The 230,686-nt window shown below is 35.0% G+C and carries 199 protein-coding genes, 3 tRNA genes and 30 pseudogenes (1 of these 232 running past the window's edge); 138 read left to right on the top strand and 94 right to left on the bottom strand.

The genetic code is table 11. The features are described from left to right. Window positions 1–407, top strand: the final stretch of a protein-coding gene (tgt, locus tag NOX90_RS04980) for a tRNA guanosine(34) transglycosylase Tgt (RefSeq protein WP_375603765.1). Its footprint begins 811 nt before the window's first position; the window shows 407 of its 1,218 coding nt (coding positions 812–1,218); its start codon lies beyond the left edge, outside the window; it ends in the stop codon at window positions 405–407. Window positions 408–1,176: 769 nt separating this feature from the next. Further along, on the top strand, window positions 1,177–2,424 hold the full coding sequence (locus tag NOX90_RS04975) for an IscS subfamily cysteine desulfurase (RefSeq protein ID WP_250296067.1): 1,248 nt from the start codon (window positions 1,177–1,179) through the stop codon (window positions 2,422–2,424). 54 nt (window positions 2,425–2,478) lie between these two features. On the opposite strand, the pseudogene NOX90_RS04970 reads toward NOX90_RS04975, so the two are convergent. Next, window positions 2,479–2,952: pseudogene (locus NOX90_RS04970) on the bottom strand (Rpn family recombination-promoting nuclease/putative transposase); the annotation flags it as partial. A 53-nt stretch (window positions 2,953–3,005) separates the two neighbouring features. On the opposite strand from NOX90_RS04970, the gene NOX90_RS04965 reads away from it, so the two are divergent. After that, the gene (locus tag NOX90_RS04965; RefSeq protein WP_375603764.1) at window positions 3,006–3,773 is read left to right on the top strand and encodes an IS5 family transposase; all 768 of its coding nucleotides are present in this window, start codon (window positions 3,006–3,008) and stop codon (window positions 3,771–3,773) included. 14 nt (window positions 3,774–3,787) lie between these two features. Here NOX90_RS04965 and NOX90_RS04960 read toward each other — a convergent pair. Next, window positions 3,788–4,210: pseudogene (locus NOX90_RS04960) on the bottom strand (Rpn family recombination-promoting nuclease/putative transposase); the annotation flags it as partial. A gap of 456 nt (window positions 4,211–4,666) precedes the next feature. On the opposite strand from NOX90_RS04960, the gene NOX90_RS04955 reads away from it, so the two are divergent. Further along, window positions 4,667–5,089: a hypothetical protein gene (locus NOX90_RS04955; protein WP_375603763.1), complete on the top strand. Its 423-nt coding sequence runs from the start codon at window positions 4,667–4,669 to the stop codon at window positions 5,087–5,089. A 49-nt stretch (window positions 5,090–5,138) separates the two neighbouring features. Beyond that, window positions 5,139–6,308, top strand: a complete 1,170-nt coding sequence (locus tag NOX90_RS04950; RefSeq protein WP_253303197.1) for an IS4 family transposase — start codon at window positions 5,139–5,141, stop codon at window positions 6,306–6,308. 193 nt (window positions 6,309–6,501) lie between these two features. Here the strand turns inward: NOX90_RS04950 and NOX90_RS04945 are convergent, their stop codons facing one another. The 5 genes and pseudogenes from NOX90_RS04945 to NOX90_RS04925 all read right to left on the bottom strand — a co-directional run bounded on the left by NOX90_RS04945 (window position 6,502) and on the right by NOX90_RS04925 (window position 13,042). Beyond that, the gene (locus NOX90_RS04945) at window positions 6,502–8,577 is read right to left on the bottom strand and encodes an ankyrin repeat domain-containing protein (RefSeq protein WP_375603762.1); all 2,076 of its coding nucleotides are present in this window, start codon (window positions 8,575–8,577) and stop codon (window positions 6,502–6,504) included. Between the two features lie 194 nt (window positions 8,578–8,771). After that, a complete protein-coding gene (uvrB, locus tag NOX90_RS04940) occupies window positions 8,772–10,685 on the bottom strand; it encodes an excinuclease ABC subunit UvrB (protein ID WP_375603761.1) in 1,914 nt (637 codons plus the stop codon). 101 nt (window positions 10,686–10,786) lie between these two features. Then, a complete protein-coding gene (locus tag NOX90_RS04935; RefSeq protein WP_375603760.1) occupies window positions 10,787–11,551 on the bottom strand; it encodes a cytochrome c1 in 765 nt (254 codons plus the stop codon). Then, window positions 11,551–12,784 (bottom strand): annotated as a pseudogene (locus NOX90_RS04930) (cytochrome b). Before NOX90_RS04930 ends, NOX90_RS04935 begins: the two are co-directional and overlap by 1 nt. Window positions 12,785–12,871: 87 nt before the next feature. Continuing rightward, window positions 12,872–13,042, bottom strand: a complete 171-nt coding sequence (locus tag NOX90_RS04925) for a DnaJ domain-containing protein (RefSeq protein WP_375603759.1) — start codon at window positions 13,040–13,042, stop codon at window positions 12,872–12,874. A gap of 68 nt (window positions 13,043–13,110) precedes the next feature. On the opposite strand from NOX90_RS04925, the gene NOX90_RS04920 reads away from it, so the two are divergent. Then, on the top strand, window positions 13,111–14,640 hold the full coding sequence (locus NOX90_RS04920) for an N-acetylmuramoyl-L-alanine amidase (protein ID WP_375603758.1): 1,530 nt from the start codon (window positions 13,111–13,113) through the stop codon (window positions 14,638–14,640). 19 nt (window positions 14,641–14,659) lie between these two features. Here the strand turns inward: NOX90_RS04920 and NOX90_RS04915 are convergent, their stop codons facing one another. Further along, complete coding sequence (locus NOX90_RS04915; protein WP_375603757.1) at window positions 14,660–14,893, bottom strand: DnaJ domain-containing protein; 234 nt, start codon at window positions 14,891–14,893, stop codon at window positions 14,660–14,662. Between the two features lie 202 nt (window positions 14,894–15,095). Here NOX90_RS04915 and NOX90_RS04910 point away from each other — a divergent pair, with 202 nt between their 5' ends. Together NOX90_RS04910 and hisS are read left to right on the top strand one after the other, a co-directional pair. After that, window positions 15,096–15,668, top strand: coding sequence for a NifU family protein (locus NOX90_RS04910; protein ID WP_375604609.1), 573 nt, complete (start codon window positions 15,096–15,098; stop codon window positions 15,666–15,668). After that, complete coding sequence (gene hisS / locus NOX90_RS04905) at window positions 15,665–16,891, top strand: histidine--tRNA ligase (RefSeq protein WP_375603756.1); 1,227 nt, start codon at window positions 15,665–15,667, stop codon at window positions 16,889–16,891. The genes NOX90_RS04910 and hisS overlap by 4 nt, the downstream gene beginning before the upstream one ends. Before the next feature lie 20 nt (window positions 16,892–16,911). Here hisS and surE read toward each other — a convergent pair whose 3' ends face one another. The 3 genes from surE to NOX90_RS04890 all read right to left on the bottom strand — a co-directional run bounded on the left by surE (window position 16,912) and on the right by NOX90_RS04890 (window position 20,786). Then, window positions 16,912–17,664 (bottom strand): 5'/3'-nucleotidase SurE, encoded by a 753-nt coding sequence (surE, locus tag NOX90_RS04900; RefSeq protein WP_265015522.1) that lies wholly within the window; start codon window positions 17,662–17,664, stop codon window positions 16,912–16,914. A gap of 234 nt (window positions 17,665–17,898) precedes the next feature. Then, window positions 17,899–19,242 (bottom strand): signal recognition particle protein, encoded by a 1,344-nt coding sequence (gene ffh / locus NOX90_RS04895; protein WP_375603755.1) that lies wholly within the window; start codon window positions 19,240–19,242, stop codon window positions 17,899–17,901. After that, window positions 19,227–20,786: a proton-conducting transporter membrane subunit gene (locus tag NOX90_RS04890; RefSeq protein ID WP_375603754.1), complete on the bottom strand. Its 1,560-nt coding sequence runs from the start codon at window positions 20,784–20,786 to the stop codon at window positions 19,227–19,229. The genes ffh and NOX90_RS04890 overlap by 16 nt, the downstream gene beginning before the upstream one ends. Before the next feature lie 465 nt (window positions 20,787–21,251). Here NOX90_RS04890 and NOX90_RS04885 point away from each other — a divergent pair. Continuing rightward, a pseudogene (locus NOX90_RS04885) lies at window positions 21,252–21,932 on the top strand (transposase DNA-binding-containing protein); the annotation flags it as partial. Between the two features lie 673 nt (window positions 21,933–22,605). Further along, window positions 22,606–23,198 (top strand): annotated as a pseudogene (locus NOX90_RS04880) (IS110 family transposase); the annotation flags it as partial. 16 nt (window positions 23,199–23,214) lie between these two features. Here the strand turns inward: NOX90_RS04880 and NOX90_RS04875 are convergent. Next, window positions 23,215–23,976 carry a transposase family protein gene (locus NOX90_RS04875; protein WP_375603753.1) on the bottom strand — a complete coding sequence of 254 codons (762 nt, stop codon included), beginning with the start codon at window positions 23,974–23,976 and terminating at the stop codon, window positions 23,215–23,217. 68 nt (window positions 23,977–24,044) lie between these two features. Here NOX90_RS04875 and NOX90_RS04870 point away from each other — a divergent pair. The 4 genes and pseudogenes from NOX90_RS04870 to NOX90_RS04855 form a co-directional block, all read left to right on the top strand. Continuing rightward, window positions 24,045–24,191 (top strand): annotated as a pseudogene (locus NOX90_RS04870) (transposase); the annotation flags it as partial. A 152-nt stretch (window positions 24,192–24,343) separates the two neighbouring features. Continuing rightward, on the top strand, window positions 24,344–25,513 hold the full coding sequence (locus NOX90_RS04865; protein WP_253303197.1) for an IS4 family transposase: 1,170 nt from the start codon (window positions 24,344–24,346) through the stop codon (window positions 25,511–25,513). Window positions 25,514–25,537: 24 nt separating this feature from the next. Next, on the top strand, window positions 25,538–26,485 hold the full coding sequence (locus NOX90_RS04860; protein ID WP_375603752.1) for an IS5 family transposase: 948 nt from the start codon (window positions 25,538–25,540) through the stop codon (window positions 26,483–26,485). Continuing rightward, a complete protein-coding gene (locus tag NOX90_RS04855) occupies window positions 26,475–26,867 on the top strand; it encodes a hypothetical protein (RefSeq protein ID WP_375603751.1) in 393 nt (130 codons plus the stop codon). The genes NOX90_RS04860 and NOX90_RS04855 overlap by 11 nt, the downstream gene beginning before the upstream one ends. A gap of 118 nt (window positions 26,868–26,985) precedes the next feature. On the opposite strand, the gene NOX90_RS04850 is transcribed toward NOX90_RS04855, so the two are convergent. The 5 genes from NOX90_RS04850 to NOX90_RS04830 form a co-directional block, all read right to left on the bottom strand. After that, window positions 26,986–29,862: a hypothetical protein gene (locus tag NOX90_RS04850; protein WP_375603750.1), complete on the bottom strand. Its 2,877-nt coding sequence runs from the start codon at window positions 29,860–29,862 to the stop codon at window positions 26,986–26,988. Window positions 29,863–29,980: 118 nt separating this feature from the next. Then, window positions 29,981–31,315, bottom strand: coding sequence for an alanine/glycine:cation symporter family protein (locus NOX90_RS04845; protein ID WP_375603749.1), 1,335 nt, complete (start codon window positions 31,313–31,315; stop codon window positions 29,981–29,983). 295 nt (window positions 31,316–31,610) lie between these two features. After that, window positions 31,611–32,114: a protein-disulfide reductase DsbD domain-containing protein gene (locus tag NOX90_RS04840; RefSeq protein WP_375603748.1), complete on the bottom strand. Its 504-nt coding sequence runs from the start codon at window positions 32,112–32,114 to the stop codon at window positions 31,611–31,613. A gap of 416 nt (window positions 32,115–32,530) precedes the next feature. Beyond that, on the bottom strand, window positions 32,531–34,180 hold the full coding sequence (gene groL / locus NOX90_RS04835; protein WP_375603747.1) for a chaperonin GroEL: 1,650 nt from the start codon (window positions 34,178–34,180) through the stop codon (window positions 32,531–32,533). 98 nt (window positions 34,181–34,278) lie between these two features. Beyond that, window positions 34,279–34,569 (bottom strand): co-chaperone GroES, encoded by a 291-nt coding sequence (locus tag NOX90_RS04830; protein ID WP_375603746.1) that lies wholly within the window; start codon window positions 34,567–34,569, stop codon window positions 34,279–34,281. A gap of 173 nt (window positions 34,570–34,742) precedes the next feature. Here NOX90_RS04830 and NOX90_RS04825 point away from each other — a divergent pair, with 173 nt between their 5' ends. Continuing rightward, window positions 34,743–35,540, top strand: coding sequence for a YgfZ/GcvT domain-containing protein (locus tag NOX90_RS04825; RefSeq protein WP_375603745.1), 798 nt, complete (start codon window positions 34,743–34,745; stop codon window positions 35,538–35,540). Window positions 35,541–36,314: 774 nt separating this feature from the next. Here NOX90_RS04825 and NOX90_RS04820 read toward each other — a convergent pair. The 4 genes from NOX90_RS04820 to NOX90_RS04805 form a co-directional block, all read right to left on the bottom strand. Beyond that, window positions 36,315–36,734: a transposase gene (locus NOX90_RS04820; protein ID WP_375604608.1), complete on the bottom strand. Its 420-nt coding sequence runs from the start codon at window positions 36,732–36,734 to the stop codon at window positions 36,315–36,317. Between the two features lie 64 nt (window positions 36,735–36,798). Beyond that, entirely contained in the window at window positions 36,799–37,041 is a 243-nt protein-coding gene (locus NOX90_RS04815; protein WP_375603621.1) for a transposase, read from the bottom strand. Between the two features lie 556 nt (window positions 37,042–37,597). After that, window positions 37,598–38,221, bottom strand: coding sequence for a heme ABC exporter ATP-binding protein CcmA (gene ccmA / locus NOX90_RS04810; protein ID WP_375603744.1), 624 nt, complete (start codon window positions 38,219–38,221; stop codon window positions 37,598–37,600). A gap of 3 nt (window positions 38,222–38,224) precedes the next feature. Continuing rightward, window positions 38,225–38,656 (bottom strand): hypothetical protein, encoded by a 432-nt coding sequence (locus NOX90_RS04805; RefSeq protein WP_375603743.1) that lies wholly within the window; start codon window positions 38,654–38,656, stop codon window positions 38,225–38,227. A 196-nt stretch (window positions 38,657–38,852) separates the two neighbouring features. Here NOX90_RS04805 and aspS point away from each other — a divergent pair, with 196 nt between their 5' ends. Both aspS and NOX90_RS04795 read left to right on the top strand, forming a co-directional pair. Beyond that, the gene (gene aspS / locus NOX90_RS04800; protein ID WP_375603742.1) at window positions 38,853–40,655 is read left to right on the top strand and encodes an aspartate--tRNA ligase; all 1,803 of its coding nucleotides are present in this window, start codon (window positions 38,853–38,855) and stop codon (window positions 40,653–40,655) included. Between the two features lie 35 nt (window positions 40,656–40,690). Further along, entirely contained in the window at window positions 40,691–41,953 is a 1,263-nt protein-coding gene (locus NOX90_RS04795; protein ID WP_375603741.1) for an MFS transporter, read from the top strand. A gap of 7 nt (window positions 41,954–41,960) precedes the next feature. Here the strand turns inward: NOX90_RS04795 and NOX90_RS04790 are convergent, their stop codons facing one another. From NOX90_RS04790 to NOX90_RS04780, 3 genes and pseudogenes are all read right to left on the bottom strand, one after another. Beyond that, window positions 41,961–42,920 (bottom strand): RluA family pseudouridine synthase, encoded by a 960-nt coding sequence (locus tag NOX90_RS04790; protein ID WP_375603740.1) that lies wholly within the window; start codon window positions 42,918–42,920, stop codon window positions 41,961–41,963. A 128-nt stretch (window positions 42,921–43,048) separates the two neighbouring features. Next, a pseudogene (locus tag NOX90_RS04785) lies at window positions 43,049–44,597 on the bottom strand (penicillin-binding transpeptidase domain-containing protein). Then, window positions 44,552–45,385: a polysaccharide deacetylase family protein gene (locus NOX90_RS04780; protein WP_375603739.1), complete on the bottom strand. Its 834-nt coding sequence runs from the start codon at window positions 45,383–45,385 to the stop codon at window positions 44,552–44,554. Before NOX90_RS04780 ends, NOX90_RS04785 begins: the two are co-directional and overlap by 46 nt. A gap of 336 nt (window positions 45,386–45,721) precedes the next feature. Between NOX90_RS04780 and NOX90_RS04775 the strand changes: the two genes are divergently transcribed. The 3 genes from NOX90_RS04775 to NOX90_RS04765 all read left to right on the top strand — a co-directional run bounded on the left by NOX90_RS04775 (window position 45,722) and on the right by NOX90_RS04765 (window position 47,138). Next, entirely contained in the window at window positions 45,722–46,381 is a 660-nt protein-coding gene (locus NOX90_RS04775; protein WP_374699423.1) for a RadC family protein, read from the top strand. Window positions 46,382–46,482: 101 nt separating this feature from the next. Then, the gene (locus tag NOX90_RS04770) at window positions 46,483–46,818 is read left to right on the top strand and encodes a helix-turn-helix domain-containing protein (RefSeq protein WP_375603733.1); all 336 of its coding nucleotides are present in this window, start codon (window positions 46,483–46,485) and stop codon (window positions 46,816–46,818) included. A gap of 164 nt (window positions 46,819–46,982) precedes the next feature. After that, the gene (locus NOX90_RS04765) at window positions 46,983–47,138 is read left to right on the top strand and encodes a hypothetical protein (RefSeq protein ID WP_375603738.1); all 156 of its coding nucleotides are present in this window, start codon (window positions 46,983–46,985) and stop codon (window positions 47,136–47,138) included. On the opposite strand, the gene NOX90_RS04760 is transcribed toward NOX90_RS04765, so the two are convergent. Further along, window positions 47,124–47,507: a transposase gene (locus NOX90_RS04760; protein WP_375604573.1), complete on the bottom strand. Its 384-nt coding sequence runs from the start codon at window positions 47,505–47,507 to the stop codon at window positions 47,124–47,126. The genes NOX90_RS04765 and NOX90_RS04760 overlap by 15 nt on opposite strands. A gap of 17 nt (window positions 47,508–47,524) precedes the next feature. Continuing rightward, a complete protein-coding gene (locus NOX90_RS04755) occupies window positions 47,525–47,767 on the bottom strand; it encodes a transposase (protein ID WP_375603654.1) in 243 nt (80 codons plus the stop codon). 5,117 nt (window positions 47,768–52,884) lie between these two features. Between NOX90_RS04755 and NOX90_RS04750 the strand changes: the two genes are divergently transcribed. Together NOX90_RS04750 and NOX90_RS04745 are read left to right on the top strand one after the other, a co-directional pair. Then, window positions 52,885–53,037 (top strand): hypothetical protein, encoded by a 153-nt coding sequence (locus NOX90_RS04750; protein ID WP_375603737.1) that lies wholly within the window; start codon window positions 52,885–52,887, stop codon window positions 53,035–53,037. Window positions 53,038–53,049: 12 nt separating this feature from the next. Beyond that, window positions 53,050–53,925, top strand: a complete 876-nt coding sequence (locus NOX90_RS04745) for a hypothetical protein (RefSeq protein WP_375603736.1) — start codon at window positions 53,050–53,052, stop codon at window positions 53,923–53,925. A gap of 460 nt (window positions 53,926–54,385) precedes the next feature. Here NOX90_RS04745 and tnpA read toward each other — a convergent pair whose 3' ends face one another. Next, window positions 54,386–54,823: an IS200/IS605 family transposase gene (gene tnpA / locus NOX90_RS04740; protein WP_375603735.1), complete on the bottom strand. Its 438-nt coding sequence runs from the start codon at window positions 54,821–54,823 to the stop codon at window positions 54,386–54,388. Between the two features lie 217 nt (window positions 54,824–55,040). Beyond that, window positions 55,041–55,784 (bottom strand): annotated as a pseudogene (locus tag NOX90_RS04735) (IS5 family transposase); the annotation flags it as partial. A 64-nt stretch (window positions 55,785–55,848) separates the two neighbouring features. Here NOX90_RS04735 and NOX90_RS04730 point away from each other — a divergent pair. Both NOX90_RS04730 and NOX90_RS04725 read left to right on the top strand, forming a co-directional pair. Continuing rightward, complete coding sequence (locus tag NOX90_RS04730; RefSeq protein ID WP_375603639.1) at window positions 55,849–56,214, top strand: transposase; 366 nt, start codon at window positions 55,849–55,851, stop codon at window positions 56,212–56,214. After that, complete coding sequence (locus tag NOX90_RS04725) at window positions 56,157–56,615, top strand: transposase (protein ID WP_375604575.1); 459 nt, start codon at window positions 56,157–56,159, stop codon at window positions 56,613–56,615. Before NOX90_RS04730 ends, NOX90_RS04725 begins: the two co-directional genes overlap by 58 nt. Here NOX90_RS04725 and NOX90_RS04720 read toward each other — a convergent pair. The 7 genes from NOX90_RS04720 to secB form a co-directional block, all read right to left on the bottom strand. Continuing rightward, complete coding sequence (locus NOX90_RS04720) at window positions 56,601–56,921, bottom strand: helix-turn-helix domain-containing protein (RefSeq protein WP_375603734.1); 321 nt, start codon at window positions 56,919–56,921, stop codon at window positions 56,601–56,603. The two genes, NOX90_RS04725 and NOX90_RS04720, sit on opposite strands and share 15 nt — an antisense overlap. A gap of 1 nt (window position 56,922) precedes the next feature. Further along, window positions 56,923–57,258 carry a helix-turn-helix domain-containing protein gene (locus NOX90_RS04715; protein ID WP_375603733.1) on the bottom strand — a complete coding sequence of 112 codons (336 nt, stop codon included), beginning with the start codon at window positions 57,256–57,258 and terminating at the stop codon, window positions 56,923–56,925. A 101-nt stretch (window positions 57,259–57,359) separates the two neighbouring features. Then, window positions 57,360–58,019: a RadC family protein gene (locus NOX90_RS04710; RefSeq protein WP_374699423.1), complete on the bottom strand. Its 660-nt coding sequence runs from the start codon at window positions 58,017–58,019 to the stop codon at window positions 57,360–57,362. Window positions 58,020–58,519: 500 nt separating this feature from the next. Then, window positions 58,520–61,660, bottom strand: coding sequence for a bifunctional proline dehydrogenase/L-glutamate gamma-semialdehyde dehydrogenase PutA (gene putA / locus NOX90_RS04705; RefSeq protein ID WP_375603732.1), 3,141 nt, complete (start codon window positions 61,658–61,660; stop codon window positions 58,520–58,522). 119 nt (window positions 61,661–61,779) lie between these two features. Next, complete coding sequence (acnA, locus tag NOX90_RS04700) at window positions 61,780–64,371, bottom strand: aconitate hydratase AcnA (protein WP_375603731.1); 2,592 nt, start codon at window positions 64,369–64,371, stop codon at window positions 61,780–61,782. Then, entirely contained in the window at window positions 64,371–64,634 is a 264-nt protein-coding gene (locus NOX90_RS04695) for a hypothetical protein (protein WP_375603730.1), read from the bottom strand. Before NOX90_RS04695 ends, acnA begins: the two co-directional genes overlap by 1 nt. A 64-nt stretch (window positions 64,635–64,698) precedes the next feature. Then, window positions 64,699–65,202 carry a protein-export chaperone SecB gene (secB, locus tag NOX90_RS04690; RefSeq protein WP_375603729.1) on the bottom strand — a complete coding sequence of 168 codons (504 nt, stop codon included), beginning with the start codon at window positions 65,200–65,202 and terminating at the stop codon, window positions 64,699–64,701. A 164-nt stretch (window positions 65,203–65,366) separates the two neighbouring features. On the opposite strand from secB, the gene NOX90_RS04685 reads away from it, so the two are divergent. The 6 genes from NOX90_RS04685 to NOX90_RS04660 all read left to right on the top strand — a co-directional run bounded on the left by NOX90_RS04685 (window position 65,367) and on the right by NOX90_RS04660 (window position 73,801). Beyond that, a complete protein-coding gene (locus NOX90_RS04685; RefSeq protein ID WP_375603728.1) occupies window positions 65,367–66,017 on the top strand; it encodes a Tim44/TimA family putative adaptor protein in 651 nt (216 codons plus the stop codon). 17 nt (window positions 66,018–66,034) lie between these two features. Continuing rightward, a complete protein-coding gene (gene dnaQ / locus NOX90_RS04680; protein WP_375603727.1) occupies window positions 66,035–66,730 on the top strand; it encodes a DNA polymerase III subunit epsilon in 696 nt (231 codons plus the stop codon). Between the two features lie 44 nt (window positions 66,731–66,774). Continuing rightward, window positions 66,775–67,383 (top strand): SCO family protein, encoded by a 609-nt coding sequence (locus NOX90_RS04675; protein ID WP_375603726.1) that lies wholly within the window; start codon window positions 66,775–66,777, stop codon window positions 67,381–67,383. Between the two features lie 208 nt (window positions 67,384–67,591). Beyond that, window positions 67,592–69,979, top strand: a complete 2,388-nt coding sequence (gene gyrB, locus NOX90_RS04670) for a DNA topoisomerase (ATP-hydrolyzing) subunit B (protein WP_375603725.1) — start codon at window positions 67,592–67,594, stop codon at window positions 69,977–69,979. Between the two features lie 176 nt (window positions 69,980–70,155). Continuing rightward, the gene (gene gatA / locus NOX90_RS04665; protein WP_375603724.1) at window positions 70,156–71,652 is read left to right on the top strand and encodes an Asp-tRNA(Asn)/Glu-tRNA(Gln) amidotransferase subunit GatA; all 1,497 of its coding nucleotides are present in this window, start codon (window positions 70,156–70,158) and stop codon (window positions 71,650–71,652) included. Between the two features lie 703 nt (window positions 71,653–72,355). Then, window positions 72,356–73,801, top strand: a complete 1,446-nt coding sequence (locus NOX90_RS04660; RefSeq protein WP_375603723.1) for a hypothetical protein — start codon at window positions 72,356–72,358, stop codon at window positions 73,799–73,801. A gap of 130 nt (window positions 73,802–73,931) precedes the next feature. Here NOX90_RS04660 and NOX90_RS04655 read toward each other — a convergent pair whose 3' ends face one another. After that, the gene (locus NOX90_RS04655; RefSeq protein WP_375603722.1) at window positions 73,932–75,203 is read right to left on the bottom strand and encodes a M16 family metallopeptidase; all 1,272 of its coding nucleotides are present in this window, start codon (window positions 75,201–75,203) and stop codon (window positions 73,932–73,934) included. Then, window positions 75,200–75,811: a superoxide dismutase gene (locus tag NOX90_RS04650; RefSeq protein WP_375603721.1), complete on the bottom strand. Its 612-nt coding sequence runs from the start codon at window positions 75,809–75,811 to the stop codon at window positions 75,200–75,202. The genes NOX90_RS04655 and NOX90_RS04650 overlap by 4 nt, the downstream gene beginning before the upstream one ends. Before the next feature lie 183 nt (window positions 75,812–75,994). On the opposite strand from NOX90_RS04650, the gene NOX90_RS04645 reads away from it, so the two are divergent. Next, complete coding sequence (locus NOX90_RS04645) at window positions 75,995–76,360, top strand: transposase (RefSeq protein ID WP_375603639.1); 366 nt, start codon at window positions 75,995–75,997, stop codon at window positions 76,358–76,360. After that, complete coding sequence (locus NOX90_RS04640) at window positions 76,303–76,761, top strand: transposase (RefSeq protein ID WP_375604575.1); 459 nt, start codon at window positions 76,303–76,305, stop codon at window positions 76,759–76,761. The genes NOX90_RS04645 and NOX90_RS04640 overlap by 58 nt, the downstream gene beginning before the upstream one ends. Window positions 76,762–77,772: 1,011 nt before the next feature. Here the strand turns inward: NOX90_RS04640 and NOX90_RS04635 are convergent. Then, window positions 77,773–79,062, bottom strand: coding sequence for a metallophosphoesterase (locus NOX90_RS04635; protein ID WP_375603720.1), 1,290 nt, complete (start codon window positions 79,060–79,062; stop codon window positions 77,773–77,775). A gap of 175 nt (window positions 79,063–79,237) precedes the next feature. Between NOX90_RS04635 and NOX90_RS04630 the strand changes: the two genes are divergently transcribed. The 8 genes from NOX90_RS04630 (at window position 79,238) to NOX90_RS04595 (ending at window position 87,476) form a co-directional block, all read left to right on the top strand. Then, window positions 79,238–79,325, top strand: a tRNA-Leu gene (locus NOX90_RS04630). A 29-nt stretch (window positions 79,326–79,354) separates the two neighbouring features. Then, window positions 79,355–80,437 carry a GTP cyclohydrolase II gene (locus NOX90_RS04625; RefSeq protein WP_375603719.1) on the top strand — a complete coding sequence of 361 codons (1,083 nt, stop codon included), beginning with the start codon at window positions 79,355–79,357 and terminating at the stop codon, window positions 80,435–80,437. 72 nt (window positions 80,438–80,509) lie between these two features. Then, window positions 80,510–81,190: a virB8 family protein gene (locus NOX90_RS04620; RefSeq protein WP_375603718.1), complete on the top strand. Its 681-nt coding sequence runs from the start codon at window positions 80,510–80,512 to the stop codon at window positions 81,188–81,190. Further along, a complete protein-coding gene (gene virB9, locus NOX90_RS04615) occupies window positions 81,177–81,977 on the top strand; it encodes a P-type conjugative transfer protein VirB9 (RefSeq protein WP_375603717.1) in 801 nt (266 codons plus the stop codon). The genes NOX90_RS04620 and virB9 overlap by 14 nt, the downstream gene beginning before the upstream one ends. Before the next feature lie 16 nt (window positions 81,978–81,993). Further along, complete coding sequence (locus NOX90_RS04610; protein WP_375603716.1) at window positions 81,994–83,487, top strand: TrbI/VirB10 family protein; 1,494 nt, start codon at window positions 81,994–81,996, stop codon at window positions 83,485–83,487. Window position 83,488: 1 nt separating this feature from the next. Further along, a complete protein-coding gene (gene virB11, locus NOX90_RS04605) occupies window positions 83,489–84,481 on the top strand; it encodes a P-type DNA transfer ATPase VirB11 (protein ID WP_375603715.1) in 993 nt (330 codons plus the stop codon). 30 nt (window positions 84,482–84,511) lie between these two features. Then, window positions 84,512–86,506, top strand: coding sequence for a type IV secretory system conjugative DNA transfer family protein (locus tag NOX90_RS04600; protein ID WP_375603714.1), 1,995 nt, complete (start codon window positions 84,512–84,514; stop codon window positions 86,504–86,506). A gap of 121 nt (window positions 86,507–86,627) precedes the next feature. Then, window positions 86,628–87,476 carry a P44/Msp2 family outer membrane protein gene (locus NOX90_RS04595; RefSeq protein ID WP_375603713.1) on the top strand — a complete coding sequence of 283 codons (849 nt, stop codon included), beginning with the start codon at window positions 86,628–86,630 and terminating at the stop codon, window positions 87,474–87,476. 164 nt (window positions 87,477–87,640) lie between these two features. Here the strand turns inward: NOX90_RS04595 and prmC are convergent, their stop codons facing one another. Next, entirely contained in the window at window positions 87,641–88,480 is an 840-nt protein-coding gene (gene prmC, locus NOX90_RS04590; protein ID WP_375603712.1) for a peptide chain release factor N(5)-glutamine methyltransferase, read from the bottom strand. A 364-nt stretch (window positions 88,481–88,844) separates the two neighbouring features. On the opposite strand from prmC, the gene NOX90_RS04585 reads away from it, so the two are divergent. Further along, window positions 88,845–89,552: a pyridoxine 5'-phosphate synthase gene (locus NOX90_RS04585; RefSeq protein WP_375603711.1), complete on the top strand. Its 708-nt coding sequence runs from the start codon at window positions 88,845–88,847 to the stop codon at window positions 89,550–89,552. On the opposite strand, the gene NOX90_RS04580 is transcribed toward NOX90_RS04585, so the two are convergent. From NOX90_RS04580 to rplM, 3 genes are all read right to left on the bottom strand, one after another. Then, entirely contained in the window at window positions 89,545–89,856 is a 312-nt protein-coding gene (locus NOX90_RS04580) for an HU family DNA-binding protein (RefSeq protein ID WP_375603710.1), read from the bottom strand. The genes NOX90_RS04585 and NOX90_RS04580 overlap by 8 nt on opposite strands. 146 nt (window positions 89,857–90,002) lie before the next feature. Further along, the gene (gene rpsI, locus NOX90_RS04575) at window positions 90,003–90,458 is read right to left on the bottom strand and encodes a 30S ribosomal protein S9 (protein WP_375603709.1); all 456 of its coding nucleotides are present in this window, start codon (window positions 90,456–90,458) and stop codon (window positions 90,003–90,005) included. 10 nt (window positions 90,459–90,468) lie between these two features. Beyond that, window positions 90,469–90,927 carry a 50S ribosomal protein L13 gene (gene rplM / locus NOX90_RS04570; RefSeq protein WP_250295989.1) on the bottom strand — a complete coding sequence of 153 codons (459 nt, stop codon included), beginning with the start codon at window positions 90,925–90,927 and terminating at the stop codon, window positions 90,469–90,471. Window positions 90,928–91,056: 129 nt separating this feature from the next. Between rplM and NOX90_RS04565 the strand changes: the two genes are divergently transcribed. The 3 genes from NOX90_RS04565 (at window position 91,057) to NOX90_RS04555 (ending at window position 93,548) form a co-directional block, all read left to right on the top strand. Continuing rightward, window positions 91,057–92,292, top strand: a complete 1,236-nt coding sequence (locus NOX90_RS04565) for a TolC family protein (RefSeq protein ID WP_375603708.1) — start codon at window positions 91,057–91,059, stop codon at window positions 92,290–92,292. 19 nt (window positions 92,293–92,311) lie between these two features. Next, a complete protein-coding gene (locus NOX90_RS04560; RefSeq protein WP_375603707.1) occupies window positions 92,312–92,887 on the top strand; it encodes a PopZ family protein in 576 nt (191 codons plus the stop codon). Between the two features lie 85 nt (window positions 92,888–92,972). After that, window positions 92,973–93,548 carry an RlmE family RNA methyltransferase gene (locus NOX90_RS04555; RefSeq protein WP_375603706.1) on the top strand — a complete coding sequence of 192 codons (576 nt, stop codon included), beginning with the start codon at window positions 92,973–92,975 and terminating at the stop codon, window positions 93,546–93,548. Window positions 93,549–93,845: 297 nt separating this feature from the next. Here NOX90_RS04555 and NOX90_RS04550 read toward each other — a convergent pair whose 3' ends face one another. Further along, complete coding sequence (locus NOX90_RS04550; RefSeq protein WP_375603705.1) at window positions 93,846–94,709, bottom strand: rhodanese-related sulfurtransferase; 864 nt, start codon at window positions 94,707–94,709, stop codon at window positions 93,846–93,848. 129 nt (window positions 94,710–94,838) lie between these two features. Here NOX90_RS04550 and NOX90_RS04545 point away from each other — a divergent pair, with 129 nt between their 5' ends. Further along, entirely contained in the window at window positions 94,839–96,437 is a 1,599-nt protein-coding gene (locus NOX90_RS04545) for an ABC transporter permease (RefSeq protein ID WP_375603704.1), read from the top strand. Window positions 96,438–96,450: 13 nt separating this feature from the next. On the opposite strand, the gene apaG is transcribed toward NOX90_RS04545, so the two are convergent. Continuing rightward, entirely contained in the window at window positions 96,451–96,852 is a 402-nt protein-coding gene (apaG, locus tag NOX90_RS04540; protein ID WP_375603703.1) for a Co2+/Mg2+ efflux protein ApaG, read from the bottom strand. Between the two features lie 96 nt (window positions 96,853–96,948). On the opposite strand from apaG, the gene NOX90_RS04535 reads away from it, so the two are divergent. Both NOX90_RS04535 and lepB read left to right on the top strand, forming a co-directional pair. Then, a complete protein-coding gene (locus NOX90_RS04535; RefSeq protein WP_375603702.1) occupies window positions 96,949–98,013 on the top strand; it encodes a 5-(carboxyamino)imidazole ribonucleotide synthase in 1,065 nt (354 codons plus the stop codon). A 452-nt stretch (window positions 98,014–98,465) separates the two neighbouring features. Then, window positions 98,466–99,212 (top strand): signal peptidase I, encoded by a 747-nt coding sequence (lepB, locus tag NOX90_RS04530; RefSeq protein WP_375603701.1) that lies wholly within the window; start codon window positions 98,466–98,468, stop codon window positions 99,210–99,212. Window positions 99,213–99,215: 3 nt separating this feature from the next. On the opposite strand, the pseudogene hscA reads toward lepB, so the two are convergent. The 4 genes and pseudogenes from hscA to iscU all read right to left on the bottom strand — a co-directional run bounded on the left by hscA (window position 99,216) and on the right by iscU (window position 102,195). Beyond that, a pseudogene (gene hscA / locus NOX90_RS04525) lies at window positions 99,216–100,957 on the bottom strand (Fe-S protein assembly chaperone HscA). Then, entirely contained in the window at window positions 100,935–101,393 is a 459-nt protein-coding gene (locus tag NOX90_RS04520; RefSeq protein ID WP_375603700.1) for an iron-sulfur cluster co-chaperone HscB C-terminal domain-containing protein, read from the bottom strand. Before NOX90_RS04520 ends, hscA begins: the two are co-directional and overlap by 23 nt. Next, complete coding sequence (locus tag NOX90_RS04515) at window positions 101,386–101,799, bottom strand: HesB/IscA family protein (protein WP_375603699.1); 414 nt, start codon at window positions 101,797–101,799, stop codon at window positions 101,386–101,388. The genes NOX90_RS04520 and NOX90_RS04515 overlap by 8 nt, the downstream gene beginning before the upstream one ends. Window positions 101,800–101,811: 12 nt before the next feature. Further along, on the bottom strand, window positions 101,812–102,195 hold the full coding sequence (gene iscU, locus NOX90_RS04510; RefSeq protein WP_375603698.1) for a Fe-S cluster assembly scaffold IscU: 384 nt from the start codon (window positions 102,193–102,195) through the stop codon (window positions 101,812–101,814). A 205-nt stretch (window positions 102,196–102,400) separates the two neighbouring features. On the opposite strand from iscU, the gene ftsY reads away from it, so the two are divergent. Next, window positions 102,401–103,312: a signal recognition particle-docking protein FtsY gene (ftsY, locus tag NOX90_RS04505; RefSeq protein ID WP_375603697.1), complete on the top strand. Its 912-nt coding sequence runs from the start codon at window positions 102,401–102,403 to the stop codon at window positions 103,310–103,312. Here ftsY and radA read toward each other — a convergent pair. The 3 genes from radA to NOX90_RS04490 form a co-directional block, all read right to left on the bottom strand. Next, window positions 103,299–104,642, bottom strand: coding sequence for a DNA repair protein RadA (gene radA / locus NOX90_RS04500; RefSeq protein WP_375603696.1), 1,344 nt, complete (start codon window positions 104,640–104,642; stop codon window positions 103,299–103,301). The two genes, ftsY and radA, sit on opposite strands and share 14 nt — an antisense overlap. A 909-nt stretch (window positions 104,643–105,551) precedes the next feature. Next, the gene (locus NOX90_RS04495; protein ID WP_375603695.1) at window positions 105,552–106,034 is read right to left on the bottom strand and encodes a hypothetical protein; all 483 of its coding nucleotides are present in this window, start codon (window positions 106,032–106,034) and stop codon (window positions 105,552–105,554) included. A gap of 62 nt (window positions 106,035–106,096) precedes the next feature. Continuing rightward, window positions 106,097–106,181: transfer RNA gene (locus NOX90_RS04490), tRNA-Leu, on the bottom strand. Window positions 106,182–106,243: 62 nt separating this feature from the next. Here NOX90_RS04490 and tldD point away from each other — a divergent pair. Both tldD and NOX90_RS04480 read left to right on the top strand, forming a co-directional pair. Continuing rightward, the gene (tldD, locus tag NOX90_RS04485; RefSeq protein WP_375603694.1) at window positions 106,244–107,662 is read left to right on the top strand and encodes a metalloprotease TldD; all 1,419 of its coding nucleotides are present in this window, start codon (window positions 106,244–106,246) and stop codon (window positions 107,660–107,662) included. Window positions 107,663–107,735: 73 nt separating this feature from the next. Next, window positions 107,736–108,478, top strand: a pseudogene (locus tag NOX90_RS04480) (IS5 family transposase). Between the two features lie 154 nt (window positions 108,479–108,632). Here NOX90_RS04480 and dnaA read toward each other — a convergent pair. Continuing rightward, on the bottom strand, window positions 108,633–110,015 hold the full coding sequence (dnaA, locus tag NOX90_RS04475; RefSeq protein WP_375603693.1) for a chromosomal replication initiator protein DnaA: 1,383 nt from the start codon (window positions 110,013–110,015) through the stop codon (window positions 108,633–108,635). A 326-nt stretch (window positions 110,016–110,341) separates the two neighbouring features. Here dnaA and NOX90_RS04470 point away from each other — a divergent pair, with 326 nt between their 5' ends. Next, window positions 110,342–111,079 (top strand): glutamine synthetase, encoded by a 738-nt coding sequence (locus NOX90_RS04470; protein WP_375603692.1) that lies wholly within the window; start codon window positions 110,342–110,344, stop codon window positions 111,077–111,079. Window positions 111,080–111,082: 3 nt separating this feature from the next. On the opposite strand, the gene NOX90_RS04465 is transcribed toward NOX90_RS04470, so the two are convergent. Beyond that, window positions 111,083–111,844, bottom strand: coding sequence for a hypothetical protein (locus NOX90_RS04465; RefSeq protein ID WP_375603691.1), 762 nt, complete (start codon window positions 111,842–111,844; stop codon window positions 111,083–111,085). 175 nt (window positions 111,845–112,019) lie between these two features. On the opposite strand from NOX90_RS04465, the gene NOX90_RS04460 reads away from it, so the two are divergent. The 5 genes from NOX90_RS04460 to ubiA all read left to right on the top strand — a co-directional run bounded on the left by NOX90_RS04460 (window position 112,020) and on the right by ubiA (window position 120,339). Further along, window positions 112,020–115,094 carry an efflux RND transporter permease subunit gene (locus NOX90_RS04460; RefSeq protein ID WP_375603690.1) on the top strand — a complete coding sequence of 1,025 codons (3,075 nt, stop codon included), beginning with the start codon at window positions 112,020–112,022 and terminating at the stop codon, window positions 115,092–115,094. Between the two features lie 88 nt (window positions 115,095–115,182). Then, window positions 115,183–116,745 carry a transcription termination factor NusA gene (gene nusA / locus NOX90_RS04455; protein WP_375604607.1) on the top strand — a complete coding sequence of 521 codons (1,563 nt, stop codon included), beginning with the start codon at window positions 115,183–115,185 and terminating at the stop codon, window positions 116,743–116,745. 9 nt (window positions 116,746–116,754) lie between these two features. Continuing rightward, window positions 116,755–119,070, top strand: a complete 2,316-nt coding sequence (infB, locus tag NOX90_RS04450; protein WP_375603689.1) for a translation initiation factor IF-2 — start codon at window positions 116,755–116,757, stop codon at window positions 119,068–119,070. 9 nt (window positions 119,071–119,079) lie between these two features. Next, complete coding sequence (locus NOX90_RS04445; protein ID WP_375603688.1) at window positions 119,080–119,478, top strand: ribosome-binding factor A; 399 nt, start codon at window positions 119,080–119,082, stop codon at window positions 119,476–119,478. 3 nt (window positions 119,479–119,481) lie between these two features. Continuing rightward, window positions 119,482–120,339, top strand: a complete 858-nt coding sequence (gene ubiA, locus NOX90_RS04440; RefSeq protein WP_375603687.1) for a 4-hydroxybenzoate octaprenyltransferase — start codon at window positions 119,482–119,484, stop codon at window positions 120,337–120,339. Between the two features lie 641 nt (window positions 120,340–120,980). On the opposite strand, the gene NOX90_RS04435 is transcribed toward ubiA, so the two are convergent. The 3 genes from NOX90_RS04435 to def form a co-directional block, all read right to left on the bottom strand. Beyond that, on the bottom strand, window positions 120,981–122,450 hold the full coding sequence (locus tag NOX90_RS04435) for a hypothetical protein (protein ID WP_375603686.1): 1,470 nt from the start codon (window positions 122,448–122,450) through the stop codon (window positions 120,981–120,983). A gap of 681 nt (window positions 122,451–123,131) precedes the next feature. Further along, window positions 123,132–123,932 carry a uracil-DNA glycosylase family protein gene (locus tag NOX90_RS04430; protein ID WP_375603685.1) on the bottom strand — a complete coding sequence of 267 codons (801 nt, stop codon included), beginning with the start codon at window positions 123,930–123,932 and terminating at the stop codon, window positions 123,132–123,134. Further along, a complete protein-coding gene (gene def, locus NOX90_RS04425; RefSeq protein WP_375603684.1) occupies window positions 123,925–124,458 on the bottom strand; it encodes a peptide deformylase in 534 nt (177 codons plus the stop codon). Before def ends, NOX90_RS04430 begins: the two co-directional genes overlap by 8 nt. Window positions 124,459–124,603: 145 nt before the next feature. Between def and ftsA the strand changes: the two genes are divergently transcribed. Together ftsA and map are read left to right on the top strand one after the other, a co-directional pair. Then, window positions 124,604–125,842, top strand: a complete 1,239-nt coding sequence (ftsA, locus tag NOX90_RS04420; protein WP_375603683.1) for a cell division protein FtsA — start codon at window positions 124,604–124,606, stop codon at window positions 125,840–125,842. A gap of 140 nt (window positions 125,843–125,982) precedes the next feature. After that, window positions 125,983–126,765 carry a type I methionyl aminopeptidase gene (gene map, locus NOX90_RS04415; RefSeq protein WP_375604606.1) on the top strand — a complete coding sequence of 261 codons (783 nt, stop codon included), beginning with the start codon at window positions 125,983–125,985 and terminating at the stop codon, window positions 126,763–126,765. Between the two features lie 43 nt (window positions 126,766–126,808). Here the strand turns inward: map and NOX90_RS04410 are convergent, their stop codons facing one another. The 3 genes and pseudogenes from NOX90_RS04410 to NOX90_RS04400 form a co-directional block, all read right to left on the bottom strand. Then, the gene (locus NOX90_RS04410) at window positions 126,809–128,020 is read right to left on the bottom strand and encodes an MFS transporter (protein ID WP_375603682.1); all 1,212 of its coding nucleotides are present in this window, start codon (window positions 128,018–128,020) and stop codon (window positions 126,809–126,811) included. A 100-nt stretch (window positions 128,021–128,120) separates the two neighbouring features. After that, complete coding sequence (locus tag NOX90_RS04405; protein ID WP_253303197.1) at window positions 128,121–129,290, bottom strand: IS4 family transposase; 1,170 nt, start codon at window positions 129,288–129,290, stop codon at window positions 128,121–128,123. Window positions 129,291–129,342: 52 nt separating this feature from the next. Next, window positions 129,343–129,463 (bottom strand): annotated as a pseudogene (locus NOX90_RS04400) (IS481 family transposase); the annotation flags it as partial. A gap of 996 nt (window positions 129,464–130,459) precedes the next feature. Between NOX90_RS04400 and NOX90_RS04395 the strand changes: the two are divergent. From NOX90_RS04395 to NOX90_RS04385, 3 genes are all read left to right on the top strand, one after another. Continuing rightward, complete coding sequence (locus NOX90_RS04395) at window positions 130,460–130,651, top strand: hypothetical protein (protein ID WP_375603681.1); 192 nt, start codon at window positions 130,460–130,462, stop codon at window positions 130,649–130,651. Window positions 130,652–130,925: 274 nt separating this feature from the next. Then, the gene (gene rsmH, locus NOX90_RS04390; protein WP_375603680.1) at window positions 130,926–131,807 is read left to right on the top strand and encodes a 16S rRNA (cytosine(1402)-N(4))-methyltransferase RsmH; all 882 of its coding nucleotides are present in this window, start codon (window positions 130,926–130,928) and stop codon (window positions 131,805–131,807) included. After that, entirely contained in the window at window positions 131,804–132,109 is a 306-nt protein-coding gene (locus tag NOX90_RS04385) for a hypothetical protein (RefSeq protein WP_265023451.1), read from the top strand. Before rsmH ends, NOX90_RS04385 begins: the two co-directional genes overlap by 4 nt. A gap of 51 nt (window positions 132,110–132,160) precedes the next feature. On the opposite strand, the gene NOX90_RS04380 is transcribed toward NOX90_RS04385, so the two are convergent. Further along, entirely contained in the window at window positions 132,161–132,460 is a 300-nt protein-coding gene (locus tag NOX90_RS04380; protein ID WP_375603679.1) for an NADH dehydrogenase ubiquinone Fe-S protein 4, read from the bottom strand. A 145-nt stretch (window positions 132,461–132,605) separates the two neighbouring features. Here NOX90_RS04380 and NOX90_RS04375 point away from each other — a divergent pair, with 145 nt between their 5' ends. Both NOX90_RS04375 and pth read left to right on the top strand, forming a co-directional pair. Continuing rightward, a complete protein-coding gene (locus NOX90_RS04375; RefSeq protein WP_375603678.1) occupies window positions 132,606–133,217 on the top strand; it encodes a 50S ribosomal protein L25/general stress protein Ctc in 612 nt (203 codons plus the stop codon). Further along, the gene (gene pth, locus NOX90_RS04370) at window positions 133,217–133,765 is read left to right on the top strand and encodes an aminoacyl-tRNA hydrolase (protein ID WP_375603677.1); all 549 of its coding nucleotides are present in this window, start codon (window positions 133,217–133,219) and stop codon (window positions 133,763–133,765) included. The genes NOX90_RS04375 and pth overlap by 1 nt, the downstream gene beginning before the upstream one ends. A 156-nt stretch (window positions 133,766–133,921) precedes the next feature. Here pth and ispD read toward each other — a convergent pair whose 3' ends face one another. After that, entirely contained in the window at window positions 133,922–135,124 is a 1,203-nt protein-coding gene (ispD, locus tag NOX90_RS04365; RefSeq protein WP_375603676.1) for a 2-C-methyl-D-erythritol 4-phosphate cytidylyltransferase, read from the bottom strand. A gap of 497 nt (window positions 135,125–135,621) precedes the next feature. On the opposite strand from ispD, the gene NOX90_RS04360 reads away from it, so the two are divergent. From NOX90_RS04360 to NOX90_RS04335, 6 genes are all read left to right on the top strand, one after another. Then, window positions 135,622–136,686, top strand: a complete 1,065-nt coding sequence (locus NOX90_RS04360; protein ID WP_375603675.1) for an AI-2E family transporter — start codon at window positions 135,622–135,624, stop codon at window positions 136,684–136,686. 129 nt (window positions 136,687–136,815) lie between these two features. Continuing rightward, window positions 136,816–137,451 carry a DnaA ATPase domain-containing protein gene (locus NOX90_RS04355; RefSeq protein ID WP_375603674.1) on the top strand — a complete coding sequence of 212 codons (636 nt, stop codon included), beginning with the start codon at window positions 136,816–136,818 and terminating at the stop codon, window positions 137,449–137,451. 373 nt (window positions 137,452–137,824) lie between these two features. Further along, entirely contained in the window at window positions 137,825–138,811 is a 987-nt protein-coding gene (locus NOX90_RS04350) for a tyrosine recombinase (RefSeq protein WP_375603673.1), read from the top strand. A gap of 56 nt (window positions 138,812–138,867) precedes the next feature. Next, window positions 138,868–139,593 (top strand): lysophospholipid acyltransferase family protein, encoded by a 726-nt coding sequence (locus tag NOX90_RS04345; protein WP_375603672.1) that lies wholly within the window; start codon window positions 138,868–138,870, stop codon window positions 139,591–139,593. Between the two features lie 51 nt (window positions 139,594–139,644). Next, window positions 139,645–139,914, top strand: a complete 270-nt coding sequence (rpsT, locus tag NOX90_RS04340) for a 30S ribosomal protein S20 (protein WP_375603671.1) — start codon at window positions 139,645–139,647, stop codon at window positions 139,912–139,914. Window positions 139,915–139,985: 71 nt separating this feature from the next. Then, window positions 139,986–141,227 (top strand): citrate synthase, encoded by a 1,242-nt coding sequence (locus NOX90_RS04335; RefSeq protein WP_375603670.1) that lies wholly within the window; start codon window positions 139,986–139,988, stop codon window positions 141,225–141,227. A 35-nt stretch (window positions 141,228–141,262) separates the two neighbouring features. Here the strand turns inward: NOX90_RS04335 and NOX90_RS04330 are convergent, their stop codons facing one another. The 5 genes and pseudogenes from NOX90_RS04330 to rpmE form a co-directional block, all read right to left on the bottom strand. Further along, the gene (locus tag NOX90_RS04330) at window positions 141,263–141,646 is read right to left on the bottom strand and encodes a transposase (RefSeq protein WP_375604573.1); all 384 of its coding nucleotides are present in this window, start codon (window positions 141,644–141,646) and stop codon (window positions 141,263–141,265) included. 17 nt (window positions 141,647–141,663) lie between these two features. Then, window positions 141,664–142,029 carry a transposase gene (locus NOX90_RS04325; RefSeq protein WP_375603639.1) on the bottom strand — a complete coding sequence of 122 codons (366 nt, stop codon included), beginning with the start codon at window positions 142,027–142,029 and terminating at the stop codon, window positions 141,664–141,666. A gap of 223 nt (window positions 142,030–142,252) precedes the next feature. Next, the gene (locus NOX90_RS04320) at window positions 142,253–144,121 is read right to left on the bottom strand and encodes a hypothetical protein (RefSeq protein WP_375603669.1); all 1,869 of its coding nucleotides are present in this window, start codon (window positions 144,119–144,121) and stop codon (window positions 142,253–142,255) included. Window positions 144,122–144,212: 91 nt separating this feature from the next. Continuing rightward, window positions 144,213–144,999: pseudogene (locus NOX90_RS04315) on the bottom strand (NAD kinase). Window positions 145,000–145,034: 35 nt separating this feature from the next. After that, complete coding sequence (gene rpmE, locus NOX90_RS04310) at window positions 145,035–145,247, bottom strand: 50S ribosomal protein L31 (protein ID WP_375603668.1); 213 nt, start codon at window positions 145,245–145,247, stop codon at window positions 145,035–145,037. A 459-nt stretch (window positions 145,248–145,706) separates the two neighbouring features. Here rpmE and fabD point away from each other — a divergent pair, with 459 nt between their 5' ends. After that, the gene (gene fabD / locus NOX90_RS04305) at window positions 145,707–146,711 is read left to right on the top strand and encodes an ACP S-malonyltransferase (protein WP_375603667.1); all 1,005 of its coding nucleotides are present in this window, start codon (window positions 145,707–145,709) and stop codon (window positions 146,709–146,711) included. Here fabD and NOX90_RS04300 read toward each other — a convergent pair. Continuing rightward, window positions 146,650–146,802: pseudogene (locus NOX90_RS04300) on the bottom strand (terminase); the annotation flags it as partial. The gene fabD and the pseudogene NOX90_RS04300 sit on opposite strands and share 62 nt — an antisense overlap. Window positions 146,803–146,871: 69 nt before the next feature. On the opposite strand from NOX90_RS04300, the gene NOX90_RS04295 reads away from it, so the two are divergent. Then, on the top strand, window positions 146,872–147,948 hold the full coding sequence (locus NOX90_RS04295) for an alpha/beta hydrolase family protein (protein WP_375603666.1): 1,077 nt from the start codon (window positions 146,872–146,874) through the stop codon (window positions 147,946–147,948). Between the two features lie 190 nt (window positions 147,949–148,138). Further along, window positions 148,139–150,034 (top strand): molecular chaperone HtpG, encoded by a 1,896-nt coding sequence (gene htpG / locus NOX90_RS04290; protein WP_375604605.1) that lies wholly within the window; start codon window positions 148,139–148,141, stop codon window positions 150,032–150,034. Window positions 150,035–150,562: 528 nt separating this feature from the next. Here htpG and mutS read toward each other — a convergent pair. Then, the gene (mutS, locus tag NOX90_RS04285; protein ID WP_375604604.1) at window positions 150,563–153,058 is read right to left on the bottom strand and encodes a DNA mismatch repair protein MutS; all 2,496 of its coding nucleotides are present in this window, start codon (window positions 153,056–153,058) and stop codon (window positions 150,563–150,565) included. A gap of 288 nt (window positions 153,059–153,346) precedes the next feature. After that, window positions 153,347–153,676 carry a hypothetical protein gene (locus NOX90_RS04280; protein WP_375603665.1) on the bottom strand — a complete coding sequence of 110 codons (330 nt, stop codon included), beginning with the start codon at window positions 153,674–153,676 and terminating at the stop codon, window positions 153,347–153,349. Window positions 153,677–153,859: 183 nt separating this feature from the next. Between NOX90_RS04280 and NOX90_RS04275 the strand changes: the two genes are divergently transcribed. Beyond that, entirely contained in the window at window positions 153,860–154,102 is a 243-nt protein-coding gene (locus tag NOX90_RS04275; RefSeq protein ID WP_375603621.1) for a transposase, read from the top strand. Window positions 154,103–154,166: 64 nt separating this feature from the next. After that, window positions 154,167–154,625 carry a transposase gene (locus NOX90_RS04270; RefSeq protein WP_375604575.1) on the top strand — a complete coding sequence of 153 codons (459 nt, stop codon included), beginning with the start codon at window positions 154,167–154,169 and terminating at the stop codon, window positions 154,623–154,625. A 52-nt stretch (window positions 154,626–154,677) separates the two neighbouring features. Here the strand turns inward: NOX90_RS04270 and NOX90_RS04265 are convergent, their stop codons facing one another. Further along, window positions 154,678–155,526, bottom strand: coding sequence for an IS982 family transposase (locus tag NOX90_RS04265; RefSeq protein ID WP_375603664.1), 849 nt, complete (start codon window positions 155,524–155,526; stop codon window positions 154,678–154,680). A gap of 173 nt (window positions 155,527–155,699) precedes the next feature. Next, window positions 155,700–157,502, bottom strand: a pseudogene (locus NOX90_RS04260) (SurA N-terminal domain-containing protein); the annotation flags it as partial. Between the two features lie 326 nt (window positions 157,503–157,828). Between NOX90_RS04260 and NOX90_RS04255 the strand changes: the two are divergent. The 4 genes from NOX90_RS04255 (at window position 157,829) to rho (ending at window position 160,879) form a co-directional block, all read left to right on the top strand. Beyond that, window positions 157,829–158,431, top strand: coding sequence for a cell cycle transcriptional regulator TrcR (locus tag NOX90_RS04255; RefSeq protein WP_375603663.1), 603 nt, complete (start codon window positions 157,829–157,831; stop codon window positions 158,429–158,431). Between the two features lie 67 nt (window positions 158,432–158,498). Then, entirely contained in the window at window positions 158,499–158,741 is a 243-nt protein-coding gene (locus tag NOX90_RS04250) for a transposase (protein ID WP_375603621.1), read from the top strand. Between the two features lie 64 nt (window positions 158,742–158,805). Then, a complete protein-coding gene (locus tag NOX90_RS04245) occupies window positions 158,806–159,264 on the top strand; it encodes a transposase (RefSeq protein WP_375604575.1) in 459 nt (152 codons plus the stop codon). A gap of 211 nt (window positions 159,265–159,475) precedes the next feature. Continuing rightward, entirely contained in the window at window positions 159,476–160,879 is a 1,404-nt protein-coding gene (rho, locus tag NOX90_RS04240) for a transcription termination factor Rho (RefSeq protein WP_375603662.1), read from the top strand. Window positions 160,880–161,081: 202 nt separating this feature from the next. Here the strand turns inward: rho and NOX90_RS04235 are convergent, their stop codons facing one another. Next, the gene (locus NOX90_RS04235; RefSeq protein ID WP_010082601.1) at window positions 161,082–161,456 is read right to left on the bottom strand and encodes a ferredoxin family protein; all 375 of its coding nucleotides are present in this window, start codon (window positions 161,454–161,456) and stop codon (window positions 161,082–161,084) included. Window positions 161,457–161,517: 61 nt separating this feature from the next. Between NOX90_RS04235 and NOX90_RS04230 the strand changes: the two are divergent. From NOX90_RS04230 to NOX90_RS04215, 4 genes and pseudogenes are all read left to right on the top strand, one after another. Then, window positions 161,518–161,832 (top strand): annotated as a pseudogene (locus NOX90_RS04230) (DNA-protecting protein DprA); the annotation flags it as partial. 59 nt (window positions 161,833–161,891) lie between these two features. After that, window positions 161,892–162,134: a transposase gene (locus tag NOX90_RS04225; protein WP_375603621.1), complete on the top strand. Its 243-nt coding sequence runs from the start codon at window positions 161,892–161,894 to the stop codon at window positions 162,132–162,134. Between the two features lie 64 nt (window positions 162,135–162,198). Beyond that, entirely contained in the window at window positions 162,199–162,657 is a 459-nt protein-coding gene (locus NOX90_RS04220; RefSeq protein ID WP_375604575.1) for a transposase, read from the top strand. Between the two features lie 17 nt (window positions 162,658–162,674). Continuing rightward, window positions 162,675–163,160 (top strand): annotated as a pseudogene (locus tag NOX90_RS04215) (DNA-processing protein DprA); the annotation flags it as partial. A gap of 335 nt (window positions 163,161–163,495) precedes the next feature. On the opposite strand, the gene NOX90_RS04210 reads toward NOX90_RS04215, so the two are convergent. Together NOX90_RS04210 and NOX90_RS04205 are read right to left on the bottom strand one after the other, a co-directional pair. Next, window positions 163,496–164,221, bottom strand: coding sequence for a triosephosphate isomerase (locus NOX90_RS04210; protein WP_375603661.1), 726 nt, complete (start codon window positions 164,219–164,221; stop codon window positions 163,496–163,498). Between the two features lie 24 nt (window positions 164,222–164,245). After that, a tRNA-Thr gene (locus NOX90_RS04205) sits at window positions 164,246–164,318 on the bottom strand. A gap of 78 nt (window positions 164,319–164,396) precedes the next feature. Here NOX90_RS04205 and rsmA point away from each other — a divergent pair. Next, the gene (rsmA, locus tag NOX90_RS04200) at window positions 164,397–165,182 is read left to right on the top strand and encodes a 16S rRNA (adenine(1518)-N(6)/adenine(1519)-N(6))-dimethyltransferase RsmA (RefSeq protein WP_375603660.1); all 786 of its coding nucleotides are present in this window, start codon (window positions 164,397–164,399) and stop codon (window positions 165,180–165,182) included. 173 nt (window positions 165,183–165,355) lie between these two features. On the opposite strand, the gene NOX90_RS04195 is transcribed toward rsmA, so the two are convergent. From NOX90_RS04195 to NOX90_RS04185, 3 genes are read right to left on the bottom strand one after another with little or no spacing between them, the layout of a single operon-like run. Then, entirely contained in the window at window positions 165,356–165,745 is a 390-nt protein-coding gene (locus NOX90_RS04195) for a cytochrome c-type biogenesis protein CcmH (RefSeq protein WP_375603659.1), read from the bottom strand. Next, on the bottom strand, window positions 165,729–166,769 hold the full coding sequence (locus NOX90_RS04190; RefSeq protein ID WP_375603658.1) for a hypothetical protein: 1,041 nt from the start codon (window positions 166,767–166,769) through the stop codon (window positions 165,729–165,731). The genes NOX90_RS04195 and NOX90_RS04190 overlap by 17 nt, the downstream gene beginning before the upstream one ends. Beyond that, complete coding sequence (locus tag NOX90_RS04185) at window positions 166,715–167,125, bottom strand: ferredoxin family 2Fe-2S iron-sulfur cluster binding protein (RefSeq protein WP_375603657.1); 411 nt, start codon at window positions 167,123–167,125, stop codon at window positions 166,715–166,717. Before NOX90_RS04185 ends, NOX90_RS04190 begins: the two co-directional genes overlap by 55 nt. A gap of 258 nt (window positions 167,126–167,383) precedes the next feature. On the opposite strand from NOX90_RS04185, the gene NOX90_RS04180 reads away from it, so the two are divergent. Beyond that, window positions 167,384–167,599, top strand: a complete 216-nt coding sequence (locus NOX90_RS04180) for a hypothetical protein (protein ID WP_375603656.1) — start codon at window positions 167,384–167,386, stop codon at window positions 167,597–167,599. A 45-nt stretch (window positions 167,600–167,644) separates the two neighbouring features. On the opposite strand, the gene NOX90_RS04175 is transcribed toward NOX90_RS04180, so the two are convergent. Both NOX90_RS04175 and NOX90_RS04170 read right to left on the bottom strand, forming a co-directional pair. Next, on the bottom strand, window positions 167,645–168,028 hold the full coding sequence (locus tag NOX90_RS04175; protein WP_375604573.1) for a transposase: 384 nt from the start codon (window positions 168,026–168,028) through the stop codon (window positions 167,645–167,647). Window positions 168,029–168,045: 17 nt separating this feature from the next. Continuing rightward, window positions 168,046–168,411, bottom strand: coding sequence for a transposase (locus NOX90_RS04170; RefSeq protein WP_375603639.1), 366 nt, complete (start codon window positions 168,409–168,411; stop codon window positions 168,046–168,048). A gap of 67 nt (window positions 168,412–168,478) precedes the next feature. Between NOX90_RS04170 and NOX90_RS04165 the strand changes: the two are divergent. The 3 genes and pseudogenes from NOX90_RS04165 to NOX90_RS04155 all read left to right on the top strand — a co-directional run. Further along, window positions 168,479–168,648: pseudogene (locus NOX90_RS04165) on the top strand (IS5/IS1182 family transposase); the annotation flags it as partial. 26 nt (window positions 168,649–168,674) lie between these two features. Then, window positions 168,675–169,135 (top strand): annotated as a pseudogene (locus NOX90_RS04160) (transposase); the annotation flags it as partial. A 116-nt stretch (window positions 169,136–169,251) separates the two neighbouring features. Next, window positions 169,252–170,967, top strand: a complete 1,716-nt coding sequence (locus tag NOX90_RS04155) for an ABC transporter ATP-binding protein (protein ID WP_375603655.1) — start codon at window positions 169,252–169,254, stop codon at window positions 170,965–170,967. Between the two features lie 558 nt (window positions 170,968–171,525). On the opposite strand, the gene NOX90_RS04150 is transcribed toward NOX90_RS04155, so the two are convergent. Then, the gene (locus tag NOX90_RS04150) at window positions 171,526–171,909 is read right to left on the bottom strand and encodes a transposase (RefSeq protein WP_375604573.1); all 384 of its coding nucleotides are present in this window, start codon (window positions 171,907–171,909) and stop codon (window positions 171,526–171,528) included. A 17-nt stretch (window positions 171,910–171,926) separates the two neighbouring features. Then, window positions 171,927–172,169: a transposase gene (locus NOX90_RS04145; RefSeq protein WP_375603654.1), complete on the bottom strand. Its 243-nt coding sequence runs from the start codon at window positions 172,167–172,169 to the stop codon at window positions 171,927–171,929. A 356-nt stretch (window positions 172,170–172,525) separates the two neighbouring features. Here NOX90_RS04145 and NOX90_RS04140 point away from each other — a divergent pair, with 356 nt between their 5' ends. The 5 genes and pseudogenes from NOX90_RS04140 to gatB all read left to right on the top strand — a co-directional run bounded on the left by NOX90_RS04140 (window position 172,526) and on the right by gatB (window position 179,338). Continuing rightward, on the top strand, window positions 172,526–173,038 hold the full coding sequence (locus NOX90_RS04140; protein ID WP_375603653.1) for a hypothetical protein: 513 nt from the start codon (window positions 172,526–172,528) through the stop codon (window positions 173,036–173,038). 76 nt (window positions 173,039–173,114) lie between these two features. Then, window positions 173,115–174,398 (top strand): hypothetical protein, encoded by a 1,284-nt coding sequence (locus NOX90_RS04135; protein ID WP_375603652.1) that lies wholly within the window; start codon window positions 173,115–173,117, stop codon window positions 174,396–174,398. A 207-nt stretch (window positions 174,399–174,605) separates the two neighbouring features. Further along, a pseudogene (gene argS, locus NOX90_RS04130) lies at window positions 174,606–176,304 on the top strand (arginine--tRNA ligase). A gap of 54 nt (window positions 176,305–176,358) precedes the next feature. Then, complete coding sequence (locus tag NOX90_RS04125; RefSeq protein ID WP_375603651.1) at window positions 176,359–177,237, top strand: ankyrin repeat domain-containing protein; 879 nt, start codon at window positions 176,359–176,361, stop codon at window positions 177,235–177,237. Window positions 177,238–177,904: 667 nt separating this feature from the next. Continuing rightward, on the top strand, window positions 177,905–179,338 hold the full coding sequence (gene gatB, locus NOX90_RS04120) for an Asp-tRNA(Asn)/Glu-tRNA(Gln) amidotransferase subunit GatB (RefSeq protein WP_375603650.1): 1,434 nt from the start codon (window positions 177,905–177,907) through the stop codon (window positions 179,336–179,338). Here gatB and NOX90_RS04115 read toward each other — a convergent pair. From NOX90_RS04115 to NOX90_RS04105, 3 genes and pseudogenes are all read right to left on the bottom strand, one after another. After that, window positions 179,318–179,734 carry a YqaA family protein gene (locus NOX90_RS04115; RefSeq protein WP_375603649.1) on the bottom strand — a complete coding sequence of 139 codons (417 nt, stop codon included), beginning with the start codon at window positions 179,732–179,734 and terminating at the stop codon, window positions 179,318–179,320. The two genes, gatB and NOX90_RS04115, sit on opposite strands and share 21 nt — an antisense overlap. A 6-nt stretch (window positions 179,735–179,740) precedes the next feature. Continuing rightward, a pseudogene (gene cysS, locus NOX90_RS04110) lies at window positions 179,741–181,115 on the bottom strand (cysteine--tRNA ligase). Further along, window positions 181,108–181,749: an exopolysaccharide biosynthesis protein gene (locus NOX90_RS04105; protein ID WP_375603648.1), complete on the bottom strand. Its 642-nt coding sequence runs from the start codon at window positions 181,747–181,749 to the stop codon at window positions 181,108–181,110. Before NOX90_RS04105 ends, cysS begins: the two are co-directional and overlap by 8 nt. 250 nt (window positions 181,750–181,999) lie before the next feature. On the opposite strand from NOX90_RS04105, the gene NOX90_RS04100 reads away from it, so the two are divergent. The 3 genes and pseudogenes from NOX90_RS04100 (at window position 182,000) to NOX90_RS04090 (ending at window position 184,295) form a co-directional block, all read left to right on the top strand. Further along, on the top strand, window positions 182,000–182,155 hold the full coding sequence (locus tag NOX90_RS04100) for a hypothetical protein (protein ID WP_375603647.1): 156 nt from the start codon (window positions 182,000–182,002) through the stop codon (window positions 182,153–182,155). Between the two features lie 498 nt (window positions 182,156–182,653). After that, window positions 182,654–183,340, top strand: a pseudogene (locus NOX90_RS04095) (terminase gpA endonuclease subunit); the annotation flags it as partial. Window positions 183,341–183,896: 556 nt separating this feature from the next. Further along, entirely contained in the window at window positions 183,897–184,295 is a 399-nt protein-coding gene (locus tag NOX90_RS04090) for a hypothetical protein (protein WP_375603646.1), read from the top strand. 154 nt (window positions 184,296–184,449) lie between these two features. Here NOX90_RS04090 and NOX90_RS04085 read toward each other — a convergent pair. Together NOX90_RS04085 and NOX90_RS04080 are read right to left on the bottom strand one after the other, a co-directional pair. After that, window positions 184,450–184,626, bottom strand: a pseudogene (locus tag NOX90_RS04085) (IS256 family transposase); the annotation flags it as partial. Window positions 184,627–184,655: 29 nt separating this feature from the next. Beyond that, window positions 184,656–185,967: pseudogene (locus NOX90_RS04080) on the bottom strand (IS4 family transposase). A 246-nt stretch (window positions 185,968–186,213) separates the two neighbouring features. Here NOX90_RS04080 and NOX90_RS04075 point away from each other — a divergent pair. The 8 genes from NOX90_RS04075 to NOX90_RS04040 all read left to right on the top strand — a co-directional run bounded on the left by NOX90_RS04075 (window position 186,214) and on the right by NOX90_RS04040 (window position 191,535). Then, window positions 186,214–186,642, top strand: coding sequence for a hypothetical protein (locus NOX90_RS04075; RefSeq protein ID WP_375603645.1), 429 nt, complete (start codon window positions 186,214–186,216; stop codon window positions 186,640–186,642). Beyond that, the gene (gene ltrA / locus NOX90_RS04070; protein ID WP_375603644.1) at window positions 186,627–187,949 is read left to right on the top strand and encodes a group II intron reverse transcriptase/maturase; all 1,323 of its coding nucleotides are present in this window, start codon (window positions 186,627–186,629) and stop codon (window positions 187,947–187,949) included. Before NOX90_RS04075 ends, ltrA (NOX90_RS04070) begins: the two co-directional genes overlap by 16 nt. Window positions 187,950–188,036: 87 nt before the next feature. Further along, window positions 188,037–189,236 (top strand): hypothetical protein, encoded by a 1,200-nt coding sequence (locus tag NOX90_RS04065; protein ID WP_375603643.1) that lies wholly within the window; start codon window positions 188,037–188,039, stop codon window positions 189,234–189,236. Between the two features lie 68 nt (window positions 189,237–189,304). After that, a complete protein-coding gene (locus NOX90_RS04060) occupies window positions 189,305–190,267 on the top strand; it encodes a helix-turn-helix domain-containing protein (protein ID WP_375603642.1) in 963 nt (320 codons plus the stop codon). Between the two features lie 60 nt (window positions 190,268–190,327). Beyond that, window positions 190,328–190,693 carry a transposase gene (locus tag NOX90_RS04055; protein WP_375603639.1) on the top strand — a complete coding sequence of 122 codons (366 nt, stop codon included), beginning with the start codon at window positions 190,328–190,330 and terminating at the stop codon, window positions 190,691–190,693. Next, window positions 190,636–190,833 carry a transposase gene (locus NOX90_RS04050; protein WP_375604568.1) on the top strand — a complete coding sequence of 66 codons (198 nt, stop codon included), beginning with the start codon at window positions 190,636–190,638 and terminating at the stop codon, window positions 190,831–190,833. Before NOX90_RS04055 ends, NOX90_RS04050 begins: the two co-directional genes overlap by 58 nt. Next, window positions 190,739–191,095 (top strand): transposase, encoded by a 357-nt coding sequence (locus NOX90_RS04045; RefSeq protein ID WP_375603641.1) that lies wholly within the window; start codon window positions 190,739–190,741, stop codon window positions 191,093–191,095. Before NOX90_RS04050 ends, NOX90_RS04045 begins: the two co-directional genes overlap by 95 nt. A gap of 2 nt (window positions 191,096–191,097) precedes the next feature. Beyond that, window positions 191,098–191,535, top strand: a complete 438-nt coding sequence (locus NOX90_RS04040) for an AAA family ATPase (RefSeq protein WP_375603640.1) — start codon at window positions 191,098–191,100, stop codon at window positions 191,533–191,535. A gap of 11 nt (window positions 191,536–191,546) precedes the next feature. Here the strand turns inward: NOX90_RS04040 and NOX90_RS04035 are convergent, their stop codons facing one another. Both NOX90_RS04035 and NOX90_RS04030 read right to left on the bottom strand, forming a co-directional pair. Beyond that, complete coding sequence (locus NOX90_RS04035; protein ID WP_375604603.1) at window positions 191,547–191,891, bottom strand: transposase; 345 nt, start codon at window positions 191,889–191,891, stop codon at window positions 191,547–191,549. 17 nt (window positions 191,892–191,908) lie between these two features. Continuing rightward, window positions 191,909–192,274 carry a transposase gene (locus NOX90_RS04030; RefSeq protein WP_375603639.1) on the bottom strand — a complete coding sequence of 122 codons (366 nt, stop codon included), beginning with the start codon at window positions 192,272–192,274 and terminating at the stop codon, window positions 191,909–191,911. Between the two features lie 54 nt (window positions 192,275–192,328). On the opposite strand from NOX90_RS04030, the gene NOX90_RS04025 reads away from it, so the two are divergent. Continuing rightward, window positions 192,329–193,042 carry a hypothetical protein gene (locus NOX90_RS04025; RefSeq protein WP_375603638.1) on the top strand — a complete coding sequence of 238 codons (714 nt, stop codon included), beginning with the start codon at window positions 192,329–192,331 and terminating at the stop codon, window positions 193,040–193,042. 1,022 nt (window positions 193,043–194,064) lie between these two features. On the opposite strand, the gene ltrA (NOX90_RS04020) is transcribed toward NOX90_RS04025, so the two are convergent. Then, a complete protein-coding gene (gene ltrA, locus NOX90_RS04020; protein WP_375603637.1) occupies window positions 194,065–195,378 on the bottom strand; it encodes a group II intron reverse transcriptase/maturase in 1,314 nt (437 codons plus the stop codon). Between the two features lie 367 nt (window positions 195,379–195,745). Between ltrA (NOX90_RS04020) and NOX90_RS04015 the strand changes: the two genes are divergently transcribed. After that, window positions 195,746–196,915, top strand: a complete 1,170-nt coding sequence (locus NOX90_RS04015; protein ID WP_253303197.1) for an IS4 family transposase — start codon at window positions 195,746–195,748, stop codon at window positions 196,913–196,915. Between the two features lie 448 nt (window positions 196,916–197,363). On the opposite strand, the gene NOX90_RS04010 is transcribed toward NOX90_RS04015, so the two are convergent. Then, entirely contained in the window at window positions 197,364–200,900 is a 3,537-nt protein-coding gene (locus NOX90_RS04010) for an SNF2-related protein (RefSeq protein WP_375603636.1), read from the bottom strand. 673 nt (window positions 200,901–201,573) lie between these two features. Here NOX90_RS04010 and NOX90_RS04005 point away from each other — a divergent pair. From NOX90_RS04005 to NOX90_RS03855, 31 genes and pseudogenes are all read left to right on the top strand, one after another. Continuing rightward, window positions 201,574–202,044, top strand: coding sequence for a Holliday junction resolvase (locus NOX90_RS04005; protein ID WP_375604602.1), 471 nt, complete (start codon window positions 201,574–201,576; stop codon window positions 202,042–202,044). 112 nt (window positions 202,045–202,156) lie between these two features. Further along, the gene (locus NOX90_RS04000) at window positions 202,157–203,392 is read left to right on the top strand and encodes a DNA modification methylase (protein WP_375603635.1); all 1,236 of its coding nucleotides are present in this window, start codon (window positions 202,157–202,159) and stop codon (window positions 203,390–203,392) included. A gap of 35 nt (window positions 203,393–203,427) precedes the next feature. Next, window positions 203,428–203,914 (top strand): annotated as a pseudogene (locus NOX90_RS03995) (hypothetical protein). 174 nt (window positions 203,915–204,088) lie between these two features. After that, window positions 204,089–205,933, top strand: a complete 1,845-nt coding sequence (locus NOX90_RS03990) for a phage terminase large subunit family protein (protein WP_375603634.1) — start codon at window positions 204,089–204,091, stop codon at window positions 205,931–205,933. Continuing rightward, complete coding sequence (locus NOX90_RS03985) at window positions 205,923–206,150, top strand: hypothetical protein (protein ID WP_375603633.1); 228 nt, start codon at window positions 205,923–205,925, stop codon at window positions 206,148–206,150. Before NOX90_RS03990 ends, NOX90_RS03985 begins: the two co-directional genes overlap by 11 nt. Window positions 206,151–206,158: 8 nt before the next feature. Continuing rightward, entirely contained in the window at window positions 206,159–206,836 is a 678-nt protein-coding gene (locus NOX90_RS03980) for a glycoside hydrolase family 25 protein (protein ID WP_375603632.1), read from the top strand. Beyond that, window positions 206,836–208,257, top strand: coding sequence for a phage portal protein (locus NOX90_RS03975; RefSeq protein WP_375603631.1), 1,422 nt, complete (start codon window positions 206,836–206,838; stop codon window positions 208,255–208,257). The genes NOX90_RS03980 and NOX90_RS03975 overlap by 1 nt, the downstream gene beginning before the upstream one ends. Continuing rightward, window positions 208,254–209,348, top strand: coding sequence for a S49 family peptidase (locus NOX90_RS03970; RefSeq protein ID WP_375603630.1), 1,095 nt, complete (start codon window positions 208,254–208,256; stop codon window positions 209,346–209,348). Before NOX90_RS03975 ends, NOX90_RS03970 begins: the two co-directional genes overlap by 4 nt. 201 nt (window positions 209,349–209,549) lie before the next feature. Beyond that, on the top strand, window positions 209,550–209,921 hold the full coding sequence (locus NOX90_RS03965) for a head decoration protein (RefSeq protein ID WP_375603629.1): 372 nt from the start codon (window positions 209,550–209,552) through the stop codon (window positions 209,919–209,921). A gap of 46 nt (window positions 209,922–209,967) precedes the next feature. Continuing rightward, window positions 209,968–210,972 (top strand): major capsid protein, encoded by a 1,005-nt coding sequence (locus NOX90_RS03960; protein WP_375603628.1) that lies wholly within the window; start codon window positions 209,968–209,970, stop codon window positions 210,970–210,972. Further along, on the top strand, window positions 210,972–211,283 hold the full coding sequence (locus NOX90_RS03955) for a hypothetical protein (RefSeq protein ID WP_375603627.1): 312 nt from the start codon (window positions 210,972–210,974) through the stop codon (window positions 211,281–211,283). Before NOX90_RS03960 ends, NOX90_RS03955 begins: the two co-directional genes overlap by 1 nt. Beyond that, window positions 211,276–211,776: pseudogene (locus NOX90_RS03950) on the top strand (phage tail protein); the annotation flags it as partial. The gene NOX90_RS03955 and the pseudogene NOX90_RS03950, both read left to right, overlap by 8 nt. A gap of 15 nt (window positions 211,777–211,791) precedes the next feature. Beyond that, window positions 211,792–212,271 (top strand): hypothetical protein, encoded by a 480-nt coding sequence (locus tag NOX90_RS03945; RefSeq protein ID WP_375604601.1) that lies wholly within the window; start codon window positions 211,792–211,794, stop codon window positions 212,269–212,271. Then, window positions 212,258–212,724: pseudogene (locus NOX90_RS03940) on the top strand (phage baseplate assembly protein V). The gene NOX90_RS03945 and the pseudogene NOX90_RS03940 overlap by 14 nt, the downstream one beginning before the upstream one ends. After that, a pseudogene (locus NOX90_RS03935) lies at window positions 212,721–212,966 on the top strand (PAAR domain-containing protein); the annotation flags it as partial. The pseudogenes NOX90_RS03940 and NOX90_RS03935, both read left to right, overlap by 4 nt. A 12-nt stretch (window positions 212,967–212,978) precedes the next feature. After that, window positions 212,979–213,314 (top strand): GPW/gp25 family protein, encoded by a 336-nt coding sequence (locus NOX90_RS03930; protein WP_375604600.1) that lies wholly within the window; start codon window positions 212,979–212,981, stop codon window positions 213,312–213,314. Window positions 213,315–213,316: 2 nt separating this feature from the next. Continuing rightward, entirely contained in the window at window positions 213,317–214,108 is a 792-nt protein-coding gene (locus NOX90_RS03925; RefSeq protein ID WP_375603626.1) for a baseplate J/gp47 family protein, read from the top strand. After that, window positions 214,108–215,269 (top strand): annotated as a pseudogene (locus NOX90_RS03920) (phage tail protein). Before NOX90_RS03925 ends, NOX90_RS03920 begins: the two are co-directional and overlap by 1 nt. 183 nt (window positions 215,270–215,452) lie before the next feature. Beyond that, window positions 215,453–216,196, top strand: coding sequence for an ankyrin repeat domain-containing protein (locus NOX90_RS03915; protein WP_375603625.1), 744 nt, complete (start codon window positions 215,453–215,455; stop codon window positions 216,194–216,196). Between the two features lie 66 nt (window positions 216,197–216,262). Next, window positions 216,263–216,877, top strand: a complete 615-nt coding sequence (locus tag NOX90_RS03910) for an ankyrin repeat domain-containing protein (protein ID WP_375603624.1) — start codon at window positions 216,263–216,265, stop codon at window positions 216,875–216,877. Between the two features lie 218 nt (window positions 216,878–217,095). Beyond that, the gene (locus NOX90_RS03905; protein WP_375603623.1) at window positions 217,096–217,665 is read left to right on the top strand and encodes an ankyrin repeat domain-containing protein; all 570 of its coding nucleotides are present in this window, start codon (window positions 217,096–217,098) and stop codon (window positions 217,663–217,665) included. Between the two features lie 23 nt (window positions 217,666–217,688). Then, window positions 217,689–218,120, top strand: a complete 432-nt coding sequence (locus tag NOX90_RS03900; RefSeq protein WP_375603622.1) for a DUF2924 domain-containing protein — start codon at window positions 217,689–217,691, stop codon at window positions 218,118–218,120. Between the two features lie 10 nt (window positions 218,121–218,130). Next, window positions 218,131–219,626: pseudogene (locus NOX90_RS03895) on the top strand (recombinase family protein). A 59-nt stretch (window positions 219,627–219,685) separates the two neighbouring features. Then, window positions 219,686–219,928, top strand: coding sequence for a transposase (locus NOX90_RS03890; protein WP_375603621.1), 243 nt, complete (start codon window positions 219,686–219,688; stop codon window positions 219,926–219,928). Between the two features lie 64 nt (window positions 219,929–219,992). Continuing rightward, entirely contained in the window at window positions 219,993–220,451 is a 459-nt protein-coding gene (locus tag NOX90_RS03885) for a transposase (RefSeq protein ID WP_375604575.1), read from the top strand. 58 nt (window positions 220,452–220,509) lie between these two features. Further along, window positions 220,510–221,628, top strand: coding sequence for a hypothetical protein (locus NOX90_RS03880; protein ID WP_375603620.1), 1,119 nt, complete (start codon window positions 220,510–220,512; stop codon window positions 221,626–221,628). A gap of 156 nt (window positions 221,629–221,784) precedes the next feature. After that, the gene (locus NOX90_RS03875) at window positions 221,785–222,030 is read left to right on the top strand and encodes a hypothetical protein (protein WP_375603619.1); all 246 of its coding nucleotides are present in this window, start codon (window positions 221,785–221,787) and stop codon (window positions 222,028–222,030) included. 162 nt (window positions 222,031–222,192) lie between these two features. After that, window positions 222,193–222,864, top strand: coding sequence for an ankyrin repeat domain-containing protein (locus NOX90_RS03870; protein ID WP_375603618.1), 672 nt, complete (start codon window positions 222,193–222,195; stop codon window positions 222,862–222,864). After that, window positions 222,827–223,039 (top strand): ankyrin repeat domain-containing protein, encoded by a 213-nt coding sequence (locus NOX90_RS03865; RefSeq protein WP_375603617.1) that lies wholly within the window; start codon window positions 222,827–222,829, stop codon window positions 223,037–223,039. The genes NOX90_RS03870 and NOX90_RS03865 overlap by 38 nt, the downstream gene beginning before the upstream one ends. A gap of 100 nt (window positions 223,040–223,139) precedes the next feature. Beyond that, complete coding sequence (locus NOX90_RS03860) at window positions 223,140–224,030, top strand: helix-turn-helix domain-containing protein (protein WP_375603616.1); 891 nt, start codon at window positions 223,140–223,142, stop codon at window positions 224,028–224,030. 48 nt (window positions 224,031–224,078) lie between these two features. Further along, window positions 224,079–224,348, top strand: coding sequence for a hypothetical protein (locus NOX90_RS03855; RefSeq protein ID WP_375603615.1), 270 nt, complete (start codon window positions 224,079–224,081; stop codon window positions 224,346–224,348). Window positions 224,349–224,576: 228 nt separating this feature from the next. On the opposite strand, the gene NOX90_RS03850 is transcribed toward NOX90_RS03855, so the two are convergent. The 3 genes from NOX90_RS03850 to NOX90_RS03840 form a co-directional block, all read right to left on the bottom strand. After that, window positions 224,577–225,014, bottom strand: a complete 438-nt coding sequence (locus tag NOX90_RS03850; RefSeq protein WP_375603614.1) for an IS1096 element passenger TnpR family protein — start codon at window positions 225,012–225,014, stop codon at window positions 224,577–224,579. Between the two features lie 16 nt (window positions 225,015–225,030). Continuing rightward, window positions 225,031–229,152 (bottom strand): ankyrin repeat domain-containing protein, encoded by a 4,122-nt coding sequence (locus NOX90_RS03845; protein WP_375603613.1) that lies wholly within the window; start codon window positions 229,150–229,152, stop codon window positions 225,031–225,033. 65 nt (window positions 229,153–229,217) lie between these two features. Then, the gene (locus NOX90_RS03840; protein ID WP_375603612.1) at window positions 229,218–229,364 is read right to left on the bottom strand and encodes a hypothetical protein; all 147 of its coding nucleotides are present in this window, start codon (window positions 229,362–229,364) and stop codon (window positions 229,218–229,220) included. A 446-nt stretch (window positions 229,365–229,810) separates the two neighbouring features. Here NOX90_RS03840 and NOX90_RS03835 point away from each other — a divergent pair. Together NOX90_RS03835 and NOX90_RS03830 are read left to right on the top strand one after the other, a co-directional pair. Further along, window positions 229,811–229,921, top strand: a pseudogene (locus NOX90_RS03835) (IS5/IS1182 family transposase); the annotation flags it as partial. 25 nt (window positions 229,922–229,946) lie between these two features. Then, entirely contained in the window at window positions 229,947–230,084 is a 138-nt protein-coding gene (locus NOX90_RS03830; protein ID WP_375603611.1) for a hypothetical protein, read from the top strand. 27 nt (window positions 230,085–230,111) lie between these two features. On the opposite strand, the gene NOX90_RS03825 is transcribed toward NOX90_RS03830, so the two are convergent. Next, entirely contained in the window at window positions 230,112–230,546 is a 435-nt protein-coding gene (locus tag NOX90_RS03825) for an NUDIX hydrolase (protein WP_375603610.1), read from the bottom strand. Between the last annotated feature and the right edge of the window lie 140 nt (window positions 230,547–230,686).

The following is a 230,686-nucleotide window of genomic DNA, read 5'->3' as shown; positions in this document are numbered from 1 at the left end:
ACATCTTTCGCGGAGTAAGTCTTGGAATTGACACGTTTGATTGTGTGCATCCAACCCGCTTAGCAAGGCATGGTGGTGCGCTTATTAAAGTAAAAAATAGAGATTCTATTTCTTCAAAGTGCAAAGAGCATATTAATTTGCGGAATCAACAATTCGAGCTAGACGATAACCCAATTGAAAGTGACTGTTTATGTTTTACCTGCAGAAAACATTCAAGAGCTTATATACACCATTTACTGAAAGCTAAAGAGCTTCTGGCTTACACGCTCGTTACCATTCACAACATTTTTTTCATGAATAAGTTAATGGCATCAATAAGGCAGGCAATATTGGATGATAGGCTAGATCAGGAGAAAAATAATTGGATTAGTGAAATACCATTGCACTTTGATTTGGCCTCTCTTTAAGTCTTTTCTTCATTAGACTTCTTGCATAATCATATAACAAACTTTGATTGGGAATAGAAACGAAAAAACTTCCTTGACAAACTCCGCCAGCGCCCTTATCATGAAACTGAAGCTATTTATTTATCTTCTCTGTACAGGTTAAATGACAAAAAAACTCACGTATCTGGCGTCTTATTTTTAATTTTTTGCACTATGTGCACCTTATGTCTTCATCAATATTCTAGCTATATAAGCTGAAACGCGCTTATAAAGCATTTAAAACATAAAAAAACGCCAACTTAAAAAATGGATAGTGAATAACTAGCTACCCTAGGGTTTCTTTTGCCTTTTTTTCTGTTTAGTAAATTTCTTAAACATTTATGACTAAAGGTTAGTTGCATTAAAAAGCAGCTAAATCGCGGTTATTAAGCGTTTAGAATAAAAAAACGCCATACTTGAAAGTATAATGTAAGTAATTAGCCAACCACGGGGCTTCTTTTGCCTTTTTTTCCGTTTGGTAAATTTCTTAATATTTATACGGAAGGTAGTGCGTGACACTGGGATCTAGCCTTTATTATTTGGTTGTCTTCTGGATCCCAATGTCAGCTACTTTCATGACATCATCGTAAAGTGAACCAGTGTCAGCTACTTGCATGACACCGTCATAAAGGAACCAGCGTCATACACACATCCCTTTGGTGATAATGTTTGTTGATGCAAGATTATACCTTGAAAAAATTAAATTTTAGTGCTATTAAATAGTTGTAAATTTTGTCTCTGTGGTAGCTTTATGAATGTTGAAAGTAAAAAAATACATGATACTAAAATAAAATTACCAATATTTCTTGATTATCAATCTACTACTAAAGTAGATCCCCGTGTTTTAGAGGTGATGATACCTTACTTTGGTGAGTTCAGTAATGCACACTCTCGCAGCCATTCATTTGGTTGGACTGCTGAAGAAGCAGTGGAAAAAGCAAGGAAACACATCGCTGATCTGGTGAACGCAGATAGCAAAGAAATTATCTTTACCTCAGGTGCAACTGAGTCAAATAATGCGGCAATCAAGGGCGTTGCTCACTTTTATAAAAATAAAGGAAATCATATAATAACTGTCTGCACGGAGCATAAGTGTGTTCTGGATTCTTGTCGGCATCTGGAAAATGAAGGCTTTAAAGTTACATATTTGCCTGTTAAGCAAAACGGAATTATAGATTTATCAAAGCTTGAGGAAGCAATTACTGATAAAACAATCCTGGTTTCAGTGATGATGGTAAATAATGAAATCGGAGTAATTCAGCCTGTAAAGGAGATTGGTGAAATATGCAGGAAGCGTAATATATTCTTCCATACAGATGCAGCTCAAAGCTTTGGAAAAGTTCCAATTGATGTTAATGAGATGTGCATTGATCTCATGAGTCTCTCTAGCCACAAAATTTATGGACCTATGGGAATAGGTGCATTATATGTCCGTAGAAAGAATCCTCGTGTTAGGCTGATACCGCTAATTAGTGGTGGTGGACAGGAAAGAGGCATGCGCTCTGGCACAGTTCCAACTCCCCTTGCAGTCGGTTTTGGTGAAGCGGCACGTATTGCTAGAGAAGAAATGAAAAAAGAAACAACTAGAGTGGAAGAATTAAGGGATATTTTGTATAATAAGATAAAAGAAGCGTTTCCTGATATCGTTTTAAATGGTGATTATGAAAATAGAATTCCTGGCAACCTAAACTTGAGCTTTCCCTATGTTGAGGGTGAGTCTCTCATCATGGCAATCAAGGATTTAGCAGTAAGTTCTGGTTCTGCGTGCACGTCTGCGTCTCTTGAGCCTTCCTATGTCGTACGGTCGCTAAATAATGGCCATGACCTTGAGCATTCATCAATTAGATTTGGCCTAGGTCGATTTACAACTAAAGAAGAAGTTTTGTACGCAGCAGATCTTGTTGCTAAAAATGTTGGCCGACTGAGAGAAATGAGCCCACTTTGGGAGATGGTACAAGAAGGAGTAGATTTGAACACCGTGAAATGGGACTCTCATTAAATGTATCCATTCCAATTGCAAATGCACTTTGAAATTACTCTGTACCGTTCACACTTAATTCTGCAATTCTTTGATCTCACTCATGGAGAGGCCAGTAAACTTGACAATAGTGTTAACATCAACATTATTAGCCAGCATTGCTTTTGCGACTTCAATTTTCCCTTCAATTTTCCCTTCCTCTTTACCAATTTTTTTGCCTTTTTCAGTAGCAAGGTCAAGTCTGTATTCAAGAATGACTTCTTCCTTACGTAGATCCATTATTCTTTCTTCATACGCTACTAAATCTTTTTCATTCCAGCTAAACCTGTCTAATTCATCGTAGGCTAACTTTATTATTGGTGCTTTTTCTGCTATTTTCCTTAAGTCTTCTTCCGTAGTTTCATCTGCATATTTGAAGAAAAATAACCAACGATCCACTATGCTTTCTAGCTGTTCTTCCTTATTCTTAGGAAATTTAGGTAGTTCAATAAATACAAATTGAAAATCTTTTAAGTCATGCTCATTGGTTTTCTCATCTCTTAGAGCATGTCTTCAAACTAAGTAGAAAGGAGTTAAGAAGTGTGTTATAAGATATATTTTAAATGTACCCAAGCGATATAAGTGACAAAGAATGGAAGATGATAGAGCAATATTTTGAACCTAAAAAGACCGGCAGACCAAGAAAACACAGTATCAGAACGATTATCGATGCAATAAGGTATGTGATGAGAACAGGCTGTCAATGGAGACAACTACCTAAGAATTTTCCACCATGGAAAACCGTGTATAGTTGTAATTCGCGTTTAAAAAAAAGTGGAATATGGCAAGAAATTCATGATTTTCTAGTTAAAAAACTAAGAAAGATAATTGGTAAGAATGAAACTCCATCAGTAGGAATAATTGACAGTCAATCAGTAAAAACCACTCAAAAAGGGGATCCAGAGGATATGATGNCTGGCAAGAAAGTAAAGGGTAGAAAACGCCACATCGTTGTAGATACTCTAGGTCTTGTAATTGCTGCTGAAGTACACAGTGCAAGCATTCAAGATCGTGATGGTGCACTAAATCTTTTTGTTCAAGCCAAATGCAAAGCTCCAACATTACGTAAGTTTTTTGCTGATCAAGGATATACAGGTAAATTGCAAAACCGCTGTTTATTGGAAACTGGATGTTTGTTGACGATTACCAAGAAAGTAGTTGATACAGGATTTCAGGTTATTCCTAAACGTTGGATTGTTGAGAGAACCTTTGCTTGGCTCTCCAATTTTAGACGTATGAGTAAGGATTATGAGCATTCTCCTCTCACTTCAAAAAATAACATCTTTTTTAATATGATCACTATTATGCTTCACAAATTAGCTCATTCTTGAGTTTGAAGACATGCTCTTATAGTGTGGCTGGATATATAATCAAGCTTATCAGGAAATAAATTACAATTAGAGATAGCAATAAAGAAAACCTTCTTTAAATCAATGTACTTACCAGATTTATCAGCTTGCCTTGAGTAAGCATTAGCAGCATATAGTTGAGCTCGTTTTTCGAAGCCTTTATCGCGAGTGAGCTGCATTTCAATCACATACCTGGCCCCACTAGAATCCCTGCAAAGAACATCAACTATACTTTGTCTATCAGAGGCAGTTTCAGCATCCATGATAGTGCTGAGAAATTCTATTTCTTCTATTTCATCTTTGCCAGTGAAGTCCAATATATCATTGAGAAAGTGAATGAGAGTATCTTTGTTTTTTTCAGTACCAAGTGCGTCCAGAGAAGGTGAGTATTGTTCAGTAGGAGATAGACCTACCAGGATAAAAGTCGGAATCCTGTAGCTTGGGTAGCAGCATGGAGGGAAACCAAAATGTTGAAGCCTACCGACAACATTATCGTAGGATAATGGCGAATTACCAGGCCGTAGCGAAAGCGAATACACAGATTGCCTCGAAAGAAATATTCTGAAGGTCGAGCCATCTTGGTACTGGCGAAGACAGAATAGACCAGACGAAAAACGAATGAAACGATTGGTCTACTTCAGCGGGGTGTTAGTAACGGCATGGCAATGAGGACATACAAAGCAACTGGAGAAGCCCTCCTCATCCCAAGGAGAAATACCTTGGAGAGATAGGTTCTATAACTGGAAAACAGGAAGTGAACCGAAGATGAGAGGGTGGCGGATGGGTGCGTAGTAGTGAAGAAGTGAGGCAACGCTCATGGAGCAAAGGCACCCTGCTAGTAGAAATCTTTTAACAAAAGGAAGGTAAAGGTAAAAATGATAAAAATGCCAATAAAATTACAAGACCTGAGAAGAAAGATATATATCAAAGCGAAAGCAGAACCGGAATGGCGATTCTGGGGAATCTATGTTCACGTCTGCAAGATGGAGACACTGGAAGAAGCATATAAACTAACAAAGAAGAGTAATGGGGCACCAGGAATAGATGGGATGACATTCGAATCGATAGAGGCAGAAGGCTTAGAAAAGTATCTTCAACAAATAAGACACGAACTAATAACCAAGACCTATAGCCCAAATAGGAACCGGAGGAAGGAAATACCAAAATCTGGAGGAAAATTCAGAAAGTTGAACATACCCTGCATCCGGGATAGAATAGTGCAAACAGCACTGAAGCTAATACTTGAACCGATATTCGAATCAGACTTCCAAAAAGGATCATACGGATATAGACCATAAGTGTTGAAAGTAACACAAAAAAGACATAAAGAACTATTATTGCAAGAAAATGGAGGCAATAATGGATCAAATAGAAAGAGTACTAAATTTAATAAAAGATGAGGATTTAGAAAGGCTAGGAAAATTAAGTGAAGTAGATAAATGTAATACTAAATTGTTGGGCAAGATTATATTTAAAGGTCTAATGAAGTTAATATTAATGGGGCAAAAAACAAGCCTAAGAGCGCTAGAAATGGTAATAAACAGGTGTATAATGGATAAGAATAGCGATAAAAGTACAGTAACATACAGTGGTTTGTCAAAAAGGTTAAAAGTTATAAATCCAGAATATTTTAAGGGAGTATATATTGATTTGATGAGCAAGATTAAAAAGCTATTACCCCAAAAAACATCAAATAACTTACATAAGTTTGATTCGACGATCATAAATTTATCGGGATATCTCATAAAAGATGGGCTAAAAATAGGCGGTAAAAGTAACGACAGTCAAGTTAAAGTGAGTGTAGGATTAAAGGATCAATTGCCGACAAGTATAAGATTTTGTAAAGGACAAGAAGAAAGTAGTGAAGATATAGCATTAGTGAGAGCAATTAATGAAGCTAAAGTTGAAAAAGAGGATATTTTATTATTTGATAGAGGAATCAGAAAAGTTGGAACTTTTGCCGAATTTGATGAAAAGGAGTACAAATTTATCACAAGAGTTAAAGTGGGAAGAAAACATGATGTTATAAGCAGGAACAAAGTTATAAGAGAACAAAAATCGGATGGATCAGAGATTTTAGAAGATATAATAGTTAATCTTTATCGTGCACGAGGTAAAGTGGCAGAAAAGCATGATCTACGGCTAATAAAAATCAGAAATAAAATTGGAGATGAAATATGGTTTTTGACAAACTTGTTTGAAATGCCAGCTTATGAAGTAACAGAGCTATATAGGCGCAGATGGGATATAGAAGTGTTCTTTAAATTTATAAAGCAAAATCTTGGATATAAGCACTTTTTAAGCCATACTATGAATGGCATGAAGGTGTATATTTACATGATTATTATTACGGCTTTGTTATTTCTTGTTTATAAAATCAAAAATAATCTACATGGGTTCAAAATAGCATTACTGCAATTCACATTGGATCTAAATGACTCTTTTATACGTTCGATTGTTTTACTGTCGGGAGGTAATTTACATGCCGTTGATCATCTCATATCACGTTATTTTTGATACTTTCAACACTTATGGGCCAAAGTCCCTGACCCTGAAAGCACTGGTGTTAGTTTTTCTCATCCATTGTAAATATTGTACCGTACTATCCACTTGATCATCGTGGCGAGTTTCTGGGAACATTAAAATCTCATACTCAAAATCATTTAGCCATATTGCTATAACTAATTTCTTAAATCTTATCTTGAATAACTTAACCCCTAGACCTTGCCTTGCGCTGCAAACAAACTTGCGTAAGATCAGTAGATGGAACATCCTTAGTAATCTCGGTTGGCACACTACCATTTTTCTCAAAAACTTTATCTTCTATAGCGTCCAGAACACTTTTTCCTCCCAAAAGACAGTTTTCTCCTAAACTTCTCTTCTCAGCTTTTAACTTGTTAAGCCTTGCTTCGCTCTCTTTATCAATCTCTACCTCTATTTTATTACCATCTTTCTCACTAGGATGTAAATAAATACTAATCTCTCCTGCATCAGTGGTAAAAGACATTTTAATGCTACCTTTTAAGATATCTGTATAATTTCTTTTTTTACCTACGCTTTCAACTCTTACTATACTTTTCCCAATTTGAAGTATGCCGACTTTTAAATTTAACTCTTTAGCTTTTTCATTGTTTAAGATTTTTACAGGTTCAATAATACTATCTTGTGAATATTTCACATAAAAATATTGATTATCTATTTCTGCTTTAAGGTCATACTCATGAGTTTGCTTACTTTTGTTTACAATACCTTCACATGCTATACTTATTAGCTCTTCTTTCCTATCCTTATATTGCCTCTTGAGATCATCTAAATAATCAAAGTCATAATGTTTATTTGTAAGCTCGGTATCACCGAAGAGAAATTTTTTTCCCATTCCACCTTTTAACAACAAATTACTTGTGATCCTTTTTATGATGATGTCTGAAGCTTTATATTCGTCGCCATCACCTTCATCGGTATAATCATGTGTATTAAGCATTGCGGTTGAAGAACGTGGATTCACACGAAGCTGAGCAATAACTCCTTCCATTTCTTTAAATATTAAACTTGTTACAGTTTCTTTATCACCATTGTCATTATCATTACTACAACTTGAATTTAATCTTAGTCCTTTCTCCAAGTACTCATTTACTATTTTCTCAATACTTTCTAGAATACTTTCTTCAGATTCTTGTTTATTTTGTGCTGTTGTACCTATTATCTCCTCACAAAACTTACCAATTAGCTTCTGTTCATCTGTAGTTAATGGTATTTCTAGCTTCGCTAACAGTGAGTCTTCTAGAAAAAGATAATCACTTGAACTACAGCTCGAATCCTCGTCTTCTGAATAATAGTCCGAACTGTCTTCTGAGTCCCTATCACTAACTACTGGCCTTTCTGAGCTTGTCTGTTGATCTGTAGGAGTCCGGTTGTCGTTGTTAGGGCTCTTTGCCGGATTCTCTTCATTTTCATGAGAATCATCTGAATAATAGTCCGAATCGTTGTCTGAATCCGAATCACTTAATTTAGTACAAGTTGTTTTATCGTTAGAACTACAATCTAAATCCTTCAAAGCTTGACGGCACTCATGTTCAGTAACATATTCAAATGGAGTCTTTCCACTTTGATCTTGCACATTTTGATCAGTTTTTGCTTTTAAAAGAAGTTCTATAGCTTGAAGGCAGTTATTTTCAGCAGCATAATGTAACGGAGTCTTTTCACTTTGATCTTGCACATTTGGATTAGCACACGCTCCTAAAAGAAAACGTATACCGCCAGTATCGTTATGTTCAGCAACGTAATGTAACAGAGTTTTTCCATCTTGGTTTTGTACATTTGGATTAGCTCCTGCTTGTAGAAGAAACATTATACGTTGAATATAATCATTTAATATACCTCTATCGATTGCTAACCAACCTAAAATATCAGATAATCTTTCATCTAAGTAATGTGACAGAGTTTTTCCATGTCGGTTTTGTGTACCTCGATCAGCTCCTGCTCCTAGAAGAAACATTATATATTGAATACGATCAGGATTATCTAATTCATCTTTCTTCATTGCTAACTCATTTAGAATGTTAGATAATTTTTCATCTAAGTAATGTGATAAAGTTTTTCCATGTCGGTTTTTTGTATCTCGATTAGCTCTTGCTTCTAGAAGAAACATTATATGTTGAGCATAACTATTTAATACATTTCTATTGATTGCTAACTCATTTAAAATGTAAGATAATTCTTTATCTAAATCTAAAATGCATTGATTATTATTTTCATTAAATTCCTTATTTGGTATCCCACCATGCATATTCTATAACCATTACTCACTAATTCTTTAGTGTTAACATAGTACATAGATAGGTCAATAAAAAAATACACCTTTCCTTCTTCAGTTCTAAGAAATTGTCAAAAATCTCAAAAAGATGAGTTAAAATAAAAAGAAGAATAGTGGAAGTTTAGTTGTTTACACTTTCATATTATGCCCATAGCATCATATATTACTTAACCTTGCAATAATTTTTTTATTCTTGCTGCTTCTTCAAACTCTAAATTTTCAGCATGCTCTATCATTTGCTTTCTCAAATCATCCTTATTAGTATTTACTTTTGGTTCTGCTATTGCCCTCTCCTGTAAGGTGTTTGATATAGGTTTTATTATAGTCTTCGGGACAATATTGTGCAATATATTATGTTCTTCTTGTTTTTTTCTTCTTCTTTCGGTCTCTCTTAATGCACGATCTAAAGAACCAGTGATTTTATCTGCATATAAAATTACTCTACCTTCAGCATTACGTGCAGCACGACCGATCGTTTGAATGAGCGATGTTTCTGATCGCAAAAATCCTTCTTTATCAGCATCTAAAATTGCAACCAAACCACACTCTGGAATATCAAGACCTTCCCTAAGCAAGTTAATACCTACTAAAACGTCAATTTCTTTAGATCTTAATTTATATATAATCTCTATTCTTTCCAGCGCACCAATATCAGAATGCAAATAACTCACTCTCATATTTAATTCACTCATATATTCAGCTAAATTTTCAGCCATTTTTTTTGTCAGTGTAGTGATTAAAACACAAAATCCCTTTCCTATTGTCACTTGTGCCTCATGAATTACATCATCAATTTGACTCTCTATTGGTTTCACAATGCAGATTGGGTCTGTAAGCCCTGTTGGACGGATAACTTGCTCTATAAATACATTATTGGTCTTTGCCAACTCATACTTTCCGGGAGTAGCTGAAATGTAAACAGTCTGCGGCCTAACTCCCTCCCACTCTTCAAATTTTAATGGACGATTATCAAAAGCGGAAGGGAGCCTGAAGCCATAGTCGATCAATTTTTTTTTACGCGCCTCATTACCACTGTACATCGCACCAATCTGAGGAACGGTGACATGACTCTCATCAACAAATAAAATTACGTCTTTAGGTAAATATTCAAACAAAGTAGGTGGTGGATCCCCAGCTTCCATTCCATAGAGATAACGCGAATAATTTTCAATACCTTTACATATTCCTGTTGTTCTCATCATTTCGATATCAAAATTAGTGCGTTGCTCGAGGCGCTTTGCTTCAACAATCTTGTTTTGCGAGTAGTAATAATCCAAGCGTTCATGCAGCTCTTTTTTGACTAGTTCAATTGCCTGCAACAAAGCCTCACGCGGGGTTATGTAATAGCTATTTGGAAAAATGGTGATTTTATTTACGCCTTTGGTAACATTGCCCGTTATAGCATCAACTTCAGAAATTTCTTCTATTTCATCGCCAAATAACGATAAACGCCAAGCTTTATTTTCATAATGGGAAGGAAATATATCAATAATATCGCCGCGCACTCTGAAATATCCTCTCTCAAACCTGGCATCAGAGCGCTTGTATTGAAGATCAGTTAAGTTGCTCAGGAAATCATTAATACGAATTTTATTTCCAACACTAAGCGGTATGATCATGCTGCGGTAGCTCTCAGGCGAACCAAGACCATATATGCAGGAAACACTGGCAACTACGATCGTATCCTTGCGTTCCAAAAGGGAGCAGACGGTGGAATAACGAAGCATCTCAATTCTTTCGTTGATTGCAGAATCTTTTTCGATATAAGTATCAGTTTGTGGCAAATAGGTTTCAGGTTGATAATAATCATAATAAGAAATGAAGTATTCAACAGCATTATGGGGAAACAATCCTTTCATTTCCTCATAAAGCTGTGCTGCTAAAGTTTTATTGTGTGCCATAATTAATGCAGGCCTGTTTGTCCTTGCAATAACATTTGCCATAGTAAAAGTTTTCCCAGAACCAGTAACTCCAAGCAAAACCTGATCTCTTTTATTGCTATTTAGCCCTGCAATTAAGCTATCGATTGCCTGTGGTTGATCTCCAGCTGGTTGAAAATGTGTAGTGATTTGAAATTCCATGAGTTCTACCTACTATGTTTTCATAATATGTTTATTATTGCATAATAAATTCGCTAGTGTAAATAAGGTATGAAAGTGAATGTAAATAGATGTAAGAAATTCTATTTTTTCCTTTTATAGAGCTTGCTCCAAACTTTATTGTTAGTTAATACAAAAAACACTGTTAAAATTATAAAATACGCCACTACTTTAAGTCCAAGTTTATGCCTATGCTCTAATTCTGGCTCTGCTGCCCATTGTAGAAAACTTACCAAATCATATGCCATATTTTCGACTGTGGCTTGCCTAGCACCATCATATTCCACCATTCCTTCAGAAAGTGGTGGCGCCATAGCTAATCTGCCTGTTGGAAAATACGAATTAAAATATAAATCATTTTCATCGTGCTCGCCGTTTTGATAGCCTGTCAGCAGTGAATAGACATAATTTGCACCATCATGCCTTGCTTTAATAATTAACGATAAGTCTGGTGGAACAGCACCATTATTGCTTGCTGCAGCTGCTTCTTTTGTATCAAAAGGTGCAATAAAATAATCCGAAGGTATTCCAGGTCTGTCAAACATTTCACCCAAATCGTTTGGGCCATCTTTAACTTGATAAGAAGCTGCAATTTGTTTTACATCCTCTTCAGAAAAACCAACATCTTGCAAATTACGAAACGCTATTCTATTCATTGAATGGCAAGCAGCACAGACTTCTTTATACACTTTATAGCCTCGTTGAATTGACTCTCTATCGAAAGATCCGGTAATTCCATCAAATTTCCAGTCTATTTTTTTATTTGGTAATGGTTTAAACTCTTCTGCACACACAAAATTAGCAAGAAGTAATATACAAAATATAGCTAATATATTTCTAACCAGCATTATTCTATCTCCGGCACAGAACTACTTAAGNGTTTTTGGTGGTTCTTCTGGCTTTTCATACTTACTAAGCAGTGGTAAAATTATTACAAAGTATGCAAAATAATAAAGAGTAGATAGCCTACTCATAGTAATGTAAGGTTCTTTCACCTCTTGTCCACCAAGCCAGGCAAGAAGTGCAAAATTTATTGCAAAAACCCAAAAAAATTTCTTGAATACCGGGCGATAAGCACCACTTTTAACTTTTGATTTGTCAAGCCAAGGTAACAGAAACCATACTAAAATAGATCCAAACATAGTAAGCACACCAGTCAGTTTATCCGGAATTGAGCGTAGCATTGCATAAAAAGGTAAAAAATACCACTCTGGCACTATATGTACCGGAGTGACCATAGAATCAGCTTCTATATAATTGTCTGGATGTCCAAGATAATTAGGAGCATAGAAAACAAATGCGAACAAAACTACAAAAAACAGACCAAAAGTTATGCAATCTTTGACTATATAATAAGGATAGAGAGGAATGGTATCCTTATCTGATTTTACCTCCACTCCACTTGGGTTACCAGAGCCAAACCTATGCAGAGCTATCACATGAAGCATAGCTAAAGCAATAATAACAAAAGGCAGAAGATAATGCAGAGCAAAAAAACGGTTAAGTGTTGGATTATCAACGGAAAAACCACCCCATAACCATATAACTATTTTATTGCCAACTAAAGGTATAGCTGAAAATAAGTTGGTTATAACTGTTGCACCCCAGAAACTCATTTGTCCCCAAGGAAGAACATATCCCATAAAGGCAGTTGCCATCATTGCAAAAAATATAAATATACCAACAAACCACACCATCTCTCGTGGCCTCTTGTAAGATCCGTAATATAATCCACGCATTATATGAATATAAACTACCATAAAGAAGAGCGATGCTCCAACAGCGTGAGTGTAGCGTATTAACCACCCGTAATTCACATCCCGCATTATGCGCTCTACACTATTAAACGCATAATCAACATGCGGAGTGTAGTGCATAGCAAGAAATATACCTGTTATTATTTGTAAAATTAGCGCTATACCAGCCAAAGAGCCAAAGTTCCAAGCATAATTTAAGTTTTTTGGCACTTGATAAGAAGCAGTGTGTCTTAGAAAAGAAAATATAGGCAGTCTATATTCTATCCATCCTAATATGCCTTTTTCTTCTTCTATCGTTGTTTTTTTTTTAGTATCATCTTGCATAACTTAAAGCTTTCTCACCTTTAACTCGTTTTATTGTAGCAACTTATCCTTTACACACAAATAAAAAGTTTAAAGTGATATTAATTACTACCTCTTCAGCAACCTATCAAGTGCCGCATTTAATTTTTGTGCAAAATATTCCGAGCCTCCCTTATCTGGGTGAACTAATTTCATTAAATTTTGATATGCTTTATTAATTTCATTTTGACTTGCCTCAGGATTCAGCCTCAGTATCTTTAATGCTTCATCTTTGGGCATGTTACTACTACCGGACTAGTATGATTTTGTCTTGTAAATTTATTCAACAACCCTATTCTAACTATAGAATGAAAAATTATCTACAAAGTGTTTATAAAGATGGTATGAAAATCCAATTATCTAAAATTAATAAGTATCTGTTAGCTTTACTGGTTACTATTTCAGCGCTTCTGATATTTCAGCAAGTATCCTGCTCAAGCGATATTGAGAGTGATTTTCAAGATTTACAAAAAAAGTTACCATTATTGAAAGATCATGATTTGTTATTTTTAGATCCAGCTTCAGCTTTAAATTATGGTGATAGGGCAGGTGAAAAAGTGTTAATGGTTATAGTTCACCATACTGAAACATCAACACTAAAAGGTACAAAAGATACGCTGAATGCTAGAGGATTGTCAGTTCATTTCATTGTCGATAGGGACGGCAGCGTTACCTTAATGGTTCCATTAGAGAAAGAAGCATGGCATGCTGGTATTAGTTATGCAAGAGTTAAGATAAATAGCAAGCTTGAAGAGCTGCAGAAGCTTAACAAATATTCTGTAGGTATTGAAATTGTAAACACAGGACTTGAGCCTTTTCCGGAAGAGCAAATGAGGTCCGTTAAAGAGCTGATTTTATATCTTATGGAGCGTTTTAAAATTAAAAGGGATATGATATTTAGTCATTCTGAAATAGGAACTATAGTGCATTATCGAGAGCTTGGCTATACAATGCGTAAACCAGATCCACACAAATTGTTTGATTGGGAGTTATTAGAGAAAAATGGAATTGGATTGCACATAAGTGACAGAATAAGTCCTGAAAATGCTAAACAGCAACTGGATGAAGTATTGTATAAAGCAGGTGATAGAAATGAAGAGATTTTGAAATTAAAACAAAGGCTGAACAGATTTTTCTATAAGATACTACCTTGGACCGATGAGAAAGGTAATGTGATTTTTCCTGATCATAATGCTGATTACTCAGATGAATTTGATGAGAATTTTGCATGGGTTATTTATCAATTTTCAATACATAATTTACCAAGAGAAATTAGGAAAGATTTGCCACTTAAATTAGAGCAGGAAGACATATTTCCTGAATTTTTGAGTAAATATAACGATAGTATTTTATCTAGCTATACAACCTTTAGCAGTAAGGTTAAATCAACTCTAAAATCATGTTTAAGCAAAGTAGATTATGAGAATTTATTATCTTCTCTTGCACAATATGAGAATAACATTTCTCCTGATGCATCTACCACTTTAATGTATAAAATTAAGTTATACTATGATTCTTATTTAAGATATCGCATATGGTCTTCACTCTATAAACCATTTAAGCTTAATGTATTGGAAGAGTTAGACATTTTAAAGAGTGGAGTGTTATCTTTAAAATCACTAGATAGCTCTAAAGCTGCAGAAGTTTCCAGTTTGATTGATAGCTTTAAAGCAGATATTTCTTTAGAATTTCGGGATTTTGAGAAACAGTGGTTTCAAGAGTTTAAGAATACTTGGAGACAAGAATTTATACCTTCCCTGGAAGAACAAATAACATGGACTGCACTACATGAAGCAATATTGGAGTATTTAGAAAAAGCAAAGGAAGAAATTCGTTAAACGAAAACTTTTTTTGAGATCACTTTTTTAACAATTTATCACGTGCCGCATTTAGCTTTTGCGCAAAATACTCTGAGCCTCCTTTATCTGGGTGAACTAATTTCATTAAATTTTGATATGCTTTATTGATTTCATTTTGACTTGCCTCAGGATTCAGCCCCAGTATCTTTAATGCTTCATCTCTGGACATGTTATCGCCGCTTAAATTAGCATAATTTTTAGTATAGCTTTTACTATTATTAAATTCGTTCAAAAATTTATTTAATATAGAGCTCATCATGAAATTTATGTTATTTTTTTTTNNTGTTAGGAAGAGAAAAAATACAAAAACACTAGGCAGAATAAATGTAATCACTATGAATATCAAAAAAAGGAAAAAANNGATGAATGACATGTATATTTTTTTATCATTTTATGATTAAATAGTAACAATTATAATTATCATGGTAAATAACATGTTCATTCAGATTGAAGAAACACCAAATCCAAACACACTGAAATTTCTTCCTGGATTTGCAATTCTAAACGAAGGAGAAACGGCTGATTTTTCAAACGCAGATGAAATAAAAAACTCCAAGTTAGCAGCAAATCTTTTTCAAATAGAATATGTGATAAGAGTATTTTTTGGTCATGATTTTATTTCAGTAACAAAATTGGGTGGAATTAATTGGGATACATTAAAAGTAGAAATTTTAACTACAATTATGGATCACTTTACTTCTGGCGGAAAAGCATTTGATAAAGAAGGGGTAAGTGATAATAAAATGCCAGAGGAAGAATTCTTTGATGAAGATGATATAGAAATTGTAAATAGAATAAAAGAATTGATGGAAAGTTATATCAAACCTGCAGTTGCTCAAGATGGTGGTGATATCAAATTCCGTGGCTATAAAGATGGAATAGTTTATGTTGAGCTGCAAGGAGCCTGCTCTGGGTGCCCAAGTGCTGCAATTACCCTCAAGCAAGGAGTGCAGAATATGCTGAGCTACCACATACCAGAGGTTGCGGGTATAGAGACCACACTATGACTAATCAAACGGTTAGAGGAACGAAAGATCTTCTGTTTGATGAATGGTATAAGTTTAAATACATCNAGCAAACAGCAAATAGAATCTCAAATTTATACGGCTTTTTGCCCGTCCAAACTCCAATATTTGAGTACACGGAGGTTTTTACAAAAACCTTAGGTGATAGCTCAGATATCATCACTAAAGAGATGTATAGCTTCAATGATAAAGGGGGAAAGAGCATAACTTTACGTCCTGAGTTCACTGCAGCGATTGTTAGACTATTAATCGAAAAAAAATTACAAACACCGATAAAATTATTCTCAACAGGGCCTGCATTTCGCTATGAAAGACCACAAAAGGGACGACAAAGGCAATTTCATCATATAAATTTTGAAGTTTTTGGCATAGAAGATCCAAAAGCTGATATTGAATTGATATCACTCGCTCAGCACTTACTAACTGAATTTGGCATCAATAAAAATGTAAAGCTGGAAATCAACTCTTTAGGTGATGGTAAAACAATAACTAAATATAGAGAAGCTTTGATCTTATACTTTACAAAGTATCAAAATGATCTATCAGAAGATAGCAAAAATAGGTTGATCAAAAATCCACTCAGAATACTGGATTCCAAGGATGAGAAAGATAAATCAATAATTTCTGATGCGCCTAAAATCAGCAATTATTATACGCAAGAGTCCTCAGATTTCTTTGAACAAATACTAAATGGATTAACAATTCTTGATATACCTTATACTGTAAACAATAAACTAGTTCGAGGTTTGGATTATTATTGCCACACAGTGTTTGAGTTTGTTACAGAGGATTTAGGTGCACAAGGGGCGGTTTTTGCCGGTGGAAGATACGATAATTTAGTATCTTCAGTAGGTGGAAAACACACTCCAGCAATAGGATTTGCAGGAGGTATTGAACGCATAATGGAGTTAATCAATTATTCTCCGAAAGAAGAGCGACCTATTTACCTAATTCCGATCGGCAGAGAGGCTGAAGAACATGTTTTAACACTTGCGAATGAATTGCGCAGAAATGGTTTATATGTAATCTATGAATATAGCGGAGCGCTTAAAACCCGAATGAAAAAAGCAAATCAAGCAAATGCTAAAGTTGCTTTAATTTTTGGCGATGAAGAATTGAGTAGTAAAACTTTAAAGATTAAAAACATGGATACAGGTGAAGAAAAAATAATTGCTCGCGATAACACAATAGAAAACATCTATTAGGAGCAATGCAAATGTTTTTCTCAGTCAGCTATAGAAGAAAATTCGTCTGCACAAGAATTTTTCATAGCATTCAATGTATCATAATCTGTAAAATCTAATTTTACTGGTGTGATAGTAATAAATCCTTCTTTTATTTTATTTACACTACCACTGCCTGAGTGCTCTCGAGACCAATTTAAGCTAAAAGAGCCATTCGAATTTTCAGTAAAAGTTAAATCCCCATCAATGTTATATTCACCTTGTTCAGCAAATTCTACTCCTTTTACTTTTTCCGTAGCAGGAAAATTTACACTCATCACTATGTTTTTAGGCCAACCAACCTTAATTAGCTTGGCAATAACCTTTGGTGCAAAAACCTTTGTATTGTGCCAGTCTATTTTATCATGATAAACTTGGCTCAGCGCAATAGAAGGTATAGACCTTGCAGCACCTTCCATTACAGCACCAATTGTTCCTGAATAACAAATATCGTCCCCGACATTTGATCCAATATTTACTCCGGACAATATTAAGTCTGGTTTTTTATTCATAACTTTATTTAGCGCAATAATGACACAATCTGCAGGAGTACCAGACACACTAAATTCCCTTTCACTATGTTGTTTTATTCCAATAGATTGTTTCACTGGATAATCAAGAGATCTTGCAGCCCCGCTTCTATCAGTATCTGGTGCCACTATCCATATTTCTGACGCAAAATTCCGTGCAACCTCTTTGAGTAATTTTATTCCTTCACTTCCAAAACCATCATCGTTTGTTATTAATATTATCATATACAATACTCAGCTATACAGTTCCAAATTATGTAAATCACTGGCTGTAAATAAGCTCATGAGGCTTTAAGTTTCTTTGCATAACTATGAACTGTAACAAAGAACCTGCTGTTAATCAATAAGAAAAGGTTAGGAGTGCAAACAGGGAAGCTGTAAATTTTTTGCGAGACCTAAGCCGCTTTTGATACAGCTAAAGGTTTACTGACAATCTGTCTCATTCCACTACCTGCTGACTTATTTTCTGCTCAGCATATCCATCAAATCAGATTCTTTGAGTTTACTATGGTCAACTTTACTGAACTTATTTACCATAGAGCTCATTTGATTATACTGCTTAATCAGAAGATTAACGTCAGTTACACTTGTTCCGGACCCCTTAGAAATTCTAAGTCTTCTTTTGCCATTTAAAATATCTGGATTTTGCCTTTCTTTTTCGGTCATTGAGTTTATGATGGCTATATATTTTTTCACTTTATTGTCATCTGGCACACTGCTACTTAGCTTTTTTGTGAATGAACTAGGAATGAATTTCATTATGTTGCTAATGCCATCCATTTTACTCAGAGTTTTTAACATTCCCACTAAGTCGTTTAGGTCGAATTTACCCTTTTTTACTTTCTTTTGTAACTTATCAATTTCTTCCTGACCAACAATCTCAGCAGCTTTTTCAACCAATGATACAACATCACCCATGCTAAGTATCCTTTTTGCAATTCTATCGGGATAAAAATCATCGAGGTCACTTAATTTTTCACCACAAGCAATAAATTTAATTGGACAATTGGTGATCATTCTCATAGAAAGAGCAGCACCACCACGTGCATCACCATCAATACGGGTGAGAATAATACCGGTTACACCTATTATCTCATTGAATGATTTGGCAATGTTTACTGCATCTTGACCTATCATCGCATCGGTTACTAAAATAACTTCTGCAGGTGAAGCTATTTCCTTTACGGCTTTCAACTCATTCATCATATTATTGTCAATATGAAGCCTGCCTGCGGTGTCTAGTATTAATACATCATAATTATCGTTCTTTGCTGCCGCCAGTGCCCTTTTTGTAATTGCAATAGGCCCATCATTTATTACTGTAGGTAAAGTTTGTATATCTATTTGTTTACCCAGCACCTCAAGCTGTTTCTGGGCAGCTGGCCTATAAATATCTAAAGAGGCAAGCATCACTTTTTTCTTTTGCTTTTTTAGCTTGAAAGCAAGCTTTCCTGAGGTGGTTGTTTTACCTGCACCTTGTAAGCCCACCATCATAATTACAGCAGGTGGGTTAACTGCTAGATTTAAGTCACTTTTCTCTGATCCGAGAACTGCAACTAAATTATCCTGCACAATTTTAATTATCATTTGTGCTGGAGAAACACTTTTTATGACTTTTTCCCCAATTACTTTATCTTTAATGTCGTTGATGAATTTTTTTGCAACTTCAAGTGAAACGTCAGCTTCAATTAAGGCTATGCGTATTTCACGCATGGCAAGATTAAAATCATCTTCAGAAATGATCGACTTTCCCCTTAGTTTACTAAATACAGAATTTAAACTTTCGGTTAACGACTTAAACATAATAGCATTAGTAGAATACTCATTAAAAAGAGAGAAGAAGCTGAAACAAAACTCACTGAGTTATAACTCAGCACTTCTTTAAGTTTAGTAATATTATTAAAGTATAAACTAGTAAGTGAATTAGTCAAGTTTTGCAGTACATTGGCAGACATTTCTCTCACTTTAAAGACCAATTGATTGAACAGCAAGATAATATAGGGTATGAAAGCTCTAAAAATCCAATCAACATCCATTTTAAAATTTATTCTCGGGTAAAATAGCTTGCGTAAAGGAATAAACAATAAAGTGGTACATAATAACAAATTAAATTGCGATAAAATATTTTTTGTGTTGTACACAAAATTGAAAATAGAAGGTTTATTGTAAATAGGTAAGTAAGGATTGCCAGCAATTACGCATATAAATGCTAAAATAATCATAGTCATTTTGCCTCCCCTATCTGCTAAAGGTTTCGACTTACTTTTTGCAATAAATATGTAGTAAAGAAACTTGAGCCCCACGCTTAAATAAAGCAGTAAATTTAGAGTCTTGTATAAGTTTTTATACACTTCTAAATTAGCACCACTTGCTTCAATCTCGGCTGTAATGTATGATTTACTAATAAATCCAGCGGTTCCAGGAAATGCAGCCATTGTAAGTATTGCAATTATAGCACACATGCCTTCCACTGACATCAGTTTACCTACTCCATTAAAACTAATTGTTCTTGTTCGTGAAATAATCGAATTGCTGACCACAAACAATAATGATTGATAAACAAGAGAGAAGATTATATGCAGTATCAAAATTGGTATTGCCTTTTCCGAAGGGCTGAGTAAACCTCCTGCAATAATCAGTAAGCCCATTTGTCCTACAATATTATAGCATAAAAATCTACGAATATTTTGCTCAAGAGAAGCAAATACAATGCTGTAAATTGCAGTGATGGCGCCTACAAGCGCTAATATTTCAGTACAATCTTGCCATAGGTTATAAGTGTGTAAAAGCATCACTAAAAAAGAGACTTTAGTGGTAAATAAAGAGAGATATGTAGTGCCATGTAGCGATGCAGTAGGATATGCATCAACAACCCAAAACGAAAAAGGAAAACAAGCGCAATTTATCAATAAACCCAAAATTATCAGGTTAGTGCTTTGAAGTGCTAATCCTATTATCAATATAACTCCAACCAAAAAGTGTACACAAGCGTACCTTATTGCAGGTCCACTATCTCTACAGCCAGCTGCGATAGTAAAAAATGCACTGACGGTCATTAATTCACAGAATATTATAACCAATATCATATGTTCAGATAAAACTGCATAAAGTGAACTAATAGTGTAAGCAGCAAAAGATAGCATCTCTGAAAAAGTCAAATTTTGTGCTGGTAGAACAGCTAAAAATGCAATTGATAGAAAAGATATTAGTATGATACGAAAAGATAAATCAAAATCTAGAATTGGGAGAGACCAATTTACTGCAATGCTCAAATTTTCAGGTAATTTTAGAACTATAACTATTAATACAGTCAGTAGAAGTAACAGTGACGATTTATAAAGTTGCACAATAATTTAAACCAATATGTTTTATGCTATCTCAATACATAAATAAAATCAATTTGCATATTAACCACTAATTAAACTAATTATCATATAATTACATCAGGGTTTAGAGGGTTATAGAGAAATCGGTCAGATTAGGTTTTTAATCTAATCTGACCGATAGCTTTAATAGTGAGGTAAGCTTTAATATAGCATTCTTAATTCACAATACTACACTCGTGCATAATTTATTTTTAATTTGTGCACGAGCGTTAGTAAATTATTTACTTTTTGAAATAAAATTTCGGTGCACTAATTCGACTTTTATGACCTTTACAGTGTTTGAAAGAATTCTTCGTTAATCCAGTCTTTAACGCTTTTTTTCTATAGCTAGCACAGGTCTGCACGCTTACTATTACCCACAAATGTAAATGGACTTATAAATAAAGTATTACAATATTAAAGTTCGTGAATATTGAGGGTATAAAAATGGCAAACAAGGGTAATGAATGGGCTAGAAATGAATTGGGGGATGCTGCACTTGGAGATAAAAGACTGACAGATCGATTAGTAAATATTGCTGATAGTTTAATAAGTGTACCTAAAAGTTCAATCAATCAAGCATGTGGAAGTTGGTCAGAAGCAAAAGCAGCATATCGTTTTTTTCAAAATGAGAATGTAAAAGAAAGTGATANNTCGCATATTGCAAAAACTGTTGAAAGAACAAAAACTCATAAAAGGATTCTTGTGATTCAGGATACAAGTTGCATTTCATATACGGGACATGAAAAAATAAGAGGTTGTTTCAAAAAAAAAGTAAAGGTATTATGATGTTTTGCGATTAGTACAGAAGGCTTGACATNNCTAGACCAAAAGCTTTACTCGAGACCCTCTATATCTAAAGAAGACCAAGAGCGAGAAAAAAGAAGACGTTGTAGAAACGTTAATATTGAANATAAAGAAAGCATAAAGTGGCTAGAAAGTTTAAAGAAAACAAATAAAATTATAGATTCAACTCAAACAGAAACTATAACGGTATGTGATAGAGAAGCAGATATTTATGATTTTTTTGAGCTTGCTTACCGTCTTAATTCAGCGGTTTTGATAAGAGGTTGTAGAAACCGAAACGTAAACAAAACATCTAGGTATTCTCGAGAAGAAAAATTATGGGTGCGCCAAGAAAAGTGTTTAGAAAACAGTTGGTCAACCTAGGCAAAGTCTAGCCAACAGCCTAGAACAGACCATTATGCTGCGTAAGGTAACGAGCGTAGTAAAGCTAATGGAATGGACAATACAGGGTACAACGAAAGTGAAGGTATTGAGTTCCGAAATCTTCAATATCATAGAGGTCGACATTTTCCATTTGATGGAAGACAGCATGAAGGGTAGCGGAAAGGCAAGTTACCACTCACTCTATCGGAATCGGAGGCCGTATCATGTATTGAGATGGATTCTAAATGAACTTGGGAGATCCTTTGTATTCCTACTAAGGTACGTTGGAACAAGTCAACAAAGGCAAGGACTAACGAAAGATACAAAGGAAGTCGGACTGACTGATAGTACTCAGCGTCAAACAGACGAAGTCTGTAAAATCGGGAAAAGAAACTCCCTAGCTTACGTTATAGTAATTTTTGAATATAATTCTGTAGAGAAGTGCTCCTGCAGTTATAACCGACCCGCTCAATGGTGCCTTAAGTGCCCGTTACTCAGCATGGTTTTGAGAGGAACGGTCAAATCATTGATGGAGCCATATTTTATAACTACCTCGTTTAGAAGATTGTATAATCTAACCGTTCTCAAGCTGAAGCGCTTCTTCATTATAAATATAGAAGAGAGGTTTAAAATGGCAAAAATAAAAAGCAAGTTGGAAATAATTAACTCTGATGCAGCAGATTGGTTCAGCCGTACATTATGTATGTGTTCCAGAAGGAAGAGATAAACAACGTATCCAAAAATTTAGTTGCTTTACAGTGGATCTTCATAACTTAGCAAAGTGGTTAAAAAAGTGCAAAATTAGAACAATAGCTATGGAATCAACAGTGGATTCCTTTATTTCAAATACTTGAGTCATATGGATTTGAGGTTAAATTGGTAAATGCACGACATGTTAAAAATGTACCTGGAAGAAAATCTGATGTTCAGGATTGTCAGTGGCTGCAGCAATTACATAGCTATGGATTGCTTCAAGGATCATTTAGACCAGATGATCAAATGTGTGTGCTACGTAGTTATGTTAGACAACGTAAAAATCTTATTGAAGGTGCATCTACACATGTTCTGCGTATGCAAAAAGCGTTAATTCAAATGAATATTCAATTACACAAAGTTATTAGTGATACTACTGGAGTAACTGGTATGCAAATTATCAAGGCCATAATTGAAGGTGAAAGAAATCCTGAGAAGCTAGCTGAACTAAGAGATGTACGAACAAAAAATAGACCTCTTTCGAAACTCAAATAGACAGCTCAAAATTGTGAATTCCTGCTATTAAATTGAATCTCAAGCCAAAACGTTTTCTCCGATTGCGATATCTTTCTGCAATAATTTTGAATCTTTTTAACAGACCAATTATATTCTCAACCACTACTCTTTTGCTCGCTAGNTTTTCTATCTTTTTTTCCTTAATTAAGGGACTCTTTTTCATCCTTCTGTGTGGCAACTCGACATTTTTGTGAATTTTNTTACCATCGGCTAAAACTTTTATACCTTCTGATACATGCACTTTTGACTCCTTGAAAAGCCGAAAATCATCCATTCTAAAATGATGTACAAATAATCTTCTTGCTCTTNNCTTTTCTGCAATTATTTGTGTTTTTAGTGTATGTTTTTTCTTCTTTCCCGAATAGAATCGTTTCTGCTTTTTTTGTNNCCTCTCCACTGGTGTTTCCGTGGCATCAATCACTATATTCNNCATGTCGCTTTTTAGAAGCTCTTTTCGCCCTGGCAATGCAAAATCCGGGTGTTGTATCTCTACCCATTTTACAGTTTTATATGCCGTACTTTCACTTACTCCATAGCTTTGACTTATGTGAAAATATGTCCGGTATTCTCGTAAGTATTCTAATATCATAAGCAGCATGCTCTCCTCGTTCAGCTCTTCCTCCTTTGGCTTTCTTTTTTTATTTTCTTCACATAAAATCCCTACCATTTTATTAAATGTTGATTTTTTTACTCCTGTTAGCCGACGAAATTCCTCTTCATTCAGCTCCTTCATACTTCATTTCTTCTTACCTCAAAACCACTGCTTTAACAGTTTTATTCTAGTTTCGAAAGAAGTCTAGTGTATTGCCAAAGAGATGGGTCGTTGAGCGCTCTTTTGCTTGGTTGGAAAAGTGTAGGCGGTTGTGGAAAAATTGCGAACGTAAACTCAACACCAGCTTGCAAATGATTGTCCTTTCTTTCATTTCTCTCCTATTACGAAGATTTTAAACAGGTTCTAAGTGTATGGTCCCAAAGTATGATGGCATGGATTAAGTATAAACAATTCAGGAACACTGTGTACATATAAATTCATAAGGAGTCAGACCCATAAGTGTTGAAAGTAACACAAAAAAGACATAAAGAACTATTATTGCAAGAAAATGGAGGCAATAATGGATCAAATAGAAAGAGTACTAAATTTAATAAAAGATGAGGATTTAGAAAGGCTAGGAAAATTAAGTGAAGTAGATAAATGTAATACTAAATTGTTGGGCAAGATTATATTTAAAGGTCTAATGAAGTTAATATTAATGGGGCAAAAAACAAGCCTAAGAGCGCTAGAAATGGTAATAAACAGGTGTATAATGGATAAGAATAGCGATAAAAGTACAGTAACATACAGTGGTTTGTCAAAAAGGTTAAAAGTTATAAATCCAGAATATTTTAAGGGAGTATATATTGATTTGATGAGCAAGATTAAAAAGCTATTACCCCAAAAAACATCAAATAACTTACATAAGTTTGATTCGACGATCATAAATTTATCGGGATATCTCATAAAAGATGGGCTAAAAATAGGCGGTAAAAGTAACGACAGTCAAGTTAAAGTGAGTGTAGGATTAAAGGATCAATTGCCGACAAGTATAAGATTTTGTAAAGGACAAGAAGAAAGTAGTGAAGATATAGCATTAGTGAGAGCAATTAATGAAGCTAAAGTTGAAAAAGAGGATATTTTATTATTTGATAGAGGAATCAGAAAAGTTGGAACTTTTGCCGAATTTGATGAAAAGGAGTACAAATTTATCACAAGAGTTAAAGTGGGAAGAAAACATGATGTTATAAGCAGGAACAAAGTTATAAGAGAACAAAAATCGGATGGATCAGAGATTTTAGAAGATATAATAGTTAATCTTTATCGTGCACGAGGTAAAGTGGCAGAAAAGCATGATCTACGGCTAATAAAAATCAGAAATAAAATTGGAGATGAAATATGGTTTTTGACAAACTTGTTTGAAATGCCAGCTTATGAAGTAACAGAGCTATATAGGCGCAGATGGGATATAGAAGTGTTCTTTAAATTTATAAAGCAAAATCTTGGATATAAGCACTTTTTAAGCCATACTATGAATGGCATGAAGGTGTATATTTACATGATTATTATTACGGCTTTGTTATTTCTTGTTTATAAAATCAAAAATAATCTACATGGGTTCAAAATAGCATTACTGCAATTCACATTGGATCTAAATGACTCTTTTATACGTTCGATTGTTTTACTGTCGGGAGGTAATTTACATGCCGTTGATCATCTCATATCACGTTATTTTTGATACTTTCAACACTTATGGGAGTGTATGCCACAGAAAATGAAAGTCAGTAACAATAACGAGTATAATCAATTTTTAGAAAAAAGAGGAAATGTCTTTCATTTCATTGATGAAGCTATAGAAAACTGGTATGAAATTTCAGAAAAGGTTGCAGGTGGAAATAACATTTACAGCGATAAAGTTGTCATTGCAATACATATAATTGTTAATCTATTTAGAATAGGTTTAAGGCAAGCAGTTGGATTCATAAAAGGATATTTAGAAGGTATAGGGAAGAATCTGCAAGTGATGAGCTATTCACAGGCTTGTCGCCGACTAAACAAACTTAATTTGAAACTGTGTGATCACAGAACAGATAAAAATGATATGGAGAATATTGAAATTGCTATAGATAGTACAGTAATCCATATTTATAGCAACAGCACTCAACATAACAAAGATAATGCCAAGATAAGGAAATATAATGGTAGAAATCAAGCAAGAAAGCTACATGTTGCTTTAGATATAAACAGTAAAAAGGCAATAACAACTCGATATACTAATTTCCTTTCACATGATAGCGTATCAGCATCGGAAATACTAAAAGAAATAGGTGATATCTATAAGATTAAGTCTCTTCGTGCAGATGGAGCTTATGATACAGCAAATTTATATAAGTTATGCAATAAGTATAATTTAAAACCCATAATAAAGCCGAGAAAAAATGCAAAAATCTACAATGATATAGATCATTTATCGGAACGAAATAAGAACATCAATATAAGAAAAGCATACAATTTAAGTCAGTGGAAAAAGAAGACAAGGTATGGAACACGATCACGTATTGAGAGTTTTTTCTTTAGGGTTAAAAAAACATTTGGATTTAGTTTTAAGAATAAATCCGAAATAAATCGTTCTCAAGAGATGATCTTAAAATGCTACTTGATTAACAAATTTACTGATATCGGTATGCCTATTTTCGAATTTGCCTCGTAAATCCCTTACATCACACCTTCTCATTGGTAGCCATGCAACAAAGCCAGCCAAGACAAAAATTTTGTTAGAAAAAGTCAAAAATATCAATTTACAAACCAAACCTTTTGATTTGTGGACTGGGAAGTCAATATTGCACTACATTGTAAAAAATTCCTGCGGTGATTCTGAATCTGACTGGATAGAGCTTCTTGAAGAAGTCTTATCAAAGTATAGCGCTAACAATTCAATACCAGCTCATAATAGCAGTGTCGAGCTATGCTCACAACTTAACGCAATAGATGTTAATATTTGGACAGAAGATATTGGCACCCCTTTGCATATTGCATGTGAGCTAGAGAACCTTGATGTTATAAGTATGCTTCACAAATTAGCTCATTCTTGAGTTTGAAGACATGCTCTTAGATTCAAAAGGATTTCTATCTCTTCTGAAAACAGTAGGTGTAATTTCTATAACACTATCAATTATATCTTTCCTACTTATTTGAACATTTCCCCTCAATTTATATTGAAATACCTTTCTTAATATCTTTTTCTTGTTGTGACTCAGCAATACGTTTAGTCCAATCCAGTGGTCTTTTATTTCTGTTAGCTAATGCAATTCTATTGCGATCATAACCATCAGTGTGTTCTGTTACAGTATCTCCTCTTTCTTCTTCTATTACTCCAGCTTTCAGTTGTGCTTCATCTTTCTCTAGTAATTTATATAGTTCGCTATTTTTATCTACGGTTGGACTAGTGTCAGCATTTTCTCGTTCTGCCACTGTTTTTACATCTGTTGAACTATCTTTTAGCAACCCGGCTGCCAATAAATGTTCTTTGGTTTGTTCACTAATTCCTTTTTGATCCACTGGTTTTAGTGGGAACTTCTGAGTTTCTTTATCCAACTTACTGGTAAATTCCGTAAGTAGAGTATCATCTCTTTGTTCAACATTCATTAGGCTCGCTTTTAACTGTCCAGGATTTACTTGAGATTGTTCATGATTGGCATGAGTTGGAGATGAATAGCCCGAATCGTTTGCTTTTATGTCTGTTGAGCTGTCTTTTAGCAACCCAACTTCTCTCAAGCGTTTTTTAGTTTCTTCGCTAATCTGACTCTGATCAGCTGGTTTTAACCCGAGATTTTCTTGACCTAATGTATTTTTAAGTTCTTCAAATAGAGTTAGATTACTTTGTCTAATATGTTCTTCTAATTTCCTTCCTACCTGTTTTAAATCTGTTTGAGATTTACTATCACTATTAGTTGGAGATATATAGCCTGAATCACTTATACTATTTGGTGTTGAAGCAGAGACACTAACAGTTGGACCTTCTACTATTTTTACATCTGCTAAATCGTCTTTTTGCAATCCATCTTCTTTATCTTGTGACAGTTTATCAGTAGGATCAACTTGCCTTAATCCTCTATTATCCTGCTTTAATCTATCTCTGATTTCTTTAAGAAGATTTTCAAGTGGAGTTTGATCACTTTGTTCAATGTTCTCTAAGCTCTTCTTTAACTGTTCAGGATTTACTTGAGATTGTTCATGATTGGCATGAGTTGGAGATGAATAGCCCGAGTCACTTTTATTATTGAGTGCTGTAGCAGAGAGCGGCTGTTCACTTTCTTTCCACTTAGCATCACTAGCATCTTGGTTATCACTGTTATCTGGAGAAGATGAATAAGGAATTCTGTCCTTTAATGTCTCTAACGGTGATGGGTTATTTTTTCTACTTCCTGCAATTGATGCTTTTCTATCATCAACATCAATGTGCCGTAAGTTGTTTTTCTTGAAATTTCTGATGTCTTGTAACAGATCGCCTTTGCTATTTCCTTCTTGTTGCTGGGTTTTAGGTTGTTGCTGATCATTAGGTGTTTGCTCACTTCTATCTGGTTTTTGGCTTCCAGGTACAGCATGTCCAAATGTAGGATTGTCATACCGTTCATCTTCTTGCCTATTATCTTGATTGTGGCTTACAGACTTGGTGAAAGTAGAACTATCTGAAGAATCAGAAGTTGCACCTTTTTGCTGATTATTAGGTGTTTGCTCATTTTCGCGCAAGTCATCTGGTTTTTGGCTTCCAGGTATAGCATGTCCAAATGTAGGATTGTCATACCGTTCATCTTCTTGCCTATTATCTTGATTGTGGCTTACAGACTTGGTGAAAGTAGAACTATCTGAAGAATCAGAAGTTGCACCTTTTTGCTGATTATTAGGTGTTTGCTCATTTTCGCGCAAGTCATCTGGTTTTTGGCTTCCAGGTATAGCATGTCCAAATGTAGGATTGTCATAACGTTCATCTTTTTGCCTATCATCTTGATTGTGGCTTACAGACTTGGTGAAAGTAGAACTATCTGAAGAATCAGAAGTTGCACCTTTTTGCTGATTATTAGGTATTTGCTCATTTTCGCGCAAGTCATCTGGTTTTTGGCTTCCAGGTATAGCATGTCCAAATGTAGCAAATGTAGGATTGTCATAACGTTCATCTTTTTGCCTATCATCTGGTTTTTGGCTTTCAAGTTTGCTTCCCCCTTGCTCATTGACAACATTTTCTTTAGGTGTAGTTCTAAGTGGTGGCAGCGGAGGGGTCTTAGACCCAACTTCTCGATTCATATGAGCAGCTTGAACGCTAACATCTCTATTAACATCAATTCTTGTTGTAGTTTCAGATGATAGCTCGTTACTGTCTTTATTATGTTGCACCTCATTCACTTTTCCTTTTTCCCTGAATTCTATTTCATGCAAGAATAAACCACCTATTTTTACATCTTGATTCGCTTCTAACCGTTCTAGAGAAAAATCATCACCTTTAACAAGTTCTACACCGTTAGCATCAATCTTAATTTTGATCTTGCATTCTTCCCCTTTCGCATACCATTTCAGAGTCATTTCATATGAACCATCGGTTACGACATAATGTCTTATTTTTTTCCCTTCTTCCTCGGCAACAAAACCATGCATTCCGCTCTTTCCATCACTATGCAATGTTGAAAATCCCGAGATTCCATTCTTCTCACAAAAATCACTATTTAAAAATTCGCTGATTTTAAACTCTTTTTTGTTGTCTCCCAGCGTAATAATTGCGTGATTACCGTATATTGAAACTCCTGCAACATCATCAACATACTCTTTCAACCTTTCTTTAACTTCACTTTCAAGGTCTTGTCCAGCTTTCTTTGTCTTGTCGCATTCCTGAAGAATAACTCCATATGCTTTATTTTTGTTTTCTTCTTCGTCCCAATTCCAGTTGGCGTGTTTTGTTAAAAACTTTACTGTGTTAAAATCAACTCTAGCATTATAAATTGGGTCGTCTTCCTTTTTTATTTTATCAAATAAAGGAAAAATTTCTTGAATGCGCTCGTTATAAATGTGTTCTTGTTGTGTATCGTTAGTGTTCATATACCCCTCACTAATAACCCTCTGCCTTTAGTTCTAGCTAATACTAGCTAATATAATTATCACGAGCATTGGTTGAATTTTTATTAAGGAGGTTGTGTTGTTACTCAAATGGCAACTTTTAGTTGGCACCTAATTTCAAATATCTATCACTCATAGTAAACACTTCTGGATCTTGAGAAGTTAGTTTGAGTATGGCGAGTATGTTGATAAACAACAAAGCGGCGATCGAAATATCAGCAACATCCCATAGCAATTGAACTTTACCTATCGCACCAAGCGGAATAATCAAGGTAAAAATTACAATCCAGATTTTAGTGTATTTATTATCCATAGACACATAGCGTATTGTCTGTTTTGAGCAAAAAAACCAAGTAAAAATAGTAGTAAAAGCAAAACAAAACATTATGGCCATAATTAAATAGTCAATATAAGGCCAATTCATTGCCTGTCTAAAAGCAAATATGCACATGTTAGTGCTCTCTAAATCAGTCCTCCAAGAATCTGTGACAAGCAGTACCATTGTTGTAATAAACACTATAAACGCAACTATAAAAGGCGATATTATCGTAATTAGACTCTGCTCAATAATAAATTTATTATTATTTTTCTTAGGAACAATTGAAGAATGTACGATTCCTTCAAGACCAAGCCCTATATCTGTTGCAAAAATACCTCGCAAAGTTCCGACTTGAATAATAGTCAACATTTCTAAAATCAAACCTAAAGATAAACCAGAGTTAAAGCTACTAGTTGTAAAAAAATTGCTTGTTATTAGTTTTAGAGAAGGAAGAATATTTTCACTAAATTTAAATAATATGATACCGCAAAGTATGAGGTAACTTACCGTCATTATCGGTATCATAGCCGATATAAAAATTTTAATTTTTTTTAAGCTGAGAGCTGCAACAACAAAAAATATTATGGCCATTACAATGCCACCAACAACTACAGGTACATCTATCATATTAAGTGGTATTGATAGAGAATTTACCTGAACAAGGTTACCAACTGTTATTGAAACCATCATCATGATAACTAGAAAGACAATTGTGGCCTTTCTAGAGTTAAACGCATCAGCCATGTAGGCTACAGGGCCACCTATAAACCGTTCGTTCTTTTCCTTTCTGGTTTTTATACTTAGATAACAAGTGACATATTTTATCACAGAAGTGATAACAATAATTATTGCCATCCATAAAATAGAGCCCGGTCCCCCGGTTTTTAGAGCAACAGCAGTTCCTGAAATATTTCCTACTCCTAAATTTCCCCCTAAAATTGTAAACAGAGCGGCTATAGAAGAAAATTTATTTTCTCCTTTTTTAGCTCCAAGGAGTGAAAGGGCGTATGGTAATCTCAATACCTGTAGCCATTTTAGTTTAATCGATAGGTAAACACCAGCAACTAGCATGAGTAATATTGTTGGCAGTAATAAAACAAACTTTACTATATCCATTTACATACTAAAAGTGAGTGTTTTGATTTAAGTATACATACAAAAGTTGAAAATACCTAACCTATTTTCTATGTATGACTTCGTTTCCGTCATTCTAGCACCCCTTTCTGTCATTCTAGCACCCCTTTCTGTCATCCTAGCACCCCTTTCTTGTCATCCCAGTGCGTGACACTGGGATCTAAATTTTTTATGCGAAACCATTATACTTGTAGGCCCAAGTTCCTCGTATAGTGAACAAAAAAGTAAATGAGATTCCAGTGTCACGCACTGGAATGACACTTACCCCATGAGAACTCTATTTTTCATACCACTCATTTATGAGGTTACTGATATCAGAATCTATAAAATCCTTTAGTGGTTGCCTGGTTTTTATCTCAGCATTTTTAGGGATACACCTATCTTTACATATCGCATACTTTATATGAAAGTTAAGGTCAATATACCCTTGATTTAAAAATATATTCATCTTAAAGGGAAATAATACCATATCCTCATATACGTTACTTACAAACGTCTCTCTCCCTACTTTATCTTTATGCTCCTTTGGAATAGGCCAGTGAATATTTATATCTGATGCATTACCTTTGTAACTAATAGACGTGGGAAGGCCAAAATCTCCAGAATCTTTATAATATATGTGCCATCCTGGTTCTACTGTAACCTTTATTGCACCTTTAAGAGTGAGGCTTGCTTCATTTATCTCGCCAACAAGCAAATCAAATTTTGCAATTTCCTCGTCAGCATATAGTTGAGCGCAAGAAAAAAATAAAAACAATATTAAATATATATATATTTTCATTAAGGTAAATTTCTCCTTTTATAGAGAAAGTGATTTAGATTTTAATTATTATATTTAATAGTATTATATAGATTATTTATTAACATAGCATTATTCTAATATATACAACTGTAATATAAATGGGTGAAAAGAATAAGTCATTGTGGAAAACACATATAGCTAAACTGACTTAGATTTACCAACAATTTGAAAAACCGTCATTCCGCTACTAGTTAGCAGAATCTATGCCGAGATATCGCGGCGGTATGACGTTTTCTTGGGTTAGCTATAGGCAACCACAATATAAAGGAGTGAAACGGATGCGGAGAATAAGACCAGTAGTGCCTTTCTGCACCAAACGTATTACCTTTAACGAATAGTAAAATGTGAGATTTTTGGAACTACCGTGGAGCAATTGCTCCACGGTTTCACTCTACTTAGAATCCACCCATGCCACTCATTTCTCCTGCGCCCATAGGAGATGAAGCATTTTCTTTGCTTGGTACATCAACTATCATAGATTCAGTAGTAATCAGTACACTCGCAACAGATATCGCTGTTTCAAAAGCAATGCGCACCACTTTTGCTGGATCGATCACACCAGCTGTAAATGCATTAGCATAATTCATAGCCTCAACGTTGTATATAAGCTCTTTATCATTCTGCTTAATCAAATGGTCAATTATAACAGCAGACTCAAGACCAGCATTTTTAACTAACCTTCTAATTGGAGCACTGAGAACTTTCTTGATAATGTTTATGCCTATTTGCTCTTCGTCACTTGCACCTTTTAATTTGTCGAGAACAGATGAAGCATAAAGAAGTGCAACTCCACCACCTGGAACTATGCCTTCTTCAATTGCAGCTCTTGTTGCATGCAGCGCATCTTCAACTCTATCTCTACGTTCTTTAACTTCCACTTCAGTTGCTCCACCAACTTTTAGCACAGCAACACCACCTGATAATTTCGCTAAACGTTCTCTTAGCTTTTCTTTATCATAATCAGAAGTTGAAGTTTCAATTTGAGATTTGATCTGCTCGATTCTAGCTTTCACACTGTCAGAATCGCTATTTTCGCTGATAACTGTGGTATTATCTTTAGTAATTTTAACATTTTTAGCAGTACCAAGATCATCAAGTGTCAGATCTTCCATCTTGATTCCAAGTTCATCTTTTATGACGTACTTAGCACCAGTCAAAGGTGCTATGTCTTCGAGCATCTCCTTTCTTCTGTCACCAAAACCTGGAGCTTTTACTGCAGCAACTTTTAAACCACCACGCAATTTATTGATAACTAAAGTGCTTAATGCTTCACCTTCGATATCCTCTGCAATAATAACTAAAGGTTTACCAGATTTAACAACAGCTTCAAGAATAGGAAGTAAAGGTTGAATAATATTTAATTTTTTCTCTGTAATTAATAAATAAGGATTATCAAGCTCCACGATCATTTTTTCATTATTTGTAATAAAATACGGAGAGAGATAACCGCGATCAAATTGCATGCCAGTAGTCAGCTCAACTTCTAACTCTTTTGAACCTTTACTTTCTTCAACAGTTATTACACCCTCTTTTCCAACTTTTTTCACGGAATCAGCAATACTGTTACCTATATCCTTATCACCATTTGCAGAGATTATCGCAACTTGCGCTACTTCATCCATTTTCTCCAGAGAAATTGTACGAGACATTGACGTAATTTCCTTTAATATTACATCTTTTGCCTTCTGTATTCCGTTTTTAATACCAACACGATCGGTTCCAGCAACAATTGACTTTGAAGCTTCCATTATCATATTGCTAGTTAGTATTGAGCACGTTGTTGTACCATCACCAACTTTGTCGTTACATTGAGAACAACTTTGGGCAAAGATGCTTGCTATTGCAGCATTTAGTGGTTTTTCAGGCTTGATACCCTTCATTACCTTATAACCGTCTTTTGTGATTTCCGGTGCACCATAGGGTTTATTAATCCCTACTGTTTTTCCCCTAGGTCCCGCAGTTATTGCCACCGTTGAATCCACTATTGCTGCAACTTCACGAAAAGCTTCTTGCAACTGCTCACCTGATACTACTACATTAGTCATTTTTATCACCCCTTATTAATAAAAAATTTAGAAAACTACAATAAAATCACTTACAATGCACTGTATCGTGCTTTGTTTTAGTTTAGTAAAAATAAAGACTACTTAATGACAGCAAGTATATCGGACTCCTTCATCACGATAAGCTTTTCGTCATTATGTTCTATTTCTGTGCCAGCCCATTGACGATAGAACACTTTATCACCAACCTTTACAGTTAAAGCTACGCGTTCACCGTTTGAGTTGCGTGAACCTTCACCAGTTACTATAACTTCACCTTTAGTAGGTTTCTTTTCAGCACTTGATGGAAGCATAATTGCACTTTGCTTTTCCTCGCTAATAGGCTTGATCAGCACGCTATCATCTAATACATTTAAATTTACATTTGACATTTGCTTTTCCTTCCAATAAATTAACCTATAACTTTATATATATACTCGTAAGTTAGATTTCAAGAGCTGGAGTTTGTAAAATATGCACACCATATAAAATATGTACGCCAAAAGCAGTTTCTAAAAGAGCCTAATGTTATATAATAGAATTTAGATTTATTTATAGAGATTTTATGAGTTATATACCATTCTTAAGTCGTGGTGTGATAGTGCTATATGGGCCTGACACTAGAGATTTTCTGCAGGGTATTATAACCAATGATATTAATAAGTTGGATAGCCAAAAAGCCATTTACTCTTTATTACTTAGCCCTCAAGGGAAATATCTATATGATTTTTTTCTTATTGAATATGGTAAATACACCTTCTTGGAATGCGAAAACATACACTTGCAGCAAATAATGGAGAGACTAGATTTACTTAAAACTTATTTGAGGGTGAAAATTAAAGACGTTAGCGCACTGTATAAGGTTGGGGTTTTATTTAATACTAAGTTGGCGGAGTGTAGTAGTAAGTCACAAGTTATTTTTCAAGATCCAAGGCACAAGCTGCTAGGAATGAGGATCATACATAAAGATGAAATGAAAGAGCCGGTTGGGGATTTTACTCAGTATGAAAAAGTTAGAATTCAAAATCTCGTTCCAGATGGAGCGAAAGATATGGTGCAGAATTCATCATTTCCGCTGCAATTTTTAATCAACGGCATAAGCTTTAATAAGGGGTGTTATATAGGTCAGGAAGTCGTAAATCGAATGAGCAGACAAGAAATATTCAGAAGAAAACTTTACCTTGTTGAGGGAGATAACGCACTTCCAGATATTGGCACTAAAATGACAAATGAAAACAATGAGGAAATAGGGGAACTGCGCTCTAGTGTAGACAACATTGGACTTGCATTGCTTAATACTGGAAAGAGTCACGCAAATTTATATGCTGGTGGAGTCAGGTGCGTTAAGACGTTGAAGTCTTAAGGAGAAATGAAAAACTTACTTGACACATTTTGCCAGTTCCCTTATCATGAAACTGAAGCTATTTATTTATCTTCGCAATCTCTGCAGTGGATTAATGACAAAAAAACTTAATGTATTTGGCGTAAATCATGCTTAATTTTTTGCACTATGTGCACCTCATTTAGCTATACAAGCCGAAATGCGCTGTTTAAGACAGTAAAAGACAGACAAGGGAGAGCTTGAATACTAGCTACCCTGGGGTTTTTTTGTCTTTTTTTTCGCTCAGTAAATTTCTTAACGTTTATAATTTAGGTTAGTTGCATTTAAAAGCAGCTAAATTGCAGTATTTAAGACTTAAAAAACGCCAATACTGAAAATAGACAATGACTAGGGCTTCTTTTGCCTTTTTTTTTATTTGGTAAATTTCTTAAATATTTTCTTAAATTTTATAGCTAATCAGTACTGGGATGACACCATCATAAAGTGAACCAGTGTCACGCACTGGGATGACAAAAAAGGAGTACTGGGATGACAAGAGGGGCACTGCCCTCTTGGATGGAAACCAGTGTCTGGGCACTGCCGTCATAAAGGAACCAGTGTCAGTTACTTGGATGACGCCTCACCATGTCATCCCAGTGCGTGACACTGGGATCTAGTATCGTTCAGCGGAGTGGCAGAATAAGGTAGACAAGGTGATCTAAAAAGATAATCATAGAGTAAAAATGTGGTAAACCTTTTAGAGCATGTCTTCAAACTCAAGAATGAGCTAATTTGTGAAGCATAATAGTGATCATATTAAAAAAAGATGTTATTTTTTGAAGTGAGAGGAGAATGCTCATAATCCTTACTCATACGTCTAAAATTGGAGAGCCAAGCAAAGGTTCTCTCAACAATCCAACGTTTAGGAATAACCTGAAATCCTGTATCAACTACTTTCTTGGTAATCGTCAACAAACATCCAGTTTCCAATAAACAGCGGTTTTGCAATTTACCTGTATATCCTTGATCAGCAAAAAACTTACGTAATGTTGGAGCTTTGCATTTGGCTTGAACAAAAAGATTTAGTGCACCATCACGATCTTGAATGCTTGCACTGTGTACTTCAGCAGCAATTACAAGACCTAGAGTATCTACAACGATGTGGCGTTTTCTACCCTTTACTTTCTTGCCAGCATCATATCCTCTGGATCCCCTTTTTGAGTGGTTTTTACTGATTGACTGTCAATTATTCCTACTGATGGAGTTTCATTCTTACCAATTATCTTTCTTAGTTTTTTAACTAGAAAATCATGAATTTCTTGCCATATTCCACTTTTTTTAAACGCGAATTACAACTATACACGGTTTTCCATGGTGGAAAATTCTTAGGTAGTTGTCTCCATTGACAGCCTGTTCTCATCACATACCTTATTGCATCGATAATCGTTCTGATACTGTGTTTTCTTGGTCTGCCGGTCTTTTTAGGTTCAAAATATTGCTCTATCATCTTCCATTCTTTGTCACTTATATCGCTTGGGTACATTTAAAATATATCTTATAACACACTTCTTAACTCCTTTCTACTTAGTTTGAAGACATGCTCTTAGCCATAAACATTAAGAAATTTACCAAATGAAAAAAAAGGCAAAAGAAGCCCCGTTGGTGACTAGTTATTTATATGTACTTCAAAATATTGGCGTTTTTTATTCTAAACGCTACGATTCAGCCGCTTTTCAATGCAACTAACCTAAATTATAAACGTTAAGAAATTTACTGAGCGGAAAAAAAGGCAAAGAAACCCCAAGGTAGCTAGTATTCAAATTCTCCCTTGTCTATTTGACGTCTTTTACTGTCTTAAACGACTTATAAGCGCGTTTCAGCTTATATAGGTAAAAACCCGAAGATTTTATAAAGACATAGAATGCACATAGTGCAAAAATTAAGTATGATTTACGCCAAATACATTAAGTTTTTTGTCATTAATCCACTGCAGAGATTGCGAAGATAAATAAATAGCTTCAGTCTCATGATAAAGGGGCTGGCGAGGTTTGTCAAGGAAGTTTTTTCGTTTCTAACGGTTATTAACGCGCTGCCAAAAACTATACAAGAAGTCTATTGAAATCGCGTATATCAATCGTTGTAAAATCACACAATTGCTCTGTAGAGCTATGTCCTGTAATAATTACTATACCATTTTGCTCAGAGCGTATTGAGACTAGGTTCAGCACTAATTCACACGTTGCACTATCAAGATTACAAAATGGTTCATCTATCAGCCAAACACTTGCATTAGAAATCAAGAGGCGAGCAAGCGCAACTCTTCTTTTCCAGCCTGCAGAAAGTTCGCCATATCTAATATTAAGTACAGGTTGCAACTGCAAGCAACAAATAGCTGCCATAATCAATTCCCTAGTATTTCGTATTCCTGCCCAGAATTCTATGTTTTGGGCAACAGTTAAGCTATCTTTACAGGCATTCTTATGGCCTATATAGACCATAGAAGGTATATAGGATTTTGGATCATCATATATGTCTTCTCCGCAGTGCCTTATATTGCCTGATACCGGCGGTAAAAGTCCAGATAAACTTCTAATTAAGCTGGTTTTACCACTACCATTTGGACCAGTGATTAGAATCTTTGATTTTGGTTCAGCTTTAAAGCTAAGATGTTTAAATAATACTTTGTTATTACGAGCGCAGGATAAATTTTCACATTCAAGCATGGATTATCTGCCCTTCCCCTTATGTTTACCTTGAGTTGAAGCCTGAGCTTTTACAAACAGCTCCCAAAATCCTTTCTGGCCGCCTTCTCTATGTATCAATTGTGCAAAACGCTGCATTAAACCATTACCCATCATAACCATCTTTGTCCATTTACCTACCGGTTTTGCTATGTCAACTATTTCTGGATCTTCTTTATAAACTTGCACATCTTTTTGCTTCTCGCGTAGCATTTCCTGTTGTTTCATCAATTCTTTTTGCTTGTTTTTTTGATATAATTTATTGAATTTCCTGTCTTCTTCCCACTCTTCTTTAAAAACTTTTCTAGGAAATATGATTTTTCTAATGCGATTTTTGTATATATTTCTCAAAAAGAGAAATACTGCAGCTACAGCAAGTGATGTTACGCTATATGTTATGATCTGTGTAAGTGGCATTTCCTGTATCTAATTCATTAAAAATACCCTTACTATTATACCATAATTATAGAAATCGTGCAATTTTTTTGCGGGTAAAGACAGTATAAAAGCAACACTGCTCTATTTCGTAAATTGGACAAATATCTGACGAATGGGCTTGTATGTAATAAGGTTTATTTCTATACTTTTTAAAGAATTTAGAAGTGAAACAAATATGAACTGCTACAAGACTCACACGTGTGAAGAATTAAGAAAGAATGATGTAGAAAAAGAAGTTACCCTTTCTGGATGGTTATACCGTAAGCGCGATCATGGTAACCTAATCTTTGTTGATTTAAGAGACTTCTATGGAATCACTCAACTAGTATTTAATAATGATAAAGACTTTTTTGATGAGATATCAAATTTAAAATTGGAGAGTGTAATTACTGTTACAGGAATAGTTGAAGCTAGAACTGAAGATACGGTAAACACCTCTATCGCAACCGGGGAAATTGAGGTTGTAGTTAGCAATTTGCACGTTGAATCGGAAGTCGAGTTCCACCTTGATGAAGAAATAGCGAAAGAAGAAAGAAGTATATTAGCGAGCATTGCCGGCGAACAAGAATACCCAGAAAATATGAGATTTAAATATCGGTTTCTTGATTTAAGGCGTGAAAAAGCCCGTAACAATATTATTCTGCGCTCACAAATTATTGCAGAACTCAGGAGGCTCATGATAGAGCAAGGGTTTTTGGAAATTCAGACTCCAATACTTACTGCTTCATCTCCTGAAGGTGCACGTGATTATTTAGTGCCGAGCAGGCTAAATCCTGGTAAATTCTACGCATTGCCACAAGCTCCGCAAATTTTTAAACAGCTGCTCATGGTTTCAGGGTTCGATAAATATTTCCAAATTGCCCCATGTTTTCGTGACGAAGACGCAAGGGCTGATCGTTCTCCGGGAGAGTTTTATCAGCTAGATCTTGAAATGTCTTTTGTGACTCAAGAAGACATCTTTCAGATTATTGAGTCTACCTTATATAAAGTGTTTGCTAAGTTTTCTCGTAAGTCTGTTGATAAAGATTTTCCACGTATTACATATAAAGAGGCAATGCTCAAATATGGTTCTGATAAGCCAGATCTGCGTAATCCATTATTAATCAGCGATGTTACAGAAATTTTCCGTGATTCAGAGTTCAATATTTTCAAAAGCAATATTGAGCGTGGTATGGTAGTGAGAGCCATCCCTGCACCCAAAACAGCAGAGGAACCACGCAGCTTCTTTAACAAAAAAATAGAACATGCACAAAAAGAATTTGGTGCCAAAGGGCTTGGATATATAACGTTTGATAAAGATGGAACTGCGAAAGGACCGATTGCTAAATTCCTCGATGACAATAGGCTAAACTACATAAGAGAAGTAACGAATGTAGGGCCTGGAGATAGTGTGTTTTTTGCTTCTGATAAAGAGAATGAAGCAGCAACAATTGCAGGAAAAGTGCGCACTCTTTTAGGGTCAGAACTCAGTCTCATAGATGATAATATCTTCAAGTTTTGTTGGATCATTGATTTTCCATATTTTATATATGACGATAAAAGTAAAAAAATCGATTTCTTTCATAACCCATTTTCTATGCCACACGGTGGTCTGAAAGATTTAGAGGAAAAGAATCCACTCGATATCCTTGCTTACCAGTATGATCTTGTTTGCAATGGAATAGAACTATCAAGTGGGGCAATTCGTAATAATAAGCTGGATATCATGTATAAGGCCTTTGCCATTGCAGGTTATAGCCGGGGAGAAGTTGATACAAAATTCGGCGCACTTGTACGTGCATTCAGATTTGGTGTTCCCCCTCATGGTGGAATAGCACCAGGAGTTGATAGAATGGTTATGCTGCTTGCTGATGAGCCGAACATTCGTGAAGTAATCTGTTTTCCTATGAATCAGCAGAGTGAAGATGTTCTAATGGGTGCTCCTTCTAAAGTAGAGGATAAGCATTTACGTGAATTATCCTTGAAGGTTATTGAATAAAAATTTTTATAGTGGGGTGTGGTAAACCGGAAGTCATGAACAATATTCAAAAAGCAATACTATCGGGCATAATCTGCAACATGATTATATGGTATGAGTTAACTCTATTTGGAGTTTTGACGCATATAATAAGTGACGTTNTTNTTTCATCAGAAAGTGATTACTTAAGTACAATCAAATTTCTTGGTACTTTTGCAGTTGGCTTTGGATTTAGACCACTTGGTGCATTTATTTTTGGTTACATTGGAGATAAATACGGCAGAAGGAAGATTTTGCTGACTTCTGTAATATTAGCTTCGATATCGTCTACTGCAATTGCGGTTATACCAAGCTTTAAAGAAATAGGAATATTTTCTCCTATACTACTTCTGCTTTGTAGAATAACACAAGGAATGGCAGCAGGTGGAGAAACAAGTATCAACTCAGCTTTTTTAATAGAACATTCAAGCGATAAAAAAAATCTAGGTTTTTTAGGTAGCATGAAAGCTTTTAGCGGCGCGCTTGGTTCTCTTACATGCTTTGTAATGATAGCTATTTGTAAAAAACTCACAGGTGAAAATTATGAAATTTGGGGCTGGAGGCTGCCCTTCTATTTCTGCTTCATTATGGGCATAATAGGCTTTTTAACAAGATATATAATGGAAGAGAGCTTAGCATATAAAACACACGATAAAAATAAAAGCTTATCTCATTCTCCATTTTTAGAATTAATCAGGGACTATAAAAAGGCATTTGTGATAGCAATTGGAGTTGGTATTGCCCAAAATGCAATCGTTTATTCGGTAATAATGTTTTATAACATATCTGTAAAAGAGCTTACTCTGTCAGGTATTGATATTAAAAATGTAGTAAGGATTGTAGTTGAAATTACATTTGGAGCGTCTGCAGTGCTGTTTGCAATACTGTCTGATAAAGTTGGAAGAAAAAATGTAATGATTCCTACATTAGTAGCTCTAGCTTGCGCCGGTTTGCCGGCGCTTTCGCTATTATCATATGATAACCACTATATTGTAACGCTCACTTTTCTATTGATAAGCGTACCGATAGGTGCATCTTTTGGAATATACAATTCTCTCGTCTGCGAGCTATTCCCAACAAAAGTTAGGTGCACGGGCTTTAGCCTCGCACATAACATATCTGCAGGAATATTTGGTGGCCTCTCTCCATCCATATGCATGTGGCTTATAGAAAAAACCGAAACAAAACTTGCAGCAGGCATTTATCTTACTGCCTGCGCATTAATTAGCCTAATATCTGTGCTTCAAATTAAAGCCAAAGACAGAAAAGTTGATTGGTGAAATCGTTTCAGTTGAAAGATAGCGCTTCAATAGACTTTTCAATGTGCTTAGGGATAGGAGCGGTGATAGTGATTTCTTTATTATTTGGCAATTTTAAAGATAAAGAATGCGAATGAAGGTGAATTTTATTTGCCATTCCATCGACAAAAGCTTTTTTACCACCATATTTACCGTCACCAAGAATGGGACAATTTATATGAGCTAAATGTACACGTAACTGATGGGTTCTGCCGGTAATTGGTTGCAATTTTACGTGAGCAACATTGAGTTTGAATTTTGCTATAATTGAAAAATGTGTAGTGGCATTCTGAGGTGAATTTTCATCAATGACCACTTTTTCTTGACCAGAAACATATTTTTTCATCAATGGACAATCTATTATTCCACTATCTTTATTTGGTATGCCAGATGTTAATGCCAGATAAGTTTTTTTTACCCTTCGTCCTTTAAATTCCTCCATAAGATATCTGGCAACACTAGCATTGCGTGCGAATATTATCACTCCACTCGTATCTCTATCTAGTCTATGGACAATTTTAAATATTTCTCCCTCTCTTATTTGGTCAAGCAAATCACTAATGCTAATCTTTACTTTTACGCCACCTTGAACGATGACCCCTGCGGGTTTGTTTATAGCTAGTATATATTCGTCTTCATATAATATGTTCTCTCTTAGTAGATTCACTAACTTCTCATTATATTTGCGGTCAGAATTAGTGTTTTCAATATAATCTAAGTATTTTATCGTTATAGTTTGCCCAGAGTTTACTCTGTCACTAGACTTTGCTTCGCAATCATCAACTTTGATTAACCCTTTCCTTAAAGATTTTTCAATTACAGATTGCTTTAGATCAGGAAAGATTCTTCTGATGTACCTATCCAGCCTAACGTTATTATCTTCTACTGATATGGTTTTTATATTCTCCATTACTTTATTTGGGTGTATGCTAGTATCAGCTATTTGCATGACATAAAATAAAGTATAGCACAAAATATACCTTGTAAAATCACTTCTTAGAATGTCTGTAAAAGACAAGAATTAACTGACAGAAGAATTAAAACTAATATCAGGCTGTTGTTTAATGCTACTAATCTTTATCTTTCAAGCATATACTGAAATATTTCATTAGCTATAGCAACATCTTGGCGTGGGGCTTTGCCGTGTTCTATAAACACAGAGATTGCGTAGCGCGGGTTATGGTAAGGGCCATAAGCGATAAATAACTTATGACTTTCGCCCTTAGAGTTTATTTCTGGTGTACCAGTTTTACCGGCAATTTGTATACTGCTTAGCCCTTTTCTATAGTTAGAATTCACCACGTCAAACATAGCTTTTCGAACTATGCTAAGATGCTCATGATCCACCTCAATTTCAGGAAAATTTTGCATCGTTTTACTCATCTTAATGCGGGGAATTACCTCTTTTCCTGTTGCAATCCTCGCTGCAAGAACTGCAAGCTGCAGTGGTGTTGTAAGTATATACCCTTGTCCTATAACTAAGTTGATAGTGTCACCTAAATACCACTCTGAATACAGCTTTCGTGCGCGCCAATCTCTATCGGGCAACAACCCTGGAGCTTCTTCCTTAAACGTTCCAATCAGTGACCCACTGCCAATACCAAATTTTCTGGCCATTTCCACCAGAGAGTCTACACTTATTTTTTTTCCTATATTATAAAAGTAAGTGTTGCATGAGAGAGCCATTGCTTCATTTAAAGATACATATCCATGGACTTTGCTTTTCAGGCAACGAAATTTCCGCTCACCTATTTTCATATAGCCCTTACACGAGAATTTCTCTTCTGGTGTGATTATTCCGTCCTTTAAACCTGCAAGCGCAACTATTACTTTAAATATTGAACCAGGTGGAATTTGATACGACAATGCACGATTCACAAGTGGTAATGAAGGAGTATTCAAGCTTTCCCAAGTCTCATTTGATAGTCTGCTAGCAAAAAGATTATTATCGTAAGAAGGTGAATTATATAATGCTAAAATTTCTCCATTATTTACATCAATTACCACTGCGGAGCCCTGGTGATCTTTAAATACCTCTGCGATTTTCTCTTGCATATTAATATCAACTGTTAGCTGCACATCTTGTCCGTCTTGCTGTGGTATGCTTGATAATTCTTTTATGACGCGTTTTTTAGAATTTATTTCCTGCTCAGATTTTCCTGGCTTGCCTTTCAATATATGATCATATGTATATTCAATACCGCTGATTCCTACTTCGTTTATGCCTTGCTGTTTTTTTGTATATCCAAGTACATGAGAGCATATCGACCCAAACGGGTAGTAACGTTTATAAAGAGCAGTTATTTTTGTTTCCGACGATCTTGCTATATTAGATTCAATTTCTGATAATGTTTGCAAATCAACTTCCTTACCAGAACCATCAAACAAAACAACATACGAAATTTTGTTTACCGCAAGTTCAATGCTATTCCTATCTAAAACTTTGCCTCGCTGAGGCATAATAGCGGTGATTCGTACCCTATTGTTATTAGACAGCGTTTCGTACTTTTGTCTGTTTCGTATTTGTAAATTATATAACCTATAGCTAAAAATAGCGGAAATGGTAAGCTGAATACCNACCTAATATGAATGCTCTGCGGTTAAAGACTTTGTTTTTTGTCCGCATAAAATTCCTTCAAAATACACTCCTTCTTCTATTGGTATACTTCTGGCTTTTACTGCATTACAAACCTTTTTTCCCCACTCACTTAAGGTAACAAGCTTGTTACCTGATTTTTTTAGTATTTTAATAATATGAGGTAAAGCTTCAATTGTGTTTGATCTGTTATTGTGATCATGAAATAGTACAATTGCTCCATTGTGTACATTACTTAAAACTCTTTCAACTAAAGTTTCTGGCTTATCACCTTGCCAATCTAGCGAATCAACTGTCCATAATATCGAATACATATCCAATTTATTAGTATTTTCAATCAGATTATCGTCATGACATCCATATGGTGGGCGAAACCATTTTACATCTTGTTTTGTTGCATTTTTAATTGCTGTATTTGTCTTTTCTAGTTCTTGCAATTGTTCCTCACTTGAAAGCGATGTCAATTTCCTATGCGACCAAGAGTGATTGCCTAACTCATGACCTGATTCATGAATTTTCTTTACTGTTTCAGACGTTTTTTTATTTATACGTTCACCAAGCACAAAAAACGTTGCTTTTGCTTCATAGCTTTCCAGAACATTAATAATATCGTTTACTCTATTGTTGGAAGGCCCATCATCAAACGTAAGCGCAACAAACTTATCGTCGTTATTCAACAATTTTTTTATATTACTTAAATTTCTATATGATAGATCCAGATTACAACTGAGCCCACAGTATGGTAAATTAAAATTACAATCACCACAGAAAACTGCGCTTGAGTATAGCAAAAGAAAAGCGATTATCCTTATAAGCATTTTGTAATCAGTAAAGTGATAGGATATTATGCACTTTTTTGCTAAGTTAAGCCATCTTTAATTGCTAGCCTTTACCTCATCACTTCTTTAATATATTGTATTAATAATTTTATACAATATATTATGATTGCAAATATAAACACCATTGCGCTTCAGGGAATTAGCACAGTAAGTGTCAATGCGCAAATCCACATGGCAAATGGTATTCCAGCTTTTAAAGCAGCATGGACAACATTGTAAAAAATAATTTGGAGTTCAAAAGGGTTATTCCTCGAGAACTACTGCGTCAGAAAGCTGGCGTTGAGTTTGTATATAATGTTGACCTTGGAGGTTTTTATGAATAATAGTGAGAGAAAAGAAAAATTAGAAACTCGTATTCTATCAAGCAGAGGTAGGTCTTTGCTTGACCATGAGCTACTGGAACGTAATCTATCTGCATACACAGAAGGAAGAGAAGTTGCCAAAAGGCTAATGGAGCTCTTTAGTAGTCTAGGAAGGGTGATTAATGCTGACTTTCATGAGCTAAAGAATGTTACAGGAATGAACGATGGAGCAATAGCAAGTATCTTTTGTCTGAAAGAGATTTTTGATAGGATATTGAAAGGTAAGTTAAAAAAGCTGTCGATTCTTGATAATAGAGAAGAGCTATTAAAATACTTTAAAGCAGCAATAGGACAGTCAAGAAAGGAAAGCTTACGAGTGATATACTTAGATAGAAGTGGTCATTTAATATATGAGTATATTCAAGACTGTGGAACTATAGATAGAGTACCTCTGTATGTGAGGGAAATAATAAAACAGGGATTACTGATTGACGCAGCATCTGTTGCAATTTCACATAATCATCCAAGTGGAGATATAGAGCCATCAAAAGAGGATGAGGATAACACACTTACATTAGCTGCAACCTGTGAAAATGTAGGAATGAAATTGATAGATCATATAATCGTAACACAGAAGAGCCACTTTAGTTTTTATGACAGTGGTTTGTTGTAATCTGTAGATCGGAAGGAAAGTTCTCTAGCTTTCCTTCTTTTTTTACTTCATAAATTAAAAAATTCAATGTAAGCTTGAACAGCTAAAATGAGTAATGAAAGGTGGAATTAGGCAAAAAAATAAAGGAACTTAGGCTATACTGTGGTTTGACACAAACTGAACTAGGAAAAAGAATAGGTGTTTCATATAGACAGATACAAAGGTACGAAAATGGTTCAAATTACATTTTAGCCAGTAGACTATATGACTTAGCAAAAGCCTTATCGATTGATGTTGCTGATTTTTTTACTGATATACATGCCGACTCACATGAAGCTTATGATGAGGAGATATTAAAATTAGTCAAAGGATATAATGAAATTAAGAGCAAAAGGTTACGTAGTGTAGTTTATATATTGGTAAAATCTTTTTCTCAAAGTATATTATCTGATACGTAAAATGACCATACAACATCCTATTGATAAACAAATAGGGGAAAGGATAAGGAAAAGAAGGCTAATGTGTGGTTTTAGCCAAAGAGACTTAGGTTGAAATTTCATTTCAGCATATACAAGGATATGAAACTGGAGAAGTTAGACTTATAGTTGATAGGTTATATAAATTGGCAGAAGCTTTGTCAGTTGATATGTCATATTTTTTTACCAAAGCCTCTGAAGAATTGCATGATAAGGCCTTTCATAGAGATGTAGGTAGCGAAGAAATATCAAGACTAGTGAGAGAATATAAGAGCATGTCTTCAAACTCAAGAATGAGCTAATTTGTGAAGCATAATAGTGATCATATTAAAAAAGATGTTATTTTTTGAAGTGAGAGGAGAATGCTCATAATCCTTACTCATACGTCTAAAATTGGAGAGCCAAGCAAAGGTTCTCTCAACAATCCAACGTTTAGGAATAACCTGAAATCCTGTATCAACTACTTTCTTGGTAATCGTCAACAAACATCCAGTTTCCAATAAACAGCGGTTTTGCAATTTACCTGTATATCCTTGATCAGCAAAAAACTTACGTAATGTTGGAGCTTTGCATTTGGCTTGAACAAAAAGATTTAGTGCACCATCACGATCTTGAATGCTTGCACTGTGTACTTCAGCAGCAATTACAAGACCTAGAGTATCTACAACGATGTGGCGTTTTCTACCCTTTACTTTCTTGCCAGCATCATATCCTCTGGATCCCCTTTTTGAGTGGTTTTTACTGATTGACTGTCAATTATTCCTACTGATGGAGTTTCATTCTTACCAATTATCTTTCTTAGTTTTTTAACTAGAAAATCATGAATTTCTTGCCATATTCCACTTTTTTTTAAACGCGAATTACAACTATACACGGTTTTCCATGGTGGAAAATTCTTAGGTAGTTGTCTCCATTGACAGCCTGTTCTCATCACATACCTTATTGCANTCGATAATCGTTCTGATACTGTGTTTTCTTGGTCTGCCGGTCTTTTTAGGTTCAAAATATTGCTCTATCATCTTCCATTCTTTGTCACTTATATCGCTTGGGTACATTTAAAATATATCTTATAACACACTTCTTAACTCCTTTCTACTTAGTTTGAAGACATGCTCTAAGATGTGGAAAATGTAGTGAGCAAAAATCTAGAAGCGTGGACTTTTTCTTGGGTAGATAAATTAAAAGACAACAAAACGACATCTGTAGAACGTTCTTGATTGGAGGCAAATAGCTATGTTTCACATAGCTATTTAGGTTAAATAATTTAACTATTGCAAAGATTCATGTACAGTAGTTCTTGAAATTTAATTAAATTTAATAAATAATTTACTTTAATTAACATAGCTTGTAACGCTCGTTCTGGATCAAGGAAGGAAGATAGGAAATAGAAGGCTTTTTGGATTTCATGGAGTAGAAAATGAGAGAGAAAAGATATGAACCAAAAAATTAGCTGGGGATCAATATCCGTTCAGCCAATGGCGTCAACTTAAGGACACATTTTAGACTTCTTTGTTGAAATAAAACAGCAACAAAAGTGCTATTTATTGCAGCTTCTGGATAATTTAATGGTAAAAGTTTTAGAGAGAAATTCTATACACTATCGCTGATATTTTTCCTTAAGTTGACACCATTGCCTGAAAGGGTATGCATTTGTTGATAATTCCTTCTTCGATGGCAATGCCTATACCATTACTCTCCAGAGCTGTACACCTAGCTATACAAAAAACCCATCATCAACGAGAGCTACCCGCTCTTTTAGATATACTTGGCTCGTTAACATCTGGCCTAGCTACTCCTACTGTTACTTCCGATACTGATGTAGATGATTGACCACTAGGAACATTCTCTATCGAACTATGTGCAATACCGGCAACAACAAGCTTTTTACTTATTAATATTAACTCATTGCTGCTACTAGCCTTGCTATTGAAAACAACCCCAATAAATGCTACCTTATCACCTTCTGTTATTGATTTGATGTTTTTAGATTTTGCGTATCCTTCTATCTGATTATCTGCTCCTGTCAGCTCTTTACTAGCTGCCTCCATTGTTGTGTCAGAATACTTCAATTCGAATCCTATAGATACAGATTCTCTCAACTCTTCTACTTTCTTTTTTTCGTCAGGATTTTTAGTATCTACAACTTGTATCATAATATCAATTCTACCTCCCCCTCCAACTTGAAATTCTGTGAGTACAGCAATTACCCTATCTTTATCTAAATCACTTAATCCAGTAAACAATCCATCTAAAAAAGCTTTAAATCTATTTTCACTACTAAGCATTGATACAAGACTTTGTCTTGGTTTCTTATTTTTATCACACATTAATCCCTTAATCGCATCAAACAAGTTTTGATAAGCGTCTAACTCAAACTTATTGTCATTTCCTACCTCTTTCTTTTTTGATTCAATTTTCTTCTCTAATTCTTTTTGTTGATAATTTATTGCTTTTTTAAATGTATCAATTAATCCAGGCACCTGATCAACTGGCTGCACGTCTCCTTCAAACTTATTTTGAGGTGTGCTAGATCTTATTTGTCTTCCTTGAGAAGAAGCTCCTGCAAAGTATTCTCCTTTCTCTTTATTTTCAACCTTCACTAAGTTCTCACTGCCATAAAAAGTACCAGGAGATAGTGCTGATTGACTAGGTCCTGTTTCTCTATAACCCATTACATACACCTGAGTTACTTGTTCAATTTCTTCTTGTTTTAGACCAATTTTATTTAATATTTCATTAGTAAATGAATACTTATTATATTTAGGTTCCTTACTACCATCCTCCTGTATATGAAAAACAAATATCTTACTTTTATTATTGCGTTCCTTAACAACAAACATATATGTAACAAGGCGATCTTTTATATTTGTTTCTGAGTGGTTAAATGAGTACATTTTTGTACTGTTTGTTCCTTCAGGTTTGCTCACTAATGGCAATTGCCCAAGTAAGAAGCGGCTTAAGTAATCTCTTGTATATTGTTCTGAAGGAAATGTATAGTACACTTGTCCTAATAGATCTTCTATTTCACTTACTTTATCTTTATTATCTCCATTACTATGGGCTATATTAAGTAAGGACTGCATGATAGGCTCTTGATTTTTTCCTATCTTGGATGCTACTTCAGAAATTTTATATGAATCCTTTGGCTCATTAAGGTTAACACCTATGCAAATTACTTTGTCAGCATTTGTTAATAAGCGCATTTTATTACGACGCAATCCCTTAGCATAACTTTTCGCTTCTGACAATGCATTGTCCACATTACCCTCTGCTTTTAATTCCATTACTACAGGAACAGCTAACCAAGAACGATCTTTTCTTCTTACAAGCAACATGATATCGCTATAACCTCTTCCTGTTAATAATTCTAAATATAATCTTAAATTATAGCGATAACGAAAATTCATCAATATACCACTGATAAAGCCATGTTGCGCTGCTTCTTTATTACTATTTTGTATAAGATTTTTTCCNTTGAGATCAGAGTAAAGTTTTTTAGCTCCTTGAATTATCTTTTCAATATTTTCTTTACTATCTTTAAACTTACCTGTAGCTAACTTATCTATACTACCTTCTAAACTTTCATCTACTTTGCAATCTACTTTTTTAAATCCTTCGGTAATTACAGGATCCTTACCTTCTTTATGTTCTACCAAGACTTTAAACTTCCATTTCTGATCCTCTTTCTTCTTTTCTTCTTCTCCTTGAAGTATTTCTCTACCTATCAAAATCTTAATTGCGCTTGACTCCTTTAATGCACCACCCTTGCCTACATTCTTTATTTCTTCCTCAAGATTAGCAGTAGATTTCTTACCGCTACTTTCTGAGAAAATAAATAATTGCTTCTTCCGTTCTTCTCCAACCTCTGCAATAACATGTAACTCTTTTCCAACTACCTGAACCATCTGAAAATGTAAATTTTTTAATCCAAGCTTTTCAGCAAGTTTTGTGCTCTTTAAACTAGAAAACATTCCAAGCAAGAAATTCATAAAAAATCCTTCCTTTTCTGGTGCAGAAGAAGCCCCACTTGGTTTTGGTATTTGATCTAAAAATGACTGAAATCTTTTTTGAAAGTTTTTATCAATATTGCTTGCATTAAAAAGATGTTGTATTAATTCTTTTTTATCATCCGGCATATAATTCCTCCTTATTTAGATATACTTTCTCGAATAGCAACGGTAGACTTTAGATCGCTCAAAGACGATGGTACATCACCAGCCTGGTTAGCTTGTGCAAATTCATTCATTTTNTTCTCTATCGCATCACTTAACCCATCATCTGACAATAACTCTAAAATCTTTGTCATAGATTCTTTAACTCTAAATTCTCTATGTAGATCACATGCATGATCCCATTTTTGTTTATAGCTAGGATCTTGTTCTATAATTTCTTTTATGGCTCTTACAAAATTATTACTATATTTAGTATCATCAAGAATCCTATCTAACAAATCTTTCCTATCTTGAATATACAAAGCACAACAAGTCCTGTACGAATTGCGAAATGATTTAGCTACCTTCCTACACCCTGCTTCACTTGCAGAATCCAATATCCTCTCCAAAGGTTGAAATGCACCGACCATAGCAAGACTTGATAACACGCGAATGAATCCAGGATTATCTCTACTTAACTCATTGAGATAGTGCTTCCTATGTTCTGCAAACTCTTTTTTATCCCATATCCAGATTAAAAAATTACCTCCTATTTTCATCAATTCTTTATTAGGTGCAGCACCAACCTGATCTCCTACTCCATAAATAAAGTTAGTAGAATATTCTTTATGTGAGACATTCTCAGACCCCAAGCAATTAATTAACTCTTTGACATACCCAAACAAATACTTTTCTTCTAATGTGTCTAATATAGAGTAATAGCCACAAGCTTCATAATCTTTTTGCAAAAGCATCTTATACTTATCAGCGCCTAGATGAGTAAGACAAAAATCTATAACATTTGCATTGCTGTGCCTGAGATTGAAACTACCAGATGAAGTAGCATACAGCGCTGTGTTAATTAAAATTTCATCACGTTCGTTTTGTGTTATTTCCCCCTTTAACTTATTAAAAAAGAATTCAAGAGCTTCTATGCACCCTTCTTCTTTTGCACATTCAAACCCATATTTCCACAAATCAACTTGATTATGATATTCTAAGTTTTTATGATAATTCTCATTATATCTTGTTATCAACTCCTTAAGACTGTTAAGAATCCCCTGATTAGGGTTTGTGATATATGCACCATCCTCGTCTATGACGCTGATATAATGAGACCAACAAGCCATTAATTCAGAATGTCTGCTGAGTGTTTTTATGACAAACTTTTCTTCCAATTCTGAATCATCTCTGTATCCATCCAATAGCAGAAAAGCGTTACGTATGTCTTTTTCTGAGCAAAGCCAACAAAGAACCTTATATTTATAATAATCATCTAATAGATTTTCACCATCTGCTTTCTTCATGTTAAGTAGCTCCTTAACAACAACTGCTCTATTTAAGATGAAGTCACCAGATTGCCTACAAGCCCAATATCTATTGTCTGAAAAGTTATTGAGTTTTTTAGCCACATAAGGAAGATCTACACTCGGTAAGATCTTGCTGCCAAATGGCTCATACCACTCTTTAACCTGAATGCGCTTTACAGCATAACCTGAGTCACTTTCTGGAACTGAACTGATAAATTTTTTTTCACTTTCATTCATGGTTACTTACCCCTCTTAACTTATTAAATTAGACCTAATTTATACTTGATTCCAGATTAATAAAAACATATATTTATCGCAAGAATTTTTTTAAAGAAATACTAAAAGTTTGCTTATAGCGAAAATCTTCAATATAGTATTAGAATCAAATCTGTTATTGACTCACTTTATTTTTTGTTCTCAATTCTCAAACAGGTGTATACTTTTATGTAAATAAATATTACTAAAAACATACTGTAATTGTTGTTGAATAATGGAGAGACATACTCCATTATTTTAGCACGAAGTAACGAATTCAGTAGAATAAGTTCTTAAAAAATAATTTAAACTTTTACAGTAGGAGCAGTCCCATGAAATATTATAGCGGATTAGATATCTCACTCAAAGAAACTTTCATTAGTATCGTTGATGAGAAAGGAAAAATTGTTAAAGAAGAGGTTATTGCAAGCGAGAGTGATCAACAACTAAGCGCCTGCCTGACCAAGACAAAAGATATGAAGTGATAGAGATAGAAAGTGTATATAAACTTTAGTACTGTAGCACCTGAAAGGAGTAATTCTTTCAACAATGAATCTCAAGACTGTGACGATGCAGATGAAATATCAAGTAAAAGCTTGAAAATCATAAAAAAGATTGCTAGTAATTTATTATTAAAAGGTGGGAAAGTAAGACGCGATCTCTTCTATCATGGTAGGATAGGATATGCAACTACTGCATTTGTTGGTAATAATAATTCTCTTCAATTTAATGAGTATATCGTTGCACAATGTAAGGAAATTGAAAACGATCTAAAAAATGTAGCATATGAGAGTATTGTAAACAAAAATAAGCAAACCCAAAAGGATGAATTAGAAGTAGAGATAGATAATGGATATTTTTATATAGAATATCCACAAGATAGTATTATTGAAGTTATAAAAATCCTAAACGATGAAAAAGCTAAAGATTTAAATTTAAGAGTCGGCATACTCAAAATCGGAGAAAGTACAGTAAGAGTTGAAAGCATAGGGGAAAAAAGGAATTACACAGACCTTGCGGATAATAGTGATATAGCATTGACTTTCAATACCAGTGAAGGAGAATTAGAAGTTAGATTGTATCCTGATATGCGAAATAAAGACTTAATAAGGGTAGAAGTAAGATCTGCTGAAGCGATTAAAAATTGTAACGAAGAAATAGGAAAGAATTGCTTACTAGGAAGTTTATCAGTTAATGAAGCCATAGAACAAGGGTATTTTAAAAAGCCTGGAAAACTTTGTCAATCTTCTGAAACAACGAGTCCATCCAACAAGATTGTCGAGGAAGAAAAATTGCAGAGAGGTAATAATTATTGGCAAGATAAAGAAGTGCAACGCTCAATAGAAAAAGAAGAAGGTGGTAAAAGAAGGTAGATCTACCGAGTTTGAAAATAAAATCTTCTCAAGATTGTTGTTGTGCGTTGCTGAAAGTGGTTGTATTAATTAGGTTTTTATTAATATATATTAAAAGGTTAACACTAACTCATTCGGAAATAATGGGAAAATTTATGGTATCCGTTCAGCCAATGGCGTCAACTTAAGGACACATTTTAGACTTCTTTGTTGAAATAAAACAGCAACAAAAGTGCTATTTATTGCAGCTTTTGGGTAATTTAATGGTAAAAATTTTAGAGAGAAATTTTATACACTATCGCTGATATTTTTCCTTAAGTTGACGCCATTGATTGTCCTGTGTAATGGGAATTGGTATCACATAACTTTTGCAATTCACTCTTATACTTAGAACGCTAATTCTGGATTAAGGAAGGAAGAAACTCAACCACTATCGGCTGAGAGCCGAAAGGTTGGATATTGCGCTGGAAGCGCGGTAAAGCTACTCCAATCTTATACTAGATATAGAATGATGCTGATGTGCATCTGTATGTTTATTGATGTACTCATTAATAACCTCATCTGTGATATGCCCACTTGTAGCACTAAAGTAGCCTCTTCCCCAAAAATGCCTACCCCAATATATTTTCTTTAATTCGGGAAATTCTTGTTGAATTTTACGTGAAGACCTACCTTTAGCTCTCTGGACAAAATCGCTCACAGCTATATGAGGCGGTATTACCACAAATAGGTGCAAATGATCCGACGACACTACTCCATTTTCTATCTTAACCCCCATTTCTTCAGAAACTTCAACCACTACCGCTCGTACTCTTTCCTTCATTGCTTTAGTCAGTACTTTATATCGATATTTTGTGATCCACACCATATGGTATCTATGATAAAATGCCGTGTGCTTTTCTTTGTCATACCCTGTCATAATTATATTTTATAAAGTATAATTATGACTTTTACAAACTAAAGTTTTTCCACCTGGAAAGTGGAGGCTACACCATCTTATGGATAGTGTATATTTACATGATAATTATTACGGCTTTATTATTTCTTGTTTATAAGATCAGAAACAACTTACACGGATTTAAAATAGCACTATTACAGTTTACGTTAGATCTTAATGATTAGACTTCTTTCAAAATTCATGAAAGGAGCTCAAAATTGTGAATAGAGGCAATCAAATTAAATCTTAAGCCAAAACGTTTTCGTCGATTTCTATATCTGTCAGAAATGATTTTAAACCTTTTCAATAAGCCGATTACGTTTTCAACTACCACTCTTCGTATAGAGAGAGATCTATTTTCTGCTTTTTTCTCCTTTGATAAAGGATTCTTTTTTGATCTTCTATGTGGTAATTCAACATTTTTATGTATCTTTTGCATTCCTCTGTAACCAGAATCAGCTAAGATCTTAGTTTGCGGTAATATTGCTATCTTTGATTCTCTAAACATCCGAAAATCATGTTTTCTACCATTGGAGAAAGATGTACATATGACCTTTTTACTCTTCTTCTCTGTTACTATTTGTGTTTTTATAGTATGCCTTTTTTCTTTCCAGAGTAAAAGCNNGCTTTTGCTTTTTTTTGGCCTTTCTACTGCTGTTTCAGTTCCATCTATTACCAAAACTTCGTATTCTACATTACTATTTAATAGATCTTTTTTTCCTGGTAATGCAAAATCTGATNNTAATGTGTCTTCTACCCACCTTATTATTTTAAAACAGTTGCTTTCACTCATGCCATAACTTTGTCCTATATGAAAATATGTACGATATTCTCTCATATATTCCAGTGCCATAAGTAATCTGTCTTCTATACAAAGTTTGCTTTTTCTTCCACTTTTAGCTTTTTTCCTTTTATCCTCCTCATCTAGAATTTCTACCATTCTCTTAGAGCATGTCTTCAAACTAAGTAGAAAGGAGTTAAGAAGTGTGTTATAAGATATATTTTAAATGTACCCAAGCGATATAAGTGACAAAGAATGGAAGATGATAGAGCAATATTTTGAACCTAAAAAGACCGGCAGACCAAGAAAACACAGTATCAGAACGATTATCGATGCAATAAGGTATGTGATGAGAACAGGCTGTCAATGGAGACAACTACCTAAGAATTTTCCACCATGGAAAACCGTGTATAGTTGTAATTCGCGTTTAAAAAAAAGTGGAATATGGCAAGAAATTCATGATTTTCTAGTTAAAAAACTAAGAAAGATAATTGGTAAGAATGAAACTCCATCAGTAGGAATAATTGACAGTCAATCAGTAAAAACCACTCAAAAAGGGGATCCAGAGGATATGATGCTGGCAAGAAAGTAAAGGGTAGAAAACGCCACATCGTTGTAGATACTCTAGGTCTTGTAATTGCTGCTGAAGTACACAGTGCAAGCATTCAAGATCGTGATGGTGCACTAAATCTTTTTGTTCAAGCCAAATGCAAAGCTCCAACATTACGTAAGTTTTTTGCTGATCAAGGATATACAGGTAAATTGCAAAACCGCTGTTTATTGGAAACTGGATGTTTGTTGACGATTACCAAGAAAGTAGTTGATACAGGATTTCAGGTTATTCCTAAACGTTGGATTGTTGAGAGAACCTTTGCTTGGCTCTCCAATTTTAGACGTATGAGTAAGGATTATGAGCATTCTCCTCTCACTTCAAAAAATAACATCTTTTTTAATATGATCACTATTATGCTTCACAAATTAGCTCATTCTTGAGTTTGAAGACATGCTCTTATATTCTCTCACTAGTCTTGATATTTCTTCGCTACCTACATCTCTATGAAAGGCCTTATCATGCAATTCTTCAGAGGCTTTGGTAAAAAAATATGACATATCAACTGACAAAGCTTCTGCCAATTTATATAACCTATCAACTATAAGTCTAACTTCTCCAGTTTCATATCCTTGTATATGCTGAAATGAAATTTCANNACCTAAGTCTCTTTGGCTAAAACCACACATTAGCCTTCTTTTCCTTATCCTTTCCCCTATTTGTTTATCAATAGGATGTTGTATGGTCATTTTACGTATCAGATAATATACTTTGAGAAAAAGATTTTACCAATATATAAACTACACTACGTAACCTTTTGCTCTTAATTTCATTATATCCTTTGACTAATTTTAATATCTCCTCATCATAAGCTTCATGTGAGTCGGCATGTATATCAGTAAAAAAATCAGCAACATCAATCGATAAGGCTTTTGCTAAGTCATATAGTCTACTGGCTAAAATGTAATTTGAACCATTTTCGTACCTTTGTATCTGTCTATATGAAACACCTATTCTTTTTCCTAGTTCAGTTTGTGTCAAACCACAGTATAGCCTAAGTTCCTTTATTTTTTTGCCTAATTCCACCTTTCATTACTCATTTTAGCTGTTCAAGCTTACATTGAATTTTTTAATTTATGAAGTAAAAAAAGAAGGAAAGCTAGAGAACTTTCCTTCCGATCTACAGATTACAACAAACCACTGTCATAAAAACTAAAGTGGCTCTTCTGTGTTACGATTATATGATCTATCAATTTCATTCCTACATTTTCACAGGTTGCAGCTAATGTAAGTGTGTTATCCTCATCCTCTTTTGATGGCTCTATATCTCCACTTGGATGATTATGTGAAATTGCAACAGATGCTGCGTCAATCAGTAATCCCTGTTTTATTATTTCCCTCACATACAGAGGTACTCTATCTATAGTTCCACAGTCTTGAATATACTCATATATTAAATGACCACTTCTATCTAAGTATATCACTCGTAAGCTTTCCTTTCTTGACTGTCCTATTGCTGCTTTAAAGTATTTTAATAGCTCTTCTCTATTATCAAGAATCGACAGCTTTTTTAACTTACCTTTCAATATCCTATCAAAAATCTCTTTCAGACAAAAGATACTTGCTATTGCTCCATCGTTCATTCCTGTAACATTCTTTAGCTCATGAAAGTCAGCATTAATCACCCTTCCTAGACTACTAAAGAGCTCCATTAGCCTTTTGGCAACTTCTCTTCCTTCTGTGTATGCAGATAGATTACGTTCCAGTAGCTCATGGTCAAGCAAAGACCTACCTCTGCTTGATAGAATACGAGTTTCTAATTTTTCTTTTCTCTCACTATTATTCATAAAAACCTCCAAGGTCAACATTATATACAAACTCAACGCCAGCTTTCTGACGCAGTAGTTCTCGAGGAATAACCCTTTTGAACTCCAAATTATTTTTTACAATGTTGTCCATGCTGCTTGGGCACTGGGATGACATTATAGGAGCACTGGAATGACATCATAGGGGCTACTTTCATGACATCATAAAAAAGTAAAATGAGATCCCAGTGTTACGCACTGGGATGACAAGAAGAGGGTACTGGGATGACAAGAAAGAGGATACTTGGATGACAGGGGAAGGTGGCTAACCTGACAACCGTCATCCCGCTACTTGTTAGCGCCGCGGCGGTATGATGTAGGAAAACCTTTTTTGGGTTAGCTATAGCAGCTTTTTTCTTTTGTTTAAAGATAAGACTCCCTTTGGAGCCGCTTTATTTCAGTGCATAAGCTGGTCCTTTTGAATTTTAGCGCTGTCTGCACGAACGTCTAGTTTAGGGGTAAGAAAAATTAGGACCCGCAAATTAATCCAAACACATAAGTGTAGTGTTACCACCAAATGCTGTAGTGTTAACACTTACAACTTTTTCTGTAGAAAAACGCTGTAAATAATGAGGACCACCAGCTTTTGGCCCAGTGCCAGATAGTCCTCTACCACCAAATGGTTGTATCCCAACTGCTGCACCTATCTGGTTACGGTTGATGTAGACATTTCCAACTGATATTTTTTTACTTATAGTGTCGATTTGACTTTGTATACGACTCTGCAAAGAAAACGTGAGTCCATATCCAGTACTATTTATATCACTTATAACTTCATTTAATTGTGACTTGTTAAAACGTATGATATGTAAAATAGGACCAAATACTTCTTGCTTTAATTGCGAAATTTTTTGTATCTCATAAATATATGGAGGAAAGAAATAACCATTATGAGAATTTGTATCCATGGGTACTTTAAATAACAGATTTGAATCTTTATCCTCTGACATTTTTTGCGTATGTTGAGTTAGCATATCGATAGATGCTTTGTCAATTATTGGACCAATATCAGTACTAAGTTGTATTGGATCACCAATCTCTAGTTCTTGCGCCGCACCGCATATCATTTTTATCTGCTTCTCTGCTATGTCCTCTTGAATAAACAGCACTCTAAGTGCAGAACAGCGTTGGCCAGCGCTGCGAAACGCAGAAAGCAAAACATCCGTAGTCACTTGCTCTAAGAGAGCAGAGCTATCAACAATCATAGCATTTAATCCGCCAGTTTCAGCAATAAATGGTACAATAGGACCATCCCTATTTGCAAGCATTCTATTAATTATTTGAGCAGTTTGTGTTGAGCCAGTAAAAGCTACTCCGGCAATTCTATTGTCTGGAACTAATATTTTGCCTAAATATCCACCATCCCCAGGAATGAGGTGTAACACATTTTTTGGTATCCCAGCTTCATGTAGTATTTTGACAGCTTCATAAGCAATAATAGGTGTCTGCTCTGCCGGTTTTGCCAGCACTGCATTACCTGCTGCAAGTGCAGCTGAAACCTGCCCAAGAAAAATAGCAAGTGGAAAATTCCATGGTGATATGCATAAGAAAACTCCCCTGCCTTCAAAAAAGATGAAGTTATCCTCACCTGTTGGACCTGGCAATTTTTTCCAGTCGCTCAGTTCATTCTTTGCTATTATTGCATAATAACGCAGAAAGTCGATTGCCTCTCTTACTTCTGCTATTGCATCGGATAAAATTTTTCCTGCTTCCACAATCAGAATGTAAATTAACTCTTTCATCCTTTCCTCAAGCAAATCTGCAGCTTTTTCAAGGCATTTAGCGCGCTCTTCTGCTGAAACATTCTGCCACTTAGCAAAAGCACTATGTGCTATTTCAAGAGCGTTTAAAGCTTGATCGCTTGTTGCACTTGACACTTCTCCAATTACATTTTCCAAATGTGCAGGATTCACTACTTCGATAAATTCAGCACTATCAAATAGTGCCTTTCCATCGATTGTTGGCCCAACTTGCCATTTCTTTTCACTAAATTTTTTTATATCATTTGCAAGTTGCGAAACTGTAATTGAATCACTAATATCCATTCCCAAGGAATTTTTTCTTTCTTCTTTCAAAATATCTTGTGGCAGTGGAATATTTGGATGAGGTTCATACTCCAAACTTTTAGCTTTTTCTGATGGATCCGAAACTAATTCTTCAATTTTAACGTTAGGATCATTTATTTGATTGATAAACGAACTATTAGCTCCATTTTCAAGAAGACGTCTAATAAGGTATGGTAGTAAGTCACTGTGTTTACCAACTGGTGCATATATACGACAACTGATACTTGTTGCAAGTTCTGACATTGCATAATCATATAAATCCTTACCCATCCCGTGTAAGCGCTGAAACTCAAATCCAGGATGATTTTTATCAGCAAGCTCTATTATAGTAGCAAAAGTATAAGCATTATGAGTTCCAAAGCATGGGTAAAAATAACTTGCTTTGCTTAAAAGTTTCTGCGCGCAGGCAAGGTAACATACATCTGTGTAGCTTTTGCTTGTAAATACTGGATAACCGTTTAACCCTAGCTCTTGTGCGCACTTGATTTCTGAGTCCCAATATGCTCCTTTCACAAGTCTCACCATAATTTTATGTTTTGATCGAATAGCAACATCCTCAACAAAATCAAGAACAGACAAAGCACGTTTTTGATACGCTTGCACAGCCAAGCCAAGCCCTTCCCACTCAGAAAGTGACTCATCAAGACGCAATTGCTCGAATAAAACTAATGACATCTCAAGTCTTTCTGATTCTTCTGCATCTATACATAATGAAATGTTGTATTTTTTTGCTTCATGACAAAGCTCTAATAGCTTAGCTCTCAGCTCTTCAGCTATATTATCGAATTGGCTGAATTCATAACGTGGATGCAACGCAGACAATTTGATTGAAATTCCATGCGATTTAAAGCAATCATTTATGTCAGTGGATTCACCTATAGCTTTTATTGAATGCATATATGAATTAAAATACTCTTCCGCATCCTCAGCTGTGTGAGCAGCTTCACCAAGCATACCAAAAGAGCATAAAAATTTACTATGATCATCTGATTTTACATTTTCCAATGCTTTTTCTATAGTTCCCCCAATAATAAAGTGTTTGCCAAGCATTAACATTGCTTGTTTTACTGCTTTGCGAATGATCGGTTCTCCTAAGTTCTTAAGTAACTTAGAAATTGCGTAATAGAATTTCGGATCTCCTTCATTGCTTCTCAATATACTGCTTCCTATCATTAAACTCCACGTGGAAGCATTAACAAACAATGAAGAAGAATGTCCTAAATACTTACCCCATTCTTGATTGGCAATTTTATCTTTGATTAGCTCATCTATTGTATAATCATCTGGTATCCTAAGTAGTGACTCAGCAAGGCACATAAGTGCTATTCCTTCGTCGTTGGAAAGCGAGTATTGCTGCATGAAAGAATCTATGACATCTAATTTGTTGCCTTTAATTTTTTCAATAACTTGTTTTGCAATATTGTAAATTCTGTTTTTCGAATCAACCGAAAGTTCTACTTTTTCCACAAGATAACGTACATAACTTTTCTCATCAGTACGATAAAACCCTTGTAAACGTTTTCTCAACTCATTAGGTCCTTGTATAGAACTAATCATATATAATTATCTGCAAAACACTCTGTTACCATATGTAAGGTAAAATTATACCATAACTTTGTGTAGAACAAATCATTATTTAAAAGGACCAGGGCTGGAGCTAAAAGAAGTCTAGTTTACTAAGTCGAGAGAAGTATGTAGCTCAATACTCCACCATGCATTAAGTATTTAATCTCAGTTGCGGTTTGTACACAGCATTTGAGTTGAATTGATTGCTTTGAATTATCCTTTCCTTTGATGATACATTCTAGATTTCCACCTGGCACTATTTCACCTTTTATGCTTATTACCTCGCTACCATCAAATATCTTTCTAGTTACTCCATCTTGAAATACAAGCGGAAGAATACCCATGCCAATTAAGTTGGACCTATGTATGCGTTCAAAGCTTTCTGCAATTACAACTTTAATTCCCAACAATAAAGTACCCTTTGCTGCCCAATCTCTACTTGAACCTGTGCCATATTCTTTTCCTGCAACAATGATTAGAGGAACATTACTTTCTTTGTAGCGCATTGCTGCATCAAAAATCGACATAGTTTCTTGAGAAGGAATATATTTTGTATATCCACCTTCGATGCTTACCATTTCATTTTTTATTCTGATATTAGCAAAAGTCCCACGCATCATTACATTGTGGTTACCACGACGAGATCCATACGAATTAAAGTCCTGTGGCTCAATTCCAAGATTTTTTAAATATATACCTGCAGGACTACTTGAGGCAATATTTCCAGCAGGGGAAATATGATCAGTAGTTATGCTATCGCCAAACATTGCCAATATTTGCGCACCCTTTATATCGATTTTATTATTTTTAGATGATAAGTTATCAAAATAAGGTGGATTTTGTATGTAAGTGCTGTTTGCATCCCAATTATAGATTTCACTTTTTTCACACTTTATCTTTCGCCAATGTTCATCACCAGAAAAAACATCCTTATACTTTTGTATAAACATCTCACGTGTTACCACACTTTTAACGCAATCTTCGATTTCATTGTTTGTTGGCCATATATCTTTGAGATAGACATCATTTCCATTCTTATCTTTGCATATTGAATCTTTTGTCAGATCAATTTGCACAGTACCAGCAAGTGCATATGCAACAACAAGTGGCGGAGATGCCAAGTAATTAGCTTTGACTAACGGATGAATTCTTCCTTCAAAGTTACGATTGCCAGATAAAACTGCAGCAACGGTTAAGTTTTTGTTTTTAATGCCATCTTCTATATCTTTATTAAGTGGACCAGAATTCCCAATGCAAGTTGTGCAACCATATCCAACTAGATTAAAACCCAAAGCATTTAGATCTACCTGCAATCGAGACTTTTCTAAATATTCTGTTACAACTTGTGACCCTGGAGCAAGAGAAGTTTTAACCCAAGGCTTTGATTTTAATCCAAGTTTAATTGCATTACGAGCTACAAGACCTGCAGCAATCATCACACTTGGATTTGAAGTATTAGTGCAGCTTGTTATTGCTGCAATAACTACACTTCCATTTTGGAGTTTATCGCTTTCCTTTGACTCATTAACTGAAAATGATTTAGAAAAAGACTCTGCCACTTGTGAAAGAAAAACTTTATCTTGCGGTCTTTTAGGACCAGCCATTACTGGTTCCACGCTCGATAAATCAAGCTCTAGTGTGTCAAAAAATGCTAACTCATTATTGCCACGCCACAATCCTTGCTCTTTCGCATAAGCCTCAACTAACTTAATCAGCTTTTCTGGCCTTCCGGTTAAGTTTAAATAATCTAGCGTTTTTTGATCAATTGGAAAAAAACCACAAGTTGCACCATACTCTGGGGCCATGTTTGCTATAGTGGCTCTATCTGCCAAAGATAAATAATCTAAACCATCACCATAAAATTCTACAAACTTACCAACAACGCCTTTTGTTCTTAGGATATTGGTAACCGTCAGCACTAAATCAGTTGCAGTTACTCCTTCCGGCAGTCTGCCAATTAATTTAAATCCAACTACTTCTGGAATTACCATACTAATTGGTTGACCAAGCATCACAGATTCAGCTTCTATGCCTCCAACACCCCAACCAAGGACTGATAACCCGTTAATCATTGTAGTATGACTATCAGTACCAACTAAAGTGTCAGGATATATGACCCCATCATCATTACACACAACTTGCGCTAAATACTCAAGATTTACTTGGTGGCAAATCCCTGTACCTGGTGGAACTACTCTAAAATTTGCGAAGGATGATTCTCCCCACTTTAAGAATTGATATCTCTCCAAATTTCTTTTTACTTCTAGCTCAACATTCTTACTGAATGCGGAAATACTTCCATAACTATCTGCTTGAACAGAATGGTCAATCACAAGATCAACCGGTACAGACGGATTTATGCTGCTTGGATCACCTCCATTTTTCTTGACATAACTCCGCATTGAAGCTAGATCAACAACAGCAGGAACCCCTGTAAAATCTTGCATCAACACCCTTGCTGGTTTGTAGCTAATTTCATGATTAGTGTGTTTATTAACGCAGCCTGCTAGTATTCTTATGTCATCCAGCTTTATGTTCACTCCATCTTCATTACGCAATAAATTTTCAAGCAGAACCTTAAGTGAGCAGGGCAATTTAGTTACATCTGTCCCTAAAAATTTACCAGCAGTGCTAAGGCTAAAGTATTTGTATGACTTTCCGTCAATGTTTAAAGTTGTTTTTGCGTTTAAAGAATTATTCATTATGCATAACCATTATTTGAGTGAAAAACTAGCACCTCACTTTTTGATGTCATTCCAGTGCGTGACACTGGAATCCAGCCTATTTCATCATAGACATTGTTTTTGACATATGTTCCTAGGATCCCCTGCAAATTGTATGACTTGCAAACACTTCTATACCTGGATCCCAGTGTCACGCACTGGGATGACAAGGATGAAGTACATTTGGATGACAACTGGATATATAGATCACATTCAAAATTATTATGCATATTCTGCTTCATTTCAGATATTTTCTCCTTTGGTACCTCAGTAGCACAGCTATTTTCAGCTATATATTACACTATATTAGTTAAAATTGGAATTATTACCGTTACTTTTTTGTTGTTGACCTTGCTGCTCATACATAGTTTCAAAATCTATAGGATCTAGCATCAGTGGGGGAAATCCACCACTACTTGTAACTCTTGCAATTATTTCTCTTGCAAAAGGGAAAAGAAAAGTAGGTCCACCAATAAACAAAGCTTGTCTTACCTCTTCCTCACTCAACTCTTTTAAATTTTCTATTGAAAAAATGCCACAATATTTCGTCTCACAAATGAAAGCTACGCTATCGTTCATGTTCTCGTCTTTTACCGTTGCTCTGACTTCTATATGCAAAGTAATTTCATGGAAAGATTTTTCTTCATTCACTCCTTCTTTGTTTTTCGTCCCTTCTAATTTCGCTGAATTGATATTAACCATTACATTGATATCGGGAGCTTTATTTGAAGAAAGGAATGGCGAATTTGGATTCTCAAACGAAAGATCTTTGACATACTGACCATGAATTTTCATTTTGTGTTGCGACATTTCTTACGTCTCCTTTAATTAAGTTGAGATATTTAATACTTTCTTATATAATATATTCATTTACAAACGAATAGCAAACCTGATTATAAGTTGATATAAAAAACATATTTTCATTAATAATTAATAATGTTCGGATACTTTATATGCCAAGGAGTTGAGTTACTATGATAGAGCTTGTAATATATGCTTTATTAGCGGCGTTCATTTTTTCACGTTTGTATAATTCTTTAGGAAGGTCAGCCAACCTCAACCTAAAAAAGCTAACTAATGTACTGGATGTAAGTCGAAGTAGAGAAGATGTAGTAGAAAACATTGAGGGTTACATTGATAGCAGTGATAAAGATTCAATAAAAGTTACTTATGAACAAATATTAAAAAAAAACAAAGATTTTTCTATTTCCCACTTTATAGAAGGTTCAAGCATAGCTTTTGAATTAATAATAAAATATTTCAATCAAGGAAATCTGTCCCAGTTAGAATCTCTCTTGGATAAAGATTTATATAACAACTTCGCAAAAAAGATTAAACATCGTAAAGAGATGCACGAGTCTATAATTGTTTCTATCGTTTCACAAAAGATTTTAGAAATAAAGCTAATAAAAAATGTAGTGTTTATTGCAGTATATTTCCTTTCAGAGCAAATTAACTTCGTTAAGAATAATAAAGGAGATATCATATCAGGTAGTACATCCACTATTAATAAAGTTGAGGATGTATGGCAATTCAAAAAAAATGTTAATTCATCAGACTCAAGCTGGTTGCTTGTTTCTATTAACTATAAGAAGACAAATAATGATAAGACAAATGGCAAGTAAGATTAGTTTTATTTAGAATGGAAAGCAAGCTACGCGAAATAGTACTTGATACTGAAACAACAGGTCTTGACACTGGATCTGGTCATCGAATTATTGAAATAGGGTGTGTGGAATTAATTAATCGTATTCCAACAGGTAAAGTATTCCATCGGTACCTTAACCCAGAAAGAGATATACCTTATCACTCGTTTAAGATTCACGGTATTAGTGAAGAATTTTTAGAAGATAAACCATTCTTTTTAGATGTTGCACTTGAATTTCTTGATTTCATATCTAATGATATTTTGGTAATTCACAACGCTGAATTCGATGTTAAGTTCCTTAATATGGAGTTAAGCAAGTTGAATGCTGGGTTAATTTCCTCAGATAGAGTGCTAGATACATTACCTCTTGCGAGGAAAAAATTCGTAGGATCACCTGCTTCTTTGAATGCATTATGTAAGCGTTTTGATATATCGCTAGAGAATAGAGAGTTGCACGGAGCACTAGTTGATGCTCAATTGCTTGCAAAGGTATATGTTGAACTTACAGGAGGGTTACAAACCTTTCTGTTTGATAATGAATTCAATCAGGACAGTAACTCTACATTCGTTCAGCATAAAGTGCGTAATCTAACTCCCAGAAAACATTCACCAAATAGTGAAGAAATTGATGAACATAAGAAACTGTTAGACAAAATTAACAATACACTTTGGAATAAATATATTGAATAGGTCAACTAATAAAGATACAATTTGATTTTACTGAGAGCATTTTAATGGTAAGGTTTATAAGATTTTCATCTAATGTGCTAGCAGCATTAGCAGTTGTTTTTTTAGGTTATTGTTATTTTACTAAAAAAGGCATATTTGCCCCAGTAGCGATTCACAACGCAGAAGTTAAGATAGGCGGAGATTTTTCTTTAATTAATCAGGACGGACAGATCCTGCGCAGTAGTGATTTTAAAGATAAATACATGATGATTTTCTTTGGGTTTTCTTCATGCAAAAGAATTTGCCCTATGAACCTTGGGATAATTTCAGAAACACTTGCAAAGTTAGATGAGAAAACTAACAACAAGCTACAAACATTTTTTATCACAGTTGATCCTGAGCGCGATAGCACGGAAAGACTTAAAGAATTTCAGCAGCAATTTGACCACAGAATACAAATGTTAACTGGTGAAAGAGAAAAAATAGACGAAGTAGTTGCAAAATATAAAGTATATGCAAGCAAAGTAGACGGAGAAGAAGAAATCAACCATTCTTCGATAATATATCTTATTGGCCCTGGAGGAAGATATGTTACACACTTTGCAGCTGATTTAAATTCAGACGAAAGTCAATCTGATAAGATTTTGGCTGAGATAAGAAAATACGTAAACTGAATTATAGATTTTTCTGTTAATTACGCAACTGCATGAGCATTATAATTTAATCTCCACCGGGAAGACGCATTGGAATGACAATATTTGCTGTCTTCAAAAATAAACATTCATAAAGTTGTGCTTTTAACATGGGTTATCAGTTTAAAAATGTTGCTAACTAGTATATCTGAATGTAACATCAATTAACGTGTATAAATGAAGCAATACCATGGAAAATAGTTATAATGCCGATGCAATAAAAATCTTAAGGGGTCTTGATGCTGTAAGGAAACGTCCAGGTATGTACATTGGTGATACTGATGATGGATCTGGCTTACATCACATGGTATATGAGGTTATTGACAACGCAATAGATGAATCTTTAGCTGGATATTGTGATAAAATTGAAGTTAGCATAAATAAAGATGGTTCAGTATCAGTAACCGACAATGGTCGTGGCATTCCAACTGACATTCATGAAGAAGAAGGAATATCAGCAGCAGAGGTAATAATGACTCAACTCCATGCTGGTGGTAAATTTGACAGTAATACCTATAAAGTTTCTGGGGGATTACATGGTGTTGGAATCTCAGTTGTGAATGCATTATCAAGCTGGTTGGAATTAATTATTTGGCGCAATAAGAAAGAACACTTTATACGTTTTGAAGATGGTGAGTCTATTGAACCTTTAAAGGTAGTCAACGAAAATACAAACAAAAGAGGAACTAAAGTCACGTTCATGCCATCAACAGAGACTTTTAATGGCATTAATTTCAGTTACTCAACGCTTGAAAGTCGTATAAGAGAATTAGCATTTTTAAATTCAAATATCGACATTACTTTACGTGATCTGCGCAATGAACCATATACAGAATCTCATTTCAATCAGAGCAATCAATCTAAAGACAATTTTGGTACAGCGAATTTTGTACGGTACTTAGATAAGAATAAGACACATGTAACTAAAATTGCCAGTATGAAAGGAGATGCAGAAGATCTTGGCATCAGCTTGGAAATATCGATGGAATGGAATGATTCCTACTATGAACATATGTTATGCTTCACGAATAATATAAGACAACGAGATGGTGGTACGCATTTGGCAGGATTTAGATCTGCACTAACTAGATGTATCAATACCTATGCAACTAATGAAGGGTTTTTAAAGAAAGCAAAAGTAAATTTAACTGGAGAGGACGTTAGAGAAGGTTTAACTTGTGTTTTATCTCTCAAGATGCCTGATCCTAAGTTTTCTTCACAAACAAAAGATAAACTAGTTAGTTCTGAAGCACGTGCAGTTGTAGAAAGTATAGTTTCTGATAAATTGAGCACAATCCTTGAAACTGATCCCAAATTGGCGGCAAGCATAGTAGAAAGATCAATTAGGTCAGCAAAAGGAAGAGAAGCCGCAAGAAAAGCACGAGAGTTAGTTAAAAGCAAAAATAATATTGATATTGCAACTCTGCCAGGAAAGCTTGCTGATTGTCAGGAAAAAGCTCCTGAGTTATCGGAATTATTTATAGTAGAGGGTAATTCAGCAGGTGGTACTGCAAAGCAGGGGCGTAATCGTAAAACACAAGCAGTGCTTGCCTTAAGAGGAAAAATTCTAAACGTAGAACGTGTAAGTTTAGATCGTATTTTTTCATCTGCAGAAATAGGCTCTTTAATTACTGCAATTGGTGCTGGCATAGGGAGTGAACACTTCGATATTGAAAAAGCTAGATATCATAAAATTATCATCATGACAGATGCAGATGTTGATGGTTCACATATAAGAACTTTGATTCTAACTTTCTTTTTTAGACATATGCGTGAAGTTATTGAAAAAGGTTACTTATACATAGCACAGCCACCCCTCTATAAAGTTACAAAGAATGCTAAAGACACTTATATTAAAGATGACGAAACTTTTGAAGAGTATATAATAAACTCAGCAGTTAAAAGATTAACACTAAGTGGTGCAGCTACAGAATTTAACGACTTGCGCCTTATTTTGAATAAATGCGTTAACATTTCTAATATTAGCAAAAATTATGATAGAGAAATACCACAAAATCTCTTAGAGTCATTGCTAATTTTAAGCAAAAAGAATGCTCTATCATCGGCTGATGAGATATTAAAGTATTTGAAGTTAATGTACAGCGAATATACTTGGGAAGTGGAAATAAAAGATGAAGAAAAAGAAATTCACATCTCTAAATTATTTCAAGGATTGGCAGACAAATATATATTTGCACTTAGTATGCTTGAAGGCAAAGATATGCAAAACATATTAAGTTTGCTTGATGATATAAGTAATTTATTTAATGGTGATTCATTTTTAAAGTCACAAGAAACTGAAATAAGAATCACTTCTCCAAGTACGCTTACAAAAATAATAATGGACTATGGTAAAAAGGGTTTAACTCTGCAGAGATTTAAAGGTCTTGGTGAAATGAATGCTGATCAGCTATGGGATACTACGTTAAATCCTGAGGCTAGAACTTTACTAAAGGTTGAAATAAAAGATTGTGAAGAAGCTGATTCCATATTTTCAATACTAATGGGTGATATAGTTGAACCACGCCGTGATTTTATTAATAGCAATGCACTCAACGTGCATGATGTTGATATTTAAATTTAGAAGACCACATAAACTTAGCAAAATGTACGAGCGTTGTGTTTTGAAAGTGATTATAGTAAGGTGTACAATTTTGCCTCATACACAGATCTCACTTCTAGCTGCAACTATAAATGTATAGATTTTTTATTGTACTATGTTACAATTAATGTCTTACTAAAAATTAAATATCAATGAATGAATTAAGAAAGTTAAGCATTACACAAATGCATGATGGGCTTAAAAAGAGGAATTTTTCTGCTGTTGAGCTTATAGAAGCATACATCGATGCAGTTGAACATGAAGAGTTAAATGCATTTATAACAAAAACCCCAGAGATAGCAATGAAAGCTGCTAAAGCTGCAGATGAATATTTCTCTAGACAAAAAGATGATTTAATCTCGCCGCTCATGGGTATACCAGTTGGTATCAAAGATCTATTCTGTACAAAAGGAATCAAAACAACAGCATGCTCAAGAATGCTGGAAAATTTTGTTCCGACTTATGAATCTACAGTATCTGACTTGCTTTTAAAAAGTGGAGCAGCCATGCTCGGTAAGCTTAATATGGATGAATTTGCTATGGGTTCTGCGAACACAAACAGCTATTTTGGCCCTGTCGAAAATGTGTGGATTAGAAAAAGTGATGGGGAAAAAGTTGTTCCTGGTGGATCATCTGGTGGATCTGCAGCATCGGTGGCTGGATTTTTATGTGCTGGAGCACTAGGGAGTGACACCGGTGGATCTGTACGCCAACCAGCAGCTTATTGTGGAGTAGTTGGAATAAAGCCAACTTATGGAAGATGCTCGCGTTTTGGTATGATTGCATTTGCAAGTTCTCTGGATCAAGCGGGAGTAATTACCCGTTCTGTCTCTGATTCAGCATTAATGCTGGAAGCAATCTGTGGCTATGATAAAAAAGATTCAACATCGAGCGAAAGACCAGTGCCTAAGTTTTCTAGCTTTATAGATGGTGATGTTAAGGGTAAGCGTATTGGTATACCAAAAGAATATAGGATGGATGGAATTTCAGAGGAAATAGTCCATAATTGGGAGAAAGTTGCTTTCTATCTAAAAGAAAACGGTGCTGAAGTTGTTGACGTTACTCTGCCACATACTAAATATGCAATACCAGTCTATTATTTAATCTGTTCTGCTGAAACTTCATCCAATCTTGCTCGTTATGACGGTGTGCGTTATGGGTTCAGGGTTGATGCTGATACCCTTGAAGAAATGTATTCACTAACAAGAGCAGAAGGTTTCGGTAAAGAGGTGAAAAGAAGAATTTTAATTGGCGCTTATGCGCTTTCCTCAGGTCATTACAATGAATATTATGAAAAAGCACAGTGTATCAGGGCATTAATCAGAAATGATTTTATAAAAGCGTTTGAAAAAATAGATTACATACTTGTGCCGTCTGCTCCAACAGAAGCTTTCGGCTTAAATGAAAAGCCAGATCCGCTAATTATGTGCATCAATGATGTGTTTACCGTGCCGGCAAGTCTGGCAGGATTGCCTGCTATTTCTGTTCCTGTGGGACTCTCCAATGAGGGGTTACCACTTGCCTTGCAAGTAATTGGAAATTATTACGACGAAGCTGGAATATTAAATGTGGCAAGTGTGATAGAGCAAAATTGCGGCAGAACAATTAGCACTGATTTCCATCCAAAAGGGTGTCATTCCAGCGCGTGAAACTGGCATAAAAACGGAACTAGAATTAAATGCAAAAATTGTTTACAAACTCCGCCAGCGCCCTTATCATGAAACTGAAGCTATTTATTTATCTTCTCTGTACAGATTAAATGACAAAAAAACTCAATGTATTTGGCGTCCCATGTTTAATTTTTTGCACTATGTGCACCTTATTTCTTTATAAAATTTCTAGGTTTTTACCTATATAAGCTGAAACGCGCTTATAAGTCGTTTAAGACAGTATAGTACGCCAATTTGCAGGATTAGAGAGTGACAACTAGCTAACACGGGGTTTCTTTTGCCTTTTTTTCTGCTTAGTAAATTTCTTAAATATTTGCAGCATAGGTTAGTTGCAATTAAAAGCAGCTAAATTGCAGTATTTAAGACTTAAAAAACGCCAAATACTGAAAATAGACAATGACTAGGGCTTCTTTTGCCTTTTTTTCCGTTTGGTAAATTTCTTAATGTTTGTGGCTAAACGACAACCGTCATCCCTGTAAAGGTCAAGTATCCCGCTGCGTGTTAGCGGATGAGATACCGCGGCGGTATAGCTATACCTTTTTTCTACTTAGTTTGGGTTATGCAAGAAGTCTATTCTGTTAACTCTTCCTTTTATTATTTTTCCTTCAGAAGTGCTATAATAAATAATTAATCTATTAATGTTAACCTTTATCCATGATTTGTAAGGATTAGAGGTGAAGATATGGCTAAAGGAAATAATACCCTATTAATATTTGACTTTGATAACACCATCACTAATGAGCACATGCACAATGCTTTTTCTAGTTCAAGCAAAAGTGACTTTGTTTCTACTCAAAATAATGTAGTGACTGATACCGATATAAAAGATTTTCTAAAAAATACAGGTGGAATAAAAAATGAAGAGAAGTTGAAATCTACATTACGATCTGCACTTTCAGGTGGAATAGAAGTTAATATTGCATCATATACAGGATATCCAAATGCTGTGAGAAGGGTTGCAGAGAACCATTTGGGTTTATCTAAAGAACAAGCAGGCGGTATTTCTGTATTTGGTGGGTTTCCAGGAGATTATGATAATGAGCTTCCAAAAGGTCTCAAAGAACAACAAAGTAAAGTTGGAAAGAATTTGCATATCTGTAGAGCAATTGTGGAGTATAAGAACAATCACAATGGTCAGTTACCAAAAACTGTTATGCTAGTTGATGATGATGCAGAAAATATTGAGAAGGTTAATGAGTTTGTTGAATCAATGAGTAAAAGAGAGGAATGGCTTGAAAAAAATGGGCTGAGTATTGAAGAGATACAAAAAATCAAATTTGAAGGTGCGCGAGTGCCTAAAAAGGACAAAAATGTTGGTTATCTAGAAAGAGTACAGGAGTTTGTCAATGCTAACTTAGTGCAAGAACCAATTTATGAAAATTTGAAGAGGGAAGAACCTATATACCAAAATCTTCAAGGTATTCAGAGATCATTGTCTGAAACGGTACCAAAAGAACCTATATATCAGAATAATGAAAATCGACCACCATTGCCTCCTAAAAAAAGGAAATCAAGTGATGGTGTGGTTGCTGATGGTGAAAATAAAAAACAAGATACTCAACAGATGTCATTATCTCAGGCACAAGCAAACCCAACACGCTCAAAACGTCATGCAATGATGCTTGACCCTCAGCAAATAGAATCTATACTTCAGAACACTGAGGAGTTATTGCCAGGTANNAAAAAATACGCACATATTCAAATCGTTCCCTTAGCACAGGAATTTAAGGCAATCAAAGCTTTTTTTAAAGATTGTGCTCAAAAAACAATAGATGCTATTTGCAATCTATTAAAAAAGGAAATAGTAACAAAAATCAAAGAGCAAGGCTATAGTGTTAGTAGTAAGGAAAGTGAAATTACTGTCAAAGGAGGTAAACCAATAGATGTTTCAACAATAAACAAAGATATTATTGTCGATTCTTTAGCTCAAATAATAGAGAACAAGGAGAAAATCAAAGATCTTAACAATAATTATAAAGGTGATCAGCTAGAGCGAGAGATATCGAAATTATTGAACGCTGGTTCGCAAAAGGAAAATACAAACTCAAACTATAATGATGGAGAACCTACACATCAAACCGTTCAAGAAGCACAGAACTATCATCAGCAAAAAAAAATACAAACTTGAATTCTGCAAGCAGCACTACACCTCAAGGTCAAGTATCATCATCTCCTCCTAGAAGCAATATAAAAGAAGCGTCTAGTTCACAGCACACCGCTTCAATTGTAAAGCAGCCAAATTAATGTAATAGAATGCGCTAAGCTTTAAGCATAGAAACCACTTTATCGTAACTTGGCAATGATTTAATTTCTCCAATTGCAGCTAGAGTGATTTTTTCATGCTGAGATAACAATTCTTCTGCTGCTTTTTTTACGTTGGCAGTGGTAACTGCACTAATTTTTTCTATTAATTCACTTTTACTGATATATTTATTATAGTTACCATAGTAGTGCCCCAATGTTTCAGCACGTGAGCTTACGCTTTCGCGCGACATTAAAATTTGGGATTTCACTCGCTCTTTCACTCTATTTACTTCTTCTTCCTTCAAATCATCTGTAGACAACTTCTTCAACTCTGTTGTTATAGATTTTAAAAGCTTATCTAAGTTACTACTGTCTGTACCAGCAAAAATGGAAAACATTCCTGTATCAGTATAGCTGGAATTAAATGAATAAACAGAGTAAGCTAATCCCTGCTTTTCCCTTACTTCCTGGAACAGACGTGATGACATTCCGCTCCCTAATATAGAATCAAGCACTTGAAACGTGTGATATTTATCGTCATGGCGAGAAACACTAGGTAGACCAATTAGCAAGTGTACCTGGTCTAATTTACGATGTTCTAAATACTCACCACCAGTACAGCTCGCATTTTGGCTTTTTTTTAGCTTTTTAGAATGAATCTTTGAGAGAAAATCTTTGGTTAATGCAACAACTTCTTCATGTTCAACATTTCCTGCAACAGTAAATAGCATATTCTCGCCAAAGTAATGTTCATTTATGTAATTATCTAGATCTCCTCGAGTAAAAGATTTTACAGTATCTTGCGTGCCTAAGATTGACCTGCCGAAAGGTTGATCTTTATAAGCTGCCTCAAAATATTTATCGAAAACAATGTCACTTGGTGAATCATTAGTTTGAAAAATCTCTTGTATTACAACGCCCTTCTCACGTTCCAATTCATCTTCTGGAAATGTTGAATTCATCAATATATCTATTAATATATCAATACCAGTTTTTATGTCTTTCTTGAGGACTTTTGCATAATAGGTGGTGCTTTCCCTACCAGTGCTGGCGTTGAAAACCCCACCTATGTCATCAAAAGCTTTTGCAATTTCAAATGCAGTTCTTGTCTTCGTCCCTTTGAAAGCCATGTGTTCTAGAAAATGGGATATTCCATTTTGATTTGCACTTTCCGCTCTACTGCCAACACCAACTCGTATGCTTAAAGCTACAGAATCAATATCACGCACCTGCTCGGTTATTATGCGCAGACCATTATCTAATTTTGTTACCTGGGGTACATTCATCTTATGTGTTCTTNTAAATTCTCTTCTGCAAAATCCCAATTAATCAAATGATCAAGGAAAACTTTTATGTAGTCAATTCTACGATTTTGACAATCTAAATAGTATGCATGTTCCCACACATCCATAGTGAGTAATGGAACTTGACCATAAATTAATGGCAAATCTGCATTTGGAGTTTTGGTGATTTTGAGCTTTCCTTTTTCAAGCACTAACCACACCCATCCACTACCAAACTGGCTTACTCCATGATTGGAAAATTCTTCATAAAATTTATCAAAGCCACCGATATCGTCCTGAATTTTTTTTGCTAAAAGACTACTATCTTTAGGCTTGCCACCACCATTCTTCTTCATTGAATTCCAATAAAAAGTGTGGTTCCAAACTTGTGCTGCGTTATTGAATATAGGCAAGTTGCCGCTATTACCATGAACTTCTGTTATTAATTCCTCAATTTTTACGTGTTGATAATCCGTATTTTCAACCAGCTCGTTGAGTTTATTTAAATACCCTTTATGATGTTTATCATAATGAAAATCCAAGGTTTTTGCAGATATGTAAGGTTCTAAAGCTGTTTTATCATATGGCAGTTCAGATAAAGTAAAATTCATTCAACCTCCTCAATTTCTAACCTAGATAGTATTGCAATATGTGCTCTTGTGCAACATGTAATTAAACGATTATTATATAGATTTTTCGAGAGGTAAAGATGTCAGGTGTATATGAAAGTCTTAGAGCATGTCTTCAAACTAAGTAGAAAGGAGTTAAGAAGTGTGTTATAAGATATATTTTAAATGTACCCAAGCGATATAAGTGACAAAGAATGGAAGATGATAGAGCAATATTTTGAACCTAAAAAGACCGGCAGACCAAGAAAACACAGTATCAGAACGATTATCGATGCAATAAGGTATGTGATGAGAACAGGCTGTCAATGGAGACAACTACCTAAGAATTTTCCACCATGGAAAACCGTGTATAGTTGTAATTCGCGTTTAAAAAAAAGTGGAATATGGCAAGAAATTCATGATTTTCTAGTTAAAAAACTAAGAAAGATAATTGGTAAGAATGAAACTCCATCAGTAGGAATAATTGACAGTCAATCAGTAAAAACCACTCAAAAAGGGGATCCAGAGGATATGATGCTGGCAAGAAAGTAAAGGGTAGAAAACGCCACATCGTTGTAGATACTCTAGGTCTTGTAATTGCTGCTGAAGTACACAGTGCAAGCATTCAAGATCGTGATGGTGCACTAAATCTTTTTGTTCAAGCCAAATGCAAAGCTCCAACATTACGTAAGTTTTTTGCTGATCAAGGATATACAGGTAAATTGCAAAACCGCTGTTTATTGGAAACTGGATGTTTGTTGACGATTACCAAGAAAGTAGTTGATACAGGATTTCAGGTTATTCCTAAACGTTGGATTGTTGAGAGAACCTTTGCTTGGCTCTCCAATTTTAGACGTATGAGTAAGGATTATGAGCATTCTCCTCTCACTTCAAAAAATAACATCTTTTTTAATATGATCACTATTATGCTTCACAAATTAGCTCATTCTTGAGTTTGAAGACATGCTCTTAAAGAAACATATGGGAATTTCAAAAAATATGCTGAGTGTAGTACTGTTCCTGCTGTAAAAAAAAAGTNNGATAACAGTAGAGTTTCGCAAAACAGCTTCTATAAATCTGTATACTATATTGATAGTGTTGTGGGACCAGTAAAGGATGCAGTTTTTGGTGTTGAGAGAAATGAGTATTTTATGAGTGGTAGAAAGGTTGAGGTAAATGAACATTCTCTAGGTGGTAGAAAGTCTGATATTTCTTCAGCAATGGGGGGTGCCGTTTGTGCATTAACTCACATAGTTCTACAACCTTTATATCTAGCGCTCGCATATTTGTTATACTGGCCTGCAAAAGGGCTAGCGAAAGTAACAGATAAGTTTGATCTTAAAGATAATACAAAATCATTGGTAGATTATTCAAGTACGTTATCAAAAAAGGCATTGGAACACAGTAAGAAAGTAGCTGGATTTGTTAACGTAGTTTNNTTGAGTTATGTTTGCACTGCCGTCATCTGGGCTGCAGCACTCGTTATTACACCACTTACTTGGGCTGTTGATAAAGTGTCAAGTAAGTTTAGTGACGCAAAGTCTGAAGCTGTTAACCTCCATGAAAATGGTGTAACTGCGTAGCTAATCTGCACAACATGGCTTTAACATTTAGCCACCGGAAAGGGTGTCATACAAGTAGCGTGATGCACAACTTGTATCTTTCACTACGTAAGAGTATCCGTTCAGGCAATGGCGTCAACTTATACCAAACTTCGTTATTGGGAAGACAAATAGTACATATTATAAATTTGCTTAAAATCTGCAATTACAGGCAAAAGGGCTATTTTTAATTTGTCTTATTATTAATGAGACTTGGTATTAAGGACACATTTTAGACTTCTTTGTTGAAATAAAACAGAAACAAAAGTGCTGTTTATTGCACTTTTTGGATAATTTAATGATAAAAAATTTAGAGAGAAATTTTATACACAATCACTGATATTTTCCCTTAAGTTGACGCCATTATCTGAACAGATACAATGAATCGACTATAGTTTTAATCCGTTTTNNGAGTTTAAAATCTTCCGTTAGCTTTGCAGAATACATTTCCTTATTATCTTGGTTATAGAAGGTAAATTCGTGATCATCTAAATTTAGTATTGCAAAGCCAAAGCCAAAAAAGTTTCTAACCTCGTGTGCTAAATAGTTTTTACCATTTGAATAGTCAAATTCTACATTTTGATAAACAGATTCTTGATCTTGAGCGTGTAATGATGCACCACCGTTTCCAACTATAATCTGGTCTGGAACATTATCCATTAATAAAATCTGGGCTATATGAATGTGGCCAGAAACTATGGTAGTAACATTGCTTGGAAATTTATCTCCAAAAGCTTCAATTTGTGTAAGATTACCATGGCTTTTTAATGTCAAAAATTCTTTTTTTGGAGATCTCCAAAGCGGTTTATGAGTTAAAAACCACATGGGCTTATCAGAACTATTTTGTATCAATTTATCAAATTGCCTCTCAAAAGCATCAATTGTGCTTTGGGTTGTAAAAATATCCTCACCGGATGAAGAGTCGAAGATAAAAAATTTCATCGGTCCAGCATCTAAGGACCAACTAGAAACGAAGTTTCCACATTTTTCAGACGAAAAGGGGTGTGAATCTAGATAACTGAACCATCCTTCATAAGCTCTATCACAACTCTCATGGTTTCCACGAACAAAAAGGAAAGGGGATTGTGATAAAATATCCTTTGCAGGCTCAAACCAATCAGCGTACCAAACTTCTTTATTATATCCATAAATATCGCCACACTTTTTTGTATTTCTACATTTTGTTTGTCTATAATGATAATCACCAACATGGATAATTAAATCTGGTTTATGAAGAGCGATTGAATCTAAATTTTTTTTNAAAGGCCAGCTATCTGCCGAATTACATTCCTGCTGAAATAACATATTTATTCTACAGCCCGTGTCACCAATAAAAGCAATTTTATTAACCTTTTCTGGTAATATAGGAACTCGTAGATCCTCAATACTAATGTTTTTGGCACTTGTTTGTACTGTCAGTTCACAAACTGTTTCGTTATGATCACCATTGTTAATTGAGCTGCGATTCAGCATTTCTATTTCCTTGTCATCGACATAAACAATGGGACACATGTCATTGTCTGTAATTGCACGTATGCTTAATTTATTTTCTGGGATAACTTGAGACCATGTGTATAATATCTGTGCATGGACGAAATGAAAGCTAGTTATAAGAGAGAGAGCTAAAAAAATAAAGATATTAGCTACATTCATTTGTATAAAAACCTAAGTTAAAAATTAGTAGTAAGGTTATCTTAAATGATTAAAATTTATAATCAAATTATACAAGTAATTTCTAGATTATTCTAGTATCAGATTGACACTCTAGATGAAAAATTCTAAAATGATTAAATAATTTAAAATAATTATACAAAAACTAGAATATAGTGCGGCCGTGGTGGAATTGGTAGACACGCAGCGTTGAGGTCGCTGTGGCTCATAAGGCCTTGGAAGTTCGAGTCTTCTCGGCCGCACCAGTTTTTATCGCTGTTTAGTATGGGTAAAAATGTTTATAGGAAATCAAAGTAGCAATAAGGTAGAAAGGGCTATTAGCGAAGTCAGGCGCGGCCGGCCAATTGTAATATATGATGAAAGTAATTACCTATTGTTTGCTGCTGCTGAAATTTTAGAAAGAAATTTGTTTAATCAATACAAGCTTATATCAAGTAATGTATATGTTACTTTAACTTCAAGTAAGGTAAAATACATATCTCAGAATAAAGAACGTAGCAGCAAACGTCTGTTGATAAGCAATTTTGATGAACTGCTCCATTTAATAAACTGTTCAAAGGAAGATAGCATAAAAGAGTTGCAATGCTCAAAGACAATAGATGAGTATGCTGTTGCCTTGCTTAAATTCTCAGAATTATTGCCATACGCGTTAGTGGCTGATATGACTTTTGAGAATAAGCATGAAATGCGAAATTGGTGTAAAGAAAATGACATTATTGCACTAGATACGTTACTCGTAAATGATTTTCAACAAAATCAGAGTGTGTATGAAGTGTGCAAAACATCGTTATTTTTAAAACAGACTCAAGAAGTAGATATCATATCTTATAGAACCGAAAGTGGCGGAAGAGAACATCATGCAATTATCATTGGCAATCCAGATAAAGATGATGAACCATTAGTGAGAATTCATTCTTCGTGCTATACGGGTGACTTGTTAGATAGCTTATCATGCGATTGCAGAAGTCAGTTACATCAAGCAATTCAAATGATAGCTGACTTTGGAAGTGGTATTATATTGTATTTGATGCAAGATGGAAGAGGTATTGGTTTAACTAATAAGTTAAGAGCGTACAGTATGCAAAGAGAACATAACCTTGATACTGTTGATGCAAATAGAATATTGGGTTTTGAAGATGATGAAAGGAGTTTTGTTGTTGCAGCTAAAATGCTTAAGAAATTGAACATTAACAAAATCCAATTACTTACAAACAATGATAGGAAATTATCAGAATTGGAAAGTAGTGGTATAGAGGTTACAAAGTGTCTATCACTTATTGTGGAACGTAATAAATATAACGATTCATATATGGAGACAAAGTTTTGTAAGCTAGGCCATAAGTTAAGAGTTTTTTAGCTTTTTTGTTGTAACTACTTTGTTAATTTGCTATGTTTATTAACACAAGTTAAGATTTTTAAGAATACTAAAATGCTAAGATTTTTTAAGCGAGAGAAAAGTACTGAATCGTTAGATAAGGATATAAGTTGGAATTCAAGCCGCTACAGCACAGTTATTGCTCAAAGGAATATTCTACTTTTATTTGCGTTAATATTATTAGCAACAATCTCTATCAGCGTATTAGTCATATTTAAAATTAGCACAAGTAGCACTATTGAGCCATTTGTTATAGAAATTGACAAAAAATCAGGAATAGTGCAATTGGTTGATCCTGTCACAGTAAAACAATATTCTGCAAATGAAGCGCTGAACGATTATTTTATTTCAGAGTATATAAAAGCAAGGGAGGTTTTTGATCCATATCATTATAATTATAACTATTATACAAAGGTGAGGTTGTTTTCCTCATCTAATGTGTATAATGAATTTAGAAATTATATAGGATCGCAGAATATGGATGATCTTTTTAATTTATATTCAGATACCAAAAATGAATTTAAAATTCGCTCAATTCAAAAATTGGGTAACGATGCTCTTCAGGTGAGGTTTTTTGTGGAATTTATACGGAAAGATGGAAGTTCCACAAGAAAAAATAAGATAGTGATTATGTCATATAGATATGCATCGCTTGAAATGAATGATCAGCAAAGATATATTAACCCATTAGGGTTTCAAGTTATTTCATATAGAGTAGATGATGAATATGTATAGGATATTATTAGTTTTAGCTTTACTTGTAAGTAGCAATTTAAACGCATCCATTAATTATAATGAGCCTATTTCTGTAGATAGTAGAATAAAGACTTTTGTGTATAGCCCTAATGAAGTATTTACGGTGGTTTTTAGTCAAGGTTACTATTCTTATATTGAATTTGCAGAAGGGGAAAAAGTCAAGAATATCGCTGTTGGTGATGCATCAAGTTGGAAAATTAATCCTTATGATAATAAACTGCTTGTCATGCCATTTGAAGTTAGTAGTCGCACTAACATGATTATTACGACAACTAAANAAAGAAATTACATTTTTGATCTAATTTCAAGACCAAATTACGATAAATACCCAGATAATGATGCTANNAAAGTGGATCATGATTATTCCGTCGAAAAGGATATATCTTACGTAATACGTTTTTATTATCCTCAAGAAGAAGATGAATTTGATGTTGATTTAGATGAGGTTTCTTTACCTACTCAAATGCAATATACTACAGACAAGCCAGAAAAAATAATACAAGAAAATGATACGAAGTACAATTATACATATATTGATGAAGGTAGTAATGCGGATATAGTTCCGATTGAGCTATTTGATGATGGTTATTTAACCTATTTAAAATTTAGAAATAATAATAAAATACCTCAGATTTTTGTAGAAGAGGAGGATAAACCTTGTAAAAGGCTGTTATTTGATGATTATATTATAATAAAAGGAGTACATAAAAAGCTATTTATGCGTTATGAAGATGGTGAAGTTGAAATTATAAATAGGTCACTTTAGCTGTGGTACATGCAATATGAATAAAGAAAGGCGTAAAAATTCAGAAGATGAATCAGAAATAGAGAACAAGGTAGTAACAGTTGGCTCTAATCAAGGTCATAGGGCATTGATGGTCATTATTTTAGTGCTTCTGGTTGGTGGAGTGTATTATCTCTATTTTAGTCCTTCTCCTAAAGAGGGTTCAGAAGTTATTAAAAAAGAGGAAATAAAGCAAAACGTTCAAGAATTGAAAGGAAAGTTGGAACAAGTTCCAGATAATGTAATAGTTCCAGAAAGAATAATAACTGATCCCTTACCACCCTTACCTCCTCTTCCTACACCATCAATCATACCAGAAATAAAACAAATTAGAAAAGAAGAAGAGAAACCAAAAGAAATCTCTGTGTCAAATATACCTATTTTACCGCAGCAAAATTTTCCTTCTAGGAATGTTATTAGCAATTTACCTACCTCGTTTCCTACAATAGGAGGTGGTGGTTACCCTAGAGACAGACGTACTGCACAAATGTTAGCAATTTCAGTTGGTGGTGGAGAGAACAAGGCTGCTGATGCTATTTTATCCGACACTTCAGCACAGTCGAGCAAAGCTACCAGAGTAGGAAAGCTTGGTTTAATGATTACTCAAGGTAAAATTATTGATGCTGTTCTTGAAACTGCAATAAATTCTGATCTGCAAGGAATGCTGCGTGCTATGGTGAGTAGAGATGTTTATGCAGAAACTGGTGATACAGTTTTAATACCTAAAGGCTCAAGATTGATAGGTAGTTATTCATTTGACTCGAATGTTGCTAAATCTCGTGTAAATATAAACTGGAATAGAGTGATTCTGCCACATGGAATAGATATTGCCATCTCATCACTTAGTACTGACGAGCTTGGTAGAGCAGGGATAGTGGGAATAGTTGATAATAAAATAGTAAGTGCGTTATTCTCTTCAGTGGCACTTGCTGGTGTTTCAATTAGTTCGGCTGTTATAGGGCAAAAGGCTTCTAATATTGTCGATGTGCTAACTGTTATGGATGCAGCACGATCTATCATTGGGACTGAAATAAACATTTTCTCTCTCAAAGAAGTAATTATGAGTGGGTTGAAAGAAGGTGATATCAAAACAGCAATTAAAACGGTTAATAAAGAAGAATGGAAATTAGGTCCTAGAGCTATTAGCAGAATTCAGGATGCTTCTAGCGAGCAAAATTTATTTGAGATCATGAAAGAAGAAGTCGCGAAGGTGCTAAGCACAGCACTTGCAGGTAAAAAAGTTACTGAAGAGGATATCCCTATTACTTTAGAAGATGTAAAGGCATTATTAAAGCAAATTCAGAAAAAAAGTAAGTCTGTTTATGAAAGCGCAATTGAAAAGTCAATTAATGATTTTTCTAAAGACATGCGAGACATAGTTGATAGGAGTGTAGATAAAAAACCAACTATTTATGTTGATCAAGGCACTGCATTGAAAGTGTTTGTTAACCAAGATGTAGTATTTCCTCCACAGGCAATATTAAATCGATAAAATGAACTATGCTGCACTTGATACATATTTGGAGCCATTACAAGTCATATTTCAAGAAGAAGGTGTAAATGAAATATCAATAAATAGGCCAAAGGAAGTATGGATTGAAAATCGTGGTGAAATAAGGTGCGAAAAACTGGAAATATTTGATCTTAACCATTTGAAATCTCTTGGCAGGTTGATTGCTCAAGCTACAGAACAAAAACTTAGCGAAGAAGCGCCGTTACTTTCAGCAACATTACCAAATGGTTATCGTATACAGATAGTATTTCCTCCAGCATGTGAACCTGATAAAGTAGTTATATCAATTCGTAAGCCTTCTAGCATACAATTAGCACTCGATGATTACGAAAAAATGGGGGCTTTTTCTGAAACTGTTACAGAAGCAACTGATAATCCAGTTGACCGTCATTTGGATTTACTGTTAAGGCAAAAAAAAATAAAAGAGTTTTTAGAATACGCTGTAATAAGTAAGAAAAATATTATAATTAGTGGTGGAACTTCCACTGGTAAGACTACTTTTACTAATGCTACTTTGCGTGCTATTTCAGCTGAGGAAAGAATTATTACTGTTGAGGATGCAAGGGAAATCGTTTTGAACGAACATCCCAATAAAGTCCATCTAATTGCCTCTAAAGGAGGGCAGGGCAGGGCAAAAGTAACCACTCAAGATTTGATAGAGGCGTGCTTACGTTTAAGGCCAGACAGAATAATAGTTGGTGAACTCCGTGGAGCGGAAGCTTTTAGTTTTCTTAGGGCGATAAATACTGGTCACCCTGGATCAATATCAACCCTTCATGCGGATAGTCCAACAATGGCCCTTGAGCAAATAAAATTGATGGTTATGCAAGCAAACCTTGGCATTCCTCCAGATCAAATTATACCATACATTAGAAATGTGATTGATATTGTCATTCAACTGAAAAGAACCAGTGGGGGAAAAAGAAGTGTTTCTGAAATATTATTTACTAGATCTTCAAATGAAAATGCTTAAATTTATACATAAGTTAAGAAAAAGTAGTTTATGAGTAATGGAAATCACCTACGTAATATTCTCATAGGAGGTGTAGTAGCTTTTAGCGTACTTGAGTTTTGCTTCTATCTATCTGGTATATTGTTTGTTCTGTTTGCTGATGGTCCGGATGCTGTGGATTTTAAGGCAATTAATCCTAATTTGACGCCTTTCCCTCAAGCTCTTTGGCCAACGATTTTTGATCATATACAATATTGTTGGCATCATCCAGAGTTATATAACCTTGAGCTCAAAATCAAATTAATTATATCTTTTGCACTGCCTATCATTGTTTTAATGATTATCTTATGGAATTCAAGAGAAAGGATAATTGAGTGGCGACCATTTAAAAAGAAAGAATCACTTCATGGAGACTCGCAGTGGGCATCAGAGAAAGACATACGAAAAGCAGGGTTAAGAAGCAAAAAGGGATTAATGCTTGGTAAAGATAAAAGAGGCTACTTTATTGCTGATGGGTTTCAGCATGCATTATTATTTGCACCTACAGGTTCTGGTAAAGGTGTTGGCTTTGTGATTCCTAATTTATTATTTTGGACTGACTCGGTAATTGTACACGACATAAAATTAGAAAACTATGAAATAACAAGTGGTTGGCGAAAACAACAAAAGCAAGAAGTATTTGTATGGAATCCAGCGCAGCCAGATGGAATAAGCCACTGTTATAATCCATTGCAATGGATTAGTGAAAAACCTGGGCAGATGGTTGACGATGTGCAGAAAATAGCCAACCTAATTATGCCTGAACAAGACTTTTGGCAAAATGAAGCAAGAAGTTTATTTGTTGGAGTGGTATTATACTTACTTGCTGCACCAGAGAAAGTTAAATCTTTTGGTGAAGTTGTGCGTACGATGCGTAGTGATGACGTGGTTTATAATCTTGCTGTTGCTCTTGATACAATGGGTAAAATACTACACCCTGTAGCATATATGAACATTGCAGCTTTTTTACAAAAAGCTGATAAAGAAAGGTCAGGTGTTGTATCAACTATGAACTCATCGCTTGAACTGTGGGCAAACCCATTGATTGATACCGCAACTGCGTCAAGTGATTTTAATATTTTGGATTTTAAAAAGAAGAAAACTACAGTTTATGTTGGGTTAACTCCTGACAACTTGACTAGGCTCAGACCTTTAATGCAGGTTTTTTACCAACAGGCAACTGAGTTTTTATGTAGAAAATTGCCATCGGATGATGAGCCTTATGGTGTATTGTTTTTAATGGATGAGTTTCCTACACTTGGAAAAATGGAGCAATTTCAAACAGGTATTGCATATTTTCGTGGTTATCGAGTTAGGTTATTCTTAATTGTTCAAGATACTGAGCAGCTCAAAGGAATATACGAAGAAGCAGGGATGAACTCCTTTTTGTCAAACTCGACTTACAGAATAACTTTTGCAGCCAATAATATTGAAACAGCTAACTTAATATCGCAACTTATAGGAAACAAAACTGTACAACAAGAATCGTTGAATAAGCCTAAATTTTTAGATTTAAATCCTGCTTCAAGGTCATTACATATCTCTGAAATACAGAGAGCATTGCTATTGCCTCAAGAAGTTATTATGTTGCCACGTGACGATCAGATAATTTTAATAGAGTCGACTTACCCAATTAAATCAAAGAAAATTTTGTACTACAGTGATACCACCTTCACAAGAAGGCTGCTCAAGCAAACTCGTGTGCCTACACAAGAACCATATGACCCAAACAAAGTTCTTTCTGCCGCTGCGAGCAAAGATAAGGTTAATAACGAGGGGAATAATGCTCTTGAGGGGCCTAATTCAGTTGATTATCCTGCTGAAACTAAAACAGAGGATGCAGTGTATGATGAATCAGATGAATTTGCAGACGAAGATATTGATGATGAAGATATTGACGATAAGTTTGAAGATGATGATGACGAGAGGAGCGATGATGGGTTTGATGACGAAGACGAGGAGGATGAATTTGAAGATGAGGATAAATTCAAAAATGACGAGAAATAAGGGTAACTTTGCCTATTTTTAGCTCGGAAAAGTGCAAGTTATGCAAATCATTAGGTTTTTCATATTAAGCCATTTTTAATTAATTAGTATTAGATTAGCTATTTTAACTAGGGGAGTAGTAATGATTAGTAAAAAAACATTAGCGGTTACAGCACTTGCTTTATTGTTGTCACAACAATCTTTTGCAAGTGAAACAGAAGGGTTTTACTTTGGTAGTGGGTATTATGGTCAATTTTTTAATGGCATGGGTGAACTAAAAACAAGCACTACAGGTATCAAAAATTTGTCTATAAATGACAGGGATGCTCAGAACACAAAAGGTCAGTCACTAAGTAAATATAAAGGAGATTATAATCCACCTTTTGCTGCAAATGTGGCACTTGGTTATACAGGAGAATTGAATGGCAATAGCTACAGAGCTGAATTGGAAGGAATGTATTCTTCTGTAAAAGTGGATAATATTGGTTTAGCAACTAGCCAAATAACTCTTTCATACCTAAAGGAAGTTAATAAGGGTGCTAGTAAAGAAACTGATCTCTATAGTGCTGCAGTTAGTCATGACCAAATTGAGAACATATCTGTAATGGCAAATGTTTATCATCATTGGAAAAGTGACCATTTCTCTTTTTCTCCTTACGTTGGTATTGGAGTCGGTGCAACAAGAATGACGATGTTTGAAAAATCGTCAATCAGACCCGCAGGTCAATTAAAAGCTGGCTTTGATTGTCGCATAAGTGAAGATGTAAATATGCATATCGGATATAGAGGTTTTGGTGCTATTGGTAGCGATATTAAGCTTACAGCAGAAAAGTTAGGACAAATAGTAGACGACCCCAAAAATGCTGGACAAAAGATAGTTAATCCTAGCTCAGGTAGCAAAGTAACTGAGGAAATAAATATAGGTAATCAACTATTTCACACACACGGCATAGAAGCTGGCCTTACTTTCCACTTTGCCAGCAAAGCTTAAACATGTTGCCCTTTAAAAATGCATAAAACCGTTCCTGTCATCCTATGGCTTGACCATAGGATCTAGTTAAATATAGATCCAAGTAGTCACGCTACTTGGATGACTAGGTAGAGGGTGCTGGGATGACATAGGATAATATGGGATGAAAGGCAAAAAAACATTAGCTATGTTTTTTGCATAACAATGCATCTCTTCATTCCTGCCAAATCATATACGTATTCTTGAAAAGCTAATTCGTATGAGGGTATTATTTTGTCAATATCATTTTGATCTTCACCTATCTCCAATATTGCAAACCCATTTTTTTTAAGGCACCTCCTTAATATTGGAAAAATGCTCAAGTAACAGCTCAAACCATCAATTCCACCATCAAGAGCAATTCTTGGTTCCTTTTGCACTTCGGCTTGCAGGTCTTTCAATTTGCTTCTTTTAATATATGGGGGATTGCTAATTATCAGATCAAATAAATCGCTACACTCTGCCCACGAACTTGGAAATATTTTGGCTCTGCTGAGAAGATTATGTTTCTTTGTGTTCTGATAGGCAACTTTGTATGCTTCCAAGCTTTTTTCAAAACCGATACCAACGGCATATTCATACTCACTAAGTACGGATATCAATAAACAACCTGTGCCTATACCAAAATCTGCAATTTTTAGTTTCTGCTTTTTGTTTGGGTAATATTTTAACACTGTTGAGATTAATGTTTCACTATCTGGTCTTGGATCCAAAACATGTTGGTTAACTATAAAATTTTTACTCCAGAATTCACGATTACCTATTATTTGCGATATTGGATATCTTTCCGCTCTTTTTTTTGTTAATTTCCAAAATAAAAGTTCTTTCTCCATCGGCACTTGATCAGCATGGTTCATAATTATGAATGATCTTTCCACTCCAAGTACGTGCTGCATGATGATCTCACAATCTAAATATGGTGATTCAACTTTATGTGACGATAATAACTCCGATCCTTCTTGAATTAAAGTGCTGATTGTTTTCATTATTCTAAAAATGTGTTCCTTTCAGCCACAAACGGTGAGTATAATAGCTAACTTAAATCTGCTCTGTCGTCCTATGGCTTACTGTACGAACATTGCAATATGGCACATAGTAAACGATGTCATGCAAGTAGCTGATACTGGACTCTTGTTTCAATGTTAAACAAAATACCATAGAATTCAAGAAGACAATTCCTAGAAAGCTCTTACATCCAAAATGAGCATATCCTCCTCCACTTCTTTATCTCTTCTCCTTCGTTTTGACGCTTAGGTATTTTTTCTCTTTGTTGTCATATCATCTGGATAAGGTCACTATGCAAAAGACCCAATAATATGTATAATCTATAAATAATTTTTGAGGTAAATTATGAAACTAGGCGTTAACATTGACCATGTTGCAACCCTTCGTAATGCGCGTGGGACTTACTGCCCAGATCCACTCAAAGCAGCAGAAATAGCTATTGATGCTGGAGCAGACTTTATTACTGTACATTTACGAGAAGATAGAAGGCATATTAGAGATGAAGACGTATTTAACCTAAAAAAAAGCATTAGCACTGAGCTAAATCTTGAAATTGCAGCCACGGAAGAAATGCTAAAAATAGCAAAAGGAGTAAAACCCTATTCAATTTGTATAGTACCAGAAAAAAGAGAAGAATTAACAACCGAAGGTGGCCTGGATATCGTTAAGATGTACAGCAAACTTTCTAGTATAATAGAGGAAATGCATAGCTCTGGTATAAAAGTCTCACTGTTTATCGATCCAAATATTAATCAACTAAAATATCTTGAGAAGCTAGAGATAAAACCTGACATAATAGAAATTCATACAGGGGATTACTGTGATAATCCATCAGAGAAAAAGTTACAGTTAATTACTAATGCTGCAGAGTACGTCAATAAATTAGGAATAGAATGCCACGCAGGACATGGCATAACTTATAAACACGCTAAGAAGATGACAAGAATACCTCACATCTCAGCTCTTAACATAGGCCACTATTTAATTAGCGAAGCTGTATTTTATGGCTTACACAGCGTAGTAAAAACAATGAAAATGATAATGTCTAACTAACTGCTGATTTTTCCTTCTCATTTAAAATACTTAAAAGAGTTTGGCTTGCTTTAAATTTTACCCTTGTCTTTTCAGGAACAGTCATGATCTCACCATTTTGGGGGTTACGACATTGTTTCTCCTGACTTATAGCAGTAGAAAATGTTCCTATTCCATGCAAACGTATTTCACCTTTCCCATGCAGCTCATCCTTTATTATTTTAATAAACGCATCATGAATCTTGCTCAAATCAGATTTTGTTATATCTATATTCTGACCAGAACAATCTTCCTTTAATTGTTTTATTATATCTTCTTTACTCATAAATTACCTTAATATTGAAAAAATCACACAAATAGCATATTATGTTGACACCGATAGTCAACTAAATTCATCACAAAAATAGAGGGTATCATACACTTTTGCAAATATTTTTATAATACTTACAAAAAAATACCACTATGAAATAACTATCTCTTAGAAAATTGACACTTTTTCCGAGCTTTATGTTGACCATATTTCTTACGTTCAACAACACGCGAATCTCTAGTTAAGAACTCACCATTACGTAATATGGAATGCAAATCTTGGCTTACGCTACTTAAAGCTCTGCTTATTCCATTAGCTAGAGCACCTGCTTGACCAGATAGCCCTCCACCCTTTACAGTTGCGAATACATCATATTTGTCTAACGTAGAAGTTGCTACAAATGGCATTTTCACTATTTGGCACACTGACTCTCTTTTAAAATAAGAAATTAGATCGCCTTTTTTGTTAACACTAAATTTTCCACTTCCCGGCTTTATCCATACTCTTGCTACAGATTCTTTTCTTCGGCCTGTAGCATATAAACGACCAAGCGAATCAACTGCTGATTTAATTGTCTTTTCTGACCAATCATTGTTATTTATTGTAGAACTCTTCATTTTTACTCCATTACTTTTTATTTTTACGATTCAAAGAGGCAAAATCTATCTTTTCAGGTTGCTGCCCTTGATGCTTATGCTCTGAACCAGAATAAACATACAAATTTTCAAAGCGTCTACGTGCCATAGGCCCATCATCAAGCATCCTTTTCACTGCCATTTCTATTACACGCTCAGGAAATTTGCCATTTAAAATATTATCTGGAGTAGTTTTCTTCAAACCGCCAGAATAACCTGTATGCTTATAGTAAATTTTATCTTTAAGCTTCTTCCCGGTGAAATACACCTTTTCTGCGTTAATAATAATTACATTATCGCCACAATCCATATGAGGTGTATACTCAGGTTTATGCTTTCCACGCAGTAATGTCGCTACAAATGCTGCAAGCCTCCCTACCACTAATCCTTCTGCATCTATGACAAACCACTTTTTATTGATTTGTTTCTCTTTTAAGAAAAAAGTCTTCATTATTTAACTAAACAATAGTAAGCTATGATATACTTAATTTCTCAATAGTGTCAACAATATTAGTTATTGATTATTAAAGTAATTTATGTTAGTAATTGAGCTGCGCAACCAACATGCACAGGAAGTAGAATGTTTCGATTGATTATTACACTTGCGATCATTTTTGGTACTATAAGTTGCTATGCAACCGATGTGGGAGAAGTTATAAGCAAAGCGATCAAAAATAGCTCAAAAATAAAGTCTCAATTTTACCAATATAAAAGCGCAGAAAAACACTATAAATCCTCTGGGTTAGCTGGATTTTTACCTGACATTAATTTGCAATACAATTTCGATAGTAATTTTAATCTTTATAATCAACCTAATTTACCTGGAAAACGCCTGATATTAAGCCAAAGGATAATAGATGGAGGTGGTACCTTTGCCACATTCAGTCGATCAAGTCATCTTCTCAAAGCAGAAAAAATGCGATTTCAGCAATTAAAACAAGAGGTTGCACTTAATGCTGTGAAAGCATATGTTGGTGTTTTACAAAAGACAGAAATATTAAAGCTCAGAGAACATAAAGAACGCGTTTCTTTGGAACATTTGTCAGCTATGAAAAAACGCTTTTCCCTTGGAGAGGTAACCAATGCTGAAGTTTTGTTAGCAAAAGCAAAATTTTCATCTTCTATATCCGAAAGAGTTGATGCTCAAGGTAAATTAAAATTGGCAAATATTGCTTATTATCATTTGATTGGCGAAGATGCTGATGACCTTTCTGAAGCTAATGATAAACTACCTTCTGTTCCAGAGCTAAATGAATGTTTACAATTAGCAAAAACCAATAATTTATCTCTAAAAGCAGCAGTTTATCAAAAAAGAGCAGCCGGAATGGAAGTGATTGCTGAAAGCTCCAAGTGGCTTCCTTCTTTAAATCTAAGCGCAAGCAAAAATTTTGGGAAGGATGGTATAAAGTTAGACAACCCATTAGAAAATGTTCATGTAGTTTTTACTCTTGATGTTCCAATCTTTAAAAGGGGAATTAATGCTTTTGGTGTCAGTAAAGCTAAAATGGATGCAAAAAAATCTACCTACGATTATTATGAAGCGGTAAAAAATATAGAACAAGCAGTTGTAAATGCTTGGAATAATGTGCTGACAGCAAAGGCCATTATTAAGGCAAGTCAAGAAGCGGAAAAAGCAGCAGCTCTAGCATTGGAAGGAGTTGAACAAGAGGTAAACTTAAGTTTAAAGAGTACATCTGACCTTTTGGACACTGAAGATGCATTATTTAAAGCACGTTCAGACTTAGTTGAAGCAAAAAGCAATTATGTGATTAGTGTTTACAACTTGCTTTTTATGATAAATAGTATAAACCTCTAAATTTAATGGTATTAGCACTATGCATGATGAACAAGGCAATCAATCTGTAAAAGATATCCTAGAAGATATAAAAAAAGCTATATCGGGTAAAAACGCGAGTAACGATAAAGCAGAAATAAAGGATGAAAATGATGATGTACTATACCTTGAGGAAGAGTATCCAGAAGACATGGAAGAAGATGGCAAAAAAGAAAATAGTGAAAAAGAGGACATTGATAATGATGACCAAAGTGAGGAAATGACTTGCAACAATAACCAATTTAATGGCCATAGCTACAATTCAGAAGAANAAAAAGATATTTATTTGTGTGATAATATCCAAACGAGTAATAACAAAGTGAGTAATAGTGGCTTACAAGCGCAAAATAATGATCATCTAATTTTAAAAGAGAACATGGAAGAGATCAAAGCGTTGCTTGGAAAAATGCAAAATGAATTGCAGCATAAACAACAAAAAAGAGCGAATCTTACTGTTGAAGAATTAGTTACATCTCTTTTAAAACCTCAGCTTTCAGAATGGCTGAATAAATATCTACATGCACTGGTAAAAGAAGTAGTTGAAAAAGAGCTCAAAGATATAATCAATAATAAGTGATTTTTATAGGGTATTAGTAATAAAAACTAGAGTAAAGACGGCTAGAGGCAGAAAACTATCTTCAACAAGGTGGCTACATCGTCATTTGAATGATCAGTATGTGCAAAAAACTAGCAAGGATGGTTATAGGTCACGCTCAGCATATAAGCTGGTAGAAATAGATAATAAATTTAAATTATTCCAAGAAGGGCAAAAAATTATTGATCTTGGTGCTTCTCCTGGTGGATGGTCACAAGTTGCATCTCAGAAAGGTGCAAATGTAGTTGCTCTTGACATGAAACCAATGAATGCAATTAATGGAGTAGAGTTTATACAATGCGATATTATCAATGAGCTTGAAATTTTAAGAGAAAAATTCAAGGATCAAAAATTTGATGTAATTTTATCTGACATGGCTCCAGAATCTTGTGGTTTAAAATCGTTGGATCATATCAGAATTATGCTTTTATGTGAGGCAGCGCTCAATTTTGCAAAGCATTTCTTGAGTCATGGTGGCACGTTTGTAGTAAAAATTTTCCAAGGAGAATCTGATAAAGATTTTTGTAACGAGCTAAAAAAAATGTTTAAAACAGTAAAATACTTTAAACCAAAGTCAAGTAGATCTGAATCTACAGAAATGTATTTGGTAAGTTTAGGCTTTATTAGCAGCAAACCTTCTTGACCTTATCCAGAAAAAGTAGAGAGAAAGTTAAGACGTTTTTGAAGTAAAATAAAACGTTTTTTCAAAGAGGTGTAATATGATAAATAGAAGAGAATACACAGCAGAATTTAAATTAGAAACTGTTAAGCTGGTTAAAGAAACAGTGACTGCCCCTTTCCACTCTGAGAAGCTATTATCTTCTCATGCTTCCAGCCAAGCAATAACTATTCATACCATCTGGGTAAGGTCATCTTTGTGTTCGAGGCAAAACCGGCTATAACATTTAACATACTGTTTTCGAAACAAATATTTATACAGCTATGGGTCAAACCATAGGATGACGGAGGTGAAGCTATAGCACATGTTCAATGTCTGAAGANNTTTACAATTAAAGCAAACCACCTGGCCACGTGGAACTGACTTCAGTTCATCAGTTGAAACTTGATTTGAGCAGAGTATGCATTTTATTGTGTTGCTTGGAGTAAGTGAGTTATCAACAGCAATTCTATCATCAAAAACAAAACATTCTCCTTTCCAATTACCATTTTCATTACGAGTTTTTTCAAGGTAAGAAAGAATGCCGCCTTTCAGGTGGTACACATCGTTAAATCCAAGACTTTTCATATATGCTGTTGATTTTTCACATCTAATTCCACCAGTGCAGTACATAGCTACTTTCAGGTCTTTACTCTCAGAGAGAGACTTTGCCCACTGAGGAAAATCGCGAAAACGCTGAGTATGTGGGTTGATTGCATTTTTAAACTTGCCTAACTTCACTTCATACTCATTTCGTGTATCTATTACTAAAACGTCAGGTTGAGAAGTAAAATCATCCCAATGCTCTGGGTTAACGTATTTACCCCTAAGGAAAATATCAAGATTGCTTACACCAAGATTCACAATCTCTTTTTTTAACCTTACCTTCATCTTACCAAATGGTTGATACTCTGCTGCACTTTCTTTCCATGTAAGGTCTTTCAGCCTATAATCAGAATGTAGAAAATCAAATATTTCATCAATCGCGTTTCTTTTACCAGATATTGTTGCATTAACACCCTCTTCTGCAAGGAGTATAGTGCCCTTTAACTCAACGTTGTTGCATGCAGCTTTTATTTCGTCTTTCATGTCATAATAATTAGAAAGTTCTACAAAATGATAGAAAGTTGCAATGATGAAGCTCATGGTTACTAATCTATAAACTTAAAATATAATATATGAGATTATCAAGATATTCAATAGATCAGCTGTTAATTACTGGATATCTTCAGTTTTTACATATAACATTTTAATATCAAATATAGATTCAAATTAATGTTTTTGAGAGTATTTAAAAATATATTCTTATTTCTAGTAAGTATATTATTCCTCTGTCCAATATTATCATTAATATCAATTCTATTTACAGATACAGCAAATTCCGGATGGGTAATCAGCACACTTTTCCCTGAATATATACTGAGTACGTTAATTTTGATGATAGGAGTGGGGGGAATATCCTTCATATTTGGAGTAATTCCAGCTTGGCTCACCACATTTTTTTCATTCCCTGGAAGTAAAATTTTTGAGATTGCTTTATTCTTTCCGATATCGATTCCTGGATATATAGTAGCGTTCGTCTATGTAAATACGCTAGAGTTTTCAGGTCCGGTGCAGAGCTCATTAAGAGACATTTTAGATTGGAGCAAAGGTGACTATTGGTTTCCTGAAATAAAATCCCTAGGTGGTGGAATATTAGTAATGGGATTTAGCCTATATCCATACGTTTATATGTTAGTCCGCTCAAGTCTAAAGAATGTTAGTAACTCAGTCACTATTGCGTCAATGCTTGGGTTCTCCTCATTGAAGAGCCTGTTTTCTGTCATCATACCCTCCATACGCCCATCGATTATAGCTGGGTTGTCTTTGGTACTAATGGAAGTAATTACAGATTTCGGCACACCACAGTTTCTTGCTATCGATACTTTTACGACAGGAATATATCGCACCTGGTTCTTACTGCATGACAAATATTCAACCACTGTTTTAGCAGTTGCAGAATTAATTTTCGTTGTGATACTAATAGCTATCGAAAAGAAACTACAANAAAAAGGAATATCCTACTCTTCAATCAATACCAATTCAGATTATCACAACAAACGGAGTATAAGTGGCGCTATACCGTTGATCTTTGCTTATCTTATGTGTGTATTGCCGATATTAATAGGTTTTATTTTGCCAATTATTCCGCTCATATATTGGAGCATAGAGAAGGGGTTTTTCATATACGAAGCAAGATTCTATAACATAATAGCAAATAGCGTTAGTTTATCATTTATCACCGCATTAATCTCAATTAGCATTGCAATAATGATTGGATATACGGCGCGTAAAAATAAGGTAATCAATAATGTAGCACGTCTCATTTCTTTAGGCTACGCAATTCCAAATGCAATTATCGCAATTAGTATAATAATATTTTTAAGCAGAATATCCTCTTTCATTACTCAATATGTTGTGGAAATTAGCTTAGTAGGAACTATCGGTGCTTTAATTTACTCATATTTATTTCGTTTTTTTGCTATATCTTTCAAGGCGGTAGAGTCAGGGCTCAAAAAAACACCAAATGAAATTGAGTGGACTGCATATACTATGGGTCATGGGCCTATTTCCACATGTTTGAATGTTCATATCCCTCTCATCAAGAAGAGTATATTATCGGGATTTTTGCTCGTATTTATGGATACTATCAAAGAGCTCACAGCAACACTCATTATAAGACCATTTAATTTTGAAACTATATCAACTAGAATATATGAACTTGTAAGCGATGAGCGCTATAGGGAAGCTGCCCCATTTTCGTTAATAATAGTTATAATAGGCTTAATCTCTACAATAACCTTATTTACACTTGATGATAAGGATAAAAAATAAACTATTTTGATAGTTAATGGGGTCTAGTTTTGATGTATGGACTATCCAAAGAAAAGGGTGGTATCATAACTTCAAAAACTTTTATGCTTTCTTCATTCAGAAATTCATACTTACCCTGCATTATTCCTGAAGGTGCATTTAAGTATGTTCCACTTGTGTATTTAAATACCTCTCCAGATTTTATCACAGGTTGTTCTCCGATAACACCAACTCCGGCAATTTCATTTACTTTTCCCTTATAATCTATTATTTGCCAATGACGACTTAACAATTGAATAGTTGATTGGCTTTTGTTTTTTATCTTAACGTTATACATCCATACATAGCAATTTTCATAAGGAATGGATTGCTCTTCAATGTAAATTGGTAAAACTGTAACTTCAACAAAGTTGGTAGTTAGTGTGTATTCTATCATTATAGAATATTCATGATAAGAAGATAATATCCTAATTATATACTTTTTTCATAGATTTTTCAAGTATACTTTAATTAGGAAATATCAATTTATAGTATGAATGAACCAGATGTGCTTAGCAAAAAAGTAATAGGAATAATAGGTGGTGGACAATTAGGTAAAATGACTGCTATCGCTGCAACAAAACTTGGACAAAAAACACATGTTTTTGCCAGTGCTAAAGACGATCCGGCTTGCTCTGTTGCTGATGATTTCACAATAGCAGATTTCTCTGATAAGAAAGCGCTTGAATCTTTTGCACAGAGTGTGGATTTGGTCACTATTGAGTCTGAAAATATTCCATGTAGTGCAATTGATATCGATGTAAATTTTTATCCGGGTAAAAAAGCGTTACACATTTCGCAAAACAGATTGAGAGAAAAGGATTTTATTAAAAACTTGGGTGTAAAAACTGCTAACTATAAGAGTATACAAAACTATAATGAGCTACTGAAAAGCAGCAGAGCTTTTGGCTATCCAACAAGGCTGAAAACAACAGAAATGGGTTATGATGGAAAAGGGCAATATGTGCTTAAGAATGATTCTGAAGTGAAGCAATTTGCTTCCTTTGATTGGAATACAGAGTACATTCTTGAAGCAAGTGTTGATTTACTGAAAGAGGTTTCAATAGTTATTGCAAGAGATAAAAACGGTAAAGTAGCTTTTTTTCCTATAGCAGAAAATTACCACATTGACGGAATACTTGATACTTCAACAGTGCCAGCTAAAATAGATAGCAAATTAACTCAAGAGGTACAACGAGCTGCAAAGAAAATAGCAAATGCGCTCGATGTAATAGGAATTCTGGCTATTGAATTTTTTGTTACTAAAGATAACGAGTTGTTAGTTAATGAACTAGCTCCAAGACCTCACAATTCTTGCCACTGGAGCTTGGATGCATGTAACGTTAGTCAATTTGAACAGCTGGTTAGGATAATATGCGGGCTACCTATGCAGGAAGTAGTATTACGCTTTCCTTGTATGACGAAAAATATAATAGGTAATGATATATATGATTCTCATAAGTATTTGAGTAACGAAAAAGCTAGTTTAACCATATATGGGAAAAAAGAGGTTAGAGATAAGCGTAAAATGGGACATGTCAATATAGATTTAAGTTAACAGTTTTTCTACGTTATACCGCCACAACTGTACGAACATTGTGATATGATGAGATGTTACATAGTAAACGATGTCATGAAAGTAGCCTCCTTTCCCTGTCATCCCAGTCTGGGATCCAGGAAAGTTTGCTTGTAAACTAGCATAGAAAGTGATTACAACGTTTTCGATGAGATTATATGGAAAACTGGATTCCAGACTGGAATGACACCATCATAAGGTGAAACTGGATCCAAGTAGTCAGGGCACTGGGATGACAAAAAAGGAGGCTACTCGGATGACAGGAGAAGGTACTGCCGTCATAAAGGAACCAGTGTCAGCTACTTTCATAACACCGTTGAAAGAAATGAACCAAAATCGTTTTGAATAGAGGAATAACATTCACAAGCAAAATTTCATATTACCATTTTTTAATTTATGTATTATAATAAGCTTAATTTATAAGAAAAACAAAGTTGGAAGAACTAAGCAAAAACTGGGTGATAAGAACGGGAAGGTTTTTATCTTCATTCTTTTTTTTACTGTTGATTGCGCTATCAATACGTAGTTTTTTATTCGAGCCATTTCATATACCTTCTGGTTCAATGAAAAGCACCCTACTTGAAGGGGATTACATTTTTGCTAGTAAATATTCATACGGTTACAGTAAACACTCATTTCCATTTTCTCCAAACATTTTTAGCGGCAGGATTTTTTATACCCCTCCAAAGCGTGGCGACATAGTAGTTTTCAAACCCACGAGAAATGACAGCATCAGGTTTGTTAAGCGAGTAATAGGAACACCAGGTGACAAAGTGCAAATGATAGAGGGAGAATTATACCTAAATGATCAGAAAGTAGAGCGAAGGCAAATTGAAAGTTTTTTTGATTATGAGTCAAATCGTAACATACCAAGATATATAGAAACGCTTTTAAGTGGCAAGGAACATGAGATTTTGGTAGATAACATTTCTAATAAGCTATCATATAACACTCCGGTTTATTATGTACCTAACGATCAATTTTTTGTTATGGGAGACAATAGAAATAATTCTTTGGATAGCAGGTTTCCTGAAATTGGGTTCATACCAGCAGAAAATATTGTCGGGCGTGTGGGCATGGTTGGTTTATCATTTAAATTAGGTAAAGTTGATTGGCTACCATTTAATTTCAGGTTACCTATTGCTCTGAGATTTGACAGGATATTGCACAAAGTTGTGTAAACTCTATCTGTCTACTAATTCGCATAATTCTAAAGCAGAACTTTTTAACTCAGCGACAGCATTATTAATGTTGTCTAAGTCGTTTCCCTGTAAAGCGTTTTTTGCGTTCTGTAATAAAATTTTCAACTTTTGATCAGTGGAAACGTTTTCAACTAAATGTATGAATTTATTGCCATTAATTTTCGCCTCTGCAAGGGAACGAGCCTTCATATCTTCATCAAAGCTGTTTATTGACTGGTTAACCATATTTTGAATATCGGCTTCACTTAAGCCAGAGCTTGGCTTTATTTCAACTGTTTGCTCAATTTGGGTAGTTTTTTCTCTCGCAGTAACAGTCAATATACCGTCAATGTTGACTGTAAATTCTATTTCAACTCTTGCAGAACCTGCAGGCAGTGGCGGTATACCTTTTAGTTCAAACTGCACTAGAGATTTGTTATCCTCTATCATTTCACGTTCTCCCTGACAAACGTGAATTTTCATTGCTGTTTGTCCGTCAGCGTAAGTTGTAAATTCCCTTTTTTCTGAAATTGGTAGTGGCGTATTTCTTAATATGATTTTTTCAACTATGCCTCCTATAGTTTCTATACCAAGTGATAAGGGTAGAACATCAAGGAGAATATTCCTATCTTTTGAATTTGAAGTTAAATAATGAGCCTGCAGAGCTGCCCCAATGGCAACTGCTTTATCCGGATCCACGTCATTCAGTACTTTATTTCCAAAGAGTTTGACTAGTGAATTTTGAACCAATGGTGTTCTAGTTGCACCACCAACTAAAATTACTCCTTTTATATCATCAATTTTAAGATCTATATCGCTTATAGTACGAGTGACTATATTGATAGTCTTATTGACCAAAGAACTGATTGCCTGCTCGAATTCTTCTCTAGTAATTTCGCATTTAAATGGCTTGCCGTTAACATTAAATTCGAAGATATCTATAGTGTGATTGCTTAGGTGCTCTTTCACAGAGCGTGATTCGATAAGTAAGGAATTTAGTTGCTTAGCCGTCTTTTCTCTATACTTACTGAGCACGATTGAACTCAGCAAATGATCAAAATCATCACCGCCGAGGTTGGTGTCACCACCAACCGCAAGAACTTGAAACACTCCTTGATGCAATTTTAATATTGAAATATCAAATGTTCCGCCACCGAGGTCATAAACTGCATATATGCCGCTATTATTGTTCTTTTCAATGGAGTAAGAAAGCGCTGCAGCGGTTGGCTCATTAACAAGGCGCAAAACCTCTATACCAGCTAATTTCGCTGCATATTTAGTTGCATTACGTGCTGAATCATCAAAATAAGCTGGCACAGTGATCACTGCTTTTTTCACTTTTAGCCCTGTGGATTTTTTTACCCTCTCACATAGAGCTTTTAATATCTCAGCAGAGATTTCAATAGGAGTAAGATACTTTTCTTCTGAGCATTTTACCCTAATAACTTTTTCACTTTCGTTATCTATTTCACAATTGATACCTTCTTTATGCAAGTCTTTAACACTTTTACCCATTAAGCGTTTTATAGAGCAGATAGCGTTTTCGCCAACATCGCAGCCTACTTTTAGTACATCCTTTTCATATGAAATGACAGAAGGTAATAGTTCACGACCTTGCTCATCTTTAAATATTTCTACATTGCCAGCTTTATTTACCATGGCAATTAAAGAGTTAGTAGTTCCAAGATCTATACCAAAAACTACCTCATTTNNGAACTTGGTTCAGAAATTTGAACTGGCCGCATTTTCCTTCATCTCCTCAAATGACTTATATAAATATCTCAATCTAAAAACTTGCGTAGCAGCTTCATCAAAATTTTTTGTAGCAAAAGCATTAATTAGGTTTTTAGTACAATCTTTTACCTTTTCATCAATCATCCTACTTGCAAATTGTAAATCATCGCAGTCTAGAAAGTATTCTCTTATTTCCATTGATTCATTTAATATTTCAGGATCAAGATGCTCTTTTTTGCTTTGTACGTCAAAAAGATTCAACAAATGCTCAGCACGTTCTAGAGGTGACTTTAGCACTTGATAAGCTTTGTTGATATTTTCCATATTTTTGGACTCTCTTTCATTTATATCAGTTTTGCTTAGCTCAATATATTTTTTCTCCAGCTCATCAAAGCTGATGTTAAAAGCCGGTTCAATTCCAAATAATGTGAAATGGTTGCTAGACATGAAAACTCTCTCCACAACCACATTTTCCTTTCTCATTAGGATTTTTGAAAATAAAACCTGATGAGAATTTTTCCTCTACATAATCCATTTCAGAGCCAAGAATAAACATGACGGATTTTGGATCGATTAACACTTTAACTTTTTGGCCATCACTACAATTTTCCTCAATTATCGACTCTAAAGGACGAGTATCATATGCATATTCAATATCATATTTTAAACCAGAACATCCTTTTTGCTTAATTAGCACTCTTATTCCTATTGCTTCTTCCGGTTTTTCAAGGTTAGTATGCTTCTTTTGGTCCAATAAATACCTTATCCTTTCTACTGCTTCCGCAGTTATAGTGATAAGTTTTTTATTCTTTTTTACAGTTTCACCTCCGCCTACTTCTTGATATTCACCCATGTTCGTAGCTTCTTAATTCTTTTGTTTACTTTGATAATCATGAATAGCAGCCTTTATAGCATCTTCAGCAAGCACCGAACAGTGTATCTTCACTGGAGGTAAAGACAACTCTTCCACTATTTGAGTATTCTTTATCTGTGTAACGTCACTGGTGGTTCTTCCCTTTATCATCTCTGTTAACAAGGAACTTGAAGCAATGGCAGAACCACAACCAAAAGTTTTAAATTTTGCATCTTCAATAACACCTTTGTCATTGACCTTTATCTGCAATTTCATTACATCACCGCACGATGGTGCACCAACTAAACCAGTACCAACATTTGGATCATTTTTATCCAGAGAGCCAACATTCCTTGGATTTTCGTAATGATCTAAAATTTTCTCATTATAACTCATAAAATTACCTGTGAACCGCTATTCTACATTATAACATATTTAGGTTAAAAACTAAAGTAAAATACACTAGTATCACGGGAATTTTACTTTCAAAATTCCCGTAAAACGACTGTTTAACTTTACAAATACACATAATACGTGTATTTCTTTACAACCAGCGTATCTATGTTGTCATTAAGTTTATAATTTAAAAAGGAGTATTCCCTTGAGTTTATTTGGTAATCTTTATAAAGGCCTGTTAAAAACTTCTTCTCGCTTTAGCGACGGGGTGAAAAGTATTTTTTCTGGCAAANAAAAATTAGATCAGTCGCTTTTAGACGAGCTAGAAGAATTGCTAATTAGCATGGACATTGGTCATAAAACTTCTAGACTGCTTATTGATAAGCTCGCAAGTATCAAATTCGAATCAGAAGTTGAGCACAACGTTATCACACAGCAGTTAATGAGCGAAATAGAAGCGATATTAAACCCTGTTGTGCAGCCGCTCATTTTGGATAAAAAACCACACATAATAATGGTATGCGGAGTAAACGGTAATGGTAAAACCACAACTATAGGTAAGCTTGCATATAAATACAAGGAAATGGGAAAATCCGTTATGCTTGTTGCATGCGATACATTTAGAGCTGCTGCTAGTGAGCAGTTAAATATTTGGGCAGAACGTTCTGATTGTTCCATTGTTACTGGAGAGTACGGTAGCGACTCTGCAAGTGTGGCATATAGAGCTGTAAGCCAAGCTATAAAAGATAACGTTGATGTTGTTTTAATTGACACAGCAGGAAGGCTGCAAAATAATGTGAACCTTATGGAGGAGTTATCAAAAATATATAGAACGATAAAGAAATTGGATGACACTGCCCCTCATGACGTTATTTTAGTTCTTGATGCAACTACCGGCCAAAATGCTTATAGCCAATTAGAGGCATTTAGTAAGATGGTCAATGTTACCGGGCTAATCGTAACAAAGCTAGATGGCACCGCTAAAGGCGGAGTAGTAATTGGACTTGCAGAAGTTTATAAGATAAAGTTACATGCTATAGGAATTGGCGAAAGTATAGAGGACTTAAGGGAGTTTACTAGCAAAGAATTTGCTGAAGCATTATTTAATCGTAATTAAAAATTTCTCTTAATTCCCTTACGTGACTAAGCTTGATTATCTCAATATCATGAGAAGAGTAATTACCATTTTTAGGCATAATTGCTTTTTTGAATCCTAATTTTTGTGCTTCTTTTAGTCTGAGATCAGCATGCGAGACATTCCTAATTTCTCCTGAAAGTGCAACTTCACCGCAGATTATTGAAGAAGTTGGCAGCGGTAAATTTACTACACTTGAAATAAGAGAAGCAGCAACAGCAAGATCAGCCGATGGTTCCTGTATTTTGAGTCCCCCTGCAATGTTTAGGTATACCTCTTTATCATGCAAAAACATTTTGCAACGAGCATTCAGCACCGCGATGATCATAGCCAATCGATTAATATCCCACCCAACTACTGCCCTTCTTGGGGTTGCCATATTAGTCCCTGCTATTAATGCTTGCACTTCCATTAAAATTGGTCTTGAACCTTCAATTCCTGCAAATACGGCGCTGCCAACTACTTCTCTGTCATGAGCCATCAGAAACAATGATGATGGGTTATCAACAGGCACAAGTCCTGCTTCAGACATCTCAAAAACACCAATTTCATTTGCAGGGCCAAATCTATTTTTAATAGTACGCAAAATGCGATATTGATTACTGTTTTCACCTTCAAAATATAATACCGTATCCACCATATGCTCCAAAGTTTTAGGTCCAGCTATTTGTCCATCCTTAGTTATATGACCAACTATTAAAAGAGAAATACCATATTGTTTCGCAAGAATGGTTAATTCATGAGCACAAGTACGAACCTGAGTTACAGTGCCTGGTGCTGATGTAATTCTGCTATCATACATTGTTTGTATAGAGTCAATTACTAAGAATTTAATACTTTTGTTTTCCTTTATTGTTGCTACTACATCAGTTAAAGACACTGTAGATAAAAGCTTAATTTTAGGTTCATTTATCTTAAGACGCTTTGCTCTGAGGCTCACTTGCTCTAAAGATTCCTCGCCAGATACATAAAGACATTCAAAAGAGGAAAGTTGCACAACATTAGCTGCAATTCTAAGCAAAAGGGTGGATTTCCCAATTCCAGGTTCGCCACCAATTAAAATGCTAGCACCTTGAACGATACCCCCACCAAAAACTCTATCTAATTCTTCTATTCCTGTTAGAAAACGATTTGGAATGATAATTTCGCTATCCGATAACGTCTTTATTAAAATTGGCGCAGATATACTTCTTTTGCCCGTTTTTACTGCTATTTCCTCAACAATTGTATCCCAATTGTCACATGCGATGCACTTTCCTACCCACCTACCAGTGCTATGACCACAGGATTGACATACATATACAGTTTTCATCAAAGCCAAAATTATTTTGTTGTAATTGTAACAAAAATTAGCCAAATAGGCGAAGTAAATGTACACTGAGTCTCACAAGCGTTGTGGTGCGAAGATAATTGTCATAAGTTGTGCCATTTAAATTCATGCACAATAATTGCACCCTCCAGGATCCAAGTAGCTCCTTCTCCCGTCATCCAAGTGCCCAGACACTGGAATTCAGGAAAAAGAATGGTGTCATGCAAGTAGCCTCCTTCTCCTGTCATCCCAGTGCTCCTATAATGTCATCCCAGCACCTTCTTCTGTCATCCCAGTGCGTGACACTGGGATCTAATTTTTATGCAAAATTATTATATTTATATACTTGCAAATAGATACAATTTGCAATAATTTATACTATGAAGTTACGAAATGAGATCCCAGTGTCACGCACTGGGATGACACCTTCCGTATAAATATTAAAAAATTTACCAAATGAAAAAAAAGGCAAAAGAAGCCCCGTGGTTGGCTAATTACTTACATTATACTTTCAAGTATGGCGTTTTTTTATTCTAAACGCTTAATAACCGCGATTCAGCTGCTTTTAAACCGCAACTAATCTAAATTATAAACATTAAGAAATTTACTAAACAGAAAAAAAGGCAAAAGAAACCCTAGGGTAGCTAATTATTCACTATCCATTTTTTAAGTTGGCGTTTTTTAATGTTTTAAATGCTTTATAAGCGCATTTCAGCTTATATTAGGTAAAAACCTAGAAGTTTTATAAAGACATAAGGTGCACATAGTGCAAAAAATTAAACATGAGACGCCAGATACGTGAGTTTTTTTGTCATTTAATCTGTACAGAGAAGATAAATAAATAGCTTCAGTTTCATGATAAGGGAGCTGGCGAAGCTTGTCAAGTAAGTTTTTTTGTTCCTATTCCCAATGTTATATGGTTACGCAAAGTCTATTATTATTTTGGTCTATTTGTGGCTCACTAATCATAGTTCGAACGAGATTAGTTGCCATAAAAGCACAGCCTAGAATGAAAAAGGTAGTAGAAATCCAGGGGATGATAGGAGATTCAAAGGGCAATATAGATGTAATTCCTCCTATTAAAAATAAAGTGCCAGATGTGATATCAAGACAGATCTTTGTTAGTTTTTCTTGTCCAGGAGTGTTTTTTACACCGAGTTGCTTGTTAAGACTACGCTGCCTAAAATGATCAGTTAGTGACCATATGTTTAAGGTAGATGAAAGTGCACTTAATATAGTGCCAGCAATACTAAAATACAGACCTAAAACAGGAATACTAAAGACTGATGCTGCTATATATCCAATAAAAAAGGTGGTAGATAGTGTAGTAACTAAGCGTTTCGAGTAAGTTCGTACCTTCTTTCTGTAGGCTAACTTATCTTTTTCATAACACATAGCATAAATATTACCTAATACGTCATATTATAGCATTAATTAATTCAACAAGCAATATAGAGTGCCCGAGAGAAGACTTGAACTTCCACAACTTGAAAAGTTACTAGCACCTGAAGCTAGCGCGTCTACCAATTCCGCCACCCGGGCTTTTTATAGTTTACTGTGTTTAAATTAAATAATATACTTAAACAATTTTTAGTTCAAAGGTAATGTCAAATCTAGACCAAATATTTTTCGCTCAAAACAATGTTAATATTAATAACGTATATAAAATAGTCAATAACGCTTTGAGCAATAGCGATGGTGGTGAGCTGTTTCTAGAATTTTATCAGTCAGAGTCTCTGCTTTTTGATGATAACATATTAAAACACGTGGATTTGAATACCAGAAGGGGGTTTGGTTTAAGGTCTTTTTGTGAAGATAGTACGTCTTTTGTTTGCTCTTCTGAAATTAGCGAAAAGGAAATTAGTAATGCTGCTTCTATAGTAAAAAGTTCAGTGTCTTTAAATAAAAAAAATTCAATAAACTTGAATGAAGAGACAACAAGCCTATATTCGAGGATTAACCCCATAAATGAAATGGATCTGAATTCAAAGATTAAACTACTCAATGAGGTTAACGAATATATAAGATCTAAAAATAACTGCGTGAAGCAAGTAAAAATAACTTTAAGTGGAGAATGGCAAGTTGTACAAATAATAAAGGGTGATCACAGATTAAGTGACATTAGGCCTCTAGTACGTTTTAATGTACTAGTTATTGCAGAAAAAAATGGTCAAATCGAAAGAGGTTCTGCAGGGCATGGTGGAAGGGACTCTTATAGTAAGTTTGTTTCTGAGAAAAAGTGGAAAGAAGTTGCAAACCAAGCATTAAAACAAGCACTGGTAAATCTTGAAGCAATTCCAACTCCAGCTGGAGAAATGACAGTCGTTTTAGGTCCAGGCTGGCCAGGAATATTGTTACACGAAGCCGTGGGTCATGGACTTGAGGGCGACTTCAATCGCAAAAAAGTCTCAGCATTTTCAAATTCTGTGGGTAAACAAGTAGCAGCTAGTGACATCACAGTAGTTGATGACGGAACTCTGCCTAATTTGCGTGGCTCTATCAGCGTAGACGATGAAGGCACTCCACCCAGTTATAATATATTGATAGAGGATGGGATCCTCAAAGGATACATGCAGGATCATATGAACGCTAAACTCATGGGTGTAAATCCAACTGGTAATGGTAGAAGGGAAAGTTATAAAGAAGTTACTATGCCGCGCATGACAAACACCTATATGTTGCCTGGAAAACATGCACCGGAGGAAATAATATCTAGCGTAAAGAAAGGTCTGTATGCAGTAAATTTCGGTGGTGGACAAGTTGATATAACGTCAGGAAAATTTGTTTTTTCATCTTCGGAAGCTTACCTAATAGAAAATGGCAAAATTACACAGCCAGTCAAAGGGGCAACACTAATTGGTGATGGTCCAACAGTGTTGAAAAAAGTATCTATGGTTGGTAATGATCTAAAGTTAGATCCTGGTGTTGGCACATGCTCAAAAGATGGACAAAATGTGCCCGTTGGAGTTGGTCAGCCGACACTCAAAGTCGACGCAATAACTGTTGGTGGGACTGAGATATAGATAAGAGCTAAGAGCCTGTACGTGATCTCAAGAAAGGAATAAACTAGGAGATGATATAAATGAATTAGGATATATGAGAAGTTTATACCCAAGTGACATAAGTCGAGAGAAGTTTGAGATTATTGTAGAAGATCTCGAATCTTGCAGGAAGAAGACAAAACCAAGAACACTTGATTTATATGATGTATTTTGTGGAGTGTTATACGTCTTAAAAAGTGGCTGCCAGTGGAGCAAAAGAGTTTCCAAAATGGCGCAATTGTTACGACTACTTTAAGAAGTGGAGTGAAAAACCAGATGCAAATAAAGAAAGTGTTCTGGAGCTGGTATTAAAAAAAATAGTTGCGACAAAACAATGGTCGGAAACAGCTTCTGCATAATTGATGCACAGAGTGTAAAAAATGCAGATACTGATGAAGAAAAAGGCTATGATGCAGACAAAAAGATTTCAGGGTCATATTGCAGTTGATACGCAAGCATGCAATTCATATAACAACGGCAGAAGCAACTAGTGCTGTGGAAATGGTGGAAAATGCTAAAGAAAACCTCTCTGAAGTTAAAAATATACTGGTTGATGCTGGCTACACAGGAGAAAATTTTGCAACTCAAATAAAAACGACTATCGGTGCAACCGTTGAAGTAATAAAACGAAGTGAATTACATACCTTTGTTGTATTGCCAAAGAGATGGGTCGTTGAGCGCTCTTTTGCTTGGTTGGAAAAGTGTAGGCGGTTGTGGAAAAATTGCGAGCGTAAACTCAATACTAGCCTACAAATTGTCGTTCTGGCTTTCATTGCCTTACTTCTGAAAAGATTATGAACAGGCTCTTAGCTACTTTCATGACATCATCGTAAAGTAAACCAGTGTCACGCACTGGGATGACACCTTGAAGATTTGAAGAACCGTCATCCCGCTACGTGTTAGCGGCCAAGAGATACCATTTTAGGATTTGTTATTAGCTATTTTAAAAACGCTACTTAAACATTTTTTTTAATCGATTGATTTCATCAGCAAATTTTGAGTCGGTTCTTATAAAATTTTCTACTTGCTTTACTGCATGTATAACAGTAGCATGGTCTCTGCCACCAAAACTTCTTCCAATATCTGGTAGGCTTTTTTGCGTAAATTTTTTGGCAAAATACATAGCTATTTGTCTTGGCCTTGCAAGACTGCGAAGCCTTCTATTGGATTGCATATCTGCAACCTTTATATTGAAAAATTCAGCTACTTTCTTTTGTATTTCTTCTATTGTGATTGACCTATGATTTGACCTAAGAAGATCGATTAGGGTTTCACTAGCTGATTCTACCGTCATACTTCTTCCGATTAACGAGGTATGGGCAACCTTATTTAATGCTCCTTCTAATTCTCTTATATTAGATTTTATGTTCCTTGCTAAAAACTCTAGGACATCTTTCGGAACATACATATTCATCCGTTCCACTTTTGCCTGCAATATACCAAGTCTTAATTCAAAAGTTGTTTCATTAATATCTGCCACCAACCCCCAACCGAGTCGTGATTTTATTCTTTCTTCCACTCCATCAAGATCACTAGGAGACCTATCAGCTGATATGACCAATTGTTTATTTTGGTCTATCAATGCATTGAAAGTGTGAAAAAATTCTTCTTGTGTGCTATCTTTACCACTGATAAATTGCACATCATCTACCATCAATACATCTACTGATCTAAATTGCTCTTTAAATAACATAATATCTTTGCTTCGCAGCGCTGTAATATATTGGTACATGAATTTCTCTGCTGATAGATATACCACTTTTCTTTTTGCTGATGGGGAATTGACTATGTGCCAAGCTATAGCATGCATTAAATGTGTTTTACCAAGTCCCACTCCACCATATAGAAACAAAGGATTGCTGCCTGATATTGGATCTATAGATTCCGCTACACGCTTTGCCGCTGTAAATGCTAATTCATTTGACTTTCCTACCACAAAATTATCAAAAGTGAATCTGGGATCCAGTGGTGAACCAAGATTATGATTACTTTCCTCTCTGTTTTTTAGTATAACATTAGAATTTGAATTCCTTTCTTCAATTACTTGAATATCAATAGAACATATACTTTGATCCTCGCTTTGCCATAATGATAATATTTTTTTTATGTAATGAACTGTAATCCACTCTTTTATAAACCTTGTTGACACGGATAAAAGAACTTCCCCACTTCTGCTACTGACAAATTTTAGTGAACTCAGCCAGCTGTTATATGTTGCTTCTCCATAGAGATTATAAAGACAACTTTGAATTTTTTCCCAAGTAACATTGTGATCCGTTACTGTAATAACCTGATCAAAAAACATAGTAGAAACCTTAGGGCTAGTTAAGTTCATATACCACACCAAGAAAAAAGCAATAATCAGAAAGATGCAAGATAATCAACAGCTTACTGCAAAATGAAAAGCTAATATTACTTAATACATACTAAAAATTATGGTGATTTTTTGATGAGTTGTAAAGGGTATAAAAACACTAAAATTGATCATTTTTATTTCAAAAAGATAAAAAATTTGTAAATGTCGCTTGTATCGAGGATTAGAAGCATGCTATTAAAAACAGTAATACATTATGTATAAATAAGATGTTAAATTTACTGGCAAATAAGTAAAGTATTCATATAAATATAGCTAACCTAATATAGATTTACTGAAGCAAATTTATGATTATATTAAATAATTTGAGTTGTTATGCTGTATTCGGTATTGAACTAGAGTTTTACATTGAAGGAATAGAAAAAGAATATTTGTTTCTGAGTAGCATCAAAAATAAAATAGCATCTCTTGAATTTTCTTGCGAGAAAGAGAATTCTACACATCAATATGAGATAAAAAGTGGTTGTTATACGAACTCCGACAATTTAATTAAGCATTTTGAGTTAGCAAAACAATTACTTACTGAAGTAGCACAAAAACTTGGTGGGAACGTTTCTTTTAAAGCAAAGCCTTATTTGGATAGAGCAGGCAGTGCATTAAATGTGCATGTTAATCTCGTGAATTCAAATAACGATAACTTATTTTATATCAATGAGCAAAAGTATAGTGATTATTTGATTCATAGTATTGGCGGATTATGTGCAATGATGAAAAAACATATGTTGTTTTTTGCTCCAAATGATGATTCATATTTAAGATTTCAGTATCCGGATATTCATACTCCAACTACGATTAGTTGGGGAGTAAATAACAGAACTGCTGCGATCAGAATTCCCTATTTTGGCAACGATTTCAAAAGATGCCGCCTGGAGCACCGCGTTCCCGGAGTAGACTGTAACCTTGAAAAAGTACTTACAGCAATAATTGAAGGTATAGTTTTTGGTATAGAGAACAAAATTGCTCCGCCAAATAGGGTCTACGGCATTGCATCTGATCCGCAATATAAGATGAAGAGGTTAATATAACAACTATCTATCAAATCCTAATCCGTTAAACCCCTTTTGGGTAATTGGCTGTTCTAACATTTTTCTTACATCATTATCTACATTTTCGCACTGTAATAGCAAGTCTGCAGCAGATAGTTTCTGCGTGCTTTTAGACTTAAGCCCTACATTGGTAAGGTCACTCGATGGCTGCTTAGGAAGTGGATTATCAGATACATCCATGTTTTTAGGAAGAGATTTTATCTGATTCTTTATAGAGCTAGAGCTATTTTGTGTAAGAGTTTTATCATCTGGCATGCCAAGAATAATTTTCTCAGGCACTACCATAGTTTTTGTATAATCAACAGGATTACTATTTTCAGCATCTATAGTCACATGAATTGGTTCGCCAAACGCATTTATAGGGCCACCAAGTGATCCTTTCTCCATGCGTTCTTGTGCTCTTTTCCTTATTATTTCTTCTTCTAGCTCAGCTTCAGTTCTTTCTGGTTCTTTTGCGGATATTTCTGTATCTTTTTCTTCACCTTCATCAACACTGCTATACCCTTCATCTTCTGAAACTTTATCTCCTGAAACACCAGTAATTTCAGCAGGCTGTTCTTTTTTAGTTCTTATTTTATGAATCAATGAAAGTAATAAGTAAGTAACTGCAGCAGCAGCAACGATAATGGCTATCTTTGCAGCAATGTGAATTGCTGTTAAAAATATTAAAGCTGATAAAGCTCCAGCTAACCCAGATGTAATAACTTTATTCTTGCCTTTTGTTACATTTAAAATTGCCACCATAATAACCTCTCAAATACTGTTCTAGAATTATTATACAGAAATTTTCTTATACTTGCAACTTTGTAAAAATTTTAATTATTTGCGTAAAGTTTTAAAGCTATACAAGAATTAATTAATATGCAATGTATCTCGACTATAATATTGTACAAACGCACATATTCAGTTAACATTCAACATGCAGAGCTTACTCATAGAGCGAAACAGGACGGTGGTATTATTACTTATAGTAATTTTTATCTTCGGTTCATACGCTTATGTAAAAATGCCAAGGGAAAGCAACCCTGATATACAAATTCCTATAATCAGCGTGTTCGTTGGACTTCCTGGAATTTCTGCTCAAGATAGTGAAAAGCTATTAGTGCTTCCTATAGAAAATGAACTCAGATCCATCGAAGGTGTAAGAGAATTGAGAGCTTTTGCAACTAATGACGGTGCTCATATAATACTTAAATTCGGCACAGAATATGATAATAAAGAAGTGCTTGATAACGTCCGCTCAAAGCTTTCAAACATAAAATCAAAGTTACCTGTTGAAGCGGAATCTCCAATAATAAATGAAATAAACTTGAGTCTATTTCCCATATTAAATGTTGGCTTAATTGGTAATCTACCAGAAAGAGCTTTAACTGAAATAGCACGCAAACTAAAGAAAGAAATAGAATCTCTGCCAAATGTTCTCAAAGTTGAAGTGGCGGGTATGCGTAAAGAAACAGTGGAAGTTATAATTGAGCCCACAGTTCTAACAAAATATAACATTCAATCAAACGAAATATTCCAAGCTATATCAAGCAATAATAGACTAGTGGGAGCTGGGTCGCTGGAAAATGATACCGGTAAATATTCGATTAAAATATCAGGGTTATTAAAAGACATAGAAGATATTATGAATATTACTATTAGATCTCAAGGTGATGCAGTTTTAAGAATCAAAGATATAGCAAAAGTGTACCCTAGGTTTGAGGATCACCAAGGGTTTGCTCGCATTAATGGATTACCTAGTGTCGTGCTAGAAATTTCAAAACGTAACGGAAAAAACATAATAGACACAGTAAATCAAGTAAAATACTTAATGGATAAAGCAAAAGATCAATTACCTAAAAATTTAAAAGTGGTGTATTTAAACGACCAGTCAAAAAACGTCCGCGATGTGCTTGATGACTTGGAAAACGGCATAATATTTGCTGTGTTGTTAATATTGATCATAATGATGCTTTCGATGGGAACAAGGATTGCTATTCTTGTGGCACTCTCGATACCCGGTTCCTTTCTCATTGGGATAATAGCTCTTTACTTTATGGGCATCACTTTAAATATCGTTGTGCTCTTCAGTTTAATTATGGCTGTTGGCATGCTGGTTGATGATGCAATTGTGATCAGTGAATATGCCGATAGAAAGATGATCTGCGGAATGGGCAAAGTAGAAGCCTTTCACACTTCAGTTCGTGATATGTTTTATCCGGTCTTATCATCAACGTTAACTAAATTAGCAGTGTTTTTTCCTTTACTACTCTGGCCTGATACTGTGGGAAAATTCATGCAGTATATACCAATTACAATAATTTTAACTTTAACCGGATCGCTTATTATGGCTCTGGTTTTTATACCAACACTTGGTGCAATCTTTGGAAAGCCATCAGTAACTTCAAAGGAAGAAATTGAAAAAATGAATGCTATCGAAAGTTGTGAGATAAAAAGCGCTGGACCTATAATAAGAGCTTATGTACGAATGCTAGAAAAGGTCTTAGATCATCCTAAAAAATTCGTATGTGCTACTGTATTCGTCCTGTTTTCATTTAGTGTGCTGTACTTTACTTTTGGCCCTGGAGTAAAGTTTTTTCCGAAAGTGGATTCAGATAATATTTTAATCAGTGTTCAAGCAAAAGAAAGCTTATCAGCCAAAGCACGAGATTTGATACTAAAAGAAGTAGAAGAGCGCATTTTGAGTGTTGAAAAAGAAATTCATGTTTCTTATGCTAGATCAGGAGCATTTTCAGACAACGTTATCGCCAGAATTCAACTAGAACTTATGGATTGGCGCTTCAGGCGCAAAGCTAAGCATATATTAAGCGATATAAGGAGCAGTGTGCAAGACATGAAAGGAGTAATAATTGATGTTCAAGAGGAAAAGTCAGGACCGTCAGCTGATAAGCCAATACAGATTAACCTCAGTGGAAGTGCATCCAATCTGAATTTAGCAGCAGAGAAAATTCTAAAAATTATGGACCAACCTTCATCCGGGTTTATAAATATTCAAGATAGCAGATCAGCACCTGAAATAGAGTGGAATATGAGTGTTGATAAGAGTAAGGCTACAAGTTCTGGAGTAAGTGTTGCAACCATTGGCGATTTTATAAAGATGGTTACAAATGGAGTGTTGATTGGAAAATATAGACCAAATAACACGGATGAAGAAATCGATATCGTACTTCGTTTCCCTGGAAAGGATCGCAACATGAAGACTATAGATAATCTTTTTATCAATACAGTAAACGGCCCGTATCCTATGAGCAATATAGTAAAATATGCTCCAGAAAAAAAGGTAAACAAACTAAGTAGGATTGATGGATCACGCACAGTGACAATCTCTGCTGACCTGGATATTGGTTATCTTGTTGATGAAAGGGTAAAATTCATTCAGAATTCTATTGCCCAGGATTGGGACAAGGAAGTAGAAATTGATTTTAAAGGTGACAAAGAAGATCAACAAAAATCAGGAGCATTTTTGTTAAAGGCTTTTATATTAGCGATTACATTAATGATATTGGTATTAGTAACACAGTTTAATAATGTATACCATACATTTATCGTAATGACAGCAGTGTTTTTATCCACAACATGTGTGTTTTTTGTTTTCTTTCTTATTCAACAAGTTTTCGTAATCGTTATGTGTGGAGTGGGGATAATTGCTTTGGCAGGAATTATAGTGAATAATAACATACTATTGCTTGATGCCTTTCATCACCAAATTAAGGTACACAAAAATGACATCAAGCGATGTGTAATAAACGCTGCAATTTCTCGCGTTAGGCCAATATTGCTTACTGTTGCAACCACAGTTCTTGGTTTAATACCGATGATTACTAGGTTAAATATCAGTTTTTTTACGCTACAAATCACATATGATGCTCCATCAAGCCAGTGGTGGGTTGATATTTCAACAACTATAGCAAGTGGAATATTGGCTGCAACGGCTTTAACTTTATTCTTTACTCCTGCGTTGCTTGTTATGCAAAGACACGAAAAAACTTGACTTAAATTAGCAATTATTTAACATTTAGGATAGCGTTCTTTGCCCGTTGAAGCTATAATTATAACTAATTACATTGGATTTATTTATTATGATTGCTAATCGTAAAAGCAGTGTTAAGCAGAAAAGTAACAAGAATAACATAGTTGGAAACCTTGATGTGATAAAAACAGCAGGAGAGCTTTCACTTCAAAAAGGTTTAGATTTTGATGTTGTAATAAAGGCACTGGAAAGTGCTATAGAAGCAGTGGCTCATCAAAAATATGGTAGCAAAAGCAAAATTGTAGTTGATATAGATAGAAACACAGGCAAAGTTACTTCATATAGAAAACTAAAAGTTATTGATGATGAATCAAATGAAAAAGAAAATACTGAGTGTGAATCAATTACGCTTACACAAGCTAAATTAATAAAAGGAGATGCAAAAATTGGAGATACTGTTAGTGAATTGCTCTCTCTTAACACTGATCTTGCTTCAGCAAGAATTGCCCAGCAAAAGATTGCTCAAGTAATTAAAGATGAAGAGTCAAAAAAGCAATATGAGGAGTTTAAAGATAAAGTGGGAGAAATAAGGTATGGTATTGTTAAACAAGTAGAATATTCAGATCTTATTATAGACATAAATGGCACTAGGGCATATCTTCCATTGCGAAATTTAACTGGTGGTGAATCATTTCGTGAAGGTGATAAGGTTAAAGCTTACATACAGACTGTTAAGCGCTCTGATGATGGACGTCAAATTATTCTTTCTAGGACTCATGAAGGCTTTTTGGAGGCATTATTAAATCAAGAAATACCAGAAATTGCTGACGGATTAGTGACAATTAAAGGTATAGCTAGAGATGCTGGTTCAAGGTCTAAGGTTGCCGTTTTCTCTCCCGACAAGAACATTGATCCAGTAGGTGCTTGTGTTGGAGTTAAGGGAGATAGAATGAAAACTATTATACACGAATTAAATGGTGAAAAAATTGACGTTATAAATTACTCCTCAGATTTGGGTCAATTTGTTATTAAAGCCATTACTCCTGCAGAAGTATCGAAGGTTATTATTGATGAAAATGAAAATTGCATAGAGTTAATAGTTGCTGAAGATCAATTGAGTTTAGCGATAGGAAAAAAGGGCCAGAATGTAAGATTAGCTTCAGAGCTTGTTGGATGGAAAATTGAGATATTAAGCACTCAGCAAGAATCAGAAAGGCGAAGTAAAGAACTTAGTCAATGTTCAGCTTTATTTGCTGAAGCTTTAAACTTAGAAGAGATTATGGGTCAGCTATTGGTAACAGAAGGTTTTTCAAGTGTAGAAGATATATCTAGCGCTTCAATTAAAGAGCTTGCTTCAATAGAGGGCTTTAATGAAGATATTGCAAACGAACTTCACAATAGAGCAAATAAGTACCTGAAAGCAGAAAATGATAGAAAAATAGAAGAGCTAAAAAGTTTAGGTATGGAGGATGATGTAATCAATTTAACTTTATCAATAGACAATAAAATTGCTCTTAGTAAGCATGATATTAAGACTTTAGAGGACATAGCAGATTTATCAAGTTATGAGTTTTGCAGCATACTCTCTTCCTCATCAGATAGCAAAGAAGATCTAAAAGATACAGTAGATTCAATAATCATAGAAGCACGTAAAAAGCTTGGGTTAATATAATAAAATAATATGAATAATGAAGATATCAGTGATAAGAAATTAACGCTCCAAGGCTTAAGCAAGCTTAAATTAGACCTCAATTTAAACTCTTCAGCTAGCCCAAGTACTGGAGCTACAGTAGTAAAAAAAAGAAGAAAAAAATCTCATGATGCAGAAGAACATAATTTATTTGACGAGAGTAAATTAGGTTCTTTAACAGAGAAAGAACAAATTTTTCGCATTAATGCTGTGCAGAATGCTGCTTTGCTGAAAGAAAGAAATCAGAGAGAAGAAAAAGAGAAAACAGCAAAAGAAGACAGCAATAAAGAGATTGACGAGAAAAATGAAGCGGACGCTTTATCTAAGGAAATAAATAAGCAAGTTTTAAGTAATACCCACTTAGTTGAACCAAAAGAAGATAGTATTGACCATGAGGACAACGATAAAAAGTCTTTTAAAGTCAACAAAGATATATATTCTAAGCATTCTAAACTGGTAATTGCACAGGCAATAGATGAAAAAACTGAACAACCCCCTGTATTTAAGCAAAGGTTTGGTATAAGAGGTAGAAAGTCAAAGTTTACTAAGGGTAAAAATATATCAAGAGAAGTTATTGTACCAGACAAAATCACTATCAGGGAGTTATCTATTCGTATGGCAGAAGATAGCAAGAGTGTGCTAAAAATGTTCAAAGAAGAAGTTGGTGAGAGTTATAGAGTAGATGATCTGGTGGATCCAGATATAGCATGTGAAATAGTGAAAAAATTTAATCATACGGCCAAACGAGTGAGCGATGCCAACAAAGAAAAGGATTTATTTTTTATAGAAGGCAGAGAAAGCCTGCCTAAAAAACCTAAACCACCAATCGTCACTTTTATGGGACACGTTGATCATGGTAAAACCTCATTGCTCGATGCATTTCGTGAATCTAATGTTGCAGAAAGAGAGTCAGGTGGCATAACTCAACACATAGGTGCTTATCAAATAACAACAAAAGATAAGCAAAAAATTACTTTCATTGATACACCAGGACATGAAGCGTTCACTGCGATGCGTGCATGTGGTGCCAATATTACTAATATAGTTGTAATAGTAGTTGCAGCTGACGATGGAATCATGAAACAAACAGTTGAAGCAATAAATCATGCAAAAGCAGCAAATGTTTCTATTATAGTTGCTATTAATAAAATTGATAAATCTGAGCCTGGTGATGTAGAAAAAATAATTAATAGTTTGCCTCAATATGATCTCATCCCTGAAGAGCTTGGTGGTGATGTTATGATTGTGCCAGTATCAGCAAAAAAGAAAACTAATTTAGATAAACTAGAAGAGACGATTTTGTTAATCGCTGAATTAATGAAGCTAGAAGCAATAGAAGATTGTCGAGCACTTGGATGGGTAATAGAATCCAAAATAGATAAAGCGAAAGGAATATCAGCTACATTGATAGTTGAGGAAGGAACGTTAAAGGTTGGTGATATATTGGTAGTTGGTACAACATACAGTAAAGTACGTAGTATGCTTGGTCAAAGAGAAAAAGCAGCATTACCCTCCGCTCCAATTGAAATTACTGGTCTAAATGGTGTGCCAAATGCTGGAGATAAATTTGTTGTTGTAAATTCTGAAAAGCAGGCGCGTGAAATTGTTGAATACAGGCTAGAGTTGATCAAGAAAAAGAAAGAAGATTTGGGCGACAATAATTTAGATATATTCAGTCGTAATGACAGTGAAACAGAAGAACTATCTGTAGTTTTAAAGTGCGATGTAACTGGTTCTATTGAAGCAATATCAAGTTCAATTGATAAACTCGGTAAAGACCAAGTGAAATTAAATATCCTACACAAAGCAGTAGGAGGGATAACAGATTCAGATGTGCTGCTTGCAGAAGCATCAAGTGCAGTAATTTTAGCTTTTAATGTAAAAGTGGACTCAAAAATAAGGGACTTGGCGAAACAAAAAGGTGTAGAAATACATACTTATAACATAATATACGAGCTCATTGACGACATGAGAATGTATTTAACTAAAATGTTAAAGCCTGTTACACGAGAGGTTCGTGTTGGTTCTGCATCTGTAAGGCAAATATTTAATGTATCTAAAGCTGGTAATATCATTGGATGTTATGTAAGTGATGGAGTCATAAAAAAAGATTCTTTAATTAAGGTAGTGCGCAATAGCAAATTGGTGCATGAAGGAAAGTTAAAAGCACTACGTAGATTTAAAGATGATGTTAAAGAAGTAGGTGTAAACTTTGAATGCGGAGTATCACTAGAGGGTAATGTCGATATTAAAGTTGGAGATATTTTGGAAGCTTATCAATTAGTGCAAGAAGAAAGGGTGTTATAGTAGCTGGATATGAAAAAGGAAATTAGAAACCTAAAGGTAGCATCGGTATTGCATAGAGCAATATCAAGAGTCCTAATGGAAGGTAAGGTGTTCAATAAAAATGTAGCGGTATCTGACGTAAAATTAAGTAAAGATTTGAAAAAAGCAGATGTATATATTGTGTTATCTTCATTGAATATTCAAATAGCTGACTACTCAGATTCAGAAAAAAGACGCACTGGAGATCCTTCTGAGAATAATTGTGATATTAATACTGTTGTTAATGAAATGAACCAATCTGCATGGTCAATACGTAAATCTATACTGTGTTATGTTGATTTGCGATTTACACCTGAGTTAGTTTTCAAGCCTGATTTAGCGTTCGATAATTTTGTTAATGTAAGCAAAATATTACATAATCACACTTAATTAATGTATTTCAACCATTACTTTTCATTAATGAGGTTGCACAGTTTAACAGGTTTGTGGCTTGTGCTATTTCCCAGTTTGAGCGGTATTCTTTTGGCCTCAACTTCTCTATCGTATCAGGCTCTTTTTCTCCTTGTTTTGTTTGCTATAGGTGCATTTTTAATGAGACCTGCAGGGTGCATAATCAATGACATTTTCGATAGAGAAATAGATGCGCACGTTGAACGAACAAAATATAGGCCACTTGCAAGTGGTGCATTAAACATAAAGCAGGCTTTAGCTTTACTTTCACTGTTACTGTCTATTGCCCTGGTAATCTTATTATTAACTAACAAAACTACACTCATACTTGGAATAATCTCAATGTGTATGATAGCTACTTACCCTTTATTAAAGCGTTATGTTTGGTGGCCACAATTGTTCTTAGGGTTTACCTTCAATATGGGATCGCTCATGGGCTCAGCAGCAATAACAAACCAGATCAGCATAGAATCCTTGCTGTTTTATATAGGATGCGTCTTTTGGACGCTGAGTTATGATACCATATACGCCCATCAAGATAAAAAAGATGATGAAAAACTCGGAATGAAATCTACCGCATTATATTTTGGTGATACAACAAAATCTTGGTTGAAAAGATTTTATTTAATATCTCTTATGACGTGGCTACATGCTGGTATCTTATCATCATTAAATAACATTTTTTATATTGCTCTACTTGCTGTAGGGTTCATATTTCACCGCCAATACAAAAATTTCAATCCTGACGATCCCAGTCAATGCATGTCCATATTTAAAAATAACTCCTACGTAGGGTTGCTGCTCTTTTTCGGCATTCTTTTAGATAGAATTATCACCTAGGTCTCAAGAGTTTCGGCTCTAATGAAATCAATAGACTTAGGTAGCCCACAGAAACAGAGAAAATTACTTTACAAACTCCGCCAGCGCCCTTATCATGAAACTGAAGCTATTTATTTATCTTCTCTGTACAGATTAAATGACAAAAAAACTCACGTATCTGGCGTCTTATTTTTAATTTTTGCACTATGTGCACCTTATGTCTTCACAATATTCTAGCTATATAAGCTGAAACGCGCTTATAAAGCATTTAAAACATAAAAAAACGCCAACTTAAAAAATGGATAGTGAATAACTAGCTACCCTAGGGTTTCTTTTGCCTTTTTTTCTGTTTAGTAAATTTCTTAAACATTTATGACTAAAGGTTAGTTGCATTAAAAAGCAGCTAAATCGCGGTTATTAAGCGTTTAGAATAAAAAAACGCCATACTTGAAAGTATAATGTAAGTAATTAGCCAACCACGGGGCTTCTTTTGCCTTTTTTTCCGTTTAGTAAATTGCTTAATGTTTGTAGCTAACATAAAGCTAAGTACGAAATTTGTTAAACACAACAAATGGTGTCATCCCAGTGGGTATCCTCTCTGGCTTTCCTAAGTTTGCTCACAATCTTGACACATATGTTTTTTTGAACATTGCCAAATGTTACTATCTTCCTCCTTTTCCTTTTTCAATTTGTGCAACCATTTCCTTAACACTTACTTGTGTGGAAGGAGGATTTTTGCTCACATGGGGTTTCGGATCAGATTTTGCTGTTACGTGTTTCGTTGCAGATCTTTTATTTCCTGTTGGAGATGAATGAGATTGTTTTTTCTTCACACTGATATCTGCTTGTACTGCTGGAGTGGTTGTGTTTTCAGCAAGCTGCACATTTGCATTTTTTTTTGCTTGATTTTGCTCAAATTTTTCTTTTAATGCCTTTACTTTACTGCCCCTCTCGCGATTAACTCCTCCTTTCGGTATCGCCTTACCAGCAGCTTTTTGTGCTGATTCCCTATTGTCTTGATTTTCAGATTTTAGTGGTACTCTTTCATCTGATTTTTTAAGAATTACTCCTACTACTTTTGGCTCTGTGCTTACTTTTTGGCCTAGATTTTTAGGCTTTAGCGATACTGCAGGTTCTACCACTTTTGGTTTTTGTCTAACTTTTTGACCAGTGGTAAACATCTTTTTTGGTATTGGCGGTGCTGTTGATGGTTTTGGCAATATTGGAGGTTTAGACTGTTGTTTTTGTTTACGTTCTCTTTTTGCTTCCATATGTTCTTTAGAAACTGTTGCATAAATTGGCTCTTCTTTAGGTGGGTTTGAACTCTGCGAATTTTCTGTTGGAATTTTGCTTTGATAATTTGATATTTCTTCATATTCAGACGATTCACTCAATGAACTTTCATAGCCTGAATCCTCAGAAGGATTTTCCTTAGCATCAGGTATACTAAAACTATTAGCTCCCTTTAGTAAAGAAGATGTAGACTTTGTCTTGCTTTCTCCACCTGAGGATATTTCTGATTTAGAGCGTACCTCCTTTGAATCTGGAGCAGCCGGAGGTGCTGTTGTTGGCCGCTTTATTTGCCTCATGCGATTACCACCTAATTTTTCTTTCGGCTGTTCTTCTTTTCGCAGCTCAAAAATACCTTCCTTTTGTTTTCTACCTTCCAAACTCACTCCGTGTGATCTATCTTTTCCTTGACTTTTTTCACTTTGCTCTAAATTTAAAGGGTCTTTTAAAATATTATTTTTTCTTAATTCTTTTTCTAATTGTTCTAAGATATCAATTTTTTTTAAAATTCTTGTATACTTAGCTGCTGTTTCTAAAGTGAAACTTGACAACTCATCATTTACAAAATTACTTATACTACTGTTCTTAGTTGGAAAATTTTTTCCCAAAATTCTATTCATTAATGTTTTAAAAAGACCTAATGGTGGTTCTACATAATTGTTCAAGTCAGTGTATATAACAAACTCAGCTATACCTTTTGCCTCATCTGTAAAACCCTCTAATGCATAGGATAAATCCCTTAACGTTTTGTTATATTGTTTCTCCGCATTTCCTAGCTTTATAGCTTCTATCAAGGAGTCGAAATTTTTTTTATAGTTCTCACTTTTAAATGGATCATTCATACTAGTTCCAGCTCATTATTTATTAAAATATAGATCTAAAATATTAAGATCTAGTAAATATTGCTTTTGTAACTCATGTACAACTATAGCTATAATAAGTAATACCGCCGCGGTCTTCTAGATCCCGCTAACACGTAGCGGGATGACAGTTGTCAAGGTGTCATGAAAGTAGCTGACACTGGTTTCCATCCAAGAGGGTGTCATTCCAGTGCTTGACACTAGTTCCTTTATGATGATGTCATGCAAGTAGCTGACACTAGTTCCTTTATGAAGGCAGTGCCCCCTCTTGTCATCCCAGTCTGGGATCTAGTCTTTATTATGCAGCCACTTATTTAAAGTTAAGTTTTCTGGATCCCAGACTGGGATGACACCTTCCATATAAATATTAAGAAATTTACCAAATAAAAAAAAGGCAAAGAAACCCTAGGGTAGCTAGTATTCAAATTCTCCCTTGTCTATTTGACGTCTTTTACTGTCTTAAACAGCGCGTTTCGGCTTGTATAGCTAAAGTTTTATAAAGACATAAGGTGCACATAGTGCAAAAAATTAAGCATGCCAAATACACTAAGTTTTTTGTCATTAATCCACTGCAGAGATTGCGAAGATAAATAAATATCTTCAGTATCATGATAAGGGAACTGGCGAAGCAAGTTTTTCGTTTCTGCGGCGACACCAGTGGTGTTAAGTATTCGTACAGTTATTGGTGTTATCAAGATACTCCCTAATCTTCTTCAAATCCTCCCAGGCTAAACGTTTTTGTGCCGGTTGGCGAAGTAGGTAAGCTGGATGAAATATAGCAGCTGTGGTGATTGAATTGGACAAATATTGGTTAGTATATGTATGAAATCTGCCACGCAAATTCGATATAGTTTTTGTGCTGTCAAGAAGGCTATAACACGCAATTCCACCAACTAAAACTAAAATTTGTGGTGAAATAAGTGCAATATGCTTCTCTACAAATGGTCTGCACATGTCAAGCTCTAGGTCGGTTGGCTTTCTATTGCCAGGTGGGCGCCAAAATACGGTATTGCTTATGTATACCTTAGTGCGATCAAGATTTATTGCACTGAGCATTTTATCGAGCAACATTCCACTTGCACCACAAAATGGTATGCCTTGAAGGTCTTCATTTGCTCCTGGAGCTTCACCAACAAGCATGATTTTTGCATTCGGATTACCATCAGAAAAAACAGTATTAGTTGCAGTTTTTTTTATTTCACAACCCTCAAATGACTTAACTGCACTTCTTAGTTCATCCACACTACTACATTCACTTGCAAGTTTCCTTGCTTCAATGATCCAGTCACTTGGGAACATGGATTGCTGCTCTTTTTTCTGGACTTCAGTGCGGATAATAGGAGACTGCACAAGTTTGCTATCCTCCTCGTTTGCCACTTTTTTTTCCTCTTCACCTTCTGTTAGCGTACAATCAACGCCCACTTCATGGTAAAATTTTAGTAATTCTAGATCATCCTTACTCATATTGCTTTTTAATCTTCTGTGCTTTTTTCATGGCCATATCATACTTCAATTTAGATAAATGTCTAATGTATAATATGCCATTTAAGTGATCTAGTTCATGTTGAATGCACCTTGCAAGCCAGCCACTAGCTTTCATTACTTTTTCTTCATTATCTAAGTCTTTATATTTCACAGTTAAGTACTTTGGACGTGTAATCTCATAACTCTGTTCTGGAATTGAAAGACACCCCTCTTTGAGGACTACCCGCTCATCGGACAATTCTGTAATTTCTGGATTAATCATACAAAAAGACCCTGTTGATTGGTATCCAGGCTGTTCATCTTGGTATTCTGGTGGTATACTTGTGACGAAAATTCTTTTCAACACTCCAACCTGCACTGAAGCAAGGCCAAGACCATCCGCATACTCCACAGTTTCGAACATGTCGTTTACTAATTCTTTAATTTTATCGTTTATTTCTGTTATTTCGTTGGCACGCGTGACTAGTCTTTCATCAGGAGCGATTACAATGGGTAATTTGGGCATAATAACTTGGATATAAAAAGCCTAATTTTATGTTTTATTTTTTCTTTTGTCAAGAATTTAGGGTATATTAAAGTGTTGCTGTATTTTTATAATAGAAATATAAATTATTTAAAGGAAGTACAATTTGAATGAGTAAGGTTAACTAATGTACTCTGCAGTAGTAGTAAAACCAAAAAGAAGCGTTTTTGCTGTTTTAGACATAGGTACAACAAAGATTATCTGTCTAATTGTTACAATGAATAGTAACTTTAGTTATAAAATAATAGGGATAGGCTATAAAATTGCAGAAGGCATAAACGGTGGATCGATCACCGATGCCAAACACGCAAATTACTCCATCTCATCAACTATAGGTTTAGCTGAGCAAGTGTCAGAGGAAACTATAGACCAGATATATGTGAACGTTGCTGGATGTGGCATCTCATCTTTTAATGTACATAATGAAATTATTGCAGCTAATCATGAAATTTCTGACCGGGATATAAAACGTGTAGTTTTTCAGACGTTTGAGAAATATATTGAAGAAAATGTTATCATTCACAATATACCACTGAAATATCATTTAGATGACATGACTGACATAAAAGAAGTTGGTGGATTGTACGGAAAAAGACTATCTGCTGATGTTAATGTTATCACTGCTTCGCGTCCAGCGCTTACCAATATTGAAAACTGTATTACCAATAATGGTGGATTAAATATGGCAGGTTGTATTGCTTCTGCATATTCTGCAGGTCTTGCGTGTCTCAGTGGAGATGAAAAAGAGCTCGGGACTGCTATTGTTGATATAGGCGGTGGGTGCACTGCAATTGGAATTTTCAAAAGAGGGAAACTTGTGTATGCAAGCAGCGTTCCAATTGGTGGCGTTCATATCACTCGAGATATTGCTTACGGGCTATGCACAAGCATAGAACGTGCAGAGTATATAAAAATACTGTATGGCAGCACTATCGTAACTTCAATAGATGAGAATGAGTACATTACAATGCAAAACAACGAAAATGATGAACCTACTCAGGTATTCAAATCTGAGCTTATTAACATCATAAGACCAAGAGTTGAAGAAATACTTGAAATGGTAAGAGAGCAATTTCAAGAGCAGAAAGATCCAATTAATAAAGTAGTGATCACAGGTGGAGCTAGTCAACTCACAAGCATGAAGGAAATTGCAGGCTATATATTCAATAAGCAAGTTCGAATTGGGTGCCCTGAGTCTTGTAGCGGTCTTGATGGCGAATATGATAAAAATCCTGTATTTTCTGCTGCTATAGGTTCTATAAAGCTAATAGTTGACACTTTTTATAAAAATAACTCTGGTATGTTAGGACAAGATGGTAAAATGAGTAAATTGTATAATTGGGTTAAATCAAAAGTTACAGTCTAGATTTCTGTTTTACCACCTTTCATACAAATGACTTGACACTAGGATCCATAGTACTTATTTTTATAATATGTAAAGTTATTATGTTTATGTACTTGCAAGCAAGCGTAAAGGATCACTAATTACAATAAGACATGGAAAATATGAACATAACTATACACTCACAAGAAGACTTTGAGTTTATGCGAAAGGCTGGCAGGCTTGCTGCTGAAACTCTTGATTTCATTGTACCATATGTAAAGGTAGGAGTGACAACTAATGAGTTAAATGATCTATGCCATGAATTTATAATCAATGCAGGTGCAATTCCAGCACCACTAAACTATAGGGGGTATCCAAAATCGATTTGCACTTCAAAAAATGCAGTTGTGTGCCATGGTGTTCCCGATGATAAACCGCTTAAAGATGGAGATATTTTAAATATTGATGTCACGGTGATTTTAAATGGTTGGCATGGTGATACAAGTCGCATGTTTTGGGTTGGCAAGCCATCAATAAAAGCAAAACGTTTGTGTGACGCTACTTATCATGCATTGATGGAAGCAATCAAACAAGTTAAACCCGGCAATAAGTTAAATGAAATAGGGCTCGCTATAGAGAAATATATTAGAGATTTTGGATATTCTATCGTACGCAGCTACTGCGGACATGGTATAGGAAAAGTCTTTCATGCTCCACCAAATGTCGTACACTTTTATGATGAAGATGAGGATCTTGTCTTAAAAGAAGGCATGTTTTTTACAGTAGAACCAATGATTAATGCTGGAAAACATGAAACTCTGCTTAGTAAATTAGATGGCTGGACAGTGACAACACGTGACCTTTCACTTTCTGCGCAGTTTGAGCATACGCTCGGAGTAACTAAAGATGGTGCTGAAATATTCACATTATCACCTAAAAATTGGCACTTCCCACCATATAATTAGATTTTTTTAAACTCTGCTATACTGCAACTATACTTGAAGAAAGCTAATCCTTAATTTGCGATATAGCAACTAGCCCAATTAATGCACAGAAAATCATGTAAAAACTAGCTGAAGTCTCTTGTCCTGTAATTTTGATAATTGTTGTGCATATAAATGGCGCAAGACCACCAAAAAACCCAGAAGCTATATTCCTTGATAAACCAAATCCACTATATCGCACCTTTGTTGGGAATAATTCACACATCAGTGCACTAACAGGCCCAAGCGATGCAGCTATCGGGATTATAAAAAGAATGTGTGCCATTGTGATCAGCAAATCCTCACCACTACATAACATTGAAAAAACTGGATAACTTACTATCACAAAAGTCACAAATGCGAATTTCATGACTTTCTCTCTCCCTATCTTATCAGAAAGTATTGCAAACAATATGGTCAGGCCTCCAAGTGCAACTTGATTCAGTATTTCCACTATGTGACTAAAATGAGTGCTTATTGTTGACGTAAGCACACTGAAAAATATTAGATATATGTAGAGAGACGCATTTTCAACCAAGTCAATACCTATTGATATTAGAACAGGCTTTTTGTAATTGTTTAATAACTCTTTTAATGGCAATTTAGATGGATTTTTTTGTCTTTTATACTCTGGGCTTTCATCAAGTATATATCTCATATATATGCTGATTAATCCCATTGCTAAACTAAAAATGAAAGGTAATCTCCACCCCCAAGATTCAAAATCAGATACTTTTTTGCATATGAGTACCGCTATCAGGCTTAATATTGAACCAAGAATTGCACTTAATACTTCAATGCTGCCAAAAAATCCTTTTTTGTTTTTAGGAGCGTGTTCTATTAAAAATGGTGCATTTCCTGCTTCTCCTCCAAGGGATATACCCTGCAATAACCTTAAACAAACTACCAGCATTGACGCCAGTATTCCAATGCTTTGATAACCTGGAACAAAAGCAATTAATACGGTTGATAAAGTCATTAATATAATCGAGAGCAATAAGGCAACTCTTCTGCCATGCTTATCACCAATGTGACCAAATATAGCAGCACCGATTGGTCTCATTAAGAAACCCACTGCAAACACTCCAAAAGCCTTCAATACCCTGGTTAGTTGATCATCCGATGGAAAAAACACACCACCTATTATGTTTATTAAATGGCCAAAAAGCATGTGGTCATACCATAATAAAGTGTTACAAATCAAACTTGAAAATATTACTTTTGTTATTTGTTGCATAATCCTCTACATCCAGAGTGTGATAGGTAGGATAAATAAATCGGGAGATTTTGTCCACTGATTATACGTAAAGGGGTAAGGCCCATAAGTGTTGAAAGTATCAAAAATAACGTGATATGAGATGATCAACGGCATGTAAATTACCTCCCGACAGTAAAACAATCGAACGTATAAAAGAGTCATTTAGATCCAATGTGAATTGCAGTAATGCTATTTTGAACCCATGTAGATTATTTTTGATTTTATAAACAAGAAATAACAAAGCCGTAATAATAATCATGTAAATATACACCTTCATGCCATTCATAGTATGGCTTAAAAAGTGCTTATATCCAAGATTTTGCTTTATAAATTTAAAGAACACTTCTATATCCCATCTGCGCCTATATAGCTCTGTTACTTCATAAGCTGGCATTTCAAACAAGTTTGTCAAAAACCATATTTCATCTCCAATTTTATTTCTGATTTTTATTAGCCGTAGATCATGCTTTTCTGCCACTTTACCTCGTGCACGATAAAGATTAACTATTATATCTTCTAAAATCTCTGATCCATCCGATTTTTGTTCTCTTATAACTTTGTTCCTGCTTATAACATCATGTTTTCTTCCCACTTTAACTCTTGTGATAAATTTGTACTCCTTTTCATCAAATTCGGCAAAAGTTCCAACTTTTCTGATTCCTCTATCAAATAATAAAATATCCTCTTTTTCAACTTTAGCTTCATTAATTGCTCTCACTAATGCTATATCTTCACTACTTTCTTCTTGTCCTTTACAAAATCTTATACTTGTCGGCAATTGATCCTTTAATCCTACACTCACTTTAACTTGACTGTCGTTACTTTTACCGCCTATTTTTAGCCCATCTTTTATGAGATATCCCGATAAATTTATGATCGTCGAATCAAACTTATGTAAGTTATTTGATGTTTTTTGGGGTAATAGCTTTTTAATCTTGCTCATCAAATCAATATATACTCCCTTAAAATATTCTGGATTTATAACTTTTAACCTTTTTGACAAACCACTGTATGTTACTGTACTTTTATCGCTATTCTTATCCATTATACACCTGTTTATTACCATTTCTAGCGCTCTTAGGCTTGTTTTTTGCCCCATTAATATTAACTTCATTAGACCTTTAAATATAATCTTGCCCAACAATTTAGTATTACATTTATCTACTTCACTTAATTTTCCTAGCCTTTCTAAATCCTCATCTTTTATTAAATTTAGTACTCTTTCTATTTGATCCATTATTGCCTCCATTTTCTTGCAATAATAGTTCTTTATGTCTTTTTTGTGTTACTTTCAACACTTATGGGGTAAGGCCCTTAAGTCTTTCAGGGTAATTACAAACTATAACAAAGTCATAAATTTGAATTGCTGACGTGACAGTAATACTTCTTAACCGTAGCATTTTTTAAAGTTTTGTTCATACGTCAACTTGCCAAAGGCAAGAAAACTTGACATTTCTTCAACATTTTGGCATAATTATATATGTGGAAAAATCTAAAAAATTTTTATCTAGTACAGTTTATTTATGATCATTTAATAGGGGGTTTTTATGAGCAGAATATTTTCTAAATACAAAGAGAAATTTGCACCTAATGCACAGATAGATCTAATGAATATCATTGAATCTGACGAACAAATGTTTCAAGACTATAAAAAATTTCTCAATCGGGAAAAAATAGACGGAATATGTAGACATTTGTGTGACTATATTACTTTAAATAATTTGTTAGTTAACAAAGAATCTTTTGTTAAAGCATTTGATAGTATTGAGAAAAAAAGATCACTAGTAAATGATTTAATCAAGAAAGTCAAAAATGATGATATTAATTCAGATGAAGTAAATAAGCAGAAATTTTGGCAGGAAATGTACAACAGTTTTGACAAAGATGACGAAGTAATGAAGGAGGTGAGAAAAATAATTAATACTTTATTTAAACGAATGAGTGAGAAGGCACAAGAGAATTTCATAGAAGAATTCGAACAACTACCCCAGAAAGAAATAGTTAAGTCACCTTTCCTAGCAATGAAAAAGCCAAAGACACTAACTGTAGCAGACTTAAATCTAGCAGCAATGAATCAAAATCAGTATATGAAAATATCTTATAATCCTGTTATAAGTGGAGATTCTGGGCACGCTGTACTGATAAAGAAAAATTCAGATAATAGCTTTGCATTTTATGATCCTAATTTTGGTGCAGTTTTTGATCTGACAGAGAAGCAGCTATGTGAGGTTGTAACTCAATCATTTTATGGCTATGTAAGAATAAGCAAGTTAGGTATTGTTGCACTATTTACTTTATTAACCTCAGTTGTTGCTGGAATTGCTGCAGCAGTATACGGTTATAATATAATTGCTAGTNGTATTGCTTGTAACTTGCTTAGTGGACTTATCAATCTTGTGTTGCTTAAAAGAAAAATTAATGCCACAAAAGTATGATACTATTACACCAGAAAATAATATTTCGATAATTGATAATGACTTTCAGGTTGGATTCAAAAATCTGATAGATAAGTATTTTGGTAGTGATGGCAAGTCAGGAGGTACAGCTGTTGAAGGTGACGTACAAGTAGAAAAACATAACCAAGGGAGAGATCTGCTTAGCGCTTCATAACTGATAGGCGTTGAGTTAAGTGTATGGTTCCATAATCCCTTCTTCAACCTTTTACACCCTGGAGCTATACACCACAGTTTGTTTTATACCGTAATGGCATGTCTTATTTTTTCAAATATGGGGAGGAAATGTGGGCATTATGTGAATATTATATTAATAATAATATCTCATTAAATCTTAATATCATTGACTATATTAAGTATTTTTATATCATATATTTTACCATGTTTCAGTGAGGAAGCTATTTTTATCTATATACACAAAATCTTTTGATATGGCACACACTCCAGTTTTGTTAAAAGAGATGCTATCACTACTATCACCGCAGGATGGTGGTATATATGTCGATGCTACGTTTGGAGCTGGAGGGTATAGCAAAGCAATATTGGAGTCAGCTGATTGCAAAGTATATGCAATTGATAGAGATGAAACGGTAACTAAGTTTTATGATGATTTAAGCGTTAAGTATCCCGATAGAATAAACCTATCTATTGAGAAGTTTAGTAATATTAAAAATTTATTAGATAGCAACAATATTAGAGGTATCGGTGGAATAGTTTTTGACATCGGAGTTTCATCTATGCAGCTTGATAACGGAGATAGAGGGTTCTCATTTCTGCATGATGGTCCACTCGATATGAGCATGGATAACTCTTCTTATATAAACGCTTCAACATTTGTTAACGCTTTACGCGAAGAAGAAATTGCAAATACTATATATAACTACGGAGGAGAGCATCATTCTCGCAAAATCGCAAGAGCAATAGTAAGTGCACGGAAGAAAAAAACTATCAAAACTACATTTGAGCTTGCGAATATTGTACGTTCTGTGGTGTTCCGTGGAAAAAGCAAAATTGATCCTGCAACCAGAACATTTCAGGCAATCAGAATATGGGTAAACGATGAGCTGGGAGAACTTGAAAAGGGCATTAAAGCTGCATCTGAGATTTTAAGTGAGAATGGCAAATTAATTGTCGTCACCTTTCATTCCTTAGAAGATCGTATAGTCAAAACTNTTTTTAAAGATTTATGTGCTACTGATTGCAAGACATTCTCTCTTTTAAATAAAAAAGTGATCGAAGCAAGTATAGAAGAAGTAAGTGCAAATCCGCGTTCACGCTCAGCAAAACTAAGAGCTATACAGAAGTTGTCATGAGAACTTTCTGTATCATTTCAATAGTTATGTTTTTTCTTAGCATTGTAGGGCTATTTAAAGTAAAATTACATGTTCAGTCATTAAATAGAGAGCTAATAAAAATAAAAAGTGAAATTAATTTAGTACAAAGTGATATAAAAGTTTTACAAGCAGAGTGGAGCTATTTAAATAATCCAAAAAGACTTGCAAGCCTTGTAAAGAAATACCTAAAAAATAACTCTTTAATACTGGCTAGCCAGGTTAAAAATCTTGACTCTTTAAATGGCCGCAGTGTGTTAGCACAACTTAAAACCCAGAGTTAAATTGGTTATACTAAGTTTTATCTTTTACAGATAAGCACACCACAATAAACCTTACTTTAGTATGAAATTGCTTGTGTAAGATTTTGGCAGCCTCTTAACATTTTTTGGCATTTCAATTACGTATTTAACGTTGCGTTTTTTTGCGTAGAATACTGCTTTTTCAAGAGAATCAAACTTTAATACAATCTGTTTTTTTGGATCTTTTGAGCCAACCCACCCCATTAAAGGTTCAATGTAGTAAGAACCAGATTCAATTTTCAGGTGCCAGAGATTTGTATTACCTAAACCAGATTGTGTTGCAGTTTTTGTTGGTTTATAAATCCTAAAAACTACTTTATCGTCAATGCCCATAGTTCTTGTTAAATAAGCTTAAATATATATCCAAATAAATCCTTTCACAAACAATTAGTATGAAAGAATGAAGTTTGAAATAAATATTTTTATGTTATATTATTATTAAATTATATTAAAAGGATTAGCTGAATAGGAGTAATCGATGACGCAACAGGAAATAGTAACAATCAATGCAGAGTTACGTAACGTGACAAAAACAAAAGCGATGCATTCTCTAAGGAAGAAAGGAAACATCCCTGGAATCATATATGGGAAAGGCCATGATAACGTAAATTTAACATTGTCTGCAAAGGAATTCACAAAGCAATATAAGTCAGGCTCTCTTTCTGCACATTTGATAGAGCTGAATATTTCGGGCAAAAAGGAGTATGCTCTTGTTCGCGATGTCCAATTGCATGTAGTGAAGGATACTGTGCAACATGTTGATTTTCAATTTGTTGATAAAGGCAGCGAAATTAAAATAGACATACCTCTATCATTTGTGAATGAAAGTAAAGCTCCAGGGATCAAGTTAGGCGGAGTGCTTAATGTTTTGTGTCGTTCTATTGCTGTTAAATGCTCTCCTGATAAAATACCTCAGGTTATAGAAGTTGATTTATCCGGCAAAATGATTGGCCAATCTATACATATCAATGATGTAAAATTACCAGAAGGTGTTAAGTTTGTAGCTCATGAAGAAGAAAATTTTACCATTGTTACAATTTCTGCTGCCGATAGTGACGTTGAAGAACCTCAAGCAGAAACAGAGGAATAGTGCATCTGATAGTTGGGCTTGGTAATCCTGGCAGTCAATATGAGCTAACTCATCATAATATCGGTTTTATCACCGTTGATGCAATCTGCAAATATTGGGGTTTTCAGTTGTTCTCTAAAAAAGCCGATTATCTGATAACCTCTGGCATAATTAATGATAATAAAATTATGTTAATAAAGCCTTATTCATTTATGAATAATTCAGGCATCCCTGTTGCAAAAATACGAAACTTTTACAAATTATCGCTAGATAATATCATTGTCATACACGATGACGCTGATTTGGAACTTAGAAGAATAAAAGTAAAGAAAGGTGGTAGCTCTGCTGGACATAATGGACTTAAATCCATAGATAGTTTTATTGGCAACGATTATTGGCGCTTGAGATTTGGAGTGGGTAGACCTGAAGATCAAAAAAGCTTAGCAGATTATGTGTTATCAAAATTTTCAAATTTTGATAATGTTACTCCCTTAGTAGAGAAAATAGCAAAAAATATACATTTAATGCTGCAAGGAGATAATACAGCTTTTATCAATTCGATTATATAATACTACGAAACACAAAACTAAATTTCACACAATTAAAATAACAGATTTCTTGCATTACCTCCCAAGCTACAATTGTCATTCAATAGAAACTACTTGACAAGCTTCGCCAGTCCCCTTGTCATGATAAGGGGCCTGGCGAAGGAAGTTTTTTCGTTTCTATTCCCAATAAAAGTTTGTATGCAATAACACAGAAACATATGCTGCTATTCCTTCATTTCTTCCAATAGAACCTAATTTTTCTGCAGTGGTTGCTTTGATATTTACAAATTCATCATCAATTTCTAATGCTTTTGATATGAATTTCTTCATTTCTACTTTGTAAGGCGATATTTTAGGCTCCTCACAAACTATAGTAATATCTAAATTAGACACGCTGTACCCTTTTTCCTTTGCTTTTTTAGCAGCAAAGTCAAGAAAGTGAGATGAATTGCAATCTTTCCATTCAGAGGAACTAGGAGGAAAGTGCTCTCCTATGTCGCCACATCCCAGTGCTCCGAGTATTGCATCAACGATTGCATGTATTGCAACATCACCATCAGAGTGCGCTTCTATTGCCATGTTGTGTTCAATTTTCACACCGCAAATTTTTATAAAGCTCTCAGCACCATTTTGAACTTTAATGAACTTATGTATATCATAACCAGTTCCGACACGAAATTTTGGCTCTTCAAAGAGAAGCTTTGCCATATTGATATCCTCTTTTGTGGTTAACTTAAAATTGCTTTTCTCACCTTTAATAATCGCAACATGTTTTTTGTGCTCTACCATTAGTGATGAATCGTCAGTAAATTCTTTGTCTGATTGATGGCACGATAATAATTCTTTGAAATTAAAAATTTGAGGAGTTTGTATGGCTCTGAGTTTTCCTCTTGAAATCGTAGATTCAACGAAATTATTACCCACCAATGACATAGTGTCTTCGACTTCTATTGCTGGTACTACTCCTGTATATTGATCATTAATCATGGACTGAGTCAAGTTATCTATCAGAACATCTGACACAAAAGGCCTACAAGCATCGTGTATAACTACAAAATCTGGATTAACTTTTTGTAAGCTTTTAAGCCCTAGTTTAACTGAATTTTGCCTACTTTCTCCTCCATATATTGGACTTAGTAATTTAGTATCTGTAATTGGCGATATAGCTTTCTCATAGAAATTTTCATGGTTTCTATTAATTGCTATTCTTATGTAATCTATATATTGGTTAGCCAGAAATCTTTTAATTGTATGAAATAAAACAGATTTACCTGCCAGTTTTGTATACTGCTTAGGAATCGTAGAATTGCATCTACTGCCTACTCCCGCTGCAACTATTAATGCTGCTATTTTGTATTTCTTGAATTTGTTAGCGCACATGTTTATCACTTTTAGCGTAAGTGTATGATAGCAGGCTATCTAAAATTTCAATAGGATTAAGAAGAGGCCTACTTTCTCTTTGCAGAGGCTTCCCTCTTTACCCCAAATTCTTTTCAAAAAAAAAATTGACTTTATATGAAAAATTACTTCCCCTACTTAATTAGCATAATTATAATAGCAAAAGAGATATTTAGAGAGCTCAAAATCTATCTTTGCCTGCAGGCCTTTCTATTACGCATCTAAAATTCNAGCTAAAAATGTAGCGTATCTTCTTCAGCGTATGTGGGTGCACACACATGCTTAATCTCTGTCGTATGGCACTGNCATTTTTTCTGAATCTTTTTTTCACATGGGGGAATTCTATGCCTAAAATTCCATATTCTTAACAAAAAACTACTACTTAACAGAAGTAATAAATAGTATTACAAATCGTCAAATACTTTCAACATAGGAAAAATAAATTGCATATTTTTCAGTAAATTAGCTATGCTAAAAGCATGCAAAAACGTCATATAACTATTTGTTTTATACTGCTTTTTATAATAGGGATGTTATTCCTGATGCGTCCTATGATTTTTCCATGTTTAATATCTATTGTTATTGCATATTTGTTTAATCCGCTAGTAGTCAAGTTTGAAAAGTATAGAATACCGCGTTCATGTTCTGTAATTTTTATAATACTTGTTTTATTAATAGCTTTTATACTAGTTATAACATTTGTTTTACCTATTATATATGTTCAAGTTACTTCAATATTAAATTTCTTAGTGAGTAAAGTGCCTTCATTAAAACTTAAAGTAATCCCCTCTGTATTAGAATTTCTTAATATAAAAATCGAGGATGGCTTATTTGATCACTTATCTAAAAATCTAGCAGAAAATTACAGCGACTATGTATCTTATTTCATAAATGCTCTTGATATTGCTAGTAACTTTATAATCCAAGTGTTAAGTTCAAGCTTTAATACGGTATCATTAATGGTAATTACTCCTGTAGTGTTTTTCTATATATTACGTGATTGGCCTTTAATTATAGAAAAAGCTAATAAATTAATTCCTATGCCTTATAGAGAAAAAGTTGCAAATTATTTTTCCAAAGTAGATTTCATTATATCTAGTTATCTAAAGGGGCAGGTAAATGTATGTATTGTCATGATGGTCTTTTACTCTGTGAGCCTGAGCATAATCGGATTGAAACACTCTATTATTATTGGAATTTTATCAGGAATATTAACGTTCATACCTTACATAGGGCCATTATTATATACCATTATTGGGTTCTTGAGCGCTATCACTCAATTTAGTGGATGGTTTGAAAGTGCTGCTGTTTTGCTATTATTTGGTGTTGGACAATTAATAGATTCAAACATATTAGTCCCTTTATTAATAGGAAAAAAAGTTCATATACATCCAACTGTAATTATTCTGGGAATTACTATATGCGCTTCATATTTTGGATTTATAGGTATATTACTTTTTATTCCAATAATAGCAATGTTCAATGTATCAGTAGAATATGCAATCAATAAATATTTTAAAAGTGAGCTTTATAAAAACGGCTAACAGACCTTTTGCATAATCAATTTATGGTAAGAGGAGAAATGAACCTAGAATACCTGACATATTTGAGAAGCGTAAGTAAATTTTTGCGCAAAAATTACTACCAGAAAGAGGTTACGTAAGAGGCTTAACGTGCAATTAAATTTATTTGACAATAATCGAGCTGATTATAGTCGGCAAAATTACATCATCTTAGATGAAAACAAGCACATATATAATTCAGTAATTGATGACTTATCTTGGAAATGTCTGATTCTTTTTGGACCTAAAAGCTCTGGTAAAACTCATCTTGCTCATATTTGGCAATCAATAAACGATGCAATCTTTATCAATGTGAATAACTTCGTAAGCGAGATTAGGTATAGTGATGCTTTTATTTTAGAAGACGTACAAAACATTAAAGATGAAGCAATGTTATTACATTGCTACAATTACATGAAAGAAAACGACAAGAGGCTGCTAATCACTTCTTCAATTTCACCAAAAAAGCTTAACTTCACACTAAGAGATTTAAGTTCTCGAATATTATCAACTATCAGCGTAAAAATTTTGCCTGCAAGCGAAGAATTATTAAGAATCATGCTAATAAAACGATTTTCAGATAAACAGTTAAAAATTGATTTAAAAGTGATTAATTATATTTTAGCAAGAATAGAACGTTCTTTCTATAGCATTGACAAAATTATAGAGAAGATAGATAATGAATCTATAGGGTCAAATGTGACCGTTCCTTTTATTAGCACTTTATTAAAAAAAGATGCCATTTGATTCCTTCTTTTGTAAAATACTCATTGTGTATATTAAAAATTTATTAACACCCATAACACTAACGTAATTGAAATCTCCACTTGTCTATATTAGAATTATAATAAATGTTATGTCATAATAAATATAGATAGATACAGCTAAGAAGTATTCTATATTTATAGTAGAGCTCACTTTATAAGGTGTTTTTTATAGATTTGACGTTATAATTTAACTATGATAAGAGTAAGATCAAATTTAAGAAAAAGGTTAAAGCAAAAGCTTGTGATGTTCACTCTATTGATAAATGCCTTATTTATCTCATATTTTCTCATAAGAAACACAGGGAACACTTCTAATCAAATTATAGCCAAAGAAATAAATATAGGAGCTGATAATGAAAAATAAACAGTCGCAAAATAAAAAAGAAAATCTTTACATAACATATTACATAGATGCTTTGGCTTCAGAGAGGTCCGCTACACAAAATACTCTGGAAAGTTATCGTTCGGATTTACACCAGTTTGAAGAATTTTTATTGGAAAGCGGCACTACCTTGGTTGGTGTAAACAAAACCAATATTAAAGATTATGTGAAATCTTTATGTACACAAAAAAAATATAAAAGTAGCTCTATATCAAGAAAAATATCCGCTATGAAAAATTTCTATAAGTGTCTATTTAATGACGGAATAATAGATTTTAATCCAGCGCCGGCTAATGATGCTGAATTAAAGAATCCACAAGTTTCTCGTCCTTTGCCTAAGTATTTAAGTGTCAAAGAAATATTTTTGCTAATTGACACAGTGAGAAAATCAGCAAGCGAATCGAATAAAGAGATAAGCAGTAAAAGGCTATGTGCGATTTTAGATATCCTTTACTCTTCTGGAATGCGTGTTTCTGAACTAATTAATATGAAGTTGTGTGAAGTGTCACATTTAATAAACAGTAATAACAAAGAATGCTATATAATAATAAAAGGAAAAAGTGGTAGAGAGAGGCAAATCCTTTTTAATGAACAAGCATTACAGAGCCTTAGAAATTATTTATCAGTTCGTGATAATCTAATCTCTAAAGAAAAGGAATCCGATTGGCTATTCCCAGGTGATAAACCTAATAAACCAATTACAAGGCAGAGGGTCGGTCAATTAATGAAGGAGTTGGCAAGAAAATGCAATATTGATGAAAATAATATCTCTCCACACGTGATTAGGCATTCTTTTGCTACCCATCTACTAAATAGCGGAGCAAATATTGTGTTGATACAGAAAATTCTTGGCCATACTAACCTTTCTACAACACAAATATATACTCATATTGCTAACGAAAAGTTAAAGGACAAACTAGCTGATTCGCATCCTATTACTCAGATAATCAATAATTAAACTTATTGTTTTTAATTCGTAGTAAAGTTAAATTCAAAATAAGTTTATATGGGTTTATGATTTCAAGTTTGTTGTTTAATTTCTTTCTTATATTATGGGAAGTATTCTATACTTTAATTACTCTCCCTGTAATTCTCTTCCCTGCGCGTATAATGACTATTTTCCTCGTCTGTTCGGTGAGAGTTGTATTATTCATGCTGCGTTTATTATGTGGCATTAAATATGAAGTGAGGGGAATGGAAAACATTCCTAAGCAACCTTTTATCATTGCATCAAAACACCAATCTCCATTTGAAACATTTATTTTTATACTACTATTTAGAAAGGCGGTTTTTATTTTAAAACGTGAGTTGAAATGGATTCCATTCATTGGTTTGCATCTCATGGCGCTCAGAATGATTTTTATTAACCGCTCAGATGGTATCAGTTCTATGCGTCATATCATTAAATTAGCAAAAATGCGTATAAAAGAAAATAGAGGCATAATAATATTTCCTGAAGGCACAAGAACGACTATAAACCAAAATATAAAATATCAACCAGGTATTGCTGCTTTATATAGCGTATTATCTGTTCCTGTATTACCAGTTGCTTTAAACACTGGTTTGTTTTGGCCAAAAAGCATACTTTCTCTGAGAAAGAATCCCGGAAAGGCAGTAATAGAAATATTGCCCCCAATATATCCTGGATTAAACAAAAGTGAATTCTTGCAAAGTTTAGAAAAAATTATTGAAGAGAGAAGTAGTAAATTAACCACAGAAAAAACTGATATTGCAAATTAACAAAAAAGCTTTATAATTAAAAGAAAAGTACAGTATTTTAGGTATTAATATATGGCAAATCATAAGAGTGCTAAAAAAATGATAAAGGTAATAGCAAAGCGCACTTTAATAAATAAGATGCGGAAAAGTAGAACTCGCACCGCTATTAGAAATTTGGTTGATATAATCAAGTCTGGCGACAAAGAAAATGTTGTTCTGGCATTTCGGAATGCTGAATCTCATTTACACAAGTGTGTGAATAAAGGTGTTATTCATAGGAATACTGCTGCGCGTAAAATAAGTCGCTTAAATGCAAAAGTAAAAGCATTGATGACCGGTTAATGTAAAGTTAACTGTATTAATATATACTCCTCAATTTGTATATTCTGTATAAAATTTAAGTAGCTTAAGTGATGGATAAAAAAGTGCTATTAGAACTAAGTAATGGATTAAAAATCGAGTTACCTATATTAAGTGGAACAATAGGTCCTAACGTGTTAAATATCAAGGACTTATATAAGACGACAGGATTATTCACTTATGATCCGGGGTTTGTTTCCACAGCTTCATGTTCTTCTTCGATTACATTTATTGATGGAGATGAAGGAGTGCTTAAATATAGGGGACATAATATAGCTGATTTGGCAGAGAATAATAGTTTTACTGCTGTGATTTATTTATTGCTCCATGGTGAACTACCCAGTTCAGAGCAACACAAAAAATTTCTTCTCAAAATACACAAGTTATCCAAAGTATCAGAGCAAATTACAAATGTAATTAAAGCATTTCCACAAACTGCCCACCCTATGTCGATTTTAGTTGCATGTTTTGCAAGTTTGTCAGCATCTTACTATGAAAAGCATGGCAACAATGTCAATGGTGAAGATCTAGACTTTGGAATTTCTGCAATAGCGCAAATTCCTGCAATTGTTGCAATGATTTATAGGCATATCAACAATCAGGAGTTCATAAGTGCTAACAATGAATTAAGTTACAGTGAAAATTTCTTAAAGATGATATTTGGCGATGCTGTTGATAATGCCCTTTTTGCAAAAGCTTTGGATAAAATATTTACTCTCCATGCTGATCATGAACAGAATGCTTCTACGGCGGCTGTCAGATTGGTGGGATCGGCTGGTTCTAATCTGTTTGCAAGCCTCTCTGCAGGAGTTGCTACACTTTGGGGACCAGCACATGGTGGAGCTAATGAGGCAGTTATAAATATGCTAAAAGAGATAGAGCAAAGTGGAGATATAGATAAATTCATCGAAAAAGCTAAAGATGATAAAGATCCATTTAAATTGATGGGATTTGGACATCGTGTTTATAAAAATTATGATCCGCGCGCGCGTATATTGAAAGACGCTTGTCATGAGGTTCTAAGTAAACTAGAACAAAATAATGAATTGCTCAAGATTGCAAAAAAACTTGAAGAAATAGCTTTAAAGGATGAATATTTTATCGTGCGTAAGTTATATCCAAATGTTGATTTCTACTCAGGTATAATAATGAATGCTATCGATATTCCCTCAAATATGTTCACGCCTATTTTTGCACTTGCAAGAACCACTGGTTGGGTTACTCAGTGGTATGAAATGATAAATGATAAAGAAACTAAGATCTGTAGACCAAGACAACTCTATCTTGGTAAATAAATTTATTTTCACTTCATTAGAGCATGTCTTCAAACTCAAGAATGAGCTAATTTGTGAAGCATAATAGTGATCATATTAAAAAAGATGTTATTTTTTGAAGTGAGAGGAGAATGCTCATAATCCTTACTCATACGTCTAAAATTGGAGAGCCAAGCAAAGGTTCTCTCAACAATCCAACGTTTAGGAATAACCTGAAATCCTGTATCAACTACTTTCTTGGTAATCGTCAACAAACATCCAGTTTCCAATAAACAGCGGTTTTGCAATTTACCTGTATATCCTTGATCAGCAAAAAACTTACGTAATGTTGGAGCTTTGCATTTGGCTTGAACAAAAAGATTTAGTGCACCATCACGATCTTGAATGCTTGCACTGTGTACTTCAGCAGCAATTACAAGACCTAGAGTATCTACAACGATGTGGCGTTTTCTACCCTTTACTTTCTTGCCAGCATCATATCCTCTGGATCCCCTTTTTGAGTGGTTTTTACTGATTGACTGTCAATTATTCCTACTGATGGAGTTTCATTCTTACCAATTATCTTTCTTAGTTTTTTAACTAGAAAATCATGAATTTCTTGCCATATTCCACTTTTTTTTAAACGCGAATTACAACTATACACGGTTTTCCATGGTGGAAAATTCTTAGGTAGTTGTCTCCATTGACAGCCTGTTCTCATCACATACCTTATTGCATCGATAATCGTTCTGATACTGTGTTTTCTTGGTCTGCCGGTCTTTTTAGGTTCAAAATATTGCTCTATCATCTTCCATTCTTTGTCACTTATATCGCTTGGGTACATTTAAAATATATCTTATAACACACTTCTTAACTCCTTTCTACTTAGTTTGAAGACATGCTCTTAGACTTCTTGCATAACCCAAACTAAGTAGAAAAAAGGTATAGCTATACCGTCACGGATAGATCCCGCTACTTGTTAGCGGCTAAGAGATACCGCGGCGGTATGACGTTAATTATTCTGCGGCGGTATGATGTAGGGTTGCACTAGCTATATCATATCAATTTTATAACGCCAAAACAGTTATTTTCTTTTCTTCGTCAACATCATTATAATGCCTAACAACAACGGTTTCTATTTCTGTACTTATTTCTTTACATTTGCCTTTTACTTCTTCAAGATATCGATCATTTATTGCTTTAATATTATCGTCAACAAGTATATCGAATTTTAATGGTTCTATGCGTGTTTTCTCATTACGATAGTACGCAAGTATACATACCAGAGATGCTGCAAGTACAGTCAAAACTGCAGCAAATGCAATTAGTTTTAAATTATGATTATTAAAATGGCTGAGTAATTTTGCGTCGTTTTCTGAAACAAGGAGTTTGGAGATCATGAGTTCTTCTTTTCCACTACTAAAGCGAAAAAATTTAATAAAGCCTTCTGATCCTAATTCTAAGTACTTGATAAGTGGATATATAGAGCCGACAGTTATAAGCGAGGAGAGACAAACATTGAATAATGTTCTTTCCTTTACTAATTTTAATTTTTTATAGGTAAAATTTGGTATTTCTCTATGTCCTGCATAACTCTTATTTTTAAATTTTACTAGATCATTATTCTTTTTATATATTGTAATGTCATGAACTAAATTATTGTTACTCACCACATTACTTAAATCATCAAGACCGCGCACAGCTGGCGATTCGGTATTTCTATAATTATATATAAAAGCACACAAGCCTATGACAGCTAATCCAGAAGATATGGTTACTAGCGGCCATATTTGAAAGCTTTTTATATAATCTATAAAATTTATTGTTTCCTTTAAATATAATAGACGATATAAACATGAAGAAGATAGATATGTTGTAATGAGAAAAAAACTTGTTGCAGGAATTACAAAACTCTTCTGCTGCATGGTATATTTTACTCTTGGCCAGATTCTGTTTGTTTTTTTGCTCTCTAGAGGTGCATAGCTGTCTGTATCAGACTCACTATTTGGGAGCAAAGACTCTTCAGAGTCATCTTCGCTTTTGTACGATGGTGGAGGAGTTAAAGGTATATCTGAACGTCCTTCAATCCATCTTTTTACTTTGCCTAAATAGCCATCATCCACTGTTTTGTCTGTTTCTGTTGTCGGCTCACTCGATACATTAATCCCTTTGAATGTGATATTCTCTATTTCCTCTTCCTTGATATCAACTTTCGCTATTCCTTGGTCTATATCTTCTAAGAGACTCTCCATATCTTTTTCTAATAATTCCTTTACGTTTCTACGGAAGTCATCAGCAGGATTAATGTTCATCTGATTACCATCAACTAACATTACTTTTTGTGGTAACATACCTTTGTCTTTCTTATATGCTTTTAAAAGATATAAAACACATAGATGTTTTCCGATTTGTGAATCTTGAAGCTTAGTCATTTTTTCAGCTATTTTTGCTGGATCTTCAATTTGTAGGGTTTGACTATTAGTTACTCCTTCAAATACTTTGATACTTTGTGCCTGCTCTTCTGTTAAACCTAAATGATTTTTCACTACATACTCTACTACTTTGGGATATGTAAGTGATACTATAGCAGCTTCTACTCCGCTTGAAAGTGCAGACTGCAATACAGACTTTAGCTTTGCTTCATTTTTGATTCCTGGGTCTTGTAAAAATTCTTTTATTTTTTCTTCAGCTACTGCATTTTCTTTGCCAGAACCATAATCATTATAATGTTTGGATGCAAAGGATCTGCACATAAACCCATCGGTAATAGCTTGATTAAAGTCAAATATTAATAGTGTATTATTTCTAGCTGTTGAGTTTATCTTTCGAGGTGTTAGTATTAGTGGAATTCCTGGTGTTATCCCGCCATTTTCATCTATTGGTATATTAGAAATTAATGTGACTTCACCCTTATCTGTGTTTGCTGATCCTAGCATATTTACTCCAAAATTAATTACAATGCTCTTTTGATTACGCGATAGTTATTAAGATATAGTGAATACTAATTTAAGGATAAATATGAAAAATTTAGTATAGAAATTGTCTATCAAAGATCCTTTCATTGAGTGAGTCATCTTTGTCAAAAAGCAAAGTTATTGTGTTTTCATGGTCTTTTTGTATTTTTATCTGCGATATATTATGAAACTCCTTGTAATCTGATACTACAAGCGCTGGACGATTTTTTGTGTCGTTAATGTCAATTTGTACTACCCTATCATTTGAGATCAGTGCTCCATTCCAATGCCTTGGGTAATAGCTATTGATGGAAGTCAGTGCAAGTAAGTTTGAATTAAGTGGTAAAATTGGGCCACCGGCAGAAAAGTTATATGCAGTGCTGCCTGTGGGAGTGGATAATATTACTCCGTCCCCTCTAAATTTTTCTACTTTTAGCTTATCGTTGATAGTGATATTCATTTCTACTATTTGGTTTGCTTTTCTAAAAACATATACTTCGTTTACCGCTATATAGTGGTATTTCTTGCCACTTGTATCTGTGGCTTCCATTTTTAGCAAAGTTAACTGAGTCGGGACTGCATGTTCTATATGATCAATTAGATCTTTAAAGCATTTATTCATCAAAAATCCAACATTACCAGTGTTTATCCCATACACATGCATGTTTTTATTTTCTATGACGTAATTGTGCAAAGTGCGTAGCATAAAGCCATCACCGCCAACAACTATAAGTAGATCAATTTCAGACTTATTTTCTTCTGTTATATTGATAAAATTAAGCTTCTGTAATAGTTTAGATACTTCCTGTGACTTTGGTGATAGAGAAGCAACATANACCTATATTTTTATATTTATGCATGCTTCAGCAAATTTCCTAAATAAAGAAGCAAAAAACTAGAAAATATCTCCATATTTATCGTTAAACTTAGCTATCTTGCTAGTTTTACTTGCTGATCCACTGGCCAAACTTCCAGTCCATGCAGGGTGAACAAGAGGATCTCTATCAAGTTTTATCTTATCGCCTTCCTTTCCATAAGTGGAACGAGTTTCAAATTCTTGACCGTCTGTCATAACTACAATAATTTTATGATAATTAATTTCTGCCATTGTTGCTTATAAACTTTTAATCAGTTAACATTATAACTAACCCAACTATTAAGTCAATAATGAAAATGCTCGTATGATTGACAATTATCTATATTTATGCTATAATTTATTGTGTTAGTTTTTGAGAAATTTATGCTTGCTAAAATATATAAAAAAATAAAAACTATGATAATCAATAGTAAAGATGATCTGTGCTTTTATCTTAAAATGAATTTTACATACTGGCCATTATTCGTATTGTGTTTGGTTGTGAACCTTATGTGTTATGGTATACCAGATATAGCTAGTCTTAACTTCAATATACAGATAATCGGTCCGTTATCCTTGTTCCTTACGGTTTTATTATCAATGAGAATGGTTGCTCTTGAGGAGCGCCATAAAATTAGCAGGTTAGAGAAAAAACAAAGTCAACAACCAAGCATAAATTTATTTTAAAGAGAGCTGTATTAATATATGTATATGATTTTCGCTTTCCCTGGTCAAGGCTCTCAGTTTGTAGGAATGGGAAAGAGCTTATGTAGTGAGTTTTTCGTTGCAAGGCAAGTATTTAATGAAGTAGATAGCATATTGGGTAGAAAGCTGTCTCATTTAATCTTCAACGGTCCTATTGAAGAATTAACCATTACAGAAAACGCTCAGCCAGCTATGATGACAGTGTCAATTGCAATGCTACGTGTTATGGAGCATGTGTTTGGCAAATCTCTTTTCACTGATCACAATGTTAAGTATGTTTGTGGGCATTCAGTTGGCGAGTATACAGCGCTATGTGCTGCGGGGGCGTTGACGCTTGAGTCTGCAGTCAAACTGCTAAAAGTTCGTAGCGAAGCAATGCATGAAGCTTCACTGAAATGCAAAGGTGGAATGGTTGCACTACTTGGAGCAGAAATAAGCGAAGTAGAAGATGTATTGAAATCAGTTCAAATTGATTGTGAAATTGCAAACGATAATGGTGGTGGGCAGGTAGTGGTGAGTGGTACTACAGAAGCTCTTGGAATGCTACCTGATTTGTTTAAAAACTCGAGTGTGAAGAAATTGATAAAATTACAAGTTAGTGGGCCTTTTCATTCATCTCTTATGAAACCTGCTGATGAAAAAGTTTTGGAATTTTTGAAGGGTATTAAAATGACTCGCCCTATAGTTTCTTTGATATCAAATGTTACAGCTAAAGAGGAGAGTGATCCCAAAGTTATAAAAACTTTGCTTGCTAAGCAAATTATAAGCAGAGTGAGATGGAGAGAAATGGTTTTACATATGGCGCGTTGTGGTATTAACAAGTTCGTTGAAATTGGACCTAACCAAGTTTTATCTAATCTAGTTAAAAGAATTGACCAATCTATCAGTACAAAAAATATAGATAGTATTGGTGATATTGACAGCTTCTTTAATGAATCATTAGTACTAACAGCGAAAAAAAAGGTGCTTTTCGCTGAGCAGCCCTTGCTGCTTCAAGCCTGTCTGCTATGATTTTTATATACTGATAATTGTTATACTCACACCCCGGCACTACCGTTTGAAAGCATAACTCAATGAATTTGAGAAGGTTTATATTGTTCATAAAAATTAAGATTTTGTTGACTTTTTAAGATTTTATGTATTATTAAATTAGGCTAGTGAGGGTTAAAATATGAAAGAAATTAAAACACAAACTAAGGAAGAATTTGTAAAAACTCGAGGAGGGATGAAAATCCAGACAATTACAATTCCCTGTAAAAGGGTAGGTCAACAAGACAGAAAATACTTAGTTTATTTTGTAGGTGGAGGAAATCGTATTGTAAAATCTAAAGAATTGGACTTGCAAAATTGGCAATGGGCTACAGACCGAGATATTACTGTATGTTTATTTAATTACCCTGGCTTAGGCAAGAGCAAAAGCTCTTTTACGTTTCGTAACGATAGAGTTGAATCAGGTATTGCAGTTGTCACTGATTTGTTAAAAAATAATATAAAGCCAGATAATATAATATTATTTGGGGATTGCTTTGGCGGACATGTAGCTGCAGAGGTTCATAAAAATTTTAAAGATAGGGATATACATTTGAGATGTATCGTTAGCAATGCTGCTAGTTCACTTAAACAAGCGTCTCTTTATTATTTTTGGTTCATAGCGAAATTAAAAATTTTTCTTGCTCCGATAATCAAATTAGTACTAAAGATTTTTGGTTGCCATTGGAAAACACACAAAATTGTCAATGCAATTACTCCTTACACGATGTACTTCAATCGAGAGGGAGACAAGACGATAAAACAACCAGCGCAACTTGCAACAAAAATAGAAAAGATAAAAAAAAATGATAGAAGGAAAGATTACCAGAAAAAAGAAGTTTTTAAAGATTTTGAAGAATGTGAAAAATTTTTCAAGCAACATACAATGTTAAGAAAGAATGGTGAGTGCATTGATCCTAAAAAGGCTAATAAGGGCATTCATGGCTTGCCTATTAAATGTTTAAAATCTTCCAATGAAGCTGGCTATACTTTTCCTGAGTTGATTAGTTTATATATTCAGAAGACAGATGAATATTTTTCTAAGCATGATTCACTAAATGATGAAAAGAAAGTTGAAGAGTTTAGAAAAAGTAAATTTTATAAAGATTTTTCTAGTTGTGCAAATTCAAAAAACTTTTGCATCCCTTCGTGGGCATTACAGGACGTGACGCTTAATCCCAGAAAAGAAGAAAATAGACTCCAGCGGGCACCGGGATGACAAAGGAATTCCAGCGTCACGTGCTACCAGTAGTTGATTTACAGCATGGGAAGTTCATACAGTTGTGCAATAATCCCATAAATTGGGTGTCATAATATGGCGGCTACATTGATTTTGGCGTGCGTGACCTTGAAAGATTGCAGTGCAATACTTAAATTATTAGGGTAGTAGGCAAATAATGGAGCTCAAAATGCATAATGTACAAGAAACTGAAAATTTAAAATTTGATGCTGAAGTAGGAAAAGTACTGAATATAGTGATTCATTCACTTTATACCAACAAAGACATTTTTCTGCGTGAATTAATATCAAATGCATCGGATGCATGTGATAAGTTGCGTTATGAATCTCAACTAAATTCTAATTTGCTGGATTCTAGTGATGAATTAAAAATCACTATCAGCTCCAATAAAGATAAGAAAGAGCTATATATCACTGATAATGGCATCGGAATGAACAGACAAGATTTAATAGACAACCTTGGTACAATTGCAAGCTCTGGCACGCAAAAGTTCTTAGATGCGATTAAGAATAGCAAGGATTCAAGCCAAGCTGTGGAGCTGATCGGGAAGTTTGGTGTTGGTTTTTACTCAAGCTTTATGGTTGCATCGGAGGTAATAGTAGAATCGAGAAAAGTTGGAGAAGAAGAATCTTGGGTCTGGAAATCCAAAGGAGATGGGGAATATTCAATCAGCAAGTCAGATAATCAAGTCCCTCGCGGAACCAAAATTACGCTCATTATGCATCCTGAAGAAAACGAGTTTTTAGATAAATTTCGTGTTGAAAACATTGTCACTACTTACTCTGATCATATAAATTTTCCTGTTGAATTTATAGACGAAGAAGGAAAAAGTGAAAAGTTAAACAGTAAGGCTGCAATTTGGACTAAGCCAAAAAATGACGTTACTCAAGAGGAGCACAACGATTTTTTCCGCAGTGTTGCTCATGTTGGCGGAGAGCCTTGGATGATATTGCATAATAAAAATGAAGGTGCAATAGAATATACAAATTTGCTTTATGTTCCCTCTATTAAACCTTTTGATTTATTTCATCCAGATAGACGTTGCTCTGTTAAATTATATGTAAATAAAGTATTTATCACTGAAGATAATGTACAGATCATACCGCAGTATTTACGTTTTCTGAAAGGTATTGTTGATTCACCGGACTTGCCTCTTAATATCAGCAGAGAAACGTTGCAGAACAATCGTGTTGTTGAGCAAATCAGGAAATCCCTCACTAAACGCGCGATATCAGAGCTCGGTAAAAAGGCAAAAGAGAATTTAGAAGAATACACAAAATTCTGGACCAATTTTGGTGCAGTTTTAAAGGAAGGTCTTTGCGAAGCTATGCCAACTGATGAGAGAGAAGCGCTACTCTCAATTTGCAGATTTCATAGTACTGGTGATGAGAAATTAGTCAGCATTGATGACTACATAAGCAGAATGAAGCCTGAGCAGGAGCATATCTATTATCTTACCGGAAACAGCTTGGATTCAGTGAAAAATAGTCCACAACTTGAGGGATTCGTCAATAAAGGACTAGAAGTGCTCCTATTTGTTGATCCAGTTGATGATTTCTGGACTAGCGTGATTCATGAATATAAAGATCAAAAATTTAAGTCTGTGACCCGCGCTGATGTTGATTTAGAAAAATTCTCTTCAGAAGAAGATAAAAAAGATGAAGAAAATAAGCAAGATGAAGAAAAGACTGAAGAAACTATACTGCAATATTTCACCAAAGTTCTTGGCAATTCAGTGAAAAGCGTAAAGATCTCTAAAAAATTGACTGACAGTCCTGTATGTCTAGCGGTTGATGAAGGCGCTATGGATCTTCGCATGGAGCGTTTTTTGCGTGAACAAAAGCAGCTAAATTACCGCACGCCAAAGGTGCTTGAAATTAACACTAAACATCCTGTAATAAAAAGTATAATGAAATCTCACGCTGAAAATGGTGAAAATCCAACATTGGAGGACATGATTCATTTATTATTTTACCAAGCTTGCATCGTGGAAGGCGAAGAGATGGATGATGTAAGTCTGTTTGCTAAGATAGTTAATAATTTGCTTAGCAAGATTGTTGTTTAATGCTATACTTAGCTCAGCTATTAATTAGGGGTAAAACATGTTTGGTTCCAATTTTAGAGACTTTGTATCACAGGATGCAACTTCACAGGGCCAATCAAGTTCGGAAAGATTAATCAAAAGTTGGCATGGTTTTGAAAAACCAGATTCTGAAGATTCGTAACCGTTCACGCAATGGCGTCAACTTAAGGACACATTTTAGACTTCTTTGTTGAAATAAAACAGCAACAAAAGTGCTATTTATTGCAGCTTTTGGGTAATTTAATGGTAAAAATTTTAGAGAGAAATTTTATACACTATCGCTGATATTTTTCCTTAAGTTGACGCCATTGCGTGAACGGTTACCGACATCATTCTTAGGGTCGAGAAATTTAGAAAGAGCTATAGTAGAAATACTGAGAAAACATTAATAATTATACACACAACTATTCAATCATATTTTAAGCTTACAATTTTGAGCTTAATTTGACATATATGGTAGACTGTGTGGGCGACTCTTCACTTAAACAATAGTTATGTAAGAATTTCCTCTTAAGCCTTTAGCTCCTCAAACACCTCACTTGCTCTATTTAAAACAGAATCAGGAAAACCAGCAAGTTTTGCCACATGTATTCCATATGACTCATCTGCAATGCCTTCAATTACTTCATGTAGAAAGATAACCTCTCCGTTCCACTCTCTTATTTTTACACAAAAACATTTCACGTTCTTCAAGTATTTGCTTACTTTAGTTAATTCATGATAATGAGTTGCAAAAATGGCGCGGCACTTATTTACATTGTGAATATGTTCAATCACCGCCTGTGCAATAGATAATCCATCATACACCCCTGTGCCCCTACCAATTTCATCAAGTATCACTAAGGAACGGTCTGTTGCCTGATTTACTATCGTTGCTGTTTCGATCATCTCTACCATGAAGGTGGAATAACCAGCTGTTATATTATCCGTTGCGCCAACCCTGCTAAATATTTTGTCAATCACTCCAATATGTGCACTCTCTGCTGGCACAAACGATCCCATATGAGCTAAAACTGCAATGAGAGCGTTTTGCCTCAAGAAAGTGCTTTTTCCAGCCATATTAGGACCAGTAATTAGATGTATACCAGCTAAATTGATGCTATTTGCAATAAATTTATCGTTAACTTCAACCACTGGATGTCTTCCGCTACAGATATTGAACTCTTTGCTGTCATCAATGATGGGTTTTACGTAATTATTTTGCACTGCAAGCTCTGCAAACGCGGTTCTAATATCAAGTTTTGCCAAAGCATTTGCAGCAAGAGCAATTTTTTCAGATTCTTTAGCAATTTCACTACACAGTTCACTAAAAATTTTCATTTCTAAGCTGATTGCAGCATCACGTGCCGTAAGAATTTTATTTTCTAATTCTTTTAATTCATTAGTAGTGTAGCGCATGCTATTTGCTAGGCTTTGCCTATGAATAAATATGTCCGAAGTTATTTTGTGATTTGCTGACACTTCAACGTAATAACCAAGTATGTTGTTGTGCAATATTTTGAGTGCGGCAATGCCAGTTAGGTCGCGATAAGATTCACGGAGCTTAGTTATTAGTTTATTACTATTATTTAATATGTAGGATAACTCAGATAATTCTGAGTTGTATTTTGGGTGGATAAACCCTCCCTCTTTCACGGAACTAAGATTGTTATCAAGCACAGCACCGTTTAGAAGCTCAAACAGGTCTTTATGATTGCCAAGGCTTTTATGTACTGTGCTTAGTTCACTCTCGTCTGATTTTACTGTCATGCCAGCGCGTGACGCTGGCTGGATCCCAGTTTGGATGACATATTGTTGTGGGAGAGATTCATTTTCACCAAATTCAATTTTGCATAAGAGCTCAGACAACTCTAAAGTTTTTCCTAGGCCTATTTTTAATAGGTTCATATCCTTTGGTGAACCACGCCCTAGTATTAAGCGCGATAAAGACCTTTCAATATCTGGAATGTTAGATAATATCTCTCGTATTTTTCTGCGTGGCTCATGATTATTTACAAAAAATTGAGCGGTGCTGAGCCTTAGGTTAATCGCCTTAGAACAAGCAAGGGGTGAAGCGAGCATTTGTTTTAACAGGCGTCCACCAGAAGCTGTAACTGTGTGATCAATAACTGAAATGAGTGAACCTTTCTTTTCACCAAATTGAGTTGAAAACAACTCAAGATTTCTCCTTGCTGAAGCATCAATAAGCATGAAATTTTGTTGCTTATAGGTTTTTGGGAATTCAAGCATTGGAATGGAGCCCCTTTGTGTTACTCTGACATATTCAAGCAGTGCACCACACGCCATGATTTCTACTTTGCTGAAATTTCCTATACTCCCAAGTTCCCTGATTTTATAAAACTCGCATAATGTTCTGTGAGATTTACTATACTCAAAAAAGCTCTGTGCGTGTTGCGTAATTGATATTTTATAATTTTTTAAAATCGATCTAATTTTTTCGTCCTCAGTGAGTTTTTCAGAAATTAATAATTCTCTTGGTGATATACGCAACAAATCACTATCTAGAGCTTTCAAACTCGTTAAAGTGTGAAAAAATTTTCCCGTTGATAATTCAAGCCAACTAATAGCATATTCGTCATTTTGTTCAACTATGGACGCGAGATAATTATTGCTTTTATCCTCCAGTAGCGAATCTTCTATAATTGTACCTGGAGTTACAATTCGCACTATATCGCGTTTTACTATAGATTTATAGCCCCTCCTTTTTGCTTCATCGGCAGTTTCTAATTGGTCACAGATTGCTACTTTGAATCCTAAATCTATTAGCTTGTGCAGGTAAGACTCACTACTGTGTGCTGGCACTCCACACATTGGTATGTCCTGCCCACACGAATTACCTCTCTTAGTGAGCACTATATTCAGCAATTTTGCAGCTTTAATAGCATCATCGAAAAACAATTCATAAAAATCTCCTAGCCTATAAAATAGCAGATGATCCTTGTATTGAGCTTTCAGGTTCAAATACTGCTCCATCGCAGGGGTGTTTTTTTCTTTTACGAAGCTCATAATATTTTTTGACATATTATATTGGTANATAAATTCAATGTTATTATAGATTATATTGTACATGTGGATAACATAAAATTTAAATAGGTGTATAGAGGGTATTTTAGTGCTACCAGTGACAGATGAGGTTATTAATGAGTACATCAATAAACATACAGATGCACATCAGCCTCAATCTAGCATAAGATTGAAGTAGCTTTAACCACGCTTCCAGCGCAATATTCAACCATTATCGGCTGAGAGCCGATAATGGTTGAGTCTTGGACTATACATCAAAGTGTCAGCTCTTTAATACATATCATAACCAGCTTTAGCTAGAGAATAATAAATTTGATTTTCCAAAACTTCCTGTAGATAACTGCCTCCATTAGATAAATAGTTATCATACACATTAGTGTCAAAAGTATAATCTTTGCTCATATCTAAACCATTTCTCTCTTGATAGGCATGGAAAATAGAATTAGCACGTGCTTCAATCGTAAGAAGATCTTTATCATCTAATTGATCATAATGTACTTTCAACTTAAAGTTTGTTCCTTCAATATTGATTGTTTTTGAGTTTGGTAACACTACTTCATGCTCTGTTGGGTTTATACTCTCTTTAGCGTGATTTTCCATTTTGATGCTTCTAAATTTTATAATACTGTCATCCTACTAAAAGCTATATAATAATTCGTTAATTCTGCATTTAACATAATCTTTATTCGTCTCATGTTTTATATATATTATGTCTCCTTCTAAGAGCATGTCTTCAAACTAAGTAGAAAGGAGTTAAGAAGTGTGTTATAAGATATATTTTAAATGTACCCAAGCGATATAAGTGACAAAGAATGGAAGATGATAGAGCAATATTTTGAACCTAAAAAGACCGGCAGACCAAGAAAACACAGTATCAGAACGATTATCGATGCAATAAGGTATGTGATGAGAACAGGCTGTCAATGGAGACAACTACCTAAGAATTTTCCACCATGGAAAACCGTGTATAGTTGTAATTCGCGTTTAAAAAAAGTGGAATATGGCAAGAAATTCATGATTTTCTAGTTAAAAAACTAAGAAAGATAATTGGTAAGAATGAAACTCCATCAGTAGGAATAATTGACAGTCAATCAGTAAAAACCACTCAAAAAGGGGATCCAGAGGATATGATGCTGGCAAGAAAGTAAAGGGTAGAAAACGCCACATCGTTGTAGATACTCTAGGTCTTGTAATTGCTGCTGAAGTACACAGTGCAAGCATTCAAGATCGTGATGGTGCACTAAATCTTTTTGTTCAAGCCAAATGCAAAGCTCCAACATTACGTAAGTTTTTTGCTGATCAAGGATATACAGGTAAATTGCAAAACCGCTGTTTATTGGAAACTGGATGTTTGTTGACGATTACCAAGAAAGTAGTTGATACAGGATTTCAGGTTATTCCTAAACGTTGGATTGTTGAGAGAACCTTTGCTTGGCTCTCCAATTTTAGACGTATGAGTAAGGATTATGAGCATTCTCCTCTCACTTCAAAAAATAACATCTTTTTTAATATGATCACTATTATGCTTCACAAATTAGCTCATTCTTGAGTTTGAAGACATGCTCTAAGAAACTCTTTCTGCTAGTAACCCCAGTTGCGGATTAATCAATACAGTAAAATCTAGAAATACAGGGCTTTTTAGGCTTCATAGAATATGAAACTAATGTGGAAAAGATGTGCACCAAGAAATTTATTGGAGACCTGTGCCTTGAATGCTCAAGCTCAAGTCTGTTTTTGAGGTAACCAAAAACTGTTTCAATAATCGACCTTTTTCTTAAAAAAATCTTTTCTTCAAGCNNAGCATTAATGATACCTTTTTTTACTTTGGTAACGAGCNNTCTATCGAAGAGTTTTTCAAAGAGTTCTTTTTTTATATAGCCCTTATCTCCGAATAAAAGACCAATCAGTTTTTCGGTTAAATTTGGTACGGGTTTTCGGTCGTCAACGTTACCTTTAGTAAGTCTAACTCCTTGAATTTCACCTTTTTCATTAATTACCATATGCAATTTAAAACCAAAAAACCACCCATAGGTAGTCTTTCCAATCTTTGCCAACCCTTTGAAAACTTTGTTTCTCGAGGTCCTTTTTGGGTGGCAAACAGCGATAGATNNTATGTACGAAATCCCTGTCACTTTTGACTGTTCGCAAAACCATTGCATTAAGAGCGCTAAATACCATAAAACCCGCGATTTTAGCCTAATAAACCTACTATAGGATGGCAATTTTGGAAACGCTGATTCGTATAATAATTTCAAATAATGCACATAGAAAATTTTAAAATTGTCGNNCACTTGATATAGCAATATTATGGTAAAAACNTCTGAATGCGTAATCTCTGGCCTCCTGGTTAGTTTTTTGCCACTTGGTAGAAGTTTTTCTGCAAAATTTTTGTCAACTGAATTGCAAAAATCGTCGATCAGGCAAAATAATTCTGTTATATTTTTATTCATGGGTAATCTCTCTATTTTGTGAATAATTTACGGAGGTTACCCTATACAAACACGATTTTGGGTCGCACCAACTGTACGAACATTGTAATATGGTACAATGTTACGACGATGTCATGAAAGTAGCTGACACTGGGATGACATCATGCGTTTGAAGCAACTTATAAGATTTTTGACTATATATTATCAAGTATAGCGTGATTAACTTCAACTTTATACTTTGATTCCAGATAGCTAATTAATTGCTCTTTTAGCGATATCATCACACGTTTTCCAGTGTCGAGCATGTTTAATTTGCCATTTGATGAATGCATTTCTTTTAGAACACCTATTATAATTTCATTATTGTATTGAATAGGGTCTGTCACCGAACCAGTTGTTTTCATATTGAAAATCTCTTCTACAAAAGAAAATGGATAGTTTTGTTCATTGCGATGCATCTGCTGACCTTCAACTAATTCCACACCTTGAATTTTTTCCCAATCTGTTTTTTCTCTTAGTTGAACTGCAACCTCTTGCCCAATTTTAAACATTCTTTCTTTTATAAACTCACTCTGCCAAAGCTCTACTGCTGATGCCCTACCTTCTTCAAAACTTTGCAATTTGGGTGGAACGATATCGATGATTTTTACACTAACAACAGCGTTCCCAACGCCCTTAAAATAACCTTTCTGGTCCTTTTCTCGCGAAAAAATGAAAGAAATCAAATCACCAGAATCTCCTATGTTATTACCGTTTTGATCTTTTCCACTCGCATCTACTGGACCAATAGTTTGTATAGGTAAATTATATTCACTCAATATTTCTTCGATTGCTGAACCATTGTATATCTTAGAGTTCACTTGGTTTATGAAATCATTAACTCTTTCAAAAGACTTTTGGTTAGTTAAAACTGACTTTATGTCTTTTTTTAAATCAACTAAGTCTTCATCAGAAATTTGATGCGCACTTTCCACTTTTATTATGTGCCAACCAAAACTGCTTGCTAAAACTCCACTTACTTCACCTACTTTAAGAGCAAACACCTTCTCTCTCATGTCTTCCAGTAGAAAATCCTTAGTTATATTATTTACTCTAGTTTCCTCAAGTTCTGCTTTGCCAAACTCTTTTACTATCTGTTCAAAGCTTGTTTTACCCTCCTCAAATGCTCTTTTTGCTGTCTCAGCTTCTTCTTTGGTAGAAAATATTACATTAAATATATCTCTTTGATCTTTAAGTTCCTGTTGTTCTATTATGCCATCAACTTCTTCATCTGAGATCTTGATTTGATCTTCAAAATACTTTTGGCCTAGGGAAATATATTGCGCAGTTCGATACTCAGGATAATAAAAATGGGATTTATTTCTTTCGTACAAATCAAGTAATGCTTGATCATTTGGTTCAGGAATGTTTGTAACTGCATCTTCAGTTATTTTAACAATATCAACCACTCTAGTTTGGTAGTGACTTTTGTATATCTGCTCATCAACTCTCTCGCCAAAAGTTACCGGATAATTATCTTTAAATAACGAAGTCATGAACATCATTGCAGGCAGAACTTTCTCTAGCTTTGCTATATACTCTTTCTCTGTCATATGTAGGTCATTTAGCGTTTCATGGAATTTATTTTTGTCAAATTCGCCTTTATCATTTTGAAAGTATTTGGTATTTTTAATATGATTTTTTATAGACTCTTCTCCAACTGTCAACCCCAGCTCACTAATTAGGTTAAACAATAATTTTTGCTCTATAAGTGCGTTAAGCAAATCATATTTCAGCTTTTTTACTTGTTCTCTACTCGCATCAGATCCAGAAATTTGCTTTTTATAATTTTGATATAGTGATTTATACTCATCTGACGTTATAACTTCTTTTCCAACCCTAGCTACCTCTTCTTTTTCATCATCACCTGATAAAAGGTTGCCAATTCCCATGAAGACTAATAAGCAAGCTAAAAGGACAACGGTTACTTTAGTGAAAAAATTTTTAACATTCATTTTAAACTCAGTTAATTAATGGTTAATTATAGAATAGTGATAATTTAATTCTTGTAAACCTGTTGCTTTATTAGCCAATATATATAATATTACAATATATTAACTTAAAATTTAACTCTTTTCTTAAATAGAAACATATGTTTGACTGAGTTATACTATACCTTAAGAAGGGGAAATATTTTGTTTGAAATATGCTTAAACGTAAGCGCATTTAATTAACTTAAGAGGTGGGAAGTGACGAACAAAAAGTCATTGAATGACAAAATTAATGCTTTTTTAGTTTTAATAGCTTATATTTTAGCTCTGTATAACAGTAAGGGATACTTTAAATGGGAGATGCTTTTTTGATGCCAATGGAATCTTCTAAGGGCAATAACGATAGAAATAAACAGTTTCTAATGCAAATAGCTGCTTGGTTAGTAGACAACACTGGTTTAACTTTTAATCAAATAGCACAATGCTGTAGGTTGGCCATTGAAGAAGTACAAGACATAGCTGATGAGGAAATAGAAGTTGAAAAATATAACCCTATTATTTCTGGGGTAATTACTGAAAAAGAAATCGATGATTGCAAAAAAAATTCAAACCGTGTACCAAATTTGATTATAAAAAATATANAAAAAAGGAGTAAGGCGATTGGTAGCATTCTTGGCTTTGCTTCTACGGCAAGGCGTAGAGATAAACCTGATGCGATTTATTATCTAGTAAAAAAATTTCCTATCTTGGACAATAACGTTATAGCTAAATTAATTAGTACAACAAATTACACAGTTGAGCAGGTAAGAGATGGATCTCATCATAACATGCAAAATATAAAACCCCAAGATCCTGTACTACTTGGCTTATGTAGCCAAGAAAATTTAGAAGCAGAAGTGGAAAAAGCAAAAGTAGAAAAAGAGAAGCAAGAAAGGTTAAAAAAATATAAAGAATAGCTATTAAGAGCATGTCTTCAAACTAAGTAGAAAGGAGTTAAGAAGTGTGTTATAAGATATATTTTAAATGTACCCAAGCGATATAAGTGACAAAGAATGGAAGATGATAGAGCAATATTTTGAACCTAAAAAGACCGGCAGACCAAGAAAACACAGTATCAGAACGATTATCGATGCAATAAGGTATGTGATGAGAACAGGCTGTCAATGGAGACAACTACCTAAGAATTTTCCACCATGGAAAACCGTGTATAGTTGTAATTCGCGTTTAAAAAAAGTGGAATATGGCAAGAAATTCATGATTTTCTAGTTAAAAAACTAAGAAAGATAATTGGTAAGAATGAAACTCCATCAGTAGGAATAATTGACAGTCAATCAGTAAAAACCACTCAAAAAGGGGATCCAGAGGATATGATGCTGGCAAGAAAGTAAAGGGTAGAAAACGCCACATCGTTGTAGATACTCTAGGTCTTGTAATTGCTGCTGAAGTACACAGTGCAAGCATTCAAGATCGTGATGGTGCACTAAATCTTTTTGTTCAAGCCAAATGCAAAGCTCCAACATTACGTAAGTTTTTTGCTGATCAAGGATATACAGGTAAATTGCAAAACCGCTGTTTATTGGAAACTGGATGTTTGTTGACGATTACCAAGAAAGTAGTTGATACAGGATTTCAGGTTATTCCTAAACGTTGGATTGTTGAGAGAACCTTTGCTTGGCTCTCCAATTTTAGACGTATGAGTAAGGATTATGAGCATTCTCCTCTCACTTCAAAAAATAACATCTTTTTTAATATGATCACTATTATGCTTCACAAATTAGCTCATTCTTGAGTTTGAAGACATGCTCTAAGGATCCTCAAATTTTTGTGCTTTGTTAACATTAAATTAACTTGACTTGCTGGTGTTTATTAGTATAATATAAGTAAAATGCGGGGCTTAATGACAATTAAGCTCAATATGCGCTAAAACTAACTCCGCCTAATTTATTATCTTATAGTCAAATTTTAGGTTAGTAAGCATCAATTAAAATTTTTGGAGGATTATGACAACAATCAATGAAGATGTTTTGGCAAAAGGAAAGGTTGCAGCTCAACCTGAAAAAAGTGAGCAAATTCACAATAACGATACAGTAACACAGATGGTCAATGAAGGTACTGAGAAAAACAGAAAAACATTAGATCTGAGCGAATTAAAAGAGAAAACAGCAGAAGAATTGTTAGAGTTAGCTGAAGAAAGAAAAATTTTAACTAACGGTAAAAGCAATGGTAGAATGCTAAAGCAGGAAATAATATTCAGCTTAATGAAGAAAATGAGTGAAGAAGGAGGCATAACCACAGGGAGTGGAATAGTGGAAATATTGCCTGATGGTTTCGGTTTCTTACGTTCAGCAAGTGCAAATTATGCCCCAAGTACCGATGATGTTTATATTTCCAACGGGCAAATAAAGAAGTTTAATTTACGTACAGGAGATATGGCATATGGAGAAATAAGGCCACCTGGTGATAAAGAAAGATATTTTACTTTAACTAAGGTTCAAAGTATAAACTCTACTGAAGTCAGTGAATTAAGAAAGTACGTCCATTTTGATAATTTGCTTCCTCTTTATCCTGAGGAAAGCATAGTACTTGAGTGTAATAATGGTGATGATAAAAAAGGCTTAAGCATGCGTGCTATAGATATAGTAGCTCCTCTTGGGAAAGGGCAAAGAGCGTTAGTAGTTGCTCCACCTCGTACAGGAAAAACTGTATTGCTTCAGCAAATGGCTAACTCTATAGCTATAAATCACCCTGAAGTAGAATTAATAGTGTTACTTATAGATGAAAGACCTGAAGAAGTAACAGATATGATACGTTCTGTAAAAGGTGAGGTAGTAAGTTCTACGTTTGATGAGCCTGCTTACCGTCACGTACAGCTTGCTGAAATAGTAATAGAAAAAGCTAAAAGAATGGTTGAGCATAAAAAAGATGTGGTAATTCTACTTGACAATATTACTAGACTTGCACGTGCTTATAATGCTGTTATTCCTTCGTCTGGGAAAGTTCTAACTGGTGGTGTGGATTCAAACGCACTGCAAAGACCAAAACGTTTTTTTGGAGCAGCCCGTAATATCGAGAATGGAGGTTCTTTAACTATAATCGCCACAGCTCTTATAGAGACTGGCTCAAAAATGGATGATGTTATTTTTGAGGAGTTTAAAGGTACAGGAAACGCTGAGATCATACTTGATAGAAAACTTTCTGATAAACGTATATTTCCAGCTATTGATATTACAAAATCCGGAACAAGGAAGGAAGAGCTATTAGTTGATAAGGCTATACTAAATAAAATATGGGTGTTGCGTAGAATACTTAATCCTATGGGATCTGTTGAAGCAATGGAATTTTTACGTGACAAACTACTTTTAACAAAGAGCAATGCTGACTTTTTTAACTCCATGAATCACTAAAAGTAAGCCAGTTATGATGGACATGCTGAGCAAAAAGTAAAACGCTCTTATAGCTAAAATAATTTGGATTTACCAAAATATATTTATAGTTAAGTTGGCAATTTACCTTAAGTTAGCGCGTGACGCTGGAATGACAAAGAAGAGTGAGTTGCTAGTTTTTCATATGGGTATGCAAGGAGTCTGATCTTTTTCTTTGTTAATATTATTCTAAATTTTCATCAAAATAAGCTGTTTTATCCTTTTTTTCCTTATATTCTTCTGCTGTATAGAGAGGTTGCTTTTTAGCTGTAATGTTTGGCCATTTTTGTGAGTATTCTACATTTATATCGTAAAATAACTTGAAAGTTTTTTGTTCGCTGCTCAGCAACTCTTCATCTAGTTCTAAAATATCTTTTATGGAATCATCAGTTACAATTGCATCTACTGGACACTCAGGTATGCACACTCCGCAATCAATACATTCATCTGGGTTAATCACGAGCATGTTTTTACCTTCATAGAAGCAGTCAACGGGACATACTTCCACACAGTCCGTATATTTACATTTTATGCATTTATCTGTAACAAAATGCGTCATAAAACACTGTATATTTGTATTATCTTGGGTACACTAAATTGATAAGAAATTCAAGCCTTTTATGAAGATAAATAAATTGAACAACAAAGAATTAGAAGTATGGTTAAGCTTGGCTAGAACTATAGGACCAATAAAGTTTTTTAGTATACTAAGAACACATGGATCGCTAGATGAGGTGCTAAAATATCTCAATAGGGTGGCTAATAATAAGGTGTATGGCATTCAAGATGCACGAGAAGAAATCAATAATGCAGAAAGAATTGGAGCTAAAATTATACCCGCATGTGACCCAGATTACCCTGATCTTTTAAGAAATATCTCTAATTGTCCTTCTGTAATAACTGCGCTTGGTGATATATCATTATTAAGCCGTGAGAGCATGTCTTCAAACTAAGTAGAAAGGAGTTAAGAAGTGTGTTATAAGATATATTTTAAATGTACCCAAGCGATATAAGTGACAAAGAATGGAAGATGATAGAGCAATATTTTGAACCTAAAAAGACCGGCAGACCAAGAAAACACAGTATCAGAACGATTATCGATGCAATAAGGTATGTGATGAGAACAGGCTGTCAATGGAGACAACTACCTAAGAATTTTCCACCATGGAAAACCGTGTATAGTTGTAATTCGCGTTTAAAAAAAGTGGAATATGGCAAGAAATTCATGATTTTCTAGTTAAAAAACTAAGAAAGATAATTGGTAAGAATGAAACTCCATCAGTAGGAATAATTGACAGTCAATCAGTAAAAACCACTCAAAAAGGGGATCCAGAGGATATGATGCTGGCAAGAAAGTAAAGGGTAGAAAACGCCACATCGTTGTAGATACTCTAGGTCTTGTAATTGCTGCTGAAGTACACAGTGCAAGCATTCAAGATCGTGATGGTGCACTAAATCTTTTTGTTCAAGCCAAATGCAAAGCTCCAACATTACGTAAGTTTTTTGCTGATCAAGGATATACAGGTAAATTGCAAAACCGCTGTTTATTGGAAACTGGATGTTTGTTGACGATTACCAAGAAAGTAGTTGATACAGGATTTCAGGTTATTCCTAAACGTTGGATTGTTGAGAGAACCTTTGCTTGGCTCTCCAATTTTAGACGTATGAGTAAGGATTATGAGCATTCTCCTCTCACTTCAAAAAATAACATCTTTTTTAATATGATCACTATTATGCTTCACAAATTAGCTCATTCTTGAGTTTGAAGACATGCTCTCAATATTTTCCTCAAAGGAATCGAATTATATCTGGTCTATCGCTGGGTGTTGCAGTGATTGAGGCATCGAAACGTTCTGGCTCTCTAATAACAGCAGATTTTGCTTTAAATCAAGGGAGAGAGGTGTTTGCAGTTTCTGGTTTCCCTTTAGATTCACGCTGTAGTGGTAGTAATTATTTAATTAAAAACGGTGCTAAGCTTATCGAATCCGCTGATGACATAATAGAGAGTATTAGGTTTAGTTTACCTCCGCAGCAAAAAAACCTATTTGATGTTGAGCACTATTTTGTTAACCAAAAACAAGAAAAATTACAACAGGCAAAATCTGTTATAGTTGATCATATTAACTCTGTACCTGTTGATATAGATGAACTTATATTAGCAAGCGGACTTTCTACCAACATAGCTCTAATGGCTCTTTTAGAACTAGAGTTGGAAAACAAAATAGAGCGTTCACCGGGGAATAAAATATCGTTAATTTTCTAAGCTATAAGCCCACAACCGTACGAACATTATGATTTGAGTTCACCAAGAAAGATGTCATTCCAGCGCGTGACGCTGGAATCTAGACTTTATTATGCAGCCAATTGGTTGAAATTAAGTCTTCTGGATCCAAGTAGTCTGGGCACTGGCGTCTTGGATAGAAATCAGTATCAGCTACTTAGATGACACCACTTTTGTATGGAAACCAGTGTCACCTTGACAACCTTCATCTCGCTACGTGTTAGCGGATACCGTGACGGTATGACTAGGGAGTACGCGTTAGCGGAATCTACTGAGACGCCCGTGATAGCCCTATTTCTATAGTGAGTAATTCCCTCTTATCTACTTTTAGAATTGATAAGAGAAAACTTTTTTTCAACCTGTTGTATGATTTTATAAAAGTGATCGAAATCTAAGCTTGCACTGCCAATTAAAACTCCTGATAAATTTGAAATATTTAACAAATTTTCTATATTTTCTGAACTGACTGAACCACCATATATAATGTGTTTTTTACCAGTACACAATTTTATTACCTCTATCACCTCAGCAATTGCATCATTATTTGGCACATGACCTGTGCCTATTGCCCATATTGGCTCATATGCTACGGTATATGCACCGTGTGTTGGCAAGCAGTTTTTGCATTGATATTCTATTACTTCTTTTGTTTTTTCATTCTTATAATCTTCTGAATTTTCACCTACACAGATAATTGGGTGTAAGCCTGATTCTATTGCTATTTCCGACTTAAGTTTTATTTCACCATCTTTTTCATTGGCCCTTTCAGAATGCCCAAGTATTACGTAAGTACACCCTAGTTCTTTTAACATTTCTGCGCTAATTTCACCTGTGTAAGAACCGAACTTTTTATGATGGCAATTCTGTGCTCCTATATTAATATTATTGTTCAACTCTATACTGCTTGGAAATGATGTAAAAGGAGGGCAAATTACTAATTTAGAGGTAATTTCGTTGCTCTTGTTGTTAAGTTTGCCTATAAAGTCAACAAATGAAGAACGCATTCCATTCATTTTCCAATTTGCTACTATTAAAAAGGACATCAACTTTACTTATATGAGTGAGAGTGCCGGCTGTCGGACTTGAACTGACAACCTACTGATTACAAGTCAGTTGCTCTACCAATTGAGCTAAGCCGGCGTTAAACACATTAATAATATACAATTATCAATGGATTTTAGTCAACTGATTTTTAAAATACTGTATAATGAAAATAATATGAGAAAATTTTTACTGAAGCCAAAAAAGAGTCTAGGGCAAAATTTTATTTTATCGAGTGAGATAACAAAAAAAATCGTCGCTTTAGCTGGTAGTCTGGAGAATTTTAATGTCATTGAAATTGGTCCTGGATATGGTGCATTAACAAGAGAAATATTGGTGCATAATCCAAAGTCTCTACTTTCTATAGAAAAAGATAGAGATTTAGTAAAACACCATGACCAACTGCTAAATGAACATCAAGGAAGGTATAGAATTATAGAAGCAGATGCACTTCATGTTATAGAAGAAGAGCTGATAGAACGTCCAGTTAAAGTTATTGCTAACTTGCCTTACAATATCTCGGTAGCGTTATTTTTAAAGTGGTTAAATAATATAAAATTTTTTACGAGTTTGACATTAATGTTTCAAAAAGAGGTAGCAGATCGCATTACAGCAAGACCCAATTCTAAAGATTATGGTCCTCTATCAGTGCTAAGCCAGTTACTGTGCGATATAAAAAAGGAATTTGATATTGAACCTAAAGAGTTTTTTCCAAGACCAAAAATACATTCTTCAGTAATTACAGTAAATCCTTTGCTTACCCCAAAGTTTGCAGTAAATTTGGAAACCTTAATAAAATTAACACGTGCTGTTTTTGCTCAAAGAAGAAAGATGCTGAGAAATAGCTTGCAAAATATGACGAACCACGCTGAAACTGTCCTTGAAAACGCTAAATTGAGTGGAAATGAACGTCCAGAAAACTTAACTATTGAGCAGTTCTGTTTGCTGGCAAATAATATATAGTACGAACATTATCTACCAGATCCCAGTATCGGCTACTTGGATGACAAAGGAGGACGTTATTCCAGAGTCAAGCTACTTGCATTTGTTGTAAACTCACTTTTACTCTATGGTTATCTTTTTATACTACCTTATCAACTATGTTTTTTTTAAAGTTTTTTATTTGTGTAATTTTGTCACTCTCCTGAACGGATACTGTATTTTCGTATTAGAAAACACCCAATAAGCAGAGGTGTAAGTGGAATAAACCACAAAATGTAAGTGCTAGATTTTATAGGCGGTACGATTATAATTGAATTGCCGTAAGAATTTTTTAACTCTGAGATTATCTCTTCATCAGTGTATCCATCATTGATTTTTTTACGAATTGCTCCTCGCATATCATACGCGATCTGAGATCCAGATTCAGACAATGATTCGCCAGAACATATTGGACACCTTATTATTTCAAATAAACTTGTTGCTCGTTTTTCCATGCTTTTATCTCTGAGTTTATTATCCAGAGTAAAAGCGTTTACGCCTGAGTGGAATATCAATATGAAAAGTAAACTAACTACTGCTCTCATCCTTGGTTAATTGGGTTATTTTACTGAGCTGGTTCATAAAATCAGTGGTGGATAACTTTCCAATAAAGCTTGACCCTACATCATCATCGTACTTTATTGAAAATCGAACGCTGTCATCAGTTGTTTTTTCTGATAAGGAAGACATTAATTTTTCAAACGCATCTGAAGTTTTTGAGTCACCAATCATAAACGAGATTAATTCTTTATAATTTGATATAGCCACGTTGATTTTGTCTTTAAATGAAGACGTAACCAAATTATAATTTTGCACTCCACCATCTGCAGCAAGAGAAAAATTATTACTTTGAATTAAAAATTTCTCTATGTTGAAATTAATTCTGGAAGCTGAGATGTGGTTTACAAATTCGTAATCAAATTTAGTGTCGATACTAAGGTAACTTTCAGGACTTGCAGTATTTTTATACCGATAAGTATAAAAATCAAATCCTAGTTTAGTATTTCCACTTGGTTCTTTATCGAGGTAAAAGTGAATGTAATTGCTTTTATCATTCACTTCAGTTATAACACTTTGCTGATTTTCTAAAACATCACATTTTAATCCATAATCTTCGTAACGAAGTGTATCTATATAGTCTATCACGGTACTATTTTTGTTGAATCGCAGTGAAGATGGTAAATCGTTTAGTCTAACAACAAAGTGGCTGCTATCGTTTGTGTGGCATTTTATATTCTTTTTCTCATCACCATGAACAGTAATATCAACTTCATTACTTGGTGTATAAATATATACTGATTTATCGAATAATCTGTTTTTTATCAGTAAAGCCTCGGATGAAATAGTCAATTGCTCATTGGAAAGTTTTGGGTTTGTCACACGGAAAATTAGGTTAGAAGGAAATCCACTAAAATCATGTGAAATATCGAACTTTTCGTCGTTAATGTATAGTATTGTTTCAGCTAAAAGATTTTTTACCTTACATGCAGAAAAATACCAAAAACCACTATACGCTACAGGAATAAACAAAAGTAAAGAGATGATAATATAGATAAAAATCTTACGCATGCATTCCCCTGTTTATCTAATGATATATTTCTTGTACCCCTTGGTATGGTTACACACAAGCCGTCGATATCTTTTGTGATTTTTATTTGGCATCCAAGCCTCGACGTCTCTGTTAAGCCGAAAGCTAGGTCTAACATATCATTTTCCTCATCAGATATGGGATTATGCGTTTCTACAGCATCATAAAATTCTGGATCAACAATCACGTGGCATGTAGAGCAAGCAAGAGAACCTTCACATGCACCTTCAAGCAGATCTGGATCACTTCTGTGGGCTAAATTGAGCAGAGTTTCTCCCTCTGCAGCTTCATAGCTTTTCTTACTCCCATCCGGTAAAATAAAAGTAACAGATGGCATATTATTCCTATTAAAATCCTTACTAATTTCTCTATATCCTACAGGTAATAACTAATATTTGCAAACTCTTTGCAATTCCAGTGCCTATTTCTTGTTATCCAAGTACCCCTTTCTTGTCATTCAAGTAGCCCTTTGTTGCCATCTGAGTAGCTTGACTACTTGGATCCAGGGTGGCTTTGTTGCATAGCGTTCAGAAAAACTAGCAGTTACTGACAAAATTCATTATAAAATAGCCATTTAACTGCTTAAAGAAAAAATATGCCACAGAAAATGAAAGTTAGTAACCAAAACGAATATAACAAATTCCTTGAAAAAAGGGGAAATATTTTTCACTTCATTAACGAAGCAATTGAAAATTGGTATGAAAATAGTCCAAAAATGCAAGGCGGCAACTATATTTACAGTGATAAAGTTGTAATTTTGGTGCATATAATCGTCATTAGACTTCTTTTAAAATTGTTAGAGGGAGTGTAAGATGAAGTATGTGAAAGCATGAAATATAAGAGCATGTCTTCAAACTCAAGAATGAGCTAATTTGTGAAGCATAATAGTGATCATATTAAAAAAGATGTTATTTTTTGAAGTGAGAGGAGAATGCTCATAATCCTTACTCATACGTCTAAAATTGGAGAGCCAAGCAAAGGTTCTCTCAACAATCCAACGTTTAGGAATAACCTGAAATCCTGTATCAACTACTTTCTTGGTAATCGTCAACAAACATCCAGTTTCCAATAAACAGCGGTTTTGCAATTTACCTGTATATCCTTGATCAGCAAAAAACTTACGTAATGTTGGAGCTTTGCATTTGGCTTGAACAAAAAGATTTAGTGCACCATCACGATCTTGAATGCTTGCACTGTGTACTTCAGCAGCAATTACAAGACCTAGAGTATCTACAACGATGTGGCGTTTTCTACCCTTTACTTTCTTGCCAGCATCATATCCTCTGGATCCCCTTTTTGAGTGGTTTTTACTGATTGACTGTCAATTATTCCTACTGATGGAGTTTCATTCTTACCAATTATCTTTCTTAGTTTTTTAACTAGAAAATCATGAATTTCTTGCCATATTCCACTTTTTTTTAAACGCGAATTACAACTATACACGGTTTTCCATGGTGGAAAATTCTTAGGTAGTTGTCTCCATTGACAGCCTGTTCTCATCACATACCTTATTGCATCGATAATCGTTCTGATACTGTGTTTTCTTGGTCTGCCGGTCTTTTTAGGTTCAAAATATTGCTCTATCATCTTCCATTCTTTGTCACTTATATCGCTTGGGTACATTTAAAATATATCTTATAACACACTTCTTAACTCCTTTCTACTTAGTTTGAAGACATGCTTTAAGGGAATAGAAAAGTTAGAAGGAGAAAAGTTTCGACGTTTAACAGGGGTAAAAAAAGCAACATTTGAGCAAATGGTAGAAATTCTAGAAGTGGAGGATAAAAGAAAAAAGCTAGAAGTGGAAGAAAAAGTAAACTTTGCATAGAAGACAGGCTACTTATGGCACTGGAATATATAAGCAGATGTTCTGATTGCATGTGTAAAAAAGCTTTCCTGCAGCTATAAATAGCTAAAGCAGAAGTACAGCTATGTATAGTGCATCAGATAAGGAATTCACTGAAATATGTATCAAGCAAAGATGTGAAAGTTTTCATGAATGATCTGAAAAAAATATATCGTGCTGCAAGCAGAGAAATTGCCGAGAATTACTTACTTGAGCTAGAAGAAAAATGGGGATCCATTGGTTGTAAAATCGTGGCAGAATAATTGGATCCGGCTATTTTAAGTATTCTGAGGAGGCTAATTTAATCCTATTGAGGGGTTGCATATACAGATTAGAAAATTCACTAAAACTAAGGGCTCATTTACTAGCTTGTATAAACAGGTATATTGTGCTATAAAGAAGGCAGAGGAAAAGTGGACGATGCCTATATCTGATTGGGCATTAACTATCTCTCAACTTGATATTTTCTTTCCAGATAGATTGAAAATTGAGTTGAACTAAAAATGCGGTTTGACACACTTTTTTGAACATTCCCCCTAAATTGCTTCATGCTACACCTTTCCCCTTTCCCCTGAAACTAGAATCTATATACTTAACTTTAGAAACTTTAAAATACGATGCGATCTAATATTAGGCAGTTATTTTACTATATAAAGCCTAATCTATCTTATTTCATCATAGCTTTTATTGCAGTTTTATTTTCAGCCTTAACGATCCTCCTCTTTGGCAGAGGCTTAAACAATATAATTGATTCTGGCACAGAGCACGATTTTACTACCAAACTATTAGTTGCAATACTTATAGTTTTAGCCATTTCTCTCACTGCATTTACTCGGTTATATTTCATTGGCATTGGCAGCGAGAAAGTTATCGCAAGAATCAGATATGACTTATATAGCAGTATCACTAACTTGCAACCAAGTTTCTTTGAGAACACAGGCGTACAAGATGTTATCTCAGCACTCATTACTGATACATCTGTGCTGCAATCAATAATAAACAGCAGCTTACTAACCATATTACGAAATTTTGTAATATTGATTGGTAGTGTTGCCATGTTACTATATACAAATATACAACTAACTGTGTATGCAGCTGCAATAATACCTATACTACTCATTATTATGACCTCACTTGGAAAAAAAGTGCGTAGCTATGCACGCTTTGCCCAGGATAAATTAAGCGAGCTTGCATCACTTAGTGAGGAAAATTTTAGATCTATAGTGACTATCAAATCGTTTGTACTCGAAGAAAATGAAAAAACCCGTTTTAAGGAGCATTTAAACTCAGTATCAAAATCATACGTAAAATTAGTACTCTTGCGTGCTATTTTAGTAACTCTAGTTATCACGTGTGTGATAGGGTCACTAGTTGTTTTGCTCTTTTTTGGTATTAAAGAAGTCTTAAGCAATAATATAACTATTGGAGAACTCTCCTCATTTGTGTTTTATTCAGCGCTCGCGGCAGGAGCTATCAATAATTTGAGCGATAATATCAGTGATTTACAACGAGGTCTTGGAGTAATAGAGCGTTTATTTGAATTTAAAAATATGAAAAGCTCTATAGCAGATCCCGATGATCCTATAAAAATTTGTAGTGTTCAAAAAGGAATTGCGTTTAATGGCGTAACATTTTTTTATGAATCCCAGTCTGATAAGCCAGCGTTAAATAACGTATCATTTTCCATAGAGGCAGGTCAAGCAGTATCAATTGTTGGACCATCTGGCAGTGGCAAAAGCACCATTTTAAAGCTTCTGCTCCGTTTTCATGATCCAAGCAAAGGTAGCATTACTATCGATGGGTACAATATTAAGTCAATTGCGCTAAATGACCTCAGATCGCTGTTTGGCTTAGTACCACAAGATCACATGATATTTTCTTGCTCAATAATGGAAAATATACTATATGGCAAACCGGGTGCTGAATATGAGGAAGTAAGGCAAGCAGCTATCGGTGCTTATGCGATGGAATTTATTGATAAGCTACCTGATAAACTTGATACATTTGTAGGAAAAAGAGGGTTAAAACTTTCTGAAGGACAAAAACAACGTATTATAATAGCAAGAGCCATACTCAAAAACCCTCAGATTTTAATACTGGATGAAGCAACCTCTGCTCTTGATTATAAAAGTGAGAACCTCGTGCAAAAAGCATTGAGCAAGTTAATGCAAAACAGAACAACAATCGTAATTACGCACAGACTATCAACCGCACTTAAAACTGACAAGATTATAGTAATTAATCATGGAAAAGTAGAAGAAGTAGGCACTCATGACTCTCTAATGAGTAAAGACGGGCTATATGCAAAACTGGCGAAGATACAGTGGAATTGAAAGAAAATTTAGATCATATCGTTGGTTGATATGCTAGATTTATAATTAAAGTTATTAAATTTTTAATCATTTTAATTTATAATAATCTAATAGTATTTTTCAAAGGATTATTATGGTTTATAATTACAGTAATTTACCAAAACTACCATTTACGGGTTATAATTTGCCAGTACCAGCCTTACAAGCACCAGTATCGAATTGTGCACAAGCTTGTACACCTGCATTTGTACCTTGTACTACTAATTCCTGCCACAATCATTTTAACTCATATCATAACTATTATGATACATGCCATAATCCTTGTGATACGTTTGATTTTTTCTGCTAAGAGATTAGATTTAAATCACTAACAAACGTACGTTCTTTCACTCTTGCTATACGTACTTCCAATAGCACATGGGAAACCATGTGCTTCACATTTTGCTTTAAAATACAATAAACAGGTGCTTGCTTGTCATTTACATTGGCTATAGCAGTTCTACCAAAATTTGTTCCAGAAATATAACTAATTTGACTACTGACAGCTTTTTCTTGAAATCTTAGAGCATGTCTTCAAACTCAAGAATGAGCTAATTTGTGAAGCATAATAGTGATCATATTAAAAAAGATGTTATTTTTTGAAGTGAGAGGAGAATGCTCATAATCCTTACTCATACGTCTAAAATTGGAGAGCCAAGCAAAGGTTCTCTCAACAATCCAACGTTTAGGAATAACCTGAAATCCTGTATCAACTACTTTCTTGGTAATCGTCAACAAACATCCAGTTTCCAATAAACAGCGGTTTTGCAATTTACCTGTATATCCTTGATCAGCAAAAAACTTACGTAATGTTGGAGCTTTGCATTTGGCTTGAACAAAAAGATTTAGTGCACCATCACGATCTTGAATGCTTGCACTGTGTACTTCAGCAGCAATTACAAGACCTAGAGTATCTACAACGATGTGGCGTTTTCTACCCTTTACTTTCTTGCCAGCATCATATCCTCTGGATCCCCTTTTTGAGTGGTTTTTACTGATTGACTGTCAATTATTCCTACTGATGGAGTTTCATTCTTACCAATTATCTTTCTTAGTTTTTTAACTAGAAAATCATGAATTTCTTGCCATATTCCACTTTTTTTTAAACGCGAATTACAACTATACACGGTTTTCCATGGTGGAAAATTCTTAGGTAGTTGTCTCCATTGACAGCCTGTTCTCATCACATACCTTATTGCANTCGATAATCGTTCTGATACTGTGTTTTCTTGGTCTGCCGGTCTTTTTAGGTTCAAAATATTGCTCTATCATCTTCCATTCTTTGTCACTTATATCGCTTGGGTACATTTAAAATATATCTTATAACACACTTCTTAACTCCTTTCTACTTAGTTTGAAGACATGCTCTNNTAGCAGCATTTTGCTGTGGCAAAGCTTTTCAATGCGAATATCTTCTATATTAAAGTCGTATTTTGAAATGTACTGTAAGTTTGTATATGCTAATTTTAGCCTCAAAATTATTAAACCATTAACTTTTTTATCCTATAATAATCTAATAGTTATTTTTTAAAGGATTCTTATGAATTATATTTCCTCATCTCCACGTGTTGGTTCATGTATTCCTACGCGCACAGCTTGCACAACTGACCCACGGTACCATCATAATTTTGATCCACATTGTCATAACCACTTTAACCCACATTGCCATGACCACTTTGATCCGTGTTGTGATAGACTCGAGTTAAATATACAGCTTCCTGATATAAAAATACCTCCTTGTCCAGAACCTAAAAAACCAATTGACTTTTCAAAGCTTTCAATAGTAGTTGATGCAGTTTCTGGAGAGATTAAAGATGCCAAGACTAAGGAACCTAGTGGCTTAATGTTTGCAAAATGTAAAGAAATTATAGATAAAACTGACAACAATCTTGAAATTGGTCCAGACAATCGTCTCAAAGGAGGATGTGATAGCAATTCTGAATGCAAAGCTTGTGTGGATGCGATAAATGACTCTATAATAGATGCACGCACAGAATCAGCATTTTCTCCTGAAGAGATGTCAGCACCAGAATACATTGTTCATATTATATAAAAGTAACGAAGGTGTGTACATTGTTAGTACACACACCCATTTTATGTTAATTCTTATTTATTAATGGAGCTATTTTATGTTAAAAAACACTTTTCCTTATTCAAATTATAAGCATGCAAGTCATGTATGTCATCTGCCACGTATATTGAAAATTAATTTACATACAAAGCTAGATGATGGTAAAGACTGTAAGTCCAAGATTGATGATAAAACTAAGGATGAACTAAAAGAAAAGATTAAGAATGAACTAAAGAAAGATCTTAAGTTTGAGATTGGTGATAAGACTAAGAATGAACTAAAAGAAAAGATTAAGAATGAACTAAAGAAAGATCTTAAGTGTGAAATTGATGATAAGACTAAAAATGAATTGAAGAAAAATATTAAAAATGAACTAGAGAAAGATCTTAAGTGTGAATTTGATGATAAGACTAAGAATGAACTAAAAGAAAATATTAAGAATGAACTAAAGAAAGATCTTAAGTGTGAATTTGATGATAAGACTAAGAATGAATTGAAAGACAAAATAAAAAAAGAAATAAAGGATGAGATAGATTGTAAGTGTGATGAAAATGGCAAGAAAAAAGGTGGTGACGATGGTGAAAATGAAGTCAAAGAAACGGTTTCTATTACATCTCAAGAAATAACCTCGGATCATGCTGATTCTACAAAGTGTGGAAGTTTTAGTGGTTACTACAAGACATATAATCAGGTAGGTCGCCACGGTTTTAGTACATCTGAATTACTAGAGGCATTTTACCCTGAGATGTATAATAACCCTAAAATTGCGGAACATTTGAAAATGGGATCAAAGGTCTTCTATGGTGCAGTAAATTACAAATTTGCTTTTTCAGAACCTTTTGATTACTCATGGGGAAATGCTAGCAATATGTGGTGTAAAGAGTGTTCGGATAGTAAAGGCGAGATTGCCTGTCAAGGTAATGAAATTAAAAGTTTCTGCTACCCTGCAGGTTACTATGCGAATCAAAACTATAACGAGAGCTTCTTTGCTGAAAGGACATGCCCTAATCTTGTTAAAGTATCCGGTGCAACTACTATTAAAGCAAAACAAGTTGCGCCACTAATACTTGTTAATTCCTTAGGAGAAATGATAGATAAAGAAGGTAATAACACTAAAATATACTATTCCAGCTTATCGCTTTATCTTAAGGCTAATGGCCATATAAAAGATTGTGCAGGTGACGCGAACTGTAAAAGTTTTGCTGAAATTATGAAGAAAGTTGCATGGGATAGTGATAAGGAAGTACTATTAAAAACTGTTTCTGGTGATTTGCAAAAAGCAAATCCTTACTATTATGACAATGAGGATAATTCTGTTTCCGTTGATACTAATTTTGTATAAGACTGAATGCTTTCTAGGCTTTTCAGCTTAGAAAGCATTTTTGTAGAAAAATAAAATGAATAAACAGCTGGCAGCATTTAGCGCCATAGACTGACGCTCTGCCAATTGAGCTACATTTGCCAATAGAAACTTATATGACATGAGATAAGTCTTCAACTAGCCCCACTTGTCCGCTATACTGCTATAGATTTTATAACAGTATAGTGAATGAGCATTTTTAAGCGGATTTTTTCTCTGATTTCTGGCAAATTAGGTGAATTAAAGCAAACGGGTGTCATAAATACAAGTGCAGAAAATTTTATTGTGGAACCTCCAAGCAATAGAGCACATGGAGATATTTACACAAATGTTGCTATGGTGCTTGCAAAACATGAAAAGAAGAATTCCATTGAAATCGCAGAGGTTTTAGCTAAAGAGTTTGAACTTTTTGATGAAGTTGAAAAAGTGGAAATAGCAGGCCCTGGTTTCATCAATATTCACTTGAAAATGGAAGTGTGGCATGGGATTTTAAAACAAATAAATGAGCTAAAAACGGAGTTTGGCACTCTAAATATTGGAAATAATCAAGCTGTCAATGTTGAATTTGTATCTGCAAATCCAACAGGCCCTCTGCATATTGGTCATGCAAGAGGGGCAGTATTTGGTGATGTTTTAGCAAATTTACTAAAGAAAGTTGGTTATAAAGTTACTAAGGAATACTATATTAATGATGCTGGAGCGCAGATAGATACACTAATAAAGTCAGTGTATCTTCGATATAAAGAAGCTCTGGGAGAGAAGATTAGCATCGAAAAAGGTTTATACCCAGGTGAATATTTAAAACTGATAGGGGAGGGGCTAGCTAAAAAATATGGCAAGGAGCTTAGAGAAGAGGAAGATAATTGGGTAATTAGAGAATATACTTTAAGTTCTATCTTAGAACTCATAAAGGAAGACATGAACTTGCTTGGAGTAAATCATGATGTCTTTACTTCAGAGTATGAGCTACAAAAAAGTGGCAAAATCGAAGAGAGTGTAAAGATATTGTCTGACAAGGGTCTAGTGTATGAAGGGTACTTGGAGAAACCAAAAGGCAAAGAAAGTGAAAATTGGACTTCCAGAAAAGAAATGTTATTTCGCTCTACAAAATCTGGTGACGACGTTGACCGTGCATTGAAGAAAGAGGACGGCAGTTGGACTTATTTTGCCTCGGATATCGCTTACCATTTTGATAAGATATCACGTGGTTTTAACAATATGATCGTAGAGCTTGGTAGTGACCACGGCGGTTATGTCAAAAGGCTCAAAGCAGTCGTCTCTGCGCTCAGAAGCAAAAATAGAGGTAAAACTGCATAGTATTGTGAATTTTTTCGAGAACGGCAAACCTGTTAAGATGTCCAAAAGATCAGGAAACTTCCTAACAGCAAGAGATGTAGTGGAGGAAGTTGGCAGGGATATCACTCGTTTTATAATGCTGACACGCAAGAATGATATGGTCTTGGACTTTGATTTTGCTAAAGTTAAAGAACAGTCAAAAGACAACCCTATTTTTTACGTGCAATATGCGCACGCTCGTGCTCATTCGTTAATGCGTAATGCTCCAAAAGAGCTTCCAACAGCAGATCCTTCACTTTTAAAGACAGGTGGAGAGCTCTTCCTCGTAAAAACCTTAGCAAAGTGGCCAGATGTGGTAGAAACTGCAGCAAGGCTTTATGAGCCACACAGAATTACTTTCTACTTACTTGAAGTTGCAGAAGCGTTTCACGTTTTATGGGGGTATGGCAAGAGTGATTTAAACATGCGTTTCATACTGGAAGACAACTTAAACCTCACCGCTGCAAGAATGTTTCTCGTACAAGCCTTAGCACACGTCATCGCTTCTGGACTTTCTATCTTCAATATAGAGCCTTTGGAAGAGATGAGTTGATTTTTTTGCCATAATATGTGATAATTAAAATATTATTGAAGTAGGGATAAAATTATGACAATGAACTATAAGCAGTGGAAAGAAATATTAGGTGCAGTTAATAAAGAAACAGATTTAAGTAAAGACAACGTAATTGACAAAATAAAAGAGGAATTAAAGAAATATCCAGAAGCTGGCTTTGATGATCAACTTACATTATTACATTTAGCTGCTTCATGTGACTATGCAAAAATAGTAAACCTTCTAATAGAAAATGATGCAAGTGTTGATGTGNTAGAATACAAAGGGGTGACTCTTTTACATCACGCTGTTGGAGGAGGTCATACAGATATAGTAGAAATTCTAGTAAAAAACGGGGCGAAGGTTGATGCAAAGACTAATGTAGAAGAATTTAAAGGATATACTCCTCTACATTGCGCTGGTGAAGAAGGTCATACAAAGATAGCAAAATTTCTCATAGCAAATGGGGCAAATGTTAATGCAAAGGCTGATCATCTAGAAAAAGCAAAAGGTATTACTCCTTTACATTTAGCTGCTTCATGTGGCCATACAGAAGTAGTAAAAATTCTCATAGCAAATGGGGCAGATCCTTTATTAAAGGATAAAGATGGTGAAACTCCGAGAGATTTAGCTGAATATGACTTTATAAAGAAGCTTCTGGAAAAAGCAGAAGAAAAACAGTCTATATCAACAATCCAAAAAGGTATTTACGCCAGTAGTGCAACTGCATTATTAGGCACTGCTGTAGCAGTGGCACTTTTTGTAACCGGAACGGTTGCAGTTGAGTTAATACCTATAGTAATAGCAGTGGTTGCAATTGCAGCAGCAGCACTAGCAGTTGGTGGTATTACATATATGATGTTAAAACCTAGTACTGAAATGGATGAAGTGGAAGAAGAACAAGGCATAACTGGGAATGAGCGGAAAGCTTGATCTGCTGGATTCCAGCACTGGAATTTGTTATTGCAACACGGTAGTCCCTTTTCCTTTCATCCGAGCCTCCTATGATGTCATCCCAGTGTCACGCACTACCTTCCGTATAAATATTAAAAAATTTACCAAACGAAAAAAAGGCAAAAGAAGCCCCGTGGTTGGCTAATTACTTACATTATACTTTCAAGTATGGCGTTTTTTAAGTCTTAAACGCTGCAATTTAGCTGCTTTTAAATGCAACTAACCTTAGCTATAAATGTTTAAGAAACTTACTAAACAGAAAAAAAGGCAAAAGAAACTCTAGGGTAGCTAGTTATTCACTATCCATTTTTTAAGTTGGCGTTTTTTTATGTTTTAAACGCTTTATAAGCGCGTTTCAGCTTATGTAGGTAGAAATTTGTAAAGACATAAGGTGCACATAGTGCAAAAAATTAAACATGATACGCCAGGTACGTGAGTTTTTTTGTCATTTAATCTGTACAGAGAAGATAAATAAATAGCTTCAGTACCATGATAAGAGGGCTGGCGGAGTTTATCAAGGAAGCTTTTGCATTTAATCCGTTTCTATGGGTAGAACAATCTGCATACCACTTAGCTAACATGAGTTTTGTTTTGACTTTTTGTGTTAATTTTGCAGAATATTAAGATTATCATTTAAATAAAATACATGACAAAAGAGGATTGGGAAGCAGTAATTGGGCTTGAGGTGCACGCTCAAGTTTCTTCTAATACGAAGCTATTTTCTAGCTCATCAACGGAGTTTGGTGCTGAGCATAACACTCAAGTTTCTCTAGTTGATGCGGCAATGCCAGGTACGCTGCCAATACTAAATTATTACTGCGTAGAACAAGCAATACGCACCGGTCTTGCACTTTCTGCAGAAATTAATAAGTGTTCTTACTTTGATCGGAAAAATTATTTTTATCCCGATTTACCTCAAGGTTACCAGATAACTCAGTTTTTTGAGCCAATAGTTAAAAATGGTAGAGTATTTATCAACGACAATGAAAAGGAAATAAGAATCGCGAGAATTCATTTAGAGCAAGATGCAGGAAAGAGCATTCATGAGGAAAGCAAAACTTATGTGGATTTAAATCGTGCAGGGGTTGCTTTAATGGAAATTGTTTCAGAACCAGATCTCCGTTCATCTGCAGAAGCTGCAGAATGCATGAAAAAATTGAGGCAGATTTTGCGTTACATTGGTTCATGTGATGGTGATATGGAAAAGGGATCACTTCGTTGTGATGCAAATGTTTCTGTCCGCCTAAAAGGCAGTAGCACATTTGGCACTCGTTGTGAGATAAAAAATCTGAACTCGATACGTTATATTGTGCAAGCTATAGACTATGAAATACAAAGACAAATTGAAATTTTAGAAAGTGGGGAAGAAATAAGTCAAGATACCTTATTGTTTGACGTTGCTTCGGGAAAAACAAAAGTGATGCGAAACAAAGAGGATGCAAGCGACTATAGATACTTCCCTGAGCCTGACTTGTTGCCTGTTGAGGTAAGCCAGGAGAAAATTGATTCTATTAAATCATCTTTGCCTGAGTTACCAGATCAAAAAAAGCTGCGATACATTGAGAAATTAGGTATCAATGAATACGATGCAAACGTTATTACTTCCGATAAGGCAACCGCTGATTACTTTGAGGAATTGATAAAAAAACATGATTCAAAGCTCGCGGTTACTTGGTTAACTGTAGAGCTTTTCGGTCGTTTAAATAAAGCAGGTATTGATATTGTGAGCTCTCCAATCAAAGCCAATGCCTTGTCCGAACTCTTAGATTTTATCGTTGATGGAACGATCTCTGCTAAACTTGGCAAACAAGTATTCGATAGTATGTTTGAAACTGACAAACCTGCATCTCTAATTATAGAAGAGCAAGACCTAAAGCAAATAACTGATAAAGGTCAAATAGCAGAAGTTATCGACACAATCATCAATAACAACCAAGATAAGGTTCAAGAATACAAAAGCGGTAAAACAAAGTTATACGGGTTCTTTGTTGGCGAAGTTATGAAACTCACCAAGGGAAAAGCCAGCCCTGATGTTGTGAATTCAATTTTGAATGAAAGATTAAATAATAGTAAGTATTAGATATAACAAATAGAGGAAATTAGATAGAATGATTAAAGGGACAAGGATATAAAGGTTTAACTTAAAACAACCTGATAAAATTTGAATCACACTTCCAAGTGCTGGCACCCATGAAAGTAATGCAACTGCACAAATCAGTAGATTTCTTACGATTTTTGGTGTTTTATGCTCGTTCTCTAGTTTGTGGTATGATTTTCGTATAGAGATTGTTATTTTACCTAAATACCAGTTAACTATTCCACCAAGGCTTGATCCTAGTACTCCAAAAAATAACATAAGTAGTGGAGTGTGATACGACCTGAAATAAAGCATGGTATTGAACACAAAACCTTGATGTATGGGTAAAACTAACGATGATACTAGACTATCTGTGAATAATAGGAAGTAATTTTCCATATGAGTTTACCAGGTTGTTGTACCATCTTCATTGTCAGAAATTGTAATCCCCATTTGTTTCAACTGATCCCTTATTTTGTCTGCAGTATCGTAATTTTTATTTTTTTTTNNTGCAATTTTTCTTAAGTCTATCAACCTCTCTATTTCTTGATGACTCACACCAGCAGTAAACCACTCTTGATAACTTGACTCAAGAAGACCAATAAATCTGGCACTCTTAACAAAACTCTTAGTTAATTTAAGCTTTTCACTTTCATTACTCATTTTGTTGATTTTTGCAGCCATTTCATGTAATATAGCTAGGGCTTCAGGAATGTTTAAGTCGTTTTTTAAAGCGTCTATAAAATCTTTAGAAATCTCTGCGTTACTTTCATATATTTATTGTATCTAAACCACGTGATAACCGATAAAATTTATTTAAGGTTTCCTGTGCATCAGAAATAACGTTTTCGGTCCAATCAAGTGGTTTTCTGTAGTGAGTTTTGAGCAGTGCATAGCGTATTACTTCACCCTTTATTCCACTATCTAGCAAATCTCTTACTTTGACTATATTAAATAAGGACTTGCTCATTTTTTCTTCATTTACTGTAAGAAAGCCGTTATGTATCCAGTATTTTGCAAACATTGATCCAGCAAATGCAGACTTACTCTGTGCAATTTCATTTTCATGGTGAGGAAATTGTAAATCTATGCCGCCACCATGAATATCAAAATCTTTGCCAAGGTAAGCATATGACATTGCTGAGCATTCTATATGCCATCCAGGCCTGCCCTCTCCCCATGGGCTATCCCAATAACTTGAAAGTTTGTAGTCAATATCACTTGCAGGCTTCCACAGCACAAAATCTCCCGGGTGCTTTTTATTTTCATTAACTTCAACTCTGCTACCTGGAACCAATTCATCAGTTTTTTTNCCTGATAAAGCACCATATTCATGGTAAGATTCTATATTAAAATACACGTGTTTGTCAGATTCATAAGCGTGGCCTGATTGCAGCAAATGTTCAATTAATTTTATAATATAATCTACGTTTTCCGTTGCTTTTGGTTCGTATGTTGGTTTTTTACAATTTATGCTTTCCATATCATCATGAAAAGCTTTAATGTAATATGTGGTTATACTTTCTATGTTGCTATTTTTCTCACTTGCTGCATTAATTATCTTATCATCAATGTCGGTTATGTTACGCACGTAGGTAACTTTGCCATAACAAAACTTAAGTAGCTGAAATAACACATCATACACAACAACAGACCGTGCATTGCCTATATGTGCTGTGTCATATACTGTTGGTCCGCAAACATACATTTTCACATGATCTTTATCAATTGGTGTAAAAAGTTCCTTTTTTTTTGTTAAGGTGTTGTAAAGCCTAACCATATACGAAGCTTTTGAGAAAAGAAAATGCCCCAATGATAAGTTGTGGCCCTTTGACTACTACAACAAGAGTAAGCAATAGCCCACACAATGATATTAAAACTCCCAATATGGATAGAAACCCATCTTTACTCATAATACCAAGTGAAATAAGAGTCGTACCAATTGCAGGAATAAAGTTGGTAAGAGGCAATGGAAGAGCTATCGATAATGCAGAAAGCAACATTACAAAAGCTAAAATCTTTTCACCGGGCCCATAGAAAATAAAAGATATTCTTGGTCTCATGAACTTTTCTATTTTTTTTAATGCTGGAGAAGTTTTCTCCACCACAAGAGCTAGTGTTGAACGCTGAAAAGATCTTCTTTCTAGCCAACTGGGCATCCAAGGAGAATCAAATCCAAATAAAAGCTGCAGCGAGAATAAGATTAAAGGTATAGAAAGAATAGTTGTATAACCAGGTGGAACCGGTATAGGCACCGATAGCGGCAAGGAGAAGATGATTATTAAAATACCAAAACCGCGCTCATGCAAAGCTGTTTTAATGTCAAACAAAGTTACTTTATCGCTATTATTGTTATTGGTATCTGCAACCTCTTTTAGAATATCAGAAGCTAATTTTTTATCTTTTTCTTGCACAATTATCCTTTAATCAAACTATTCTTTAAACTAACGTAATTATTGCTGTATTTCAATATACATTTATTATTAGACTTCTTTCAAAATTGACAAACAAGGGAAAAGAAGTATAAAATCACATATTTAAAGGTATGAGATATAAAGAAATAGAAAAGTTGGAAGGGGAGAAATTGATAGTCCTCAACAACTCATGATATAAATATATCTTGAGGAAAAAAAGCTAGTATAAGGTAAGAAATATTATACTAGAATGGAATGTATTAAGTGCAGCGGCAGGTGCGTTAAGAACGGTAAGTTGAAAAGCGGAAAACAACAATATAAATGCAAAGAATGTGGCAAGCAATTCGTGGAAAATGCAAAGAAAAAGTATATTACACAGGAAGAATGGAATTTAGTAGATAGTTGAAAGAATTTCTATAGCGGAAGAGTTACAGCAATCTCAGAAACCCATTTACAAAATTATGTAAATAAAAAATACAACAACGTAAAAAAAAATTGAGGAGCCATATAGAGTCAATACCAACAAACGTAAAATAGTAGTAGAATGCGACGAAATGTGGAGTTTTGTTGGTAAGAAGACAAAAAAAGTGTGGTTGGCAATGAACCAGACAGATAATTGGGTTACATGTTGAGGCAGTGAAGATGCAGCTAAACTATTTCAAAACAAGCATATAGCAAGAATGCTACTTTTATTTCTGATAAACTAGACTCTTATACTGCAAATTTTCCAGCAATACTTCAAGTTTATAAACACTCTGGTCTATATAGAGCGGTTTAATTGCACAATGTGGCAAAGGTTTAGTCAGAAAAACTTTGTCATTTTCCAAGAGTTTAAGCAACCATATAGGTGCCATTTGGAATTTCGTCCATCACTACAACCTCATCATGAGTTGTTGAGGACTACCGAAAGATTTTTTTAGTATCAACACCAACGATTCATGGAATAAGCAGAATTGAGAAGGAATTTGAAGCAACAGATAAGAGATATTTTTTTGTACCATGTCCGCATTGTAATTACTATTAAGTTCTAAAGTGGTCACAAATAAAATGGGAAAATAGTGACTCAAGAACAGCACATTATGTCTGCACTGAATGTAGCGGCAAAATAGAAAATCATCAGAAAACAGAGATGCTAGCCCGTGGAGAATGGAGAGCTACAGGTGAAGGGGCAAAAGAAGGGGCAAAAATAGGGTTTCATTTATCGAGTTTGTATAGTCCAGTTGGTTGGTATAGTTGGAAACAAGCAGTGGAATGCATAGCAAAGGAAAATGAGCAATTACTGAAAGTTTGCAACACTCGGAGAACCTGGGTAGATAAAGGAGAAGTACCAGACTGGAAGCAACTATTTGAGCGTCGAGAAAATTTTCCGATAGGCATGGTGCCAAAAAGTGGAAAAATAGTATTGACGGCAGGAGGGAAAAAGAAGGAGTAGAAGTAGAAGTAGAAGTAGAAGTAGAAGTAGAAGTAGAAGTAGAAGTAGAAGTAGAAGTAGAAGTAGAAGTAGAAGTAGAAGTAGAAGTAGAAGCATGGGCGAGAAAGTTGGTCAATAGACTACCAGGTATTTGAAGGTGATACAGGAAGTGGAGAAGTGCGATCCGAGGTCGCGATTTCGTGATGGTTAAATTCCATCGTGTGTCCAGAGAAGGAGAATATGTTCAGTAGGAGTGAAACCTACCAGGATAAAAGTCGGAGTCCTGTAACTAGGGTAGCAGTATTAAGGGAAACCAAGATGCTGGAGCCTACCGACAACATTATTGTAAGAATAATGGTGAATTACCAGGCTGTAGCGAAAGCGAACACACAGGTGACCTCGAAAGTAACGTGAACCAAAGGTCGAACCATCGGTGGAATGGTGAAGGCAACATGGACAGTTGAAACCCGAATGATACAACTGATCTACTTTGGCGGGGCGATAGTGATAGCATGGCGATAAGGGCATATTAAACAACTGGAGAAGCCCTCCTCATCCCAAGGAGAAATACCTTGGAGCGGTAGGTTCTATAACTGGACACAGGAAATGAACCGAAGATGAAAGGGTGGCGGATGGGTGCGTAGTAGTTAAGAAGTGAGGTAACGCTCATGGAGCAAAGGCACCCTACTAGTAGAAATCTTTTAACAAAGGGGAGGCAAAGGTAAAAATGATAAAAATGCCAACAAAATTACAAGACCTGAGAAGAAAGATATATACCAAAGCGAAGGCAGAACCGGAATGGCGATTCTGGGGAATCTACGTTCATGTCTGCAAAATGGAAACACTAGAAGAAGCATATAAGCTAACAAAGAAGAGTAATGGAGCACCAGGAGTTGATAAGGTGACATTCGAATCGATAGAAGCAGAAGGTTTAGAGAAGTATCTCCAACAAATAAGACACGAATTAATAACCAAGACCTATAGCTCAAATAGGAACCGGAGAAAGGAAATACCAAAAGCTGGAGGAAAACTCAGAGCGTTGAACATACCCTGCATTCGGGATAGAATAGTGCAAAGCGCACTAAAGCTAATAATTGAACCAATATTCGAATCTGACTTTCAGATATGGATATAGACCCAAGAGAAAAGCGCATGAAGCAGTAAACAGAGTAGCAAAAGCAGCAATCGAAGGCAATATAAAAGCCATTGATGTAGATCTGAAATCCTACTTTGATTATACATATTGATACTCCTAGGGAATGTTCAAAAAAGTGTGTCAAATCGCATTTTTAGTTCAACTCAATTTTCAATCTGCCGGGAAAGAAGATATCAAGTTGAGATATAGTTAAAGCCCAATTAGGTATAGCCATAGTCCAATTTTGCTCTGCCTTTTTTATAGCACAATATACCTGTTTGTACAAGGCATTTGTGCTGGTAAATGAACCCTTGGTTTTAGTGAATTTGCGGGAATGTTCAAAAAACCATACGCGTCAAGTTAAGAGATTGTGAGCAAATTTAGGGAAGTTAAGGTGGACACTCTAGTTCTCCTATACTTGTCTTTCAATGAAAATTGAGACCAAGTTTTGGTAAGCTTTTTAAGGAAAATTTTCAAGTTATTAATTTTATTATTTAGTGCCAAAAGTAACCCTCTAACCCGCCTTTTGAACTCAATAAATGCCTTTGTTAAGCTAAGTTCTGTATTTTTTTCCAGTTCTGTACAACTAACCATTCCATGGAATATAAGAATTGCACACAATTTAGCATATAATTCACATAGTACCCTGTATGGCTTTCCTTTTAGCTCATCAAGCTTTATATGGCTCTTATATAATTTAAATAATTTGCCACCTTACCCTGTAAATTGTTAATACTTGCTCAGCACTCATTTTTCTATCTGGAGCATTAGTTATGAATATTGACCAACTCAGTAACTTTTGGTTCTTTCTGGAAGATGTGTATCCATGTGATTTCGCTAATCTAGTAGCCTTCCTTCTTCTAGCCATAGACTGTTCTTCAGTTAGCTTTTGACATATAATTCTTACTCTAATCTTTGCCTCTTTTCCCAATAATACTTCACTTTCTAGAAACAATTTATCCTCTAAACATTCCAATAACTCTATTTTTTGACCTGTTTCTATATCATATATGTTGGTATCAACGACTTATAAAATAAGCCCCTATTTCATCAATTTGTTTGAAAGAACTTGGTACAAAATAACCTAGATCAGATATTATCAAATCATTGTTCGATATATTGCTTAAATGTTTTCTATATCCTTGATCTGACCTTATTCCCTCTGTTATGTTAAGTTGGTCTAACGTTTGATTTAGGTAATCAAAAACCAATTGCAACTTTATTCCAGATCTAGTATTACTTTCATAACCACTGTAACTAGTGCCATACCCTTTATACATGTTTTCCATACTGTTAGGCAGGCTAATATAGCTACATCCAATAACTTGACGCTTTTGAATTGCTGCAATATTCTGCAATCAACTTGCAAGGTATTGTTAAATAAAACCATAGATTCATTATACATTCTTTTCATAAACTCCACTGCTTCTTTAGTAAACCTAAAATCTAAACCCTGTTTCGTTATTACTACAGATTCTTCATTTAATAATTGGCACATTGCATCTATGCTGCAATTTTCAATTCCTATATTGCCAAAAATTATAGCTTTTATGAATGATGAACCGCTCAGTTTTCTCTTCCTTTTTATAAATCCTGTTTCAATTGATACCTCATCTGCCCTTTTATTAAAAAATTTGTTGAGGTTATTTGATAGGCAAGTTATCTTATTCATCATTGGTTCTCTCACTAAAAACATATTTGGGAGAACTTATACCTTATTATTCTGTCTTTTTTTTATACCTTCTTTCCTTAACTTGACGCGTATGGTTCAAAAAAGTGTGTCAAACCGAAAAAAAAGTAATAAATTGATATAAAAAAATGGAGGTTTGACATGAGTGCGCCAAGGGAAGCGTTTAGAAAACAGTTGGTGAAAATCCAACCTAGGCAAAGTCTAGCCAACAGCCTAGAACAGACCATTATGCTGCGTAAGGTAACGAGCGTAGTAAAGCTAATGGAATGGACAATACAGGGTGCAACGAAAGTAAAGGTATTGAGTTCCGAAATTGCCAACATTATAGAGGTCGACACTGTTCATGTGGTGGAAGACAGCATGAGGGGTAACGATAAGGCAAGTTATCACTCACTCTATCGGGATCCGAGGCCGTATCATGTATTGAGATGGAGCCTAAATGAACTTGGGAGATCCTTTGTATTCCTACTAAGGTATGCTGGAACAAGTCAACAAAGGCAAGGACCAACGAAAGATACAAAGGAAGTCGGACTGACTGATAGTACTCAGAGTGTGGGAAAGCCACATACAAGGGGAAGCGGTCAGCAATATAGCAACTGGAATGAGGATTGCAATACCGATACAACAGAGATTGGAGGAATATGCAAGGAAAACTAAACCAGATAGCGGTAAGAGCGAAGCAAGATAAGCGGGTAAAATTTACATCGCTGATACACCTTATCAATGAGGAGAATCTTGCAGAGTGTTATAAGGAACTAAAACGTAACAAAGCGTGTGGTGCAGACCAAGTGACAGTGGAGGCGTATGGAGAAAACCTAGAGGAGAAACTTAAAACGCTAGTGGATAGTATGAAGAGAAAGCAATACCGACCGCAACCAGTGAAAAGGGTATACATACCCAAAACTGGAAGCAAGGAAAAGAGCGGTCTCGGAATACCATCAACAGAAGAAAAGTTGGTACAGATAATGTTAAAGAAGATATTGGAAAATATTTATGAAGCAAACTTTCTGGACAATTCGTATGGTTTTCGCCCTGGTAGAAGCTGTCATCAAGCAGTCAAAGCACTAGATAAAGCAGTGATGCACAAACCAATTAACTACGTTGTAGAAGTGGATATCAAGAAGTTCTATGATAATATGCAACATAAATGGCTGATGAGATGCGTAAGGGAACGAATATCTGACCCAAATTTATTGTGGCTAGTAAAGCAATTTCTTAAGGCTGGAGTCATCGAAGCTGGACATTATGAAGCAACCACACAAGGAGCACCTCAGGGAGGAATAGTAAGCCCTGTATTGGCAAATATATATTTACACTATGTACTAGATCTATGGTTTGAAAAGGAAGTAAAACAAGAATCTAAGGGGTATATGGAGCTAGTCAGGTACGCAGATGACCTTCTGGTGTGCTGTGAAAGTGAGGAAGACGCTAAAGAATTTCTAGAATCATTGAAACAAAGATTAGCCAAGTTTGGTTTGGAAATATCTGAAAATAAAACAAAAATAGTAAAGTTTGGTAAGAAAGAATGGTATCAAGCAGAAAGAGAGAAACGAAAGACGGAAAGCTTTAATTTTCTGGGATTTACACATTATTGTGGGAAAAGTCGAAATGGCAGACTTATGATGAAGCAGAAAACTTCAAAAATAAGCCTAGCCAGAAAGATTAAAGAAATCAAAGAGTGGTTGAAAGCGGTTCGGAATCTTATTCGTCTCAAAGACTGGTGGCAAATACTCAAAGCCAAACTAAGAGGACACTATAACTACTTCGGGATTAGCGGAAATTATCGATGGCTCAATAAGTTTAATTGGGCAGTAAAGAAGCTAACGTTTAAGTGGATAAACCGACGTAGCCAGAAAAAGAGCATGAATTGGGAACAATTTATGCATTATACACAAGTCAATCCACCACCAAAACCAAAAATATGTTTTTCCTTATATACACAGGAGGTATGTCGTGAACGCTAATATTGTGGAGCCGTGTGCGGGAAAGCTGCATGCACGGTTCTTGTGGGGGAGTTATAGAAGCAAAACTCAATCAAGGGGGATAGGACTATGACTTCTACCGAACGTAATAAGATAATTGTACCTTTTGATGACAAAAAAGGAGGTGTTTACGAGTTAAACGTTGATCTTGATAAATTATCAAAAGGTGAGATGTTAAATGCTATTGTAGGAATTGGTCGTACTAGCCAGCAGCCTACTTTTGTAAGCAAAATTAATAAGGCTAAAAAGCCTCAAGAAATAGGACCTTTCCCTGGTAGAGAAGTTCGCGAAAACAAAATCAACTATGGGAAAGGACTTGACTACATATATGGCACAAAACCTTTAAATGATCAAGCAGAAGATTTAAATCCATTTACTTCAGCTTTGCAAAAAATAAAGCCAAGTGCAAGCGAAAGCGAAAAGTTGAGCTGGTTTAAGAGTGCTGTGGTAGAGGCAAAAAACGTAAATGAATTGCACAAAACTATAGACCAAGTACTAGCCTCAGGAGCAAGAATAAATGCATGTGATGACGGGGAATGGAGTTTTGCAGAGTATGTAGTATTAGGTACACATTTTCATAAATTTGATAAGGCTGATCGTAAAAAGCTAATACGTAAATTAATGCTAAGCGGTGCAGAGTTTCATGATACTTTATTGGAGAATAAATTGATAGGTGAAATCTATAATGAGCTACAACCAGAAGTTCAGCCTCATATAGACAAGAAGCTTGAGGATTTGAGAAAAATTGGTGAAAGCGCTATTCAAGAAGGGGAATTGATAGATGTGGAAGCAGATAATACAACATCATATATAGAATTTTCTGATGATAGCAAGGTAGAGGTAGCCAAAATACTGGAAGCAAACAGAGGTTTAATTTTAAGAATGGGCAATAATGCAGTAGAGGTTAAAAGCGAGAAAGGAGATATAAGAAACTATACTGATATGTCAGATGGAAGCTCGATTATATTGGAATTTCCTACAAGCATTGGTAAGCTAAATGTTATATTGTACCACGATGTAAAAAAATATGATCAAGTACAAGTCAGAGTAGAAAACAAGGAAATGTGGGCTGAGTTACAAAAAAGAGGCGAAGAAATTGGAAAAAATTGCCTCTTTGGGGGAGTGANNAAGCTTAAGGAAGTGGTAGAAAGAGGTAATTTCACTAGATGTGGCATATTGAGTGAAAAGCAGAAGGAAGTAAGTGAAAAATTGTTTTCGTGGGCAGACAAAGTACGTGAAAATAGTAAAGAAACTTGTAGGGCACTTTAATTTTAAAGGTTCCAGAGTCTGGCTATTATATCTGGAGCCTTTGAGCTATAGTATAAAATATTATATGTATGGTTCTTTTTGTGGAANAAAGTCTAGATTATAAAGTGGGAGAAAAATTAAAAAGTTGGAGGTTGGAGCGAGGGTATACTCAGAAAGATTTAGCTGAGAAAATTGGTGTAAAATACTGGGTGATATTTCAATATGAGAAAGGGAATCGTAGAGTTCCAATTGAAAGGTTATATGCTATAGCTGAGGCACTGTCAATCAGTATTACGGATCTTATTCCTATATCAAAAGNNAAAAGCTGTCTTGAAGATGAGGGAGAAGGAGAAATACTGAACCTAATAAGAGAATATAAAAAGATTAATGATCAGGAGTTACGTAGAATGTTTTGTTTGTTAACCCAATTTGTCCAAGTTAGTGAGAAAAGTAGTAAAAAATCGGAAAAAATAAAAATTGCAAAGGGTTTGGTTAAAGCAGGAGTTTCTGTTGACATTGTTGCAAAAGCAATTGGCCTCTCTGCTGATGAGTATATTGAAGAAAAAACAGGTTCTATATACTGCCAAATAGGAAAAAAGATAAAAGAATGGAGACTAGTGCGGGAATATACTCAGAAGGATTTAGCAGAGAAAATGGGTACAACCCGTCACGAAATAAGCAACTATGAGCAAGGAAGGACTGCTGTTCCACTTGATAAATTATATGAAATGGCAGAGGCGTTATCGATTAATATTACGGATCTCTTAANNCTAATAGAGGAAGGGAGTAAAGTGAAAAATGAGCTACCTGATTTGATTAAAGAATACAAAGAAATTGAGAGCCAAGAACTACGGTATGCACTAATAAAGTCTTTGTTTGAAGAGATACGGATTTGTGAGGAGAAAGTAAGAGAGGTAGAAAGGATTAAAGTTGGAAGGGATTTAGTAAAAGGGGGAATTCCTATTGATATTATTTTGCAAATAATAGGTTTATCTGCTGATCAAATTGTGAAATTGTTTTTTAAATTGAGATATATATGTTTGTTTCTGTAAGAGCATGTCTTCAAACTAAGTAGAAAGGAGTTAAGAAGTGTGTTATAAGATATATTTTAAATGTACCCAAGCGATATAAGTGACAAAGAATGGAAGATGATAGAGCAATATTTTGAACCTAAAAAGACCGGCAGACCAAGAAAACACAGTATCAGAACGATTATCGATGCAATAAGGTATGTGATGAGAACAGGCTGTCAATGGAGACAACTACCTAAGAATTTTCCACCATGGAAAACCGTGTATAGTTGTAATTCGCGTTTAAAAAAAAGTGGAATATGGCAAGAAATTCATGATTTTCTAGTTAAAAAACTAAGAAAGATAATTGGTAAGAATGAAACTCCATCAGTAGGAATAATTGACAGTCAATCAGTAAAAACCACTCAAAAAGGGGATCCAGAGGATATGATGCTGGCAAGAAAGTAAAGGGTAGAAAACGCCACATCGTTGTAGATACTCTAGGTCTTGTAATTGCTGCTGAAGTACACAGTGCAAGCATTCAAGATCGTGATGGTGCAACTAAATCTTTTTGTTCAAGCCAAATGCAAAGCTCCAACATTACGTAAGTTTTTTGCTGATCAAGGATATACAGGTAAATTGCAAAACCGCTGTTTATTGGAAACTGGATGTTTGTTGACGATTACCAAGAAAGTAGTTGATACAGGATTTCAGGTTATTCCTAAACGTTGGATTGTTGAGAGAACCTTTGCTTGGCTCTCCAATTTTAGACGTATGAGTAAGGATTATGAGCATTCTCCTCTCACTTCAAAAAATAACATCTTTTTTAATATGATCACTATTATGCTTCACAAATTAGCTCATTCTTGAGTTTGAAGACATGCTCTAAGGTAGGAAAAAGTGACTTTCTTATTTCTTGGCTCTTCCATATGGCATCTGGAGTTTCATTCCTTGATATGGTGCCTAAGAGACCTTTAAGAATCTTCTATCTTCAGACTGAAATTGGTTACCATTATATGCGTGAACGGGTACAACAACTAAAACTTAGTGAGGAATTGATAGAGTTTGCTGCAGATAATTTGATAATTACGCCACAAGTAAAGATGCTTTTAAACGACGATAGTATGGATGAGGTTGTTGCTGAAATAGAAAGGTCATTTGGTTCAAACACAGTTGATGTTATTGCTATTGATCCACTGCGTAATATTTTTGATGCTGGTGATAATGGTAGTGAAAATGACAATAATGCAATGCTCTTTTTCTTAGAGCATGTCTTCAAACTCAAGAATGAGCTAATTTGTGAAGCATAATAGTGATCATATTAAAAAAAGATGTTATTTTTTGAAGTGAGAGGAGAATGCTCATAATCCTTACTCATACGTCTAAAATTGGAGAGCCAAGCAAAGGTTCTCTCAACAATCCAACGTTTAGGAATAACCTGAAATCCTGTATCAACTACTTTCTTGGTAATCGTCAACAAACATCCAGTTTCCAATAAACAGCGGTTTTGCAATTTACCTGTATATCCTTGATCAGCAAAAAACTTACGTAATGTTGGAGCTTTGCATTTGGCTTGAACAAAAAGATTTAGTGCACCATCACGATCTTGAATGCTTGCACTGTGTACTTCAGCAGCAATTACAAGACCTAGAGTATCTACAACGATGTGGCGTTTTCTACCCTTTACTTTCTTGCCAGCATCATATCCTCTGGATCCCCTTTTTGAGTGGTTTTTACTGATTGACTGTCAATTATTCCTACTGATGGAGTTTCATTCTTACCAATTATCTTTCTTAGTTTTTTAACTAGAAAATCATGAATTTCTTGCCATATTCCACTTTTTTTTAAACGCGAATTACAACTATACACGGTTTTCCATGGTGGAAAATTCTTAGGTAGTTGTCTCCATTGACAGCCTGTTCTCATCACATACCTTATTGCATCGATAATCGTTCTGATACTGTGTTTTCTTGGTCTGCCGGTCTTTTTAGGTTCAAAATATTGCTCTATCATCTTCCATTCTTTGTCACTTATATCGCTTGGGTACATTTAAAATATATCTTATAACACACTTCTTAACTCCTTTCTACTTAGTTTGAAGACATGCTCTTACAAGAGAGAGTTGAAAAGCTAAGGACATTAGTCAATCCAGATGCAGGAGTTATTCTAGTGCATCACACGAAAAAGATACAAAAGAAATCATTAGAAGAAGATCCATTTCAGAGTTTTAGCGGTGCTGGTTCGTTAAGAAGCTTTTATACTACGGGAATGATAATGTTTAAGCCAGATGAACGGCAAAGTAGTCGTCAACTGATGTTTGAATTACGTAATGGTCACGCTATTCCATCAAAATGTGTTGATAAAATCGATAACTGCTGGCACATACTTGATTATGAGTCACAGAGACTGATACATAAAGATTATGGACAAAAATTAGATGCAGAGCGTTCTCGTAGATATGATATTATACTGCAATTAATTTACGACGAGGCGAGAAATAGAGGGAAAGTATATACAATCAATACATTCTGTGAGGTATTTGAAAATAAAGCAGGTCTTGGTAGTAAAAACTCCATTCGTGAACGCATAGATGTTCTTGCTGCAAAAGGTTACATTAAGTTTAACAGGAATGATAAAAATGCTGAAAGAAGTAAATATGGAATACTTTGTGTTGAGGATATGGAAAAGAAAGTTACAAACCAACTAAATAAGGATATTACAGTGTATGAGAAGATTTTACCAACCGATTACAAATCGCCAGAATATGGCAGTATTATGCCAGTTGAAGATTCAAACACTTGGCTTTACTATAATTAGATCTCTTCTACATCAGCTACAATTATTTCAGACTCCAGAACTCTTCAGTCTTGGCAGAATCTGATGCAGTTTATGAGATCTGGTACTTTCTGGTAGTAAAAAAATGCTAGATTTTCAATGGTTTAAGGGTTGACAGATTTCTGAGCTGTAATCTGGTTTAGGTGGCAAAAAGCTTAGGAGTATTGCGGGGTTTTGACCAGTCTCCAGTTTCCAAAATTTCCTATTATTATATAATAATAATATAGTAGTATGACTTTAAAACATACTACTCTGTTCGTTTATTAACCAGTCTACAATAATAAGCTATGGAAAGCTCTCTTTCAAAGTTATCTGATAAAAGAAATGAAAGACAATGCTCAAAAAAAACAAATGACCCGTAATTGCGTTTTAAAGCGATTCTACAACTTCAGGGTACAATTATACTACTAAGACCTAAGTTGCTCATGTAGGGTAGCTTAAAACTCGATTACAAGGCATTTCTAAATTATTTCTTGCTTTAAAGTTTTACTTGTTATAAAAAGACCCTCATTATACCCTATCACGCTTTTTATTCGTTGTAAAATATTTTTTCAAAAAAAGTGAACAGTTTTTGTAATTTAAGTGAATATATATAGCAAAGGACCAGTGGATGGCAGTAGAACAGCTTTTGTTTAAAACCTCTGAGCAGTTAATTGCAAAACTCTCAGTAATGAAACCAGTAAATTGTAGATGAAGCTCAAGGAAAAAAGTTTTGCCATAGAAGAAGAAACAGAAGCTACAGAGCTCGTAATCCGCTTAATAGTTCAAAATGGAGACAAAGATCGAAATTTATTTATTTACGTCTCTAATTTTATCACGTATAATGGAGACAAGATTTCCACTATATTATTGGTAGATGAAAAGCAGAGATATAGGGCTTTCTAAAGGGAGGGGGTCTGGTAGAGACTCATGACCTTGAAACCAGCGATTTGGTCTCTTAATCATAGTCCCCCCAAAAGAACCGTGCTTGCGGATTTCCCGCACACGGCTCCACAATACAGCGTTCACACTAGTGCACCTGTGTACAAAGAAGCATATATCTTTGGCTTTGGTAGTGGATTTACTTTTAAATAGTATGTAAACTGTTCCCAATCCATACTTTTCTTGTGACTACGTCGGTTTATCCACTTAAATGCTAGCTTTGTTATCGGTCGATAGAATTGAATCAAACACCGATAATTTCCGCTAACTCCGAAGTAGCTATAGTGTCCTGTTAGTTTGGCTTTAAGTTTCTGCCACCAATCTTTGAGACAGATACGACTTCGTACCATCTTCAACCACTCTTTGATTTCTTTAATCTTTCTGGCTAGGCTTATTTTTGAAGTTTTCTGCTTCATCATAAGTTTACCATTACGACTTTTTCCACAATAATGTGTAAATCCTAGAAAGTTGAAGCTAGCCGTCCTACGTTTCTCTCTTTCTGCTTGATACCATTCTTTCTTACCAAACTTTACTATTTTTGTTTTATTTTCAGCTATTTCCAACCCAAATTTACTTAGTCTTTGTTTCAGTGATTTTAGAAATTCTTTTGTGTCTTCTTCCCTCTCGCAGCCAACTACAAAATCGTCGCAAAACCTTATTAGCTGTATATATCCTCTGGCTTTTGGCTTAAATTTCTTTTCAAACCATAAGTCCAGCACATAGTGTAAGTATATATTAGCTAATACAGGACTTACTATACCACCTTGTGGTGTGCCTTGATCGGTTGCTTTATAACATCCAACTTCGACTATTCCTGCCTTTAGAAATCGTTTTATTAACCACAATAAATTTGGGTCAGCTATTCGTTCCCTTAAACAATTCATTAGCCATTTATGTTGAACATTATCAAAGAACTTCTTGATATCCACTTCTACAATATAGTTAATTGGTTTGTGCATAACTGCTTTATCTAGAGCGTTTATCGCCTGATGACAATTTCTTCTTGGTCGAAATCCATACGAGCTGTCCATAAAGTTTGCTTCATAAATATTTTCTAATATCTTCTTTAGCATTACCTGTACCAACTTATCTTCAGTTGATGGTATTCCGAGGCCGCGCTTCTCTTTGCTCCCGGCTTTGGGTATGTATACCCTTTTCACTGGTTGCGGTTGATATTGTTTTCTCTTCATACTATCCACTAGTGTTTTAAGTTTCTCTTCTAGATTTTCTCCATAAGCTTCCACTGTCACACGATCTATACCACAAGCCTTGTTGCGTTTTAGTTCCTTGTAACACTCTGCAAGATTCTCTTCATTAATCAAATGAACTAGCGATGTAAATTTTACTCGTTTATCTTGCTTAGCCCTTACTGCTATCTGGTTTAGTTTTCCTTGCATACTCCTCCAATCTCTGTTGTATTGGTATAGCAATCCCTATACCAGTCACTATATTGCTAACCGCTTCCCCTTGTATGTGGCTTTCCAACACTCCGAGTACTATCAGTTAGTCCGACTTCCTTTGCATCTTCCTCCAGTCCTCGCCTTTATTGACTTGTTCCAGAGTACCCTTACAGGAATACAAAGGATCTCCCAAGTTCACGTAAGGTCCATCTCAACACATGACGCGGCCTTCGATCCCGATGGGGTGAGTAATATCTTGCCTTAGCGTTATTACCCATGTTACCTTCCACCAAATGTAAAGTGTCGGCCCCATAAGTGTTGAAAGTAACACAAAAAAGACATAAAGAACTATTATTGCAAGAAAATGGAGGCAATAATGGATCAAATAGAAAGAGTACTAAATTTAATAAAAGATGAGGATTTAGAAAGGCTAGGAAAATTAAGTGAAGTAGATAAATGTAATACTAAATTGTTGGGCAAGATTATATTTAAAGGTCTAATGAAGTTAATATTAATGGGGCAAAAAACAAGCCTAAGAGCGCTAGAAATGGTAATAAACAGGTGTATAATGGATAAGAATAGCGATAAAAGTACAGTAACATACAGTGGTTTGTCAAAAAGGTTAAAAGTTATAAATCCAGAATATTTTAAGGGAGTATATATTGATTTGATGAGCAAGATTAAAAAGCTATTACCCCAAAAAACATCAAATAACTTACATAAGTTTGATTCGACGATCATAAATTTATCGGGATATCTCATAAAAGATGGGCTAAAAATAGGCGGTAAAAGTAACGACAGTCAAGTTAAAGTGAGTGTAGGATTAAAGGATCAATTGCCGACAAGTATAAGATTTTGTAAAGGACAAGAAGAAAGTAGTGAAGATATAGCATTAGTGAGAGCAATTAATGAAGCTAAAGTTGAAAAAGAGGATATTTTATTATTTGATAGAGGAATCAGAAAAGTTGGAACTTTTGCCGAATTTGATGAAAAGGAGTACAAATTTATCACAAGAGTTAAAGTGGGAAGAAAACATGATGTTATAAGCAGGAACAAAGTTATAAGAGAACAAAAATCGGATGGATCAGAGATTTTAGAAGATATAATAGTTAATCTTTATCGTGCACGAGGTAAAGTGGCAGAAAAGCATGATCTACGGCTAATAAAAATCAGAAATAAAATTGGAGATGAAATATGGTTTTTGACAAACTTGTTTGAAATGCCAGCTTATGAAGTAACAGAGCTATATAGGCGCAGATGGGATATAGAAGTGTTCTTTAAATTTATAAAGCAAAATCTTGGATATAAGCACTTTTTAAGCCATACTATGAATGGCATGAAGGTGTATATTTACATGATTATTATTACGGCTTTGTTATTTCTTGTTTATAAAATCAAAAATAATCTACATGGGTTCAAAATAGCATTACTGCAATTCACATTGGATCTAAATGACTCTTTTATACGTTCGATTGTTTTACTGTCGGGAGGTAATTTACATGCCGTTGATCATCTCATATCACGTTATTTTTGATACTTTCAACACTTATGGTCGGCCCCCATGACGCGTGAATTACGGGACTCAATACCTTCACTTTCGTTGCACCCTATGTTGTCCATTCCATTAGCTTTACTACGCTCGTTACCTTACGCAGCATAATGGTTTGTTCCAGGCTGCTGGCTAAGCTTTACCCGTGTTGGATTTTCACCAACTGTTCCTTACGCACTTCTTGGCGCACACAATTTTTCACCCCCCTTGAAATTAAAATAAAAGCAAGATGTCAAACACAGATAGCTCAACTACAAGCTGGTTTTTGTTGTAGTTATTTTCTCACCTGCTTTAATTAATTCATCAAAATCAGATTCATACTCTGTATAGCCTTTCTTATAATAGTCCGAATGCGATAAGATATGTGTTAGCAGGCCAAATGTTGTTTTTTTTTACATTTTTAAGATAAGAAGTGGATAGCTGAACTTGTTTTTTATACAGCATTTCTTATATTGATCAAATCTTTCAATTGATTATTGCTAAATTCTGTAATCCAACTCTCGCCGCTACTTATAGTTAGATTTGCTAACTCTTTCTTACTTTGAATCATCTCATCAATACGCTCTTCAAAAGTACCTGTTGAAAGTAGTCTGTACACCATAACATTACGTTCTTGGCCAATACGATAGGCTCTATCTGTTGCTTGTGCTTCCACTGCTGGATTCCACCATAAATCGTAATGTATTACATGGTTTGCTGCTGTTAAATTAAGCCCTGTTCCACCAGCTTTTAAAGATACTATGAGAATATTTGATTGAAATGAGTTTTCAAAATCATTAACCATTTTGTCTCTTGCTTTACGGGATAGACCTCCATGCAAAAATGGCACCATTGACTTAAATCTTTCTTCAAGCATTTTAGCCATAATTTCACCCATTTCTGTGTATTGGGTAAATATCAATGATTTTTCTGCAAATTCGCTAATTCCTACTAGTATCTCTTCTAGCATCTGCATCTTTCCTGACTGTTCAATACTTGCACGCTTTTTCTTACCAAAATGCGATGGATGGTTACAAACTTGCTTTAAAGCATTGATAAGCTTAAGAATTAGACCCTTACGCTCAATTCCTTCACTTCTTTCTATCTTTTTCATAGTTGTGTTAACTACTTCTTGATAAAGTGCTGTTTGCTCTGGAGTTAGAGAACAATAACGATTATTTTCAATTTTATCTGGTAGATCCTCTATAATGCTTTTATCACTTTTTACCCTACGTAGCATAAAGGGGTGGGTAACTTTCATGAACCTCTCTAGACAAACTTTATCTCTCGCTTTTTCAATTGGTGTTGCAAAACGAGTTTTAAATTCCTTAGGAGTACCAAGGTAATATTTATTAGTAAAATCAAAAATACTCCAATATTCTAGTAGCCTATTTTCAACAGGTGTACCACTCATTGCTATTTTGTTTTTTGCTGCAATAGCTTTTATAGCTTTACTCTGTTCACTGTGGGGATTCTTTATATTTTGGGCTTCATCAATCACGAGCAAAAACCATCCTACTCTGTTAAGCTCTTTTTTATCACGACGTGCAAGACCATAGGATGTGAGAGCTACATCATAATCATTTGCCAATTCTCGATTTTGTCCATGATAGATGAAAAGCTTTAATTCTGGTGCAAAACGTTCCATCTCTCGTTGCCAATTACTTAATATGCTTGTTGGTGCTACTATCAAAATTTTGTCCTTATCTAAAAATCCTGCATTCTTACAGTATAAAATGGCTGCAATAACCTGTAGTGTTTTACCAAGACCCATGTCATCAGCAATTATACTACCAAATCCCATTTCTATGTTCTGCACAAGCCAACTAAATCCACGTTTTTGATATGGACGTAACTGTGCTGTTAGGTTGCTTGGTACATCAACAGGTACATAAGTGTTAAGCTTTTCAAATAGGCTTTTAATCTGCTGGTCAAGTCCTACCTTTGCTCCATCTAGTTCACCTCCTAAAGCAGCTTGCATCAGCTCTGCTTGACTCAAGTGTTCAGGTGACTTATCAAATTTTTTCAGTAGAGCTTCTACCTCCTTATCATCCAAAAGCACATATTGGTCTATAATCTTTATAAGTCCACGAGAATCTTTCAGTAGCTTTTTAAATTCTGTAATGCTTATCTCTTTATCACCTATCGCTATTTTCCAATCAAACTTCAATAATTTTTCAAGCGTTAAGAAACTTTTTCGATCTTCTTCAATTTTGCCTTTAGCAGATAAATTAAGACTCAACTTTGGCTTTAGGATTTTTTCCAGTGATTTTGGTAAGATAACTATAATGCCAATTGCTCTTAATACTGGCAAGATGTTTAAAAATAATGGTGCAAAATCATCTAAGCTAAACAGTAATCTACTGCTGTCGTCAATCGATCTTTCTAGCTCAGGTATGTATTCGGACAGCATTCCCATATCAGATAAAATGCTCAGTTTTGTGCTGCAGTTAGACAATGCTTTTTTCAGCTTTATTATCGACTTTCCATCATCTAAAGATACCTGTATATCAAGCTCAAATCTTTCATAATAATCTTTTACCATTAAGTAAAGTTTGTATGGTTTATCTGTTAAATAAAGCCGTGATAACCAGAGATTAATTGCTTGAGGTATTTCTCTGTTGCTAAACTCACTAAACTTGTATGCTGATCCAGTAAAAAATAATGCAAAGATGTGCTTGTCTCTATACTTGTCCATTGATGAAGGAAAGGTATTCTTTTCTCTATACTTATCAAGTGCTGCAGGAAAATTATTTGCCATGTATCCCAAAAGGATTAAAGAAATTGCAATATTAACCTGTTCTTCAGGCTCTATAGAAGTTTTCTGATATTGAATTAGTAGAGGTGGACACATAGATGATATTTTTCTATGAATTTCTTTGACTGATTCATTAAACAACGCAGGGATCCACCTAATTATGAATTCTCCTCTTTTATTTTGTAGTATTTGTGGTACTAGTGCTGATTTTTCCATGAGCGTACGTGCAAACTGTGAAATCATATGCATGAAACGAAGTTCAGGATTAAGCTTGTGCAGTAATGAAATAGGAATATCGTTTAAAAATTGTGCTATGTTCCTCGAAACACTTTCGCTGAGCATAAATGAATTAGCTATACCATTGTTTACTTGAATAAGTTGGTATTGGTCATCGATAAATAATTGAAATGTTTGCCAGTGTTCAATACTTACCCATTTGGTAGTAAACAATTCTTCTTCCGATAGCTTTTTCTTGGAAGAGTAGAAAGAATAATCTGATTTCCCCGTAGGATATTTTTGCCAATGCTTGTAAGCTGTTTGCAGAATACTGTGAAAATTTTTTTCAAAAAAGAGTGGATTATTCGTCAAGATATTTTCGATACAGCTAGCAAAGTTAGGAATAGTCGATAGATCAATATCATTTAAGTTTACTTGGTCATATACTTTAACTTTAGAAGACGATTTAAATAGATCATTAATTTTTAGAATACTTTGAATGTTTTCTAATTTTCCATTTCCAAAATCATCAATCAGCGACAACAAGTCACAATTATGAATATTGAAAATTACGAAAGGGTTTTTATCAATTTCTGCAGCAATAAGATAAATTACAGCAGCAATATGTTTACAAGGCATAGCCCAATCAGGACAATTGCAACTTGCGTTCATTTCTTCCCAATTCGAAGGAAATAATTTAATACCTGAGTCGTTAAGTTTATCAAACAAAAGTGTTGGTAATTGTTTATTTATTAATTTAGGTAATATAGAGGGGGAATTTTCAATAATACAACGGATAGCTGATGAATTTAATTGATTGAGTGTTATTTTAACTTTATATGGATGAGGTCTTGAACCACTAACTTTGGCTGTAATTGTATTGCCATTGATTTGAATACCAAAAGCTCGACCAGTATTAGCATAAGTTCTACCACGTGAAAGGCGGTTATCGTAATCAACTTCATTGAAAGATTGAAGCCATTTCTTACCCCACCATGTTCTTCCGTAAATAGACATTGTGTAAAATCATGTATTGTAACCTAAGTAGACTCAGATCTTAAATGGTTTAACATGAATCACTCTAAAATGCCAAGAAGTAAATTAACAACAACCAAGGCGATATTAAGAATCTTTTTTGACAATTTAAAATTATTTTTGAGAAAATCCCGGAAAAAGTAGTAAGAAATCCGGTATATATATAATAAAAGGGCATTGTTTCAACGAGGTAGATGTGCTTTAAGTACGAGAGCTTCAAGAAAATGTTAATCCTACCACTAACAAACAGACATTTAGTAGAAAGGAAATTTGGTAAGCTTAAGAATTTATATTTTTTTAAATAAGGCAAAAACTGTGTTTTAAAGCTAGATGTGACTTTAGGGGAAAAAAACTTTATCACTACTTACGAAAGAACATCTATAATAGCCTCTAAACTCAAATAAAAGCTACCCTTAGTAATCTTACTGTTACAAAACAAACCTGCAGGCAAGTTTAACAAGGTTTTTATCCTTTGCAAAAAAAAAGTGAACAGTTTTCGTAATTTTGGTGAATATATATAACAAGAAAACAACTTTCTGCAGTAGCACATGATTCTCGTTGTTGGCCTATAAAAACCTATGAATTGCTAGTGTATTTTGAAGGAACCAAACGATATTTTGGGAATCGGTGCTACTCATAGTTTTAAATAATGAATATGTCAATTTTAACACTCGACCTCGGCAAACAGACAGGCTGGGCAATTCTTACAGATGGAGTAATTCAAAGTGGCAGTGAAAACTTTCATGGTAGCCGTTTCAGCGGAGGTGGCATGTGCTTTTTAAGTTTTAGTAATTGGCTTAATTCCTTGGAGCATAAGTTCTNNACTGCGGTTTATTTTGAAGAAGTAAGAAGACATCTTGGAACTGATGCTGCGCATTGTTATGGTGGTTTCTTTGCCGTTTTAGCTGCTTGGTGTGAGGGGGAAAAAATTCCATATAAAGGTGTTCCGGTGAAGACGATAAAACGTTTCATAGCAGGCAAAGGTAATGCAAGCAAGAGTGAAGTTATTGAAGCGATACGTGAAAAAGGTTTTTCACCTCGAGATGATAACGAAGCAGATGCTTTGGCGTTGATGTTTTGTGTTAATAATTTTAGTAAAGATTTTAATATGCTAGATAGCACATAGGAAGTGGGTCCTTTCAGCCAGGCTGGCGGGTTTGGGCGCGAAACCCCAGGCCCTCTCTAGCGTCAGAGGTATTTTGATTATTAACTTTTTAACTTTAAGAATTTACACTAATATGAACTTAGCAATACACTACTATCCTATTGAAAATCTTGTCGAATATGATCGCAACCCTCGCAAGAATGACGATGTAGTAAACAGGATGTGTGCTTCAATTCGGGAGTTTGGTTTTCGTATTCCGATAGTTGCAAAAAGCGATGGGACTGTGGTTGATGGTCATTTAAGGCTTAAAGCAGCAAGAAAACTGGGTATGGAAAGTATTCCAGTGGTGCTCAGTGATAACTTAAATGAAGCTCAAACCAAAGCTTTTCGGTTACTAGCAAATCAATCAGCTAACTGGGCAAAGTGGGATGATGATCTTTTAAAAGTAGAAATCCAAGAGTTAGAAGATTTGGAGTTTGACCTAAAAATGACCGGATTTGAGCTAGAAAAAGTTCAACGCTTTCTCGACAACATTGATGGAAAAGAAGAAGTAGAAAAAGGAGAAAAAGAGGGGTGGAATTGGTCGATAAAAAAGTCAGTAGTGTCGAAACCAGGGGATCTGTGGATTTTAGGCGGTCATCGAATCTACTGTGGCGATAGCTGTCTAGTTGAATCATTTAAAGCGGTATTAGACGATAAAATGGCAGATATTACCGTGTGTGACCCTCCGTATAACGTAGCTTATGGTGACAGTCAAGAGAGAGAAGACAAGAAGATATTAAACGATGATCAAGGTGAAAAATACGAACTTTTTCTGTATGACATCTGCTCCAATATTTTAGCATACACCAAAGGGGCAATTTACATCTGTGCATCATCATCTGAGCTTTCGACCTTGCAAAAAGCATTTGAAGAAGCAGGTGGTCGTTGGTCAACATTCATCATTTGGGCAAAGAATCATTTTACACTGGGGAGATCTGATTATCAAAGACAATACGAAACAATACTCTACGGTTGGAAAAACGGCAATAAACGTGAGTGGCATGGGGGACGTAATCAAAGTGATCTCTGGTTTTATGATAAGCCAACGTACAACTCACTGCATCCAACAATGAAACCAGTGGAATTAATGGAAAGAGCAATAGTAAACAGCAGCAGACCAGGAGACACAGTACTTGATCCATTTAGCGGCTCTGGAAGTACACTAATTGCATGCGAGAGAACAGGAAGAATCTGCAGAACAATAGAGCTAGATCCCAGGTTTGTAGATGTAACGATAAAACGTTGGCAGGTATACACAGGAAGAGATTCCACCCTTTNNTTCGGTTCTGGTAAAACTTTTGCACAAATTCAAGAATCAAGACAGTAAGAGGCGAAATAAGGAAAAAAAGAGGGGAAAGAAAGGTGGAAAAAATAACGCAGACGGAATGGGCAAGAGNAAATGGGAGTTTCAAAGCAATACGTCTGTTATTTAGTAAAGAAAGGAATCGTTGAATTGGAGGATGGTTTGATCAATAGAGAACAAGCAAATGAAGCAGTAGCAGCAATAAGAGATCCAAGCCAGCCACTGAGGAGAAAAGGTGGAGAAATTGAGGAAAAAAGGGGAAACACCAGTGAGCTCTCTACCATGCTGCTAAAAACCCGGATAAAAAATGAAATGGAGCGGGGAAAACTGCTGGAGGCAAAGGCAAAAGCCGAAATTGGTGAACTTATCTCAGTAGAAGAAGTAAAAACCGAAGCATTTAATGTTGCAAGAGTGGTAAGAAATAATCTCCTCAATATCCCAGACAGAGTATCAGCATTACTGGCATCGATTAATGACACAGAAAAGATCCATGAGACATTAACTGAAGAAATCAGAACAGCTTTAGAAGAGTTAGGATTTCAATGAGACATACAATTTTAGGTCACTAAAGAAGCTCTTAATTGGTTTAGTAAGCCTTACCCATATATTAATTGTGATACTAATTTTAAGTAAGGCATCAGCAGATACTTATTGCAGGCAAAAAGTGCCTCTTTTTCTCCTTAGTGATGTGAAGGTGCAACAATTGCAGCAGATGGCATTATGATATATAGCAGTAGTTTTTATGCAGGACTGAGGCCCGATCCACCGCTAAAAGTATCAGAGTGGGCAGATAGAAATCGTCAACTTTCAACGATAGCATCATCAGAGCCAGGAAAATGGAGAACAGAGAGAACGCCGTACCTTAAGGAAATAATGGATTCACTATCTTCGTCTTCACCGGCTGAAAAAGTGGTATTCATGAAAGGAGCACAAATTGGCGGAACAGAAGCTGGGAATAACTGGATAGGATATATAATTGACCAAACACCAGGGCCAATGCTAGTAGTACAGCCAACAGTAGAGATGGGAAAGCGCTGGTCAAAGGGAAGATTTGCGCCACTGATTGAAGATACGCCATGTTTAAGGAGTAAAATAAAAGATCCAAGGTCGAGAGATTCAGGCAATACTGTGCAGAGCAAAGAGTTTCCTGGAGGAACGGTAGTAGTAACAGGTGCAAATAGTCCAGTGGGTCTGCGCTCTATGCCGGTAAAGANNTATCTGTTTTTAGATGAAGTAGATGCATATCCAGGAGATTCAGGAGGAGAAGGAGATCCAGTTTTGCTCAGCATAGCTCGAACTAATACATTTACGCGGAGAAAAATATTCTTGGTGTCAACCCCAACGGTGCATGGAATAAGCAGAATAGAAAGGGAATTTGAGAGTTCAGACAAACGATACTTTTTTGTTCCTTGTCCACATTGTGATTACTATCAGGTGCTGAAATGGCCGCAAATAAAGTGGCAAGATAAAAATCCAAATACAGCGCACTATGTGTGTATAGAGTGTAACGGCAAAATAGAAAACCATCAGAAAACAGAGATGCTAGCTAGAGGTGAATGGAGGCCTACAGGTGAATGGGCAATAAAAGGTGAANAAAAAGGGTTTCATTTTTCAAGTTTGTATAGCCCAGTTGGTTGGTATAGTTGGAAACAAGCAGTAGAAGATTATCTGCATGCAAAGGAAAATGAACAATTACTGAAAGTTTGGATAAATACCACGCTCGGAGAAACCTGGGTAGATAAAGGAGAAGTACCAGACTGGAAGCAACTATTTGAGCGTCGAGAAAATTTTCTGATAGGCATGGTGCCAAAAAGTGGAAAAATAGTATTGACGGCAGGGGTTGATGTACAAAAAGACCGCTTAGAAGCAGAAGTAGTAGCATGGGGTAGGGGTCGTGAGAGTTGGTCAATAGACTACCAGGTATTAGAAGGTGATACAGGAAGTGGAGAAGTATGGGGAAAACTTTCGGAATTATTAAATCATCATTTTATCGGTGAAAATGNNGGGCTTGAATACATGATAAGTATGATGGCGGTTGATGCTGGGTATGCAACACAAGAGGTATACAACTGGGTAAGAGGTCACCAAGGGTCAGGGAGANTAATGGCAGTAAAAGGTGCAAACAAAGCGCTAGTGCCACTTAGCAGCCCAAGTAGAGTAGATGTAACAGTTAGTGGACAAAAGTTAAAGAGAGGAATGAAGCTGTGGCCAGTTGGAGTATCAATATTGAAGTCCGAGCTTTTCCAATTACTTAATGTTTTAACAGAAGGGGCGCCGGGGTATTGTCATTTTCCAGAGTATCCACCTGAGTACTTTAAACAATTAACAGCAGAGCAACTAATTACCAAGGTAGTAAAAGGGTATACCAAACAAGAGTGGCAAAAGATAAGAGACCGAAATGAAGTACTAGATTGCAGGATTTATGCGAGAGCTGCATCTATTGCCCTGGGGATTGATCGTTGGCCAGAGAGTAAATGGAAAAGTTTAGTAGGAGAATCAGAAAGCTNNAAAAAGTCAAAAAGAGTGAGAAAGAGCAAGTGGCTAAGCGAGAAAAATGTACAGTGAAGAATACTTAGCACAAGTAGAAGAAGCAATTCAAGGAAGCTTCAGAGCGGGCGAGAGAGTAGTATCGATTGCATATGGTGACCATGTGGTTAGGTATGGAGAAGTGCAGATAAAAGATCTATTGGATTTAAGACAACGAATTAAAGCTGAATTGAAAGTAGCAGGTGTGAAGCCAAAAAGAAAAATTGTTATTTCAACGAATAAAGGAGTGATATGAGAAGTTGCATGGTAGAAAATGGATACCCAGATTTTCTAGAGCATTTGAGGTATATGATAGCTACCGCTACACCAGGTATGCTTATAAATGCAGTGATAGATTTGTCGCACTGGAATCAGGACATAGATTTTAGATTAACAAAAGAAGATGGCATATTAGGTATAATTCACAAAGCAACCCAAGGACTAAAATATGTAGATGGTGAGTATGCAAAAAGAAGAAAAGTCGCTGAGGAAGAAGAAATTCTCTGGGGAGCATACCATTTTGGAGTGGGAGAAAACGGAAAAGACCAAGCTGAGCATTTTTTAGAAACAGTTGGTGATACTTCTGAAGTATTGCTAGCTCTTGATATAGAAGAAAATAAAGATGGAGAAAGTATAACGCCAAAACAAGCAGAGGACTTTGTAAATAGGGTCTATTTAGTAACCGGACGTTTGCCGTTAATTTATGGAAATGCGTATTTTCTCAAGGATTTTGCTACTCCAAGTTTAACTGAATGTCCACTTTGGTTAGCGAAATGGGGAGGAGAACCAACATTACCAATAGGATGGAGAAACTGGACTCTATGGCAATACACTGACGGAAAAAGCGGAGAAAAGCCAAATTCAGTAGAAGGGATAGGCCCATGTGACCGAAATAAATTCAATGGGACATTAGAAGAATTAAAAGATTTTTGGATATCGTGATGTTATTGAAATCATTCAAACAATTATTTAACAGAAGACCAAAACCAAAAAGCTCAGCGTGGGATGCAGGAGGATCTGGAAGAAGATTATTGCACTTTCAACCAGAGACAGGAAGTATAAATAGCTTACTCTCGCATAGTCTTGAAACTTTACGAAGTCGATCACGTGACATGGTAAGAAAGAACTCGTATGCAGCAAACATCATCGATACGATAGTGAGTAACTCTGTTGGAACAGGAATAAAGCCGCAGTCAAAGGCGAAAGATGCAGAGTTTCGGAAAAAAGTGCAAGAATTATGGCTGAGATGGACAGATGAAGCAGACATTAGCGGAGTGAGTGATTTTTATGGATTACAAGCTTTGGTTTGTAGGAGCATGATAGAAGGAGGAGAATGTTTTGTAAGACTCCGAACAAGAAAACGAGAAGATGGTCTTTGTGTACCGTTGCAACTGCAAGTACTTGAATCAGAGCATTTAGACAATAAGAGCAATCAAACCCTTGCCAACGGTAATGTAATTAGAAACGGCATTGAGTTCAATAGGCTTGGGCAAAGAGAAGCGTACTACCTATTTAGAGAACATCCAGGAGAAGGCTCGTTTGGCGAATCAGTTAGAGTACCAGCAAATGATGTTTTACATATTTATAGACCACTAAGACCTGGGCAGATTCGAGGAGTACCATGGTTGTCCAGTGTACTGTTAAAGCTCTATGAACTAGATCAATATGATGATGCAGAATTAGTGAGAAAAAAGACAGCAGCGATGTTTGCAGGGTTTATTACGAGACTTGATCCTGAAGCAAACATCATGGGAGAAGGAGAGAGTAATGAACAAGGGGTAGCATTATCTGGTCTTGAACCTGGAACAATGCAACTTTTAGACCCAGGAGAAGATATAAAATTTTCGGAACCATCTGATGTTGGAGGAAGTTATGAAGCATTTATGAAACAGCAGCTCAGAGCAATAGCAGTAGGTATGGGGATAACGTATGAGCAGCTAACAGGAGATCTTACCGGGGTTAATTATTCATCGATAAGAGCAGGGTTAATAGAGTTTCGGCGGAGGTGCGGAATGTTACAGCATAATATAATGGTATTTCAGTTTTGCCGGCCAGTATGGGATAGGTGGTTAGAATTAGCCCTACTCTCAGGAGAACTCGATATAGGAGAAGAATGGACAAAAAAAGGGGTAAAAGAGGTAAAATGGATAGCGCAAGGGTTTGATTGGGTAGACCCGCTGAAAGATCAGCAAGCACAGCAAATGGCGGTAAGAAATGGGTTTAAGAGCAGGTCAGAGGTGGTATCAGAGCTGGGTTACGATATAGAAGAAATCGACCAAGAAATTGCTGAGGACCAAAGACGTGCTAATGACCTAGGTTTAAGCTTTGATACCGACATAAATTCTAACGCTGAGGTAATATGAAACAACAAGCAATGTGGTTAAATAAAGCTGTAATGGTAGAACCAAGGAGTTTTGAGCTATTATCATTACATGCGGCAAAATATCCGACGTTTAAAAATATAAAACATGCAGTAAAAAATAGTGAAAGTGGAATAAAAGTAATACCAATACATGGAATCTTGACGAAGAATTCAGAAGCTTTTGACGATATTTTAGGGATGACGTCATATGAAAAGATACGTANNGAAGAGATAGAAGAAGCTTTAATAGATGAAGAAGTAGAAACAATAATTTTGGACATAGACAGCCCCGGAGGAGAAGTAAACGGTTTATTCGACCTTTCTGACTTTATTTACGAAGCAAGGGCAANNAAAAAGAGGATTGTGGCGATAGCAAATGATGATGCTTACTCTGCTGCGTACGCTATAGCTTCTAGCGCTGAAAAGGTGTATGTAAGCAGAACATCTGGGGTAGGAAGCATAGGAGTAATAGCAAGTCATATAGATCAAAGTGGATTTGATGAAAAACAGGGGGTAAAATATACCACAGTATTTGCAGGAAAGAGAAAAAACGATTTAAATCCGCATGAGCCGATAACGTCTGAAAGTCTGGAAAGCTTGCAAGGAGAGGTAAATCGCCTATATGAGATGTTTGTCCAGCTAATAGCAAGAAACCGAAATTTGTCCATGGAAAGAATCAAATCAACAGAAGCAGGGCTATATTTTGGTGAGAAAGCAATAGAAATTGGACTTGCTGATGGAATTACAATTCTTTCGAGTAAATCTATTAATAAAAATAGGAGTATTACTATGAATGAACAAACTACAACTGACCTAAAGNAAACTGATAATTTCCAACTAATAAAATCAAGAATGACANGCTATCGTACTGAAGTTCTTGAATTAATACGTTTGTGTAATTTATCAAAGATGCCAGAGAAGATAGGAGAATTTATTGAACAGGATGTAAATGCAAAGCAAGCCCAAGAAATATTAATGTCGATACTGGCGGAGAGAACAAAAAAGACAGAGATTTTGAGTACAATACCGCAAAATACACCGGAAGACTTGATGATGCAGGTAGCAAGAACTCGAGCGCAATCTGGCATTTGAGAAATTTAGGTATCAGCAATTACAAACGCCGCAGTAAATAAGCGACCAAAGTCCGCCAGACTAGGCAATTACAGATCTTTTACCGCGGCGTATAACAGCTACAAACACAGCGGTAAACAAGTAGCCAAAATTATTATAAATCTTTTACCGCCGCGTATCAAACATGGCGATAAAATTAAAGAAAAAAGGANNGCAAAATTTATGACAAGTATAACCGAACAAAATAACCTTGGTGACCTTTTAAAATATGAAGCATCAAGTCTATATTCAAGAGACCAAATAACAGTAGCAAAAGGTCAAAATATTAAGCTTGGTGCAGTAGTTGCGAAGAAGACAGACGATGGTTTTATTAGAGTACTTAATCCCACTGGAACAGATGGCACACAAACAGCGATAGGTGTAATAGTAAGTGATGTAAATGCAATAGAAAATACTAAAGCGGTAATCATTACACGTATAGCAATGTTAGCTGATCATGCAGTTGTATGGCCAGCAAATATCACTGAAGAGCAGAAAGCTGCAGCAGTAAAGCAACTTGAAGGACGGGGGATCATTATCCGCAAGGGGGTCTAACGAGTTCACTAAAAAACATCATTAATAGGAAAAAAGGGAGAAAAAAATGCAAAATCCATTTACAAATCCAGCATTTAGTATGACGGCACTGACAAATGCGATAAACATATTGCCGATAAATTATGGACGAGTTGAGAATTTAAATTTGTTTCCAAGTAGGTCAGTAAGATTTCGACATATTACCATAGAAGAACACAACGGAGTTTTAAGTCTATTGCCAACACAAGTACCCGGGGCGCCAGCAACAGTAGGAAAAAGAGGAAAAAGGAAGGTAAGAACATTTACGATTCCGCACATTCCGCATGATGATGTAGTGTTACCAGAGGAAGTACAGGGAATAAGAGCATTTGGATCAGAAAGTGAACTTAAAGCGCTGGCAGATGTAATAACTGACCATTTACAGCTAATGAGAAATAAACATGCAATAACGTTGGAGCATTTGCGAATGGGAGCGCTGAAAGGGATTATTCTGGACGCAGATGGCAGTGAATTATTAAATCTGTACAACGAATTTGAAATTACACCAAAAGTAGTAAATTTTGCGCTAGGAACAGCAACAACAGATGTAAAACGAAAATGTCTGGAAGTATTGCGGCACATAGAAGATAACCTAAGTGGTGAATATATGACTGGGATTCATGCGCTGGTAAGTTCTGAGTTTTTTGATGCATTAACATCGCATAGCAAAGTAAAAGAAGCATATGAGAGATGGCAAGAAGGAGCAGCGCTCCGAAACGATATGAGATCAGGATTTACGTTCTGTGGAATAACATTTGAGGAGTACAGAGGACAAGCAACTGATCCTGAAGGAACCGTAAGAAGATTTATAGAAAGAGATACAGGACACTGTTTTCCACTTGGTACAGCAAGCACATTTACAACATACTTTGCGCCAGCAGACTTTAATGAAACAGTGAATACGCTTGGACAGCCACTATATGCAAAACAAGAGCCAAGAAGATTTGATAGAGGGACCGATTTACATACTCAGTCAAATCCTCTGCCAATGTGCCATCGTCCGGCAGTTTTGGTAAAAATTAGTTCTAGTTGATGAATATAGGAAAATTATTGGAAGATTGTTTTGAGCATCTAGGAGTGGAAGCCACATATTGTAATAAAAATAAAGAGGGTATTCGTAAAATAAAAGTGCTAATTAAACGTCCAGATACTACGTATTCTTTAGGTGCAGATGGAGCATTAACTCAGCAAATTGCTTCTATAGAAATACGTGATCAGGACATTACTTCCTTTAGCATAGGTAATTATATCAAGATTGAAAAAAGGTTCTACAAGATTTTTGAACCACCATTGAAAGATTCTTCAGGTAAAATATGGAAAATTGAGGCAATAGAAAGTGTTTAATATTAAAACTAGTAACAATATTAATGAAATAATCTCCAATATTGACGGAAAAGAGCAGAAAGTAAAACTGGCAGCTATAAAAGCACTAAATAGAACAGCACTATGGTTAAAAGCAAAAGCAGCTAAGGAAATCAGTGAAGAAAAGAAGATAAAATTAAGTTTGATAAGAAAGAGATTAAGAATTTTTAAGGCGAAAACTAGCAGATTAGACGTGTTAATTAGAGCAAATTTGTATGATATTAGAGTATCAGCAATGGGCAAGATGAGACAAACAAAAAGAGGTACAAAAATAGGAAAACATCCGTTTATAGGAGGATTTGTAGCAGTTATGCCAAGAGGAAATAGTGGTGTTTTTAGGCGTGAAGGAAGAAAAGCTTTGCCAATACAAGAGGTAAAATTAGGACTGGAGCCAGAAGCATCAAAAATAATAAATGGGCTAGTTAATTATGAAACAGAAGAGATATTTGAGAAATATTTTGAGCGTGAATTAGAACTAANNACAAAAAGTATGATTTTAACTGAGTTGCAGAAAGCAATTTGCAGGATATTGAAGAAAGAAATATCAGCAATTCAAACTTGTGAGGTTTATCCAACAATAAGGAAAGAATTAGTAGCGCCAGCGTTATTTGTAGAGCTTGTGAGTTTAGAAACGGGAAAAGATCCAGGGACAGAAGAATTAGCGCTGAGAGCAAGATTTGAGGCAAGGATTGTAGTTGATGGAACAATCGAGGATTCCTCGTTAGTTGTAAGGTCATTAGCAGCAGAAGTAGCAAGAGTAGTGAACAAGAATACCTGGGAAGGGAAGAATGTATCTCCGGCTGAATTTCTTTCTGCAGNNGAGCCAGATGGATTTAGACCCGAATTAGATGCATATTTGGTGTGGATGGTAGAGTGGGTGCATACAATACACGTAGGGCGATCTATTTGGGAAAAAGGAAAATTTAGGCCACACAAAATAGAAATCGGTGAAATAAATGTTAGAAAATAATTTTGCAATTTCGGAATTACAGAGGAAATTGGCGAACNNATTGTTCGTATAGGAGTTGTAAAAGAAATAGATTATGAAAAAGCAAAAGTAAGAGTGAAAATAGGAGAATTTTTAACAGATTATTTACCGTGGATAACAAGTAAAGCAGGAAAAGATAGAGATTGGTGTCCGCCAGATATTGATGAGCAAGTAGTTATACTTTCCCCGCTGGGAGAATTATCTTTAGGAGTAGTACTTCTTGGAATATATCAACAAAAGTACTCTGCACCAGAAAATAAAAAAGAGGTGAGTAGCTTAACATTTCAAGATGGAACAAAGTTGTCATACGATAAAGATAAACATCATTTAGAGATTGAAGTAGTAGATAAAATAACACTGAAAGCTGGAGAATCGAGCATAGAAATGACAAAAAGTGGAATAAAACTGAAAGCAGAAAGGATCGACTTAAATTGAACAAAGGAATAGTGAGGTTAGGAGACTACTGTGGAGAAGCTATACCACATTTCTGTATTAGCGGCAGTAATAATGTTTTTGTAAACGGTAAGTCAATATGTAGACAAGGAGACAGTTTTAGTGAAGGAAAAGTAATGATTCAAGTATCAAAAACAGTGTTTGCAAATGGTCTTAGTGTAGGAAGAGTAGGAGATACAGTTTCCTGTGGATTTAAGGTAATAGGAGGAAGTAGCAGCGTTTTTCTGGATAAAGATATGAAGGGAATGAGTGCTAGAACAGGTAAGGCATTAGAAGGAATAGAACATTTAAAGCAATCAATTATTGATATATTAACTACTCCTATTAATAGCAGAATAATGCGGAGAAATTATGGGTCGAGGTTGTTCGAATTAGTTGACAAGCCAGTAAATCGTGATTTAACACTAGAAATTTACGCAGCAACAGCAGAAGCACTAGAAAAATGGGAGAGAAGGTTTAAATTAGAGAAAGTGAAGATAACAGAAGTAAAAGAAGGGAGAGTAACATTGAATTTAGAAGGTATCTATCTTTCAGAAGGTAAGTTCATAAATATTAATGGAGTAGTTGTTTAAAAATGCAGCAGCCTGAACCACTGAACTTTGAAGAGATTTTTGCGCGGATGAAGGAAGAGTTAGTGAAGCGTGATGCAAGTTTTACAGCATTAGTAGAATCTGATCCAGCAATGAAGGTTCTGGAAGTGGCAGCCTGGCGAGAACTTTTGCTGAGAGAAAGAATAAACGAAGCGGTAAAAAGCAATTTACTCAAGTTTGCAAGGGGAGAAGAGCTTGATAATTTAGCTGAGTTTTATGGTGTAGAAAGGGAAAAGGGGGAAGATGACGAACAATTTAGAAAAAGAATTAAAGCAAAGATATTTGGCTGGAGAACAGGAGGANAGAAAGAGTATTATCGGTATTATGCATTATCAGCGGATATGAGAGTTAAAGATGCATTAGTAGAATCTCTGGTACCAGGAAAAGTACAAGTTTCAATCTTATCAACACAATTATCCACAACTGGCATACCGCCAAAAGAATTACTAGAAATTGTCAGAAATCAGCTAAACAAGGAGGATGTGAGGATTTTAACAGATACGATTGAAGTGGTAAGTTGCAATATTATTGAAATAGATATCCACAGCAAAATTAGCATAAGTTCTATAACATCAGAGGAAGAAATTAAAAAGCAATTTATCGAAAAGTTTGAAGCAAGCAAAAGACTCGGATGGAGTATTACAAGATCATGGATTATAGCGAATTTGTTCGTAGAAGGAGTGGAAAACGTGGAATTAATAGAGCCAAGAGAGGATGTTGTGGTACTGGGAAATGAGTGCGCTGCCTTAAGAAGTTTAAATGTTGAGTTGAATTAATGCTATTACCCCCAAATGCAACAAAACNAAGAGCAAGCATTAGTAGAGGCTATTGATTACAAAGTAGATCCAAGTTGCATTAAGGGATTTAAATTCGGCTTAAAAGAAGAAATCCTACCTTGGTTAATCGAAGAATATGGCCTAGAAGAAATTCTATCATGGGTGAAGGATAAGAAGAAATCGATTAAAGAAGGAGTAAAATTTCAAAGACTAAAAGGAACACCAGCATCGCTGAAAATAGCATTAAAATGGGCAAATATAGAAGATATTACAATTATCGAGGAACCTCCAGGAAAACATTTCTTTGAGTTGCAGGTAGGGATAAGAGACGTACCAAATGACTTCTTCGTAGATGCAGTAGTAGAGCTGGCAAAACTATCACTGCCTGTAAGATCCAGATTGATGAGGATTTTTAACGATTATTATAATGCGCAGAGATTTATATTGGATGAGAGTTTATTTGGAGATCTTCTTTCTGACTATTCAGGGGTAAAAATAGAAGAAGATGGACCAGTGTTATCATTTGGTCGGAAGAACGCATTTGAGCTAAAAATCTTAAATCCAAGTTTTAAGTTTAGTACTTTTCGGGTTCATTATGAGCAAGCATTTAGTAATGACATATATCGATTAGATGTAGCAATACTTGGAGAAACCGAGCCTCACACAAAGAATTATAACGGTATTTATGAAAGAAGTCATCAGTGGAATAATTTAAAAACGTTATATCCGCTACCACAGAGCTTATTACCGGCAATTAAGTTTGCGAAAGCGCAGATAGTATTATCAGATAGCTGGAACTTAGGGGAAATAAACGCATGTTTTCCGGTTACGAGCGTAGAAGAGGAAGGGGATAAATTTTTACTAGGAAGTAGCAAACTATCTGAACAACTGTGGAATTTAAAGTACAAGCCAATTTTAGAAAGGTTTAGCGTTACTCACCATTACAAGGTAGAAGATTTTACCAACCAAAAAGTTATAAGATTTGGTTTAGCAAAGCACTATGTTCATTTTGAAAGCGATGTAAATTCAGAGCAAAAGGATTCAATACACGAACCGGAAAATTACATTTTGGTGTTTTACCCAGGTGTACTAACGTGGCACGAACATCGACATTTGCACAGAAGTTGGAAAAATAACCAAGTAATATCTATAATAAGTTAAGTACTTATATTTATATCCTCATATATTATGTTAATAATAGGTTAAAGTGTATGAAATAAAAAGAAAAAGACTTGCTTTTTCATGCCAAAACGCACATAACTTAAATAGTAGCAAGTAAACAAAAAAAATTGATCTTGCACTAAAGAGAGCCAAATTGGCGTATGTTTTTATAGTGAGGTATGTATGAAGTTCAGTGAGGAAAAGAGAGAATCTTTTAGTAAGTCATTTTATGAATTATTAAAGAACTCGTTTAAGAATATTAATGAAANNAAAGATGAAAAAGGGGAAACGATACTACATAAGGCAGCAAGAATGTCGACAAGAGAAAAAGTAAGTTTTCTAGTCAAGAAAGGAGCAGACGTCAATGCAAGAGATAAAAAGGGTTATACACCACTACACTGTGCAGTATTTGCGAAAAGCTTAGAAAATGTAAAAGTACTGCTAAGGGAAGGAGCGGAAGTAAATGCCACTCAATATGTCAGTGGATGTACGCCACTGCACTCTGCATGCAAAATAGGAGGAGCAGGAGTTGAAATAATAAAAGAGCTAGTAAAGGCCGGAGCTGAAGTTAATCAACTGAATAAGTATGGTGCAACACCAATGTACTATATCTGGGAAAGTGAAAAGTATCGTCTATGTGATAGCAAAGAGAGTGAAAAGGCGAGGAAATTCTTTGGAAAACAAGGAGGAATAACAAAAAGTAGAGAACTGACGTGCTATGGAATAGAGATGCTAGTGAGAGAAATAGCAGACATGTTGAATAGGAGCTATTTACCTGAGTTAAAAATAATAGAGATAGGAGAAATAAGGAAGAAAGATAAGTCACTAATAAAGGAAGAATGTAAAAATTTAGCAAGCAAGATAATGAGCCAAGTGAACGAAATGATAGATGAAGTGTTGAAGGCAGACTTAAGCAAGATGTGGTGAGGAGGGAGCTCAAAAAAAAGCAAAGAGTTTGGTTGCGAAAATTTCAAAGGGAAAGTGAGGTATGTTATGTCAAGGAAAGAAGCAAGGAATGTTTTTGATAGGTTATTGAAAGCATTATCAGAAAACAGGTTTCAACAAATAAATGAAAAAGACGCAGCAGGTTGCACAATATTGCACCGAGCAGTACAGGTGTCAGAGCCAGAAGTAATAAAGTTATTAATAGAAAAAGGAGCAGGTACAAACGATAGAAACAATAGAGGCGAGGCACCGTTGCACCTAGCAGCGTTTTTAGGAAGAAGAAAAAATGTGAAAGTGCTGATAGAAGGAGGAGCTACAGTAAATGCAAAATCAAACAATAAAGCAGTACCACTACACTTAGCCTGTTTAGCAAGAAGAATAGGAACAATAGAAGAGCTGATAAAGGCAGGAGGAGATCTTGATACAGTAGATAAATTTGGATGTAGCCCACTAAACTATGCAAAAATTTACCCGAAAGTGACAAGTTATTTAGAAAAGAAGGGAGTGAATATGAGAGATGTGGCAGTGATGTATGGAGAAGCAAACAAGGCAATAGAAGAAATAATGGAAAGGTGTAATAAAGGACCGGAGGGAGAAGTGATGAGTTTTAAGGAAGTAGTGGAATTAATAGAAAAAGAATCCTTGGGAATGGAAGAGAAATAGGAAGAAGCAAGTGGCTTTATTTAACAAATTAAACATATAGATTTATATCTTAATATAATATGCGGAAAAAATTTATATATTTTGTAAAAAAAACTTGCTTTTTATGCCAAAACAGCCCTAAGTGAAAAAGTAGCTGGTAAACAAACAAGGATTACCAAGCGCTAAAGTGAGCCAAATTGGAGGCACTTTAAATTACATTAATAGCTGAGGAACNNGTCATGGCAAAATTTAGTAAGAAAGAAAGAGAAGAATTTAATAAGTCTTGGAAAGAGGTATTAGATAACTCAATAGAAAATATTAATAAAAAAGACACAAAAGGGAGGACGATGTTGCATTACGCGGTGGGAATGCCAGATCCAAAAAAAGTGAGGTTATTAATCAAAAAAGGAGCGAATGTAAATGTGGCAGATGCGGGACAATATAGACCACTGCACTTAGCAGTCATGGGACAACGTGTAGAAAATACAAAAGAGCTGATAAAGGCAGGAGCCGATGTAAACGCAGTGGAACGAAGTAGCAAATTTGCCGCATTACACCTTGCCTGCATGGTAAGTGAGATAAAAATAGTAGAAGAGCTAGTAAAAGCCGGAGCAGAAGTAGAGCAAAAGGATAAATTTGGCAAAACAGCAATGTATTATGCGAGAAATAATAAAGAGATAATAGAAGTGTTAGAGAACGTAAAAATGGCAAATAAACAGAGGGAGTTCATAGAAAGAGTAAGGGNNGTTGTATCGGAAAGCACGGCAGCAGGTGTAAAAGAAGAGCTTGTGGATGAGAAAGTGCTATAGCGTTTAAAAATTCAGGTGATTATATGGAAAAAAAAGTAGAAAAAGAGGTAAAATATTTAGAGAAAAAATCGCTGGTAGAGCTGAGGAAAATATGGAAAAAGGTATTCGTGGAAGAAGCACCTAGACATTCAAAAAAGTATTTGATACCGAGATTAGCATATAGAATACAGGAGAAAGCGTATGGAGAAATGTCAAGAAAAGGGGCAAAAAGACTAGAATATCTAGCAGATCGGCTAGAGAAGGGAAAAAGAATAAGTAGCGATAAACTGCCAGCAGCGGGAACAGAGCTGATATTAGAAAGGGGTAAAGAAACGCATGCAATAATGGTAATGGATACAGGATTGATCTACAGAGAAGAGTTTTATACATCATTATCGGCAGTAGCAGGAAAAATAATGGGAATGAGTTATAACGGACCGTTGTTGTTCGGAATGCGTGATAAAAAGGGAAGTTGAGGAGAAAAAAATGTGTAAAGAAGTGAGATGCGCAATATATACGAGAAAATCAAATGAAGACGGGCTAGAGCAGAAGTTTAATAGCCTGGACGCGNNCAGCGAGTAGCATGTGAGAAGTATATAAAAAGCCGAGAAGGGTGGGTAGTGTTGGCCAAAAGGTACGATGATGGAGGGTTCTCAGGGAGTAATTTAAATAGACCAGCGATAAAGGAATTATTTGAAGATGTAAAAGCCGGAGAGGTAGACTGCGTGGTAGTATATACGCTAGATAGGCTATCAAGAGAAACAAAGGACTGCATAGAAGTAACATCATNNTTTTTTAGAAGGCACCGGATAAGTTTTGTAGCAGTGACGCAGATATTCGACAATAATACGCCAATGGGAAAATTTGTGCAAACAGTGTTATCAGGGGCGGCACAACTAGAAAGAGAAATGATAGTAGAGAGAGTAAAAAATAAAATAGCAACATCAAAGGAGCAGGGATTGTGGATGGGTGGAACTTTGCCGCTAGGGTATGATGTAAAAGATAAAGAATTAATAATAAATGAGAAAGAAGCAAAGACGGTGAAACATATATTTGAGAGGTATATGGAGCTGAAGTCAATGGCAGAATTGGCAAGAGAGTTAAACAGAGAAGGGTACCGAACGAAATCAGATATCTTTAAAAAGGCCACGGTAAGGAGAATAATAACAAATCCAGTATACATGGGAAAAATCAGACATTATGAGAAAGAGTATGAGGGGAAGCATGAGGCGATAATAGAGGAAGAAAAATGGCAAAAGGCACAGGAATTAATAAAGGATCAACCATATAGAAAAGCAAAATATGAAGAAGCATTGCTAAAGGGAATAATTAAGTGCAAGAGCTGTGATGTAAACATGACTCTGACGTACGCAAAAAAAGAGAATAAAAGGTACCGATATTATGTATGCAATAACCATTTAAGGGGAAAGGGTTGTGAATCAGGAAACCGAAATGTAATAGCCGGAGAAGTGGAAAAAGAAGTAATGAAGAGAGCAGAGCACCTATACAAAAATTGGCAAGAAAAAGCGGAAGAATGGAAAAATTTAAGTTTTGGAAAACAGAAAGAAGTGGTGAAAAAGTTAATAAAGGGAGTAATGGTAAAAGAAGATGGAGTAGTAGTAAGTTCTGAATCAGGAGAGATATTTATACCAATGAATTTAAAGAAGAAAGGAAACAAATGCACAGTAGTAGAACCAGAAGGAAAAACAAATAATGTACTACTAAAAGCAGTGGTGAGAGCTCACCTATGGAAACGGCAACTAGAAGAAGGAAAATACGAAAGTGTGAAGGAGCTGAGCGTTAAAATTAATATAGGTACAAGACGTATACAACAAATTTTAAGGTTAAATTATCTAGCTCCAAAGATTAAAGAAGACATAGTAAATGGGAGACAGCCAAGTAATTTGAGGCTAGTAGATTTAAAAGAAATACCGATGCTGTGGAGTGAGCAGGTAGAAAAATTTTACAAATTAGCGTCTTAGAGCATGTCTTCAAACTAAGTAGAAAGGAGTTAAGAAGTGTGTTATAAGATATATTTTAAATGTACCCAAGCGATATAAGTGACAAAGAATGGAAGATGATAGAGCAATATTTTGAACCTAAAAAGACCGGCAGACCAAGAAAACACAGTATCAGAACGATTATCGATGCAATAAGGTATGTGATGAGAACAGGCTGTCAATGGAGACAACTACCTAAGAATTTTCCACCATGGAAAACCGTGTATAGTTGTAATTCGCGTTTAAAAAAAGTGGAATATGGCAAGAAATTCATGATTTTCTAGTTAAAAAACTAAGAAAGATAATTGGTAAGAATGAAACTCCATCAGTAGGAATAATTGACAGTCAATCAGTAAAAACCACTCAAAAAGGGGATCCAGAGGATATGATGCTGGCAAGAAAGTAAAGGGTAGAAAACGCCACATCGTTGTAGATACTCTAGGTCTTGTAATTGCTGCTGAAGTACACAGTGCAAGCATTCAAGATCGTGATGGTGCACTAAATCTTTTTGTTCAAGCCAAATGCAAAGCTCCAACATTACGTAAGTTTTTTGCTGATCAAGGATATACAGGTAAATTGCAAAACCGCTGTTTATTGGAAACTGGATGTTTGTTGACGATTACCAAGAAAGTAGTTGATACAGGATTTCAGGTTATTCCTAAACGTTGGATTGTTGAGAGAACCTTTGCTTGGCTCTCCAATTTTAGACGTATGAGTAAGGATTATGAGCATTCTCCTCTCACTTCAAAAAATAACATCTTTTTTAATATGATCACTATTATGCTTCACAAATTAGCTCATTCTTGAGTTTGAAGACATGCTCTTAAATTACACACATTAAATATAACAAATTTTAATAGAGATTATGAAAACGTCAAAACTGACATTAGTATGTGATATATATGAGTTAACAAATAAAGATGGAAAGAATATTCAAAAGCTAGTAAGAGAAATAGAGGAAGGGAAAGGTATTGCTGGAAGGTTCAGAAATGGAATATTCAAAAGGTCCAGCTATAACGCAAGCACGATTCTTTTAACAAAAATAACTTATAAATATCAGAGTAGAGAGAAGACGTTGTCACTACTACATTATGCTATAAGTCATAAAAATAATCAAGCTGTAAAAGATCTTTTAGAAGAAGCCAAAAAACAAAAACTATTAAAGGAAGTTCTGAATGAAGAGATGACCACAAAACATTCAGATGGTCGGGAAGAAAATCATACAATACTTACAGATGCTATATCACGTAGAGACAATGACATTATGAGAGCAGTGTTAAAAACCTCTGAGGAAAATGGTATTTTGAAAGATATTCTAAAAAAGAGAATAACGATAAAACATTCAAATGGCAAGGAAATGACTTACACCCCATTCACCTATGCTGAAGCGTGTAAAAATAGTGAAGCTGTAAGAGAACTGGGAAATCTTCTTAATGAGAGAGCAACCCAGCAGTCCACTGTTGTAACAGCTAAAACTACTACAGCTAAAGATGAAAATAGTAAGGAAGTGCATGAAATATGTAAATATAGTGTAACAAATAAAGATACTACTCATGCAATTGACAAAGCTACAGAGACCGACACTCAATTATGTAAAGATATCAATGAAAAAAGTGAGATAGAACAACCAATGTTTGAAAGCAGCGAAGAAGCGCAAAATGATTCAACTACTGTAGAGCCAACTTCCGTTGATAGAGCTGACAGCCCATCTTCCGCTGAACCATGTTTTGATGCTACAGACGAAAAAGAAGGACCATTAATGCAACAAAGACAAGCAATCCTGGCTGGTGTTGTTGGTGCAGTGTTATTGGCAAGCGGTGTTGCATTATATATTATGAAAATGCCTGTAGTAGCAGCGGTTGTGGGAATAGTTGGACTAGCGTGCATAAGTTTTGCATTGTATCATGCTCTGAAACCCAACACCAAGCTCGAGAAAGTAGACGATGTAGAGCAACTAGATGTTAAATCTCTTCCTAGTTTGTGAAGCTAACGCAATCAATATATTTACTATTAATAATAACAAATAAATATTTAAAAAACTTATTGACTTCCACCAAAATAGATAGCTTTATGCCAATACTACTAAGAAAACAGTAGTAAACATTTGGAAGAATTGAGTCTTTAATGAGTGGGGATTTTTATGAGTAATAGCAGTAACAAACGTGAAAAATTAGAACCAGGAAGCAGCAATATAATAGAACGGCTTCTATTGAGGTCCCCTGAGCAGCTAAAACTATACTGCAAACTGCTCGATAATGAGAAAAGACAAGATCTTTATCAAAAGGTGCTGAAGGAAATGCGTAAAAACCTAGAAGTGAATCAGTTGAAGAAACTGAACAAAATAGCTGTTGTCATAGAAGAAGCCATTGAAGAGGGAAGGAAATGAGTTTATTAATTAATATATATAAGATATTAGCATAATTGTGAATGCCCTCATGAGNAGAGAATTAGCAGTGCATGTAGGAATTTATACGGGTTTTGCAGTTAATAAAAAAATAATGTTTGTGTCTGTAGAATGGAACAGTTTTATTAGTTTAGTGAGGTTGGTATGTGTAATATCATAGAAAAGTATTTAGTAGATAAGAAAGATGTTAATGTTAAGAATGATAAAGGAAATACGCCTTTGCATTTAGCTGTGGAAGAAGGTAATCTTGAAGCAGTTAAACATCTTATAGAGAAAGGAGCTGATTTAAATGCTCCAGATAAACATGGTTGGACTCCGTTGTATTACGCTGTCTATTCAGGAAATATTGATGTGGTAAGATTTTTAATAGATCAGGGTGCTGATTATAATATTACTGACAATGAAGGTACTCCCGTATATTATGCATTTCAATATGGTCATGTTAGAATAGTCAAATATTTTGTAGAAGAAAAGAGTATTGATCCCATGGCACCAATTAATGAATATGGCAGTACTTTATTTGGTCAAGCTGTTGTAGGTGGTGATTTGGATACTATAAAATATCTGATGAGCCGAAAAGATGTCACTTATGACGGCAATGATCTATTGGAAATAGCGATATTAAATGGCCACTTGGATGTTGTTAAATATTTGGTAGAGGAGAAAGGAGTTGATGTAAACTTTGTAGAAAAAAACGGCTGGACACCTTTACTTGATGCTGTTGAGCGAGATAATGTTGAAGTAGTAGAATACCTAATAGAGAAAGGAGCTTATGTTAATGCTACAACAGAAGATGGCACCACTGATAGCTGCTGAACATTGTAACTTTGACATGGTCAAATGTCTTGTAATAAATGGGGCAAATATAAATGTCAGAGACAAAAATGGCAATACACCGCTGCATTTGGCTACTCAAGATAGTGAATATCAAGATAAAAGATATAAAGAGGACGTGAAGGAATACCTTATCAGTCGTGGTGCGCATATTTAGAGAAGCTCAACTCTCCTATTTTACATTTCTGTGCGGTAGGAGAGTTAATAGAATCTTAGATAAAAGAGTATATCTTTGTCTCAAAATATTTTAAAGAGGCATGACAAGGTCTGCAGACTACGAAGTAGGGAAAAAATTAAAACATGAGAGGGAAAAGCAACAATATACTCAGGCAGGTTTAGGAAGTAAAGTCGGAGTATTAGAGAAGCAAATGTCCAGATATGAGCGAGGGGAAAATCCGATTTCAATCATTACATTCTGTATGATAGTAGTGGAACTAATGATTGATATGGCAAAACTACTGCCTGAATCCACGATATCAGAGAAAATTGAAGATAAGGTAGAAAAAACATTAAATATAGTTAGAGAATGTAAAAAATTTAGGAATCAGGAATTATGTAAGATGGCCTCTGCATTAAATAAATCTATCCAGATGGGGGAAGAAGAGGGTAGAGAAGCTGAAGTGGCAAAGAATCTACTTAAAGCTGGTATTTCTGTTGATGTCATCCTCCAAACAACAGGCTTGTCTAAAGATGAACTTGAGAAACATAATAAAACAGAGATAGTTAATTTTATAGCCTATAAAACAGGGGAAAATATGAAAGACTGGAGGCTAGCAAGGGGATGTAGTCAGGAGGATTTAGGAAATAAAGTCGGTTTAACAGGTGGTCAAATAAGACGCTATGAGCAAGGAACCCATATCATGAAAATAGGAAAACTACTTAACATAGCAGACAAATTGTCAATGCACGCTAAAACTCTACTGCCAAAAACGAGTGAACTAATAGAAAAAGGCAACGTTGAAATTGAAAGAAGTAATGAAGATAGAGAAGGAGAAAATGGAGTACTAGATTTAGTGAGAGAGTATAACAAAATTGAGGATGAAGAAATACGTGATAAATTTTATTCATTAATTATGTCGGTATCCAAAAGAATACAGATTAATAAAGAAAAGGGTAAAAAAATAGGGGAAATAGAAGTGGCAAATTAAAGCTGGCATATCTGTTGACCTAGTAGCTTGGCGTTCCTAAAGCTGAAATTGAACAACTCAAGAAGAAATAGTCTCGAAAAATCATCAATTCAACCAATTGTAGCTGGTGTTGTTGGTGCGGTATTATTGGTAAGTTGTGTTGCATCTTATCTACTGATTGAATATTCCAAAGTACACGTTATAGCGGTAATTGGAGGGATTCTTGGGTTGGTTTGTATGGGTTTTGCCCTGTATAATGCTATAAAGCCCAATACCAAATTTGAAAAAGTAGAAGATTTGGAACAACTTATCGCTCAGCCTTGTTTGAATCCAGCATAATTGGCATTTTTGTGGTCTTTGATGCCGTTAAATCCATAGATTCATTTGCTGCGGTTTTTATGGGGTTTACAGCAGTGGTTGTAAAAGATNCACCAAAAAAAGTACATCCAAAGCCTAAAGTGCGATTCTAAGGTCAACTCTGGGGGTTGTTTTTTTCTTTAACGTACCACAAAGTTTAAAAAAATAAGATTTAAGAAGAATTTGATAGGAAGTAACATCTAAACTCTATTACTCATCGTCATAGTCAGGATATTGTGGAGGTGCAGCACCTTTTCTTTCAACCACAACCGGGTATTTTATACTATCTTTAGGATCACTTATACCTAAACACTCCACTAAAAACATCCAATCGTCACCATAATCAAAAAGAAATAACATTTTTTTGTTGAGTTGAAAAACTTTATATATGTAAGATTTTTTTACACTTTTTTCATTATCATTAACTGGATCACCAAAATCATAAAATAACGTATACGCCTCTGAGCTTTTGTGAATATCTTTAATGTTATCATAAAAACCAAACGCATGATCAAACTCAAAGTCAAAAGCACCGACAATCTCTTTTGCAAAAGCATAGAGAGTGGTTCTACCTTTCAATGCCATTTCGCGATAGATTTTTTTGTTTAGAGAGACCTTAAATAGGTATACTTTTTCTTTCTCATTCACTTAATTTACCTTTAGCTTATGGTTTTAAGGGGGTCCCTATCGTTGCAGCTACAGCTTCAGCACTGCTCTTTTCAAGTGAATTTGAAGGCCCACTACAATAATATATGATTGCAGCAGCAACAAGACAACAAGCTCCAACACCTGCTGTTATTCCTACTGCTAGCAGACTAGCATCAAAAGCAAAATATGCAACCGATGCAGCAACTCCTGCAAGTATTCCAGCTACTGCTAACGTCCATGTAGCTACGGTAGGCAACTTACTGCTTTTTGTACTTTGTGGACTATTGCTACTTTTTAGCGTAAAGTCTGGTTCTGCTGTACTTGGCAAAGGTTCTTTTTCATCAGTCACATCCATAATTAAAGGGTTTTTGCCAACAGTTGAAGAGGCTTCACTACACTCATCATCTGCTATATCTAGTGAAGACACATCATCCTCAGTAGAAGCTTCACTACGCAAATCACCAGCAATTAAAGAGACTTCATCATCTACAAACCTTTGCGGCGAAGACAAATCAAACGATGATAAAGGTGGTTCTGAACTTTGTTGATTACTTTCAGGTGCTACAGGCTCTTTAGTTATAGGCTTACTGTTAACATCTGAAGAAGCATTAGCAATATTGCTTGGATTAGCAGACTGCTTGCCGTTGATTTGAACATTACCCACTTGTCCAGAGCTTTTACTAGTTACTGGGGGCGCTGGTGCAGCAGGAACTGGAACCACCTGTGTGGTAGGTGTTGAAGATCTTGTCGCTGTAACCGCCGGTGTACTATTGCTAAGTTGAACATTAATATTATTTTGTGATACATGCACAGCAGGTGGAACAGATGGAGAAATTGACTCTTCTAGCTGCTTGGTAGTGGTTTGAGTATCATCCACTTGTCCATAATTTTCGTTAGCTACTAAAGGTGTTGGCACTGATTTTGGTTGTGGCTCTTGTTTATCACTATCACCTTCAAGCGTAGAACCATCCCTACTATTTGTTGCATCATAAAAAACTCCGTTACTTGGAGAAGCTTGTTTTTCCTCATCGCTATCAACTGATAACACGGTAGCACTTTTATTTTGAAGATCAAGATCATTCTGTGCACTGAAAGAAGCTTCTTTGTTTTGAGTACCATCTGTTCGTCCAGAGATTTCGTTAGTTGACGTAGGTACTGGATCTCCTAGAAAACTATTGCCATCATCACTTGATGAATCTTTTTCTAGCACATCATCTGGGTGCTCTTTAGACACGATTTTACCATGCTCACCATCACTCACAAGACTATCTACTTTTTCAGGTATAGTTACTGCTGCATTAGCAGAGGCTTCTGTACCTTCAACATCACCACTCACAGAACTCTGTGGTAAAAGTGGTGGTGAACCTTGTTGATCACCTTTACTTTCAGACTCTACCGGTTGAATATGAGCTTGTTTTTTCTCATCGTCAATATTAACAGGAGCTTCGTGACTACTTGTAGTAGCGCTAACATCAGTTACTGATGATACAGCAGCCTTAGCATCAGCTCTAATGCTTTCGATCTTTTTTTTAAGAAAATCTATAGTTTTTAAGAGTGCGTTTATCTGATTAATGCATTTTTGCTTCTTAGTAGGACCTGGATTGATAATGCTCTTCCCCTCCTTCTTCTTCTTTTGAATTTCAGCATTTACTTTGTTTATGATACTATTCAAAGTAGGTTCATCTTTTATATTATTCCTTTTTAGGTAATTCTCCATCTTCTCAGGACTGTAGATAGCATCCAACAATTCCTGGTCTTTCTGATTTGTGCTGTTTTTATTTCTAGACATTTTACCACTCCTATAATTATTACCTGTAGCTTCTTCTATTGAAGCCTTTACATTATTCATATTTTTACCCTCAAGAAAATCTAATATTTTTTTACGATTCTGCCTCTCAGCCTTCATTCCACCTGGATACTTCGCTATACAAACTCTTCCCTCCTCACAGTTTTTATAAACATCTCGTGCGTATTGTATGGCTTTTTCAGTTATAACAGCACCCTTACTCACAAGCAATTCTATTACTTCCAGATTACCTACTTGAATGGCTTTTTTAACTTCCTTCTTGCCAACTTCCGCTCCCTTTTTAAGAAATAACTTAACTATCTCCAAGCGATTATTTTGAATAGCTACACTTAAAGGACTCTCATCACAGCGATTTTTAGCATTAACATTCTTACCCTTCGCAAGAAGTCTTTTAGCCCTGTCAATGTTACCTTCCTTAACAGCATGATACAAAAGCCCTTCTTTGTGTAACACGTTAAGAAGGAATGATTTAGTTTCTGAAGCTACCATGCTTAAAAATGTCTCACCAGATTTATCTTTAATTGTCTCATTAGCTCCCTCTTTTAAAAGCAACCTTACTATTTCATCCTTATTGGAAGCAGCAGCATAATGTAGAGCTGTTTTGCCATCGCTATCTTGAATATCAATATTAGCACCACTTTCAACAAGCAACATTACCATTTTATTAACATTCTGAATGTCACCATAAGAGGAAACGGCATAATGTAAAGCTGTTTTGTCATTCCTATCGTGAATATTAACATTAGCGCCATTTTTAATAAGTAAGCTTACTAAATCATAATCGCCTTTTTCTACAACATAGAGCAAAAGTTTTGATGATATAGCAGGATTTCTACTCTCAGTATCTTCAAATCTATTTAGTATCGCTTTCACGCATTCCTGATTGCCAATTAACGACACCCTTTTAAGTTTTTCACATATACTACGCCAAGATAGAATAGAATCTAGTTCTTTTTCTAAATGCTCTAACAAAAATTTAATATAGCATCTCTTACCAGCACCAATAAGCAGACTATCAAGCTCTTCATCTTGCGTGAATAATATACCTTCGTGCACCCTTGCATATCTTTCCACAAGCGTATCATTAGCTGCAATGGCTAAAAGTACTAATCCTTTCACCGTAGCATTCTCTTTTCTATATATTTTTTCTATGATCACTTTACGTACGCGCTCATGATCTGTTTGTGCCGTCAAATTAAGTTCCTGTGAGCAAAAACTCTCAAAATTACCACGATTCAAGCCAGTGATAAACGTATCATTCTCCTTATCTTCTCTTATATTATTTATAACTTCGTTTAAATCATTATAATCACCATTTTTTGCTTTATTTATAATATCTACCAGTTCATCAAAGGCTAAACTTTTAGGAATGATATCAAATGAATTATCAACATCTGAATCCACTCCTGCTGGCGGATCTGCAACAAATGATTTAGGACCTTCACCAATATTTGCAACAAGAGACTCAACAACTGCGTTATCAGCATCTTCAAAATGCCTATTTATGTCACCTAGTAAACTTTTGCTACCAGCTTTGTAATCCTTTAATTGCTCAGGAATAGCAAGTGTCACCTTACCATCTTTATACTCTACCTTACCATCCTGAGATTTAAGCGTGAATTTTAGTAAGTTGTTTAACTCACATATTTTTTCCTCTGGATTGTCAAAATTTAGTACATGCATAACCTCGCTATATTCAACACTTACAAACTCTGTACTATCACAACGAATGCTTATTGTTCTTTCAAAAATCTTTGATATTAAATTATACTGAGCAAGTATAGGCTGAATTTGCTCATGCATTGCACACTCATACCCTGCCTGATTGCAATTAGTAATTAACTCTGCTAGTATATTGTCACTTGGAACATCTGCTTCAACATGTTTAAACATTCCTGTAAAAACTTGCTTAGCAAACGTGCGGTAATCTTCGTTTCCATTTGAAATCAAATGATTGTTCTTGTTACACAATCCGGAAACACACTTCTTATCTATTGTTTTTCCATTGATTACAAAATTCATTCTTTTTAGGTCAAGTTGTGCTTGCTTGCCAGAATTTGCATGCTTGTTATTCTCACCTGCCTTTACCTTACTGAGCAAAGATTGTGTTAGCTGAAATTCTGATCTAGTCGCTCCGTTAGTACTCTGTTCTTCTTCAGCCTCTGAACAATTACCTGAATCTTCAGAATGGCAACGCTCTTTAATTTCTTCTTTTTCTAAAATCTCGCATTCTTCTTCAGCGCCTGAATCTCTAGAATCCGATTTTTTTAAAATTTTACTTGATCGACTCTGCTCCTGTGATACAAAGTCTCTAAAACCTGGACCAAACATGTTTTACCCCTAATTAATAACTAAACTAAGTATAGCATTAAACAGAAATCTTGCCAAGCAAATCATTAATTCCTTGAAAATAGGCTATCATTATCATCCATCTCTCCGCCTTTCAAGATGCAAGTAATATTTTCTGAATGAGCATTTTTAGGCAAAATATTGGAATAACTAGTAGCAACAACAATTTGATTATTTACTTTCCCCAAAAACACAAAAATAGTACCTACCTTTGTGAGAATACGTTGTGTAAAAAACGGGGTTATGAAAATAAAAGCGTGAAATTGTTGCAACAAAGCTGGATACGTTAGTTCGTATGTAAATGTGGTGAAAGTAGGCTAGTATAGCTGATTTTACGATATAGCAGAATTACTATATAGAAAAGTTCGAACGGTACAAGCGGTAGACCAACGCATCCCAAAGAAACTTGTTCACACGCTTGCTGGTTTTGGGCGCTGGAAGTGGGTAGTTTAGTTAAGTTATTAGCAGTATATATTGATGAATTAATAACAATTTATTTGGAAGTAACAGAAGGATTTATGATAATTTTCTATTTTAAAATGAAATTCTTCTTATTAGTGCTGTCCTTATTTGTAAAAGACATTCCTGACTTTTCCGCCACCTTTTTCTGGATAAGGTCAAAAAGTAATAGTTGAAAATGTTATTGAAGAGATTTAAAATGACTGCAGATCGATATAGAAATAGACGAAGGCGTTTTGGTTTGCGGTTCGATATTATTGCCTGTTTTTACAACCTTGAATTGATTTCTTAGGTTATGCAAGAAGTCTATTGTTCCTATGAAACAATTTGTGTCACCGCTTGATAACATTGGTGGAACTTTCCATCCAGACATTTATTATCAAGGTGATTTTTTAGATACAGAAGGGGTACAAAAATGGTTTCTTTCTGAGGTTTTAAATAAAGATAACCTATAAATTGAGTTATAAAATTTATGAAAATCATTACCAACCCACTTCACTGAGAATAATTCCATTTTCAAAGCACTCTATTCCTTGTTTCATATATTGAACAATGTTATCTGGAAGATTACTGATATTAAAAAAAAGTAATTCTCTACACTTATTTGGCTCCATATTCTTTATCTCACCGTGCCATTTACAACACTTAAAGAAGAAATCAATGTAGTCTGGTTTGTGAGGATAGTGAATTATAGACGTAAAATTTAAATCACTTTTTTTTATGTCAATTCCCAACTCTTCTTTAGCCTCTCTTATCATGGCAGATGTAACAGATTCCTCTGGCTCAAGATGTCCAGCTATCAATCCATAACAATTTTCACTCAATTCAGTATTATGCCTTAGTGAAAGCAGCACCGAATTTTCTTTTATTAATAGAAGATTTACAGATATATGAACCTTGTGACGGTTATTATTCATGAGTAACTCCTTATCGACATTTGACAACTGTATTAATATATGTAAATAACATGCATGCTGCATTAATTATTCATATTTTACCTATTACCAAGTCTCGGTCCATCATCATCCAGATGTGCAGTTCATAGGCTTGTTAATTT

It is taken from the genome of Wolbachia endosymbiont of Anurida maritima (genome assembly GCF_042182995.1).
In the GTDB taxonomy this organism is placed as follows: Bacteria; Pseudomonadota; Alphaproteobacteria; order Rickettsiales; family Anaplasmataceae; genus Wolbachia.
Note: the sequence above shows the minus strand (reverse complement) of the source record. Positions and strands in the feature narration are given on the sequence as shown.

What these genes read in the sequence shown, in the direction of transcription:
- NOX90_RS04495 (WP_375603695.1), bottom strand. Translation starts at nt 106,034, where the DNA reads ATGTGTTATGAAAAAGATAAGTTAGCCTACAGAAAGAAGGTACGAACT.
- NOX90_RS04320 (WP_375603669.1), bottom strand. Translation starts at nt 144,121, where the DNA reads ATGCTAGGATCAGCAAACACAGATAAGGGTGAAGTCACATTAATTTCT.
- NOX90_RS04055 (WP_375603639.1), top strand. Translation starts at nt 190,328, where the DNA reads ATGTACCCAAGCGATATAAGTGACAAAGAATGGAAGATGATAGAGCAA.
- NOX90_RS04430 (WP_375603685.1), bottom strand. Translation starts at nt 123,932, where the DNA reads ATGAGTAAGGATGATCTAGAATTACTAAAATTTTACCATGAAGTGGGC.
- NOX90_RS04750 (WP_375603737.1), top strand. Translation starts at nt 52,885, where the DNA reads ATGAAATATTATAGCGGATTAGATATCTCACTCAAAGAAACTTTCATT.
- NOX90_RS04955 (WP_375603763.1), top strand. Translation starts at nt 4,667, where the DNA reads ATGATAAAAATGCCAATAAAATTACAAGACCTGAGAAGAAAGATATAT.
- NOX90_RS04645 (WP_375603639.1), top strand. Translation starts at nt 75,995, where the DNA reads ATGTACCCAAGCGATATAAGTGACAAAGAATGGAAGATGATAGAGCAA.
- fabD (WP_375603667.1), top strand. Translation starts at nt 145,707, where the DNA reads ATGATTTTCGCTTTCCCTGGTCAAGGCTCTCAGTTTGTAGGAATGGGA.
- NOX90_RS04145 (WP_375603654.1), bottom strand. Translation starts at nt 172,169, where the DNA reads ATGAGAACAGGCTGTCAATGGAGACAACTACCTAAGAATTTTCCACCA.
- NOX90_RS04015 (WP_253303197.1), top strand. Translation starts at nt 195,746, where the DNA reads ATGGAGGCAATAATGGATCAAATAGAAAGAGTACTAAATTTAATAAAA.
- NOX90_RS04945 (WP_375603762.1), bottom strand. Translation starts at nt 8,577, where the DNA reads ATGCATGGTGGGATACCAAATAAGGAATTTAATGAAAATAATAATCAA.
- rho (WP_375603662.1), top strand. Translation starts at nt 159,476, where the DNA reads ATGACAACAATCAATGAAGATGTTTTGGCAAAAGGAAAGGTTGCAGCT.
- NOX90_RS04195 (WP_375603659.1), bottom strand. Translation starts at nt 165,745, where the DNA reads ATGAGAGCAGTAGTTAGTTTACTTTTCATATTGATATTCCACTCAGGC.
- NOX90_RS04345 (WP_375603672.1), top strand. Translation starts at nt 138,868, where the DNA reads ATGATTTCAAGTTTGTTGTTTAATTTCTTTCTTATATTATGGGAAGTA.
- NOX90_RS04235 (WP_010082601.1), bottom strand. Translation starts at nt 161,456, where the DNA reads ATGACGCATTTTGTTACAGATAAATGCATAAAATGTAAATATACGGAC.
- NOX90_RS04380 (WP_375603679.1), bottom strand. Translation starts at nt 132,460, where the DNA reads ATGGGCATTGACGATAAAGTAGTTTTTAGGATTTATAAACCAACAAAA.
- NOX90_RS04860 (WP_375603752.1), top strand. Translation starts at nt 25,538, where the DNA reads ATGCCACAGAAAATGAAAGTCAGTAACAATAACGAGTATAATCAATTT.
- secB (WP_375603729.1), bottom strand. Translation starts at nt 65,202, where the DNA reads ATGTCGCAACACAAAATGAAAATTCATGGTCAGTATGTCAAAGATCTT.
- NOX90_RS04460 (WP_375603690.1), top strand. Translation starts at nt 112,020, where the DNA reads ATGCAGAGCTTACTCATAGAGCGAAACAGGACGGTGGTATTATTACTT.
- NOX90_RS04780 (WP_375603739.1), bottom strand. Translation starts at nt 45,385, where the DNA reads ATGCTTATAAGGATAATCGCTTTTCTTTTGCTATACTCAAGCGCAGTT.
- NOX90_RS03890 (WP_375603621.1), top strand. Translation starts at nt 219,686, where the DNA reads ATGTACCCAAGCGATATAAGTGACAAAGAATGGAAGATGATAGAGCAA.
- prmC (WP_375603712.1), bottom strand. Translation starts at nt 88,480, where the DNA reads ATGAAAACAATCAGCACTTTAATTCAAGAAGGATCGGAGTTATTATCG.
- map (WP_375604606.1), top strand. Translation starts at nt 125,983, where the DNA reads ATGAACATAACTATACACTCACAAGAAGACTTTGAGTTTATGCGAAAG.
- rsmA (WP_375603660.1), top strand. Translation starts at nt 164,397, where the DNA reads ATGAGAAAATTTTTACTGAAGCCAAAAAAGAGTCTAGGGCAAAATTTT.
- NOX90_RS04710 (WP_374699423.1), bottom strand. Translation starts at nt 58,019, where the DNA reads ATGAATAATAGTGAGAGAAAAGAAAAATTAGAAACTCGTATTCTATCA.
- NOX90_RS03910 (WP_375603624.1), top strand. Translation starts at nt 216,263, where the DNA reads ATGTCAAGGAAAGAAGCAAGGAATGTTTTTGATAGGTTATTGAAAGCA.
- NOX90_RS04625 (WP_375603719.1), top strand. Translation starts at nt 79,355, where the DNA reads ATGTTTATAGGAAATCAAAGTAGCAATAAGGTAGAAAGGGCTATTAGC.
- NOX90_RS04115 (WP_375603649.1), bottom strand. Translation starts at nt 179,734, where the DNA reads ATGGAAAATTACTTCCTATTATTCACAGATAGTCTAGTATCATCGTTA.
- gatA (WP_375603724.1), top strand. Translation starts at nt 70,156, where the DNA reads ATGAATGAATTAAGAAAGTTAAGCATTACACAAATGCATGATGGGCTT.
- NOX90_RS04170 (WP_375603639.1), bottom strand. Translation starts at nt 168,411, where the DNA reads ATGTACCCAAGCGATATAAGTGACAAAGAATGGAAGATGATAGAGCAA.
- NOX90_RS04445 (WP_375603688.1), top strand. Translation starts at nt 119,080, where the DNA reads ATGAAAAAGGAAATTAGAAACCTAAAGGTAGCATCGGTATTGCATAGA.
- NOX90_RS04910 (WP_375604609.1), top strand. Translation starts at nt 15,096, where the DNA reads ATGTTCATTCAGATTGAAGAAACACCAAATCCAAACACACTGAAATTT.
- NOX90_RS04190 (WP_375603658.1), bottom strand. Translation starts at nt 166,769, where the DNA reads ATGCGTAAGATTTTTATCTATATTATCATCTCTTTACTTTTGTTTATT.
- ccmA (WP_375603744.1), bottom strand. Translation starts at nt 38,221, where the DNA reads ATGCTTGAATGTGAAAATTTATCCTGCGCTCGTAATAACAAAGTATTA.
- radA (WP_375603696.1), bottom strand. Translation starts at nt 104,642, where the DNA reads ATGAAAACTGTATATGTATGTCAATCCTGTGGTCATAGCACTGGTAGG.
- iscU (WP_375603698.1), bottom strand. Translation starts at nt 102,195, where the DNA reads ATGAGTTATAATGAGAAAATTTTAGATCATTACGAAAATCCAAGGAAT.
- putA (WP_375603732.1), bottom strand. Translation starts at nt 61,660, where the DNA reads ATGATTAGTTCTATACAAGGACCTAATGAGTTGAGAAAACGTTTACAA.
- NOX90_RS04075 (WP_375603645.1), top strand. Translation starts at nt 186,214, where the DNA reads ATGCTGCGTAAGGTAACGAGCGTAGTAAAGCTAATGGAATGGACAATA.
- NOX90_RS04755 (WP_375603654.1), bottom strand. Translation starts at nt 47,767, where the DNA reads ATGAGAACAGGCTGTCAATGGAGACAACTACCTAAGAATTTTCCACCA.
- htpG (WP_375604605.1), top strand. Translation starts at nt 148,139, where the DNA reads ATGCATAATGTACAAGAAACTGAAAATTTAAAATTTGATGCTGAAGTA.
- ffh (WP_375603755.1), bottom strand. Translation starts at nt 19,242, where the DNA reads ATGTTTAAGTCGTTAACCGAAAGTTTAAATTCTGTATTTAGTAAACTA.
- NOX90_RS03960 (WP_375603628.1), top strand. Translation starts at nt 209,968, where the DNA reads ATGCAAAATCCATTTACAAATCCAGCATTTAGTATGACGGCACTGACA.
- NOX90_RS04695 (WP_375603730.1), bottom strand. Translation starts at nt 64,634, where the DNA reads ATGAAGCAGAATATGCATAATAATTTTGAATGTGATCTATATATCCAG.
- groL (WP_375603747.1), bottom strand. Translation starts at nt 34,180, where the DNA reads ATGACTAATGTAGTAGTATCAGGTGAGCAGTTGCAAGAAGCTTTTCGT.
- NOX90_RS04025 (WP_375603638.1), top strand. Translation starts at nt 192,329, where the DNA reads ATGCTCTTACAAGAGAGAGTTGAAAAGCTAAGGACATTAGTCAATCCA.
- NOX90_RS04830 (WP_375603746.1), bottom strand. Translation starts at nt 34,569, where the DNA reads ATGTCAAATGTAAATTTAAATGTATTAGATGATAGCGTGCTGATCAAG.
- NOX90_RS03845 (WP_375603613.1), bottom strand. Translation starts at nt 229,152, where the DNA reads ATGTTTGGTCCAGGTTTTAGAGACTTTGTATCACAGGAGCAGAGTCGA.
- NOX90_RS03860 (WP_375603616.1), top strand. Translation starts at nt 223,140, where the DNA reads ATGACAAGGTCTGCAGACTACGAAGTAGGGAAAAAATTAAAACATGAG.
- NOX90_RS04840 (WP_375603748.1), bottom strand. Translation starts at nt 32,114, where the DNA reads ATGAAAATATATATATATTTAATATTGTTTTTATTTTTTTCTTGCGCT.
- NOX90_RS04580 (WP_375603710.1), bottom strand. Translation starts at nt 89,856, where the DNA reads ATGAGTAAAGAAGATATAATAAAACAATTAAAGGAAGATTGTTCTGGT.
- NOX90_RS04935 (WP_375603760.1), bottom strand. Translation starts at nt 11,551, where the DNA reads ATGCTGGTTAGAAATATATTAGCTATATTTTGTATATTACTTCTTGCT.
- NOX90_RS04185 (WP_375603657.1), bottom strand. Translation starts at nt 167,125, where the DNA reads ATGCCATCTGTTACTTTTATTTTACCGGATGGGAGTAAGAAAAGCTAT.
- NOX90_RS04845 (WP_375603749.1), bottom strand. Translation starts at nt 31,315, where the DNA reads ATGGATATAGTAAAGTTTGTTTTATTACTGCCAACAATATTACTCATG.
- uvrB (WP_375603761.1), bottom strand. Translation starts at nt 10,685, where the DNA reads ATGGAATTTCAAATCACTACACATTTTCAACCAGCTGGAGATCAACCA.
- NOX90_RS04620 (WP_375603718.1), top strand. Translation starts at nt 80,510, where the DNA reads ATGCTAAGATTTTTTAAGCGAGAGAAAAGTACTGAATCGTTAGATAAG.
- NOX90_RS04610 (WP_375603716.1), top strand. Translation starts at nt 81,994, where the DNA reads ATGAATAAAGAAAGGCGTAAAAATTCAGAAGATGAATCAGAAATAGAG.
- rpmE (WP_375603668.1), bottom strand. Translation starts at nt 145,247, where the DNA reads ATGGCAGAAATTAATTATCATAAAATTATTGTAGTTATGACAGACGGT.
- NOX90_RS04815 (WP_375603621.1), bottom strand. Translation starts at nt 37,041, where the DNA reads ATGTACCCAAGCGATATAAGTGACAAAGAATGGAAGATGATAGAGCAA.
- rpsT (WP_375603671.1), top strand. Translation starts at nt 139,645, where the DNA reads ATGGCAAATCATAAGAGTGCTAAAAAAATGATAAAGGTAATAGCAAAG.
- NOX90_RS03825 (WP_375603610.1), bottom strand. Translation starts at nt 230,546, where the DNA reads ATGAATAATAACCGTCACAAGGTTCATATATCTGTAAATCTTCTATTA.
- ltrA (WP_375603644.1), top strand. Translation starts at nt 186,627, where the DNA reads ATGCAAGGAAAACTAAACCAGATAGCGGTAAGAGCGAAGCAAGATAAG.
- NOX90_RS03955 (WP_375603627.1), top strand. Translation starts at nt 210,972, where the DNA reads ATGAATATAGGAAAATTATTGGAAGATTGTTTTGAGCATCTAGGAGTG.
- NOX90_RS04600 (WP_375603714.1), top strand. Translation starts at nt 84,512, where the DNA reads ATGAGTAATGGAAATCACCTACGTAATATTCTCATAGGAGGTGTAGTA.
- NOX90_RS04225 (WP_375603621.1), top strand. Translation starts at nt 161,892, where the DNA reads ATGTACCCAAGCGATATAAGTGACAAAGAATGGAAGATGATAGAGCAA.
- def (WP_375603684.1), bottom strand. Translation starts at nt 124,458, where the DNA reads ATGCCCAAATTACCCATTGTAATCGCTCCTGATGAAAGACTAGTCACG.
- NOX90_RS04135 (WP_375603652.1), top strand. Translation starts at nt 173,115, where the DNA reads ATGTTAAAAAACACTTTTCCTTATTCAAATTATAAGCATGCAAGTCAT.
- nusA (WP_375604607.1), top strand. Translation starts at nt 115,183, where the DNA reads ATGATTGCTAATCGTAAAAGCAGTGTTAAGCAGAAAAGTAACAAGAAT.
- NOX90_RS04280 (WP_375603665.1), bottom strand. Translation starts at nt 153,676, where the DNA reads ATGGAAAATCACGCTAAAGAGAGTATAAACCCAACAGAGCATGAAGTA.
- NOX90_RS03830 (WP_375603611.1), top strand. Translation starts at nt 229,947, where the DNA reads ATGAAACAATTTGTGTCACCGCTTGATAACATTGGTGGAACTTTCCAT.
- mutS (WP_375604604.1), bottom strand. Translation starts at nt 153,058, where the DNA reads ATGAGCTTCGTAAAAGAAAAAAACACCCCTGCGATGGAGCAGTATTTG.
- surE (WP_265015522.1), bottom strand. Translation starts at nt 17,664, where the DNA reads ATGATAATATTAATAACAAACGATGATGGTTTTGGAAGTGAAGGAATA.
- ftsA (WP_375603683.1), top strand. Translation starts at nt 124,604, where the DNA reads ATGTACTCTGCAGTAGTAGTAAAACCAAAAAGAAGCGTTTTTGCTGTT.
- NOX90_RS03930 (WP_375604600.1), top strand. Translation starts at nt 212,979, where the DNA reads ATGAAGGGAATGAGTGCTAGAACAGGTAAGGCATTAGAAGGAATAGAA.
- NOX90_RS04385 (WP_265023451.1), top strand. Translation starts at nt 131,804, where the DNA reads ATGAGAACTTTCTGTATCATTTCAATAGTTATGTTTTTTCTTAGCATT.
- NOX90_RS04470 (WP_375603692.1), top strand. Translation starts at nt 110,342, where the DNA reads ATGATTATATTAAATAATTTGAGTTGTTATGCTGTATTCGGTATTGAA.
- NOX90_RS04335 (WP_375603670.1), top strand. Translation starts at nt 139,986, where the DNA reads ATGGATAAAAAAGTGCTATTAGAACTAAGTAATGGATTAAAAATCGAG.
- NOX90_RS03875 (WP_375603619.1), top strand. Translation starts at nt 221,785, where the DNA reads ATGAGTAATAGCAGTAACAAACGTGAAAAATTAGAACCAGGAAGCAGC.
- NOX90_RS04210 (WP_375603661.1), bottom strand. Translation starts at nt 164,221, where the DNA reads ATGTCCTTTTTAATAGTAGCAAATTGGAAAATGAATGGAATGCGTTCT.
- NOX90_RS04010 (WP_375603636.1), bottom strand. Translation starts at nt 200,900, where the DNA reads ATGTCTATTTACGGAAGAACATGGTGGGGTAAGAAATGGCTTCAATCT.
- NOX90_RS04790 (WP_375603740.1), bottom strand. Translation starts at nt 42,920, where the DNA reads ATGCAAATAGCTGATACTAGCATACACCCAAATAAAGTAATGGAGAAT.
- NOX90_RS04140 (WP_375603653.1), top strand. Translation starts at nt 172,526, where the DNA reads ATGAATTATATTTCCTCATCTCCACGTGTTGGTTCATGTATTCCTACG.
- apaG (WP_375603703.1), bottom strand. Translation starts at nt 96,852, where the DNA reads ATGATAGAATACACACTAACTACCAACTTTGTTGAAGTTACAGTTTTA.
- virB11 (WP_375603715.1), top strand. Translation starts at nt 83,489, where the DNA reads ATGAACTATGCTGCACTTGATACATATTTGGAGCCATTACAAGTCATA.
- NOX90_RS04515 (WP_375603699.1), bottom strand. Translation starts at nt 101,799, where the DNA reads ATGGGTGAATATCAAGAAGTAGGCGGAGGTGAAACTGTAAAAAAGAAT.
- NOX90_RS04685 (WP_375603728.1), top strand. Translation starts at nt 65,367, where the DNA reads ATGATAGAGCTTGTAATATATGCTTTATTAGCGGCGTTCATTTTTTCA.
- NOX90_RS04675 (WP_375603726.1), top strand. Translation starts at nt 66,775, where the DNA reads ATGGTAAGGTTTATAAGATTTTCATCTAATGTGCTAGCAGCATTAGCA.
- NOX90_RS03900 (WP_375603622.1), top strand. Translation starts at nt 217,689, where the DNA reads ATGGAAAAAAAAGTAGAAAAAGAGGTAAAATATTTAGAGAAAAAATCG.
- NOX90_RS03870 (WP_375603618.1), top strand. Translation starts at nt 222,193, where the DNA reads ATGTGTAATATCATAGAAAAGTATTTAGTAGATAAGAAAGATGTTAAT.
- gyrB (WP_375603725.1), top strand. Translation starts at nt 67,592, where the DNA reads ATGGAAAATAGTTATAATGCCGATGCAATAAAAATCTTAAGGGGTCTT.
- rpsI (WP_375603709.1), bottom strand. Translation starts at nt 90,458, where the DNA reads ATGAAGAGTTCTACAATAAATAACAATGATTGGTCAGAAAAGACAATT.
- NOX90_RS04865 (WP_253303197.1), top strand. Translation starts at nt 24,344, where the DNA reads ATGGAGGCAATAATGGATCAAATAGAAAGAGTACTAAATTTAATAAAA.
- NOX90_RS04920 (WP_375603758.1), top strand. Translation starts at nt 13,111, where the DNA reads ATGAAAAATTATCTACAAAGTGTTTATAAAGATGGTATGAAAATCCAA.
- tnpA (WP_375603735.1), bottom strand. Translation starts at nt 54,823, where the DNA reads ATGACAGGGTATGACAAAGAAAAGCACACGGCATTTTATCATAGATAC.
- NOX90_RS04395 (WP_375603681.1), top strand. Translation starts at nt 130,460, where the DNA reads ATGCCACAAAAGTATGATACTATTACACCAGAAAATAATATTTCGATA.
- rplM (WP_250295989.1), bottom strand. Translation starts at nt 90,927, where the DNA reads ATGAAGACTTTTTTCTTAAAAGAGAAACAAATCAATAAAAAGTGGTTT.
- NOX90_RS04975 (WP_250296067.1), top strand. Translation starts at nt 1,177, where the DNA reads ATGAATGTTGAAAGTAAAAAAATACATGATACTAAAATAAAATTACCA.
- NOX90_RS04585 (WP_375603711.1), top strand. Translation starts at nt 88,845, where the DNA reads ATGAAACTAGGCGTTAACATTGACCATGTTGCAACCCTTCGTAATGCG.
- NOX90_RS04360 (WP_375603675.1), top strand. Translation starts at nt 135,622, where the DNA reads ATGCAAAAACGTCATATAACTATTTGTTTTATACTGCTTTTTATAATA.
- tldD (WP_375603694.1), top strand. Translation starts at nt 106,244, where the DNA reads ATGTCAAATCTAGACCAAATATTTTTCGCTCAAAACAATGTTAATATT.
- NOX90_RS04950 (WP_253303197.1), top strand. Translation starts at nt 5,139, where the DNA reads ATGGAGGCAATAATGGATCAAATAGAAAGAGTACTAAATTTAATAAAA.
- NOX90_RS04730 (WP_375603639.1), top strand. Translation starts at nt 55,849, where the DNA reads ATGTACCCAAGCGATATAAGTGACAAAGAATGGAAGATGATAGAGCAA.
- NOX90_RS04775 (WP_374699423.1), top strand. Translation starts at nt 45,722, where the DNA reads ATGAATAATAGTGAGAGAAAAGAAAAATTAGAAACTCGTATTCTATCA.
- NOX90_RS03965 (WP_375603629.1), top strand. Translation starts at nt 209,550, where the DNA reads ATGACAAGTATAACCGAACAAAATAACCTTGGTGACCTTTTAAAATAT.
- NOX90_RS04410 (WP_375603682.1), bottom strand. Translation starts at nt 128,020, where the DNA reads ATGCAACAAATAACAAAAGTAATATTTTCAAGTTTGATTTGTAACACT.
- NOX90_RS04435 (WP_375603686.1), bottom strand. Translation starts at nt 122,450, where the DNA reads ATGAATGATCCATTTAAAAGTGAGAACTATAAAAAAAATTTCGACTCC.
- dnaQ (WP_375603727.1), top strand. Translation starts at nt 66,035, where the DNA reads ATGGAAAGCAAGCTACGCGAAATAGTACTTGATACTGAAACAACAGGT.
- NOX90_RS04405 (WP_253303197.1), bottom strand. Translation starts at nt 129,290, where the DNA reads ATGGAGGCAATAATGGATCAAATAGAAAGAGTACTAAATTTAATAAAA.
- infB (WP_375603689.1), top strand. Translation starts at nt 116,755, where the DNA reads ATGAATAATGAAGATATCAGTGATAAGAAATTAACGCTCCAAGGCTTA.
- ltrA (WP_375603637.1), bottom strand. Translation starts at nt 195,378, where the DNA reads ATGCAAGGAAAACTAAACCAGATAGCAGTAAGGGCTAAGCAAGATAAA.
- NOX90_RS04295 (WP_375603666.1), top strand. Translation starts at nt 146,872, where the DNA reads ATGAAAGAAATTAAAACACAAACTAAGGAAGAATTTGTAAAAACTCGA.
- NOX90_RS04275 (WP_375603621.1), top strand. Translation starts at nt 153,860, where the DNA reads ATGTACCCAAGCGATATAAGTGACAAAGAATGGAAGATGATAGAGCAA.
- NOX90_RS04350 (WP_375603673.1), top strand. Translation starts at nt 137,825, where the DNA reads ATGAAAAATAAACAGTCGCAAAATAAAAAAGAAAATCTTTACATAACA.
- NOX90_RS04030 (WP_375603639.1), bottom strand. Translation starts at nt 192,274, where the DNA reads ATGTACCCAAGCGATATAAGTGACAAAGAATGGAAGATGATAGAGCAA.
- NOX90_RS04535 (WP_375603702.1), top strand. Translation starts at nt 96,949, where the DNA reads ATGAATGAACCAGATGTGCTTAGCAAAAAAGTAATAGGAATAATAGGT.
- NOX90_RS04850 (WP_375603750.1), bottom strand. Translation starts at nt 29,862, where the DNA reads ATGAACACTAACGATACACAACAAGAACACATTTATAACGAGCGCATT.
- dnaA (WP_375603693.1), bottom strand. Translation starts at nt 110,015, where the DNA reads ATGAACTTAACTAGCCCTAAGGTTTCTACTATGTTTTTTGATCAGGTT.
- NOX90_RS03980 (WP_375603632.1), top strand. Translation starts at nt 206,159, where the DNA reads ATGGTAGAAAATGGATACCCAGATTTTCTAGAGCATTTGAGGTATATG.
- NOX90_RS04465 (WP_375603691.1), bottom strand. Translation starts at nt 111,844, where the DNA reads ATGGTGGCAATTTTAAATGTAACAAAAGGCAAGAATAAAGTTATTACA.
- NOX90_RS04655 (WP_375603722.1), bottom strand. Translation starts at nt 75,203, where the DNA reads ATGAATGTACCCCAGGTAACAAAATTAGATAATGGTCTGCGCATAATA.
- NOX90_RS04520 (WP_375603700.1), bottom strand. Translation starts at nt 101,393, where the DNA reads ATGTCTAGCAACCATTTCACATTATTTGGAATTGAACCGGCTTTTAAC.
- ispD (WP_375603676.1), bottom strand. Translation starts at nt 135,124, where the DNA reads ATGTGCGCTAACAAATTCAAGAAATACAAAATAGCAGCATTAATAGTT.
- NOX90_RS04805 (WP_375603743.1), bottom strand. Translation starts at nt 38,656, where the DNA reads ATGCCACTTACACAGATCATAACATATAGCGTAACATCACTTGCTGTA.
- NOX90_RS04180 (WP_375603656.1), top strand. Translation starts at nt 167,384, where the DNA reads ATGCCACAGAAAATGAAAGTTAGTAACCAAAACGAATATAACAAATTC.
- ubiA (WP_375603687.1), top strand. Translation starts at nt 119,482, where the DNA reads ATGTATTTCAACCATTACTTTTCATTAATGAGGTTGCACAGTTTAACA.
- NOX90_RS04090 (WP_375603646.1), top strand. Translation starts at nt 183,897, where the DNA reads ATGCCAACAAAATTACAAGACCTGAGAAGAAAGATATATACCAAAGCG.
- NOX90_RS03865 (WP_375603617.1), top strand. Translation starts at nt 222,827, where the DNA reads ATGCTACAACAGAAGATGGCACCACTGATAGCTGCTGAACATTGTAAC.
- acnA (WP_375603731.1), bottom strand. Translation starts at nt 64,371, where the DNA reads ATGAATAATTCTTTAAACGCAAAAACAACTTTAAACATTGACGGAAAG.
- NOX90_RS04825 (WP_375603745.1), top strand. Translation starts at nt 34,743, where the DNA reads ATGAGTTATATACCATTCTTAAGTCGTGGTGTGATAGTGCTATATGGG.
- NOX90_RS04155 (WP_375603655.1), top strand. Translation starts at nt 169,252, where the DNA reads ATGCGATCTAATATTAGGCAGTTATTTTACTATATAAAGCCTAATCTA.
- NOX90_RS04375 (WP_375603678.1), top strand. Translation starts at nt 132,606, where the DNA reads ATGACGCAACAGGAAATAGTAACAATCAATGCAGAGTTACGTAACGTG.
- NOX90_RS04250 (WP_375603621.1), top strand. Translation starts at nt 158,499, where the DNA reads ATGTACCCAAGCGATATAAGTGACAAAGAATGGAAGATGATAGAGCAA.
- NOX90_RS03880 (WP_375603620.1), top strand. Translation starts at nt 220,510, where the DNA reads ATGAAAACGTCAAAACTGACATTAGTATGTGATATATATGAGTTAACA.
- gatB (WP_375603650.1), top strand. Translation starts at nt 177,905, where the DNA reads ATGACAAAAGAGGATTGGGAAGCAGTAATTGGGCTTGAGGTGCACGCT.
- NOX90_RS04100 (WP_375603647.1), top strand. Translation starts at nt 182,000, where the DNA reads ATGGAATGTATTAAGTGCAGCGGCAGGTGCGTTAAGAACGGTAAGTTG.
- aspS (WP_375603742.1), top strand. Translation starts at nt 38,853, where the DNA reads ATGAACTGCTACAAGACTCACACGTGTGAAGAATTAAGAAAGAATGAT.
- NOX90_RS04595 (WP_375603713.1), top strand. Translation starts at nt 86,628, where the DNA reads ATGATTAGTAAAAAAACATTAGCGGTTACAGCACTTGCTTTATTGTTG.
- NOX90_RS03985 (WP_375603633.1), top strand. Translation starts at nt 205,923, where the DNA reads ATGTACAGTGAAGAATACTTAGCACAAGTAGAAGAAGCAATTCAAGGA.
- NOX90_RS04325 (WP_375603639.1), bottom strand. Translation starts at nt 142,029, where the DNA reads ATGTACCCAAGCGATATAAGTGACAAAGAATGGAAGATGATAGAGCAA.
- NOX90_RS04565 (WP_375603708.1), top strand. Translation starts at nt 91,057, where the DNA reads ATGTTTCGATTGATTATTACACTTGCGATCATTTTTGGTACTATAAGT.
- NOX90_RS04925 (WP_375603759.1), bottom strand. Translation starts at nt 13,042, where the DNA reads ATGCCCAAAGATGAAGCATTAAAGATACTGAGGCTGAATCCTGAGGCA.
- NOX90_RS03975 (WP_375603631.1), top strand. Translation starts at nt 206,836, where the DNA reads ATGTTATTGAAATCATTCAAACAATTATTTAACAGAAGACCAAAACCA.